Consider the following 229,827-nt stretch of genomic DNA (forward strand, 5'->3'; position numbering starts at 1 on the left):
TTTACGTCGTTCGTCCTCGACGGCGTATTTGTCGGAACCGGCTGGACACGGGCTATGCTGGGCACGATGGCCTTGGCGCTGGCGGGCTATACCTTGCTGCTCTGGTTGCTCCACCCGCTTGGCAATGCCGGGCTGTGGAGTGCCTTCACGGTCTTTTTCCTGCTGCGCGGGGCAGGACAGCTCGTCCTGACACCCCGTAAGACGCGTAGCAGCTTCAGCACCTCCTGAAGACCACCGTCAGGTTATTGGCGGGCATCTCGACCACCCGGTCAAGGGCAAGCCCATGCCCAACCGCCACTTTGGCGACATCTTCCAGACAGCGCAGCCCCCATCCCGGATTGCGGCGCTTCAGGTCCTCATCAAACGCGGCATTTCCCGGTTCGATTGCATGACCTTCCCGGCGATAGGGGCCGTAGAGTTGTTGATTGCCACTGAGATGTGACCCAGGGTTTCCATTGAGAATTGACCCGGGTGGGTATGGGTTATGTGCTGCCGTATCCTGGCAGGTTCAAGATGCTGGCTTCTCCTTTCTGGCTTTTGGCGCAGCGGTGCTGGCACGGAAGCGGAAGCTGTCGTTTCCGGTTTCCAGGATGTGGCAGTGGTGGGTTAGCCGATCGAGCAACGCGGTGGTCATCTTGGCATCGCCGAACACGCCAGCCCATTCGCTGAAGCTTAGGTTGGTGGTGATGACGACGCTGGTGCGCTCGTACAGCTTGCTGAGCAGATGGAAGAGCATGGCTCCGCCCGATGGGCTGAAGGGCAGATAACCCAGCTCGTCGAGGATGAGCAGGTCGAGACGTAGCAGGCGTTCTGCCAGCTGGCCGGATCGGTTCATGGTCTTTTCCTGCTCAAGCGCATTGACCAAATCGACCGTGGAGAAGAAGCGGACCTTCTTGCGGTGATGCTCGACGGCCTGGACGCCCAGCGCAGTTGCGATATGGCTCTTGCCGGTTCCGGGCCCGCCAATCAGCACGACATTGTCGGCGTTTTCCATGAAGTCGCCCTGATGAAGCTGGCGGACGAGGGCTTCGTTGATCTCGCTGGCAGCAAAGTCGAAGCCAGCCAGATCCTTATAGGCCGGGAAGCGGGCCGCCTTGATTTGATAGGCGATGGACCTGACCTCGCGTTCGGCCATCTCTGCCTTCAGGAGTCCAGCGAGCATCGGCACGGCAGCATCGAAGGCAGGCGCGCCCTGCTCGATCAGTTCGTCGGCGGCCTGAGCCATGCCGAACATCTTGAGGCTGCGCAGCATGACGACGACCGCGGCGCTGGCGGGGTCATGACGCATGGCGGATATCCCTCAGCCTGTCATAGCGAACGACATTGGCCTCGGGCTCCTGCGTCAGGCGCAGGGCTTGAGGCGCATCGATCGGCGAAGCTGGAGGCGCCTTGCCGTCGATGAGGCGATGTAACACGTTGAGAACGTGAGTCTTGGTGGCGACACCGGCCCCCAAAGCCAACTCGACCGCGCTCAACACAGCCTGTTCGTCGTGATGCAGAACGAGAGAAAGTATCTCGACCATCTCCCTGTCGCCACCAGGGCGCTTGAGCAGATGGCCCTGTAACTGCCGGAAGGCTTCGGGCATCTCGAGGAAGGGAGCGCCATTACGCAAGGCGCCGGGCTTGCGCTGGATTACCGCCAGATAATGCCGCCAGTCATAGATTGTGCGTCCCGGCTTGTGATGAGAGCGCTCGATGAGCCGGGCATGTTCGCACACGATCTGGCCTTCGGCCGCTATGACCAGACGATCAGGGTAGATCCGCAGGCTGACCGGTCGGTTCGCGAAGGAGGCAGGTACCGAGTAGCGGTTGCGGTCAAAGGCGATGAGGCAGGTCGGCGACACGCGCTTGATCTGCTCGACAAAGCCATCGAAGGGCCGGCCCAGCGGCATCAGGCAGGAAACTTCCTCGGCATGCGCATCGGCCACCGTGCCGGGCATGACGCCATGCTGGATATCGCTCCATTGGACGATGCATTGCTCTTCCAGCCAGGCGTTCAGCTCAGCCAGGCCAGGGAAACTGGGCATCGGTTGCCACAACCGGCGCCGAGCGTCCTGGACGTTCTTCTCGACCTGACCCTTCTCCCAACCAGAAGCCGGATTGCAGAAATCCGTCTCGAACAGATAGTGGCTGGCCATGGCGGCAAATCTTGCGTTGACCTGCCGCGCCTTCCCGGTCCCGATCTTGTCGACAGCGGTCCTCATATTATCGAAGATCCCACGCTGGGGCACGCCGCCCAGCACTCGGAACGCCTGCGTCAGCGCGTCGAACAGCATCTCATGGGTCTGGAGCAGATAGGCGCGGACGATGAAGGCGCGGCTATGCGCCAGTTTGGTATGAGCGACCTGCAGCTTCGTGGGCTTGCCATCCAGTACGGCATAGTCCTCGCTCCAGTCGAACTGGAACGCCTCGCCAGGCTGGAAAACCAGGGGCACGAATGTTCCACGCCCGCTGGTCTGCTGCTCATATTGCAGCTCGGTCCGCCATCGTCGGGCAAAAGCGGCAACCCGGTTATAAGAGCCATCGTATCCCAGCTCGACCAGATCAGCATGCAACTGCTTGGCAGTCCGCCTTTGTTTACGGGACTTCTTGGATTCCACTCGCAACCAGGCCGTCAGCTTCTCGGCGTAAGGGTCGAGCTTGCTCGGCCGGATCGGAACCTTGAAGCTCGGCTCAATCGCGTCAGAACGCAGATATTTGCGGATGGTATTGCGGGACAGGCCGGTCCGCCTCTTGATCTCCCGAATGGAGATCTTCTGCCGGAAATGCCACCGGCGGATCACACTGAGTAAGTCCATGTCGATCACTCCACGACCCTCCGACTGGCAGCCGGAGGCGAGGGAAACATGGGTCAATTCTCAATGGTAATTTATACGCCCCCCGGGTCACATCTCAGTGGCAATCAACACCGTAGAGTACCAGCGGAGCGCCCTGAGACAAGAGGCGCCCCGCGCCTGCCATCAATCCAAGCGTTGCCGACCATGGGCTGATGTGGATCATGTTGATGCAGACCAACGCATCAGCGCTCTCCAGCGGCCACTGCGCAGCCGCTGCATCAAGAGCAATCGGGACCATCAGGTTGTGCAGCCCCTCCGCCTCGCGCCATGCGGCGATAGAAGCACGGGCATTGGCGTCAGGATCGCTCGGTTTCCAGAAGATTCCCGCCAAAAATCGAGAGAAATAGACCGCATGTTCGCCAGTCCCTGCAGCGATCTCGAGTACAGTGCCCGACGTGGGTAGCACCTCGCGCAGCACGGCCAGAATGGGATCGCGATTACGCATCGCAGCCGGAGCATAGCGACGGTCGGAATGTGACGAGCCGGACATGCCAGACGAGTTATCGCCGCCCGGTCAATCCCACAAGTCGAGCGGTCCACCATCGCCGTTTCCGTTGGCCGGCGGTGAATCAAGCGGTACCTCGCAGAGTGTTTCGCTGTCGTCGAGAAAATGACGGAAGCGCAGGTTGATCGCCTCCAGGTTGATGCGGCGCATCTCTGTCGCACTGAACCCTGCACTGAGAATGGCCGACAACGCACGCTGCTTCTGGGAAATCAGATCGATCGCCTGAAGCTCGCGAATGTGCCCTGCAGCGAAACCCTCGTCCCGACACAATACTTCGCCCAGGGCCTCGATCTCGCCCGCAAGCTCGGTCAAGACTTCGGCCATAGCCAGAAATCGGGGTTCAAGCAGCCTCGGGGCCAGAAAGCGCGATTCATGGATCATGGCTCAGGCCGCCGCCAACGCATCCCCGGATGTCCCCAGCGTCTGGAGATCAAGCACCATGACCATGTGCTCGTCTATCGCCACCAGCCCCTCGAGAAATGGGATCACCCCGTCCTGTCCGGCACTGGGCGGCGCCTGCAAGGTCTCGGAATGAAGCGCGACGATGTCCGACACCGAATCCACGATCAGACCCTGCGACTGCCCATTGACCTGACAGACAATGATGGCGTGGCGCGGCGTGGCCTCGGTCGGCGTCCAGCCCAGCCGGGCAGCAAGATCGATCACCGGCAATACCGTACCGCGCAAGTTGACCACGCCTGCCACGTAATGCGGGACACGCGGCATCGGCGTTACCGGGGTCCAGGCGCGGATCTCGCGGATCGCCATGATGTCGAGCGCGAAGATCTGGCCGGCGACTTCGAAGGTGATGAGTTCGCGGTGCATGACCGAGGCCTCCTTCAGTGGGCGACGCGGCGGACCGCCGCGACGAGCTTGTCGGTGTCGAAAGGCTTGACGATCCAACCGGTCGCGCCGGCTGCTCGCGCACGCGCCTTCTTCTCGTCCGAACTCTCGGTTGTCAGTACCAGGATGGGGCGATCGCGATGTCGGGTGCCTCCACGGACCTGCTCGATCAGGCCAAAGCCATCGAGACGCGGCATATTGATGTCTGTTATGACGACATCGACTTCGTTCAGCGCCAGCCATTCCAGCGCAGAAACGCCATCGTCGGCCTGCGACACGTCGAAGCCGTTGTTCGACAACGCATGATTGAGCAGCGCCCGCATGGATGCGCTATCGTCAACGGTCAGGACTCGGGTGGTCTTGGACATCGGATCCTCATTTTTCCTTGAAACAGATCGACCCTTAAAACAGTTCGACTTCGCCGCGCGGTTCCCGCCGGACCACCGGCTGGACAGCCACTTCCGGAGCCTCGGCAACGGTACGGCAGCGCACGAGACCGGATGCCGGTCGAAAATCGACACGGCGCGCGCAAGTACCGCCGAGATCCTCACGCATTAGCTCGATGCGCTCTCGGACCAGGAAACCCCGCGCGAATTCAGCATTGGCCGTGCCAATCCGTTGCATACCCGCTCGGATGTTCGCGCCGCCGTACAGATGGGCTCTGAGCCGCTCCTTGCGGGCACCATAGGCGAGCATCTCGTTGATCAGCATCTCCATGAGGTAAACCCCATAGTGGACATCGACCTCCCCCCGCGCGTGCGTAGCGGGCGGCTCGGAAAGCAGAAAATGGTTCATGCCGCCCAGTTCGATCACCGGATCATAGAGGCACGTCGCCACGCACGAGCCCAAGACCGTACTGAGTTCCACCTTGGGGCCCGCACTGACCCTGAACTGCCCCTGCAGCACCGTAAGGTGCGTACTCGCGGGTGAATTTGCAGATGCCATCTTGTCATGCCGCCTTGTTGAGGGCGTGGCCGGCAATCCGGTCGACCGGGGCCACTACATTTGCCGCACCGAGCGAAATTGCCACGCGCGGCATCCCGAACACCGTGCAAGTGCGTTCATCCTGCGCAATCGTATGCGCGCCGGCCTGACGCATGGCCAGCAACCCCCGCGCACCGTCCTGCCCCATGCCGGTAAGAAGAATGCCGACCGCCTCAGCCCCCACGACCTGTGCCACCGAGGCGAACAGGGCATCGACGCTCGGGACATGACCGCTGATCGGTTCACCGCGCCGCATCTTCCCCAGCAGCGTGCTTCCGTCCCGATCGAGCTTCACAGTCAAATGGCAACTGGCGGCGGCTGCAAGATAGACATTTCCAGGCAACAAGGGCGTATCCATGTCGGCAGCCTGGACGTGCGCCGGACAGGCCAGATCGAGCGTCCGGGCAATAGCCGGAGCAAAGCGCGGGTTGACGTGCTGGACGATCACGGTCGGCGGACAATCGATCGGGAAGCCTCCCAGCACGACCTGCAACGCCTCCACACCGCCTGTCGAGGAGCCGATCGCGATCAACCGGGTTTCGCGCCGGATCGAGAGCCGACTTTCAGCGGCTACCATGGTAGCAGCGCCAACTCGGACATCCCGCGGCCGCTGCTCCGGCCTCGATTCGATTCGAGCATCGAAACGCACTTGCGCCGCATCGCGGATTAGATCCGCCAGTTCCCCGCCGTCCTGCAACGCCAGCTTGCCGCCGGGATCATACTTCGCATAACAATTGACTGCCCCGAGCGCGAGTGCACGGGCAGTCACCTCGTTACCGTCCTGGGTGGCGCCCGACACCACGATCACCGGGGTCGGACGCAAGGCCATGATCTTTTCGAGAAAGTCGAGCCCGTTCATGCCTGGCATCTCGATGTCGAGCGTCACCACGTCGGGATCGAGCTGCTTGATAAGAGCCCTCCCCTCGGCCGCATCAGAAGCGGTGCCGACAACCTCGATGTCCCCCTGCTCGCGCAGCCTCGACATCAGGATCGCCCGCATGGTCGGCGAATCGTCGACGATGAGAACCCTGATGCTCACGCCGCGCTCCTCTGGTAGATGGTTGGACCGACCAGCCTAAGCACCTGCGTTGCCGGACCGGTCACGCGCTCGGAATGGCCAATGTAGAGAAAGCCTCCCGGCTGCAGGGCCTGGGCATAGCGGGCAACAAGCCGCTCCTTGGTTTCGTTGTCGAAGTAGATCATCACGTTGCGGCAGAAGATCGCATCAAAGCGCCCCTTCATCGGCCACTCGCCTTGCAGGTTGAGTGTCCGGAACCGCACCAATGCACGCGCGGCATCGGCGATGCGGACCTGCCCTCCGCTCGATGCACTCCATGCCGACCGCAGCGCGGCCGGCACCGGATCGAGATCCCCCGCCGCATACGTCGCCGCCTCGGCCTTTGCCAGCGCGTGAGGAGCGATGTCGCTCGCCAGCAGCACGAAATCACGCCGGGCCATGTCAAGGCCAGCACTCCGGTCGCTGCCCAGCATGGTCATCACGATTGACCACACTTCCTCGCCGCTCGAACATCCCGCCGACCATAGACGCACCGGCTGCCCTGCGCGCAAGCATTCGATCGCATGGGGCCGGACATGCTCGGCAAGATGCTCGAAGTGGTGCGCTTCACGATAGAAGAAGGTGTGATTGGTGGTCAGCGCGGCCACCGCACGCCCCATCTCGGTGCTGTCTGCGCGCATCATTTCGACATAACGCGCAAAGCTGATCGCGCCCGTCTCGCGCACCAGGGGAGCAAGACGCGAATAGACCAGCATCGACTTGCGCTGCGAGAGCACGATGCCCACCGCATCATAGACAATCTTGGCGATCGCCGCGAAATCGGCGTCCCCATAGATGTCCGGGCTGACCCCGGGGACCTGTTCGGTCGCCGTTGCCATAGCGTTCATGCGACCTGCCTCTCATGACCGGCGCGATCCTGGGCAGGCAGAGCGCAGGCGACCAGACCGTCGACATCGACAATCAGCGCCACCCGGCCATCGCCGAGGATGGTCGCCCCCGCCACGCCTTCCACGGGACGAAAATTAGTGGCGAGACTTTTGATAACGAACTGGCGCTGGTCCTGGATATCATCGACCAGCAAGGCTGCCTGGCCCGCGCTTTCGGTATCGACAACGATGAGCACCCCCTGCTCTGGATGCCCGGCAAGCCTATCCTCCGAACCCATCTGGGCACCAAGTGCCTCACGCAGGGAAATGACCGGAATGAAACGGCCACGCACGTTGAGCATCGCCTGGCTCGATCCCAAGCCCTGCACATCATCCGGCGAGGGCCGCAAGCTCTCCACCACATGTGCAAGCGGGACCACCAGCGTCTGGTCGCAGACATTGACTATCATGCCATCGGAAATTGCCAGCGTAAGCGGCAGCGTCAGGATAAAAGCCGTCCCCTTGCCGGGATTGCTTTCGATAGTGATACGCCCGCCCAGATCCTTCACGTTCTGACGCACGACATCCATGCCGACCCCGCGCCCGGAGATATTCGAGACGACCTGCGCAGTGGAGAACCCTGGCGCGAAGATCAGGTTGTCAATCTCTTCGGCGGAAAGCTGTGCATCGGCACTGACGATGCCCTTCTCGATCGCCTTGGCCAGAACCCGCTCGCGGTTGATCCCGGCGCCATCGTCGGCAATCGAAATGAGGATGCGGCCGGCACGGTGTTCGGCCGAAAGGGTCAGCGTACCCTCCGGTGACTTGCCCGCGGCGATGCGCGCTTCGGCAGTCTCGATGCCGTGATCGACCGCGTTGCGGATGAGGTGGGTCAACGGCTCACCGAGCCGCTCGATCACCGTCTTGTCGAGTTCCGTGGTTTCGCCGAAAACATCCAGCTTTACATGCTTGCCCGTCGAAGCCGCGAGATCCCGTAAAATGCGAGGCACACGGCTGAATACGCTCCCAATCGGCTGGGCTCGGATCGACATCGCGCTTTCCTGGATGTCGCGCGTCAAGCTCTCGAGCAGTGAAAGTTCCTCGCTGGCATTGATCGTCACCCCTTCAAGGCGCTGAACCAGCATGGCTTGGGCGATTACCAGTTCGCCAACCAGATCGATCAGCCGATCAAGTTTGAACAGGTCGATGCGGATCGATTGACCTGCCCCGGATACCGGAGCAGTTCCCCCAGCAGGAGCCGCGGAAGCGGTCGCTGCAGCAGTTGCCGCCGGTTCAGCGGCTGGCGGCAAAACTGCCACCGCGACCGGCGTTGGCATAGGCGGCGGAACAGGAACAGGTCGGCTGGAAACCGGCTCGGCTTCTGATGCCCTTCCTGTCCCGTCCGGCAAGCCATCCGCAGCCTCGGTCACGGCCGGGCCGACTTGCGCTGAAATGGTGGTCGGATCCAGTTCGGTCGAAGCTACAGCGTCTTCGGCCGAGTCATCGCCGAACACCACCGCGCAGTCATCACCGATGAAGTCGAAGATGTCGCGCACTGCATCTTCGCTCACTTCGGCGGGCATCGCAAAAGTCCAGGCCAGATATCCCTCGGCAATGTCGAGACTATCGAGCGGCGGCACTTGCGAAACGTCGCAGGCAGCCACACGCCCGCCGAGTGATGCGACTTCACGCAGCATGAGCAGCGGTTCGCTTCCGTTGCGCATGGCTCCGGCTCGCGGGCGCACCTGGACATGCCAACTGGCAGGTTCGACCGCGCCGTCTGCAGTTGTCGCACTGGCGGGAACATCGAATCCACCGGTCAGATCGTCGAGCAGCGAATCGAGATCTATACCGAAATCATCATCACCGCCGGAAGAACTCGTCACAGCGGGGTCAGGCTCGCGATCGGATTCAGCAGCATGCGCCGCGCCCGCAACATTGGCCGCCATCGCCCCTTCCATCTCGGCGATCAGCGCCGCATCGGCAGGTGCATCCCCGCCCTCGCGTGCGGCCTCGACGTGATCAGCCAGGGTGTCGAGCGCACGCAGCAGGAGATCGACGAGTTTCGGGTCGATCGGCACCAGGCCCTCACGCACGTCGGACAGCAGCGTCTCGAATGTATGAGTATAAGCCTGAAGCGCGCCAAAACCGAAAGCGCCGGCACCACCCTTGATCGAATGAACCCCGCGAAACACCGCGTTCACGGTATCCGAATCGTGTGTACCCGCCTTGCACGCCGCGAGCCCCGCTTCGGCGGCAGCCAGCGACTCTTCGCACTCAGCGAAGAATATCTGCTGGATTTCTTCGGGACTCACAGCGCGGCCTCCTCAAAGAGTTCGGACTCCAGGCCCGTCAGTTGCACGGCATCGAGCAGAGCCGGGGACGCAGTGATCACCGCTCCGCCGCCGCTTCGCCGCGCCGAAACGAGTAGTTGCAGCACGGCCTGACCGACATGCTCGACCCCGCTGCCGTCGATGCTGATGGGCTGAAGACCCACAGCTGCCACGAACTCCGGCAACAGCACTTCGGCCGCGGCCCGGTCGCAACGGGCGGGAAGGACTATCCCAGCCCCACTTGCCTCGCTGATCGCTGTCATCGAAATTTCCTCGTCGCATTGCCCCACATCGTCTTCTTCCGAGCAGGAAGAGAACGGGCTCGACGCCGTTCTATGCCCAGCCATGCCAACGGTGCGTTGTGCGCATTCTCAGTCGAAGCCCTTATCTCCGTTAAGGAAATTGGTCGGCTAATCGGCGGTATCGGCATGGTGAGAAATCTTAGGAAGAAGGCGAAACCCGATGCATGACGCCCGCGTACTCGTGGTCGACGATTCAGCAGCGATGCGCGCGTTGTTTTGCGACGTCCTGGAGCAGTCCAAAAACGTCGTCGTCGTCGGCACCGCCGCAAGCGCCGCCGAGGCCCGCAGCCAGATCGCCCAACTGCAGCCCAATGTCGTGACGCTTGACGTCGAGATGCCGGGGATGAGCGGAATCGAATTCCTCGAGGAGATCATGAGCACCAACCCGATGCCGGTGGTCATGCTTTCCGCCCTTACTCAAAGCGGCACGGAAACCTCACTCAAGGCCTTCGAACTGGGGGCGGTGGAGTGCTTTCCAAAGCCGCTCAAGGCCACACCCGAACAATTCGCCAAGACGGTCGGCAAACTGGGCAAAGTGGTGGTCGCCGCAGCCAACTCGAACGTGCGCGACCGTCCCCGCCATCGCGGACCCAAGGCCGAGAGCACCGAGGGCTATACGCCCAATGGCAAGATCGCCGCTTTCAGTACCTCCATGGGCGGCGTCGACGCCTTGACCGAAGTGCTCGGCCACTATCCAAAGAATTGTCCACCCACAGTCATCATTCTTCAGACCGAACCAGCCCTCGCCGAAATGTTCATCACCCGTGCCAACAAGGACTGTGCATGCACTATCAAGGCGGTCGCCGATGGAGCGGAACTGGTGGCGGGAACGGTCCATATCGCGTTCGATCCCGGGAAACACGTGATCGTGGAGCCGGGTAGCCCGCCGAAACTGCGGACGGTCGAACGCGAACCGGTCGAAGGCTTCCGCCCTTCCGCAACGCTGCTGTTCGGCACTATCGCGCGCGGCGGACTTCCCGCCATCGGCGCGGTGTTGACCGGTATGGGCGAGGATGGCGCAAAAGGTCTAAAACTCCTGCAGGCGGCGGGCTGTCGTACCCTCGCTCAGGACCGCGGAACGGCAACGGTACCGCAGGCGCCCGCGGCTGCGGTCGAGGCGGGCGCAGTCGATGCCGAATTGAAGCTGGAAGAACTTGCTGCCGATGTGCTGACCCAGTGCGGTGCGGCGGAGGGTTAAAGCACCCACCTTTCCTACGGCACCGGCCCGCTCCCCCTCCCTGCCTCCCCTACGGGATAGAATCTGGAAGGTCGCCGCAAGCTCGTCACAAGTGTGACGAACGCTCCCAACAAAAAAGCCGCCGACGCCGAGGGATAGGGGAGGCGTCGGCGGCTCGCCGGTCGGTGGGTGGACGGGTTAATGTCCGCCCGAGGCCGGCTTCGCACCGCGAGGCGGACGCGGTGCAATCCAGATCGTGCAGGCTGCGATGAACAGCAGCACGGCACAGAGCGCGAAAACATGGACAGTGCCCAGCGCCGTGCCCTGCCCGTCGACGAGGTTGGCCAAAGTCTGCCGTGCCTGCGCCAGCGAGAACCCGGCGGCCTGAAGCTGGTCCATCGTCTGCTGCGCGCCGTTCATCGAGGCGGCCATGTCGGCGCTGTTGGCACGCGACATGTCTTCCCAGGTGGTCGTCACCAGAGCCGTGGCGATGGCGCTAGCAAGGGTGCGGCCGAAGTTGGCGATGCCCGCCGCGCCCGCCGTCTCGTCCGGATCGACCGAGGCGAGGCTGATCGTGGTCAGCGGCACCATGAACAGCGACACACCCACGCCCTGCACCAGCTGCGGCCAGGCAATGGTCCAGAACGCCACGTCGGTGGACCAGCTGGTGCGGAAGATCGCGACGATGCCGATCCACGAAATGCCGAGGAACACCAGCAAACGCGGATCGAAGCGCTGCATCAGCTTGGGCACGAAGGGCGATGCGAAGACCGCCAGCACGCCGGAAAAGGCCATCGCCTCACCCGCCTGCGTCGCGGTGTAGCCCATCGAGGCCTGCAACCACTGCGGGATCACCACGACCGACGCGAAGTAAGTGCCGAAAGCGATGGTGAGCGAGAACGTCGCTGCCGAGAAACCGCGATGGCGGAAGACTTTCAGGTCCACCACCGGGTGATCCTCGGTCAGTTCCCAGACCACGAAGGCGATGAAGAAGATCACCGCGATCACCGCCAGCGCGACGATGAAGGGCGAGCCGAACCAGTCATGCTCGCGCCCGAGGTCGAGCATCATCTGGAACGCCGCCACCCATGCGATCAGCAGGCCAAGACCGACAACGTCGATCGGCAGCTTGCGCGTGGGCGTCTCGATCCCGCGCAAGATCGTGAACAGGCCGAAGAAGACCAGCGCCACGATCGGCACGTTGATGAAGAAGATCCACTCCCACGACCAATTGTCGGAGATGTAGCCACCGACGATCGGACCGGCGATAGGCGCCGTCACCACCGTCATCGCCCACATAGCCATGGCGCGGGGATGCATGTGCCTGGGGAAGATGCGCAGCAGCAGCGTCTGCGTCAGTGGCATCAGCGGGCCGCCGCAGAAGCCCTGTCCAAGGCGGAACAGCACCAGCAGCGGGAACGTATGGGCGATACCGCAGAGCGCGGAAAACAGGCCAAAGCCGATCAGCGAGAGCAGGAATACCCGCAGGCTGCCGAAGCGCCCTGCGAGCCAGCCCGTAAGCGGCACGCAGATTGCCTCGGCCACGGCGTAGGACGTGATCGCCCAGGTGCCGTTCGACACCGACACCCCGAGCCCGCCCGAAATGTGCGGGATCGAGACGTTGGCGATCGTCATGTCGAGCACGACGACGAAGTTGGCCATCGCCAGCAGGAAGCCGGCCACCAGCAACTTCGCGCCGGTGAACGTTGGCCCGTCAACCGCCCCGGCAGCAGCGGGGGGAGCGCCGGCCATCAGTCAGCGTCCGTCAGTTCGACTTCCGCGTCCATCGACAGGCCGATGCGCAGCGGATGCTCCTGCAGTTCCTTAGGATCGAGTTCGATGCGCACCGGCAGGCGCTGCACCACCTTGATCCAGTTGCCGGTTGCGTTCTGCGCCGGGATCAGCGCGAAAGCGGCGCCGGTGCCGCCGGCAAAGCCGATCACCTTGCCGTGGTACCGGACCTTGGAACCGTAGAAGTCCGAGGTCAGCGTGGCCTTCTGGCCGGGGCGCACGTTGCCGAGCTGCGTTTCCTTGAAGTTCGCATCGACATAGAGCTGGCCGACCGGAACCACGGTCATCGCCACATTGCCGGCCTGAACCTTCTGTCCCACCTGAATGGCGCGCTTGGCGATCACACCGTCGATCGGCGCGCGCACGATGGTGCGTTCGAGATCGAGCTTGGCCTGATCGACCTTGGCCTGGGCCTGGCGGATCTGCGGCGCGGTGCTGAGCGTGGTGCCCTGGGTGATGGCGACCGAGGCGTCTTCCTGACGGCGGGCGCTGACGGCAGCGGCCTGCATCTGGGCCAGCATCGCGCGGGCCTCGCCTTCCGACGCCTTGGCCGAGGCCAGAGCCTCACGCGCGGTGGTCAGGTCTTCGGCGGAAACCGCCCCCGAACCGACCAGAGCGGCGCGGCGTCCGTAATCGGCCTGCGCCTTGGTCAGCGTGGCCTTCGCGGAAGCGAGCTTCGCCTTGGCCGAGTTGATCTGCGCATCGCTGGCGTCTGCCGAAGCGCCCAGCGCCCGGTTATTGGCAAGCGACTGGCCGTAAGTGCGCTGCGCCGAAGCCAGTTCGGCCTCGGCCTGTTCAAGCGCGATCCGCTGGTCGGCATCTTCGATGCGGAACAGCAGCTGGCCCTTGCGCACCGGCTGCGTGTCTGTGACCAGCACTTCGACCACGCGGCCCGACGTGAGCGGCGTCACCTGCGCATTGTCACCGCCGACATAGGCATTGTCGGTCGAGACCGAGCGGCTGCCGATGAAGAGATCGTAGGCGCCATAGAGCACCGCGACGCCGACAACGGCGGCGCCAAGGCCCAGCAGCAAAGGCTTGCGGCGGCTCTTGCCCAGCACGCTGGTGTCTCCAGCGTTTCCTGCGGGCGAACCCTGCGCTTCGTCAGTCATTGTCAGCGGCCTTCTTGCTGGAATTGTCTTCGTAACCGCCACCGAGCGCGCGCTTGAGCGCGACGTCTTCGGAAAGCGTCCGGAAATGAGCGTCGACCGCCTGCTGGCGGGCGTCGAGAGCGGTGGTCTGGGCGGTCAGGGCATCGAGATAGTTGCCGATGCCGCCGTGGTAGCGCTGGAAAGCAAGGTCCTGCGCGCGGGCGGACTTGGCCGCCGCGTCGGCGGCAGCGCTTTCCTGATCCTGCGCGGCATTGCGGCTTGCCAGCGCATCGGCCACGTCCTGAAGCGCGCCGATCACGGTGGAGTTGTAGCTCGCCACCGCCTCGTCATAGCTGCCGCGCGCCTGGGTGTAGTCACCCTTGAGGCGGCCGCCTTCAAAGATCGGCAGGCTGATCGCGCCAGTGGCATTGCCGTAAGTAGAACCGGTCTTGATGAGGTTCGAAAGCCCCAGCGACTGGAGCCCGATCAGGCCCGAGAGCGAGATGTCCGGCATGAACGCCGCCTTGGCGACGCCGATGCGCTTGTCCGCCGCTTCCGCGCGCAGACGGGCGGCGACGATATCGGGACGACGGCCGACGAGGCCGATCCCGGCATCGGCAGGCAGCGCCGCGACCGGGATCGCGGTAATGGCAGTGGGGTTGATCGACAGGCCGCGATCGGGGCCGGCGCCCAGCAGCGCGGCCAAGGCATGGCGGCGCAGCAGGATCTGCTCGTCATTCTGCGACAGCGCGACGCGGGCCGAGGCGGCGAGCGCTTCGGACTGGCGCAGCGGCGCTTCCTGATCGAGGCCCTGACGCACGCGCTGGCCGGTCAGGTCCACCAGTGCCTCGCGCGCCTTGAGCGCATCCTTCAGCGCCTCGCCCCGCGTGATCAGGCGGGCAAGGTCGAAGTAGGAGGAGACCACGTTGGACGAGATCATCAGCTCGGCCTGACGGGCATCAGCCTCGGCAGCCATACGCTCGGACGTGGCGGCGGCAAGCTGCTTGCGGTTCTTGCCCCAGAGATCGAGGTCGAAGTCGCCCGAAAGCGCCAGATCGCCGGTGCTGTTCCAGCCCTTGGGAACATAGGCCTTGGGGAAACCGTTGTTGTAGCTCTGCTTGGTGAAACCCCCGGAGCCCTGCCCGTTCAGGCTCGGCAGGGTCGCGGCGCCCGCCACCTGGGCTGCGCCGCGCGCCTGCAGGATGCGCGCCTGCGCAGAGGCGACATCCGGCGAGCCTGCAAGGGCTTCCGCCACCAGCGCATCAAGCTGCGGGTCGCCATAGGCGGTCCACCACTGCTGCTGCGGCCACTGGACAGCCTCGCTGGCGGAAAGCGACTGGCTGCTTTCCAGCGTTGAAGAAGCCCGCATCTGCGGCTTCGGCCCAAGGTCGGGCACCGCGCAGGCGGACAGCGAAAGGCCGACGGCCAGCATCGAGGCTGCCGCGACTCGGGGGAGTGTGATCGTACTCATCAGTACAGTTTTCATCGACCTCGGCCTTGCCCCTGTCAATCGAAAAGTGTACTATGCAGTACTATGACAGGATGTACGGGTAAGAGAGAGCTCAACAAGGCAAAGAAGCGCGCCGAGATCGTCGAGGTTGCAACGCGATCGTTTTTCGGCCGCGGGTATGCCGCCACCAGCATGTCGGCCATCGCCGACGAACTGGGCGGATCGAAGGCCACGCTTTGGGCGCACTTCTCCTCGAAGGAAGAACTGTTCGCGGCAGTGGTCGACAACAAGGTCGAGACTTTTTCCCAGGACGTGGACGAAGTGCTTACCGGGCAGGTATTCTCCTTCCCGGCGCTGCGCCGCGCGTGCCTGCGCTTCCTCGACTGCCTGCTGCGCGAGAATTCGGTGCAACTGTTCCGTCTCGTCGTCAGCGAGGGCGAGCGCTTCCCCGAAATCAACGAGATGTTCTACGAGCGCGGCCCCTTCAAGTTCCGCGCCTGCGTGACCAGATTCTTCGAAACCCGCTTCTCGCACGAGGAGGCGGAGCGGCTGACGCTGATGACCGTCTCGGCCATGATCGGCTATCGCTCGGACGTGCTTATGCGTCCGGAGCGGCCCACCTTGCGCGACCGTGAAGCTTTCATCGACATGATGATCGGCCTGATCGACTGGCCTCGCACCCTGCCGGCAGAGCCCTTACCGACCTGAGATCGCGCAGGCGACGCTATCCGCCACGCGCGCTTTGGCGGCTGCAAGCGGATCGTCCTCGCCCAGCATCGCGAAAGTGCCGTTGAGCGCGAAGAAGCAGTGCCCATGGACACTCGCCAGCAGCGAGCGCGCCAGCGGAACCGCCTTTTCACGCACGCTTTCGGGAAGGACTGCGGCAATCTCGCGCACGATCACGCCAGTGATGGTCGCCACTTTCTCGCGGTAGAACGCAGGCGATTCGCTGCCTTCCGGCAGACGGAAGTCGTAAAGCGCAGTCCAGGCGTGGCGATGGCTGAGCGCAAAATCGAAATAGGCGCCGATCGCTGCGTCAAGACGCACGGCACCGTCCTCGCAAGCCGCCAGCCGCCCCTCCAGAAAGGCGATCCACATATCGAGCGTGCGGCCGTTGATCTCAACCATCAGCGCGTCCAGCGAGCCGAACACGTTGTAGATCGTACCCACCGAATAGCCGACCTGCTTGGCCACCTCGCGCGCGGAAAACCGGGCAAAACCGACTTCGGACAGCAAGGCGTGCCCCTGCGCCACGAAAAGTTCGCGCAGTTCCTCGCGGCTGTGATCCGATCGCCGTCCCATTCATGCCCTCATTCGATTGCAGTGCCAGATAACCGAATAAATTGAACGATGTCCAATTTTTTAATTGAACAACGATCAATTAAATGCCACCCCTACCATCGCGACGATGATGTGACATGATTCGTTGCAGAGGATGGGCGAGTGACTGGCACCGTTAACCGCCCGCAAAGTCCTTGAAGTCCAAGCAGTCCCATCAAAAGGGGGAATACGGGCGTGGCGGCACCAGACTTTTCATTGCTGACCAAGCGGCGGTTCGCGCCGATGTTCTGCGTCCAGTTCCTGGGCGCCTTCAACGACAACCTGCTGAAGTACGCGATGCTGCTGCTGGCCAACTACGGCCTGCTGCGCGATGCGCCGGACAAGGCGGGGATGCTGTCGGTGGTCGCAACGGGGCTGTTCACCCTGCCCTATTTCCTGTTCTCTGCCCTTGCCGGCCAGATCGCGGACCGGATCGACAAGGCGAAACTCGTCCGCTGGATCAAGCTGGCCGAAGTCGGCATCATGGGCCTTGCCCTCATTGGTTTCGCGTGGGAATCGATCACGGTCCTGCTCGCCAGCCTGTTCCTGATGGGCCTGCACTCCACCGTGTTCGGCCCGGTGAAGTACTCGATCCTGCCGCAGCACCTTGGCGAGCGCGAAGTCATGGGCGGCACCGGCCTGATCGAAGCGGGCACCTTTCTCGCCATTCTGGGCGGCCAGTTGCTAGCCGGGCAGGTCGTGCCATGGGAAGCGGGTCTGGTCGCCATGGGCCTCGCCGTGGTGGGCTGGCTCGCCGCGCAGGCGATCCCGGCGGCGCCGCCCAGCCGGGGCGGCCATCCGATCGACTGGAACATCGCGCGCGGCACATGGCACATCATCGCCGCCGCCCATCGCGGCCGCGGCGTATGGCTGGCGGTACTGGGCATCAGCTGGTTCTTCACGGCGGGCGCGATCCTGCTGACCGAGTTCGTCCCCCTCGTTTCCGACACGCTGCAGGCGCAAAAGGACGTGGCGACGCTGTTCCTCGTCGTGTTCTCGGTCGTCATCGCGCTGGGTTCGATGACGGTGAACCGCATGCTGAAGGGCGAAGTCTCGGCCCGCTATGTGCCGGTCAGCGCGCTGATGCTGGCCATCGGCCTGATCGACCTGTGGATCTCCACCCGCGCCTTCGTGCCAACGGTGATCGACGCCGATGTGCGCCAGTTCGTGGCCAACCCGCAGTCGTGGAAGATCTTCGCGGACCTCGTCATCATCGCCTTCTCCGGCGGGATGTTCATCGTGCCGCTCTACGCGATCCTCCAGATCCATTCAGCGCCCGAGGAACGCTCTCAGGTGATCGCCGCCAACAACATCCTCAACGCCGGCATGACCGTGGCAGCCGTGGGCATTGTCGCGGTGCTGCTGGGCAACGGGATGAGCGTGCCGGGCGTGATCGGCGTACTGGGCTTCGCGACGCTGCTGGTTGCCGTCACCTCGATCTGGCTGCTGCCCGAAACGCTGTTCAAGGCGGTGATCCGCACGGTGCTGCGCATGCTCTACCGCGTGGAAGTGACCGGCATCGAGAACATGCCCAAGCCCGGCGAACCGGCCGTGGTCGTCGTCAACCACCTCTCCTACCTCGACGGCGTGCTGCTGGGCGCCTTCCTGCCCGGCAAGCCGACATTCGCGGTCCACACCGCCATTGCCAAGAGCTGGTGGATCCAGCCCTTCCTCAAGCTGTTCCGCGCCTTCCCGGTCGATCCCACCAATCCGATGGCGGCCAAGGCCATGGTCCGCGCCGTGAAGGAAGGCCGCACCTTGGTGATCTTCCCCGAAGGCCGCATCACCGTGACCGGCGCGCTGATGAAGGTGTTCGACGGCCCCGGCATGGTGGCCGACAAGGCCGACGCGCCGATCATCCCCGTCCGCCTTGACGGGCCGCAGTACACGCCCTTCTCCCACCTCAAGGGCAAAGTCCGCCAGCGCTGGTTCCCCAAAGTCTCGATCGAAGTGCTGCCCGCACGCCGCTTCAGCATTGAAGGCGAGATGCCTGCCCGCCAGCGCCGCGCCATCGCCGGTCGCCGTCTCTATGACGAGATGAGCCGGATGATCTTCGACACCAGCCACACCGACCGCACGCTGTTCGCCGCGCTCTGCGAAGCCCGCGCGATCCACGGCGGCAAGACCAAGGTGGTGGAGGACATCAAGCGCACGCCGCTGGCCTACAACCGCCTGATCCTCGGCGCCGAACTGCTGGGTGAGCGGCTCGCCTATCGCACCCGTCCCGGCGAAGCCGTGGGTTTGCTGCTGCCGAACGTCAGCGGCGTCGCCCTCGCCTTCTTCGCGCTTCAGGCCGAAGGGCGCGTGCCTGCCATGCTGAACTTCACGGTGGGTCAGGCCAGCCTCGTGTCCGCCTGCGCCACCGCGAAGATCGAAACCGTCGTCACCGCGCGCGCGTTCGTCGAACAGGGCAAGCTGGACGCCGTGATCGCCGCGCTGGAAGCGGACGGTCGCAACGTACTCTACCTCGAAGACCTAGCCGCAGAGATCGGCACCACCGCCAAGCTTTGGCACATGGTGACCGGCCGCCTTGCCGCCAGCCGCCATGCCCGCCGCAAGGTTTCGCCCGACGCGCCGGCGGTGATCCTGTTCACCTCGGGCTCCGAAGGCGCGCCCAAGGGCGTGGTGCTCAGCCACTGCAACCTGCTGTCCAACTGCGCACAACTGGCCGCGCGAATCGACTTCAACCCCGCCGACGTGGTGCTGAACGCGCTGCCGGTGTTCCACTCGTTCGGGCTGACCGGCGGCACCCTGCTGCCGCTGCTGAACGGCATCCGCACCGTGTTCTACCCCAGCCCGCTGCACTACCGCATCGTGCCCGCGCTCGCCTACGACGCCAACGCCACGATCCTGTTCGGCACCGACACGTTCCTCTCCGGCTATGCCCGCATGGCGCACAGCTACGACTTCTACTCGCTGCGCTACATCTTCGCGGGGGCGGAGAAGGTGCGCGAGGAAACCCGCCGCACTTATGCCGACAAGTTCGGCCTGCGCATCCTCGAAGGCTATGGCGCCACCGAGTGCGCGCCGGTGATCGCGGTGAACACGCCGATGCACTTCAAGGCGGGCACCGTCGGCCGGATGCTGCCGGCGATGGAAGCGCGGCTCGAACAGGTGCCCGGCATCGCCGAGGGCGGCCGTCTCTATGTTCGCGGGCCCAACGTCATGGCCGGATACCTGTTGGCGAGTGAACCCGGCGTACTCCGCCCGCCCGCCGAAGGCTGGCACGACACCGGCGATATCGTCACCATCGACGAGATCGGCTTCGTCACCATCCGTGGCCGCGCCAAGCGCTTTGCCAAGATCGCTGGCGAAATGGTCTCTCTGCCCGCTGTCGAGGGCTATGCCGCCAAGGTCTGGCCCGATGCGGAATGCGCAGTGGTCACCCGGCCCGATGCGAAGAAGGGCGAGCAATTGGTGCTCTACACCACGGCCAAGGGCGCCGATCACAAGGCCCTGCAGGAATGGGGCCGCGCCAACGGCGTGGCCGAACTGATGATCCCGCGCGAGATCCGCGTGCTGGATGCCTTGCCTGTGCTGGGCACCGGCAAGCTGGACTACGTGACGCTGAACGAGATGGCGAAAGCCTGATCGGGCGAGCAAGAGCCAACCGTTCAACCCCAACCTCGTCGCCCCCGCGAAGGCGGGGGCCCCGCTTGGCGAGGTTGCAGAAGGAAGCGGGATCCCCGCATTAGCGGGGACGACAGCGTTTGTGCGGAAGGGTCAGGCACTATCGCCAACGGTTGCCCCGCCCCCGCCGCCAGTTTAAAGGCGCGTGCATGACTCTCGCCCCCATCCTCGTCGTCACTACCGGCGGCACGTTCGACAAGCAGTACTTCGACGCGCTCAGCGAATACCAGATCGCCGAAAGCGTCATCGAAAAGCTGCTCAAGACCTCGCGCGTGGCCCATCCGTTTCGCGTGGTGGAACTGCTCCGCAAGGACAGCCTCGAACTCACCGACGAGGATCGCGCCCTCATCCGCGCTACCATCGCCGCGGCGCCCGAAAGCCACGTGGTCGTCACTCATGGCACCGACACCATGACCGACACCGCCAAGGCGCTGGAAGGTCTGGAAGGCAAGACCGTGGTGCTAACCGGTGCCCTCGCCCCCGCGCGCTTTGCCGAAAGCGATGCAACCTTCAACCTTGGCATGGCCTTTGCTTGCTGTCAGTCTGCACAGCCCGGCGTGTGGATCACCATGAGCGGGTCGGTGTTTGACGGGCTCAAAGTGCGCAAGGACCGCGACGCAGGCAAGTTCGTCGCGATCTGAGCGCTCACCCTGTAAAATCCGCCCTGCAATCGTTGCGAGGCCCTCGCATTACGGGAATAGACGGAAGTGCTCCTTCGTGAGCCGCAAACGGCCTAGGTCCAAAGTATGACGCTGGAGGTTCATTCCTCGCGTCGCTGAAGAACGCGAAACGACCTCCCGGTCGCACCGCCTGATCCTTCCCGCTCCCGGGAAAGGACTGGCGATCTGCATGGGAGGTCGTGTGACGATTACTGTCGATAGCCTGGCCGAAACCCACGCCGCGCTCCAACATGCGCCGATCGGCGCCGCCATCCTCGATAGGGCCGGAGTCATTTCGTGGGCCAATCCTGCCCTGGGCTCAATCGTTGGCGAAACGGATGCCACCGCCCTGCGCCTTTCATTGATCACCGTCTGGTTCGAGACGGAAGAAGGCGACGCGCTGTTGCAGATGATCGAGTCCCATTTCGACGCCTTGCCGGAAACGCGCGTCCCCTGGTCCCGAGCAATCAACTTCAACCGCCGAGATGGTGCCGAACAGCCCTGCGAAATCACCCTTGTGCCCTGCACTGCAGCATTCGACCAATGGGCGATCCTTTACGTGAAGAGCCTTGCCCAACTGACCTTGGCGGAAAAGCGCTTCACCCAGATCTTCGAGAACCTACCCCTCGGTCTTCTCGTAATAGATGGTCGCCAGCGGATCGTTCAGGTCAACTCCGCGCTGGCCGACGAGTTCGGCTACGCCCGTGAAGAGCTTGTCGGCAGATCACTCGAAATGTTGCTGCCCGAGCGCTATCGCGCAAGTCACGCAGGCCATGTCGAAGGCTATACTCGAGCGCCCGAATCCCGGGCGATGGGCTCTGGCCGCGACCTTACCGGACGCCATCGTTCCGGTCGCGAGATCCCTGTAGAGATCGCCCTCACCCGTCTCGAGACGGTCGCCCAACCGCTTTTCATGGCGATCATCACCGACATCTCGAAACGCAAGCGCGCACAGATGGCGCTCGAGCAGACCAATACACAACTCGAAGAATTCACCTATGTCGCCAGCCATGACTTGCGGTCACCACTGCGTGGGATCGGCGACCTTGTCTCGTGGATCCGCGAAGACATCGGCGACGAACACCTTTCCGACGGAGTAAAACACAACTTCGACCGCATCTCGCTGCGCATAACTCGCGCAGAGCAAATGATCGATGATCTCCTGACGTATGCCCGGGTTGGCGTGCGCGATCCGCACATGGAATCCATCGACCCTGCCAAGCTCATCGAAGAGGCCGTAACTCTTGCCAACGTGCCGGACGGTTTCACCGTCACCATCGAAGCCAACGGCTCGCGCTTCAGCGCCCCGCTGGCGCCTCTTGCGACCAGCCTCCGCAATCTGATCGGCAATGCGGTCAAACACCATGGCAGCGAAACCGGTGTAATTCGCATTACCATGCATGACGAAGGCCGCTTCGCGGTCTTCACCGTCGATGACGATGGGCGAGGGGTCACCCCCGGTACCGAAGAGCGCATCTTCAAGCTGTTCCACCGCGCCTCTCCCGGCACCAGCGGCGACGGCCTCGGCCTCGCCTTCACGCGGCGGATGATCAACGCCCACGGAGGCATGATCACGGTACAATCGCCAGGGGCGCTTGGCGGCGCCAGCTTCGAGATCCACTGGCCGCGCATCCTGCTCAAGGAGTTCGAAGATGACTGATACTCTTGAAAAGGTGACAAACGACACTCGCCAATCCGTATGCACGGTTCTGGTGGTGGACGACGACGACGTTGCGCTCGAAGGCGTGTTGCGCAGCTTCGTCCGACACGATGTCCCCTGCAATCTGGTCACCGCGACCGACGGCGCCGAAGCACTTGCGATCCTGCAGAATCGTCACCCAAAAAGTCACGCCGCTACCCCGGTCATCGTTCTGCTCGACCTCAACATGCCGATCATGGACGGCTTCCAGTTTCTTCGCGCCCTGCGAGCCGACCCTGAACTGTGCCGCACGGTCGTCTTCGTACTGACCACAAGCTGCCGCGATCAGGACCGCTCCCGTGCCTACGACGAGCATGTCGCAGGCTACATGGTAAAGTCCTCGGTTGGCCCGCAATTCGCACAACTGGCTCAATTCATCGGCAAATATGCCCGGACCCAGGAGCTACCCTGATCATGACCTTTCAAGCCCGGCCCGAAGCCTATCACCCCGAACCCTACCTCATCGCCTCCAACCCATCCGGCGAAGGGATACCTCGCATGGAATCCCTTCAAAACGGCACTTCCGACATCCAGGCCCTGGTAATCGATGACGACGATGTCGACCGCGAACGCCTGATCCGCATGCTGGAGCGCTGCCCGCGCCGGATCAACGTGATGGAAGCAGCGTCGCAGGCGGAGGCGCTGCAACTGATCCGCCTTGCGGAACCGCAATTTGACATCGTCTTCCTCGACTTCGGCCTGGGCGACGGCGACGGCCGCGACCTGGTGCCGACTATCCGCGCCGAAGTTGATCCAGACTGCCCAATTGTTGCAGTCACCGGCAACGCCGACGAGCAGATCGCCGCAGATTCGATCAAGTCCGGCATGACAGAGTTCCTCACCAAGCGTGGCCTTTCGCCCGAACGCGTCGCCGCTTCGGTCGAGGAAGGCATCGCCTGGCGCAAGTACCGACAGGACTTGCGCCGCGCCGAGGAGGAACTGACCCACCGCAGCCTTCACGATCCCCTAACTGACCTACCGAACCGCACCTTGCTGTTTGACCGGCTTGGCCAGTCATGCGCCCGTGCGCGTCGCACCGGCGACGGTTTTGCAGTCATGATGATCGACCTCGACCGCTTCAAGGAAATCAATGACAGCTTTGGCCACGCGGTCGGTGATATCGTCCTTACCACGGTCGCCCGGCGCCTGCGCGGCCATTTGCGCGAAGTTGACACCGTAGCCCGCCTCGGCGGCGACGAGTTCGCCCTGCTGCTGCAGGACATCGACAGCGACGAAACAGCCGCAGCCATGGGCGCCAAGCTGGTCCGCCTGATCGAACAACCAATCGTCCATGAAAGCCGCGTCCTTCACGTCGGCGCCTCGCTCGGCATTGCGCTCTGCCCGCAACGCGGTTTCTCGCCGGCGGGACTGCTCTCAGCCGCTGATGACGCCATGTACGAGGCCAAGCGCGGACTTGCCAAACTGGCGACCTGGCAAGAGGACATGCCCTCGCAACCTCCGCTCGATCCCAGGCTCATGCTGGAGGAACTGGAAACCGCAATCGCACACGATGCCCTGCAATGGCATTGGCAACCCAAGGTGGACATGCGCGACGGCCGAGTACTCGGCTTTGAGGCGCTCGTCCGCTGGGAGCACCCACGCATCGGCAACATCCCCGCCGACCAGCTGGTTCGCGCGGTGGAACACAGCGCCATGCTGGAAACTTTTACCCACCAGTGCATCGACAAGGTGCTAGAACAATTCGCACGGATTCAGGACAAGGTCGACGGCGCCTCGATCTCGATAAACCTCTCGGCGCGTATGCTGGAACGCACCAGTTTCGTGGATGACCTTGTCGATATGGTGAACTGCCATCGTATCGACGCCAAGCGCGTGACGCTCGAACTGACGGAGACCGCGCTCATCACCAACCCCTCGCAAGCACGCCAAGTTGTCGAACGGCTGCGCGAGAACGGCATTGCCCTATCCATCGACGACTTCGGCGCCGGCTTCACTTCATTCGGCTATTTGCGCGACTTCGCGATCAGCGAGATCAAGATCGACCGCTCATTCATCCAGCGCTTCACCGAAAACCGTTTCGATCAGTCGCTGGTCAACAGCCTCGTGGTGCTGTGCGAAAGCCTTGGCATTCCTCTCGTCGCCGAGGGCGTGGAAAATGAGGAAATCCGCGACTTGCTGGTATCGCTCGGCTGCTTCAACGGCCAAGGCTACGGCATCTGCCGCCCGATGCCCTATGAGGACGTCCTGGGCTGGATGGCCGACTGGCAAGAAAGCGCCCCGACGCGGCAGCTCAATGCCTGAGCGTCCAAGAGGCAGATTTGGCCCGGCCCATTGAAGACGTCGATGGACCGGGCTTGCGGGGCCATGCGCCCTCAGGGCGCGCAGCGATATTCGGCCAAGGTCTTCACCACCTGACCATTGGCATCGACGATCCCGATACCTACGCCATCCACAGTTCCATTGGCCCTGGGCGGGTTCTTTTCCAGCTCGGCCACGAACGCCGCGAAGCCGTTGTGCGTCTCGTTTGCCAGCAAAGTCAGATGCGGGTCAAACTGCATGAAGACGTTGGGCGATCCATAGCGTTCGAATGCGGGCAGCTTTGCGGGGTATTCGCCCATCCACGCAGGAGGGGTAACGTCACGCGACCGAAACGGCTCGGCCGTGAGGGTAATTTCGTCCGCCAATCGCTGCAGGGCTACGCTCCGTCCGACGCGCAGAAACAGCCAGTTGGATGCCGTCCGTTCCGATCCTTCGACGACGAGGGGAAAGGACCGGCAATCCTTCACTGCCCTGGCCACAGCAGCCTTTAGCTGGGGCTCCGCGCTCATGGGGTATCGGGTCATGTAGAGCGTGACGTGAACCGCATGGCCCTGCGCGAAGAATGTCCTCATGCCATGCCGGGCAAGGTCGCTGCTGGTTTTCGCGACGAGATCAACGATGGATCGGGACGGAATGGCGTAGACATCGATACTCACCGTGTCCTCCGCTCGTGCTGGCTGAGCGAACATCATGAAGGCAAGGCAAAGCGGAATTAAGTGACCACGCGACAAACCAGACATCCAACTATCGAATCGAGAGATCCTCATACCGGAAAGGAGGAGTTTGCCCCCAAAAAAACCCGCCCCGATGATACTTCTCCGCGTTCAGCCATCGCTTCTGGACCCACCGGCCAACCTTCGCGATCCTTCGCCGCAACAAGCGTGGAGAGGAGCACGGCATGAGCGACGAAACCGCAGCGGCCATCAGTGCCGTCCGGCGCGACTGGGTGACCGAGCATCGTGAGATGTACTTGGGCTCCGGCGGCGTGCAGGGCCATATCGTGGACATCACCCCCGTCGGCGGGCGCAAGTTCGCGACGCACTGTCTGGTCAAATACACCGGCCGCAAGAGCGGCAAGGTGTTCATCACCCCGCTCTGCTATGCCGATATCGGTGGCGAAGTGGCGATCTGCGGCTCCAAGGGCGGGGCCGACCATCATCCGCAATGGTATCTGAACCTCGTCGCCACTTCCGAGGTCGAGTTCCAGATCGCCACGCAGGCCTTTCGCGGCACCTGGCGCGAACCGGAAGGGGCTGAGCGCCAGAAGGTGTGGGACTTCTTCATCGATTGCCACCCATTCTATGCCGACTACCAGAAGTCGACCGACCGCGTGCTACCGCTGGTTCTGCTCAAAGCAGACGAAGAAATCTCGGTTTTCAAGCCCGAGGACGCCACCGGCCTGCGCAACGCCTGACCTTAACTTCCGAAAACGACACCGGCGGCTGCCTTGCCGCCCAAGGACACCTTTTCCGATGAACGCTACTGCAACCGCCACACTCGACTGCTCCGACATCGACCAGTACCTCGGCAAAGTCATGGACTTCTCGCCCCTGCGCGAGCCGATTGCGGCCAACGATATCCGGCGCTGGGTCCATGCGATGCACTACCCCAACCTCGTGCATTTCGATCCGAACTTCGCGGCCGCCAGCCGCTGGGGCGGCCTTGTCGCGCCGCAGAGCTTCCCGATCGCCACCGACGACGGCCACGGCGCCGCCCCGGCCTGCGTAGGCTGCATTCCCAATTCGCATCTGCTTTTCGCGGGCGACGAATGGTGGTTCCATGACACCCGCATCAAGGCGGGCGACGTCATCACCAATACCCGTATTCCCTTCGACTACGCGGTCAAGGAAACCGGCTTCGGCCCCACCTGTTTCCAGCGCGGTGACAACAACTACACCAACCAGCATGGCGAGAAGATCGCCACGCAGCGCTCCACCGCCTTGCGCTACAACGCCCACGCCGGCGGCGCCACCGTCAACCCGGCCGATTTCGACGATCCCGAGTGGACCGACGAAGCCCTGACGGACATCGAGGCGCGCGTCTTCACCTGGGTGAAGATGCTGCACGATCTTGGCCACAAGGAACGCTGGTGGGACGACGTGGCCGTGGGCGACCAGCTTCCCGAGCGCGTGTTCGGCCCGCACTCGCTGGCCAGCTTCGCCACCGAATGGCGCGCCTATATCGTCAACACCTGGGGGACGATGAGCTTGCGCAAGAACGATCTGGAAGCGCTCGGCTTCACGCGCGAAATGGCCGGGTACGAGAACGATCCGGACATGATGAAGGAGAACCCCTTCCTCACCGACGGCGCCTATTACGGTCCCTCACGCGGACACCTGTTCCCCAAGTACGCCCGCCGCATCGGCATGCCGCGCGGCTATGGCTACGGCGCCTCGATGGGATCCTGGGTAACCGACTACCTCTCCGGATGGGCTGGCGAGCATGGCATGCTCGCCCACTCGATATCAAACTACCGCGGCCCAGCACTAACCGGTGACGTGACGATCCAGACGGCCGAAGTGACCGAAAAATCAATCGATTCCGAAGGGCGTCACCTTGTCCATGTTACTCACCTGATGACGAACCAGCGCGGCGTGAAGATGTGCGTAGGCACCGCCGAGATCGCGCTGCCGAAGAAGCCGGTTTAGAACGCCAACGTGCCGCCGGACGACACAGTATCCACCCGTCCGGCGATCCACACCGAGCCGTCGGCCTCCTGGACACAATGCACCAGGCCGTCGGCCCCGGTCTTCCGTCCCTGCGCCGCAACGTAGCTTCCTTCGGCCAGTCCGGCACCGAACAGGTATTGCGCCACCGCCGCGTTGAGGCTGCCCGTCACCGGATCCTCGCAAAGTCGCCCGGTCGCATCGGCGAAGAAGGCGCGCAGTTCGAACTGGGCGGGACCGCCAGGCGCATGCGCTCCGAGCAACGCCACATCGGTTCCCGGCGCAGCGCGGGCAGCGGGCTCAGCAGCTAACACTGCCTCTGCGCTAGACAAGTGGAGCAACTTCCAGCCCGGTCCATTGGCGGCATGAACAGCCGCGAGTATCCGCGCCGGATCCGCTCCTGTCAGACTGATCGTATCCGCCAAGTCCGCTCCATCCAGTGGTCCTTCACGCATCAACGGCGGCGCACGAAATGCCAGGCGCCCATCATGCTGCCTCACCTCTACAAGCCCTATGCCACATTCCTGAATGATCCGCCCTGCCACCTTTGGCACCCCGTCCGCCATCAACCAGGCATGGGCGCTGCCGAGCGTCGGATGCCCAGCAAAAGGCAGTTCTCCCGCCGGGTAGAAGATCCGGACCCGATAGTCCGCATCGGCATCATTCGGCGGCAACAGAAAGGTGGTTTCGGAAAAACCTAGCCAGCGCGTTATTGCCAGCATCTGTGCAGAATCGAGATCGTGCCCCCCGCGCACAACCCCAAGCGGATTCCCGCTAAGAGGACCTGAAGCAAAGACATCGACCAGATCGATCTGCATCTGCGTCACCTTATTCGTCCCTTTCATTCCGCCGAGCCCGAAATTCCATCGCAATCAGAACGCTCTTCCTCGGCCATTTGCGTCAGTAATCCAAGTGGCGCATCAAACATGATGGAGCCTATAGCCAGATCACGCGTTAAACCGGCAAACTGACCACCTTCAAAAAGGGAAGCCGTAAAATGAAGAAAACGCTTCTAGCGCTCACTATGGCCGCCGTCGCGATTCCGCTCGCAACGCCAGTGGCTGCCGATCCGCCCCGCCATGCTCCCGCCCACGGCTATCGCGACAAGCACAAGTACGATTCGCGCGGTCGCTATGCCGAACCGCGCCGAATGTCCCGCAACGACCATGTCTGGCGCGGACATGACGGGCGCTATTATTGCAAGCGCGACAATGGCACCACAGGCCTTATCATCGGTGCCGGTGCCGGCGCTTTGGCCGGCCACGAGATCGCCGGCAATGGCGACCAGACCCTCGGCGCGATCATCGGCGGCGTTGCTGGCGGCCTGCTCGGCCGCGAGATCGATCGCGGCGAAGTAAAGTGTCGTTGATCGTAACCTGACGACCTGCCGGGGGGCAATGCCGCGCGCCGCCAAGGCGAGCGGCATTGCCCTTCAAAGTATCGTGCAAGCATGAATGCGGACCTAGGAACGCTCCCTAGCCCTTCCAACTCATGATCTTAGTCTCTGTCCTCTAGCCCAGTTAGCGCGCAAGCGTGCGGTCAGTCCGGGAGCTTCCCAGGTCGCTCGCTTGACATCCTGTCAGGGGGCTTCCGGCAGGCAGAACGTGATTGCGAAGGGGATGGGCTGATCACATGAACGCGATTTCGACCGACATCGGCGCCGCCGCAAAAGCCAATATCGCACCGCTTACAGAGAGCAACTATCGGCTCTTTCCCAAGCTGCGGGCGATGATGGTCAAACATGCCCCAAAGGCGCTCGCGCGGCTTTACGAACGTATCGAGGCCACTCCTGACCTTGCCCGCATGCTTCCCAGTGCAGAGATCCGAGAACGCGCATCCAACGCGCAGTATGAGCACTGGCTCAAGATGTTCTCCGGTCGCTTCGATAGTGCTGCCCGCGCCCGAAGCCAAAAGATCGGCGAGATCCATGCCCGTGTTGGACTAACGCCGGACTATTACGTCACAGCCTATGCCACCGTGCTAGAGGACGTGATCGTCGCGATGCTGTCAGGCAAATTCATCACGCCGCTCAACAGCCGCACCACCGGTCAAGTCATCGGGACACTGGTTCGGGCTTCCCTTGAAGACATGCAGATCGCACTGGGCACCTACTTCCTGCACGAGGCCCAAACCCGCGACCGCGCACTGACCGCCATGAGCGACGCCATGGCGGAAGTCGCCAACGGCAACCTCCAGGCCCAACTCGCGGATTTGCCATCCTCGTTCGAAAAACTTGCCGTCGATTTCCATGAAATGCGACGCCGGATGAGCGCAATGGTGATGGACATCACCGAATCCGCGGAAAGCGTGAAAGTCAGCGCTCAGGAAATCAATGCAGCGGCCAGCGACCTTGCCTATCGAACCGAAAGTCAGGCGGCCACGATCGCTCGTGTCGCCGAAGGCATCCGTGACGTGACTGGGGCAATCACTACCACAGCCAGCAGCGCCACTCAGGTCAACGCCAGCGTCGCCGAAGTGGCCCGGCACGCCCACCACGGCGGAACAGTGATGGAATCAGCCGTCGAGGCCATGGACAAGATCAAGAACAGCTCCGCCCAGATTGCCAGCATCATCGACGTCATTGAGGCCATTGCCTTCCAGACCAACTTGCTTGCGCTCAACGCCGGTGTCGAGGCTGCCCGTGCTGGCGAGGCAGGCAAAGGCTTTGCCGTTGTCGCCACCGAGGTGCGCGCGCTAGCCCATCGCACCACGGAATCGGCAAACAACATCAAGGACCTCATTACGACCTCGACGCAAGATGTGCACGAAGGCGTAGACCTTGTCGCGCAAACGCGCGCCGCATTGGAGGAGATCATCGGCAAGCTCGCCGACACGACCGAGCGCGCCGACGAGATCTCCCGCCTCTCCGGCTCGCAAGCAGAAACGATGCGAGGTCTTTCGGGCGAAATCCAGCAACTCGACTCAAACACACAGCAGAACGCCGCCATGGTCGAGGAATCGAACGCCGCCGCACGCGCACTTACCGAGCAGGCAGACGGGATGACCCAGACAGTAGGCAAGTTCAAGTTCGAGCGCCGCACTCGCCTGCGTGGCGACGACGAAGGTGCTCGTTCTGTACACAGCGTGATCAAGAAAGCGGTCGGATTCTAATCCGACTGCGATCCAGCGCTCGACGTCCGCAAGATCACAATCAGCTCAACCGCCCACGCAGACCTGATGCCGCAGGGGACGGCGCGCCCAGCGACAATGCGCGTTCACCAGGGTCCCCAAGCCAGCGCGCCGGGCAATTCCATACACGCGTGACGACTTCGCGTGACAAGGCGATCTCGGGCGGTCCTTCGGCAACTACCCTGCCCTTTTCCAGCACCACCACCTGGTCTGCATGGTTCATCGCCGTTGCCAGATCGTGCAGCACAAGCACCACCCCACGACCGACATTCGCCTGCTGACGGAAATGGCGCATGAGCGAAGCCGCATGGGCAAGATCAAGAGCGGCGAAAGGCTCGTCAGCCAGCAGCCAGCCGGGCTGGGTCGCCAAAACCCGTGCCATCAGTGCCCGTGCCCGCTCACCGCCCGACAGGCGGGAAACCGGACGATGTCGCAGTTCCTGCAAATCCATCGCCGCTATGGCGTCCTCGATCGCCTCTCGTGATTCGATCGCGGGTGCGTCCTTCCACGGCAGCCGGCCAAGAGAGATCAACACTTCGACCGATACGTCCCAGGCCACCTCCGGTGACTGCGGAAGATAGCCGATCCATCGCGCGCGGCGCGAAAGAGTCTGGCGGTGCAATGGCAATCCGCCAAGCAGCGTCTCGCCGCTATCAGGGAGCATCAACCCGGCGAGGCACGACAATGCGGTCGACTTCCCAGCACCGTTAGGCCCGCAGATCGCGGTGACCATTCCGCGCCGGCATTGCAGCGACACTCTGTCAAGCCGTCCTGCGACGCCAGCCAGATTAAGAGCGAGCGTCATGCCAATTCCTTGCGCATGCGCAGCAAGAGCCGCAGGAAGAACGGCGTACCGAGCAGGCTGAGCGCAATGCCCAGCCGCAACTCGCCCCCCGCCAGCGGCAAAATGCGGCATAGGCAGTCCGCCAGCAGCATCAGCAATGCACCAGCCAATGCAGAAGGCAACAACAACGACGAGGGGCGACGGTCGGTAAGTGGGCGCACCAGATGGGGCACCATCAGCCCGACGAATCCGATAATCCCGGCCACTGCCACACCAGCTCCAACGGTGAGCCCAACCCCTGCAATCATCAAAGCTCGCAAACGCAACAGGTCGACGCCAAGTGAATGGGCGGCGACTTCACCCAGCGTCATCGCGTCGAGGTCACGTCCGGCAATCCCCAGCACCATGGCTCCCAGCACTGTAAGCGGCGCCGCGATCCACACCTCGTGCCAACTTCTATCGGCTAGTGAACCCATCATCCAGGTCACTATCTCACTCATCGCAAAGGGGGACGGGCTAAGACTGATGGCAAGGCTCATCAGCGCGCCGGCCAGACTGGATACCATCAATCCCGCAAGCGTGAACAAAGCCACTCCGCCGCCACGTCCGGCGATCAGCGCCAGCAGAGCCATCGCCCCGCCCGCCCCCGCCAGCGCGAAGAGCGGCAACATATAGGGAGCGGCGGCATAGCCGGTCCAGAAACTCAGCACTGCGCCCAGTGCGGCCCCGGGGGCGATCCCGAACAGGCCGGGGTCGGCAAGCGGATTGCGCAAATAACCCTGCATCGCGGCTCCGGCAGTGCCGAGCCCTCCGCCCAGAACCAACGCCAGCACTGCACGCGGCAGTCGTAGTTCGACGAGGATCACCGACGCAGTCTGCAATTGCGGCGCAAGCGGGTCGATCCACACCCGCCCCGCCAGCAACGACAGCGGCACGGCAAGCAGCAGTGCAGCAAGCAGCGCGAGAATCACACGGATGTTCATGAGTGGGGGGAATTCATGGCCGGCGCAGTTCATGCCTTGCTGCCGCGAGTTCGCCAAGCACTCTCGGAACAGTTGGGCCCCCACACCAAAGTGCGGCATGGTCAAGTTTGAAATAGGTCGTGCGCGCCAGCTTTTTGAGCGATGGGTGACGCAACATCCGATACTCGTCGTCCTGACCGTGCGGCTTTGGATTTCCGATTGAGAAGATGATCCGCGGTGGGTCTGCCAGTACTGATTCCAACGGTAGATAATCAGCCTGGCCAAGACCACGCGTGGAAACAGCATTCTCGAATCCAGCCCGACGCATCATGTCGGCAATCAACGTCGCATTACCGGCAACCAACCCGCCGGACTGCCAGACCAGCGCCGGTACAGGCTTCCAGCCCGAGGGCGGCGCAGCACGCGCCAGCGCTTCGTCGATTCGCGCGACCAGTGCCTCTCCCCGCTCGGGATGGCCAGCAAGGCTCGCCAATTCACGCACCTGTTTTCGTGTAGACGCGATATCCGAAGCGATAGGAACACGTACCACCCGGTATCCCAGGCCATTCAATGCACCGAAGGAGGCAGGATCGAGGAACGTACTCGCCACCACCACTTGCGGACCGATTGCAGCGACTTCCTCGACCGAGCCGGACACCGCACGAAATCGGCGGGCGACAGCAATGTCCATCGAACTCGCAACCGGGTCGTGGCTATAGCTCGAAATCGCCAGCAATTGCCCCGGATCGGCCACTTCCGCAAGAATTGCGTCAGTACAGGGATTGAGCGAGACGATGGTGGGGGTCTTAGGCATCGTTGCGGGATCCGACGGCGGGTTGGATGAGGCAATATCGGTGTCATCCAACCCGGCCATCACCACCCACGCGCCGCTGACAGCCAGCGCGCACGCGAGCAGGAATACCATGCGCTTTCCCTCCTGGTCCGGGGGAGCAGGGCTCGGTAAACCAGGGGAAAGCGCGTCGGTCACATCTTCACCCGGACCCCCGCATAGGCAGCGCGCCCTGCGGTACCGTACGTCCGCACCACTTCGTAGTGCTCGTCAAACAGGTTCTCGACGCGGCCGTAGACCTCAAGGTGATCGTTCACCGCGACCGCCCCCCGCAGGCCCACCAGCACGTGGCCAGCCAGCCAGTATTGGTTCGCGACATCATCATAGCGCCCGCCGCCCACACGCAGGTCCGCGCCTAAACGGAACCGCTCGGCAATCAAGCGGTCGAGGCTGGCGTAGAAGTTGTTCTTCGGGCGGCGCGCCAGTTGCGCCCCGGTGTCTCGGTTCTCGGCATCGAGGTATGTGTAGGACAGGTTGACGTCGAAGCCCTGCCAATCGCTCACCTGCATACCGAGCTCAACGCCCTGCGCCCGCGCGCGGCCGACGTTATAGTAGTTCCATTCGGCATAATCGTAGTCGATCAGGTTCTTCGTCTTGCGGTCGAAGTACGTAACCGTGAAGCGCCCCTGCCCTTCGGCGAACGGCAGTTCAACGCCAGCATCCCAAGCCTTCGAGGTTTCAGGCGAAAGCTCGCGATATCCGCCATTGGTGTAGAGCTGATAGAGCGATGGCGCCTTGAAGCCCTCCCCGTAGCTGGCGCGCAGGATCGGGGCATCGTTGCCCGAACCGATCGCCCAGGCGCCATTGGCCGAGAACGTGGTCTTGTGGCCGAAGTCCGAATTGTCGTCGTAACGCAAGCCGCCGTTCAGCGTCAGCCTGGCGAGCGGGTGAACCGTCAGCATGCCGTAGACACTGTCGATCGAGGTCGAATCCTTCGAACCGTAGTTGTCAGAGAACTTCTGCTTCTCGGTCTCGGCGCCGATCTGGATGCTGGCGAGATCGATCGGAGCGAAAGCGACCTGACCTTCGAAGCGATCGGCGCGGCCATTGGTGGTGTAGGGACCGTAGACTGCATCGTCCGAGATACGCCGCGTGTCGGTGAGACCGTAACCAAGCCGGGCAGTCAGGCGCCCGTCGAGGCCCTTGTAGCGCAGGTTTGCGTAGCCGACCGTATCGCGCTTCATGCCCAGGTTCAGCGCATCGGCCCCGGTGTTGTCGTAGTCGTAATTGGCCTTGGTCCAGTAAGTCCCGGCATCGGCGGTCAGGCCGCCCACCAGTTCCACTTCGGCGCGGGCATTTGCGCTCTTGCTTTCGAAGCCGTCCTTTTCCTTGCCGCCAAGACGCTCGTCGAAGGCCGAATAGCCATCACCCTTGAGCCAGTTGCCGCCCAGCGTCAGGCCGACCGGACCGAGCTTGCCCGCTGCCGATGCGCCGAGCTGCTTCTGGTCGCGCCAGCCGTACTCGGCGTTCCCGCGCACTTGCCACTGGTCGGTCGGACGCGCGGTGATGAGGTTGATAACGCCGCCGATGGCGCGGCTGCCCCACAGCACGCCCGACGAGCCGCGCACCACTTCGATGCGGTCGAACTGGCCAACGGTCAGCGAGCCGAAGTCGAAACCGCCGCCGACATCGCCCGGATCGTTGATGCGCACGCCATCGATCAGCACAAGGCTCTGCGCGTTTTCGGCGCCGCGGATAAACAGGCTCGCGGGCTGGCCGAAACCGCCAGACTGCGAGACCGAAACGCCCGGAAGGCGTGCCAGCACATCGGTGGCGGCCACGGCCTGGGTGCGCTCGATATCCTCGCGGGTAATGACCGAGACCGACTGGCCAATCTCGCTGACCGGGGTTTCGGTGCGGGTGGCGGTGACGACTATGGTATCGTTTGCAATGTCGTCGGCATAAGCGGGGGCGGCAGCGACGAACGGCGCCGCGCCGAGCAGAAACAGGTACTTCACTTGTGGTTCCTCCAACCTGAACGCGATGCCGCTCATGGCGGAGGCCCGCGCGGCACCTCATGCCCGCGCGCGTCTCGCTGCAAGGGGGACACCCCGCCCCGTTGCGGAACGACCGTCATGGGCAGGTCTCCTGGCTCCCGGATCGTCACGCGCCGCCCGCCTTCCCGGCTTTCCGGTTTCCCGGATCTCCAGTGGCACTCTGGGCAGAACACTCCCCGGTCACAGTTGCGGGGACAGCATCGGCTCGGCCGAATTTCCCTCTGGGCCCGCGCTCGCGGACGCCCGTGACGTCTCCTGCGCCGATAAAGGGCTGCCCGCAGCTTGGCAAGCGAACGGGCGAGTCCACCTGCATGTCATCGCTCCCGAGTGACTTGTTCGCCACTCCTTCATCATTTGCGAGGATAGCGTACCGCTTCGGGACAGCCTTGAGCGCGTGGATGCGCGGCCTGCTCCTTTGCGCTAGGCGCTGCGCGCCTCACTGCCCGGGATCTTTTGTTGACCGATTTCGCCGCCTTTACCGCATCTGCCGAACCGGAACTGCGCCCGCGCGATTTCGGCGGGCGGTTCGTGCGCGGTGGCCAGCGCCATGTGCGGCGACGGATGCGGCGACGCTGGGCCCTGGGCGCCAGCGCACTCGCCGCCGTGGCCCTGCCCGCCTTTGCCGAGCCCGGCAGTTGGGAGCGCTTCACCATCGGCAATGCCCAGACAGCAGATCAGGCCGTCCTCCCGATGCCGTTCGAACAGCGCGGCGAGAGTTTTCCCGGCTCTGCCTTCTATTATCTCCAGCCCGATCCGGCCGTACTGACAACCAACGGTAACGGCGTTGACCAGAACCTGCTCGATCCCGCCGCCCCCGTCGGCCGCCCGTTCCGCATGGCTGGCTCAACCCTCGACCGGGCACGGGCGCAGCAGTGCCTGACCATGGTGATCTATTACGAGGCCGCCACCGAGCCCCATGCCGGCCAGCGTGCGGTGGCGCAAGTCGTGCTCAATCGCCTTGCGCACCCGGCCTATCCCAAGACCGTCTGCGGCGTCGTTTTCGAAGGTTCGGAACGGCCGACCGGCTGCCAGTTCACTTTCGCCTGCGATGGCGCGCTGGCCCGTGCGCCGCAGCGCTTCTTCTGGGACCGCGCCGCTGCGGTCGCCCGCGCAGCGCTCGCAGGCGAAGTCTACGCCCCCGTCGGTCTCGCGACACATTACCACACGATCCAGGTCAACCCTTACTGGGCGCCAAGCCTGCACTTCGTGACGACCATCGGCGCGCACCGGTTCTACCGGTTCGAAGGCGGCGCCGGTACGCCCACATCCTTCCGCCTCGCCTATCTCGGCGGTGAACCGATCGCCGCCCCGCACCCACGCGACCTTTCGGCGGCGTCTGCAATGGCCGACGCTGCGCTCGATCCAGTCGCCCTGCAACGCGCCTTCGCCGCGCCCGAGGTCGCCGCTCCGGCAGTTCGCACCGCCACCAGCGACAGTGTTCAGGCCCATGCCACCACTCCCTCCCCGCGTTATGCAGATGCTGTGCGCACACGTGGCGGCGATACACTCTATCAAGCGCAGGGGCTGCCCGAGGCCCAAGGCATTCGCCCGGAGTATGCCAATTCGGGCAAATGGATAGCGACACCGGGCACCTGAACCCCGCAGCGGAGCGCGTTTTCGAGCGTCATGAACGCTTTGGAAACCATAGCCTCTCACGAAGACTTAGCCCCCGTCGTGGCAGGAAGAACTCCCCCGGCAATGACAAAAGGGCCTGCAACGATGACCATCCGCTTTTCCGCTGCACGAGGCGGAACGACGCCGGTGATCATGCGCGCGCTCTGCCCCTCCGCCCCGCTCGATGCGGTGAACGACAATCGGGAACCGCCGCAGCCACGCAGTCGCCGCGACTCCACGCGCAGGTCTAGCAGCTTCATCTCAGGTCCGGTCCTGCCCTCAGCCGCCAACCAGAACGGCCATGACGAGCGCATGTTGACCGAGGCCCTGCGCCACTTCGCGGCTTACGGCCTCGCTGCCGCGAGCCACGCCCGCGCCAATGCCGAAGCCGCCAGGCTCTCCGGCGACATGCAGGGCTGCGACTGGTGGATCGCGATCTGCCGTCAACTCGATCGCCGCATGGCCGACGCGCTGGTGCGCCGTATCGCCCGCAACGGCTGATCCTCCCCATCACCTCCGCGCGTAATAGCTTTCCGCAAGGCGCGACCTTCAGGGATCGCCCCTTGTGCCGTTTCTGATCCCGTTCGCGACCACGCGCCTTGCCTGCGCGGCGACTCGCCGGAAGGCTTCTTGCCCCTGTCATGCGACTGCGGGAAACTTTCTCCGCGCAAGACCAGCCCAAGGCCCTCACGAGCTTGCGAAAAGCGCGGTCGCGATTGCGCCGGATAGCGCCCCGGAGGCGATTCCGGACGCGGAATCGCACAGTTCTAAGCTTATTATTGCTATTGCGAACTATTATCGATAATTTCCACTCCCCCACGGCTTTCCGCGGTTGTTTCACGGTTGCAATGTCGGATCGAGGGGCGTAACGCGCCCTTCGTCAACACCGGCGCCTGCCTTTAGCGGGACACAGCAGCCGCCTTTTAGTCCGAAGCGCCCGCCTTGTGGGAAGGACAAGCAGCATCATGGCTCGTAAGAAGATTGCCCTTATCGGCGCCGGCAACATCGGCGGCACTCTCGCGCACCTCGCCGCGCAGAAGGAACTGGGCGACATCGTCCTGTTCGACGTCGCTGAAGGCCTGCCCCAGGGCAAGGCTCTCGACCTGTCGCAGTGCGGCCCGGTCGAAGGTTTTGACGCCAAGATCACTGGCACCAACGACTATGCCGACATTGCCGGCGCCGACGTCATCATCGTCACCGCCGGTGTCGCCCGCAAGCCCGGCATGAGCCGCGACGACCTGCTCGGCATCAACCTCAAGGTGATGAAGTCGGTCGGCGAAGGCATCGCCGCCAACGCTCCCGACGCTTTTGTGATCTGCATCACCAACCCCCTCGACGCGATGGTCTGGGCGCTGCGCGAATTCTCGGGCCTGCCCCACAACAAGGTCGTCGGCATGGCCGGCGTGCTGGACTCGGCGCGCTTCTCGACCTTCCTCGCCTGGGAGTTCGGCGTTTCGGTCCGCGACGTGACCTCGTTCGTGCTCGGCGGCCACGGCGACACCATGGTGCCGGTGGTCGAATACTCGACCGTCAAGGGCATTCCGGTTCCCGACCTCATCAAGATGGGCAAGTCCACGCAGGAGCGTATCGACGCCATCGTCAAGCGCACCGCCAATGGCGGCGGCGAAGTGGTCTCGCTGCTCAAGACCGGTTCAGCCTTCTACGCACCGGCCGCTTCGGCGATCGCCATGGCTGAATCGTACCTGGGCGACCAGAAGCGCGTCCTGCCTTGCGCCGCGTACCTCGAAGGCCAGTATGGCGTCGACAACCTTTACGTCGGCGTGCCGGTCGTGATCGGCGCCGGCGGCGTCGAGCAGGTGATCGAGATCGAACTGAACGAGCAGGCCAAGGCCGGCCTTCAGGTTTCGATCGATGCGGTCAAGGAACTGCTGGTCGCCTGCAAGGGCATCGACAGCTCGCTGGCCTGATCCGAAAATCCAGCCCCGCCAGCCCCCGACGACACGTTTCGAGAGGGCTGGCGGGGCTCCGGCCTATCTGGGCCGTTGATTTTACCACTTGGGCGGTTGCACTTCGCGGAATTTACGCCATGGCGCATACCAAGCCGGAATCGGCCCACCCCAGGAACAGGAATTAGGATCACCCTATGTCCATTCTCGTCGACAAGAATACCAAGGTCATTACCCAGGGTATGACCGGCAAGACCGGCAGCTTCCACACCGAAGCGGCGCTGGCCTATGGCACCCAGATGGTTGCCGGCGTCACCCCCGGCAAGGGCGGCACCAGCCACCTCAACCTGCCCCAGTACGACACCGTTGCCGAAGCCAAGGCGGCTACCGGTGCGACGGCTTCGTGCATCTACGTTCCGCCCGCAGGCTGCGCCGACGCCATCCTCGAAGCGATCGACGCCGAGATGGAACTGATCGTCGCGATCACCGAAGGCGTTCCGGTTCTCGACATGGTCCGCGTGAAGCGCGCCCTTTCGGGCTCGAAGTCGCGCCTGATCGGTCCGAACTGCCCCGGCGTCCTGACCCCTGGCGAATGCAAGATCGGCATCATGCCCGGCAGCATCTTCTCCAAGGGTTCGGTCGGCGTTGTCTCGCGCTCGGGCACGCTTACCTATGAAGCCGTGTTCCAGACCACCAACGCGGGCCTGGGCCAGACCACGGCCGTCGGCATCGGCGGTGACCCGGTCAACGGCACCAACTTCATCGACGTCCTGGAACTGTTCCTGGCCGACGAAGCGACCAAGTCGATCATCATGATCGGCGAAATCGGCGGCAGCGCCGAAGAAGAAGCGGCTCAGTTCCTCAAGGACGAAGCCAAGCGCGGCCGCAAGAAGCCGATGGTCGGCTTCATCGCCGGTCGTACGGCTCCTCCGGGCCGTCGCATGGGCCACGCCGGCGCGATCGTGTCGGGCGGCCAGGGCGGCGCCGAGGACAAGATCGCGGCGATGGAAGAAGCGGGCATCCGCGTCTCCCCCTCGCCCTCGCTGCTTGGCGAGACGCTGGTCGAGGTTCTCAAGGAACTGGCGTAAGTCAGTTTTGCCCGTGGCGGCGGTTTTCCGTCGCCACGGGTCTATAAAGTACCGGCGTGATCAAGACGCCGGATGATTTGCGAAGACACGGGACTTTCCTCCCCGAAAGCCGGCTTCGCGCAGATTATGCTCGGTAGCGCCGGGAATCCCCTCCCGACGCCACATGAAGGTGATTCCCATGGGCGACGAGAGTTTCGACTTCACCCCGGACCAGTCCCTCGACGGACCGCAGGCCGGACCTAGCTGGCAGCGCAAGAACTGGCCCCTCGTTGGCGCCGAGTTCGAGGACGACCTCACGCAGGGCCTCGACCCCAGCGCGCTGAAGGTCAAGATCGAGAAGGCTGCCGCCAAGGGCGGACAGAAGATCGACCAGTCCCGCATAGACGAAGCGGCGGCTGACGCCATCCGCGCCATGATGCTGATCCGCACATATCGCGTGCGCGGTCACCTCGCCGCCAACCTCGACCCGCTCGGCCTGAACCAGCGCCAGCTCCCGGCCGACCTCACCCCCGAGTACCACGGCTTCGTGGGCGCTGCGCAGGACCGTCCAGTCTACGTCGGCGGCGCACTGGGCCTTGAGTGGACGACCGTTCGCGAGATCGTCCAGATCCTGCGCGCAAATTACTGCGGCAAGGTCGGCCTCGAATACATGCACATCGCCGATGTCGAGGAACGCCGCTTCCTCCAGGAGCGCATGGAAGGCGCCGACAAGGAAATCGAGTTCACCGTCGAAGGCAAGAAGGCGATCCTTCAGGCCGTCGTGCGCGGTGAGCAGTACGAGAAGTTCCTCGGCAAGAAGTACGTCGGCACGAAGCGCTTCGGCCTTGATGGCGGCGAAGCCATGATCCCGGCGCTCGAAGCCGTGATCAAGTACGGCGGCACGCTGGGCGTGAAGGAAATCGTGTACGGCATGGCCCACCGCGGCCGCCTGAACGTCCTCGCCAACGTCCTTGCCAAGCCCTACAAGGTCATCTTCCACGAATTCTCGGGCGGCACCGCCAACCCGGAAGACGTCGGCGGCTCGGGCGACGTGAAGTACCACCTCGGCACCTCTGCCGACCGTGAGTTCGACGGCATCAAGGTCCACATGAGCCTGATGCCCAACCCGTCGCACCTTGAAACCGTCGATCCGGTCGTGCTCGGCAAGGTCCGCGCCTACCAGACCATCGCCGACGATATCGGCGACGACGTAGGCCCCGGTTCCAAGCACAAGCAGGTCCTGCCGGTCCTCATCCACGGTGACGCGGCCTTCGCCGGCCAGGGCATCATCTGGGAGTGCTTCGGCCTCTCGGGCGTGAAGGGCTACAACACCGGCGGCTGCATCCACTTCATCATCAACAACCAGATCGGCTTCACGACGAGCCCGCAGTTCGCGCGCAACTCGCCGTATCCGTCGGACGTGGCGAAGGGCGTTCAGGCCCCGATCCTGCACGTCAACGGCGACGATCCGGCTGCCGTTACCTTCGCCTGCAAGCTGGCGATCGACTATCGCCAAACCTTCGGCCGCGACATCGTGATCGACATGTGGTGCTACCGCCGCTTCGGCCACAACGAAGGCGACGAGCCCGGCTTCACGCAGCCGCTGATGTACGCGCAGATCCGCCAGCACCCGCCGGTCAGCCAGATCTATGCCGAGCGCCTGAAGAAGGAAGGCGTCATCGACGACGCATTCCTGCCGCAGACCGAAGCCGCGTTCACGCAGCATCTGGAAGAGCAGTTCGAGGCCGCCAAGACCTACAAGTCCAACCAGGCCGACTGGTTCTCGGGCCAGTGGAGCGGCTTCCACAAGCCGGCTGACCCCGAAACCGCGCGCCGCAATGTCGAAACCGGCATCGAGAGCAAGCTGTTCGACAGCCTCGGCCGCGTGCTGACCACCGTTCCCGAGGACCTCACCGTCCACAAGACGCTGGCCCGCGTGATCGCCGCCAAGGAAGAGATGTTCAAGTCGGGCGACGGTTTCGACTGGGCGACCGCCGAAGCACTCGCATTCGGCAGCCTCGTCACCGAAGGCTACGGCGTGCGCCTGTCCGGTCAGGACTGCGAACGCGGCACCTTCTCGCAGCGTCACGCCGTCTGGGTCGACCAGAAGGACGAGCACAAGTACACCCCGATCAAGACCCTGCCCCACGGCAGCTTCGAGGTGCTGAATTCGACGCTTTCGGAATATGGCGTACTCGGCTTCGAGTACGGCTATGCCAGCGCCGATCCGAAGACCCTGGTGCTCTGGGAAGCGCAGTTCGGCGACTTCGCCAACGGCGCGCAGATCATCATCGACCAGTACGTCGCCTCGGCCGAGTCCAAGTGGCTGCGCGCCAACGGCCTCGTCATGCTGCTGCCCCATGGCTACGAAGGCCAGGGTCCGGAGCACTCGTCGGCCCGCCTAGAGCGTTACCTGCAGCTTTGCGCACAGGACAACATCCAAGTCTGCAACATCACGACGCCCGCAAACTACTTCCACGTTCTGCGCCGTCAGATGCACCGTCCGTTCCGCAAGCCGCTGGTTATCATGACGCCGAAGTCGCTTCTGCGTCATCCGCTGGCCAAGTCGCCCGCTTCGGAATTCCTCGGTGACGGCCACTTCCGCCGCCTGCTCTCGGACCCGAACGGTTCGAGCGACGAGGCGACGAAGAAGGTCATCCTGTGCTCGGGCAAGGTCTTCTATGACATCCTCGAAGCACGCGACGCTGCCGAGATCGACGACACCCAGATCATCCGCCTCGAACAGCTCTACCCCTTCCCGGGCGAGCCGCTGGCCAAGCGCCTTTCGCGCATGCCCAACCTCGAAGAGATCGTCTGGTGCCAGGAAGAACCGCAGAACAACGGTTCCTGGTTCTTCGTCGAATCGCAGATCGAAGCTGCCGCCATCGAAGCCGGTGTCGCCCAGCCGCGTCCGCGCTATGCCGGCCGCAACGCCTCGGCCTCGCCGGCCACCGGTCTCGCCAAGCGCCACGTCGCCGAACAGGCCGCGCTGGTTGCCGATGCGCTGCACCTCTCCGTCCGTTCCGAACTCCGCCGCAAGCAGAAGGCTTGAGATAAATCATGACCACCGAAGTCAAGGTCCCCGTCCTCGGGGAATCCGTCGCCGAGGCCACCATCGGCCAGTGGCTGAAGCAGCCCGGCGAGCCGGTTGCCGCTGACGAGCCCATCGCCAGCCTCGAGACCGACAAGGTCGCCATCGACGTCATGGCGCCGCACGCCGGCGTCATGGGACAGCAGCTTGCCAAGGAAGGCGACACCGTCGTCGTCGGCGCGCTGATCGCCACGATCGAAGCAGGCTCGGGCGCCGCTGCTGCCCCCGCAGCCGCTCCGGCTGCTGCCGCCCCTGCTCCGGCCCCGGCTGCCGCTGCCGTCGCGCCCGCCCCGGCTCCTGCCGCGGACGACGCTTCGGCCGGTTCCTCGGTTCTGTCGCCGGCGGTGCGCCGCGCGATCCTTGAGCATGGCATCGACCCCGCCACCATCAAGGGCACCGGCAAGGACGGCCGCATCACCAAGGACGACGTCCTTGAAGCGGCCAAGAACAAGCCGGCTTCGGCCCCTGTCGCTGCTTCGGCTGCCGCTGCTCCGGCTGCGCGCAACGAAGAGCGCGTCAAGATGACGCGTCTGCGCCAGACCATCGCCAAGCGCCTGAAGTCCGCACAGGACAACGCCGCGCTTCTCACCACCTTCAACGACGTCGACATGTCGGCCGTCATCGAAGCGCGCGAGAAGTACAAGGACGTGTTCCAGAAGAAGCACGGCATCAAGCTCGGCTTCATGTCGTTCTTCGCCAAGGCTTCGGTCCTCGCCCTCAAGGACATCCCGGCCGTCAACGCACAGATCGACGGTGACGAGATCGTCTACCACGACTACGTCGACATCTCGATCGCCGTCTCGGCCCCCAACGGCCTCGTCGTTCCGGTCGTGAAGGACTGCGACAAGCTGGGCTTCGCCGGCATCGAGAAGGCCATTGCCGAATTCGGCAAGAAGGCCAAGGAAGGCACCATGACCATGGCCGACATGGCCGGTGGTACCTTCACCATCTCGAACGGCGGCGTGTTCGGCGGCCTGATGTCGACCCCCATCATCAACCCCCCGCAGTCGGCCGTGCTCGGTCTGCACCGCATCGAGGACCGCCCGGTCGTGCGTAACGGCGAGATCGTGATCCGCCCGATGATGTACATCGCGCTGTCCTACGACCACCGCATCATCGACGGTCGCGAAGCCGTTACCGCGCTGAAGACCATCAAGGAAGCGATCGAGGATCCCACCCGTCTCCTCATCGACCTCTGATCCGAATGCCCCGTCCGCACCGATCTTGGTCGGGCGGGGTTTTCACGTGAGATCCAATGACTATTTTCCGCTCGTAGCTATTAGTGCGAAGCACGAGCGTACGGAGGCCTGAACAATGGCTGATTACGATTACGACGTCCTTGTCATCGGTGCCGGCCCTGGCGGCTATGTCGCAGCGATCCGCGCCGCGCAGCTTGGTCTGAAGACCGCTTGCGCCGAAGGCCGCGAGACGCTGGGCGGAACCTGCCTCAACGTCGGCTGCATCCCCTCGAAGGCGCTGCTCCACGCTTCGGAATACTTCGACGCGGCCAAGGGCGGCGCGATGGCGGCGATGGGCATCAAGGTGACCCCCGAGCTTGACCTCGACACCATGCAGGGCCAGCGCAAGGACGCCGTGAAGGGCCTGACCGGCGGCATCGAGTTCCTGTTCAAGAAGAACAAGATCGACTGGCTAAAGGGCTTCGCCCAGTTCAAGGACGCGCATAGCGTTGAGGTTGCCGGCAAGACCGTCACCGCCAAGAACATCGTGATCGCCACCGGTTCCTCGGTCACCCCGCTTCCGGGCGTCGAGATCGACAACGCCGGCGGCGTGGTCGTGGACTCGACCGGCGCGCTGGAACTGGCCTCCGTCCCGAAGAAGATGGTCGTCATCGGCGGCGGCGTGATCGGCCTCGAACTCGGTTCGGTCTGGCGCCGTCTCGGCGCGGAAGTCACCGTTGTCGAATTCCTCGACCAGTTGCTCCCCGGCATGGACCTCGACGTCCGCAAGGAAGCCGCCAAGATCTTCAAGAAGCAGGGTATGACGCTCAAGCTTTCGACCAAGGTCACCGGCGTTGCGGTTGAAGGCAAGGCTGCCAAGGTCACTGTCGAGCCCGCCGCCGGCGGCGCTGCCGAAGTGATCGACGCGGACGTCGTGCTCGTCGCCATCGGCCGCAAGCCGAACACCGACGGCCTCGGCCTCGCGAACATCGGCCTCGAACTCAACCAGCGCGGCCAGATCGAGACCGACCACGACTTCGGCACCAAGGTGTCCGGCGTATGGGCTATCGGCGACGTGATCCCCGGCCCGATGCTCGCGCACAAGGCCGAAGACGAAGGCATCGCCGTGGCCGAGAACATCGCGGGCCTGACCGGCATCGTAAACCACGACGTGATCCCGGGCGTGGTCTACACGCAGCCCGAAATCGCCGGCGTGGGCCTGACCGAAGAAGCCGCCAAGGCTCGCGGCGGCGTGAAGGTCGGCAAGTTCCCGATGCTCGCCAACTCGCGCGCCAAGACCAACCACGAGCCCGATGGCTTCGTGAAGGTGATCGCCGACGCTGAAACCGACCGCGTGCTCGGCGTGTGGTGTATCGCCTCGGTGGCGGGCACGATGATCGCCCAGGCTGCGCAGGCCATGGAATTCGGCGCGACCTCGGAAGACATCGCCTACACCTGCCACGCGCACCCGACCCACTCGGAAGCGATCAAGGAAGCGGCCATGGCCGTCACCGGCAAGCCGATCCACATCTGATCGGCGGCCCTTCCCAGAAGGCAAGCAAAGGCCGGTGGCGCAGAAGCGCCACCGGCCTTTTTCGGTTCAAAATGAGTAGCCCCTAGATTTCTGGACGCCTTCTATCCTAATTTTAAGGGCTGGAGACGACGAAGGGGAGCCTAATTTCAGCGATGAGTTCAAGCGTGATGCGGTGGCCCAGATCACCGAACGTCGGTATCCGGTAGCGGAGGTATCCGCGCGGCGCGGCGTCAGTCAGCATTCACTGTGCGCTTGGAAGCGGCAACTGGCGAAGGTGGTGTCTGGCGATGCCTGCAAGGATGCCGAGATCCATCAGTTGAAGCGCGAGCTTGCCCGGACGACCGAGGAGCGCGACATTCTAAAAAACGGTCGCGGGTTTAGCCCGCCTGCGCGCGCGAGAAACGGGCCGTGCTATGCGGCTCACCAGGAGGGCTGCGGCCGTTCGCATATTGGTGGCATGATACCCCGTTAAAAAACGTAGTCTGTGAGCAGTTACGCACTTGAGAGTGGTGGCGCCGCACAGCGGTGATCCCGATTAGGAAAATGACGGTTTGCATCGCCCATGCCCCCCATTCTGGAGGAGATGAGGAATGAGTAGATAAAAAGCGGCGAAAGTCGGCGATATGCCGATGATTGTGCCGGGCGCGGCGACGATCGATATCGGATCCCCCTGGACATGGCAGCGGTCAATCCCGGCGCCGATGATCGGCCCGTACGCGCATTCAACACATTCACCGGTGACCTGCATGATATGGCGCGCTGGTTCAAAGCGTGCGGCGTCACAAGCCTGGCGATGGAATCTACCGCCGCCAAATGGATCCCAGCGTTCGAAGTGTTGGAGGAGCATGGTTTCCACGTCATCCGCGTGAATGCGCGGTATGCCAAGAATGTCGCTCTGAAGTTCAGGACGCCTTACGAGGCCATCGAACAACTCTGGAAATCAAAGCCCGAGGGCTTTATCGTTCAGCCGATCACATGCTGGGACCAAACACCTAGCCAGAAGATGCAGTTGCGGTGGCGGAACCCGGAACGAAACCCCTACATCTTCAGGGACGAACTCCGAAACACCGTCACTTCTCGCTATCATGATGTCGCCATGGCCTTGGGCCAAGGTTGAATGGAGAGCCGTATGCGCTGAAAGGTGCACGTACGGTTCGGGGAGGGGAAGCGCTTATGCACTTCCTACTCCACTCCCCAGCGTGGTAGGCCGGTCGTTTCAGAGCAGACAGACCACCGATGCGGAGCTGCAGGCATGCACATGGCAGTATGGTCTACGGTACAGCAAAACGGTGCTTAAATGGCACTGCAACGCGCGGCGCCTGCAACGAACAATTACGAGATATAACAATCGTACTGTTCCGGAACGTTCAGCCGTCAGGCAATGGGAATTCGCATTCTGTTCGTCGCCCCCCAGAACACCCAAGACTTCGGGCATCAGCTTACGCTGGATCATCAGATAGCGGATATCCTCTTGATTGCCGCTGGAGTGCGATCCACACTGTCGCGCAGCGGGCCCTCTTTCCGAAGCCTGCCCAACGGACCTATGCTACAGACATGTTGACCATGGATCCGCCCCTTAACCCTGTACTCCCACCGGTAATCGACTTATTCGGCATTGCTGTCTTCGCACTGTCCGGCGCACTTTCAGCCGTACAAATGCGTCAAACATTTATCACCGCCGCCTTTTTCGCGCTGATGACTGGAGTCGGCGGAGGCACCTTGCGCGACCTGCTCATTGGCGCGCCGGTGTTCTGGATCCGCGACCAATACGTTGCACCGGTGTGCCTCGCCGTTGCGCTGCTCGCGTGGTTCACGCCAGTCAGGTGGTGGCAGGGCCGCCTACTGGAATGGGCCGACGCATTGGGCCTCTCCGTGTACGCGGTATTCGGCACGATCAAGGCCCTCGCTTGGGGCGTCCCGGTTGCCCCCGCTATTCTCATGGGTGTTGTGACCGGCTGTGTAGGTGGGATTATTCGCGACGTTTTGGCCGGTCGTCCCTCCATCTTAATGCGGCCAGAACTTTATGTGACTGCTGCCGCACTGGCCGCTGCGCTAGCTGCGGCGGGCATCACTGTGGGGCTATCGGCGAGCCTTAGCTGGGCGCTGGCTGCCGCAGCAGGCTTTACTCTGCGCGGCGCCGCTATCCACTGGTCACTAGGTCTGCCTGTCCACAATGGCCCGGACGGGGCCGATAGAGCATGATCCGTCTAGACTGAATCGATTCTTGTTTTCGCGCCCCTATTTTCGTCCATTTCGAGCCATCGGATGATCCCACCTGATCAAGCCGGGCCACCTTCCCAGCCCCTTAAATCATCACCACACAGACGTTCGAACCGACGCACATGAATCCGTTTCATTGCCATTGGAGGGGACGCTATCATGCCCTGCCTTGAATGTCGTAACGAATCGAGCGTAGCTTCTAGCCTCAGCGTTCAGAGCGACCTCCATCTCGTCATGCTCCGATTAACCGCCTCGTCGCCAAACAGAAAAAGGCGGTTACGAGTTCGTCACCCGTAACCGCCCTTTACAATTTTTGCCCCGACCCTGCCCCTAAAAAGGGCACGGAGGGCACGCCACCCGATCAGGCCTCAGCGTATTCGTTTTCGTCGGTCAGGACCGGACCAGAGTCCTTGCCCTTTTCCGAAATATCACGGTCGACGAGCTCGATGATCGCAATCGGAGCGGCATCCGATGCGCGAATGCCAGCCTTGATGATACGGGTATAGCCGCCAGCACGGCCGGCATAACGCTCTGCCAGCACTTCGAAGAGCTTCTTTTCCTGTACCTCGTCCATCAGGCGAGCATGCGCCAAACGACGGTTCGAAAGGCCACCATGCTTCGCGAGCGTAATCAGCTTTTCGAGATAGGGGCGAAGTTCCTTCGCCTTGGGCGTAGTGGTCTGGATCTGCTCATGCTTGATGAGCGCGGCAGCCATGTTGCGCAGCAGCGCGGCGCGGTGACCCGAGGTACGCTGCAGCTTACGCTGACCATACTTATGACGCATGTCTTTTTCTCCGTTCGTCAGACAGCCGTTCAAGGTACTGCCTGCCTGGCGATGTGGTACGGCCACCGCCCAAAGCCGGTATGTGTGAAGGCGCGCTCAATACGAAAACCGCGTGAGAGTCAAGTGTTGCAATTCATTCCCTCATGTCAGTAAGACAAGAAGCGGTGGCCCGAGCGTCAAAAATCCGACAGCCGCCGCCGCGACCGCAGCGATCAAAACTCCTCCTGCCGCGATGTCCTTGATGTTCCTGATCGCCTCATCAAACCCTGGCTCGCCCCGATCGCACAGGGTCTCGATCGCGGTGTTGAATGCCTCTGCGAGCCACACCAGCGCCATGGCGAGCAGCAGCGCGCACCAATCTCGTGCCGAAACATTCAAGCCCAGTCCGCCGCCCACGACACCTATCGGCGCGGCTAAATGCACCCACGCATTATGCTCCCGTACGCCCATCAGGCAAAGCCCACGCCACGCGAAACCCAAACTCGTTAGCCGGGCGCGCAGGCTAAACGTGGCGTTGTATTTGGAATGATCGTGCATCACCACTTGGTAGACGCGGCACCTCCCACCCCAAAATGATCTTTTAATGCAGATGAAGCGCACATCTCATGCAGCCAATGGCCAAAGAAAAAGGCCCCACAGTTTCCCGCGAGGCCCTCTTCAATTCGGTATCGACAATGCCAATCAGCCGAGCAGTTCCTGCTCCAGCTTCTTAGCCATCTCTTCGATGTTTTCGGGCGGCCAGCCCGGGATATCCATGCCGAGGCGCAAGCCCATCGACGAAAGGACTTCCTTGATCTCATTGAGCGACTTGCGGCCGAAGTTCGGCGTGCGCAGCATCTCGGCTTCGGTCTTCTGGACCAGATCGCCGATGTAGATGATGTTGTCGTTCTTGAGACAGTTGGCCGAACGGACCGACAGTTCCAACTCGTCCACCTTCTTGAGGAGGTAGCGGTTGAGTTGGTTGGTGTCGCTCTCCTCCGAAGCAGTAGCGCCGCCAGCAGCCATACCGATCATCGGCGAAGCGCCAACCGGGGCAATGTCCTCGAAGTGGACGAACAGCGCGAGCTGGTCCTGAAGAATGCGCGCTGCATAGGCAACGGCGTCTTCCGGGGTGACAGTGCCGTCGGTTTCGACCGTGAGGCTCAGCTTGTCGTAGTCGAGTTCCTGACCGATACGGGCATTGTCGACCTTGTAGCTGACCTGACGGACCGGCGAGTAGAGCGAGTCGACCGGGATAAGACCGATCGGCGCATCAACGGGACGGTTCGACACGGCGGGGACGTAGCCCTTGCCGGTGTCGGCGGTGAGTTCCATGTTCAGGACCGCACCATCGTCGAGGTGGCAGATCACGAGGTCCTTGTTCATGACCTCAATGTCGCCCGACACGGCGATGTCGCCGGCCTTCACTTCGCCCGGGCCAGTGGCCGAGAGCTGGAGACGCTTCGGGCCTTCGCCCTGCATCTTGAGCGCGATCTGCTTGACGTTGAGGACGATGTCCGTGACGTCTTCGCGAACGCCGGCCAGCGACGAGAACTCGTGAAGGACGTTCTCGATCTTGATCGAGGTGATCGCGGCTCCCTGAAGCGAGGAGAGCAGCACGCGGCGCAGCGCGTTGCCGAGCGTCAGGCCGAAGCCACGCTCCAGCGGTTCGGCGATGAAGGTCGCCTTCAGCTTGGGGTCGGGTCCCGGCTTGATCTCAAGGCTGTTCGGCTTCTTGAGTTCCTGCCAGTTCTTGATGTTGACAGTCATGGACTTCCCCTGGGAGTGATGGCGGTTACGCCCCGAAGCCTGGTGGAAAGGCCCGGGACGTTCCGAAGTCGGACGGCGACCGGTTCGCCGTCCGTATTAGCTCGATCAGACGCGACGGCGCTTCGACGGACGAACACCGTTGTGCGGGATCGGCGTCACGTCGCGGATCGAGGTAATGGTGAAGCCGACAGCCTGGAGGGCGCGCAGCGCGCTCTCACGGCCCGAACCCGGGCCCTTGACTTCGACTTCAAGGGTGCGCACGCCGTGTTCGGCGGCCTTCTTGCCGGCGTCGTCAGCGGCGACCTGCGCGGCGTAGGGAGTCGACTTGCGGCTGCCCTTAAAGCCCATCATGCCGGCCGAGGACCACGAGATCGCGTTGCCCTGGGCGTCGGTGATGGTCACCATGGTGTTGTTGAAGCTAGCATTCACGTGGGCGATGCCGCTGGTGATGTTCTTGCGTTCGCGGCGCTTAATGCGCTGGGGTTCGCGTGCCATGTCCGTATATCCTGTAGATTAGTCGCTGCGGGAAAGAAGCCGAAAGGCGACTTACTTCTTCTTGCCGGCGATCGGCTTGGCCTTGCCCTTGCGGGTGCGCGCATTGGTATGCGTGCGCTGGCCACGAACCGGCAAACCCTTGCGGTGACGCAGGCCACGGTAGCAGGCGAGGTCCATCAGACGCTTGATGTTCATCGCGGTTTCGCGACGAAGGTCGCCTTCGACGGTGTGCTCCGCGTCGATGGTTTCGCGAATCTGCAGGACTTCCGCGTCCGACAGGTCCTGAATGCGCCGGCTGTGATCAATGCCCAGCTTATCAGCGATTTCCAGGGCCTTGGTACGACCGATGCCATGGATATAGGTCAGCGCGATGATAACGCGCTTGTTGGTGGGGAGATTTACCCCTGCAATACGAGCCACTTAATTCTCCATGCTCCACAGGAATGCCCTTTCGGGCTTTCCCATCTCAACGCTCAAACACCTGAAACTGCCGAAATGGCAAAAGGTCCGGAGCACAGCAACATGGTTGCCTGCGCCATCCGGACTTGCCGCAAGTGTCAAGTGAACGGCGCGCTTAGACCGATTCGCAAGGCATGTCAACGCCTGCAAACCTCGACTCCAGCGCTCGGGCTGCATGGCCCGATGTGCGACCTCATCGGCGCGACGAAGCGCGCGCACTGGCCGACGGATGCACTGCCGCTCTTCGGCGGGTCGCGCGGCACCCATGATAGATGGATTATACCGCAATCCGCCGGCGCAGTCAAAGAAAGCGCCGCGCGCGCAATCACCTGCGTACAATGGCGCGGCATTTCTCCCCGTCAACGGCCGATGATCCGCGCCTTGCCGTCCGCCTTGGGCACTGGCGGCCCGGCCAGCTCGGCAGGCACGGCAGCCGCTTCAGGAATACCCTCGTCCATCGTTTCCGGCCGGAACGCCGCCGCGAATGAGCCCCCCAGTTTCTCCACCAGACGGCCCACCTGCTCGCCCAGCACGCCGTCGAACATCGGCGCCAGCTTTGCCGGGTCACCGCGGAAATAACCGCCGACCACGTATTCGACGAGAACCTGCGTCCCGGTCTCATCCGGCTTGAACTGGAAGGTCAGCGTTGCCACCGCCGCGTCGGCCTGCAGCGGCCCGAGCGCGCCCGAGAGCCGAAGCGCCCTGCCCTTGTCAACGTAGATGGCCCGCATGTGCTCCACGCCGCCACGCGCACCTCCCTCGGCCCCAGCGGCGGCCGGCAGCACTTCGCAGAAACAGCCGCCAGGCCGGGCATCAAGCGTGAGATTGGCCGCATCGCCCGAATAGGTATGCTCCGAATCCCACCACTGCGACGGCTTCACCAACACCGCCCAGGTCTCTTCCGGCCCGACCGACACATGGGCAACGTAGCGCAGGACGATCCCGCGCTCGCTTACTTCCTGCACTTTGGCCTCAGCCGCGCCGGTAAAAGCCACACCCCATGCAGCCAGCGCCAACGCCGCGTACCTTGCAGAATTCATCATCGTTTGCCCCGTCGAAACATCCGGGACATGACACGACAAGCCCGGCGACACCGCAAGCCTAGCGCCCCATTCCGGATGCGAAAAGGGCCCGCGGTATTCCGCGAGCCCCTTGATGCATCAGGATTTGAGCGCCGCCTCGATGGCAGCCGTCACATCATCCATTTCAGCCATTCCGTCGACCTTGGAGACGATCCCACGCTCCTCGTAGATCGGCAGGATCGGCGCGGTCTTGGCTCGGTACTCAGCCATGCGTGTGCGCACGGTCTCGGCATTGTCGTCCGGACGACGCTTGAACTCGGTACCGCCGCACTTGTCACACACACCCGGGACCTTGGGCTGTTCGAACTTGTCGTGGTAGCCCTTGCCGCACGTGGAGCAAGTGAAGCGACCGGTAATGCGCTCAACCAACGCGTCTTCGTTCACTTCGAGTTCCACCACACGGTCGAGCTTGCGACCGCGTGCCGACAAGATCTCGTCGAGCGATTCGGCCTGCGCCGCCGTGCGCGGATAACCGTCGAAGATCGCGCCAACGCCGACGCCCATCACATCGAGTTCCTCACCGATCAACGCCGAAACGATCGCGTCCGAAACCAGTTCGCCGCGATCCATGACCGCCTTCGCTTCCAGGCCGGTGGGCGTCCCCGCCTTGACGGCGGCGCGCAGCATGTCGCCAGTCGAAAGCTGGCGCATGCCGTGCTTTTCAACCAGACGCTGCGCCTGGGTGCCCTTGCCCGCCCCCGGCGGGCCCAACAGGATGATATTCACGCCTTAACCCCTCAATTATCCCTGGTCTGCACTGCATTCAGCGCAGACGTCCCTTCAGCTTGGCCTTCTTGATCAGGTCGCCATACTGGTGCGCCAGCAAATGCGACTGGATCTGGGTGATGGTGTCGACCGTCACGTTGACGACGATCAGCAGGCTGGTGCCGCCCATGAACAGCAGCGGCAGACCGGTCATCGAGAGGAAGTACTCGGGAACGGTGCAAACCACGGTCAGGTACAGCGCGCCAATCACGGTCACGCGCGTCAACACGTAGTCCAGATAGTTGGCAGTGTTCTTGCCCGGACGGATGCCGGGGATGAAGCCGCCATTCTTCTTCAAGTTCTCGGCAGTCTCTTCGGGATTGAAGACGACGGCGGTGTAGAAGAACGAAAAGAAGATGATGCCGCCGGCATAAAGCGCCATGTAGAGCGGCTTCCCGTGACCAAGGTACTGGTTGAGCGTGATGACAAGCTTGCCACCGAACGAATCGGGATTGAGCGACTTGCCGGCGAACTGCGTGATCGTCAGCGGCAACAACAGCAACGAGCTGGCGAAGATGGGCGGAATGACGCCAGCCGTGTTCAGCTTGAGCGGCAGGTGACTGCGGTCGGCCTGCATCATGCCGCGCTGGGTTGCGCGCTTGGGATACTGGATCAGCAGGCGGCGCTGGGCGCGCTCGAAGAAGCAGATACCCAGGATCATGCCGACCAGCAGCACGATGAGCGCGATAATCAGGATCGAACCCGTATCGCCGGCGCTGTACGCCTGGCCAAGGTTGCTGGCGAACGTCGGCATCTGCGCGACGATACCAGCCATGATGATCAGCGAAACGCCGTTGCCGATGCCGCGCGCGGTGATCTGCTCACCCAGCCACAGCAGGAACATGGTTCCGCCAACCAGCGAGATAACCGCCCCGACGCGGAACACGAGGCCCGGATCGACGACGGCAGGCAGACCACTCGACGCGCCGTAGGCTTCAAGGCTCACGGCCAGGAACCAGCCCTGGATCGCGCAAAGCAGCACGGCACCGTAGCGCGTGTACTGGTTGAGCTTCTTGCGGCCGGCTTCGCCCTCCTTCTTCAGCGCCATCAGCGCCGGGTGCAGGGCCGCGGCCAGCTGAACCACGATCGAGGCGGTGATGTAAGGCATCACGCCGAGCGCAATCAGGCTCATGCGCGAAAGCGAACCACCCGAGAAAGTGTTGAACAGGTCGAGAATGCCGCCCTGGGTCTTGTCGTAGAGCTTGGCGAGAATCACCGGGTTGACGCCCGGGAGCGGCACGAAGCTCAGGAAGCGGAAGACGATAAGCGCACCGATCGTGAACCAGATACGGTTCTTGAGTTCGGTGGCCTTCGAGAAATTGGCCAGGTTCAGCGAGCTGGCAACGTTGTCGGCGCGAGAAGCCATGACGATTGGTAATGCCTCGAATAGTCGGTTCGCACTTGCCTTAGCGACTGCGCGCAGGCTTGTCGAACCCCGGTTCTGGTCCGCTCATATAGACATTCGTCCAAGGTCTGAAAGACCCCTACCTGTCATTGCCCCTTGGAATCGGATATCCGATTGCCCGGAACGAAGAGAGGGCGAAGCGCCCGGCGCCCGCCCTCTCCCTATGAGCTATCGCGGATGCGATACCGCTCGGCCTCAGGCCTCGGCGGTTTCCTTGACAGGAACGATCACCGAACCACCAGCCTTCTCGACGGCAGCAACGGCGCCCTTCGAGGCACCGGCGACGTTGAAGGTGACCTTGGCGGTCAGTTCACCCTTGGCGAGGAGGCGCACGCCATCCTTGCCGCCGCGAGCGAGACCTGCATCCTTAAGGGCGGCGTGGTCAACGGTGTTCGCGATATCGAGCTTGCCAGCATCGATCGCCTTCTGGATCATGCCCAGGTTCACTTCGGCGTAGTCGCTGGCGAACTTCTTGTTGCTGAAGCCGCGCTTCGGAAGACGCATGTGGAGCGGCATCTGGCCGCCCTCGAAGCCGTTGATCGAAACGCCCGAGCGCGCCTTCGCACCCTTCTGACCGCGGCCGGCAGTCTTGCCCTTGCCCGAACCGATGCCACGGCCCACGCGGATGCGGCGGTGACGGGCGCCGGCGTTGTCACGGATGTCATTCAGTTTCATAATCTGCACTCGCTTTCGCTTTAAATCGCGCTTTAAGGAGGGCGCCGCTTAGGGGAAAGATTAAGGCTTGTCACCCCTTAATGGGCGCGACAAGGCCCGAAAATCGGCTTTGCGCAGGCCAAAAGGCACTTCACGCCCCCCGCAAGCGGATCATCACCTTGCCTTCTCCACCTTGCGGACGCCCTTCCGAATCGCGTCCAGGCAACCATTCAAGCACCGCGCGGCCCAGCTTGCAGATCTCGGCATCGAATTCCGGCGACACGCTCTTCGGCGTGAACTCGCAGGACGCCATCTTGCCCATCGCATCCACCTTGAAGGTGAGCGAGTGGCGCGTCATTTCGTCCTTGTTAAAAATGGTGCCATAGCGATCACCGAGCTTCGCCAGTTCGCTGTTGAAGGTGCCCTTGCTTCCATCGGCAAGCTTCGGTCCTTCGGCCAATGCAGCATAGTCCTCAGACGAAACCATCGGCTTCATCCGCCGCACCATGCCCAGCCACCCCATCGAACGGGCGATTTGCATCGGAGAATCGCGATCAACGAGAGCCTGGCACTGGGCGCCCGACGGGCTGGCATGACGAGCCAGCAGGAAACGCACAGCATCCCCCCGACGGTAGGCCATTGCCCATGCAAGCGGCGTCATTCCGAACAGATCCGGCGCATCAAGAATAACAGAACTTTGGGCCACCTCGGCACCCGGCTTCGTAGACGCGATCCCCTTCTTCTGGCTGCGGGCTTCACCGTCGAGCATACGTCGCATCGCGGCAACGTTACCGCGCCGGGCAGCGTCGGCGAGTGTCGCTCCGATTGAGAGCGGGCCAAGATCAGGAAAGCCGTAATCACGTTTAGGCGCCTCACTGACGGCACGGACCATCGCGCCATGCGCCGAACCGACGTCCTTGCCCGCGGCATCGGCGTCCTGCGGTTCAAGCACGCGGCATACGTCTCGATAGGGATAGGCAGGATCACTAATCAGGGATTCATTGAACGCGCGCGCGAAGGCTACGAGCCCGTCGCCATGGGCACTATCCGGCGTGTCGCTGGCGATATCCGAAGGCTGGTCGCCAGGTTTAAGGCTGGGAACCGGCGAGGGCTCGCCGTCCTCACCATAATATGTCACCACCCGCGCCATACGCGGATTGAGACCGCCGCGCAGGGCGCAGAGCGCACCGAACTCGCGCGTGTCGATCCCCTCGACCGTGACCGCCGCAACCAGCCGGAAATCTCCGGCGGCGATTGCCTTCTGCGCTTCTTCGATAGGATCAGCGCGACCGGCAGCAAGCGTCGCCTTCAAGGCACGATCGGCACTGCGATAGCGCTCCAGCGTAACCGGATCCGCCAACGGATCGGCGCAAGGCGGCTCCGCTGCGGGGCTTTCCTCGACATAAGTCTCGTCCTCGCTCGATCCGCCTCCGCTACAAGCCGATACGGCGAGTGTGGCAATAATCAGCGAAGAGGCCGCGATGGTCCTGCGAAGCAAGGTGTCCCCCAGGGAATGCATTGGTGTCGACGGGTTTCCGTTGCCGGAGACCGGCGCGCTTAGCACAACTCTCCAACGATAGTGGAGCATGACTTACGCCAAACCACAGCTTTTCGCCCGGTCTACACTCAATTCCGCCGATTGCAGTCGCCCCAGACGTCGATCGTTTCTTCATGAAGCCAGGAGGGGGTCATCACCCGCGCGACCAGACGGCAATTGCGCAAGGCATAAGCGCGCACCGGAACCAACGTCTCCCAGTTCACCGGGCCTTGCCAAGGCTTACTGGCCAGCACCACCGTCCCCGGCCGCTCCGCCAAAACCCGGCGCACTTCTCCCAGCGTCGACAGATGACTGACGTCTCGCTCGATCGCCTGGGCAAGATGCGGCGTGAACACGAGCGGCGTCACAAAACGATGGCCCGTAAGTGCGTAAAGCTGCACAGGCCCGTCATAGACGAACAACGGCGATCCATCGTCGTGCCTCTTGACGGCAGTCGCCAGCGCATCAATAGCCGCACGGGAACGCTGGGCATGCTCGAAATCCAACGCCTGCGTGTCGCGCATTGCCAGGAACACCAGCACCCCCAATGCCAGCGCCCCCGTCCATCGCCCGGCGAGGAACCCTCCTGCAGCTACCGACAACGGCACGAGAATCGGGAGCGCGTAATGGAGATAGAAGTTCGGAACCGAAACTAGCCCCATGAGCGCCGCCAGCAACCAACCTGCCAGAAACCTGCGCTCATCCCGAGCCATCGTCGGCAAGCTCAGCACAAACAACATAATGAATGGCGCCAGCATCACGAACATGATCAACGCTCGGATCATCGAGGACGCTGTGTCGATAGGCTTGTGAAAGTTCGCACCGATCATCGCTTGTAGCCAAATCGTTCCATAGCCCGCCAAGCCGTAACCAGCAGCAACGGCGAGCGTAGGCAACGCACCAACCAACAACCACCCCGCAATGACGGCCGTCTTGCACAGGCTTCCGTGCGGCCCACGCCACAGAACGTGCGTTGCATAAAGACCAAGCCAGACACATTCGAACAGGCTGGTCTGCTTAATCGTGATCGCACAACCGCCCATCACCATCGCCGCGAAGCTCCGCCAGTCAACCCTGCCTTCGCTCAGGCTAGCCGCGCACTCCAAAATCAGCAGAGCAGCGCTGGCCACGAACAAGTTATACCAGATCGGCGCCTGGCCAAAGAAACCCTGTGCCTGTTCCAGCCAGAGTAGATAGCCAAGACCGCAAAAGATCCCGGCCTTCTCCCCATGCCAGCGGGCCGCGATGCGCGAAATAATAAGAGCCGTCCCTGCCGCGAAAACCGTTGCCACCGCCTGGTAGGCAAGAGGCGCATCTGACAGGCCCGTTATCAGATAATAGACAAAGAACAGCCCCCATGGCTTCCGATCCCACACGTCCACATACGGAATGGCACCATGGTGCATGGCAATGCCTACCGTCTGGTAGAAGACCTCGTCGATGTGGACATTCGGATCACCGAAAGTGCTTGCCCGAAGCAACCCGGCGACAACCAAGAACAGGCTTGCCGGTGCCAACTTAGCCCAGCCCCAACACTTTCGACCAAAAGAAGACGCACGATCGCGATCCTGCGAGGCATCACAAGTCGCGGCTGAACTCACCGCCCTAACGCAGTTCGATAACAAAGCCCCGTCCAAAGCAGCCTCTTTCAGGCCCAGGAATATCCGATCTTGGTTAACGAACCCAACCCTTTTCCCTAGGTAACGCCTCAACCTGGCAAATAAAAAGGCCCCGGCGTTTCCACCGGAGCCCTTTCATAACAGCCATAAGGCCGGTCGATCAGTCGACCACCGCAACCATGTGCGGAAGCTTGGCGATCGCACCGCGGACTTCCGCAGTGTCTTCCAGTTCGACGATCTTGTGCATCTTACCGAGGCCCAGACCGATCAGGATCTTCTTCTGGTTCTCGGGACGACGGATCGGCGAACCGATCTGCTTGATCTTGATCTTCGCCATGACTGATTACTCCGCGATGGCTTCGGCAGCGGCTTCCGCCTCTGCCTCGCTGGCGCCGCCACGACCGAGAAGGTCAGCGACCTTCTTGCCACGACGCTGGGCAACCGACTTCGGCGAAGTCTGGTTGGTCAGCGCGTCGAAGGTGGCGCGGATCATGTTGTACGGATTCGAGGTGCCGACCGACTTGGTCACGACGTCATGGACACCCAAGCTCTCGAACACGGCGCGCATCGGGCCACCGGCGATGATGCCGGTACCAGCGGGAGCCGTACGCACGTTCACCTTGCCGGCGCCGAAGTGGCCCTTGCCGTCATGGTGCAGGGTGCGACCGTCCTTGAGCGGCACGCGAACCATCTTCTTCTTTGCAGAAGCAGTGGCCTTCGTGATCGCTTCAGGCACTTCGCGAGCCTTGGCGTGGCCGAAGCCGACGCGGCCCTTGCCGTCGCCAACGACGACGAGAGCTGCGAAACCAAAGCGCTTACCGCCCTTCACGGTCTTCGAAACGCGGTTGATGTGGACGAGCTTCTCGATGAGCTCCTCGCCCTGTTCTTCCTCGTTGTTGCCACGGCCGCCACGGCGGTCGTCGCGACGGCCACGGCCGCCACGCTCGCCGCGTTCGCCACGGCCGCGACCGCGACCGCGACCTTCACGGACTTCCTGGCCGCCTTCGGCCGGGACGTCGGTCTGGATTTCGGTGTTTGCGTCAGCCATGATCAGAACTCCAGCCCGCCTTCACGGGCGGCTTCGGCCAGCGCCTTGACGCGGCCATGGAAGAGGAAACCGCCACGGTCGAACACTACCGAGGTAATACCCGCCTTCTTGGCGGCCTCGGCGAGTTCCTTGCCAACGCGGGTAGCGGCATCCTTGTCGGTGCCCTTGCCGCCAAGGGTATTGGCGGCGGCCAGCGTACGGCCCTGCGCATCGTCGATGATCTGCGCATAGATGTGACGGCCGGTGCGGTGCACCGACAGGCGAGGACGGCCACCCGAACGGGCCTTCAGGGCCGTGCGGACGCGACGAGCGCGGCGCGCGAAAAGGGAAAGCTTGGCCATTACTTCTTCTTCCCTTCCTTGCGGAAGATGAACTCGCCACGGTACTTGATACCCTTGCCCTTGTAGGGTTCGGGCTTGCGCCAGCGGCGAATTTCGGCCGCAAGCTGGCCGACCTTCTGCTTGTCAATACCAGAGATCTCGACCGTGGTGTTATCCGGGGTCTTGACCTCGATGCCTTCCGGCACAGCGATGTCGACGTCGTGCGAGTAGCCGAGCTGGAGCTTCAGGTTCTTGCCCTGAGCCGCGGCACGGTAGCCGACGCCCTTGATCTCGAGGACCTTGGAGAAGCCGTTGGTAACGCCTTCAACCAGATTCGAGACGAGGGTGCGCTGCATGCCCCAGTGGCTGCGGGCAGCCTTGGACTGGTTGGCAGGCTGAACGGCAATCGAACCTTCCTCGACCGCGTAGGTCACGAGGTCCGACAGACCCAGGGTCAGGGTGCCCTTTGGGCCCTTGACGCTGAGGACGCCGTTGTCGATGGCGGCAGTAACCCCGCCAGGGATCACAACCGGCTTTTTGCCGATGCGGCTCATCAGAACACCTCCGCCAGCACTTCGCCGCCGACGTTCTGCGAACGTGCTTCGGCATCCGAGAGCACGCCGCGCGGCGTCGAGACGATGGTGATGCCGAGACCGTTGCGCACAACCGGGAGTTCCTTCGAACCCGAGTAGACGCGGCGGCCAGGCTTGGAGACGCGGGCGATGTGCTTGATAGCGGCTTCGCCCTCGAAATACTTCAGCTCGATGCGCAGCTGCGGGTGGGCACCAGTGGCGTCATCGCTAAAACCACGGATGTAACCTTCACGCTGCAGAACTTCGAGCACGCGCGCACGCAGCTTGCTGGCGGGAGAAAGGACCGAGTCCTTCTTCGCCTGCTGGCCGTTGCGGATGCGGGTGAGCATATCACCCAGGGGATCGGTCAATGCCATTGCTTCTAACCCTTACCAGCTCGACTTGGTCACGCCGGGGATCATGCCCTTGTTGGCAAGATCACGCAGCTCGACGCGGCAGAGGCCGAACTTGCGGTAATAACCGCGCGGACGGCCGGTCGTAGCGCAGCGATTGCGGACCCGGGTCGGGTTGCCGTTGCGCGGGATCTCGGCCAGCTTCAGGCGAGCAATGAGACGCTCGGTTTCATCGAGCGATTCATCAGCAGCGACCGCCTTGAGACGCTCGTACTTGCCTGCATACTTCTTAACGAGCTTCTTGCGACGCTCGTTCTTGTTCACGGAACTCAGTTTCGCCATGGACTTAAGCTCTCTCTATCAGCGGCTCACGCCGCTTCCTTCTGTTCCGAAGCCGCTTCGGCCGGGAACGGGAAACCGAAAAGACGCAGCAGTTCGCGTGCTTCTTCGTCGGTCTTAGCGGTGGTGGTGACGATGATGTCCATACCACGCACCTTCTCGATCTTGTCGTAGCTGATCTCCGGGAAGATGATCTGCTCCTTGAGACCCATCGCGTAGTTGCCGCGGCCGTCGAACGACTTGGGGTTCAGGCCACGGAAGTCGCGGATGCGGGGCATCGCGATCGTGATGAGACGGTCGAGAAATTCGTACATACGCTCGCGACGCAGGGTCACCTTGCAGCCAATCGGCATGCCTTCGCGCAGCTTGAACTGTGCGATCGACTTGCGGGCCTTCGTGATCACCGGCTTCTGACCAGCGATGGCTTCCATTTCGACAGCGGCGGTCTGGACCTTCTTCTTGTCCTGGCTCGCCTCGCCCACACCCATGTTGAGCGTGATCTTTTCGATCTTGGGCACTTCCATCGCGTTCTTGTAACCGAACTTCTCGGTCATCGCCTTGACGATCGCGTCGTCATAGCGGGTGCGCATGCGCGGAGTGTAATCAGCCATCGATGGTCTCCCCGGACTTCACGGCCACGCGGACCTTCTTGCCGTCCTTGACTTCGAAGCGAACGCGGGTCGGCTTGCCGTCCTTGTCCGCGACTGCAACCTTGCTGATCGCCATCGGAGCCGGAGTGCGCTCGATACCGCCCTGCGGGTTCTGCTGGGTCGGCTTGCGGTGCTTGGTAGCGACGTTCACGCCCTCGACGACGACCTTGGCGTCCTTCGGGAGAACCTGAAGCACGGTGCCGGTGCGGCCCTTGTCCTTGCCGGACAGGACGACGACGGAGTCACCCTTCTTGATCTTCGCGGCAGCCATTACAGCACCTCCGGAGCAAGCGAGATGATCTTCATGAAGCCACGGCCGCGAAGCTCGCGCACGACTGGGCCAAAGATACGGGTGCCGATCGGCTCCTCGTTCTTGTTGATCAGCACGGCGGCGTTGCCGTCGAAGCGGATCACGCTGCCGTCAGCGCGACGCACGTCCTTCTTGGTACGAACGATCACCGCACGGTGAACGTCGCCCTTCTTGACGCGAGCGCGGGGCTGCGCCTCCTTAATCGACACCACGATGATGTCGCCGACGCCTGCGAAACGACGCTTCGAGCCACCCAGCACCTTGATGCACTGGACGCGCTTTGCGCCGCTGTTGTCCGCGACGTCGAGATTGGATTGCATCTGGATCATCGATCCGAGTCCTTCTCAACTGGCTTGCCGGAACAAGTCCGGCAGTTCCTAAAAAGACAGGCCCACACGGGGCCCGAGTCGCCCTTACCGGCGAAGTGCGGCCCTTTGCCGCATTCCTCCGTCGAGGTCAACACTTGTGTACGACCCTGAGGCCGAGGCTTTCGAGGCCCTCCGGAATACGCCGCGTGTCCCGCAGCTTGCTCCGGAAAGCGAGACGGGGGCGCCGCGAAGGCACCCCCGAAACTCTTAGACCTCGGCTTCCAGCGCCGTGCCCTTGCTCGCCTGAAGACGGTCAAGAACCTTCCAGGTCTTGGTCTTCGAGTAGGGCTTCGTCTCCTCGATCCGGACGCGTTCGCCGGTCTTGAAGGCGTTGTCTTCGTCGTGAGCGTGGTACTTCTTCGAGCGACGGATGATCTTCCCGTAGAGGGGGTGCTTCACCTTGCGCTCGACCAGCACGGTCACGGTCTTGTCGGTCTTGTCGGAAACGACGGTCCCGATCAGAATACGCTTGGGCATCGTGTTTCTCCTCAGGCCTTCGCTGCGCGCTCAGCCTGGAGCGTCTTGATGCGGGCGATGTCGCGACGCACCTGCTTGATGCGCGCAGGCGCCTCAAGCTGGCTGGTCGCGGCCTGGAACCGCAGGTTGAACTGTTCGCGCTTCAGGTCGACGAGATCAGCGGTGAGCTGGTCGTCGGTCTTGGCGCGAAGGTCTTCGATCTTGTTAGCCATGATTCGACTTCCTTACTCGCCGCCAAGGTGCGAGGTGTCGCCGAGGCGAGCAACGACCTTGGTCTTGATCGGCAGCTTCATCGCAGCACGGCTGAACGCCTCGGCTGCGAGCGGGCCAGCGACGCCATCCAGTTCGAACAGGATGCGGCCCGGCTTGACACGGGCAGCCCAGTATTCGACCGAACCCTTGCCCTTACCCTGACGGACTTCAGCAGGCTTCTTCGAAACCGGCACGTCGGGGAAAACGCGGATCCAGAGACGGCCCTGGCGCTTGATGTGACGCGTGATCGCGCGGCGGGCCGCTTCGATCTGGCGGGCGGTGATCCGCTCCGGCTCGAGGGCCTTGAGGCCGTACGAGCCGAAGTTCAGGTCGGTGCCACCCTTGGCATCACCCTTGATCCGGCCTTTGAAGGCTTTGCGGAACTTGGTCTTCTTCGGTTGCAGCATGGTGCTTACTCTATCCTAAGCCTCAACGCGCGGGACGAACGCCGGAGGTCTGAGCCTCCAGCATCAGGCGGTCCTGCGCCGTCGGGTCGTGGCCCAGGATCTCACCCTTGAAGATCCAGACCTTGATGCCGATGATACCGTACGCGGTAAGCGCTTCGGCTTCGGCATAGTCGATGTTCGCACGCAGCGTGTGAAGCGGCACGCGACCTTCGCGGTACTGCTCGACGCGGGCGATTTCAGCGCCGCCGAGACGGCCACCGCACATGATCTTGACGCCTTCGGCGCCCAGACGCATCGCGGACTGCATCGCACGCTTCATCGCACGGCGGAAGGCCACACGACGGATCAGCTGATCGGCAATGCCCTGAGCGACGAGCTTGGCGTCGATTTCCGGCTTGCGGATTTCGACGATGTTCAGCTTCACTTCGCTGCCGGTCATCGTGGCCAGCTCCTTGCGGAGCTTCTCGATGTCAGCACCCTTCTTGCCGATGATCACACCGGGACGGGCTGCGTAGATCGAGATGCGGCACAGCTTGGCCGGACGCTCGATGACCACCTTCGAGATAGCGGCCTGGGGCAGCTTCGCGACGATGAACTTGCGGATCTTGAGGTCTTCCTCAAGCAGCTTGCCGTAGTCCCGGCCTTCCGCGAACCAGCGGCTGTCCCAGGTACGGTTGATCTGCAGACGCAGACCGATCGGATTGCTCTTATGACCCATGGATCAGGCCTCCTCGACTTCGCGAACGACGATCCGCAGGCGCGAAAACGGCTTGAGGATACGGGTGGACTTGCCGCGACCACGAGCGTGGAAACGCTTCATGGTGATCGACTTGCCGACCGACGCCTCGGCGACGACGAGAGCGTCGACGTCGAGGTTATGGTTGTTTTCCGCATTCGCGATCGCCGAAGCGAGGATCTTGCGAGCGTCCTGGGCCATCGCCTTCTTGGAGAAGGCCAGGATGTTCATCGCGTCCTCGACCTTGCGGCCACGGATAAGCGCGGCGACCAGGTTGAGCTTCTGGGCCGAACCACGGATGGTGGTGCCGACAGCCAGAGCTTCCTTTTCGCCTACGCGGCGGGGTGCTGCCTGCTTGCTCACTTGCGCTTACCCTTCTTGTCGGCAGCGTGACCCGGGAACGTGCGCGTGGGCGCGAATTCGCCGAGCTTGTGGCCAACCATGTCCTCGTTGACGGCAACGGGGATGAACTTGTGCCCGTTATAGACCTGGAAGGTCAGACCAACGAACTGCGGAAGGATGGTGGAGCGACGCGACCAGGTCTTGATCGGACCAGCGCGGGTGCCGGCATCCTGCGCGACCTCGGCCTTCTTGAGAAGGTACAGGTCGACGAAGGGGCCTTTCCAGACGGAACGTGCCATCGTGTCTTACCTCTTCTTCTTGGCGTGGCGCGAACGGATGATCATCTTGTCCGTCTGCTTGTTGTTGCGAGTGCGAGCGCCCTTGGTCGGCTTGCCCCACGGAGTGACCGGGTGACGGCCGCCCGAGGTACGGCCTTCACCACCACCGTGCGGGTGGTCGACCGGGTTCTTGGCAACACCGCGGGTAAGCGGACGACGGCCCAGCCAACGGCCGCGACCGGCCTTGGCGAGGGTCTGGTTGGCGTTGTCGGGGTTCGACACGGCGCCAACGGTGCCCATGCAGTCGCCACGCAGATAGCGCTGCTCACCCGAGTTGAGGCGAACGATGACCATGCCGCGGTCACGACCGACGACCTGCACATACGTACCGGCCGAACGGGCGATCTGACCGCCCTTACCCGGCTTCATCTCGACGTTGTGGCAGATCGTGCCGACCGGCATCTGCGACAGAAGCATGGCATTGCCCGGCTTCACGTCAGTCTTTTCACCGGCGATCACGACGTCGCCGACGGCGAGACGCTGCGGCGCGATGATGTAGGCCAGTTCACCGTCGGTGTACTTCACGAGCGCAATGAAAGCCGTGCGGTTAGGATCGTATTCGATACGCTCCACGGTCGCTTCCATGTCCCACTTACGACGCTTGAAATCGATGAAGCGGTACTTCTGCTTGTGACCACCGGCGATGCCACGCGAAGTGACATGACCCTTGTTGTTGCGGCCACCGGTCTTGTTCTTACCTTCGGTAAGCGCCTTGACCGGCTTGCCCTTCCACAGCGACGACTTGTCGACAAGGACCAGACCGCGGCGAGCGGGGCTGGTCGGGTTGTAGCTCTTAAGTGCCATCGGAATTAACCCCGCACGCCTTCGGTGATATCAATCGACTGACCTTCGGCCAGCGTGACGATCGCCTTCTTCACGTCGCTGCGGCGGTAAGCCTTACCGCGCCAGCGCTTGGTCTTGCCCTTGACGTTCAGCGTATTCACGCCGGTGACCTTGACGTCGAACAGAGCTTCGACGGCGGCCTTGATCTCGGGCTTGGTCGCCTTGTCAGCAACCTTGAAGACGACGGCGTTCTGTTCGGAAAGCAGAGTCGACTTCTCGGTGATGTGCGGCGAGAGGATCACGTCGTAGTGACGGATGTCCACGGTCTTAGCCATTGAAACGCGCCTCCAGCTTTTCGACAGCGGCGCGCGTCAGCACCAGCGTGTCGTGCTTCAGGATGTCGTAGACGTTCGCGCCGACAGCCGGGAGCACGTTCACGCCAACGATGTTGCGGGCAGCCAGGGCGAAGCCCTCGTTGACCTGCTCACCGTCCATGACGAGAACCTTCTTGCCGAAGTTCGCCTTGGCGAGCTGACCGGCGAGCGCCTTGGTCTTGGCGTCGGAAACGTCGAGCGAATCGACGATCACGAGACCGTTCTGAGCCTTGGCCGAAAGGGCCATCTTCAGACCGAGTGCACGGATCTTCTTGTTCAGCGAAATGTTGAACTCGCGGCGACGGGCACCGTGAGCCTTACCACCGCCGATAAACACCGGCGCTGCGCGGTCGCCGTGACGAGCGGAACCGCCGCCCTTCTGGTTACCGAACTTCTTACCGGTGCGGGCAACGTCCGACCGCTCGCGGGTCGCGCGGGCAATGCCGCGACGGTTCTCGAGCTGCCAGGTGACGACGCGGTGCAGGATATCGGCGCGGGGCTCGAGACCGAACACGTCGTCCGACAGTTCGATGTCGCCCTTGCCGGCGGTGCCGTCGAGGTTGAGGACCTGAACCTTCATGATTAGCCCTCCTGGCCTTCGGTCGCTTCGGGAGCCGCGGCTTCAGCCGGGGTCACGGCAGCGGCCGTATCATTGGTGTTGGCAACCGATTTGATGCCGGCGGGGTACGGAGCCTCTGCGTGACGGTCGACCTTGACGGCGTCCGAAACGGTGAGCCAGGCGTTCTTCGAACCCGGGACCGAGCCCTTGACGAAGATCAGGCCACGCTCGTCGTCCACGCGGACGACTTCGAGGTTCTGCTGGGTGCGCTGACGGTCGCCCATGTGGCCGGCCATCTTCTTGTTCTTGAACACCTTGCCCGGATCCTGACGGTTACCCGTCGAACCGTGCGCACGGTGCGAGATCGAAACACCGTGGGTGGCGCGCATACCGCCGAAGCCCCAGCGCTTCATGGCGCCCTGGAAGCCCTTACCCTGAGTGTGGCCACCCACGTCGACCAGCTGGCCGGGCACGAAGTGCGAGGCAGCGATCGTGGCGCCAACTTCGAGGAGGGCGTCGTCGGCGACGCGGAATTCCGCAACGCGCATCTTGAGGGGAACCTGAGCCTTTGCGAAGTGCTCACGCTGCGGCTTGGCAACGTTCTTCTGCTTTGCTTCGCCCGCACCGAGCTGAACCGCGACGTAGCCGTCACGATCAGCAGTACGAACCGAAACCACCTGACAGTCTTCAAGCGCCAGGACAGTGACGGGCACGTGGCGACCGTCCTCCTGGAACAGGCGGGTCATCCCGACTTTCTTGGCGATCACGCCTGTACGCATGACCTTTCTCCTTACAGAGGCGTACGCAGGACCATCCCTCGTACGCGTGTCCAACCCTGTTATGATACGAACCCCGTCCGGGTCAGGTGTTCCCTGCAAGCCCAACACGGGCCGCGGAAACGAGACGGGGGACGCATTCCCGCCACTTCCCGAAGGAGACGGCGGAGGTATCCCTTGTGTCCCCCTTGCGGCACTCCGCCTGGGGCGCTGTCTCTGCAAACTTTCGTTCGCAAAGCCGGCCACATGGCCGACAAGGTAATCAGGATCCGAGGATCCGAATTTCACCGATCGTTTTAAGTCCGATCAAAAGACTGCAGGGGCGACCTCAAAGGCCACCCCATAAACCGGCTTAGGCCAGCTTGATCTCGACGTTCACGCCGGCAGCCAGGTCAAGCTTCATCAGAGCGTCGACGGTTGCTGCGTTCGGCTGCACGATGTCAAGCAGACGCTTGTAGGTGCGGACTTCGAACTGCTCACGCGACTTCTTGTCGATGTGCGGACCACGGTTAACCGTGAACTTCTCGATCTTGGTCGGGAGCGGAATGGGCCCACGAATCAGAGCGCCGGTGCGGCGGGCCGTGTCGGCGATCTCGCCAGTGGCCTGGTCAAGCACGCGATGGTCAAACGCCTTGAGGCGGATACGGATGTTCTGAGCTTCCATTACCTACTACCGATGAGAAAGAGCCAAAGGACCAAAGTCCCGTCAAATTCGAACCGCGCCCCTACACGGCGAAAGCGAGTCGGGCAACCCCTGATTTCACGCAGTCCCGCAGGTTTTTTGGAGGTTACGGACGCCATTCGTCGCACCAGCCCTTCCCTGCCACTTACCCGTATCCTACGTTGATGGAGCGACGCCAAACAGAAGCCGCTTTCAATGCCCTCCATCATCACGACAATTCCCAGCGTGTTTGTCGCGCTGACTCTTGGATGCCTGTCACCGGGCGCCGTTGCAGCCGACGGCTCCACCTACGCCCCCGGCGAAACCAATGCTCCCGCCAACCTCGAAGACACCGACGTACTCACCGCCCACGCCGCCATGCCCGATACCACGGCAGGCGCCGTGGACGACGCCTGCCGTGCAGCCGCCCGCGCCAGTAATGACGGCAATGACGGCACGATCGTCGTCTGCTCCCACGGCGGCGACGGCACCAGCCAGCGCGTCCCAACATCGAAATCCCTGGATGAAAGCACGCGCACGGGCGCAGCTTACCCACCTGATGTCGGACACCTGCCCGGCTGCCTAGGCCCCTGCATAACCATACCGTTCGGCCGCGTGCCGGAACCCGTCTACTACATCGACCTCAAGTCCATACCCGAAGCCCCCAAGGGCTCGGATGCATGGAAGATCGGACAGGGTGAACTGCGAGCGCGGTAACGACGCCCGCGAAGACTCCGAACCCCATCAACGCGAAAAGCCCGGACCTCCTTTCGGAAGCCCGAGCCAATCACTTTAGCCGTAGCTACAGATCGACGAATTACTTCGTGATCGTGGCAACGACGCCCGAACCAACGGTACGGCCGCCTTCGCGGATTGCGAAGCGGAGACCTTCGTCCATGGCGATCGGAGCGATCAGCTTCACCGACAGCGATACGTTATCGCCAGGCATGACCATCTCGGTGCCCTCGGGGAGGATCACTTCGCCGGTCACGTCGGTGGTGCGGAAGTAGAACTGCGGACGATAGTTCGCGAAGAACGGCGTGTGACGGCCGCCTTCGTCCTTCGACAGGACGTAGACTTCAGCCGAGAACTCGGTGTGCGGGGTCACGGTGCCCGGCTTGGCGAGAACCTGACCACGCTCAACGTCGTCGCGCTTCAGGCCACGAACCAGCGCGCCGATGTTGTCGCCGGCTTCACCCTGGTCGAGCAGCTTGCGGAACATTTCGACGCCAGTGACGGTGGTCTTCTGCGTGTCGCGGATACCGACGACTTCGACTTCTTCACCAACCTTGATGATGCCGGTTTCGACGCGGCCGGTCACAACCGTACCACGGCCCGAGATCGAGAACACGTCTTCGACGGGCATCAGGAACGACTTGTCGGTCGGGCGCGGCGGCTGCGGGATGAAGTCGTCGACGGCCTTCATGAGCTCGAGGATCGAGTTCTTGCCGATTTCGTCGTCACGGCCTTCAAGAGCGGCGAGAGCCGAACCCTTGATGACGGGGATGTTGTCGCCGTCGAAGTCGTACGACGAGAGCAGTTCGCGAACTTCGAGTTCGACGAGCTCGAGCAGTTCCGGATCGTCGACCTGGTCGACCTTGTTCATGTACACGACGAGCTGCGGCACACCGACCTGGCGAGCAAGCAGGATGTGCTCGCGGGTCTGCGGCATCGGGCCGTCAGCAGCGTTCACGACCAGGATAGCGCCGTCCATCTGGGCGGCACCGGTGATCATGTTCTTCACGTAGTCAGCGTGACCCGGGCAGTCGACGTGCGCGTAGTGACGGGCTTCGGTCTCGTACTCGACGTGAGCGGTCGAGATGGTGATGCCACGCTCGCGCTCTTCCGGAGCCTTGTCGATGTTCGCGAAGTCAACAGCTTCACCGCCGAACGTCTCCGACATCACCTTGGTGATGGCGGCCGTCAGCGTGGTCTTGCCGTGGTCAACGTGACCGATGGTGCCGATGTTGCAGTGCGGCTTGTTCCGCTCGAATTTTGCCTTCGCCATTTTCAAACCTTCTTTGCTTGAATTGTAATCTGCGGGAATGTGAGGCAGCGCCCGCCGAAACAGGCGCCGCCCCTAGAATGATCTTGCCGATTAGGCAAGCTTCTCCTTGACCTCGGCCGCGACGTTCGCCGGAACCTCGTCGTAGTGGGAGAAGATCATCGAGTAGTTTGCACGACCCTGGGTGAACGAGCGGAGCTGGTTCACGTAGCCGAACATGTTCGCGAGCGGAACCATCGACTCGACAACCTGTGCGTTACCACGGCTGTCGGTGCCCTGGATCTGGCCACGACGGCTGTTCATGTCGCCGATGACGTCGCCGAGGTATTCCTCGGGGGTGACGACTTCGACCTTCATGATCGGTTCGAGCAGCTTGATGCCGGCCTTCTGGGCGACTTCACGCATGGCACCGCGACCGGCGATTTCGAAGGCAAGAGCCGACGAGTCGACGTCGTGGTAGGCACCGTCATAGAGGACGATGTCGAAGTCGATGATCGGGAAGCCGACCAGCGAGCCCGAGGCAGCGGTTTCGCGCATGCCCTTTTCGATCGCGGGGATATATTCCTTCGGAATGTTACCGCCCTTGATCTCGTCCTTGAAGGTGATGCCTGCACCGCGCTCGCCCGGCGTGACCTTGATCTTCACGCGACCGAACTGACCGGTACCACCCGACTGCTTCTTGTGGGTGTAGTCCACGTCGACAGCCTTGGCGAGGTATTCGCGGTAGGCGACCTGCGGAGCGCCGACGTTGGCTTCGACCTTAAACTCGCGACGCATACGGTCGACGATGATGTCCAGGTGAAGTTCGCCCATGCCCTTGATGATCGTCTGGCCCGACTCGTGGTCGGTCGTGACGCGGAACGAGGGATCCTCAGCCGAGAGACGGTTGAGCGCAACGCCCATCTTCTCCTGGTCGGCCTTGGTCTTCGGTTCGACCGACAGTTCGATAACCGGCTCGGGGAACTCCATGCGTTCGAGAACGATCGGCGCCTTTTCCGCGCAGAGGGTGTCGCCGGTGGTGGTTTCCTTCATGCCAGCCAGCGCGACGATGTCGCCCGCGTAGGCCTCGTCGATGTCCTTACGGTCATTGGCGTGCATCTCGAGGATACGGCCAACCTTTTCCTTCTTGCCCTTCACCGAATTCAGGTACGAACCCTTCGAGAGCGTGCCCGAGTAGATGCGGCAGAAGGTGAGCGAACCGACGAACGGGTCGTTCATGACCTTGAAGGCGAGCGCCGAGAACGGAGCGTCGTCCTTGGGCGGACGGCTGTCGGCCTCGTCACTGTCGACCTTGACGCCCTGGACGTCTTCGATGTCGAGCGGCGAAGGAAGGTAGTCGACGACGGCGTCGAGCAGGGGCTGAACGCCCTTGTTCTTGAACGCCGAACCGCAGACGACCGGTACGAACGCATGGCCCAGCGTACCCTTGCGGATCAGCTTCTTGAGCGTTGCGACGTCGGGCTCATTGCCTTCGAGATAGGCTTCCATCGCCTCGTCGTCCTGTTCGACGGCGAGTTCGATGAGCTTGGTGCGGTACTCGGCAGCTTCGTCAGCCAGGTCAGCCGGGATTTCTTCGTAGAAGAATTCGGCACCGAGCGATTCGTCCTTCCAGACGATCGCACGGTTGTGAACCAGATCGACCAGGCCCTTCAGATCCGATTCGAGACCGATCGGAATGTAGAGCACGGCCGGCGTCGCACCGAGGCGGTCGATGATCGACTGCACGCAGTACTTGAAGTTCGCGCCGGTGCGGTCGAGCTTGTTGATGAAGCACATGCGCGGAACGCCGTACTTGTCGGCCTGGCGCCACACGGTTTCCGACTGCGGCTCAACGCCGGCGACGCCGTCGAAGCAGGCGACCGCACCGTCGAGCACGCGCAGCGAACGTTCGACTTCGATGGTGAAGTCGACGTGCCCGGGGGTGTCGATGATGTTGATGCGGTATTCCTGGCCCTCGGACGTCCAGAAGCAGGTGGTCGCAGCCGAGGTGATGGTGATGCCGCGTTCCTGCTCCTGCTCCATCCAGTCCATGGTAGCAGCGCCGTCGTGGACTTCGCCGATCTTGTAGGACTTGCCGGTGTAGTAGAGGATACGCTCGGTCGTGGTGGTCTTACCGGCGTCGATATGCGCCATAATACCGATGTTACGGTACATATTGAGCGGATGGCTGCGTGCCATGGTGAGTGTCCTTAGCAGGAGTGTTTCGGGAGCGAGGCGGCCTTCAGATAAGACCTCGCCCCCTGAAATAAAAGTGTGACGCCCGGATGACCGCCCAAGGGCAATCGAATCCGGGGCCACACGCTCACATTACCAGCGGTAGTGCGAGAAGGCGCGGTTCGCGTCCGCCATGCGGTGCGTGTCTTCGCGCTTCTTCACGGCGTTGCCGCGGTTGTTGGCGGCGTCGAGCAGTTCGCCCGAGAGACGCGCAGCCATGGTGGTTTCGGGGCGGTTGCGGGCCGCGGTGATCAGCCAGCGGATGGCCAGGGCCTGGGCGCGCTCGGGGCGCACTTCGACCGGGACCTGGTAGGTCGCACCACCGACGCGGCGGCTGCGGACTTCGATCTGCGGCTTCACGTTGTTCAGGGCATCGTGGAACAGCTGGACCGGATCGGCCTTGGCGCGCGTTTCCATGGTGTCGAGAGCACCGTAGACGATCGATTCAGCGACCGACTTCTTGCCGTCGAGCATGAGGTTGTTCATGAACTTCGACAGGGTCTGATCACCGAACTTCGGATCAGGCAGGATTTCCCGCTTCTCGGGACGACGACGACGTGACATCGTTGGTATTCCTTGTTCTTTCGGGCGGGAGCGTGAGCATCACCGGCCGGTAAATCGTGTACCGTGCGAGGCGCGAGGCCCCGCGCACCGGCTTACTTCGGACGCTTGGCGCCGTACTTCGAGCGCGACTGCTTGCGATCCTTGACGCCCTGCGTGTCGAGCACGCCGCGCAGGATGTGGTAGCGCACGCCGGGAAGGTCGCGAACGCGGCCGCCGCGGATGAGCACGACCGAGTGCTCCTGAAGGTTGTGGCCTTCACCGGGGATGTACGAGATGACTTCGCGGCTGTTGGTCAGACGGACCTTGGCGACCTTGCGGAGAGCCGAGTTCGGCTTCTTCGGGGTCGTGGTGTAGACGCGGGTGCAGACGCCGCGCTTCTGAGGGTTCTGCTCCATGGCAGGAACCTTCGACTTGGCCTTCTGCGGCTCGCGGCCCTTGCGGACCAGCTGGTTGATAGTGGGCATCTATACTCTTCTTTCGAATTTTGGAGTGCGATGGATCCGGGCCGAAATGCCCGGACAGACCGGATCGGCACGGACCCGTCGCACCCCGGGGTCTCCGGGCCGACGCCATTCGAAAGGGAAGAGTGAGATCATGCACGGCGGACACTTCGAAAACCGCATCGCCACCCCCGCAAGCGCCGGGACCGCTGCCGATTTACGCCCGCCTTTTGGCGGGAACCGCTGCACATGAGCCGAAAAACACTCCACCCGGCCGATCAGGCGCCGGATTACTTTGCCACCGCTTCCGCAAGACCCCACCCCGATTCGGGCATGCAGTTCCCGCTGGGGCCGACTGCCAGCAAACGGCAGGAAAACCCCGGAAAAGCAGACGTGACAACGTTCAGCTCTATGTCGTTCCCGGGGGACATGCCCACAGGAGATGGGCGCCCTTAGGAGATTTGGGCACGGCGGTCAAGGATTTCAGGGCCCGCCCCGGCAGCGCCCGCAGGGGCATTTTCCCGGCACCGCCAGCCCGCCACCCCCGGTCAGGCGCCTCCCGGCCAGACATCACCCGGTCAGCCACCGCCGCGCCCTGTTGCACTTCAGCAACAACAAGCCCGCCGGACACCCCGATTCCCGCCCGCGACGCCCGCGCGGCAGCCCAACGGACCATACAAAAGTAGCAATCCCCCACCGAACCGCAAAATCCGCCCCTCCCGGCACAAATTATCGCGCCACTTCATGATCTTGCCCTTCCGCCTCAGGGAAACCACCCGGACCGCCCGCGGGATTTCCCGGCGCCGCCCCCCGAACATAAATCACTTGAAGCAAGGGTTATCTAAACAGGCAGTCATGACTGTTCTGATTTTGAGAATCTTATTGTTGATTATCGGTTTTTTGCATGGGATTTATATGTAACCGACGAATAGACAGGGATGCGATGTGAAGAAAATCACGCTTTTGCTCGCCATGTCGTCCTCTTTCCTGGCAACCTCTGCCTGGGCACGGGATGACAGCTTCTACATCGAGCTGGACGGGGGCGTCGTCTTTGCCGACACATTCAAGTTGCGCGAAGTCGATACCACCGATCCGCTGCGTTTCCGGCTGAAGCCCGATACCGGATATGATTTCGGCGGTATCGTCGGCTACGACTTCGGCGGATTCCGCATCGAGACCGAAGCCAGCTACCGCAGCGTCGGCAACAAGGACTTCCGGATCAGCGATTCCGAAGTCGGCGTGTTCGACGGGGATTCGCTGCACGGCCACAGTTCCGCGCTCAGCTTCATGGGCAACGCGCTGATCGACTTCGGCAAGGATGACGGCTTCCAGTTCTATGCCGGCGGCGGCGCCGGTATCGCCAAGATCGACCAGAAGATCAGCGTCGAGGACATTTCCGGCTCGGCCGTGCTGGTCAACGGCGACGACTGGGACTTCGCCTGGCAGGCGCTGGCGGGCTTCCGCGTGCCGATCGGCCAGACCGTGGATATCGGCGTGAAGTACCGCTACTTCAACATGCCGAGCTACCGGATCTACACCGACGACTTCGGCTACAAGGGTGAGTGGGCCTCGCATTCGGTGCTGGCGACGCTGACCTTCAACCTCGGCGCCAAGTCCGAGCCGGTCCCGCCGCCGCCGCCTCCCCCGCCGCCTCCGCCGCCCCCGCCACCGCCGCCCCCGCCGCCCGAGGTGGTCTGCAACAAGGGGCCGTACATCGTGTTCTTCGACTGGGACAAGTCGGACATCACGCCCGAGGCGTCGAGCATCCTCGACAGCGCGATCACCGCATACGGCAACTGCGCCAATGTGCCGATCATGCTGGCGGGCCACACCGACCGTTCGGGTTCGGCCAGCTACAACGAAGGCCTCTCGGCCCGCCGCAACGACTCGGTCCGGGCCTACCTGACCAGCCACGGGGTGCCCGACGGCGCGATCTCCAGCCAGGCCTTCGGCGAAAGCCAGAACCGCGTTCCGACCGCCGACGGCGTGCGCGAACTGCAGAACCGCCGCGTGGAAATCACCTACGGTCCCGGTTCCGGCATGTAGTGTTCCTCCCACCGAGGAAGTCACGGAAAGGGGTCGGATCCGTCCGGCCCCTTTCTTTTTGCGGCCCCGGGGCCGGGCCGTGCCGCCCGCCGCGGCTGGTCAAACCGTTTTCCTACAGGGGGCAGCACGCGATATACCGTCCCGCCAAGGGGAATTCGGGTTCACCACCAGAGCGAGGTTGCCGCATGTCCTCCACCAAGGCTTCGGATGTCGATACCAGCGTGCCTGCCAGTATGGGGGCCGGTAAGGGGGCGGGCTGCGCGTCCCGGCGGCCGGGGCGGCGCACTGCCCGCACCGCCTTTTTCGAGGACGAACCCGCACCGGACGATCCCCTGCTGGGCTTTGCCCCCTATCTCCACAAGCAGCCGCGCCGCAACGCGATCACCCCCGAGCGCCAGCGCGCCTTCATCGCCGCGCTGGCGGCCAGCGGCATCGTCACCCAGGCGGCGCGCTCGATCGGTGCCTCGCTGGAAGCGCTCTACAAGCTGCGCGCGCTGCCCGGCGCGGAGGGGTTTGCCGCCGCCTGGGAAATGGCGATCGACCGGGGCATGGCGCGGCTGGAGGACTGCGCGCTGGAACGCGCGATCCGGGGCGAGGAGCGCCCGGTGGTGAGCCGCGGCTCGGTGGTGGCCACCTATACCCGGCACGATACCGCCCTGATGCTGTTCCTGCTGCGCCAGCGCCGCGCCCACCGCTACGGCGCGGATGCCGACCTGCGGCCCGGCTCGCCCGCCTACGAGCGCATCCGGGCGGAGATCGAGGCCGAGGTTCCCCCGCTCGAAGAAGTCCGCGCCTCGCTCAGGGCCAAAGTGGAACGCCTGCGCGAACAGGTCGAGGCGCGCCGGCGGCGGGGCGGCTGATCCCCGGCACGGGCGCGCAGCGGATCGCGCCCACACCAGCCAGCACACTAGCCCGCACACCAGGCAGGCGGTAACGGGAGGCAGGGACGATCGCCCCTGCCCTTCCCCTTCTGCCCTCTTTCACGTCTATCCTAGTCCACGTCCAGCAGCGTCGGCGCGCCCATGCCGTCCATGAAATTGGCCAGGTTGCGGTGGAGGTTGATGACCTTCTGCTCCTGGTGCGGATTGGGCAGCGGGCCGCGGAAGCCGCGCGACTTCATGCCCTTCTGCACGAATTCCATGTTGGCGAAGTCCTGCGCCAGCACCGCACCCCAGTTCTCGCCGATGGGATCGGCGTAGACCCATTCGGTCTTCGGCGCCTCGCCTTCGGGGAACCGCTCGAGCGCATAGCTTTCGAAGATGCACTTGTCCGGGTCGTCGCCATAGGGGCGCACCCGGTAGCACAGCGCAAAAGTCTCGCCGTGGAGGATGTTCTGGTTGGGGAACAGGCCCCAGGCAAGGCCGCCCTCCTTCTTGATCTCGGGCGGCACCTCGGGCCAGATCACCCCGCGCGCGGCATCGTCGGCCTTGGCGCTTTTCAGCCAGTGGGCAATGATCTCGCCGGGCGTCGCGGTCTCGGGCAGCTCGTCCACCAGGCGGCTGGCGGCGTTGACCAGCGTTTCGGTGGAGGCGGAGTAGTTCACCGTCTCGTAGTTCTCGCGAATCAGCTCGTACGTGGAGACGCGGGCGTCGTCCCCCTTGCCGGCGCGGGTGGTGCCGGCGCTCTCGCTCATCTGGAACTTCTCCTCGCGGGTGTCGTAGCTCGACACCGAATGGAGGCCGTACTGCTTCGAGAGCGCGTAGTAGTCCCCATAGGCAAGCAGCTGCGTGTGGGTGCCGGCGACGTGGTAGGGTTCGAGGAAGGCCTCGATCGCGGTCTTCCAGTTGCAGTCGTAGATCGCCCACTGGCGCCACTTGTAGTCCATCCCGGCCAGGTCGAAATGATCGAGGATCTCGCCCGCGCGGCCCATCCACTCCTTCAGCGGCACCGCATCGGGGTCCATGGAGATGTAGATGTAGCCGCCCCAGGTATCGACCTGCAGGTCCGACAGGCAGGTCATCTCGCGCGTCAGCTTGTTGTGCCAGTCCTGCGGGTCGAGGATGTAGGTGTTCTGGCCGTCCTGGTCGAACGTCCAGCCGTGGAAGCCGCAGACGAAGCTCCGGCGGTTGCTGCCACGCACATCGTGCACTTTGCCGGGCAGCATGCTAGGCACCGAGACAAGCTGGCGGCCGCGATGCGGGCAGACGTTGTGGAAGGCTTTCAGCGAGCCGTCGTCCTTGCGCAGGATGATGATCGATTCGTCGGCGACGTCGTAAGTCATCCAGTCGCCCGGGTTCGGCAGGTCGCTCTCGCGCTCTACCATCTGCCAGACCCTGGGCCATAGCAGCGTCTTTTCCGCCGCAAGGTAGTCCTTCGAGAGGAACGCGGTGGTGGGATAAGTGGCGAGGCGTTCCTCGTCCATGTCCTTGGCGGTCAGCGCGGCCGGCTTGTCGGTGCCCGTCTGTTTCACGTGGCCTCTCCTGTTATCAACAGGACTGTTCATTAAGCCATCACAAGAGCCGTTTCCAGACGGCGCCGCGTGCAACGCCCCGGCGATACAAACGGCAAAGGGCGCGCCGCAAGGCACGCCCTCCCCTTCATTCCGACCAACCGATCAGAGCGCGATAATGCCCCCGTCATCCTTGGTGATCGCCACGATCGCCGAGCGCGGGCGGACCGTTGCGGCGGCGGTGCCGGTCTGGCTGTCGGGCCAGTGGCTCGACGGCGCGGCGGCGGTGCCGTCCTCGCCCGGGTGCTGGATGCCGACGAACAGCGTGCGCCCGTCCGGGGTCATGTCGATGCCGGTGATCTCGCACTGGACCGGGCCGACGAGGAAGCGCCGCAGCGTCGCCGCCGTTGCCGCTGCGCCCTGGTAGGTCGCCTGGGTGGCGGTGGCGCCGCCCGAGCCGGTGTTGGTGATGGTCTTCGCGCCGCCGTCCCCGACATGGCCGGGAAGCGCGGCCAGCAGCATGCAGTTGGTGCGGTCGGTCATCGCGCCGTCGTCGGTCTCGATCCACAGCACCGGGTTGATCTGCCCCGCCGGGTTGGTGGCGCGCGAGAAGTAGCAACCGTCCGGGCTGGAGAAGTCGTTGTCGGCGGTCAGGCCCGAGAGGTTCACTTGCGCCCCGGCATCGGCGGCATCGGCGCCGAACAGGTAGATGTCCCAGCGGAACGTGGTGGCCGCCGTGGTGTCTCCGGTTTCGCGCAGGCGGATGATGTGACCGTTGGGGTTGCCGTATTGCGCAGTCGCCGAGCCGCCCTTGGGGTCGTTGTAGTGGCGCGGGTTGGCCGCATCGGTGCCGGTGAGCGGACGCCCGGCGGCGTTGTTGTTGGTGAGCGTGAGGTAGATCTCGCCGGTCACCGGGTTGCCGGCGGTCCATTCCGGACGGTCCATCGGCGTCGCCCCCACCGCGTCGGCGGCAAGGCGGGTGTTGACGAGGATGTCGGCCTGATCGGCAAACACGTATTCGGGATAAGCGCCGGTCGCCGGGCGGCTCGGCACCGAACCGAAGACCAGCGGCAGCCACTGGCCGGTCCCGTCGGCATTGAACTTCGCGACATAGAGCGTGCCCGCATCGAGGTACTTGTCGCCCATCGCAAGGCGGCTGGTGCTGGCGGCATCGGCGGCGGCATAAGCGGCCGAGGACACGAACTTGTAGAGGTACTCGCGGCGCGAATCGTCGCCCATGTAGACGCCGAGCGGCTGCCCGGCCACGGCGCGCACGAAAGCACCCTCATGCCCCATGCGGCCAAGCGCGGTGCGCTTGCGCGGGGTCGAGGCCGGGTCGTAGGGATCGATCTCGACCACCCAGCCATACTGGTTGAACTCGTTGCGATAGTCGTCGGTGGCCGCCGCGCCGGTGATCGTCGCGTTCCACTTGGTGTAGATCGAATCGGTCGCGCTGGCAGTCGACCAGGCGAAGTTGCCGGTGCGGCTGGTGACGCCGTAGCGGCTGATCGCGGTCATCTCGCGCACGCTGCGCTTGGCATCGTCCGCCGCATCGCGGCGGAAGTAACCGGCCCAGTTCTCCTCGCAGGTCAGGTTGGTGGCCCAGGGCGTGATGCCGTTGGCGCAGTTGTTGATGGTGCCGCGCCCGGCGACGCCGGTGGCCGAATAGGCGGTGAACAGCAGCGCGGAACCGGCGGCGGGGCCGTGGAAGCTCATCGGCGTATTCGGGGTGATGCGGCGGTTGAAGCTGCTCCCCTTGACGTAGGACCACTTGCGGCTGCCCGCGTCCTGGTATTCCGACACCGAAACGCCGTGCGCCTCGATCTCCTTGAGCGCCTCTGCCGCCGGACGCGGGCCGCTCGACACATTGGTCGGGCCATTGGGGTGCAGGTACTGGACGTTGAGGTTCTCGTGGTTCTGCACCATCAGGCCGCGCGTCGAGCTGCTGTCGTCACGCCCGCCCGCAGAGGACAGGCCGAAGAAGTGCAGCGCATCGCCGTGATCGCCGATGCGGTGGGCAAAATCGCTGTCGCTGCCGTCGTTGGCATAAGCCGCCGTACCGGCCGAAAGCGGATCGCCCAGACGGGTCATGACCGTCACCGAATAGCCCGAGGGCACCTTCACCACGTCCTCGAGGCTGTGCGGCACCGCCGCGAAGCCCAGCGCCGAAGGCGAGACACGCACGGTGGTCTGGGCGGTGCGCGCCTGGCCGACCGGGGTCTTGGCGGTGAACGTGAAGACCAGATCGGTCGCCGCGCTGACGGCGGGCGCGATGAAGCTGACAACCGAACCCGTGCCGGTAAGCGTCACCGCGGTGCCCGAAGTCTGCGCCCAGGAGGTGGCATAGGCCGCCTCGCCATCGGCCGGGCTGCCGGTAAGCGTCACCACCCGGCCCGAACTGGTCGCCGCATTGCTTCCCGCCGAGATTTCCAGCTTCTTGTCATCGTCGCCGTCGCCGCAGGCCGCCAGCACGGCGGTGCCCATGAACGCCATGGTCGTGGCGCCCGCACCGCGGAACAGCGCCTGTCGGCGCGAGTACCGCTGCGCGGCGAGGTCTTCGAGCGAGGTGACGCAAGTGGAATTGGTATCGACGTCGCCATCGCTATAGCCGCTGGCGGGAAGTTCCTGTGTCATGGATGTGCCCCTATTTTTGCAGGTCAAACAGTCGCGGGGCGATTGCTAGGGGCCTAACATGGCAATCCGACGCCATTTCGGTGTCAGAGAGAAGACCGATTCATGACGGTATTGCCGGTTTATTGCTTATAGGCTTGCGGCGACTTTGGCTGAGGCTGGGTGGCTAACGCTGATAGTGGAGAAGAAAGGGAGATTCCCGGGGGATGATCCCCCGGACCCTCGGAGGGTCCACCTTGCGCGCTGCCTATGCCTTGCGCGCCCATTGTCGGGTGGACTGGCAGGGCCTTCGGCCGGGTGACGCATGACGGAACGACCGGTTTCAGGTAAACCGTTCGAGTTTTCGAAAGGCAGCTATGTTGGGGGAAGCGGATAGAGGGTATTGCTAGTATCCCTCATTTCTCTGCTGTGGGGCTAAATCGAATGAGCATCAAGAAATCGAAGATTGTGAAGTTCGGCTTCGTTCTCACCGGAGCCATGTTTGTTCTGGCTCTTGAAATTTATCGCCACGGAATCTCGTGGCGTATTCTTGCGACATTAGGTGTCTTTGTGGGCGGATACCTTTTCGCTGCGATGATCCTTGGCCGAAAAGCCAACCGAACATGAAAGTCTGATGCGGGTCGTTTCAGCCCTCGTGCTCACGAACAGCCACGTCTGCAAGGTCGGCGTGTCCGGAACGACCGGTTCCCGATTAAAATCTTGGAAACTGGCCATTCAAGCTTCGGCGTTCGCGCAGGAACTCCCCTCCGGCAAACGAGACAGGTTGAGCCTCGCTCCCCGGCCCCTGCCCGCGCGCCATGTTTAGCCAGAACCAATCGCGAATTGCCGCATCCGCCTTCCCTCGCCCGGCCCCGGAAAGGCAAGTACGCTCACGTCGAGTCGATATTGCCGGGAGAGCGCCATGAGTGAAGCACGCGAAACCGAGGGTCTCCCCTGCATGTGGATGCGCGGCGGCACTTCGAAGGGCGGCTACTTCCTCAAGTCCGACCTCCCCGCCGATCCCGCGCAGCGCGATGCCTTCCTGCTTGCGGTGATGGGCTCGCCCGATCCGCGCCAGATCGACGGCATGGGCGGCGCCGATCCGCTGACCAGCAAGGTCGCGGTCGTTTCCAAATCCTCGCGCGAAGGCATCGACGTCGATTACCTGTTCCTGCAGGTCTTTGTCGACCAGGCGCTCGTCAGCGACCAGCAGAACTGCGGCAACATCCTCGCCGGCGTCGGCCCCTTTGCCATCGAGCGCGGGCTGATCGAAGCCAGGGGCGAGGAAACCGATGTCGCCATCTTCATGGAGAATACCGGGCAGGTCGCCGTCGCCACGGTGCAGACGCCGGGCGGCCCGGACGGTCATAGGGTGACCTACAAGGGCGATGCCAAGATCGACGGCGTGCCCGGCAGCCATGCGCCGGTGCCGCTGGAATTCCGCGACACCGCCGGCTCGTCGTGCGGCGCGCTGCTGCCCACCGGCAATGCGGCGGACGAAGTGAACGGCGTGCGCGTGACGCTCATCGACAACGGCATGCCCTGCGTCGTGATGAAGGCCGAGGACCTGGGCATCACCGGCTACGAGGACCGCGAGAGCCTCGATGCCAATACCGAGCTGAAGGCCAGGATCGAGGCCATCCGCCTTGCCGTGGGCGAGCGGATGAACCTCGGCGACGTCAAGGACAAGTCGGTCCCCAAGATGATGCTGGTCGCCCCGCCCCGGCATGGCGGCGCGGTGACCGTGCGCAGTTTCATTCCCCACCGCGCCCACGCCACCATCGGCGTGCTGGGTGCGGTCTCGGTGGCGACGGCCTGCCTGATCGAAGGCTCGCCCGCCGCCGAACTCGCCATATGCCCCGAGGGTCGCCGCAAGACGCTGTCGGTCGAACATCCGACCGGCGAGATGTCCTGTGTCCTCGAAGTGGACGAGGGCGGCGCCGTCACCAGCGCCGCCCTCCTTCGCACCGCGCGCAAGCTGATGGACGGGACTGTCTTCGCGGGGTAAAGCCCGTTTGAAAAATGCCCGAAAGGGCATTTTTGAGGCGGCACCGGCCCACTCCCCCACCCGACCACCCAACGATTGTACCCTAGTGGGTGGTCGGGTGGGGGAGTGGGCCGGTGCCGCGAAATTCGCTCTTTCGCGAATTTCCAAACAAACCCGAATTTCGCCGGGGATTCCAAAATCCCCTCTTCGCGGCGCAACAATCCACGTTATCAAGGCTTCAAGGGATGCATAAGTGTCCCGCCTGACAGGAGTTGCCGCGCCATGACCCGTATCCCTGGGCCCCGTAACCTTACGGCCTCTGAACTCGCCCCCTCGAAACTCGTGCTTGCCGCCGCGATCGGCGCGCTCCTTGCCGTTTCCGCCTGCAAGGGCCCGCAGACCGCGCCCGACGGGTCCGCCGGGGCCTCCGATGCCGCCGTGGACGCCTCGGCCATCGTCAAGCAGCGCAAGGCGAACTTCAAGGACATCGGCAAGTCGAACAAGGTCGCCAAGGCCGCGCTCGAAAGCACCCCGCCGGACTTCGCCACCGCCTCGGTCGCCGCCGCCTCGATCAAGGACGACGCCGGCAAGATCCTCGGCCTGTTCCCCGAAGGCACCGGCCCCGACGCGGCCCCCAAGACCGAGGCCCTGCCCGCCGTCTGGCAGAAGCCCGGCGAATTCAAGGCCGCCGCCGACAAGCTCGCCAGCGCCGCCGACGCCCTGAAGACCGCCGCCGACGCCAAGGACCTGGTCGCCACCACCAAGGCGATGGGCGACATCGGCGGTGCCTGCAAGGGCTGCCACGAGCAGTTCCGAAAGAAGGACAAGTGAGCAACCCGGGCGGGGTCCCCACCCCGCTCTGGGATCTTCCCGTCCGCTTCATCCACTGGGCTTTCGTGGTGCTGATCCCGGCCCTGTGGTGGACCGCCGAGAACGGCCACATGACGTGGCACATGCAGATCGGCACGGTCATGCTGCAGCTGCTGGTAATCCGCGTGCTCTGGGGCTTCGTGGGCGGATCGACCGCGCGCTTCGCCGCCTTCGTGCGCGGCCCGCGCGCGGTGCTGGACCATCTGCGCGGCCGGACCGGCGCGGCCCCCACGGCCGGCCACAATGCCGCCGGCGGGTGGAGCGTGATCGCCCTGCTCGGCCTGCTGGGCCTGCAGGTCACCTTCGGCCTCCTTGCGGGCGACGAGGATGACGGGGTGACCGGCCCGCTCATCCATCTCGTCTCGTTCACCACCGCCGACCGCGCGACACAGCTGCATGAGCTGGGCTTCAACCTCATTCTCGCGCTTATCGTGCTCCATGTCGGCGCGGTGCTGTTCTACCGCTTCGTCAAGCGCGACAACCTGATCGCCCCGATGGTGACCGGCAAGCGCGACCTTCCCGCCGGAACCCGGGGCCTCGTCCGCGCGCCTGCCTGGCGGTTCTTCGCCTGCGTGGTGGCGGCCTGGCTGGTCGGCTGGGCGATCTGGAGCGGGACCAAACCCTGAGCCCCTTCCCCTTGCGATCCGCGCTCCGCCTGATCCTCGCGCGCACCGGGCTGCACCTCCTTGCGCGCGAGCGCAAGGCCGCGCTCGCGGCAACGCTCGGCGCGGTGCTGGGGGTGAGCGCCTTCGTGCTCCTGCTCGACGGCGTGCTGTTCCGCCGCGCGCTGCCCGAGGGGTATGCCGCGCTGTTCACCGCGCCGCTGCTGCCGCGCATGCTGTTTTCCGCCGCCGGATCGATGCTGGAGGAAGTGCAGTACCGCCTGCTCCTGACCACCGCGCTGGCCGTGCTCGCCGCCGCCGCCAGCGCGCCGTTCACCCGCAGGCCGCTGCCGCCCTGGGCGCTGCTGCTGATCATCGCGGCAGTGCAGCTGCTCAATGCCTGGACGGCGGTGTCCCATTACCCGCTCTACGGCGCCTTGCGCTTCTGGCTGGTCGGCTGCGTCTGGGGCCTGCTCTACTGGCGCCACGGCTTCCTTTCGGCCCTCGCCGGGCACGGACTGGTCCACCTGCTGCTCGACCCCGCCCTGCGCGCGCTGCTGCTCCTGACCGCGTGAGCGCTCCGCAACCTGCCTTGCCATCGCGGACATTGCACCCGCCCGCCCCGATACTTAGGTTAGGTCGTAAACGCATAAACGGCACCATCGAGGTTTGCGGCAAAATGGCTCAGCGGCAGGAGGGAAGGCGCTGGAATATGTCGATATTTCAAGACTTCCCGACGCAGCGCTGGGCCATTTTGGGCAAACCCCGAAGGGGCGCCCAAATGGCTTCCATCTCGAACCGAAGCTGCCTTGGACGGGCAACCAGCCCGCCCGGCGGCACCTTCGGCCCGAGCTGTTCGCCATTTGGGCGCCTCGATGGTGCCGTTTATGCGTTTACGACCTAGCCTCGCGCCCTTTCCCGCAAGCCAGCGCGGGCGCGGTGACAGAGGAGCCCGTGCCATGGAATTCCGCCGCGAAACCGACTCGATCGGCGAGATCGACGTCCCCGCCGCCGCCTACTGGGGCGCCCAGACCGAGCGCAGCCTGCACAACTTCCCCTTCGGCCCCACCGAGCGCATGCCCGTGGCCATCGTCCATGCCCTTGCCCGCGTGAAGCTGGCCGCCGCGCGGGTCAACGCACGGCACGGGCTCGACGAAAGCCTTGCCCGCGCGATCGAGGCCGCCGCCGCCGAAGTGGTCTCGGGCACGCTCGACGACCAGTTCCCGCTGGTGATCTGGCAGACCGGCTCCGGCACCCAGAGCAACATGAACGTCAACGAGGTGATCGCCGGACGCGCCAACGAACTGCTCTCCGGCCAGCGCGGCGGCAAGAGCCCGGTCCACCCCAACGACCACGTCAATCGCGGCCAGTCCTCCAACGACAGCTTCCCGACCGCGCTCCACGTCGCCGCCGCCGTGGAACTGCACAAGGCCCTGCTCCCCGCGCTCGACCACCTTGCCCGCGCGCTCGAAGCCAAATCCGAGGCCTGGCGCGACATCGTCAAGATCGGCCGCACCCACCTGCAGGACGCCACCCCGCTGACGCTGGGGCAGGAATTTTCCGGCTACGTCCAGCAGCTTCGCGATGCCCGCGAGCGGCTGCTCCATGCCGAACAGGGCGTCCTGCGGCTGGCGCAGGGCGGCACCGCCGTCGGCACCGGCCTCAACGCCCCCGAAGGCTTCGCGGCGGACGTGGCGGCGGACCTTGCCGTCCAGACCGGCCTCGCCTTCGTGCCCGCGCCCAACACCTTCGAGGCGCTCGCCAGCAACGACGCGCTGGTGCAGCTTTCCGGCACCCTCTCCACCCTCGCCGTCGCCCTCACCAAGATCGCCAACGACATCCGCCTGCTCGGCTCCGGCCCGCGCTCCGGGCTTGGCGAACTGGACCTGCCCGCCAACGAACCGGGCAGCTCGATCATGCCCGGCAAGGTCAACCCCACCCAGTGCGAGATGCTGACGATGGTGGCCGCACAAGTGATCGGCAACCACCAGGCGGTGACCGTCGGCGGCATGCAGGGCGCCTTCGAACTCAACGTGTTCAAGCCGATGATCGGCGCCGCCGTGATCCGCTCGATCGCCCTGCTCGCCACCGGCATGACCAGCTTTGCCGACCGCTGCGTGGCAGGCATCGAACCCAACCACCGCCGGATCACCGAATTGCTGGAACGCTCGCTGATGCTGGTGACGGCCCTTGCACCCGAGATCGGCTACGACAACGCCGCAAAAATCGCCAAGCACGCGCACACGGACGGGCTGACTTTGAAGGAAGCCGCGCTCGATCTGGGGCTGGTGGACGAGGCGACCTTCGACCGCGTGGTGCGGCCGGAGACGATGGTTTAGGGTTTTGAAGAACAAGAGATAAAGCAGGGGGTTAATACCCCCTGCACCCCCAATACCGTCTAGGTCACGCGGACCGACAGCCTTGCGCGCCCATGGCGGCGTCGGGAGACTTATTGGCTGCGCCGCAAGGGGCGCACACCGAATCTGCGCGCGCGACGCAGACGGTAATGGGGGTGCAGGGGGGCTATGCTCCCCTGCTCTATCCCTTCTTACCCCTTGGCCTCCGAAGGCCCGCCAATCGCCTTCACATAGTCCACCGCCGCGCGCATGCGTTCGGTCTCCACGGCGATGGCGGAGCGCTGGGCGTCGAGGGCGTCGGTCTGGGCGGTCACCACGTCGAGGTAGTCCGAGGCGCCGTCGCGGTAGCGGGACATGGCGATCTCGCTGGTGCGCTGGGCGGCGGCGGCAGCTTCCTGCTGCGCTTTGCCCTGCGTTTCGAGCTGGCGCATGGCCGCGATCGAATCTTCCACTTCGCGGAAGGCGCCGAGCACGGTGGTGCGGTAGTCGGCGGCGGCCTCGTCGTATTCGCCGCGCGAGATCTTCACTTGCGAGCGGCGGGCGCCGCCGTCGAACACCGTGAGCAGCGCCGAGAGGGGGCCGAGCGACCACATCGAATTGGGCGCGCTCAGGAGGTTGCCGTGGGTGGTCTGCCATCCGCCCGATCCGCCGAGGCCGATGGTCGGGAACCAGGCCGCGCGGGCCACGCCGATGCGGGCGTTGGCGGCATAGACGCGGCGTTCGGCGGCGGCGATGTCGGGTCGGCGCTGGAGCAGCGTCGAGGGGGTGTCCACTGCAAGGCTGGGCACATCGAAGGCGGGCGCCGCCGGGGCGACGTGGAAGTCCGAGGCGATGGCGCCGGTCAGCGCGGCCAGTTCGTGCTCGGTCTGCGCGCGCTGGTTGGCGATGGAGGCCACTTGGGCGCGGGCATTGGCAAGGACGGTGCGGGCGCGGTTGACGTCGATGCCGGAGGAGATGCCGCCTTCGTGGCGCGTCTCGGTCAGCTGGTAGGCGCGCTGGAAGGCATCCACCGAACGGTCGAGCAGCTGGGCCTGGGCGTCGAGGCCGCGCAGGCGCAAGTAGGCGTCGGCAACGGCGGCCTGCAGGCTGAGGCGCGCCGAGGCGAGATCGCCGGCGGAGGCATCGGCCTCGGCCCTGCCCGCCTTCACGCTGTTGCGCACCCGGCCCCAGAGGTCGAGTTCGTAGGACAGGCTGCCGCCGACGATATAGTTGTCGTAGGTCGCCGAGGAGCCCGAGGACAGCGGGCGCCCGGCCGACACGCGCGAGCGGGCGGCGGAGCCGTTGACGCCGATCTCGGGGAAGAGTTCGGAGGTCGCCACCCCGGCGGCGCCGCGCGCCTGATCGTAGCGGGCGAGCGCGGCGGCCAGGGTCGGGCTGGCGGCCTCGGCCCTGGTTTCGAGGTCGTCCAGCACGGGATCGCCGAACATCGTCCACCACGCGCCGCGCAGGGCCGCGTCCTGCGGGGCGGCGGGGGCCCAGCCCTGCATCTCGGCGAACTGCTCGGGCGCGGCGGGGAGGCTGGCGGCTGGCGGCGTGTACCTGGGGGCCATCGAACAGCCGCCCAGCAGCGCTGCCGCAAGCGCAGTGAGGGCGACCCGCTTAACCATGCGTGGCGCCCTTTGCCGGGGCGGCATCGGCGGCGCTCTGCACCTGCACGCGGTCGCCGGTGCGGATCGAGTCCGGCGGCGAATCCACCACGCGGTCGCCCAGGTTGACGCCCACCGAGACGATCACCGACTTGCCCTGATCGCGCGCGATGGTGATCGGGCGGACGGTGACCGTGTTGCCTGCGCCCAGCACGGCGACGCTCGGGCCCTTGTCGGTGTAGAGCACGGCGCTGCCCGGCAGGGTCACGCCCTTGAGCGTGGCGTCGACGTCGAAGTGGGCCTGCACGAAGGCGCCCGGCTTCAGCGCGCCGTCGTTGTTGTCCGCCTGCACTTCGACGAGCACCGCGCCCGACTGCGCATCGACCGCGCCGGCGCTGCGGGTCACCGTTCCCGGGAACGAGCGGCCCGGATATTCCGGCAGGCTGAGCGCAACGGTGACGCCGGGGTTGACCAGCGCCGAATAGATCTGCGGCACGCGGACATAGACGCGCATCTTGTGCACGTCGGACACGGTGAACAGCGGCTGCGCGGCGGCATTGCCGGCCGTGACCAACGCGCCGATCTGCGCCGAGCGGCTGGTGACGACGCCCGCGAAGGGCGCGGAAAGCTGGGTGAAGCCGTGCTGGGCCTGAAGCTCGCGCACCTGGGCCAGCGCCGCATTGGCGAGCGCGGTCTTGGCGGCAAGGTCGCCCGCCTTCTCGTCCACTTCCTGCTGCGAGACCGCGTCCTTGGCGAGCATCGCGCTCCAGCGCCTGGCGGTGGTGGCGGCAAGGCGCTGGTTGGCGAGCGCGGTCTGGTAGTCCGCCTTGGCCTGCGCCAGCTGCTGCTCGATTTCCGGCGCGTCGAGAATGGCGAGCGGCTGGCCCGCCCGCACATGGTCGCCGATGTCGGCCAGCCACTTGCTGACATAGCCGTTGGTACGCGCGTTGATCGCCGCGCTGTTCCAGGCCTGCGCGGTGCCGGGCAGGGTCAGGCCGCCCTCGCCCGCAGCCGTCTTGGGCACGGCCAGCGCCACGGTGGGCAGCGCCGAATCCTCGGCCGCGGTCTTCAGTTCGCTCGTCGCGTGCATGCGGCTGGCGGTGCCCACGGCGACCACGGCCAGGGCGACGATGGCCGCGCCGATGCCCACCCGCTTCAGGGTGCGGCTGCTGGGACCGGTGGGAGTGTCGTTGTCCATGGGGGCCTCGGGAGTCTGGTGCATCTGGGGATCAAGCATGGGCGGCCTCTGCTTCGGGATGAGCTTCGGAGGGCGCTTCATGGTGCTTGCGACGGCTATGGAAGAAAGCGAAGACGGTGGGAACGAAGAACAGCGTGGCGATGGTGGCGCAGACAAGGCCGCCGATCACGGCGCGGCCGAGCGGCGCGTTCTGCTCGCCGCCTTCGCCGAGGCCGAGCGCCATCGGGCCCATGCCGATGATCATGGCGAGCGCGGTCATCAGCACCGGGCGGAAGCGGACGAGACCGGCTTCCATCGCCGCCTTCACCGGATCGCCCAGCTCGGCCAGCTTTTCGCGGGCGAAGCTGACGACCAGGATCGAGTTGGCGGTCGCCACGCCCATGCACATGATCGCACCGGTCAAGGCCGGGACCGAAAGCGTGGTCCCCGTCGCGAACAGCATCCAGACGATGCCGGCAAGGGCGGCGGGCAGCGCGGTGATGATGATGAACGGGTCCAGCCACGACTGGAAGTTCACCACGATCAGCAGGTAGATCAGCACGACCGCGCCCAGCAGGCCCCAGCCAAGGCCGGAGAAGGCGGTGTTCATCGTCTGGTACTGGCCGCGGATGGTGACGCTGGCGCCCTTGGGCACTTCGGCCTTGAGCGAGTCGATCGCCTTCTGCACGTCCCCCGCCACGGCGCCGAGATCGCGGCCCTGCGGGGTGCCGTAGATGTCGAGCACCGGGGCGATGTTGTAGTGCGAGACGATCGGCGCGGTGCTCGACCGGGTGAGCGTGGCCAGTGCGCCGAGCGGCTGCGGACGGCCTGCTGCTGCGCCGGAAACCGGCAGGTTGGCCAGCTTGCTCATCGAATCGATGGCATAGTCGGGCGCCTGCGCGACCACCGGGTACTGCACGCCGTTGTCGGGGTTCACGAAGAACACCGGCGCGGTCTGCGAAGTGCCCGCCAGCGAGTTGCCGAGGCTGGTGGTCACGTCGCGCTCGGTAAGGCCGTACTGGCCCACGCGCGAGCGGTCGACGTCGACGTCGATCTGCGGCGAGTTCTGCGGCTGCTGGATGCGCAGGTCCGCAAGGCCGGGAATGCGGGCCAGCTTGACCATCAGCTTGTGCGCGAACTCGCGCGAGGCGGCGGCGTTCTTGCCGGAGATCTGCACGTCGATCGGCGACGGCGAACCGAAGTTCAGGATCTGGCTGGTGATGTCGGCGGGCAGGAACGCGAACTGGGTGCCGGGGAAGCGGCGCGGCAGTTCGCGGCGCAGCTGGTTCACGTAGCCTTCGGTCGGCTCATGGCCTTCCTCAAGCGTGATCAGCATGTCGCCGTCCTGCGGGCCGATGGTGCCCGAGTTGTTGTAGACGGTGTTGATCGAGCTGACCGGCAGGCCGATGTTGTCGGTGATCGACTTCACTTCGGCGGCCGGGATGATCTTGCGGACCTCGGCGGTGATCTGCTCGAAATTGCGGGCGGATTCGTCGATGCGGGTACCCACCGGGACGCGGACGTGCATGGCGATCTGGCCCGAGTCCACCGCCGGGAAGAAGTTGCTGCCAAGCAGCGGCAGCAGGCCGAACGAGAGCACGACCACCGCCAGGAAGCCCAGCATGAACGGCTGCTTCGAGCGCAGCGCGCGGGCCAGCATGCCGAGGTAGCCGCTGCGGATCTTCTCGAACTGCGTCTCGAACCCGCGCTGGAAGCGCACGAAGGGATTGCGCGATTCCGGGGTGCCGGCGTTGTGATGGTTCTCGCCGTGCGGGGTGTGGGGCTTCAGCAGGTACATCGCCATGGTCGGCACCAGGGTGCGCGACAGGATGAACGAGGCGATCATCGCGAAGACCACCGAAAGCGCCATCGGCACGAACAGATAGCCCGCGACGCCCGGCAGGAAAAACATCGGCACAAAGACGATGCAGATGCACAGCAGCGAGACGAAGGCCGGGGTCACGATCTGGGCGGCGCCGTCGAGGATCGCCTCCATCACGCCCTTGCCCTGCTCCAGATGCCAGTTGATGTTCTCGATCGTCACCGTCGCGTCGTCGACCAGGATGCCGACCGCGAGGGCGAGGCCGCCCAGCGTCATCACGTTCATCGTCTGCCCGAACACGGCGAGCGCGGCCACGGCGGCCAGCACCGCGAGCGGGATCGAGACGGCGATGATGACGGTGGAGCGCCAGGAGCCGAGGAACAGCAGGATCATCATCGAGGTGAGCGCGGCGGCCATCGCGCCTTCGTGGATCACGCCCGAAACGGCGGCCTTCACGAACAGCGACTGGTCGCCCACCGGCAGCACCTTGAGGCTGTCCGGCAGGGTCGAGGTGATCCGGGGCAGCGCGTTCTTCACGCCGTCCACCACCGCAAGGGTAGAGGTGGCGCCGTTCTTGAGCACGGTCAGCAGCACCGAGCGGCTGCCCTGCACGTGCACCACGTTCTGCTGCTGGGCGCTGCCGTCGCGCACGAAGGCAACGTCGCGCATGTAGATCGTCGCGCCGTTGACCACCTTCACCGGCAGGTCGTTCAGCGCCTCGATCGAGCCGGGGGTGTTGTTCAGGCGCACGGTGTACTGCGCCGGGCCGATCTTGACGAAACCGGCCGGGTTGATCTGGTTCTGCGCGGCGATGGCGGTGCCGACGTCCTGCGCGGAAAGGCCGCGGGCCTGCAGGGCGTCGGGGTTGAGGTCGACCTGCACCTGGCGCTGCTTGCCGCCCGAGGGATAGGGCATGGCAAGGCCGGGAATGGTGACGAGGCCGGTGCGGACCTGGTTCTGGCCGATGTCGAACAGCTGCTGTTCCGACAGCCCCTTGCCGGACAGGGCCAGCTGGAGGATCGGCACGGTGGAGGCGGAATAGTTGAGGATCAGCGGCGGGTTGACGCCCGGCGGCATCTGCCTGAGCACCGTCTGCGACACCGAGGTGACCTGCGCGGTGGCGGTGCGGATGTCGACGCCGGGCTGGAAGTAGATCTTCACCACGCCCATGCCCTGGAAGGACTGGCTTTCGATATGTTCGATGTCGTTGACCGTGGTGGTCAGGATGCGCTCGTAAGGCGTCACCATGCGGTCGGACATGTCCTGCGGGGACAGGCCGGAATAGGTCCAGGCGACGGCGATGACCGGGATCTTGATATCCGGGAAGATGTCGACCGGGGTGCGGAAGGCGGCGATCAGGCCGCCCAGCGCGATAAGAATGGCCATGACGATGAACGTCAGCGGGCGATGCAGCGCGGTCTTGACAATTCCCAGCATCGAATACTCCAAACGCCGGGCGGCCCTGCGCTTTCGCACAAGGCTCGCCGGCCAGATCGCCTGTCCCCGGTGATGTTTTCGTTGAGAGCCCGCAGCCAGGAATGCGCGATGCGCGGAAAGTGGACCGGCCGACCCTATGTGGTTTCGAGAATCAGGGGACTAACAGCTTGATCCCGGCACGGATAGATACCTGCGGGTGATTGCTGTCATGAAACTGCATCATCAATGGGTGGAAGCCGCATTCGCTCTTGCCCTTTTCGCCGAATGCCATGAGACACGCTCTCCAAGCAAGATTGTTCCATTCCAGAAATTGACGGAGAGATGAAGTTGCCCGAACGGAACCCCTCATGAGCCAGTCGGACGTCGTTATCGTGGGAGCCGGCCACGGCGGTGCGCAGTGCGCCATTGCCCTGCGCCAGAACGGTTTTACCGGAACCGTCACGGTGATCGGCCGCGAGCCGGAATATCCTTACGAGCGCCCGCCGCTCTCCAAGGAATATTTCGCGCGGGAGAAGACCTTCGACCGCCTCTACATCCGCCCGCCGACGTTCTGGGCCGAAAAGGAGATCGCCTTCAAGCTCGGCACCGAAGTCACCGCGGTCGATCCCGCCGCGCACGCGCTCACGCTCTCGAACGGCGAGACGTTCGGCTACGGCACGCTGGTCTGGGCGACCGGCGGCGATCCGCGCCGGCTCTCCTGCGCGGGCGCCGACCTCGCGGGCATCCACGCGGTGCGTACCCGCGAGGATTGCGACACGCTCATGGCGGAAGTCGACGCGGGCACGAAAAACGTGGTCGTCATCGGCGGCGGCTACATCGGCCTGGAAGCGGCGGCGGTGCTCTCGAAGCTCGGGCTCAAGGTGACGCTGCTCGAAGCGCTGCCGCGCGTGCTGGCGCGCGTGGCGGGCGAGGAACTTTCCGCCTTCTACCAGGCCGAACACCGCGCCCACGGTGTCGATCTGCGCACCGGGGTGGCCGTGGAAGCGCTCGAGGGCGACCATCACCGCGTCACCGGCGTGCGCCTCGCGGGCGGCGAAGTCGTGCCCGCCGAGGCGGTGATCGTGGGCATCGGCATCGTTCCGGCGGTGGCGCCGCTGATCCTGGCGGGCGCGGCGGGCGCGAACGGCGTCGATGTGGACGAATACTGCCGCACCTCGCTGCCGGACATCTACGCGATCGGCGACTGCGCGGCCTTTGCCTGCGACTTTGCCGGCGGCACCGTGATGCGGGTCGAATCGGTGCAGAACGCCAACGACATGGCGACCTGCGTCGCCAAGGCGATCTGCGGCGCCGGGACCGGCGAGGACGCGAAGCCCTACAAGGCCTTCCCGTGGTTCTGGTCGAACCAGTACGACCTGCGGCTGCAGACGGCGGGCATCAACCTGGGCTTCGACCAGACGGTGGTGCGCGGCGACGTGGCCGCCCGCGCGTTCTCGGTGGTCTACCTCAAACAAGGCAAGGTCGTCGCGCTCGACTGCGTGAACATGGTCAAGGACTACGTGCAGGGCCGCAAGCTGGTGGAAGCCGGCGCGTCGCCCGCCGCCGAGGTGCTGGCCGATGCGGGAACACCGCTCAAGGACCTGCTCTGAGGAAGGCGCGGGGCGGGTAGCCGTCCGGCGCGGCGCGAAAAGAAGCCCGGAAACACGAGGTTTCCGGGCTTAGTGATGTGGCTGCTCCTTTCAGAGCCGCCTTCGGGTCGCGAGGCCTTGCTACTCCTCCCGAAAGCGTTCCCGCGTGACCAAGATCACGCAGGCAAGAGAATCGGGGAGCCGCCAGCGGCGCCATTTCCGGCGCCAGTCCGGCGCCGCTGGCAGCGCCCGCCCCGCCCCCGCCCCGCCATCGCAGGACCGATCCGGCCGGGCTGAACATTGCGAAACAGCCGCTTAGATCGCCTTGGCTCTTCCGCAGCACGGTAAAAATCGGTTAAGCGCCTCCTTGCGTTTCGAGGCATCGACAGTGCATCGGCGCGCGGTCATGGGGCGTCATTTTTTGGATTCCGACGAGAAGATCGAAATCATCGCGACCATCTTCCGGTGCGACCGCGCTCCCGCGGAAGCGCTGGGCAAGGTCCTGGCGGTGCAGCGGCTGGCGGCGCGGGAAGTCCTCGCGCGTCAGGGCGAGGAATCGCACGACTGCTGGCTGGTGATCGAGGGCGGCGTGCGCATCGAGGCTTACGGCGTCGAGGGCCAGCGCCAGCAGCTGGCCCAATATGGCCCCGGCGAATTCTTCGGCGCCTACCCCAGCCCGACGGTCCACCGCGCCGAGATCGCCACGCTACTGGAGACCGTGCTGCTGCGCGCCGAAGCCCGCCGGATCGCCGCACTGGTCGCCGTCGACGCGCAGATCGGCGCGGGCATGGCCCGCCTGCTCGCACGCCAGCTCGACCGCGCGCTCGACCGGATGATGGCCCGCACCACTTATACCGCGGCGGGGCGGGTCTATGCCGAACTGCTGGCGCTGGCCGGCGAGGCCGACCGCATCGCCCCGCCCCCCAAGGTCACGATGCTGGCGCTCTGCGCCAATACCACGCGCGAAACCGCCTCGCGCGCGATAGCCGCGCTGATCCGCCGCGGCGTCATCAGCCGCGACGAGCGCGAACTGGTGATCCTGGCTCCCCGCATGCTGCGCGAGATGATCAGCTGAGCGGCGGAGAGAGCCTCTCCGGCAAAATTCGCCTCAGCCCTGCGAATCGAGGCAGAACAGCCCGATCGGGAAATCGCCGCGCACGGTCACGATCTCGCCCGCCGTCTCGAAGCGGTAGCGCGGCGCCAGCAGTTCCAGCACCGCGATCTGCGGCCAGTGCGCGCAGATGCTGCCCTCGGCGGTGGCACGGGCCAGCATGATGGCGGCGCTGCCGATCTCGACCAGGTCCTGACCGGGCGCGAAGGGCGCATAGTCCAGCCCCAACCGGCTGTCCGGCGCCAGCCGCAGGATGGCCGCGCCCTGGTCCATCGCCGCGACCGGATCGTCGAACTGCAACAGCGAAAAGCCCTCGTGCACCGCCGTGCGGGTCACGAAAGTCAGGTCGCAATAGTCCGGCACCGGCCCCAGCAGGGCCAGCACCGCGCGGTTGACGCCGGGATCGAGTTCCTCGCCCCGGGTCGGCGGGATCTGGTCGAGCACCAGTTCGTGGAACTGCCGCCCCTGCCGCCGCCATTCGACTTCGGCCGCCGACTGCTCGTTGAACGCCCGGCCGACGTGATAGGCCACCGCGCTGGTCGCCAGCACGCGGGCGCGGCGGATCGCCAGCCCCATCGCCACTTGCGCCCCGAGATGGATCGCCGCGGCCGAGAGCCGCCCCGGCCCGGACAACACTTCCACCGATTCGGCCGCCTCGATCAGCCGGTCGAACCGCTCCGGCCAGTCGCCGCCGAACTGTTCGACCGAGACCGCGCGAAACGCCTCGACCGAGGTCGGCAGCACCGCATGGAGCTGCGCCCCTGCCGCCAGTGCCAGTTCGGCAATGACGATGTCGGACCCCGCCGCCAGCGCGCCGAACACCGCGCCCGGACGCACCCGGTCGAGCAGGGTGGAGATCTCCTTGCGCAACCGGGCGATGTCCGTCGGCAGGCCGATGATGCCACTGAAATAGAGGCTGGCGGGCGGGCGCAGATGGTCGAACAGGCCGAACGGGGCGCCGGTCCATTCGAGGACCTGCTGGAACTGCCGCAAGGTGGCGGCCTGGTCCTCCCAGGCGTCGGGCGCGGCCTTGACCGCCTGTTCGAGCGCGATCCGGGCGCCGCGGGCATCGCCCAGCAGCAGCCGCGCTTCCGCCGCCGTCGCGCCCAGCCAGTATCGGGTTTCCGGCTCATGCTCGCCGCTGTCCAGCACTTCGAGCACCTGCCTGGCGAGGCCCTGCGCTTGTGCCGGCTTGCCGTTGAGCAGGGCGATGGTGGCCGCATTGATCAGCGGATAAGTCGCGCGGCGGCCGCCGGCCGCCTGCAGGTAGGCCTCCTGGGCCTGCTCCAGCAATTCGCCGCGCTCGGGCCCCGCGGCCCCGAGGCCGCGATCCTTGAGCAATCGTCCCTTGAGACTGAGCGCACCGGCATCGCGCGATTCGAGCAGCCCGGCCCCTTCGAACAGCCGCCACGCCCGCAGCACGTCGCCGGAGCGCGCAATCTGCCGGATGCGGGCAAGAAGAGGAAGGGTCACGGGTTCTACTCGTTCTATCTGCGTACCAGAGGGGTCGGCGGGATCCGGGACAGCGGCCCCGGATCGCCGTTTCAGTCCTGCGGGGGCGGGTTCTTGATATCGGGATCGATGGCAAGGCCGATCCAGGTCGGCTCGCCCGCCGAGGTATATTGCAGCAGGTCGACGTTGACGTTGAAGCGGTGGCAGGTGCCCAGCTTGCCGCCCTTGTTGAAGCGCGCCTTGAACAGCACCGTCTTGTAGCGGCCGAACTCCTTGTCGTAGTTGCAGTACTCGACACCGCCGTAGAACGAGGAGAGCGGCTCCTTGGTGGTGATGCCCTCGAATTCCTTCGAGAAGAACAGCTGGTCGCTGACCAGGTTGATCTGGATGGTCGAGTTGCAGGTCACCGAGATATAGTCCTGATCCGGATAGTCCGGCAGCTGGTATTCCAGCACCACCGACTGGCCGTTGGTGCCCAGCACCACGTTGAAGACGATCGGCGCGGTCGCGTTCCAGTCCTCGGTCTTGTCCTCGGTGACGAGCCAGGGTGCGAGGCCGTATTGGGTGTAATCCAGAGTCGACATGAGTTTCCCCTTCGTGGAATTCAGTTCGGCCGACCGCCGAACTTGCGCCGCCAGACGCGCCAGTCATTGTTTTCCGGGTCGGACGCGATCAGCCGATCGACGTCGGAAAGAGCCTCCCGCCGCATCGCCTCGGCGCGCGTGCCCTCGCCCAGCGCGCGCAGCAGTTCCGAGGTCGAGTACCGCACCAGCATCCAGTCCACCAGGTAGCTGACGTTCTTCGGATCCTCGCGCAGCAGTTCCTGCACGATTGCCGCCTGCGCGCCGCGCTGCTCCAGCGCCTCGCGGTCGCGGCCCTCGGCGCGCAGGGCATCGGCCAGCCAGCCGTGGCGGTTGGCGATGTCCTCGCGCACGCCGGCATCGCCGGGCTTCATGCTGTCGACCTTCTGCATCGTCTCGAGCGCGCGGCGGCATTCGCCGAGCCCGGCCTGCGGGCCCTGATGCGCAACGTCGTGCCCGGCGTCGTGCGCAACGTCGGCGCCATGGGCGACGGCCAGCGAACAGATGTTGCCCTGGGCATAGCCCAGCTCGCGCCAGTATTCGCGGTTGCCGGGGCGCAGCTGCACGAGGCGCCGGGCCAGATCGCGATAGGCCTCGAAACGCGGCAGCGCCGCCGCGTAGCGATAGCGGATGAAGTCGACGTAGCCGAGCCAGTACTCGCTCTGGGCATGGGCAAAGACCCGCTCCGGATCCTCGGGGTCGGCATCGAGCAGCGCCCCGGTGACGCGGTGGGCCTCGTTGAACTTGGCCAGCGCCCCCGCCACGTCGCCGCGCTTGTGATCGTCCTCGCCCATGGCGTGGAGAATGCGCGCGCGCCGGTCGAGCGAGGCCGCCGGCAGGTCCTTGAGATCGGGCTGGTCGGCATAATAGCCCAGCGCGCGCTGGTTGACCGTCTGCAGCACGTCGAGGCGGCCCACGCCTTCCAGTTTCTGCCGCAGGTCCGTCAGCATGAATTCGATCAGTCCTTCTGCCTGCTGGCGCTGGCGCTGGGCTTCCATCTGCGCGCGCAGCGCAAAGACCAGCATCAGCGCCATCGATAGCGTAAGCAGCACGGTCAGGAGCGTGATGGCGATCACGCGGCGCAATTGCCTTTGCGCATCGCGTTGAATTATCTGGTCTAGTGCGACACCCGACAAGCCCGCGACGATTTTCAGCCGCGCGAGCCTGGGCCCGTCGGCATCGCCGCGGAAGTCGGCGGCGATGGGTTCGTGCACCACGCCCTCGGCATCGGCTTCGAGCAGGGCATCGGGAAAACTGTGCTCGGGCTCGCCTTCCACCAGCGCGGCGATGATCGGGCGGTTCGGGTGGAGGCTGCGGAACAGCGCGATCTCGGCGCCGACCCAGCGCGAGGCCCGGGCAGCAGGCGAACACAGCACCAGCAGCGCCTCGGACTGCGAGAGCGCCAGGCGCACCTCGCGGTCGAGGCTGGTGGCGGCGGGCAGCTCGGCGCGGTCGCGGAAGATCGGGGTGAGGCGCGGCGGCACCGTGCCCAGCGCGGTCTCCGTGCCGACCAGTCTTGCCGGAATGCGGTAGGATTCGAGCCAGCGGTGCAGCTTGCGGGCAAAATGCTCGTCGGCATGGCTGTAGCTCAGGAAGGCGCGATAGGTGCGCGCCTCCGCCGCCAGACCGATGTCTTCTTCCACCATTGCCCCGTGCCTGCGTCCTTGCAGCCTTTGCCCCGGTCCCGTCCGGGGTCGCGAATCCCCTATCAGAAGCGTGGTTCCGCGCAATAACCCTTAGGTGTCCGCAATGTAGCGCTGCGATCGGACACGAGCATGAAGTCCGCACGCATCGCCCAGGAGGCGTGCGGACTTCATGGGTTTACTCCGGCTTCACGCCGTGGCGGCCGAGGAAGGCAAAGATCGTCTCCCAGACGTGCCGCGCGGTGCTGCCGCGCACCGCCGAATGGGTCTGGCCCGGATAGAGCATCATCTCGAACTGGGTGGACGAGGCCTGCATCTTCGCGATCAGGGCAGTGCTGTTCTCGAACACCACGTTGTCATCGGCCATGCCGTGCATCAGCAGCAGCGGATCGGCGATCTTCGGCGCGTTCTCGATGGCATCCGCCGCGCGGTAGACCTCCGGCTGCTGGCGCGGATCGCCGAGGTAACGCTCGGTATAGCTGGTGTCGTAGAGTTCCCACTTGGTCACCGGCGCGCCCGAGATCCCCGCCGCGTAGAGGCCGGGATCGCTCTCCAGCATCTTCAGCGTCATGTAGCCGCCATAGGACCAGCCATAGGTCGCGATCTTGGCCGGATCGACAAAAGGCAGCGACCTCAGGTACTTCGCGCCCGCGCGCTGGTCGGCCACTTCCACCGTGCCCATGGCATTGCGGATCTGGCTTTCGAAAGCGACGCCGCGATTGGCGCTGCCGCGGTTGTCGAGGCGGAAGTAGATGTAGCCCTTCGCCACGATCGCCTGCGGCAGCGCCCCCAGCCAGCCTTTCGAGACCGTCTGCGCGTGGGGGCCGCCGTAGTGTTCGAAGAACACCGGGTAGTGCTTGCCCGGCTCCATCTTCGGCGTGATCATCAGCCAGTGCAGGTCGGAGCCGTCATCGGCCTTGATCGTGCCGAACGTGGTTTCGCGGTGCGCGGCCAGATAGGGCGCGTAAGGGTGCGCGCCCTCGACGCGGTTCTCTTCCACCCAGGCGAGGCGCTTGCCGCTGCCGTCAGCGACATAGCTCTGCGCGGGCTGCGTGGAGGAAGAGCGGGTGACGTAGAACAGGGTCGCATCCGCGCTGGCGACGGCGGCATTGACGAAGCCGGGGTCGGTCAGGCGCTCCGGCGTACCGGGCCTGGCGAGATCGAGCGCGTAGAGCTGCGGGGCCAGCACGCTGTCCCTGGTGCCGGTGAAGTAGATGCACCCTTTCGCCTCATCCACGCCGACCAGGCCGGTGACGACCCAGCGACCCGAAGTCAGCTGGCTGAACTTGCCGTCCCTGAACCGGTAAAGGTGGCCGAAACCGTCCCGCTCGGACCACCAGACGAGGCTGCCGTCCTTGAGGAAACGGTAATTGCTGGAAAGGTTTACCCAGCTTCCCTTGGGCGCGTTCTCGGTGAACAGCACCCGGCTCCTGCCGGTGGCGGGATCGACCGCGAGCATGTCGATCTTGCTCTGCGCGCGGTCCTCGCGCTGCACATAGAGCGTGCGGCCGTCGGGCGCCCAGTCCACGCGAGCAAGGTAGATGTCGGGATCGCTGCCGAGGTCGACCTTCACCAGCCCCGAACCATCGGGGTTCATCAGGTGCAGCGAGACCAGCGCGTTGGGGGTGCCGGCGGCGGGATAGCGCTGCTCGAAGACCTTGGTGCCTTCCGCGCCGATGGCGGCGCGGGTGACGACGCCGACCGGCGCCTCGTCGAAGCGCTCCACCGCGATGCGGCTTTCCTCCGGGCTCCACCAGTAGCCCGCGAAGCGGTCCATTTCTTCCTGGGCGACGAATTCCGCCTCGCCCCAATGGACGGTTTTCGCGGATTCCTCAGGCGTCACCGCCTTGGGCGCCTCGCCCGACAGCGGGCCGACATAGAGCCGCTGGTCGCGCACGAACGAGAGGTAGCGGCCCTTGGGGCTGAGCGCGGCGTTGAGCTCGTCTTCGGGCGAATCGGTCAGGCGGCGCACCGAACCGTCGAGGGTGGCGAGCCAGAGATCGCCGTCGAGGGGCACCAGGATCGCCTTGCCGTCCTTGCTCCAGCTGTAGCTGACAATCCCTTTAAGGCTGCCGACGCGCTTGCGCTCACGCTGCATCTTCTCCGCCTCGGACAGCTCGCGGCCCGAGCCGAGCTTGAGCGAATCGACCAGCATCCGCCATTCGCCGGTCTCGCGCTCGTAGCCCCACAGGTCGTAGCGCTCGCGGTCGTCGCTGCGGTTGCGCAGCAAGGTCAGCCAGCGGCCGTCGGGCGAGATCTTCACCTCGCGCGGGGCCGGACCGTCGAGCGAGGGGCTGGCGAAAACGCGTTCGAATGTCAGGCTGTTCTGCATGGCGGGCGCACTCTTCTGGGGCTCGGCCGCATAAACGGCGGAAGGGGCAAAAGCGGTCGTCGCCAGCAGCAGGCCGGCCAGCCCCGCCCGGAACGTCAAACGCGTGGTCACTGGGTATCTCTCCGTGGTTTCGTCCAGACCGACCGGGAACCGTTTCTGGAGTCCGGCGGCGGGGCGCAAGAACCCCCGGGCGCTGAAGGCCCGAGGGGGTAATGCGGCAGCGATAGCGGGGCCGAGGGGGAATTGCACCCTTGGATACGCACAGCGGGGTCCCTTTGCGGCACCGGCCCGCTCCCCCACCCGACCTCCCCTACGGGGTAGAATCTGGGAGGTCGGGTGGGGGAGCGGGCCGGTGCCGCAAAATCCGCCCTCGGCGGATTTTTCAGAACACATGAATCTTTTGTAACCTCGCCTCCACCGCCGCTCCATCCCCGCTCGGGCAAAAGGACCCTGCGATCCGGGAACCTCAGTCTGACAGTCGCACCCTCGTCATTGCCCCTGGTTCCCGGATCGCACCTCCATAAAACCTGAAACCGGGCGGCTTCCCCCAGCCGCCCGGCCCCTTTCGAGGGAAACTTGCGAGACTGGCCGTGTCTGCACCGATCTTCTTCGACCCCACCGGAAACCGCCGCGTCCGTGTCCGCAGGTTCGGGTTTTTCATGCTGGTGCTGGCGCTGGCCGCATCCGCCGTCTTCGCGACCACCGTGGCCACCGTGCCCGCGCCGCCGCCGCTGCCGATCGCCTACGAGCATGCCCAGCCGCTGCCCTTCCGCGCGCAGATCGGCCACCTGACCCGCAGCGCCCGCAAGTTCCTGTTCGGCCGCGCCGCCGCGCCTGCCCCTACCCCGAACGCCAAGCCGATCACCGTCGGCTTCTACACCCCGTGGAACGACGATAGCGCCACCTCGCTCCAGCGCCATATCGACCGGCTGGACTGGGTCGCCCCGGCCAATCTTTCCGTCGATGCCAGCGGCGCGCTGAAGGTGGAAACCGATGCCCGCTTCGAGCGCATCGTCGCCACCGCCCTGCACCGCCCGCTGGTGATGCCGGTGCTGCAGAACACCCTCGACGGCGACTGGCAGGGCCCGCAGACCGCCGCCCTGCTCGCCAATCCCGCGCGCCGCCATGCGCTGGAAGCGCAGACCCTCGCCTATCTCGACAAGACCAAGGCCGCCGGCGTCATGGTCGACTTCGAGACGATGCCCGCCGCCAGCCTGCCGAGCCTGCGCCTGTTCCTTTCCGAACTGCGCGCGCAGCTCACGCCCACCCACCGCCTCGTCTCGGTCACCATGCCGATGGACAACCCCGACTGGTCGACCCGCGCCTTCGCGCAGGCCGCCGACCGGCTGGTGCTGATGGCCTATGACGAGCACTGGCAGGGCGGCACCCCCGGCCCGATCGCCTCGAACCCGTGGTTCGTGCAGAAGCTCCAGCACGCGCTGGCGGGCCTGCCGCGCGGCAAGGCGATCGTGGCGCTGGGCGAATACGCCTACGACTGGCACGACGGCAAGGCCGATGCCCTCACCGTCGAGGAGGCCTGGCTCTCCGCGCATGACAGCGGCACGACCCCGCAATACGATCCGATGAGCGGCAACACCGGCTTCTCCTATGTCGACGGCAGCCGCCACGACGTGTGGATGCTGGACGCGGCCGCCACCTGGAACCAGATGAAGATCCTCTCGCGCCTCGGCGTCGGCGATATCGCCCTGTGGCGCCTCGGTTCGGAAGACCCCGGCTTCTGGAGCGCGGTCAAGGCCTGGCATAACGGCGGCCAACTGCCCAACCTCAAGCCGCTGGTGCAGGCCGCCAACGTCGACGTCGAGGGCCAGGGCGAGATCCTGCGCGTCACCGCCACCCCGCAAGACGGCAGCCGCGCCGTCGCCTTCGACAAGGCCAGCGGCATGGTGACCTCGGAAACCTATCAGGTCCTGCCCACACCTTACGTGGTCAAGCGCACCGGCGCGCTTCCCAAGCAGGTCTCGCTGACCTTCGACGACGGCCCGGACCCGACCTGGACGCCCAGGATCCTCGCGATCCTCGAACAGTACCACGTCCCCGGCACCTTCTTCATGGTCGGCGAGAACGCGCTGACCAACCGCGACCTCGTCAAGCGCATCGCCGACGACGGCGACGAGATCGGCAACCACAGCTACACCCACCCCAACATGGCCGAGGAAGCCGCGACCGGGATCGGGCTGGAACTGAACGCCACCCAGCGCCTGATCGAGGCCACCACCGGCCATTCGATCCGCCTGTTCCGCGCGCCCTACTTCGGCGACGCCGAGCCGACCACCGCCGACGAACTGGTCCCCGCCGTTGTCGCGCAGGAGCACGGCTACACCGTGGTCGGCCTCCACGTCGATCCCGACGACTGGCAGCGCCCCGGCGTCCAGCACATCATCGACAGCACCATCGCACAGGTGGAATCGGCCAGCCCCGACCGCAGCGAGAACGTGATCCTGCTGCACGACGGCGGCGGCGACCGTTCGCAAACGGTGGAGGCGCTGCCGGTCATCATCCAGCGCCTGCGCGCCGACGGCTATACTTTCGTGCCGACCTCGAAGCTGGCGGGGCTGACCCACGACCAGGTCATGCCCAAGGTGGACGGCGTCAACCTCGCCGCCGTGCGCGCCGACATCGCCCTGTTCGCGGTGCTGGCGGCGATCCTCGCCGGGCTCAACTGGACCTTCTTCTTTGCCATCTCGCTCGGCGTGCTGCGCTCGGTGGGCCTCGCCTCGCTCGCCGCCATGCTGCGCCGCCCGCGGCCGGTCGAGGCACCCGAGGACACCTGCCAGCCGCTCGTCACCGTCATCATCCCCGCCTACAACGAGGAGCGCGTGATCGAGGCCTCGGTGCGCCGGGTGCTGGAGAGCGACTATCGCCACTTGCAGGTGATCGTGGCCGACGACGGTTCGAAGGACCGCACCAGCGCCATCGTGTCCGGCGCCTTTGCCAGCAATCCGCGCGTCGAGCTGCTGACGCTGGTCAACGGGGGCAAGGCCGCCGCGCTCAACCGCGCGCTCCTGCAGGCCCGCGGCGAGATCGTCGTCGCGCTCGACGCCGATACCCAGTTCGAGGTGGAGACGATCTCCCGCCTCGTGCGCTGGTTCGCCGATCCCGCCATCGGCGCGGTGGCGGGCAATGCCAAGGTCGGCAACCGCGTCAACCTCGTCACCCGCTGGCAGGGCGTGGAATATGTGACCGCGCAGAACCTCGAACGCCGCGCGCTGACCAAGCTCGACGCGATCATGGTGGTGCCCGGCGCGGTCGGGGCCTGGCGCCGCGAAGCGCTGGACGATGTCGGCGGCTATCCCGAAGACACCCTGGCCGAGGATCAGGACCTCACCATCGCCATCCAGCGCAAGGGCTGGAAGGTCGCCTACGACGAGGACGCGGTGGCCTGGACCGAGGCGCCGGAGAGCTTCCACGCGCTGTCGAAGCAGCGCTTCCGCTGGTCGTTCGGCACCCTCCAGTGCCTGTGGAAGCACCGCGGCACGCTGAGGAAGGGCCGCCCCTCGGGCCTCGCCTTCATCGGCATGCCGCAGGCCTGGCTGTTCCAGATCGTCTTTGCGGTGATCTCGCCCGCCATCGACCTTGCCCTGCTGATCTCGATCGGCGGCACGGCGCTGCGCATCTCGCAGCACGGCTGGGCCCAGACCCAGACCGACGTGCTGCGCATGGGCGCCTACTGGCTGGGCTTCACGCTGGTGGACCTTGCCTGCGGCTGGGTCGCCTACCGCCTCGACCCGCGCAAGGAGCGGTTCCGTCCCTTCCTGCTGCTGGCCCAGCGCTTCATCTACCGCCAGCTGATGTACAGCGTGGTGATCCGCGCGGTGGGCGCCGCCTTTGCCGGCAAGGGCATCGGCTGGGGCAAGCTGGAACGCACCGGCCGCGTCAATGCGGGACCGGCGGGCGCTGCGCCTGCGCCTGCAGCGGCGGACAGGCAGGCGGAACTGGAAACGGCGCCGTAAACGGCGGCGACAGGAGAACAAGGATGGCGGGCAAGGCCATGCCCCCACCCCGCTCATGCTGAGCGGGCGGAAAGGTCTGCTTTGGGTGGATTGCTGCCGTTCCCGTTGCACTCTAAGCAGACTGTATGCGGGAACCAGATTTGCAGATCGACGGATGGTGCCTCGAAGATGGCGAGGCATATCATGCAAATGCGCCTAGCACATTCTGGATACCTGAACTGAAGGACCGGGAAAATTTGCAACCGGGTGATCTGGTGAAGCTGATTTTCCAAATCAGCGTCGATAATCCTGATGAACCCGTAGCTATTGAGCGAATGTGGGTGCTGGTCCGAGAGCGGCGGCCCAATGGCTTTTTCGGACTTCTCGATAATGACCCGAGCAGCATTGGCGAGAACGACGAATTCTGGAGCGGCATCGAACTTCCGTTCCAACCGCGTCACGTTATCGACATCGACGGAGGTGACAGCAGCACGCTAGCCCTCGCTCTCCGTGAGCCAAGACGAGACTGGCCACGAACCTAGCTACGGCAGCTTTGGGCCGTCAGCAGCCCTTCCCGGCCGGGCACTTCTCCACTCCGCCCACCGCACCGCAGTTGTCCCCCGCCCCGACGTGCCGCTAATGTCGCCCGCCAAGCCCCTCTGCCGGGACCAGAAATGACCGTCATCGCCGCCCAGCTCTACCACAATGGCCGCTCGGCCGAGCCCGTCTCGCTCGAAAGCTGCCCGCCCATGCCCCAGGACAACGACTTCGTGTGGATCGGCCTGCACGAACCCAGCGAGGCCGAACTGCGCGCCGTGCAGAAGACGTACGGCCTGCACCCGCTGGCGGTGGAAGACGCGCTGAAGGCGCATCAGCTGCCCAAGGTGGACGTCTACGGCGACCAGCTGTTTGTTGTCGCCCGCACCGCGCATCTCGAAAACGACACCATCGTCTACGGCGAGACCGCGATGTTCGTGGGCCAGCATCACGTGATCTCGGTGCGCCACGGCTCGGCCCGCGCGCACACCGAACTGCGCGCCCAGCTGGAGGCGGCGCCGACGCTGCTGCAGCACGGGGTGGACTATGTGCTCCACGCGATCCTCGACTTCATCGTCGACGGCTACCTGCCGATCGTCGAGACCATCGAGGAGGACGTGCTGGAGATCGAACGGCGCGCGCTCGACGCTTTTCTGGGCCGCGAGCAGGTCATGCACCTGTTCGCGCTGCGCCGCGAACTGATCCGTTTCCAGCGCGTGCTGGGGCCGATGGGCGAAGTGTGCAGCAAGCTGGTCCACCTCGAGATGCCGTTCCTCGATGCGGCGGTGCGCCCCTACTTCGGCGACGTGCTGGACCATGTGAAGCGCGTGGAATCGATGGTGGCGAACCTGCGCGAAGTGCTCACATCGGTCTTCGAAGTCAGCCACCTGCTGGAATCGCAGCGCCAGGGCACGATCACCCGCCAGCTCGCCTCCTGGGCGGCGATCCTGGCGGTGCCGACCGCCATCGCCGGGATCTACGGCATGAATTTCGAGAACATGCCCGAACTGCACACGCGCTACGGCTACTTCGTGGTGCTGGGGGTGATCGCGGTGCTGTGCAGCGGCCTCTACGGCTGGTTCCGCCATACCCACTGGCTGTGAACCGCCGGCCCTTAACCCTTGGCCCTGAACGAAACAGCCCCGGGCAGTTCGCGCTACCCGGGGCCTTCAGGGGACACAGCGAGAAACCCGCGTGGGCCCGCCGGGTTCCATGGCCGGGCGGCGGTCTCGGCAGGACGGCCCCGACAGGCGACCGGCCGCGGCTAAACCCCACCTTGCTGGACTGTTAGAAATCCTCGCCCGGTTATTGCAACTCGTTATCATTAGCTATAACGAGGCCCGCGAAGGAGCGAGCAATGCCAGCACGGACCGGATCGGAAGCCGGGAAACCGCGCAATTCCGGTCACTTGACCCACCCCGCGCGGTGCACGGCGGGCGCCTGCGGGCAGCCCGGTGCGGGGCTTTACGGCCTGTTCCGCAGCCAAAGGCGGGCCGCGCGCTCCGGCAAGCGGCCATTTTCGCCTTGCCTTGGCGACTGTGACAGGTCATTCGCGCGAACGGTTTCGACTCACGCCGGTGGATGGGCGCATCATCGGCGAGGACGAGGCGATCCTGTTCGGCCTGCGGACCCCATGGTCCGCGCGGCGACTTCATGCCCTGCACCTCGCAGGGTAAACCGCCCCAAGAAGACACCGCCGCCGACAGTATTTCCCGGACACAGCATTTTTTCCGAAGGATTCGATAGTAATGAGCGATAGCGCCGCCGATACGGCGACCCTGACCCCCACCGGCGCCCTGTCGGTCGAGGAAGTGCTGTCGGTCCATCACTGGAACGACCACCTCTTCAGCTTCAAGATCACCCGCCCCTCGACCTTCCGGTTCCGCTCGGGCGAGTTCATCATGATCGGCCTGCCCGGCGACAACGGCAAGCCGCTGCTGCGCGCCTATTCGATCGCCAGCCCGGCCTATGCCGAGGAACTGGAATTCCTCTCGATCAAGGTGCCGGACGGCCCGCTGACCTCGCGCCTGCAGCAGATCAAGCCGGGCGACCAGATCTACCTCGGCCGCAAGCCGGTGGGCACGCTGGTCGCCGACGCGCTGCGCCCGGGCAAGCGCCTGTTCCTGTTCTCGACCGGCACCGGCCTCGCGCCGTTCCTCAGCCTCGCCCGCGACCCGGACATCTACGAGCGGTTCGAGCAGATCCTGCTGGTCCACTCGGTCCGCCGCGTCAGCGACCTCGCCTTCCGCACCGAGCTGGAAAGCCAGCTGGCCGACGATCCGCTGATCGCCGACGAGGCGCTGGTGCAGTTCCACTACCTGCCCACCGTCACCCGTGAGGAGTTCCCGACGCAGGGCCGCATCGGCACGCTGATCGAGGACGGCAGCCTGTTCATCCCGCAGCTGCGCGGCCCCGCCAAGCTCGACCCCGAGCACGACCGCATCATGCTCTGCGGCTCGATGGCGATGATCCGCGAGTTCGAGCACAGCCTGGAAGCCCAGGGCTTCGAGGAAGGCTCGAACAACAAGCCGGGCGATTTCGTGATCGAACGCGCGTTCGTCGACTGATCGAACCGGCCGACCGAACAGGAAAAAGGGGCGCAGCGATGCGCCCCTTTTTTTGTCGATGCTGCGGCGCGCTTTGGCCCCGACAAAACTCCCGTCGTCCCCGCGAAGGCGGGGGCCCCGCTTTTCTTAGCAACGTGAGCGTAAGGAAACAGGAAGCGGGATCCCCGCCTTCGCGGGGATGACGGGGTGGTTTGGGTTAGCGCCGTCGGTGGAATGCCCGAGCGCTAAGCCCGCTCGCCGGTCACCTTGGCCGAGCCGAACATGCCCATCTTGCACTTGCCGGTGATGGCATCGCCGCTGACTTCGAGATCGTACTTCAGCGTGATTTTCATCGGCTTCTCGACCATGAGATCAAAGCGCAGCCGGTTGCCCTCGGCCGTGCCCCCGGCAAAGTCCTGACGCCCCTCCGGCGCGGAAAGATAGCCGCTGAGCGCGGTGCCCTCGACATCGAAATGCGCCAGCATCGCCTGCGGCCCCATCGGGGTCTTGAGCACCATGTTCCAGTCGCCCTCCGGCCCGGCCGAAGACGCGACCGGCACTGCCACCACCGGCTCCGGTGCCGCAACCACGGCCTCAACCGTCACCGGGTCCGGCGCATGGACTCCCGAAATGTCCCGCTGTTCGATCACGTCGAGAATACGCGCAGGCGTCAGCGGCAGCACCACGTCGCCCAGTTCGCCGAACGGCGTGAGCGCATCGGCAATGGCGTTCACCAGGGTCGGCGGGCCGATGATCGCCCCGCCCTCGCCCACGCCGCGCATGCCGCCGATGGTCTGGGACGGCGTGTCGGCATGGACAAATTCGAAGGTCGGCACATCGCTGATCGACGGCAGCATGTAGTCCTTGAACGTCGCCGCCTGCGGATTGCCGCGCGCGTCGTAGGGCATCTCTTCCAGCAGCACCATGCCGATCGCCTGCGCCAGCCCCCCGGAAATCTGCCCTTCCACCACCGCCGGGTTGATCACCGTCCCGCAATCCTCCGAGGAGATCCAGCGCAGGATCGTCACGAAGCCGGTCTCCGCATCCACCTCGACCACGGCCAGATGCGTGGCGCTGGTGAAAGTCATCGGCGGCGGCTGGTAGCGGAACTGCATTTCCAGCCCGCTCTCGAACCCGGCGGGCAGACGGTCCGGCTCGCCATAGGCAATCGCGGCGATCTCCGCGAGCGGGCGGGCCATTTCCGGCGCGCCGTCCACGCGCACCATGCCATGGTCGATCACCACGCTCTCTACGCTGGCGTTGAGCAAGTGCGCGGCCAGCGTGCGCACCTTGTCGGCCAGCATCTCCGAGCAGCGGATCGCCGCCCCGCCGGCAATCACCCCCTGCCGGCTGCCCGCCGCGCCCGGACTGAAGCCGCCGCGCGTGGAATCGCCCTCGAACACGGTGACGTCCTCGTAGCGCACGCCCAGCCGGTCGGCGATGCACTGGGCCATCGTTGTCGCGGTGCCGTGGCCCTGCGAATGGGTGGAGAGCGTGGCGGTGACCTTGCCGGTCGGCTCGATCCGCACTTGCGCCAGTTCGCCCGTCATCGGCGCCATCGATCCGGCCGAGCCGGTCGGCTCGACGTAGGACGCGATGCCGACGCCCAGATAACGCCCCTCCGCCCGTGCGGCCGCCTGTTCGCGCCGGAAGGCGGCCATGTCGAAATGGTCCAGCAGCTTTTCGAGGCATTCGCCGGGGGTGATGTCCTCCAGCGGAATGCCCATCGAAGTCACGGCGGGCTGATCCGTCCGATAGACCAGATTGCGCCGCCGGATCTCCACCGGATCGATGCCGAGCCGCCGCGCCGCCCGGTCCAGCAGGGTCTCGCGCGCCAGCGATTCCATCGCCCAGGGCCCGCGATAGGCGGCCAGCCCGTTGGTATTGGTGTACCATCCGCGCGAAACGAAGGCGTAGGCGGGCTGCTTGTAGGCCGCCCAGACAAACATGTGCACGGCGATATTGCTGTCCGCCCCTTGCGGGAAGGCGCCGTTGTTGCAGTCATAGATGCCGTGCGATCCGGTCAGCCGTCCTTCGCCGTCGAACCCGGCCTGCAAGGTCATTTCCGCCTCGCGCGCCTGATTGGACGCGGTCAGCGCCTCGTAGCGGTCCTCGATCCACTTGAGCGGCTTGCCCAGGAGCAGCGCGGCGACGATCACCGCGCACTCTTCCTTCCACGGGTGGTTCTTGAGCCCGAACGCCCCGCCCACGTCCTTGGCGATCACCCGGATCGCGCTGTCCGGCAGGCCCAGCGCCAGACTGACCCAGCGCGCCACCAGATGCGGGCTCTGGCAGGTGATCCAGAGCGTCAGTTCCTCCGGCCCGTCGCGCGAGGCGAGCACCCCGCGCGTTTCCATCGGCGACTGCGAGATGCGCTGGTGGACGATCCGGTGGCTGAGGCGCAGCGCCGATCCGGCCAGCCTGTCCTCCAGTTCGTCCTCGATCTCCTCGTCCCCGATTTCGGCGGCGACATTGCTGTCCATGCCGGGATGGATCGGGCCCGCCGCTTTGGCCTGCGCAATGGTGACGACCGGGTCGAGTTCCTCGTACGCGATCTCGACCAAAGAGGCCGCGTCTTCCGCCTGCGCGCGGGATTCGGCGATCACCATGACCACCGGCTCGCCCGCATAGGACACATGGCCATCGGCCAGCGGCGTGATCGGGATCTCCGCCTCGGTAAAGAAGAACGAGAGCATCGTGATCGGCCGCGCGGCGAGGTCCGCCATCGTCAGCACGGCGTGGACGCCGGGCATCTCGCGCGCGGCCGCGGTGTCTATCGAGACGATCCGCCCGCGCGCGATCGGGCTGCGCGCGAAGGCGACATGCAGCGTGCCCGGCAGCGTCACATCGTCGACGAACTGGCCGCGCCCGGTCAAGAGGCGCGGGTCTTCCTTGCGCGGGACGCGCTTGCCGATCCAGCGGGTGGCGCCGAGGCTGGAACCCGGCGCGTTCATTCGGCCGCTCCCGGTCCGGCCACTCCGGTGCCGACAGTGCCTTCGGCCAGCGCCCTGGCGGCGCGGCGGATGCCCTGATAGCCGGTGCAGCGGCAGATGTGCCCGCTCATCGCGGACACCAGTTCTTCCTCGTTCGCCTTGGCCTCCCCGCCGGTGAGCGCGGCAAACGTCATCAGCACGCCGGGGGTGCAGAACCCGCATTGCAGTCCGTGCGCCTCGCGCATGGCCTGCTGCACCGGGTGGAACGTGCCGTCCGGCGCGGCGAGGCCTTCCACCGTGGTCACCGCGCAGCCGTCGGCCTGAACCGCCAGCATCAGGCAGGACCGCACCGCGCGCCCGTCCACCATCACCGTGCAGGCCCCGCAGACGCCGTGTTCGCAGCCGAGATGGACGCCGGTGCACCCCGCACCGAGCCGCAGGTAATCGGCCAGGCTGGTGCGCGCCTCCACCCCGGCGCTGCGGCGCTGGCCGTTGAGCGTCAGTTCGATCGCATGCTCGCTCATGCTGTTTCCTTCAGGGCAAAAGCCTCGCGCAAGGCCCGCGCGAGGATGCGGCGGCCGACGGTGCGGCGATATTCGGCGCTGGCGTGGCGGTCGTCGAACGGGGCGCTGTCGGCGACGCCAAGCGCCGCCAGCGCATGCGCATCGAGACCGGAAAGCGCGGCGCCGACCAGCGCCGCTTCCAGCTGCCGCATGCGGATCGGCGTCGGCCCCATGCCGAACCAGGCGAGGCCCGCGCGCGTGACGATGCCGTTCTCGACCACTGCCGCGCCGACCATGCCGACCAGCGCAAAGTCGCCCGGACGCCGCGCCACCTCGCGGAACAGGACAAGGTGCCCCTCCGGCCAGTCGGGATACGTGATCCCGGTCAGCAGTTCGTCCGGCTCCAGCGCGGTCATGTAGGGGCCGATGTAGAACGCGTCGGCGGGCACCTTGCGTGTGCCCCGGACCGAGGTCAGGTCCAGAACCGCCCCAAGCGCCACCGCCGTCGCAGGCATTTCCGCCGCCGGCTCGCCGAGCGCCACCGAGCCGCCCACGGTGCCCCGGTTGCGCGTCTGGTGATGGCCGACATGGCCGAGCGCGGTGACCAGCGCCGGCAGGTGCGCGGCCAGCAGCGGATCGTCCAGCGCATCGGCCTGCCGCGTCATCGGGCCGACGCGCGTGCCGTCCCCGACGCGGAAAACCCCCTGCAAGGCGGCGATCCGGCCGATGTCGACCAGGATGAAAGGCTGGCTCATGCGCAAGTTCAGCAGCGGCATCAGGGTCTGCCCGCCCGCGATCACGGTGGCGCCGCCGTCCGCCTCGGACAGGATGCGGCAGGCCTCCGCCACGCTGGCGGGGCGCTCGTAGTCGAACGGCGCGGGCTTCATCGCCGCGCGTCCCGGCGTCCTGCCGAAAAGGCGGCGGCGGCGGTCACCACCAGCAGCACCAGCGTCATCACCAGTTCGGCGCGCATCTGCCCGGCGCCGAGCAGGAACCCCGCCAGCAGCGCCGTGACCAGCGCCGCCACCCAGCCCCACAGGATGCCCGCCGAAGTCGCCGGGGCCTCCGAAGCCGTTGGAACGGCACCAGCCGCAGGTCCCCCGACCGCCGCGACCGGTGCCGCCACCCCTTGCCCGGGCGAGGCAGCGCCCCCCGCAACCACCGCGCCGAACGTCGCGAAGAACTTGCCCGCCAGGTTCTTCGCGGTGGCATCGATGATCGCTCCGCCCAGCTGCGCCATGCGCCCGCCGACTTCGGCATCAACCGCATAGGCGACCAGCGTCCCCCCGTCCGCCGTATCGCTGAGCCGTACTTTGGCCCCACCTCTGGCCGTGCCCGCAACGCCGCCGCTGCCCGATCCGGTGATCGTGTAGCCGTTCGGCGCGTCGAGTTCGGACAGTTCCACCCTGCCCTTGAAGCGCGCGCCGATCGGGCCGATCTTCACCTGCGCACTCGCCACGAAGCGGTTGTCACCGTCCGGTTCGAGCGCCTCGCAGCCGGGAATGCACTGCGCCAGCACGGCCGGATCGTTGAGCGCCTGCCACACCTGCCGGCGCGGCGCCGCGATCCTCTGCTCGCCCGTCATCTGCATTGCGCGTTCTCCCCGCCTCGCCCGGTTTGTCGTTCCCTGCAGGGTGAACGCGATCTCGCGGCCCGGCGCAACCGCTATGAGCGATGCTGTATCTTATTCCCCCGGGCGATGACTTGGCCAGGGCCTTGCACGGCGGCTGGTGGAGCGGCCCCGCCGCCCTTATCCCACCCGCACAAGCCCCGAACCGCCGGAAGGCAGGCCAAGAGGCAAACGAGGAGCAGAGGCGTGAGCGCAACCGTCATCATCACCGGCGCCGCCGGCGGCATGGGCATTCCCACCGCGCGGCGCTTTGCCGCCCAGCGCCGCCCGCTGCTGCTCTGCGACGTCAGTGCCGGGAAGCTGGAGCACGTCGCGGCCGAACTGCGCGGCGAAGGCGCGGCGGTGACGACGCTGGCGGGCGACATCTCCGCCCCCGACTTCCCGCAGGCGCTCCTCGCCGCACTGGGCGACGCGCCGCTGCATGCGCTTGTCCACACCGCCGGTCTCTCGCCGACGATGGCCGATCCGCTGCGCATCCTCGAGGTCAACTACGTCGCCACCGAAAGGCTGGTCGCCGCGCTGCTGCCCCGTTTCGAGACGGGCGGCTGCGCGGTGCTGATCTCGTCGATGTCGGGCTACCTGCTGCGCGATCCGGCGATGGTTGCCGCGGTGGAGGACATGGTGGCCGGCAAGGGCAGCGCCGCGGTGGAAGGCTTCGCGGTCAATCCCGGCATGGGCTACACCCTGTCCAAGCGCGCCGTCATCGCCCTCGTCGGGCGCGAGGCGGCGGCCTTCGGCGCGCGCGGCCTGCGCATCTGCTCGATCGCGCCGGGTTTCATCGACACGCCGATGAGCCGCGCCGAACAGCAGGAAAGCGAACAGATGCGCCAGATGATCACGATGGTCCCGCTGGCACGGCTGGGCCACGGCGACGAGATCGCCTCGGTGGCACAATTCCTCTGCTCGCCCGCCGCCTCCTACGTCAGCGGCTGCGACATTCCGGTCGACGGCGGGATTCTGGGCCGCCTCGGGTTCTGAGCGCCCGTTTGGAAATTCGCGAAAAGCGAATTTCGCGGCACCAGCCCACTCCCCCACCCGACCGCCCATCGGCAGTATCCTGAGGGCGGTCGGGTGGGGGAGTGGGCTGGTGCCGCCCTCAAAATGCCCTTTCGGGCATTTTTCAAACAGACTCTGACCCAGTTCACGGCACGAGGTCGCTCTCGCACTCCGTCACGGCGGCGATGCGCAGCGAGGTCCGGTCGAACAGATTGGCCTCGTCCGCCACGATGTCCGCGGGCATCAGGCTGGTCGTCATGTAGCGCAAGGCGCCGCGAAACACCGCCTCGTCCTCGAACCAGAGTTCGGTGATGACGTCGGGCCCGTCGGTGAACGCGCCCGTCTCGGGATGGACCTGCGGCTCCAGGTAGCGCCGGACGTAACGCGAGAGCCCCCGCGCATGACGCACCGCCAGCGGGGCATGGCGCGTCTCGTAATAGTCGCGGAACTGCTGCGGCGTCAGGTCGGCCCGGCGCTTCATGAACAGCAGGATCTTGTAGGTCTTGGGCTCCATCACGCGCTCTCCTTGCGGCAGGCGGCAGGGTAGCACCGGCGGCGCGGCAGACCACGGCGGCACTCAGCGCCAGTGCGATGATGCAGCAGGGGGCGGCGAACCGAAGTCCGCCGCCCCCTGCCTTTGCCCCGGCAAATGGCCTTATTCGGGCTCGCCCGCCTCGACCTCCGGTTCCCGGGCCGTCGGGATGGCGCCCTGCACGAGGCTGGCGAGCGAGGACCCGTCGAGCCCCAGCTCCTTCATCAGCCCGTCGATCACCGGCGCCTGCGCGCGGTAGGCCAGCGCCGCCGAGACCGCGTCGTTGGCAAGGTTGCCCGAGCCGCCGGATACGCCGCCCGCCGAAGCGCCCCCGGCAGCATGGCCGCCCTTCTGGGTGAGCCCGTCGAGCTGCACGATCTTGATCGAATCGATCGCTTCCATCGGCTTCACGCTCTCGCGCACCACTTCGGGCAGGACCTTCAGGAGCGCCATCTTCATCTGCAGCGAGATCTGGTCCGAGGACAGCAGGTTCGCCGCCTCGTTGATCGCGCGCTGGCCGGCCGCCTCGACCTCGAAGCGCACGCGCGCCGCTTCGGCACGCAGCTTCTCGGCCTCGGCCTCGCCTTCCGCCTCGAGGCGCAGCGCCTCGGCGCGGTTGGACGCCGCTTCCTTTTCCGCCTCGGCCTGGACCCGCACGCCGATCGCCTGGCGTTCGGCCTCCTTGGCGGCCTCGATCAGCTCGATGCGCTTCTGGCGCTCGGCGACCTCGGTGTCGCGGCTGGTCGTCACCTGTTCCTCGGCGGCCACCGCCTTGGCACGGGCCTCGTCGGCCTGGGCCTTGGCCTGGCTTTCCTCGCGGCTCTTGTTCTGCACCGCGATCTGCTGTTCCTGACGGGCCAGTTCGACCGCCTGCGCCTGGGCGATGCGGGCTTCCTGGATCGTCCGGTCGGCCTCGATCTGCTTGGCGTCGACCTGCTGCTTGGCGAGAATGCGCGCCTCGTCGGCCTCGCGGCCGCGCAGGGCCTGCTCACGGGCGACTTCGGCGGCCTGCTCGGCGCGGCGCATCTCCACCTCGCGTTCCTGCTCGAGCCTTGCGAACTCGTTCTCGCGCTGGATCTGGAAGGTCTGCCGCGCGGCTTCGAGATTCTTGGTCTCGATCTGGACGCGGGTTTCCTGCTCGATGTCGTTCCTTGCCTTCTTGCGCAGTTCGATCTGCTCGGTCAGCTTGGTGAGGCCCTCGGCGTCGAAGGCGTTGTTGGCGTTGAAGTGCTCGATCGAGGTCTGGTCGAGCCCGGTCAGCGAGACCGATTCCAGCTCGAGGCCGTTCATCGCGAGGTCCGAGGACGAGACCTGCTGCACCTTCTGCACGAAGTCGGCGCGCTGTTCGTGGAGCTGGTTCATCGTCATGCCCGCCGCGACCGAGCGCAGCGCGTCGACAAACTTGCCCTCGACCAGTTCCTTCAGGGCCTCGGGATGCATGGTGCGCGCGCCCAGGGTCTGCGCGGCCATGGCAATGGCCTGCGCATCGGGGCGCACACGCACGTAGAACTCGGCCTTGACGTCGATGCGCAGGCGATCGAGCGTGATCAGCGCGTCCTGGTTCTTGCGCTCCACCGCGAGGCGCACGGTGTTCATGTTCACCGGCATCGTCTCGTGGAAGATGGGCAGCACCAGCGCGCCGCCGTTCATCACGACCTTCTCGCCGCCGATGCCGGTTCGCACGAAGCCGATTTCCTTGCTCGCACGCCGATAGAGCCGGGCCAGCATGACGCCGAATGCGATCAGCAGGACGACAACACCGCCGGCAATCAGGCCGATCTGGTAGAGGCCGTTCATTTCCGTTCTCCTTCAAGGGGATGCCGCGGACGGCCCAATGCCCCCGCGAAACCTCATCCCGACACAACTTCATCTCAACACAACCGCGCACGCGAAGACGCGGTTGAGTTGCCGATGACATCATGCCCCGCCCGATCCTGCCCGAAACCGCAGCCGCGGTCCCACGTCCGCACAGTTCAACCATGCGCCGCTTGCAGGATTTTAACGGGCCCTTCTTGAGACCGCGCCGGTCAGGACGACCGGCGATGAAACCGATACTGCAGGATCAGTATCGACCGCGAGGATCAACGCGGACGCCGCAAGGACGGACACGCGCGCATCTTCGACTTCTCCCGATCAAGACGCTGCGGACGGCACCGCGCCCCGCTCTCTACTTCGCCTTGTCTGTGAAAGACTTATAATCGAATCGCGATCCGCCTCCTAGCGAAACCGGATTTTTGCGAGTCGATTGCAACAAGCCCCGCACCGGCGGAGGCCGGTGCTCAGTCCAGCCGCGGCAGGTAATGGTCGCCGCGGGCGATGGCCTTGAACAGCTCCCCCTCGCGGCGCACGATCAGCACTTTCTCGCCCTCGGCAAAGCGCTGGCCCTCGTTGTCGGGCTCCAGCATGACGTGGTGCTGCTGGCCGAACCGGTCCGAAACCCGGGCCCGCGCCGGCGAGCCCCGGCTGGCGGTGCCGATGACGATCTCCGCCTCGCGGCCGACCAGCTCGATGCGGTCGATCGCGGTGGTCTCGTCCCGGGGCAGCAGGCGGCCGATCGGGCGCGCGACAAGGCCCGTCACCGGCAGCGCCGCCAGCCCCGCCACCGGGCCGACCAGCCAGGCGCTCCACGGCGACCCGGTCAGCGCGGCGAGGAACTGCTGCCCGGCCAGACCGATCACCGCGAACAGGCTGAGCAGCAGCATCAGCCACATCATGAACGGCATCCGCCCGAGCCCGACGATCGAGATCAGCCCGCCGTCAAGCGCGAAGTTGCCCCCCGCATGGCCCCCGAGATGGCCGCCTGCAGGCCCATCGACATCGAGGTCCAGGTCCGCTCCCATGAGGTCCGCCAGTCCGACGAACTGGAGCACCGCCAGCAGCGCGACGACCGCCAGCGCCACCGAGAACGGCAGGTTTCCGGGCGCTGTCAGCAGTTCAAGCATCGCCGCGCGAATCGACGTACTTGGCTTCGAGGAAACGCCCGCGCGTGGCCAGCGCATCGAGGTCCCCGCGCGAGAGGTCGAGGCTCATCGCCTCGATCTGCCCGGCGATCACGTCGAGCCCGTCGACCAGCTGTTCGGACGGGGTGGTGCCGCCGGCATGGGGCTTGTTGCGCAGCTCGGCGGGAATACGCGTGTAGCTGTCGACCAGCGAGGGCAGATGCTCGGACAGCAGCTTGCGCACCTCGTGCGCGGCAGGGCCGTTTTCCTGCAGCGCGGCAAGCTGCGGGGCGATCTGCTCCAGCCGCACGCCGATCATGTCCACCGCGTCGACGGCCGCGCTCGGCAAGGCGCGGCGGCGGCTTTCCAGCCAGATCTCGGTCGATCCCGCCAGTTCCGGCAGGGTCGCGCTGCCAAGATCGCCGGTATTGAGCCGCGGGCTCGACGGGTAGATCGACAGGAAAAAGAACACCGCAAAAGCCAGCAGCGTGGTCAGCACCGTGGTCGCGAAGGAGAGGCCGCCAAGGATCAGCCCGGCGGTCAGCGCGGCGATGAAGATGCCCGCCACCGCCAGGAACGCCCGGCGGATGCGCCGCCAGCGGAACGCCCAGCGTTCACGGCGCGCGGTATAGAGCCGCGCGGCCCGCTGGCGGCGGGCGGCACGGATGATGTCCTGGTTCACGGCACTGCGCGTGGAGACCGCGCGCGAAGAGGGTTCCGACATGGTGCTAGTCTATCAGGCTCAGTCCAGCGCCTCCAGCAGCGCCTTGGCCGCCTTGGTGTCCGCCGGTGAGGTGGCGCCTTCGGCCTGCCCCTGGGCGCGGGCGATATAGGCCCTGGACCGGGTGACTTCGCCTTCCAGCGACTGCACCGTCTGCTTCATCGAATCGAGCGCCTGCATCTTGAAGCTGTCGATCGAATCCATCGTGTCGTAGATGTTCTGGAACGCGCGGCTGAGCGTTTCCAGCGGGATCGTGGCGTTCGCCGCCTGCTCGTGGATACGCGCGGTGTTGTCCTTGAGCATCTGGCCGGTGCCGTCGATGATCCGCGCGGTGGTGGTGTTGAGCGCGGTGATCTGGTCCAGCACCAGCTTCTGGTTGGCCATCGCCTGCGCCACCGTCACCGCCGTGCGCAGCGCGCCGACCGTGGTGGTGGAGGCCCGGTCGACACCCTTGATCAGTTCGACGTTGTTCTTCTTGACCAGATCGAGCGCGAGGTAGCCCTGCACCGAGACCGCCATTTGCGTGAGCAGGTCCTGCGTGCGCTGGCGCACGTAGAACAGCGCCGATTCGCGCACCGCCTTGGCCTTGGCAGGGTCGGTATGGTCGAGGTCGCTGGCCTTCTGCTCCAGCGTCTCGTCCAGCGCCTTCGACAGGAAGATCATCTGTTCGAGCTTGCCCATCGCCGCCCAGAGGTTCTGGCGCTCGACGTCGATGGCGGCATTGTCCATCAGGAGTTCGTCCTTGCCGCCCTGCAGGCGGGCGAGGATCGCGCTGATGTGGCCCTGTGCGCTGGAATAGCTGTCGAAGTAGTTGCGCAGCTTGTTGCCCATCGGGATGATCCCGAAGATCTTGCGGCGCGAGAGCAGGTCGCCCTTGGTCGAAGGGTCGAGGTCTTCCACCGTGCGGCGCAGTTCGGCAAGGTCGGCGCCGACCCCGGCGTCCTTGTCCATCGCCCGCACCGGACGGTCGAGAAAGCGGTTGGACTGGCCCGAAGCCTCTGCGATTTCCTTGCGGCCCATGTTGGTGATCTGGTCGACGCGGCGGCCGAATTCGGGCGAGCTCGAATCCTGCGAAACGAGGTCGTTGACGAATTCGTCGACGCGGACCTGCAGCTTCGACTTCTGCTCCTCGCCCACCGGCACGAGCCCGGCGGCCTTTTCGGGCTGCACCACCGGCACCGGATCGGGAGGCGTCAGCTTCAGTTCGCCGGCCGTCACCTGATCAGTTGTCGTCGCCATCTCGGAAAAATCCCCGTCCTGCAAGAAATGTAATCGTCCGCAACGAATCTAGGTCGGCCCCACAAAACTACAAGCAAAACAGGAACCGCCCGCTTTACGGTTCGACGAGCGGCGTGGCCCCTTCGTCGGAACTCCGGGTATCGGTAACGACCAGCATGGCATCGTCGCGCGCCACGACGCAGAGCGAGAGGCCCGCCGCCTGCGCGCGGCGCACCGCGAGATCGGTGGGGGCGGAAATCGTCACCAGCAGCGGGATGCCCGCGCGCACGGTCTTCTCGACCAGTTCGTAGGAGCAGCGCGACGTCATGACAACAAAGCCCTGCGCGGGGTTGGTATCGCCCCGAGCCCCACTACGAGCAAGCGCGCCGATCAGCTTGTCGAGCGCGTTGTGGCGGCCGACGTCCTCGCGGATCGCCAGCAAGGTGCCGTCTTCATTGCAGAACGCGGCCGCGTGGGTGGCACGGGTTTCGCGGCCCAGCGCCTGCGCCCCGCCCATGGCATCGAGGCCGCGCCGGATCGCCTCGGGGCTGGCCGCGCTCCGGCGCGAGAGCGATGGCAGGGGGCGCAAGGCCGCCTCCACCCCCTCGATCCCGCAGATGCCGCAGGAACTGTCGCCGGTGCGGCGGCGGGCGCGTTCGATTATGAGCAAGAGACGCTCGGGCGGGAGGTTGACGCGGGCGACATAACCCCTGCCCCAGGCGCCGTTCTCGACCGGATGGACGGCCACCTCGCCGATCTCGTCCGCCGCCGCCAGCCCTTCGGCCATGAGGAAGCCGGTGACGAAGTCCTCGATCCCGGTGGGGGTGGCCATCATCACCGCATAGGCGATGCCGTTGGTCTCGATGGCGATGGGGGCCTCGACCGGGACGGTCAGCCTCTCGCCCGCGTCCTGCCCTGCGCCGTAGCGGCTGCGAATTACGGTGATGGGTGCGGCGCCGTCCATGCCACCGATCTAACCCAGCCGGTCGCTGCGGTCATTCAGATTTCGCCCTTGATCTGTGCATAGGCGAGCAGCGCGAAGAGGCCGGTCCCGCCCAGCACATTGCCCAGCAGCGTGGGCAGCAGGTGCAGCGCGAAGACGTCGGCCACCGGCATCTCGCCATGGGCCATCAGCAGGAACATCTCGGTGGAGCCGGCAACCACATGGGTAAAGCCGCCCGCCCCGATCAGCCAGGCGAACAGCGCCACGACAAAGATCTCGACCCCCTTGGAACTCGGCAACATCCAGACGAACGCGGCGATGAAGAAACCGGCGGGAATCCCGTCGAGCAAGGCCGCCGTGCCGCTCGCCTCCGCCGCCTTGCGGGCCACGGCCAGCATGCCCGCCAGCGTCGGATGCGACGGGTCGACCACCATGTCGAGGATCAGCGCGGTCAGGAAGGTGCCGCAAAGGTTGGCGGCCAGCACCACGCCCCAGAGCCGGGCCGTTCGCCACAGCCGCTGCGTGTTGGGCCCGGCCAGCAGCGGCAGGACCGCGGTCAGGGTGTTCTCGGTGAAGAGTTGCAGCCGGGCGAGGACGACCAGCACGAACCCCATGGCATACCCCAGCGCAGCGATCAGTTCGCGCTGCGGATGGCCCTCGAAGGACTGATGCAGCAGCCCTTGCGCAAAGACCGAGGTGGAAATGCCGATGCCCGCGGCAAGGCCGGACCACCACAGCGACATCGCCGGGCGGTAGAGTTCCTCCTCGCCCTCGCGCCGGATCACCGAGAACACGGTGCGCGCCGAAAGCCTCAGGTTGTCCTTGATCTGGCCGCGCTCGTGGCCGGTCAGCCCGGCCTCGTCGCGGGCGATCTCGCGGTCGCTCGCCCGGCGCTCGGGATCGTCGTGGGCAAGCGCGCCGGCAGGCTCGGAAGGGGTGGGGGCATGATCCATGCCCTTTCAACCACCCCCGCGGCCGCTGGTTCCGTCAGCCGGTCAGACGTAGTCCTCGGTATCGATGGTCGGCCTGATCGTGTCCGGGTAGCGATGGCCGGCGATGGTCTGCTGGTTCATCAGTTCGCCCGCCTGCTCCAGCACGCCCGCGTCGATTGCCAGCGCGGCGGCCGCATGGTTGTCGTCGAAGTGGGGGATCGAACGGGTGCCGGGGATCGCATGGAGATGCTCGCCGCGCGACAGCACCCAGGCCAGCGCCAGCTGCGCCGGGGTGACACGGATCGAGGCGGCAAGCGTGTTGAACGCCTCGATCAGCGCGAGGTTGTGCGCCCAGTTTGCGCCCACGAAGCGCGGGAAATTGCGGCGCAGGTCCTTTTCGGTGAGCGTGTTCACATCGGTCAGCTCACCGCCCAGCGCCCCGCGCGCGACCGGCGAGAAGGCGACCAGCGCGATCCCGAGCTCGCGCGTCGCGTCCAGTACGCCCAGCTCCACGTTGCGGGTCCAGAGCGAATATTCGGTCTGCACCGCCGCCACCGGATGCACGCCGTGGGCCTCGCGGATATGCGCGGCGGACCATTCGGAGACGCCATAGGCGCCGATCTTGCCCGCCTCGATCGCGCGCACCATGGCGCCCACCGAATCGGCTATCGGCACCTTCGGGTCGAAACGGTGCATGTAGAACAGGTCGATGTGATCGGTGCCGAGCCGCTTGAGGCTGGCGTCGAGCGAGGCGGTGATGCTGTCCGGCGCGCAGTCGATGCCGCGGCGGGCGCCGTCGATCAGGATGCCGGTCTTGGAGGCCAGCAGGAACTCATCCCGCCGGTCCATGATCGCTTCGCTGAGGATCTCTTCGCTCACGCCCATGCCGTAGATATTGGCAGTGTCGAAGTGATCGCAGCCTGCATCCAGCGCATGGCGGAACAGGCGGACCGCCTCCTCGCGGGACGGCGGATTGCCGTAGGCCCAGGCCACATTCATGCAGCCGAGCCCGACGGAGTGGACCTCACGGCCCGCGAGGAGGCGTTTTGTCATCAGGACCAGCCGTCCTGCGCTTCGAGGCTCTCAGCCAGTTCGCCGATCACGCGGTAGCAATCGAGCACCTTGCCGACCGACGAGTTGGGCTCACGCCCTTCGCGGATGGCGGCGACGAATTCGCGGTCCTGCAGTTCGATGCCGTTGTTCGACACGGTAACGCCGGTGAGGTCGATCGGCTCTTCACGGCCGTTCACCAGATCGTCGTAACGCGCGATGTAGGTCTCGCTGTCGCCGATGTAGCGGAAGAAGGTGCCGAGCGGGCCGTTGTTGTTGAACGAGAGCGAGAGCGTGCAGATCGCGCCGGTCTCGGCCTTCAGCTGGATCGACATGTCCATGGCGATGCCGAGTTCGGGGTGCTTCGGCCCCTGCAGCACGTTGGCGGCGACGATCTTGCCCGACTGGTAGGCGAACAGGTCGATCGTGTGCGCGGCGTGGTGCCACAAGAGGTGGTCCGTCCACGAGCGCGGCTGGCCCTTGGCGTTCATGTTCTTGCGGCGGAAGAAGTAGGTCTGCACGTCCATCTGCTGGACGTTGAACTCACCCGCGGTGATCTTGTTATGCACGTACTGGTGCGAGGGATTGAAGCGGCGGGTGTGGCCGACCATGCAGACCAGGCCGGTTTCCTGCTGCTTGGCCACCACGGCTTCGGCATCGGCCCAGCTGTCCGACAGCGGAATCTCGACCTGAACGTGCTTGCCCGCGTTCATGCAGGCGATCGCCTGTTCGGCATGCATCTGGGTGGGGGTGCAGAGGATCACGGCATCGACATCGGGCATCGCCAGCACTTCGGCGAGATCGGTGCCGGAGTGCGGCGCGCCGTACTTGGCGGCGACTTCGGCGGCCTGATCGGCGCTGCGCGAAATGACCGAGGCAATCTCTACGCCGTCGATGTTCTTGAGGCCGTCGAGGTGCTTTTCACCGAAAGCGCCGGCGCCTACGAGGGCAATACGCATGGAAATCTCCTTGGGGTGTCTGTCAAAGACAAAGGGCGTGCCGGCGTCAACCACCGGCACGCGGAATCGATCAGTCGACGAGGTGTTGCGAAGCCGCGCCTTCGACGGTGGCCGAGGGCGGCACCTCGCCGTTCACCGGCTCCAGCACGATGTGGCCGACCGCGGTATTGCTGGCAGGCACGTGGTAGAAGCGCCGCAGCTCGCGGGTTTCCTTGCCCAGCGCGCCGCGCATGATCAGCCACATGACCATCTCGATGCCTTCGCTGCCGGTTTCGCGCAGGTATTCGATATGCGGAATGCACCGCAGTTCCTGCGTGTCGCCCGACAGCTTGTCGAGGAACATCTGGTCCCACTCGGCATTGATGAGGCCGGCGCGCGGGCCCTGCAGCTGGTGGCTCATGCCGCCGGTGCCCCAGACCTGCACGTTCAGGTCTTCCGGGAAGCTTTCCACGGCGCGGGCGATCGCCTCGCCCAGCGCCCAGCAGCGGTTGCCGGACGGCGGCGGATAGGTGACGACGTTGACCGCCAGCGGGATCACTTTCACCGGCCACCTGGCCGGCTTGCCGAACACCATCGAGAGCGGAACGGTAAGGCCGTGATCGACATCCATCTCGTTGATGATCGTCATGTCGAACTCGTCGAGGATCAGGCTCTGGGCGATGTGCCAGGCAAGGTCCGGGTGGCCTTCCACGTCGGGCACCGGGCGCGGGCCCCAGCCCTCGTCCGCCGGCTTGTAGCTTTCGCCGCAGCCGATCGCGAAAGTCGGGATGATCTTCATGTCGAAGGCCGAGGCGTGGTCGTTGTAGACCAGGATGACGACGTCCGGCAGGTTCTCCGCTTCCCACTTCCGGGTGGGCGCGAAGCCTTCCTGGATCGGCTTCCAGTAGGGATCTTCCCACTTGTCGAAGTCGGAGGCGACGCCCAGCGCCGGGATGTGGCTGCAGGCGATGCCGTGCGTAATGCGGGCCATCTCAACGAGACTCCTTAGTGGCCGCTCCGCCTGCGGCGTCACGGTTGGCCTTGATCGACCGCACGCCCTCGGGCGAGCGGCCGCCGGCGATCATCATCGCCTGATAATCCTCGACCGACATGCCGGTCATCGTCGAGACGGCCTGAAGGAAGCTCAGGCCATCGGTCGAGAAGACCTTGGCGAGGAAGTAGATGTTGCCGCCGAGGTCCAGCAGGCGGTTGTAGTCGCGGGCGAGAACGGCCAGCTTCTGGTCCTCGGTCATCGGCCATGCGTCGAGATAGGCGCGCTCGTCCGCCTTCCAGCGCTCGCGGTTTTCGGCCTTCATCAGGCTCATCGCGAACTGGTTCAGGTGATAGCCCTGCCGCGCGCGCTTGGCGGTGTAGACGCGCGTGCCCGGAATATCGTCGAACTCACCGAGATAGGCGTGGATGTCGATCGGACCACCCGCATTGTCGCAAGGGTTTTTATCGGTCACAGGCCGCGTTCCTTGAGCCTGGCGTCAAGGCGCGGGAAGACCTTGCGCACGTTGCCTTCGAAGATCGCGTGGCGCTCCTCGTCGGAGATCTGGAGCGCGTCGACATAACGCTTGGTGTCGTCGAAGTAGAAGCCGGTCGTGGGGTCGATCCCGCGCACCGCGCCGACCATTTCGGAGCCGAACAGGATGTTCTTGTTGTCGATCACGTCGGCCAGCAGGTTGATGCCCGGCTGGTGGTAGACGCAGGTGTCGAAGAACACGTTGTTCATGATGTAGTCGTCAAGCGCAGGCTTCTTCAGCATGTCCGCGAGGCCCCGGTAGCGGCCCCAGTGGTACGGCACCGCGCCGCCGCCGTGCGGGATGATGAAGCGCAGCTTTGGGAACTTCGCGAAGAGGTCGCCCTGCATCAGCTGCATGAAGGCCACGGTGTCCGCGGCGATGTAGAAGCCGCCGGTGGCGTGCATCGCCGGGTTGCACGAACCCGAGACATGGATCATCGCCGGAACGTCCAGCTCGCACATCGCCTCGTAGATGGGGAACCAGTATTCGTCGGTCAGCGGCGGATGCTCGAAGTGGCCGCCGCCCGGATCGGGGTTGAGGTTGCAGCCGATGAAGCCCAGTTCCTCGACGCAGCGCCTGAGTTCCTTCACCGAGGCGGAAAGGTCCGCCTTGGGGCTCTGCGGCAGCATGCACACGCCTGCGAAAGTCTCGGGGAACATGTTCACCACGCGGGCGATAAGATTGTTGCAGTGGACCGCCCAGGCCTCGGACATGGCCTGATCACCGACATGGTGCGCCATGGCGCTGGCGCGCGGGCTGAACACGGTAAGATCGGCGCCGCGCTCCTTGATGAGGCGGAGCTGGTTGTCCTCGATGGTCTGGCGGATCTCGGCGTCCGAGATCTCCGGGTAGGGCGGCGCCTCTTCACCGGCCTTGAACGCGGCGATCTGGGCCTCGCGCCAGGCGTCGTGCGCCTTGGGCAGGACGGTATAATGTCCGTGACAGTCGATGATGAGCGACATGCTCAATTCTCTCCCTTGAGTACGCCCGCCGCGACGCCCGCCTTGATGGCCGCCGCTAGCTTGGCTTCGAATCCTTCGGGCGGCGGCGCGATGCCCAGCGTGCCCAGCGCCTGCTGCCAGACGGCGGTGTTTTCGGTCATGCGCGGCGCAATGCCCAGCGAACGCAGCATCTGCGCGGCCTCGTCCATCTCGGCGGCGCGGCGGCGGCCGTGGACCAGCATGCGGTCGAGATTGTAGTCGGCGCGCTGCGCCCAGGAAATCGCCTTCTCGCTGGCATCGAGCGAGGCCAGCACCTCGCCTGCCACGCCTTCGGCATGGGCGGCCATCATCATCTCGGCGGTCAGCGCCTCAAGCCCCTTGACCATGACCGAGCGCACCAGCTTGATCGCCGAGGCGCGGCCGACATCGGCGCCGACGACACGCACATGGGTGAAGCCCACCGCCGTCAGCGCGCTTTCCGCCGCTGCGGCATCGGGGCCGGAAACCAGCAGCGGCACCTTCATCCGCGCGGGGTTCACCGGCGCCAGCACGGCGACATCGACGTAACGCCCCTTTCCGGCAGCGATGGCCTTGGCGGCGGCCCGCTTGGTGCCCGGCGCGACCGAGTTCATGTCGCAGAACAACGCGCCTTCGCCGAGCAGCGGGGCGACCTCTTCGGCCACCCGCGGCGCGGCGTCCGCGGTGACCAGCGAAAGCACCAGCGAGGCACCCGCAAGCGCCTCGGCCGCGCTGTCGCAGGCGGTGATGCCAAGCTCGGCCATGACCTCGCGGCGCGCGGGAAGAATGTCGAAGGCGCGCCCCTGCGCCGACCAGTCTCCAGCTCCCGCGAACGTCGATCCAGCTTCTCCGAACCCGATAAGGGCGATCGATCTATCCATTGCGCCACCCTGCCCTCACCGCAGGCAATGGGCCAATCGGAAGCGGCTTTCGGCTATAAGCTGGGCGTAATTTATGCTCCCGAACGCCTAATCCCCCACCCGCTTCGCCGCCCACTCAAGGTCGGCGATAAACTCCGCCTGCACTTCGGTCGGGCGCAGCGAGGAACGGGTGGTCATGCCGATCAGGCGGGTGAAGTTCTCCGGCAGGCGCGCCAGTTCGCAGAGCCAGCCGGCTTCCAGTTCCACCGTCACCTGATCGGGCGAGAGCACGGTGAGGAAATCGCCGCCCATCATCACTTGCCGGATCATCATCACCGAGCCCGACTCCACCGGCACCTCGGGATGCGGCAGGCCGTTGGCCTCGAAGTAGCGCTCGAACGTGTCGCGCAGCGGCGTGCCTTTCGGCGGCAGGGTAAAAGGATAGCGCGCCAGGTCCGCAGGCGAGGGACCAGCGCCTTCCAGCGGGTGCCCCTTGCGGGCGTAGACGGCAGGACGATCCTCGAAGAGCGGGCACTGCACGAGGTCCGGCTCCACCAGCGGATCGCGCAGGGCGCCGACCATCAGGTCGAGCACGCCGCCGCGCAGCGGCTCCACCAGTTCGGCGCGCGAGCCTTCCACGATGGTCAGCTTCACGTTCGGTCGGCGGGCAAGGAACCGCGCCACGGCGGCCGGCAGGATGCGCGCGCGGGAGAGCGGCATCGCGCCCACCGCGATATGCCGCGTCTCCACCCCGCGCAGCGCGGCGACTTCGGAGAGGCCTGCCTCCAGCTCCACTTTGGCGAGCCGGAACTCGCGGGCGAGCTGGGTGCCCGCCTCGGTGGTGATCACGAACTTGCCCCGGCGCACCACCAGCGGGCGGCGCAGCGCCAGCGACAGATCGTTGACCGCGCGGTGGATCGAGGGGAGCGACAGCCCGGTCTCCTGCCCCGCCCCGGCGTAAGAGCCCGTTTCCACCAGCGCCAGCAGCGCCCGCAGGCGCGACATGGTGACGTGGGGGCTGTTCACATGGCCCAGCGCGGCATCGATGCGGGGGGCGAGAATTTCCCCAGCCCTGGTCGGCGCCATGCCGTCATGGCGGCGCTCGAACAGCGGCAGGCCGATCTGCGACTCGAGCCGGGCCAACGCCTGTGTTATCGCCGGCTGACTGAGGTTCACGGCCAGGGCAGCGGCGTTGACCGTGCCCAATTCCGCGATTTTCGCGACAGCCCGCAAGTGCCGAAGGTTGAGACTCCAGATATCCATGGCGGGGTTATTAGCCAAATCCTATCCCCTGTCCAAAGTTTCTCTTTCCCCTTGAACACGGGGAAGCCCAAGACAGCGCTGCACCATTATAGCCCCGCGCGGCCCGTCCGGGCGGCGCCGGAACCCGAAGATCGAAGGAGAGCAGATCATGAGTGGCATCGTCGTCCAGAACATCGAACGCGCCGATCCAGCCGTGATCGACGGCCTCGCCAAGTGCGGCGTCGCCACCGTCCACGAAGCCCAGGGCCGCACCGGCCTGCTCGCCAGCTACATGCGCCCGATCTACGCCGGCGCCCGCATTGCCGGCTCCGCCGTCACCATCAGCGCTGCTCCCGGCGACAACTGGATGGTCCACGTCGCCATCGAACAGCTGAAGGACGGCGACGTGCTGCTGCTCGCCCCCACCAGCCCGTGCGAGGACGGCTACTTCGGCGATCTTCTGGCCACCAGCGCCATCGCCCGCGGCTGCCGCGGCCTGATCATCGACGCCGGCGTGCGCGACGTGCGCGACCTCACCGAGATGGAATTCCCGGTCTGGTCCAAGGCCGTCTGCGCGCAGGGCACCGTCAAGAACACGCTCGGCTCGGTCAACGTGCCGGTGGTCTGCGCCAATGCCGCCGTGCGCCCGGGCGACGTGATCGTCGCCGACGATGACGGCGTGGTCGTGGTGCCGCGCGAAAAGGCCGCCGAAGTGCTCGCCGCAGCCCAGGCCCGCGAAGCCAACGAAGGCGAAAAGCGCGAGAAGCTGGCCGCCGGCGTGCTCGGCCTCGACATGTACAAGATGCGCGAGCGGCTGGAGAAGGAAGGCCTCAAGTATGTCTGAGCGCATCACCTCCTGGCACGCGGCGCCGAGCAAGCCGCGCTACACCCCGCCCGCCGGCGCCGTGGACGCGCATTGCCACGTCTTCGGCCCGATGGCGCAGTTCCCGTTCAGCGCCAAGGCGAAGTACCTGCCCGAGGATGCCGGGCCGGACATGCTGTTCGCGCTGCGCGATCACCTCGGTTTCGCGCGCAATGTGATCGTGCAGGCGAGCTGCCACGGCACCGACAATGCGGCGACGCTGGACGCCATCGCCAAGTCCGGCGGAAAAGCGCGCGGCGTGGCGGTGGTCGATCCGGCGATCTCGGACGCCGAGCTTGCCCGCTTGCATGAAGGCGGCATTCGCGGCATCCGCTTCAACTTCCTCAAGCGCCTTGTCGACGATGCGCCGAAGGACAAGTTCCTCGAAGTCGCCGGTCGCCTGCCCGAAGGCTGGCACGTGGTGATCTACTTCGAGGCGGACATCCTCGAGGAAATGCGGGCCTTCATCGCCGCGATCCCGGTGCCGGTGGTGATCGACCACATGGGCCGCCCGGACGTGACGCAAGGGCCCGACGGCGCCGACATGCAGGCGTTCCGCAGCCTGCTCGACAGCCGCGACGACATCTGGTTCAAGGCCACCTGCCCCGACCGCCTCGACCCCACGAACGACCCGTGGGACAAGTTCGCCGAAGCGGTGGCGCCGCTCGTCGCGGACTATCAGGACCGCGTGATCTGGGGCACCGACTGGCCGCACCCGAACATGCAGGACAACGTGCCCGACGACGGCCACCTCGTCGACATGATCCCCCGCATCGCGCCCACGGCCGAGCTTCAGCACAAGCTGCTGGTGACCAACCCGATGCGGCTTTACTGGCCCGAAGAACTCTGACTTGATTCCCGCGCGGGAGCCCAGGTCGTGACCTCATAAACGAAGCGCCCGCGCGGATGGCCGACCAGCCCGCCGCGACCATCAGCCAGCGAAGGAGCGGGACCGGCATGCACTGGCGCCCCATGCGCGAAGAGGACGTGGCCGCCGTGGCCCACGTCGCGCAGATCGTCCACCTCGACTATCCCGAAAACCCCGCGGTCTTTGCCGCCTGCCAGCGCCTCTGGCCCGCCGGTTGCCACGTGCTGGAAGACGGCGGCGGAGACCTGTCCGGATACCTCATCTCGCATCCCGGCAGGCAGGACCACCCCCCGGTACTGGACATGCCGATGACGGCGCTGGCCCGGCCTTTCGACTGCTATTTCCTGCATGATCTGGCGCTGGACGCGGCAACACGCGGACGCGGCAACGCGGGCGAGGCCGTGGGGATCGTGGTGGATGAGGCCCGCGCGCGCGGGCTGGAGCGCGTGGTGCTGATCGCGGTGGGCAATGCCCACGGGTTCTGGGAAAAGCAGGGCTTTGCGCTGCTGGGCGGCGGCCTGCTCGATCCGGCCAAGGGCTACGGCCCCGAGGCGCGGATGATGGTCCGGGCCGTCTGAAAAGAGACAGCAGGGGGAGCATAGCCCCCCTGCCCATCCCCTTATTCAGCCCCGCTCGACCTGCGCGATCCAGTCGGCAAGGTTGTAGTGGTTCGATACCCGCGCGATCAGCCCCTGATCGACATCGAAGAACGCCCCCACCCGCAAGGCATAGGCCTGCCCCGAAGCCGCCGGCAGTCCATCGTCGCTTTCGATGTATTCGCCGGTCAGCCGGAACTCGGCCGAGGCATGCGACCCATCGGGCGTGGCCAGCACGACCGGCTCGTGCACATGCTCGCGGTAGCAGCGGTTCATGTGCGCGAGGAATTCGGCAAAGGCCGCCTTGCCGCGGCGCGGCTGGCCCTGGCTGGGCTCATGCACCACCTCTTCCGCCAGCAGCGCCAGCATGGCGTCCACGTCGCGGCGGTTGAACGCGTCGTAGTAGTTCGCGATCAGGGCGATGGTCTCGTGCGCACTCACGCTTTCAGCCTCTCCGCATGCCAGCCCACATGGTCGGCCATGAAGCTGGAGATGAAGTAGTAGGAGTGGTCGTAACCCTCCTGCATGCGGATCGTCGCAGGTTGACCGGCCTTGGCGCAAGCCTCTTCCAGCAGGTGCGTCTTGAGCTGGCCTTCAAGGAAACCATCGGCGGTGCCCTGATCCACCAAGAGGTCCGGCAGGCGGGCACCGTCCTCGATCAGCGCGCAGGCGTCGTATTGACGCCATGCCGCCTTGTCCGCGCCGATGTAGCCGGTCAGCGCCTTCTCGCCCCAGGGGCAGTGCAGCGGCGAGACGATCGGCGCAAAGGCACTGACCGAGCGGAAGCGGCTGGGATCACGCAGCGCGATCGTCAGCGCGCCGTGGCCGCCCATCGAGTGGCCGGTAATGCCCTGCCGCGCCATGTCGGCGGGGAAGTGTCCGGCGATCACGGCGGGCAGCTCGGTCTCGATGTAGGCGCGCATGCGGAAGTTCGCGCTCCACGGGGCCTCGGTGGCATCGACGTAGAAACCCGCGCCCTTGCCGAAGTCGTAGCCTTCGTCGTCCGGCACATCGTCGCCGCGCGGGGAGGTATCCGGCGCCACGAAGATCACCCCGTGCTCGGCGCAGGCGCGGCGGAACTCGCCCTTTTCGGTGACGTTGGCATGAGTGCAGGTCAGGCCCGAGAGATACCACAGCACCGGCAGCTTCGCGCCCGGCGCATGCTCGGGCACAAAGACCGAAAAGGTCATCGGAGTGCCGGTCTCGGCGGAGGCGTGGGTGTAGACACCCTGCACCCCGCCGAAGGCCTTGTTGACCGAGACCGTCTCCATCAGAACACGACGACCGAACGGATCGACTTGCCCGCGTGCATCAGGTCGAAGGCGGTGTTGATCTCTTCCAGGCCCATGACGTGGGTGATCATCGGGTCGATCTCGATCTTGCCGGTCATGTACATGTCGACGATCTTGGGCACGTCGGTACGGCCCTTGGCGCCGCCGAACGCGGTGCCGCGCCAGTTGCGCCCCGTGACGAGCTGGAACGGGCGCGTCTCGATGGTCTTGCCCGCTTCGGCCACGCCGATGATGATCGAGGTGCCCCAGCCGCGGTGGCAGGCTTCGAGCGCGGTGCGCATCACTTCGGTATTGCCGGTGGCATCGAAGGTGTAGTCGGCGCCGCCGTCGGTCATCGCCACGATCTTCGCGACGATGTCCTCGCGGCTCATGCCCTTGGTGTTGAGGAAGTCGGTCATGCCGAAGCGGCGGCCCCATTCCTCGCGGGTCTCGTTGATGTCGACGCCGATGATCTTGTTCGCCCCGGCCAGACGCGCGCCCTGGATCACGTTGAGGCCGATGCCGCCGAGGCCGAAGATGACGACGTTGTCGCCCACCTGCACCTTGGCGGTGTTGATGACCGCGCCAACGCCCGTGGTCACGCCGCAACCGATGTAGCACGAGGACTGGAACGGCGCGTCTTCACGGATCTTGGCGACGGCGATCTCGGGCAGCACGGTGAAGTTCGAGAAGGTCGAGCAGCCCATGTAGTGGTAGATCGGCTGGCCCTTGTAGGAAAAGCGCGTGGTGCCGTCCGGCATCAGGCCCTTGCCCTGCGTGGCGCGGATCGCGGTGCACAGGTTGGTCTTGCCCGAGAGGCACGACTTACACTGGCGGCATTCCGGGGTGTAGAGCGGGATCACGTGGTCGCCCGGCACCACCGAGGTGACGCCCGCGCCCACTTCGCGCACCACGCCCGCGCCTTCGTGGCCGAGCACGCTGGGGAAGATCCCCTCGCTGTCGAGCCCGTCGAGCGTATAGGCATCGGTATGGCAGATGCCGGTGGCCATGATCTCGACCAGGACTTCGCCGGCCTTGGGGCCTTCAAGATCGAGTTCGACGATTTCGAGCGGCTTCTTCGCCTCGAAGGCAACGGCGGCGCGGGTCTTCATGGGGTATGCTCCTTGAACTGCTTGCGCGCTTTGTAGGACCGGCCCTTGCTGTGATAAAGCGACGTTTCTGAAAAGTATTATCACCATATGGGGAAAATGATGCTCGGCCAGTGGGACGGGATCGAGGAATTCGTGATGATCGCCCGCCACGGCAGCTTTACGCTGGCGGCAGAGGCCTATGGCGCCAGCGTCACGCATATGAGCCGGGCGCTGGCGCGGCTGGAAACGCGGCTTCAGGCCCAGTTGATGCTGCGCACGACGCGCACCCTCAGGCTCACCGAAACCGGGCAGATCTTCCTGGAGACCTGCCGCCGCCTGATCGAGGAGCGGGACGAGGCAATTGCCGCCATCACCTCGCAGGGCGAGCCGCGCGGGCATCTGCGCGTCACCTGTTCCTATGCGCTGGGCGAGAAGTTCGTGGCGCCGCTGGTGCGCGAACTGTCGCAGGCCTATCCGGCGATCTCGGTGACGCTGGACCTCGACAATGCGCTCGTGGACCTCATCGCCGAGGGCTACGACCTCGCCATCCGCACCGGGCATCTCGAGGATTCGCGCCTCGTCGCCAGCCGCATCGCCAGCCGCGCGCTGGTGACGCTGGGTTCGCGCGGCTATCTCCACGACCGCGGCCGCCCGGCGACGATCGCCGACCTCAAGCACCACGATTGCCTTGTCGGCTCGGCCAGCCAGTGGCACTTCCGCGATGGCCAGACCTTCCGCCCGCAAGGCCGCTGGCGCTGCAACAGCGGTGCCGCGCTGGTCGAGGCGGCGCTGGCGGACATGGGATTGTGCCAGGTGCCCGCCTTCTACCTCGGCGACCATGTCGCGGCGGGGCGGCTGGAGCCGGTGCTGACCGACCTTGCACCCGAGGAAGAGCCGATCTGGGCGGTCTATCCCCAGCGCCGCCATCTCTCGCCCAAAGTCGGCGCATTGGTGGCGCACTTGCGCGCCAATCTGCCTGCCCGGCTGGCGGAGGCGAGTGCCTGACCCAGGCCCGCCAACTGGCTGCTAATCCAAACCACCCCGTCATCCCCGCGAAGGCGGGGATCCCGCTTGTTCTTCGCGGCGAGGCAAAAGGAAGCGGGGCCCCCGCCTTCGCGGGGGCGACGGCATTTTGTTGACGGAAGTGAGTGAACTCACCCGATCGCCAGCGGCGCGTCGTCCGGCTCGTCGCCGTTGGCCAGCGGCGCTTCGTCCGCCGCGATGATCGTCGGCGCGGGCACGGCAAAGAAGCCCTCCTGCTCCGCCTGCGCGCCGGTGGTCGCCCGCGAGGTCAGGCTGATCAGCCAGGGCGAGGCGAGCAGGCCCAGCGTCAGCGGCGAGAGCCACAGCGCCGTCACCGGATCGATGAACACGGTCGCCGCGAAGAGGAGGCCGAGCGCGATGTGTTCCTTGAGGTCCGGCAGCACCTCGCGCACGCCGATGCGGCGGGCGTCGCGGTCCTGCGTGCTCCAGTGCACCGGAATGCCGAGCGCGAGGCCGAACAGCGCCTTGACCTGCATGACCATGGTGACGGGCGCCAGCAGGATCGCCAGCGGCACTTCCAGCGCGACCGAGCGCAGCACGCCGCCCCAGCCGCCGAAGGCACGGCGGCGGGTCCTGTCGGCCATGACCCAGATCGTGCCCATCGCCTTGGGGCCGAACAGCAGCAGCACCGTCAGCCACAGCACGCTCGGCGGCGCCGCGCCCGCAAAGCCCTGGCCGCCCTGCGCCATCGCGGCCTGGACGATGGCGGTGACCAGCAGCAGCAGCCAGCCCGGCGAGGTCAGATAGGCCGAGGCGCCGATCAGCAGGTGCAGGCGGCTGGTCCAGTGCAGGCCCGAGGCGTCGATCAGGCGCAAGTGCTGGAGATTGCCCTGCATCCAGCGCCGGTCGCGGATCGCGTGGTCAACGATGGTGGGCGGGAATTCCTCGTAGCTGCCGTCGATCATCACCATGTGCACGGCCCAGCCGCGGCGGCGCAGCAGCGCCGATTCGAACATGTCGTGGCTGAGGATGTGGCCGCCGAACGGGGGCTTGCCCGGCAGTTCGGGAAGCCCGCAGGAATCCGCGAAAGCACGCGTGCGCACGATGGCATTGTGGCCCCAGAAGTTCGCCTCCGCACCCGACCACCAGAGCAGCCCGGCGGACGCGATCGGCCCGTAGGCCTCGCTGGCGAAACGCATCCAGCGCTGGAACAGCGTCTGCGCGTTGATGATCATCGGCACCGTCTGGAGCAACCCGATCGAGGGCCGCTCCTCCATGATCGCCGCCATGCCGATGATGGCATCGCCGCTCATCAGCGAATCGGCGTCGAGGATCAGCATGTTCTCGTAGGCCGCGCCGAAACGCTGCACCCATTCGGCGATGTTGCCGGGCTTGCGCGCGATGTTCTTCTCGCGGCGGCGGTAATAGACCTTGATCGGCGCCGAAGCGGCCACTTCACGCCAGGCCGCTTCCTCGCGCTTGCCATGGAAGGCATTGGAATCGCTGAGCACGAAGAAGTCGATCCACTCCGCCCCGCCCGCAGCGGCGATGGAGGCGGCCATGGCGCGCACGCGGCCGAAGGTGGCCTCCACGCTCTCGTTGTAGACCGGCATCAGCACCGCGGTACGGTGGCGCAGCGACGAGGCGGGGCTGGGCACCGCGGTAAAGCCGGGGTGCTTGCCGGTGATGAGCTGCAGGAACCCGATCGAGGAGGTGACAAAACCGAAGGCGATCCACGCGAAAAGCGGCACGAAGAACAGCAGCAGCACGATGTCGAGCACGCTCAGCCCGTCGCGCGACAAGGCGAAACGCACCTCGCTCGAGGCTGCCAGCGCGATCACCGCGGTGACGGCCAGCAGCAGCAGGCGCTTGACCTGCATGCCGTGCGGGCTGGTGCGCACCGCGATCGAGCCGGGGGCGATGCCGTGGAGGTCCTGGACCGGCATCGCCAGCGGCGCCTCGGGCGGCAGCGGGCTCATCGCCGCATTGGCGGGCGCATGGGGCGGGGCGTTCATGGCTCGAGGCTCTGTATCACGGTTTCACTGAGCGCGGCGCCGCCGCGCGCGAGGAACAGGCGAATGTCCGGCGACGGCATGGCGGCGGGACGCAGGTCCAGCACCACCCGCCAGCGGTTCGCGGTGCCGACTACGGGATAGACCGCAAGGTCCACCACCGCCTGCGCGGGAAGGCCCGTCTCGGCGGTGACGCCGCTCTGGCGGGTAAGCCCCTGCAGCGCCTCGCCCTCGAAATCGAACACGAACTTGCGCGCATCCTTTTCGGCCGCCTTGACCCCCGGCCGCCCCGACTGGCCCTGCCAGCTGTCCACGCAGCGCGCCGCCGCCGTCCCTCCGGGCTCCTTGCTGGTCCAGCTCAGCCGGTAGGCAAGATCGCGGCGCTGCCCGGCGCGGGCCGGTTCGTCCGAGAGCCAGAAGGCGGCGATGTTGTCGATCGTCTCGGTATCGGTGCTCATCTGGTAGAGCATGACCGCGCCCTTGCCCCAGTCGCCCTGCGGCTCGACCCAGAGCGAGGGGCGCTTGTCGTAGAAGGCGCCGTCATCCTGATAGTGGTCGAAACTCTGGTCGCGCTGGAGCAGGCCGAACCCCTTCACCCCGTCGGCGCGCAGGGCATTGGTGCGGGTGCGCTGCGGATTAGCGAGCGGCACCCAGATCCGCTCGCCCGAGCCCGCATGGATCGCCAGACCGTCGGAATCGTGGATTTCCGGGCGCCAGTCGTTCCGCTTGGCGGGATCGGACTGGTCGTACCAGAACATGCTGGTGATCGGCGCGAGCCCCAGCCGCGCGACATCGCGGCGCAGGAACAGGCTGGCGCGCACGTCCTGGGTGATCGCCGCCTCTCCGCGCAGGCAGTCGAAGGCATAGGCCCCGGTCACGCTCGGTCCGTCGAGCAGGGCATGGATGCGCACATGGTCGGTGCCGACATGCTCGATCCAGAATTCGGTGAAGGCGGGAAATTCCTCCGGGTGCGGCATCGCGGTGTCGACGGCGATGCCGCGCGCCGAAAGGCCGTACTGGTCGCGCGCGCCCGACGTGCGGAAATAGGAGGCGCCCTGGAAGGCCAGCCAGTCCGAGCGATGGTCGGCGGTCATGACCCGGAAACCCGCCGGATCGGCGCGGCTGCCGCCCACGAAGAAGCCGCGCGTGTCGGTCAGTTCGCGGGCGCTGCCGTTCTCCACGAGGTGGATCTTCACGGCCTGCGGCGAGGTGCCCCGGGTGGCCGGGAACAGCCGCACGTCACCCGCCACGCTTTTGGCATCGCCGTAGGTCAGCTTGACCGCCGCCTCGAAATCGGCGGCCGCATGGGCGGAGACCGGCGGCTGGACATAAGGCCGCGCCGCCAGCGCCTGGGCCGCGCGGACCAGCGTGTCCCACGAAAACGGCGCAGCGGGGCCGAACCCGGCCCCGACCCCAGCGGCGCCGCTCCCCCGCGCTGCCGCCTGCGCAAGCTGCGGAAACGCCGCCAGTCCGGCAAACGAGGCCAGCAGGGCTGAAAATTGGCGTCGGCCAAGCGACGCCGGGGCGACCGGGCGGCTCGTCTTCGAGCCTGCCTGCCTCACTGTACTTCGGGTCATGAGCGTCAAACGCACCGTCGAGCGCAAAGTTTCGCTGCAGTGCGTCAAAAGGATCCTTCTGCAAGGGCCTGCCAGGCGGTCATCACGCCTGCAGGCTTATGGCGCCGGCTTAGGGCCCCGACTTATGGTTGGGCCGGCTGGTTGCGCCAGCCGACAATGACCTCGACCCCCGGCTTGAGGTCGCTGGCGAAGACTTCGGTGCGTTTGCCGTCACCCGCGCCGACAGTCACATAGACCCGGCGCGGCTCGCCGTCGCCCGAGACGAGATAGATGCGCGGCTGGCTGCGCCCGGTGGAGGGCGAGGCCCTGTTGCCGGGCTCGAAAGTCAGCGCGGCGTCGGGCACGAGGAGCACGTTGCTGCGCTGCGGCAAGGGCAGTTCGACCGTGGCGGCCATGCCGGGGCGGATCGCCTCGACCGGCTTCTCCAGCGTGAACACGGCGCGGCGCGAGCCCGGGGCATCGGCACGGTCGGTGAGGATGCGGGCGAGCGTCGCCGGCTGCACCGCGTCGGGCAAGGCATCGAGCCGCACTTGCGCCGCCGTGCCCGCTTCCAGCACCGCATTGCCCGTGCGGGCCAGCGGGATCTCGATTTCCAGCGTCTCGTCGCTGGCGGCCAGCGTGAACAGCTTCATGCCCATGCGCACGCGCTGGCCGGTGCGGATACTGCGTTCCACCACGTAGCCCGCAAAAGGCGCGCGCACCACGGCGGCGGCCAGCTTCTCGCTATCGGCCTGAAGGCTGCTGCGGGCGGCGGCGAGCCGGGCCTCGGCGGCGGACACCGCGCGCCCGGCGCGGTCGGCTTCGGCGCGCGCGCCTTCCAGTTCGTTGATCGCCGGAACCCGGTGGCCGGAGCGGCGCCAGACGTCCTCGAACCGCGCCAGCTTGCCGGTGGCCTCGTCGCGCGCCGTGCGGGCGGCGGCAAGGTCGGCCTCGGCGGCGGTGACCAGCGCGCGGTCGGCCGCAAGGGTGCTGCGCAGCGGCTCGGCATCGATGGTGGCAAGGACCTGTCCCTTCGCGACCTTGCCGCCCGCAGCCACGCCCTCGGCCGTGACGGTGCCGTCGAGCGCGGCGGCCAGAGCCACTTCGCCGCTGCCGTGCACGGTGCCGCGCTCGGAGACCAACGGCGTGATCGTGCCCTGTTCGACCAGCGCGGTGTAATACGGCAGGTCGCTGCCGCCGAGGAACCGGACCAGCAGCATCAGCAGCGCCACCACCGCCGCCGCCAGCAGCGCCAGCCGCAGCAGGTGCGTGCGCCCGCGGCGGGCACCGAACCCCAGGAAACTGTCGAGATTGGCGTGGTCGGCCTCAGTCACAGGCAGCGACTCCCACTTGCGGCGAGAGGTCCGCCGCCGACCAGCCGTCGCCGCGCTGGAGGTGCAGGCGGATCATGCCCGCCGCCCGCTCGGCCCGCAGGCCCAGCCGCGCTTCCTCGACCGACAGCGCCGAGGCTTCGGCGACGTAAAGCGTCGCGAAGTCGCCCATGCCCGCGCGGTAGGCGGCGCGGGCATCCTGCACCGCACGGCGCGACCGCTCGCCGCTCTGGCCAAGCGCCTGTTCGCGCGCATCGAGCAGGACCAGCGCCTGCCGCGTGGCGGCGATCTCGGCGCGGGCCTCGGCCTCGGCCTTGCCGAGTTCGTCCAGCCCGTCGCGCAGCAGCGGCGGGGTCGCGGGATCGCCCTCTCCCAGCCGGCTCTCGGCCTCGGCCTTGTCGATGTCGGCCTGGGTCATCTTCTCATGCTCGATCCGGGAGAGCAGCCGGTAACGCAGCGCCAGCAGGTCGGCGCGGTGCAGCGGTCCCTCGTCCGCAGGCCCCGGCGGATCGCGGCCGAGATCGGACACATCGCCGCTCTCGCCGAGCGCCGTCAGCAGCGCGGCATCGTCCATGTCCGCCATCCGCGCCAGTTCCATGCGTGCACGCTCGAAGCGCGCGCGGGTCGCCGCCAGGTCGGCATCGGCGACGCCGGCCATGCTGCTGCCGATGCCGCCGTCGATCGCGGTGACCAGCCCGGCCTGGCGGCGGAATTCGGCAATCGCGGCATTGTCGCGGAACTGGTCGAGCCGCTCGGTGCGCAGGACCAGCACGTTCTGCAGCCGCCGCACCTCGACATAGGCCAGCGCCACCGCCGCCGCGCGCGCCGCGCGGGCCTGGGCATAGGCATACTGATCGGCGCGCAGGGCCGCGGCGCGCGACAGGCCGTGGTCGGTGCCGACCAGCTTGCGCATCCGGCCCGACAGGCGCCGCTCGGCCGAGGCGTCCGCCTCGGCCTGCACGGCAAGCCGGGCCGCCCGGCAGGCAAGTTCGTGGTCGGCGGCAATGCCGCGCGCCACCAGGTCCGCCAGCAGCGGATCGCCGGCCTGCTTCCACCAGTCGCCATCCACCGGCGCCTCCACCGTGGGCGCAGGCGGCTGCGGCAACGGCGCAGCGGGGCGCTCCTGCCCGGTGCAGGCCGCCAGCGAAAAGGCCGCGGAGCAGGCCAGTACCGCCGCCAGCGGCAGTCGCTTCCAATTCAAGGCATCGTCGTATCGCACGCGGGCAGCGATAGCAGCAAAGTCCGCAGAGGCAATCATGGTGCGCATGCGAAGAGCCCAAGTTGTTGAACGAAGTCCTTGCCGCCGGGGACAAAAACGTAGCGCCGGTGGGGTCAAGCCCGAAGCCCCCACCGCCCCGCCGCGCCGCCAGATGCCGCTGGCCAAGATACGATCCATTGAATATCATAACCTCGATGACGTTCGGTCCTCAGGAACCGGAACGCACGGGAAGAGGCTGGGTTGTCGAAAGGAGCATGGCCATGACCGCCGCACGCACGCAGGAACCGGACGACCGCAAGAGCGCGCGCATCGCCGAGGCCCATCTTGCCCCGCAGGCCGGTTCGCGCGTGATCGGCCGCTTCGCCATGGGCCGCGAGGTGCTGCGCTCGCCCAAGGTCCGCCAGGCCGGCGCCCATGCCGAGGCCACCGATCTCTCCAACCCGGACGAGGTCTCGTTCTTTTTCCTCGACGGCGAGGCCCACCGCAGGCGCCGCGCCGCCGTGGCCGGGCTGTTCGCGCCCCGCACCATCGTCACCCGCCATCACGCGGTCATGCAGCGCACGATGGACGAACTGGTCGCGCGCCTGCGCGAAGGCAAGCCGCTGCCGCTCGACGAACTGAGCTTCCAGATGGCGGTGGACGTCACCGCCGAGATCGTCGGCCTGACGAACAGCGACAGCAACCGCGCCCTCGCCCGCCGGGTGAAGGCGGTGCTGGACAGTTCGCTGGTCCGCAGGCCGGGCTGGCTGGGCAACCTGATCTTCAACGCCCGGATGCTGCTGCGCGTCGGCCGGTTCTACCGCAAGGACCTCGCCCCGGCGATCGCCGCGCGCCGCAGACAGCCGCGCGAGGACGTGATCTCGTTCATGGTCGGCGAGAATTACTCGCGCAAGGGCATGATCATGGAGTGTCTGAGCTACGGCGGCGCGGGCATGATGACGACGCGCGAATTCATCGTCATGGCCGCCTGGCACCTGTTCACCAGCGCCCCCTTGCGCGCACGTTTCCTCGCCGGCGACGAAGCGGGCCAGTCCGCCATCCTCGAGGAAATCCTGCGGCTGGAGCCGGTCGCCTCGATGCTCCACCGCCGCGCCGTGGAGGACCAGCCGGGGCTGATGGCGCAAGGCGAAGTGGTCTGCGTCTCGATCCGCGAGGCCAATGTCGACGAGGCGATCACCGGCCCCTGCCCCTTCCGGCTCGATCCCGACCGGGCGAAGCGCATGAAAGTCGCCGGGCCCTACATGAGCTTCGGCGACGGCCCGCACCGCTGCCCCGGCGCCCAGGTGGCGCTGCACGAAACGCGCATCTTCCTCGACCGCATGCTGCGCCTGCCCGGCATCCGCCTGGTGGCGGAGCCGACGATCCTCTGGAACGGCTTCATCCAGGGCTACGAACTGCGCGGCGCGCTGGTCGCCTGCGATCCGGCCTGACGCCGATGGTGCGCATCACCTTCATCGACGCAGGCGGAACCCGGCGCGACATCACCGCGCGCGAGGGCATGTCCTTGATGGAAAACGCCGTCGCGCAGGGGATCGAGGCGATAGAGGCGGTCTGCGGCGGCAACTGCTATTGCGGTACCTGCCGCGTCCATCTGACGCCCGCATGGTTCGAACGGCTTGGGCCGCCGGGGGACTACGAAGGGCCAGTGATCGAAGCATCCGGCGACGAGCATCCGCACGTCCGGCTTTCCTGCCAGCTTCCGGTGACGGAGGCGCTGGAGGGGCTGGTCGTGGAGACGCCTGCCTCGCAGAGTTGATGCGTCGCGGGTGTGGACCCGGCTTCCTGGCCGGCCAAAGTCTCCCCCATCCCCTTTCCGTCATCCCCGCGAAGGCAGGGATCCCGCTTTCTTCGCACAACCTCGCAGAAGAAAAGCGGGGCCCCCGCGTTCGCGGGGGCGACGACGGTTATGGGGAAGGTTCAGAGCTTGGCGGCTACGAGGCCAATCCCCGCCTTAGACCGGCAGCCCCACGTAGTTCTCGGCGATCACCCGCCGCGCGTGTTCGCTCGAGGCGATGTAGTCGAGTTCGGCCAGCTGCATCCGGCGCTCGAACGGGCCGTCGTCGGGGAAGCGGTGCATCAGCTTGGTCAGCGACCAGCTGAACCGCTCCGAGGCCCAGACCCGGCGCAGCGCCTTGGCCGAATAGGCCGCAATCGCGTCGTTATCGGCCTTCCCGAAGAAGGCGGTCAGCGCTTCGTGGGCGTAGTGCACGTCGCTCGCCGCCAGGTTCAGGCCCTTGGCGCCGGTCGGCGGCACGATATGCGCGGCATCGCCGCAGAGCAGCAGGCTGCCGTGGCGCATCGGCTCGAACACGAAGGAGCGCAGCGGCGCGATCGACTTCTCGATGGAGGGCCCGCGCGTGATATGGGCGGCGGCATCGGGGCCGAGGCGGATCGCCAGCTCGTCCCAGATGCGGTCGTCGCTCCAGTCCTCCAGCTTCTCGGTCAGCGGCACGTCGATGTAGTAGCGGCTGCGCGTGTGGCTGCGCTGCGAGGCGAGCGCGAAACCGCGTTCGTGGTGCGCGTAGATCAGTTCGTGGTTGCACGGCGGCACATCGGCCAGAATGCCCAGCCAGCCGAAGGGATAGACCCGCTCGAAGGTCTGGCCGACGCTGGCCGGAATCGCCGCGCGCGAGGGGCCGTGGAAACCGTCGCAGCCGGCGATGAAGCGGGCGTCGATGCGGTGCTCGGCGCCGTCCTTCGTGTAGGTGACATAGGGCGCGTCGCTCTCGATGTCGTGCAGGGCGACATCCGCCGCCTGGTAGATCACTTCGAGGCCGCGTTCCGCGCTCGCTTCCATCAGGTCGCGGGTCAGTTCGGTCTGGCCATAGACCATCACCTGCTTGCCGGTCAGCGCCTTGATGTCGATGCGGATCAGACGCTCGCCATCGGCAAGGTTGAAGCCGTCGTGCGGCAGGCCCTCGGCCTTCATGCGGGCATCGAGGCCGAGCCGCTCCATCAGCGCGACGGTGCCCTGTTCCAGCACCCCGGCGCGGATGCGCGAGAGCACGTAGTCCCCGGTCTGGCGTTCGAGCACGACGCAGTCGATGCCCTCCTGACGCAGCAGGTGGCCGAGCAGCAGGCCGGCAGGGCCTGCGCCGATGATGGCGACTTGGGTACGCATAATCCTTCTCCCGGTCGGGCGCGCCGCATGAGGGGACGCCGCAATTCTTGCCTCTGGATTGACACTGCGGCGGTTCTGGCGGAATGCACCGGACGGCCATTGTTCAGGTACTTTCAGGACATCCCGCGAGTCTGCCATGCCCCCGTCCCGCCCGATTCCCAGCTACGTCCTCTACGGCGAGGACATGCCCGAAAACCTCGCGGAACTGGGGCATATCGAGACGATTGCGGCGCGAAGTTCCTTGCATGACTGGGAAATCGCCCCGCACCGCCATGTCCGCGGGGTTCAGGTCATGCTGGTATCGAAGGGACAGGTCACGCTCACCATCGACGACAGGACCGAGACGCTGGAGGCGCCCTGCCACATCGTCGTGCCCGCGGGCAGCATCCACGGCTTCCGCTTCCGCCCGGAAACCGTGGGTTACGTGCTGATGCTCAGCAGCGGCTTCGCGGAGCGGCGCAGCGATGCGGGCGATCCCTTGCTCCACGCCGCAACCCATGGCCGCTTCGCCGCCACGCCGGTGGAAATCCTCGCGCGGGTCGAATTCCTCTGCGCCGAAATGCTGGCCATGGCGCAGGACTGGCGGCGGCCCAATGCCCTGTTCCTGTCGATGGCGGAAGCGCTGATGCGCTCGCTGCTGCCCGAGGAAGAAGCAGCCGACAATGCCAGCGGCGACCAGCGCATCTCGCACTTGCGCCATCTGGTCGAACTGCACTTTCGCGACCAGTTGCCGCTGGGCTGGTATGCCGAGCGGCTGGGCATGACCACGCGCACCCTCACCCGCCTCACCCGCGCGCGGCTGGACTGCACGCCGCAGGACATGCTCCACGCCCGGCTGGCGCTGGAGGCGCAGCGGCTGCTGTGCTTTGCCAATGCCAGCGTCGTGCAGGTGTCCAACGAACTGGGTTTTTCGGACCCCTCGTACTTCTCCCGCTTCTACCTCCGGATGACCGGGCACCGTCCGCATCTGGACAAATCCACCCACGGCCATACGGCGGAGGCATGATCGCTCGCGACGAAAGGCCCGACATCAGGATGAGCAAACCCGTCTGGCGCGACGGACTGACCGGGCTGGCCATGGCCGGGCTGATCCTGCCGGAAAGCGTCGCCTATGCCGAGATCGCGGGCCTTGCCCCCGGCCGCGCGCTGGCGGCGGCGATTGCCGGGGGGCTGGCCTATGGACTGGTGGGGCGCAGCCGCTTCGCGGTGGTCTCGCCCACCTCGTCCGCCGCTGCCATCCTGGCCGCGACGCTCGCCAGCCTGTCCGCCACCGGCCCCGCGCGCGAGGGGCTGGCGACGGTGCTGGTGGGGATGACCGGGCTGATCTTCCTGCTGCTGTCGCTGCTGCGGCTGGGCAGCCTCGCCAGCTTTGTCTCGCGCCCGGTACTGCGCGGGTTCGCCTTTGGTCTGGCGATCACCATTATCGTGCGGCAATTGCCCGCCGTGGCGGGGATTTCGGTGCCCTCGGGCACGATCTTCATGGTTCTCGCGGGGCTCGCCGAGCGGATCGGTGCGTGGCACCTGCCCAGTTGCCTGCTCGGCCTCACGACCCTGGCGGTGCTGCTGGCGCTGCGCCGGATGCCGCAGATTCCCGGCGCGCTGATCGTGCTCGCAGTCGCCGTGGCACTGGGGGCGGCGGTGGACCTGCCCGCACATGGCATCGCCATTGCAGGGCCGGTCGGCCTCGGCTGGCCGGACAGCGCCTGGCCTTTCTCGACCACGCGGCTCTCGCGCCTGGCCCAGCTGGCGGCGCCGATCGCGCTGATCCTGTTTGCCGAAAGCTGGGGCACCATGCGCACGCTCGCCCTGCGGCACGGCGACACGCTTTCACCCAACCGCGAACTGGCCGCCATCGGCACCGCCAACCTCGCCTCCGCGCTGGTGCAGGGCATGCCGGTGGGGGCGGGCTTTTCGGCCGGCTCCGCCAACGAGGCGGCGGGCGCATCGAGCCGCTGGGCGGCGACGACGGCCAGCCTTGCGCTGCTGGCGATGGCGCTCTGCGCGTCGGGCTGGATCGCGCGCATTCCCCAGCCGATGCTGGCGGCCATCGTCATCGCCGCACTGACCCACGCACTGTCGCCGGGGCCGCTGCTGCATCTCGTTCGCATCCGCCGCGATCACGGGATCGCGCTGGCGGCTGTCCTCGGCGTGCTGACCCTGGGCGTGCTCAACGGCATGTTGCTGGCGGTGGCGCTGTCGGTGCTGCACATGCTCTACGAACTCGCGAACCCGTCGATCAGCGAACTGGGGCAACTGGGGGACGGGCATGAGTTCGTCGACCTGAAACGTCATCCGCAGGCGCACCGGCTGCCGGGCGTCGCGATTTTCCGCCCCAACGGCCAGCTGGTCTTCGCCAATGCCGAGACGGCGCTGGGCGCGATCGCCCGCCGCGCGCGGGCCAGCCATGCGCGGGTGGTTGTGCTCAGCCTCGAGGAGAGCAACGACCTCGACAGCACCGCCATCGAGGTCGTCGCCGAGTTCACCCAAGGACTGGAGAAGGCGGGCAAACAGGTGATCCTCGCCCGCGCGCATGACCGGGTGCGCGATGTGCTGGCGGCGGCGGGATGTACCGTGCTGGCGGAGGGCTCCACCTTCAGCGTGGCGCAGGCGGCGCAGCGCGCGGCGCAGGTTTCGGGTTGAGGCTCAGGTTGAGTGATACCTCAAAGATCAACCAATAGCTTAAAACAAAAACACGTCGTCCCCGCGCAGGCGGGGACCCCGCTTTCTTTGGTGTCGGCGATAGGCTGAAGAAGAAAGCGGGACCCCCGCCTGCGCGGGGGCGACGTGGTGTTTTCAGGAACCGTCTGCCGGGCCTACTTCCCGCCTTCCAGCACCACCGGCCCGATCAGCCCGGCGGGCCTTAGCGGCGCATCGGCGCGGTAGGTCGGCATCGCGGTCCAGGTGATCGGCTTGGCGCCCGGCTGGGCATCACCGACCAGACGGTTCACCCAGAGATCCGCCACCTTCACCTCGATGGTGTTGGCCCCCTTCTTCACCGCCTTGCCGATGTCGAGGCGGTAGGGCGCATGCCAGACCGCGCCGACCAACTGGCCGTTCACCCGCACTTCGGCGAGATCACCCACCTGCCCGAGATCGAGCCACAGCGGCTGCCCCGCCCTGGCGCCCCTGGGCAGCGTGAAGCTGCGCGCATAGGTCGCCTCGCCGGAGAAGTACTTCACGCCCGGATCGCCGCTTTCGTTCAGCGGCGCCAGCTTCGCCATCTGCACCGATTCCGGCGCGCCGCGATTCGCCTGGAAGCGCACCGACCAGCCGTCATCGAGCGAGGCGAGCACCTGCACCGGCTTTGCGGGCAGCGTCAGGGCCTGCGACCTGGCGGCCTTGCGGAACACCACAAAGACGGCATCGTCCGCCACCAGCGAGAGCGGCACCACCGTCTCGCCGTTCTCGATGCGGTAGCTGACCGGCTCGCTGGTTCCGGTTTCCGGGTGCCAGAGTTCGGGCACCTTGCCGGTCACGCGGAAGTGCGCCGCGATGGTCTGCGGGCCTTGCGGGTTGGAGAGATAGTAGATCTCGCCCTGCCCGTCGCGGCGGTGGACGAAGGGGATCTTCGCGCCGGCCTGCGCGCCCGTGAAGCTGAAGTCCGGGGCAACGCCGATGCTCGCCAGCGCGCTTTCGACGTCCTTGCCCGCGACCACCCGGCCCTTGCCGACAGCGGCGTCCCCACTGCCCGGCCAGAGCTTCGCCACCAGCGCCGACCACTCGGCGTCCTGCGCGCCCATCATGCTGGGTGTGGAAACCGGCGCATTACCGATCACCGTCGCGCCGCCTTCGACCAGCGCCGCCAGCTTCCTGAGCGCCCCCAGCGTCATGCGCTGCGAGGAACCGCCGAGGTAGATCGCCCGGTAGCGCGCGCCGCTCGGCGCGACCACTTCGTTGCCGTCGTTCGACAGCAAGCCGGTCAGCGCGTCGTAGCTGAGGAAATCATAGGCGTGCGACACCGGCGCATCGGCCACCGGCTTGTCCCCGTAGAGCCCGGTCAGCGGCGCTTCCTCGCCGTAGAAATAGGCCACATCGGCCAGGTTCCGCCCCGCCTGCAGCAGCAGCGAGGAGCGCGCAATATAGTCCACCCAGGGCCTGGCCATCTCGCCCCAGCTTTCCATCCGGTTGAAATACTGACCGAAGATGAACAGCGAGAGGCCCGGCTTCTTGTCGTCCACCGGCACATGGACCGAGGTGTGGACCACCGGGCGGTTGACGCCGTTGACGAACTCCATGTCGATGAAGCGCTTGAGGTCCTTGGGCGCGAAGGCCCAGGGCGACATCGAGGCGGTCATCGATTCCGCCGCGACGAGGTTCTGGCCGTAGAGGTGCGCCACCGAGGCCGCGCCCTTCATGTCGGCGATCAGGGTCTGGCGCGGGCCTTCCTCGCGGAAGGTCCACATGGCGGCCATCGGAATGTCCGTATGGCTGCGCATGGTCATGTCGTCGCCCAGCATCGGCCGCTTGTCTTCCAGCGCCTCGCCATAGAGCTTGAGGCCGTTTTCGTGGGCGACCCTGGCGACGGTGCCATAGTGCTCGCTCGCCAGCAGGTCGGCCAGCGTGCGGCGGTAGTCGTAGAGGAACGTGTCCGATTGCGCACGGGTGCCGACCAGCACGCCGGTCAGCGCCGGCAGCCAGGGCCGCGCGTCATAGCCGCGCAGGCGCTGGAACTGCTCCAGCATCTTCGGCGTCCAGTTCGCCTCGCCCACCTCGATCGAGTCGGTCAGCAGCGCGCGCACGCCGCGCTTGCCGATCATGTCCGGCCCGGCGGCGTCCTTGTACATCCCGATATAGTGGTCGAGATAGCGGCGCACGGCATCGCCGTCGAACTTGTCCACCTCAAGCCCGGTCGCCTCGGGCGGTGCGGGGTGGTTGGTGGTGCCGAGCAGCGAATAGCCCATGCGCAGCACCCGCCAGCGCTGGCCCTTGGGCAATGCCGGAGCCTGCCAGTCGAGCGTGCCGTCCGCTTGCAGCTTGCCAGTCAGATCGATGACGCTGGCGGGCGCGACGCCCTCGGCGCCGTCCCTGGGTTCTTCCAGCGCGTAGTAGTCGCGGCTCATCACGAAGCCGGCCTTGGTCTCGAAACGGTCGACTTTTGCCTCGCTACCCAGCGCGAACGTACCGACGATCAGCGGCTTTTTCGCCAGCATCGCGCCGACGCCGTCGAACAGCCCGCCCATGGCAATGCCCGGCGCGGGCGAGCCGAGGCCGCCGTCGGGCTTGCGGGCCTCCAGCACCAGCCGGAAATGCGCGGCGGTGACGGCGGGGAAGCTGACGGTTGTCGGCACCGCGCCCAGCGTCAGCGTGGTGATCCGCGTCCACGCCTTGCCGTCCGCGCTCGATTCCAGCGCGCCGGTGAAAGCGGCTCCGGCGAAGGGGATCACCACGTCGGGGACGAAGACGGTGGCGGAGCCGACCTTGGCGGGCCTTGCATAGTCGAGCCGCAGGCTGGGCGCCTCGCCCTCCTTGCGGGCCAGCGTGACGCCCTTGGCCAGATCCGCGTCGAACAGCGCCGCTGCCGAAAGCGCATTGCCAAGACCGTCCACCGCGCGCGGCAGGGCGGCGGCGGGCGCGATCGCCTCGGGGAACGCGAACACGCCGACTTCGCCATAATACGAAGGGCTGGGAGGCGCCGGATGGCCGGAGATCATCTCCTCGATGGAGAGCGCGGGCGCGAGGGTCTGGTACGGCCCGGTCTGCACCGGCGGCGCGGTCAGCTTGCCCGAGAAGCGCTGCCCGGCAGGCACCGCGGTCTCGGACCAGACCAGCTTCTTGAGGCCGTCCTGCGGCTGCACCCAGGGACCGCCGGTTTCCGACCAGCCGGGCGAGGAGGCGATGGCGAGTTCCAGCCCCTGCCGGTCCGCCTCATGCGCGGCAAAGCGGAAGGCGTCCTTCCACTCGGGCGTCATGTAGACGAGGCGGTGATCGACCACTTGCGGGGTCTGGAGATTGGCGTCGAAGTTCTGGAGGCCGCCGATGCCCACGCGCTTCATCCACGCCATGTCCTTGGCGATGCCGTCCTTCGACACGTTGCCGTTCATCCAGTGCCACCAGACGCGCGGGCGGGCCGAGTTCGGCGGATCGCGGAACTGCTCCTCCAGCGGAGCGGCTGAGCTATCGGTGGCAGCGGGAGCGGGAGCAGGAGCGGGCGCCTGCTCCTGCGCGGCGGCGGGAACGGCAACAAGAGCGGTGGCAGCGCAGAGCAGCGTGCGCAGCGAATGGATCGGCATAATCCCTCCCGGATCCAATGGGTTGTAGCTTTTTCGCGCAGCGGCGATGCCGGGAGGGCTGTTGCCCTTCCCGGCGGCAGTTCAGGTATCGCGGCGGATCAGACGATCCCGGCGCCGAGGCCCACGGCCTTGCGCTCCTGCGCCTTGCGGTCGCGCCAGCGGCTTTCGCGGTAGACGCCCAGCACGTCCGCCGCGCCGCCCGCTTCCACGCGCGCCATGGCAAGGATCGGGCTGACATCGACGTTGTAGGCGCGGCGCAGCGCCTGGAAGGCCATCATCGTGTCGTTGGCTTCCTGCGCCAGATGCAGCGCCTCGCGGTCGACCAGCAGCGCCTTGGCATAGCACGAGCCGATGGCCTCGGCGGAGGAGAGCATGGACTCGATCGGATCGGTGACGTTGTGCGACTGGTCGATCATGTAGCTCGGCTTGAAACCGTCACGCGGGGCGAGTTCCGCCTCGACCAGTTCGTTGAACACGAGGAACAGCTGGTGCGGGTTGATCGAGCCCGAATCGAGGTCGTCGTCGCCGTACTTGCTGTCGTTGAAGTGGAAGCCCCCCAGCTTGCCGAAGCGGTGGAGGCGGGCCACGATCTGCTCGATGTTCACGTTCGGCGCATGGTGGCCAAGATCGACCAGGCACTTGGCCTTGGGGCCCAGTTCCTGCGCGGCGAGGATCGAGGAACCCCAGTCGCTGATGACGGTGGAGTAGAACGCCGGTTCGAACATCTTGTGTTCGAGCAGCATGCGCCAGTCGTCCGGCAGCGCGGCATAGACTTGCGACGCGGCATCCAGATAACGGTCGAGGCTGCGGCCAAGGTCCTGCTGGCCGGGGAAGTTGGTGCCGTCACCCACCCACACCGTCAGGTCGGTCGAACCGAGCTGCTTGCCGATCTCGATGCATTCGATGTTGTGCTCCACCGCCTGTTGGCGCGTGGCTTCGATGGTCGAGGACAGCGAACCGGTGGAATAGCTGTGCGCCTGGTCCTTCTGGTCCTGGAAGGTGTTGGAATTCACCGCATCGAAGCCGAGGCCAAGGCTGGCGGCTTCCTCGCGCAGCGCCTTGTAGTCGCTCACCTTGTCCCACGGGAAGTGCGGCGAGACGCGCGGGGTCAGGCGCGAAAGCTGGTTGATGACGGCGCAGTCTTCCAGCTTTTCGTGAATGGTGGTCGGCTCACCCGCGATCGGGAACTTGGCGAAACGGGTGCCGCCCCGGCCCGCGCCCCACGAAGGCACCGCGACCGAGAAACCGGCGACCTTGTCCTTGATCGCGTCGATGGCGATGCCCGAACGCTCCAGCTTGCGGCCGAGCGAGGCATATTCGTCCTCCAGCGCATCCGCCGCGCGGGCGTTGGCTTCGGCGATCAGCTCTTCGGAAATCGGCAGTCTGCTCATTCTTCTATCCTCTTGCCCGTTCGGGGAGCGCGCCGGTTCGCGCGTTCCCCGAAATCATCTCTTATCAGCGCGTGAAGGCCTGTGCGTTACCCGCATCGACATTGATCATGTTGCCGGTGGATTTCGCCGACTGGTCGCCCGCGAGGAAATACACGGCCTCGGCAATGTCGGACGGCAGCACGTCGCGCTTCAGCATGGAACGGTTGCGATAATGCTCTTCCAGTTCCTTGCCGGTATCGATCCCGTGGGCGCCCGCGCGTTCCTTGCGCCAGTCGCCGTCCCAGATCTTGCTGCCCTTGATGACCGCATCGGGATTGACGACGTTGACGCGGATGCCGTGGGGCGCGCCTTCCAGCGCCAGACAGCGCGCAAGGTGGTTCGCCGCCGCCTTGGCGGAAGCATAGGCCGAGGCATTGGTGGCTGCCGCCACGCCGTTCTTCGAACCGATGAACACCACCGAGGTGCCGCCCTGCTCCTTCATGCCCTTGAGCAGCGGCCATGCGGCGCGGCTGGTGAGGAAGTAACCCTGCGCCAGCACGTCGTAATTGCGGTTCCACAGCTCGATCGTGGTTTCCTCGATCGGGGCCGAGGAAGCAATACCGGCATTGGCGACAAGGATGTCGAGCCCGCCGAATTCGCGCGCCGCGACGGCAAAGGCTTCGGAGACTTGCGCCTCGTCGGTCACGTCGCAGACGGCGGCGCGGACCACGTCCTTGCCGAACTGTTTCGCGAAACCGGCGCGGACTTCCTCGACGGCATTCGCATCGCGGTCGGCCAGCAGCACGCAGGCGCCGTCCGCCATCAGGCGCGCGGCGGTGGCGGCGCCGATGCCGCCTGCACCGCCGGTGACGAGCGCCACGCGGCCGACCAGAGGCTTGGGCGCGGGCATGCGCTGGAGCTTGGCTTCCTCAAGCAGCCAGTATTCGATGTCGAACGCTTCCTGCTCGTCGAGCGCGATATAGTCGCCGATCGCCTCGGCGCCGCGCATCACGTTGATGGCGTTGCCGTAGAATTCCCCGGCAAGACGCGCGGTGGTCTTGTCGGTGGCGAACGTGATGCGGCCGACGCCGGGGACCAGCACGACCACCGGGTTGGCATCGCGCATCGCGGGCGAGTTGGAACGCTTGCAGCGCTCGTAATAGGCTGCATACATGGCGCGATAATCGGCGATTTTCTGCGCGAGGTAGGCATCGTCCCAAAGGCGCGCGGGATCGAGCGTCAGGGGAGCGATCTTGGTGCGCAGGAAGTGATCGGGGCACGAAGTGCCCAGCGCGGCAAGGCGCTCGAACTCGGCCGAGTTCACGAATTCCAGCGCTTCGGCATCGTCCGAAAAATGGCCGACCTTACGCCGCGCGCCCGTCATGTTGGCACGCAGGCGGGGCATAAGGTCGGCAGCAAGGGCTGCGCGGTCGGAGGAGGAGGAAGTGACCGCACCGCCGAAAGCGGGCTTTTCGGAGAGCTTGGCGTTGAGGTAGTTCGCCGCATCGGCGATCAGCTCGACGGTGTGTTCGTAGCAGGACTTGGCGCTGCCGGCCCAGCAGATGATGCCGTGGCCGGCGAGCATGACGCCCTCGACGCCGGGGTTGGCCGCCACATAGTCGCGCAGCATCACGCCCAGCGTGTAGCCGGGGCGCTTCCAGCCGAGCCAGCCGATCTTGCCGCCCCAGATTTCCTTGGTGGCCGCTTCGCCGCCCGAGCTGGCAGCCAGCGCGATGATCGCATCGGGGTGGACGTGATCGACATGCGCGAAGGGCAGCAGCGAGTGCAGCGGCGTGTCGATCGAGGCAGCGCGGCCGTTGAGGTTGAACGTGCAGTGCGGCAGGAAGCCGACCATCTTGTCGTCGTCTTCAGGGCCGTTGTAGTGGTTCTCAAGGCCGAGCAGCTTGTGCTGGTAGAGCGTGGCGAAACCGTCCAGCTTCATCGAACCGATGTCGCCGCCCGAACCCTTCACCCACAGCACTTCCACCGCCTCGCCGGTCAGCGGGTCGATCTCTTCCAGCTTGGCGGACGTATTGCCGCCGCCGAAATTGGTGACGGTGAGGTCCGAACCCAGCAGGTTCGAACGATAGAGCAGCAATTCGGGGGGAGAAAGCGTGGCGGCCAGCGAGTCGTCCCAGCGGCTGGCGGGAACCGAGAAGGGAAGCGCGGCGCTCTGGGCCGCCGGTTTGGCAGGGGCAATCGTGTCCATGGGCATCCTCTAACGAAACCTCTTTTCAGGTTCAATCTGATTCGATACTAAACGATCAAATCCAATCAAACAACACCATGTTCACGCATGGTGAAAAATGGGCAGAGCGAATGGCAGGAAGCGGCACCTATATTGTCGTCGATATCGGCAAGACCCTCAGCAAACTGACGCTGTGGACCAAGGGCGGGCGCATGATCGACCGCCAGGTCCGCCCCAACGTGCCGTGCGAAGTGGACGGCGTGCGCTGCCTCGATGCCGCGGGAATCGGCCAATGGCTGCGCGCGACGCTGCGCGGCTGGGCGGGTCATCCGGTGGAAGCGCTGATCCCGGTCGCCCACGGCGCGGGCTTTGCCGCGCTTGGCGAAGAGGGCCTGCTGTTCCCCCCGCTCGACTACGAACAGCCGCTCCCCGCAGAGGTCATGGCCGCCTACCGCAAGGAGCGCGACCGATTCGTGCTGACCGGATCGCCCGCCCTGCCCGACGGCCTCAACCTCGGCGCGCAGGTCTACTGGATGGCCCGGCGCCATCCCGAGGCGATGGAACGCGCGGCGCTGGTCCCATGGGCGCAATACTGGGCCTGGTTCCTCTCCGGCGCGCTTGCCAGCGAAGTGACCAGCCTGGGCTGCCACACCGACCTATGGTGCCCGGCGGACGCCCGCTTCTCGCCGATGGCCGAGCGGCTCGGCTGGGCGGAGCGCTTTGCCCCGCTCGCCAAGGCCAGCGACGTGGTCGGCACCCTGCGCCCCGAGCTCGCCGCCGAGACCGGGCTTCCCGCCAATGCCAAAGTGCTGGCGGGCCTGCACGATTCGAACGCGGCCCTGCTCGCCGCCCGCGGTTTTGCCGAGATCGCCCGGCAGGAAGCGACGATCCTTTCCACCGGCACCTGGTTCATCGCCATGCGGCTGGCCGCCGAGACGGTGTCGCTGTCCGCCTTGCCCGAGGCGCGCGACACCCTCGTCAATGTCGACGCCTATGGCTGGCCGGTGCCCTCCGCGCGCTTCATGGGCGGGCGCGAGATCGAGAGCGTGATCCAGATCGACACCCGCCGGGTCGACATCCGCCCCGACCAGCCCAAACTGCTCGAAGCGGTGCCTGCGCTGCTGGAACGCGGCACGATGATGCTGCCCACGCTCGCCCCCGGTTTCGGGCCCTTCCCGCACGGCAAGGCCGAATGGGTGAACCGCCCCGAGGAATGGGCCGGCACCTGGTATGCGCGGCGCGCGGGCGTCTGTCTTTATGCGGCGATGGTCGCCGATACCGCGCTCGACCTCATCGGCTCGAAGCAGCGCCTGCTGATCGAGGGGCGTTTTGCCGATGCCGAAGTCTTCGTGCGCGCGCTCGCCGCGCTGCGCCCGGAGACCGAAGTCTTTGTCGCCAATGCCCATAACGACGTCTCGTTCGGGGCGCTGCGGCTGATCAACCCGATGCTCCAGGCCCAGGGCGGCCTGCGCCGCGTCGAGCCGCTGGAAGGCGACCTTGCGGGCTACCGCGCGAAATGGCGCGAACAGGTGCGGCAACCGGCCTGACTCTCCCGCCATCCACATAATGACACGATAACAACAAGATAACGAGAGGATCAGACTGAAATGGGAGGCAATCCGGCGCTGGGCGTCATCTTCCACTGGCTGGGCGGCTTTGCCTCGGCCAGCTTCTACGTGCCCTACAAACGCATCAGGCTGTGGTCCTGGGAAGTGTTCTGGCTGGCGGGCGGGATCTTTTCCTGGCTGATCGCGCCCTGGGTCTTCGCCTCGCTGCGGACCGAGAACCTCATCGGCGTGCTCACCGCCGCGCCCGCCTCCACCTTGCTGTGGTGCTGGTTCTGGGGCGCGATGTGGGGCTTCGGCGGGCTGACATTCGGCCTCACCATGCGCTATCTCGGGCTCTCGCTCGGCATGGCGGTGGCGCTGGGGCTGACCACGGTGATCGGCACGATGGGACCGCCGATCTTCCATGGCACCATCGGCGCAATCGCCGGTCGCACCAGCGGGCAGCTGACCCTGCTGGGCATTGTCATCACCCTGGTCGGCATCGTTGTCGTCGCACGGGCGGGCCACGGCAAGGATAAGGATCTGGGCGGGCAAGCGTCGGAAGGCGTGGCCGAGTTCAATCTCAGGAAGGGCCTGCTGATCGCGGTGTTTTCCGGCGTGATGTCGGGCTGCTTCGCCTGGGGGCTCGACGCCGGCCAGCCGATCCGCGACCTGACGCTGGCGGCGGGCACCGATCCCCTCAGCCAGGGCCTGCCGGTGCTCTGCGTTGTCCTTTCGGGCGGGCTGACCACCAACCTCATCTGGTGCGCGCTGCTGATCCGCCGCAACCGCAGCTTCGGCCAGTTCCTCGGCGCCAGCAACGGCGATGAGGGCAGCACCCGCCCGCCGCTGCTCGCCAACTACCTGCTCGCCGCGCTCGGCGGCACCTTGTGGTATTTCCAGTTCTTCTTCTACACCATGGGCGAGAGCCAGATGGGGCGCTACGGCTTCTCCTCGTGGACGCTGCACATGGCCTCGATCATCCTGTTCTCCACGCTCTGGGGCTTTGCGCTCAAGGAATGGCGCGGGGCGAGCCGCCGCACGCGGGCGCTGGTGCTGACCGGCATCGGCCTGCTGGTGGGCGCCACCGTGGTGATCGGCGCGGGCAACATGCTGGATGCCGGCGGGGCTATTTGAAAATCCGGCGGTGCCGGATTTTGGCGGCACCGGCCCGCTCCCGTCCCGAAGAACACGAAAGGGTCCGGGGGACCTTTTCGCTGAGGGGACCGACCACCCATCAGGATACACTCGTGGCTGGCCGGGTGGGGGCGTGGGCCGGTGCCGCCTCGAAAATACCCAGCAGGGCATTTTCAGAAGCGAGAATGATGGATCTTGAGCGAAATTGGCGGCATGGGGGTGGCCAGCGGCCTCCCCCACATGGGCGACAGGAAGACGATGCATTCAACCGAGCGTGAAAGACTGATCCTCGAAGCCCTGCGGCCCAGCGGCTTTGTCACCTATCGCGACCTGGAAGCGCAGCTGGACGCCTCGCCCGCAACGATCCGGCGCGACCTCTCGCGGCTGGAGGAGGAGGGCCAGCTCCTGCGCGTCCACGGCGGCGCCAAGCTGCCCGAGGAGCGCGCCGACCGCCAGCCGGGCCTTGCCGGTACCCCGTTCGAGCAGTCGATCACCCAGCACCTGCCCGCCAAGCAGGCCATCGGCAAGGCCGCCGCCGCGCTCTGCCAGCCGGGCGAGGCGATCATGCTCGACGGCGGCACCACCACCTTGCAGATGTGCGCGCATCTCGACGGGCTGGACTGCCAGGTGCTGACCAATTCGCTGCACATCGTGCAGGCCCTGCTGCCGCAATCCGGCACGCGGGTGCTGCTGCCCTCGGGCACGGTGTTCCGGGAACAGAACATCGTGCTGGCCCCGGCGGGCGAGGATTCGATGCCGCGCTTCCACGCGCCGAAGCTGTTCATGGGCGCGGCGGCCGTCGGCCCGCAGGGGGTGATGCAGCAGGACGTGATCCTCGTCGCCGCCGAACGCCGCTTCATGGACCGGGCCGAGGAAGTGATCCTGCTGGTGGACAGCTCCAAGTTCCGCTCCTCCTCCGGCGCGATCGTCTGCGGGCTGGACGAGGTGGACGTGGTGGTCACCGATGCCGGTATCCCCGCCGAGATGGCCGAGCGGCTGCGTGAGGCGGGGGTTCGGGTGGTGGTGGCCTGAAGAAAAAACAAGAGGAAGTCCTGGGGCCCTTCGACAAGCTCAGGAGATCCCCCAGACCCTCAAAATGTCTTCGTTGCACCTCGCCTATCCGTAATACACTCCCTGCGGCGCAGCCCTTATGTCTCCCGACGCAGCCATGGGCGCGCATCGGCTGGATAGCACCTGACCTAGACGGTAATGGGGGTGCAGGGGGGCTATGCTCCCCTGCTTTAATCCCTTCCCCCTTAAAGTGAATTACGCCTTGCAATCCCGCCCAAGACCGAAGCGCTCGGCTTGGGCGTGCGGGCGAAGGTCGCGCGGTCCACGCTGCACAGGCCGAAGCGCGGCTTGTAGCCGAAGATCCATTCGAAGTTGTCGAGCAGCGACCAGTGCACGTAGCCGAGCACCGGCACGCCCTCGTCGATCGCCTGCTTGAGGCCTTCCAATGCCGCCGGGATGAAGCGCGCGCGCAGCGTGTCGTCATCGGTGCCGACGCCGTGTTCGGAGACCAGCACGGGAACATTGGTCGCCGCGTGGACATAGCGAACCGCGCCCGCAAGCGAGGGCGCCCAGACTTCGGTGCCCGACCAGTTGCGGTCGCCGCCATCGGGCGGCGGCAGGTGGCCCTTGTCGTTCCAGACCGCGCGTTCGTAGTTCTGGACGCCGATGAAGTCGTCCTGCCTGGCCAGTTCCAGCCAGGCGCCGTAGTTCTCGGCGCGGACCTTGTCGCGCAGCGAGTTCTTGCCGGCCGCCTGATCGTCGATCACCGAAAGCGTGAAGCCCACCGGCAGGTCGCCGCGCACCGCCTTGATCGCGGCGCGGGCCGCCTTGTGCCCGGCCATGAGCCCGTGCTGGAGCGCCTCGATGTCCTCGCGCCCGGCCACGTTGGCGCAGACGAACCTGGCGACGCCCAGCTTCTTGGCCGCGGCCTCCATCGAGGCGCGCTGCATGTCCCAGACCGGCGGCGGCAGGATGTTGCGCAGGATGAGCAGGATGTTGGGTTCGTTGAGGGTCATGGCCATGGCGATGCCGTCGCCGAAGGCGCGCATGACACGCTCGCAATAGCGGGCGAAGAGCTGTGCGGCATCGGGGTTGGTCCAGCCCCCTTGCGCGCTGAACCAGCGCGGCGCGGTGAAGTGGTTGAACGACACCAGCGGCTGGAGGCCGCGCGCGTGGCACCCGTCAACGATGCGCTTGTAGTGATCGAGCATGGCCTGCGAGAACAGGCCCTTTTCCGGCTCGATCCGTGCCCATTCGACGCTGAAGCGGTAGGAGGTGAGGCCAAGCCCCTTCACGATGTCGAGGTCGCTGGCCCAGAGTTCGAGGCTGTTGCAGGCATCGCCCGAAGGCTCGGAAAAGATCGTCGGCGTCAGGTGTTCGACAAACCAGGTATCGGAGGCGGTGTTGTTGCCTTCCACCTGGTGCCCTGCGGTAGCGGCGCCCCACAGGAAACCCTTGGGAAACGCCGGGTTCGGGCGCCTGGCGGCGGCACGCGCCATCATCGGCGCGGCGGCGGCCATGGCGCCGGCCGCAAGCAGGCTGCGGCGGTCGAGATCGGGAATACGGGTCATCGGGGGCCTCTCAGTTATGGTCTGCAAAGAAGGCGAGCAATTCGTCCGACAGGCGGCGGTCCGCCGTGCCGAGGTGCATCGCCATCGAGTAGTGGTTGTGCCCGGAGGCATAATGCGCGCGCGGCAGCCGTCCGTGGCGGCCGAGACGGCCCTGCAGCATGCTGGCCCATTCGGCCTGGAAGCGCGGCGGATCAAACTCGGCGCAGGCCAGCAGCAGCGGCAGGCGGGTTTCCATCACCGCGGTCAGCGGCATGCGCAAGGCATAGCAGTCCTGCGGGCCGTAATAGCGCATGTCGCGCTCGTCGAGCGGGGTGACGCCGTAGAGCCCGGAAAGCAGCGCGGCGCCGCGCACGAGCCGCTCATGATCCTCGCGCGCCTTGAGGAAGGCCGAGACATGGACCGCCCCCGCCGAAGTGCCGAGCAGGAAGATACGCTCCGGATCGCCGCCATGACCGGCGGCATGGCCGCGCAGCCAGTCGACCGCGAGGCCGACGTCCTCTGCCCCCGAAGGCCACAGGTGCTGCGGCGCGAGGCGGTAGTTCATCACCGCGCCGAGCATTCCGTTCGCCGCCGCCCAGCGGCCGACATGGGCATTGGCCCAACTGTCAGCCCCGCCCTTGTCGCCGACAAGGAAGCCGCCGCCGTGGACAAAGAGGACGACCGGACGCAGGCCCTCCCCCTCTCCCTGCCGGTAGAGGTCGAGCCGGTTGCGCGCATCCGGGCCATAGGCGCAGTCGAGGGCGAGGGGCGGCAGCGCGGCGGCGAGCGGGGCCTGTTCGGCTTCGTAGAGATCGCGCATCGCCGCGACCACGTCCGGGCCGAGGCGGGTGCCGATCCCGCGAATCACGGCGTTCATGCCCCCGTTCATACACCGCTCCCTGCGATCCTGCGGGCGTAGAGCCGGGTGAGCGCAAAGCGCGTGCAGACCAGCCCCAGCCCTGCCCCGTAGACGATCTTGAACACCAGCGCCGGAAGGCTCGGCACCGCGTCCAGCGGACCGAACAGCGCCAGCGCGGCCAGTGCCGCCGCGCTGGCGAGCCCCGCCAGCACGCCGAGACACACGGTGCGCGCGATCTCGCCCGTTTCCGGCCCCTCACCCGCGCCGATCAGCCCCGCCTTGCGCAGCTTCGCCCGCATCACGAGCGCGGGAACCAGCGATGCCATCAGCGAGACCATCAGCCCTTGTGGCAGGAAATCGAGCGCCAGGCGATCCGGCGCGCCGGTCGCCAGCGCCCGCTCCCCCAGTCCGAAGACCAGGACGAAGAACGCGGCGCTCAAGACCGCGTTGATCGCCGCGCTCACCGCCTGCTCCCCTCGCAGCAGGCGGTCCAGCGTCTGGGGCATCAGAACTTGGCGTCCAGGCTGATGCCGACGTTGCGGTACGACATCGGCCCGTAGATCGCGCCGATGTTCGGCTCGTAGGCGCCCGAGTAGCTCTGGCTGGTGTAGGGGAAGTCGCTCTGCATCAGCGCCGGCTCGTGGACGTTGAAGGCGTTGCGCACAAAGACGGCCACCGTGTAGCGGTCATCCGCGGTTTTCACGCCGATGCGTCCGCCCACCATCCAGTGCGCCTTGAAGGTGGTGTCGGAGACCGAGTTGGCCTCGTAGCGCACGCGCGACTTCCACTGGGTGTCGAGCGCGATGAAACCGCCGAAGTTCTCGCCCAGGTCCACGTCGTACTGGCCCGAGAGCGTGAACTTGTAGCGCGGCGAATAGGCCAGCTGGCTGCCGCCGATGTTGGTGCCGTCGGTGCCGATGAAGTTCTTGGGATAGGTCGCCTTGGCGTAGATGAAACCGGTGTTGAGCGAGAGGTTGCGGGTCACGTTGCCGAAGAAGTTGATCTCCGCGCCGCGCGTCTTGACCCCGTTGATGTTGGTCTGGTCGCACGAGATGACGCCGGTGCTGTCCACCGTGCAGTTCTGCGCCTGGAAGTTGTCGATCTTCATGTAGAACACGCTGGCATCGGCCACCCAGCCGCCGAACAGCGTGGCCTTGACACCCGCTTCGTAGGACGTGGGGACCTCGGGCAGCACGACATAGGGATCTTCGTTGGTCGGCACCGCGATCTGGCCGCCCTTGAACCCGCGCGAGACGGTGGCGTAGGCCATCGCGTCCGACGCCAGGTCGTACTGGGTACCCAGGCGCCAGGACCACTTCTTGGCATTGAGGTGGGTGCCCCCGTCGCGCGCGCCGAGCGTGTCGTACGTGTCGAGCGAGAGGCGGTCGGTAGTGTAGCGCACGCCGCCGATCAGGCGCCAGGCGTCGGTCACGTGGCCGGTGAGCTGGCCGAAGACGGCGAGCGATTCGTCGCGGATCGTGAGCTGCGGCGTGGTGTTGGTGACGATCGGGATCGTCAGGCCCGGGAACGGCACCAGCGTCACGTCGACGACTTCGGCGGCGCGGGTCTGCTTCTGGTTCGAATAGAACATGCCCGCGGTATATTCGATGGGATTGCCCGCCGCCGAGCTGATGCGGAATTCCTGGGTGAACTGGCTGAGGTCACGGTTGACCGGCGAGTTGTGGACCTGGAGTTCGAGCACATCGGCGCGGAACACGTTGGATGCCGCGCCGTAGCCCGATTCGCCCGACTTGCGCACCGAGGTGATCGAGGTCAGCGTGAAGGGATCGGCCTCGTAGTCGACCTGGAGCGAGCCGCCGTAGGTCTCGGTGTGGCCGACGTACGTTTCGTCCGAGCAGTAGTTGCGATTGCCGGCCTTGGCCGTGACGCCGCAGGACTCGAGACGGTCGGTGATGCCGGTCGTATCCTCGCCGGCGCCGCCGAAGAAGTAGCCCGGGCCGCTGGTCTTCACGAACGTGAAGAAGTCGCCGCCGTTCTCGTAGCGGCTCTTGGAATAGTCGCCGATCAGGTTGACCGTCAGGCGGTCGGTCGGTTCCCACAAGAGGCGGCCGCGCAGGCCGTAGCGGTCGGTATCGTTGAGCTCGCCGGTGGTGGCATTGCGGTTGACGCCCTGGCGCAAGTTGGCGACGCCCGAGACGCGCAGCGCCGCGTTGGCTGCCAGCGGCACGTTGACGAGGCCCTGCACCACCTGGTTGCCGTACTTCGAACCCGCGGTGCCGGCATCCGAAAGCTCGGTGCGCAGGCGGGCGGAGAAGCGCGTGAAATCGGGCTTGTTGGTGGTGATGTTGATGACGCCCGCCGAGGTGGTCAGGCCGAACAGGGTGCCCTGCGGGCCCTTCAGCACTTCGATGCGGGCAACGTCGAAGAGGTCGGAGATATTGGCATTGCCCTGGCTGACCTGGTCAACAACAACACCCACCGAGGCCACGGCACCGGGCGAGAAGGTCTGCGTGCCGATGCCGCGGATCGAACCGCCGCCGCCGGTGTTCTGGCCGGGCGCCTGCTGGATCTCGAGGCTCGGCGCGATGCGGGCGAGGTCGTTGACGGTATTGACCTGCTGGCGCTCGAGCTGGGCGGCGCTGGCGACGGTGATCGAGATCGGCACCTCGGTCACCTTCTCGGCGCGGCGCTGGGCGGTAACGATGATGTCGCTGGTGGAAGTCGTCTCCGGGGCCTGCGGAGCGGCCGCCGCGTCCTGCGCCATGGCAGGCGCGGACAGCGCGCCGAAGGCAATGCCGGTGAGCAGTACGACCTTGCGAATGGTGTTCATGATGTCTCTCCCTCGTATTATGCTTGTCGTTGGTCTGTCAGGCTTCGTCGATGACGGGGTTGGTGAGCGTGCCGATCACGCCGATGGAAACTTCCACGGTGTCTCCGGCCTTCAGGTAGAGCGGGGGCCTACGCTTGTCGCCGACGCCGCCGGGGGTGCCGCTGGCGATCACGTCGCCGGGCTTGAGGTCGGTGAAGGTCGAGCAGTAGGCGATGACCGTGGGGATATCCCAGATCATGTCCGAGATCGGCTGGTCCTGCACCAGCTCGCCGTTGACGCGGGTCTGCACGCGCTGCGAGGCGAGGTCCTCGACGTCCGAGGCCGCGACCATCGCGGGGCCGAAGCCGCCGGTGCCGGGCCAGGTCTTGCCGGGGGTGAACTGGATGTTGTGGCGCTGCCAGTCGCGGATCGAACCGTCGTTGAACGGCGCGAAACCGGCGACATGCTCCCAGGCATTCTCGGGCGCGATGCGGCGGCCGCCCTTGCCGATGATGACCGCCAGTTCGCCCTCGTAGTCGAACCGCTCGCTTTCGGGCGGGCGGACCATCGCCTCGCCGTCGGCGATCAGGCTGTCGGCCCAGCGGGTGAAGATCGCCGGGTGTTCCTTCTGCTCGCGGCCGGTCTCGGCCACGTGGGTGGCGTAGTTGAGGCCGACGCAGAGAATCTTTTCCGGGTTCGGAACGACCGGCAGCAACTTCACCGCGGCAAAGGCGAACTCACCGGTCGCGGCCAGCGCGGCGAGATCGCCGGCCAGTACGTCCTTCAGCCAGGCATCCGCGCCGGGTGCGCCGAGATCGATCACCTTGTCCCCTTCGAGGCGGCCGAAGCTCTTGCTGCCATCGGGACGTTCAAAGCTGATGTAACGGTTCATGCGTAGTCTCCCCTGCCCCCGCGTAGCGCGCGGCGGCGGTCAAATGGTCAGAGCGGCGCGGCTTGCCAGTCGCGGCGGAAACGGAAGCGTTCCTCGGCCCGGCGCAGGCCTTCGAAATCCTTGTCGGACACGCCCCACTGGTCGATGCGGTTCGGCGGCCAGGTCCAGTCTTCCGGGGCCCCGGCCCGATAGTCGTGCGGCACCTTCTCCACGGCGGTCGAGAACTCGATCACCGGGCCGAACGGGGCGATGAAGTAGGCGTAGACATTGGCGCCGGGGCCGTGGCGGCCGGGGCCCCATGCGGGAACCATCGCATGGTCGCGCAGACGGCCGATGCCGCGCATCACCGCGTCGATATCCTCCATCTCGAAGGCGACATGGTTGAGCGAGGCGAACCCGGCGCGGGCAAAGGCGGTGGAATGGTGGCTGTCGTTGCAGCGCACGAAGACCATGCCTTTGGTGCGGTCGGACACGAGGAAGCCGAGAATGTCCTCCACCGCATGGCCGCAGGCTTCGGCATCGGCGGCGTTGAACACCACGTGGGTCAGCTTCACCGGCAGGTCGCGCCCGGTGATCGGCTCGACTTCGGTAGCGTCCACCAGAAAGCGCAGGATCGTGCCTTCGGGCAGTTCGACCAGCAGGCCGTGGCCGCCGCCGAGATCGTGGCTGGTGGTCGCTCTGGCGGTCCAGCCCGCGGCGGCGATGCGCGCCTTCAGCGCGTCCAGTTCCCCGGCCGTGCAGACGAACGTGGTCGAGCGGACAAACTCGTCTTCCGACTTCTCGAACGCCACGAGGTAGGGGAACGGGCCGGAGCCGCGCAGGTAATGGGTGTCACCCTTCGTCTCCGCCGCGGCCATGCCCCAGACCTGGGTCATGAAGGTGGCGGCGGCCGCCGGATCGGGCAGCGCCAGTTCGATGCTGCGCAGTTTCATGGCTTTTGCTCCTGAAGAAGACCCGCCGCCCGGATGCCGGCACGGGCGCACTCGGCATCGCATTCGCCGGTGTCACCGCTGACGCCGACGGCGCCGATCAGCGTGCCGGCGCCGTCGCGGATCACCACCCCCCCGGGCGAGAACGCGATGCGGCCGCCGACGGCAGCGGTGACGCTTTGAAAGAAGGTCGGGTTGCCCTTGGCCCGTTCGGCAAGGACGGCGGTGTCCGCGTCCATGCCCACGGCGCCCTCGGCCTTGGCCCTGGCAATGTCGAAGCGGTAGAGGCTCGCCCCGTCCTCGCGGGCGAAGGCGACCGGGTGGGCGCCCGCGTCGAGCACGATCACCGCAAGCGGCTTTGCCCCCCTCGCCCGCGCTTCGGCAAGGGTGCCGGTGACGATCGCCTGTGCAGCGGCAAGCGTGAGGGTCATGCGGCAAGCTCCTGATGGCTGGAAAGCTGCGCCGCGCGGGCGGCGAGGAGGTCTTCGGCGCTGTGGCCGGCAGTGCCGAAAACGTAGTGGTCGGGGCGGACCAGAACGGCATCGACGCCGTGATCGTCCAGCCATGCGGTCACCGCGCCATTGTCCGGCAGCGTCGAGGCCGAGACCCGCGTGACGCCCTCGGCCTGCCCCGGCACGGCATCGTCGCGCACGAAGAGGCGCCAGTCGCCGCCGGTCAACTCGTCGAGCTTGCGGCCGTCGGTGAGCACCGGCTGCACGAAGCGCACGCCCGCACCTGGCGTCTGCGCCAGCACCACGCCCTCGGCAATCGCCGGGATCAGGTCATGCGCGGTCTCGCCCGACTTCTGCGCCGCTTCCGCGCGGATGCGGGCATCGCGCTGCGCGGCCTTGGCGGGATCGAGTTCGCAGATGTAGCGACCGGCCGCGACCGCCGCGCCGATCACCGCGCGGACATGCGGATCGCGCTCGCGCTGGTAGGTCGCCAGCACCGCAGGCGCGGCGCCGTGGTTGGCCACCGCGTCCATCTTCCACGCCAGATTGGCAACATCGCGCAGGCCGTGGCACATGCCCTGCCCGAAGAACGGCGGGGTCTGGTGCGCGGCGTCCCCGGCGAGGAACACGTTGCCGACCTGCCACTGGTGCGCGACAAGGCCATGGAAACGATAGGTCGCGGCGCGCACGATCCGGTGCGGCACATCGGCCATCCACGCGCCGACCAGTTCGGCCACCTTCCCGGGCGCCATCATCGCGGTGTCGTCCTCGCCGGGAAGCAGCATGAACTCCCAGCGGCGATGGTCGCGGCGGCCGGGCACCACCGTGGCGGGACGCGAAGGATCGCACATCATCACGGAAAGACGCTGGAGATCGGCTCCCTCGGGCACGCCGGAAAGCGGCGGGAAGGCCACCGGCCCTTCCACTTCGGCATCGACGACAAGCCACGGCTCCTCGAACTGGAGATCGTCCAGCACGACGCCCAGCGCCTTGCGCACGGCGCTGCGGGCGCCGTCGGCGGCAATCACCCAGCGGGCACGGGCGCTGCGGGCGTCGGCACCGTCGCGATAATCGACCGTCACCCCGTCCGCGTCCTGCGTCAGCCCGGTGAAGCTGGCGCCGAGCTTCAGCTCGACGTTCGGCATCGCCGCAAAACCCTCGCGCAAGTGCGCCTCGAGTTCGGGCTGGTAGAAGAAGTAGTCGTTGGCCCAGCCGAACGGGCGCGGCTTGCCCACGGTGCCCATGTAGCGGATCACGCCGTGGTCGGCGCCGACGTGGAGGTGGCCGTCGGTGGCGATCATGTCGCCCTCGACCCGGCCGATCACCCCGGCGGACTGGAACAGGCGCATCATCTCGTGATCGAGATGGACCGCGCGCGGCAGCGGGTAGTGTTCCAGTTCCCGTTCGAGAACCAGCACCTTGAGCCCTTTCAGGCCGAGAAGGTTCGCGGCCAGCGCGCCCACCGGGCCGCAGCCTACGACAACCGCGTCGTAAGTCATCGATTTAGCCCCTGGTTACTCTGTTGCCGCGATCTCGGCGGGCGCCTTGTGGAGCGCGCCGCCCTTCATGATCATCGTCAGCCGTTCCTTGTCCTGCAGGATGGCGACGTCCGCGGTGGGATCGCCGTCGACCAGCAGGAGGTCGGCCAGCCAGCCTTCCTTCACCAGCCCGACCTCGAGCCCCATCAGCTCGCCGCCGTACTGGGTGGCGGAGCGCAGGGCCTCGGCGGGGGTGAAGCCGAAATACCGGACAAAATGTTCCAGATCGCGGGCATTGCGGCCATGCGGATTGAACGGGAAGCCATAGTCGCCGCCGGTCAGGATACGTACGCCGCGCGCCTTGAGTTCGGGCACCAGCTTGCCTTCGAGGCCCATGCGCTCGTTCGCGCTGGCCTTCATGTGCGTCATGTCGACATGCGGCGGCGGGCTGGCCTCGATCGCGGCGACCGAAACGCCGGGACCGGGCGCGTAGAAGAACTTGTCCTTCTCCGCCGCCATGCGCTCGACCGTCGCCGCGTCGGCGAAGGAGCAGTGGTAGAGGATGCGCACGCCGGCATCGAGGGCGAGGCCGATGGCCTCGGGCGAATAGGCATGGGCGGCGATCCACATGCCGGCCTCGCGCGTCGCTTCTCCGGCCGCCAGCATTTCCTCGGCCGTATAGAGCACCTGCATCGCCGAGCCGGGCTTGAGCGCATCTTCGCCCGAGACCACCAGCTTGATCGACTGGACACCCTCGTCCTTGCAGTAGGAGACGAACCCGCGCATCGCCTCGGGCCCGCGGCCGTTGAACACGTCGCCGGTCTCGACGCCTTCGTCGCCTTCGGGGCTGCGTTCGAGGGTGGAGGGCACCATGCGCGGCCCCGGCGTCTCGCCCGCCGCGATGGCGCGGGCCAGTTCCGGCTCGATCATGTCGCCCAGCGCGCCGGCCGAGTAGATCGAGGTGAAGCCATGGTCGAGCAGTACCCGCGCATTGCGCCAGGCCGCGACCTTCAGCTCGTCAGGCGGGAGGATGAACTGGTGGTAGATCTTCTCGACCGAAGACCCCCAGGTGAGGTGGGTATGCGCGTCGACCAGACCCGGCATCAGCGTCTTGCCGCGCCCGTCGATCGTCACCTCGGCGGTTTCCCCCGCCAGCGCGTCCGCGCCATAGGCCACACGGGCGATCCGCTCGCCGTCCACCAGCACCGAGCCGGTCTGGAGAGCGCTGCCGCTGCCGTCGAAGATGGATACATCGCGGATCAGGGTCCGCATCGCTCTCTCCCGTTTTTATCTTTCGGCCGATGTGCCGGGCCTGAGAGCGGTTTAGCGGGTCAGCGCACCCAAAGTAAAATAATGATATTTCAGATCACCATAGTCAAAAACTATGGAACGGGCGGAAGCGCCGCCAGCATCGCCTCGGCTAGCGGGGAAAGTGCGCCGCCTTCCATGCGCAGCACGCCGACGCTGCGTTCGAACACCGCCTCGGTTATGGCGATGGCGCGGATCGAACCGTCGGACATGCCGTCGAGCGCCACCGTGCGCGGCAGCACGGTCACCCGGTCGGTATCGCGCACGATGGCGCGGGTGGTCAGCAGCGAGTCGCAGCGGATCGTGGTGCGCGGCACTGAGACGCCCGCGGCAATGAACAGGGCATCGACCTGGCGGCGGAACGCGCCGCGCGCCTCGGGCAGCACCCAGGGCAGCGCCTCGACCTCGCGCAGCGAAACCCGCTCGCCCAGCGCCGCGTGGTGGGGCCCGACGATCAGCGCGAAGGGATCGCGCGCCGCCGTCACCTCGGTCATGCCCTCGGGGATGGTTTCGATGCGGGTGGTGACCATGGCCAGTTCGATCTCGCCCTGGCGCAGCATCTCGTGGAGTTCGGCGTCCGGCCGCTCGACAACGCTCAGCGCAAAATCGCCGACCGCCGCTTCCATGCGCATGATCGCGCCGGGCAGCAGCGTCAGCAGCGCACCGGGGGTGCCGCCGATGCGCAAGGGGCCGGAGATGCGGTGGCGGGCATGCTCGACGTCGCTCACCGCATCCGCCAGCAGCGTGGCCAGCGCCTCGGAGCGGCGCTGCAGCACCAGCCCCTCGCGGGTCAGCGCGATGCCGCCGCGTCCGCGCTCGAACAACACGGTGCCGAGGCGGCTTTCGAGCAGCGCGATGGTGTTGGATACCGAAGGCTGCGAGAGGTTGAGCGCGCGCGCCGCCGCGCTGATCGAGCCGGTTTCGCAGACCGCACGGAAGGTCAGCAGCGCCCGCGGATCAACGGCGGGCAGGCGCGCCTTGCGCGGCGCGGAATGATCGGCCATCTCTCCCCTCCCCGCTGCGGCCTAGACCTGGCGCTTTTCGAGCTTGCGCGCGAGCGTCCGGCGATGGAGGCCGAGGCGGCGCGCCGCTTCGGAAATGTTGAAGTCGCACTCGACCAGGGTGCCGTGGATATATTCCCACTCCAGCGTCTTGATCGAACTCTTGCGCCCGTCGACCGGGACGCTGGCATCGCCCTCGCCATCGCTGGCGAAGGCCGCCTCGATATCGTCGGTGTTGGAGGGCTTGGCCAGATAGTGCGAGGCGCCGAGCTTGATCGCCTCCACGGCGGTGGCGATCGAGGCGTAGCCGGTCAGCACGACGATACGGGTCTGCGGCGCGCGGCCATGCAGCATCTGCACCACCGAGAGCCCGGACGAGGCGCCGAGCTTGAGGTCGACCACCGCGTAGTCGAAATCGGCGGCGGCGCAGAGCCGTTCGGCCTCTTCCGGGCTGGCGGCCGAGCTCACGAGATACCCCCGGCGCTCGAACGAACGGCGCAAGGTCCGCGCGAAAGTCGGGTCATCCTCGACGATCAGCAGGGTCGCACTGTCCCCGCACGGGGCGGCGCTATCGGTGATGGCAGGCTCGGTCAAAAGGTGGCCCCGATCTTATGTTATTCGTCACCCTTCCTGGGCTCGTAGGCCAGTGTAGCAAGGGGAATCGCAAGTTGCACCCTTGCCCCGCGACCGGGCAGGTTGTCGACCGCTACTTTGCCGCCGAGCTTGCGGATCACGTTGACCACCAGGAACAGCCCCAGCCCGCCGCCGTCGCGCCCCTTGGTCGATGCATAGGGCTGGCCGACGCGCGGCAGGATTTCCGCCGCAAAGCCCGGCCCGCGGTCGCTGACGGTCAGCACGAGGCGGCCCGATTCGACCCAGGCCTCGATCACCACGAGGTCGGGCGAGACTTCCACGGCATTGTCGATGACGTTGCCGATGACCTGCCGGAGCCCGGGATCGGAAACGATCGAGCGGTCGACGTCGATCGAATCGAGGAAACGCAGTTCGCCCGGCATGCGCGGGCGCCATTCCTCGAGGATCTCGCCGATGAAACCGCGCAAGGTGGTGACCGCCGGCGCCACCCCGCGCATCTCGCCCGCCGACATCAGGATGCCGCTGACGATAGTCTTGCAGCGCTCCAGCTCGCGGCGCACGTCGATGAGGTCGGCGGCAAGGTCGGGGTCTTCGGCGATCGCGGGTTCGTGGGTCCAGTCGCCCAGGATCACCGAGATCGAGGAAAGCGGCGTGCCCAGTTCGTGCGCCGCGCCCGAGGCCAGCAGGCCCATGCGGATGATGTGGTCTTCCTCCGCCGCCTGCTGGCGCAGCGCGGCGAGCTTGGCATCGCTCTCGCGCCGGGTGAGGTCGAGGCGGGCGACAAAAACGATCAGCAGCACCGCTGCCAGCACGAAGCACAGCAGGCTGCCGTAGAGATAGAGCTGGAACGGATCGCGCCCCTGCACCGGCAGCTGGAGCGGTTCGTGATAGAACGTCAGCAGCAGCACGCAGAGGCAGGCGTTGATCGCCACCAGCGAACTCCACCTGAGGTCGAGGATGACCGCGGCGATGACGATCTGCAGCAGGAACAGGAAGGTGAAGGGATTGGTCGCCCCGCCCGAATGGTAGAGCTGCCAGCACAGCGCGATGACGTCGATCATCAGCGCCGAGAACAGCTCGCCCTGCGAGAACGACTGGCGGCGCAGGACGACGCTGGCCGAGACGAGGTTGACGACGATCAGCAGCAGCGGCGCCATCAGCAGCGGCGCCAGCGAGAGCTTCACGCCGAGGCCCTGCTGGACAACAACGATCGTGGCCAGCTGGCCGACCACCGCCGTCCAGCGCAGCTGCGTGAGCAGCACGATGTTCGCGCGGCTGGCCGAGCTTCCGGGAAGCCCGCGCGGCGCGAACAGGTCGATCAGCCGTTCCATCGGCGGCGGCGCCAGACAAACACCAGCGCCATCGCCGACATCGCCGCCAGCGCGAACCAGGTCAGCGCATAGCTGAGGTGGTTGTCGGGGAAGTGGATCTGGGTGAGGCCGGGCACCGGAGACAGCCCCTTGGGGCGGTTTGCCTGCTCCACTTGCGCATCGACGAAGGCGGGCACCACGCGGCCGATCCCGCGCGCCTTGGCCATCACGGCGGTGTCGCGCGAGTACCAGCGGTCGGCCTGCGGCTGGTTGGACTGCAGCAGGCTGCCCCCCGGCTCGTCCGAGCGCAGCAGGCCGACAACCCGGACCGCGCCTGGCGGCGTGCTCGCGGCGGCGGCCCTGGCGCTGGTGCCCGCCGGCACGAAGCCGCGGTTCACCCAGACCTGCCGTCCATCCTCGAGCTTCAGCGGCGTCATCGTCCAGTACCCGGTGCCAAGGTCGGTGGCGGCGCGCACCAGGACGGTCGCGCTGCCCGCGTAGCTACCCTGGAGCGAAACGCGCAGATAGTCGAGGTCGGAACCCCTTACCCGCGCGAGGCGGTCGTCGGCGGGAAGCGGGATCGGCTCGGCATGGACCCGCGCGTCGACACGGGCGATCAGCGCGTGTTTCCACTGCAGGCGCTCCACCTGCCAGATGCCGAGGGCCACGAAGGCGGCGAGGGCCAACACGAGAAACGCGGCGAGCCCCCAGGGCCGCCGCGCTTCGTTGGTTTCGATCACTGTGTGCATGATGCGTCTGAAACCGTGGCGATCAGGGCAGCTGCCCCATCTCGTGCGCGCTCATCGGCATCATGTTGTGGTTGAGGTGGTACATGACCCAGAGCGAACCCGACAGCGTGATCACCAGCAGGATGATCGTGAAGATCAGCGCCATGACCGTCCAGCCGTTCTCGGCCTTCGTGTTCATGTGCAGGAAGTAGATCATGTGCACGACGATCTGCACCATCGCGAAGGCCATGATGACCAGCGCGGTGGTCGACTTGTCGGTGATCGCACCGGTCATCACCAGCCAGAACGGAATGGCGGTGAGCACGACCGAGAGCAGGAAGCCGATCACATAATCGCGCATCGTGCCATGGCCGCTGGCGTGCACGTCGTCGACGTGCTCGTTGGGGTGGACGTGGTCGCTCATCACAGCATTCCCATGAGATAGACGAAGGTGAAGACGCCGATCCAGATGACGTCGAGGAAGTGCCAGAACAGCGAAAGGCACATGAGACGGCGCTTGTTGGCCGGGACCAGGCCCTTCTTGCCGACCTGCACGACCAGCGTGAACAGCCAGATCAGGCCGAAGGTGACGTGAAGCCCGTGGGTGCCCACCAGCGAGAAGAACGCGGTGAGGAAGCCCGAGCGCCAGGGGCCGGCGCCCTCGCCGATCATGTGATGGAACTCGTAGAGTTCGATCGACAGGAACGCCGCGCCGAACACGGCGGTGACGAGCAGCCAGGCCTGGGTCGCGCCCTTCTGGTTCTTCTCCATGGCGAGCATGGCGAAGCCGTAGGTGATCGACGAGAACAGCAGCATCGCCGTGTTCACGCCGACAAGCTTGAGGTCGAAGAGATCCTTCGGCCCCGGGCCCGCGGCCAGGTTGCCGCCCAGCACGCCGTAGGCGGCGAACAGCATGGCGAAGATGAGGCAGTCGCTCATCAGGTACATCCAGAAGCCCAGCATGGTGCTGCCGCCTTCGGGATGGTCATGCTCGTCCAGGTCGTAGAAGGCGGCCTGGAGCTGGGGCTGGGACAGCGGGGTCTTCATTTCGTTTACAGTCGCAGTCATCGATCAGGCTCCCGCGGCTGCAAGCTGGCGCGAACGCTCGGCCTCGGCCTGTTCGACCGTCTCGACCGGGATGTGGTAGTCGCGCTTGTAGTTGAAGGTGTGGAAGATCGAGTAGCCGATCACGCCGAGGAACGACACGGCCGCGAGCCACCAGATGTACCAGATCATCGCGAAGCCGAGCGCGGTCGACAGGCCGGCCAGGATGATGCCGGTGCCGGTGCCCTTGGGCATGTGGATCGGACGGAAGCCGGCGGTCGGACGTTCCACGCCGCAGCGCTTCATGTCGTCCCAGGCGTCGATGTCGTGCACGATCGGCGTGAAGGCGAAGTTGTACTCGGGCGGCGGCGACGAGGTCGACCACTCGAGCGTACGGCCCTGCCACGGATCGCCGCTGACGTCCTTGAGTTCCTCGCGCTTCCAGATCGACACCGCGAACTGGACCAGCATGGCACCGATGCCGCCGGCGATCATCGCGGCGCCCAGCGCGGCAATGACGAACCAGATCTGCAGCGAGGGATCGTCGAACACGCGCATGCGGCGGGTGACGCCCATCAGGCCGAGGATGTAGAGCGGGGTGAAGGCGAGCCAGAAGCCCGGGACCCACAGCCAGAAGCTGACCTTGCCCCAGAACTGGTTGAGCTTGAAGCCGAAGGCCTTGGGCCACCAGAAGTTGATCGCCGCGAACAGGCCGAACAGGACGCCGCCGATGATCACGTTATGGAAGTGCGCGATCAGGAACAGCGAGTTGTGCAGCACGAAGTCGGCCGGCGGCACCGCGAGCAGGACGCCGGTCATGCCGCCGATGGTGAAGGTCATCATGAAGGCGACCGTCCACATCATCGGCAGTTCGAACCGGATGCGGCCACGGTACATCGTGAACAGCCAGTTGAACAGCTTGGCGCCGGTCGGGATCGAGATCACCATCGTGGTGATGCCGAAGAACGAGTTGACGCTCGCGCCCGAACCCATGGTGAAGAAGTGGTGGAGCCAGACGAGGTACGACAGGATGGTGATGCAAAGCGTTGCATAGACCATCGACGAGTAGCCGAACAGGCGCTTGCCGCAGAACGTCGAGGTGACTTCCGAGAACACGCCGAACATCGGCAGGATGAGGATGTAGACCTCGGGGTGGCCCCAGATCCAGATCAGGTTGACGTACATCATCGGCGAGCCGCCGAAGTCGTTCGAGAAGAAGTTGAAGCCGAGGTAACGGTCGAGCGAGAGCATCGCCATGACCGCGGTCAGCACCGGGAAGGCGGCGACGATCAGGATGTTGGTGCAAAGCGCGGTCCAGGTGAAGACCGGCATGCGCATCATCGTCATGCCCGGCGCGCGCATCTTGACGATGGTCGCGATCAGGTTGACGCCCGAGAGCAGCGTGCCGACACCGGCGATCTGCAGGGCCCAGATGTAGTAGTCGACGCCGACCCAGGGGCTGTACGCGAGGTTCGACAGCGGCGGATAGGCCAGCCAGCCGGTCTGCGCGAACTCACCGATGAACAGCGAGGCCATGACCAGCACCGCGCCCGCCGTCGTCATCCAGAAGCTGAAGTTGTTCAGGAACGGGAACGAGACGTCGCGAGCGCCGATCTGCAGCGGCACCACGTAGTTCATGAGGCCGGTGACGAAGGGCATCGCCACGAAGAAGATCATGATCACGCCGTGGGCGGTGAAGACCTGGTCGTAGTGGTGGGCGGTGAGGTAACCCTCGCTGCCGTTGAAGGCGATCGACTGCTGGATACGCATCATGACCGCGTCGGCAAAGCCGCGCAGGAACATGACCAGGCCCAGCACGCAGTACATGATGCCGATCTTCTTGTGGTCCACGCTGGTGAACCATTCCTTCCAGAGATAACCCCAGAGCTTGAAGTAGGTGAGGCCGGCCACCATCGCCACGCCGCCAAGGGCGACGACGACGAAAGTGGCGAGCACGATCGGTTCCTGTGGCAGGGCGTCCCACCACAGGCGGCCCAGTAACGGGCTCCAGTGCGAATGGTCTACGGCTTCCATGTTCTGTCAGTTCCGGGAAATCTGGGAGGAATGCGCGGGGGTCGACACGGGAGCGGCCAGCGCTTCCTTGTCACGCGCGAAGAACGACACCGCGGCCTGCGGCTCCGAGATGCCGGCGCCCGAAAGCGTCTTCATCGAGGCCGGGGCCTTCACGCTCTTGTCGGCGACCGAACCGGGGTTCTGGGCGCAGAGCGCACGGACCCAGGCCAGCTCGCGCTGGACGGCGGCGGTCGGGTTGGCGGCGGCGACGGCATCGCGGCCGCCGCGGTCGTAGGACAGCATCTCGACGTTGCGGATGCCCGCCTTGCCGAGACCACCGCGCGCGTCGATGGCCATCATCTCGCTGGCGCACATCTTGCCGGGCTGGACGCACATGTTGACGATGGCGTTGTAGAGGTCCGGCGAAACGGCGGAGTAGCGGGTTACCGGCACCTTCTCGCTCGGCTTTTCGAGCTGGAGGTAGACGCTGCGGTCAAGCGTGCCGGCATTGGCGCCGGTCTGCACCGACTTCACCCAGCCGGCGAACTGGTCGTCCGCAACCGCGTGGGTGGCAAAGCGCATGTGCGAGAAGCCCGCGCCCGAATAGTTGGCCGAGAAGCCGACCGAATCACCGGCCTTGTTCATGACCGCGTGGAGGCGGGTTTCCATGCCCGGCATCGCGTAGATCTGGCCGGCCATGGCGGGAACGTAGAACGAGTTCATCACGTTCGCCGAGGTGATCTTGAACTGCAGCGGACGGTTGGTCGGCACGACCAGTTCGTTCACCGTGGCGATACCCTGTTCGGGGTAGATGAAGAGCCACTTCCAGTCGAGCGCGACGACTTCGACTTCCAGCGGCTTGGCGTTCGCCGCCACCGGGGTCTTGGCGTCGAGGCGGCCGATGGTGCGGTAGGGATCGAGAAGGTGGGTGCTCACCCAGGTCAGGGCACCGAGGCAGATGATGATGAGCAGCGGGGCCGCCCAGATCAGCAGTTCGAGCTGAGTCGAGTGATCCCAGTGAGGATCGTACTTCGCGCTCTTGTTCGTGGCACGGTAGTGCCAGGCGAACCACGCGGTAGCCGCCATCACGGGAACGATAATCAGCAGCATCAGCAGGGTCGAGGCGACAACGAGGTCCCCCTGCTGCTGCGCGACATCCCCGGACGGGTGCAGCACAATGGCGTTACAGGCAGTCAGCGCACCCGTCAGCGACAGGGCGGTGGCGATCTTGGCGAGCGCGGACAGGTGCCGCAGCTTCGGTCTGGACTCGGGTGGGCGCATGGTTGGTGCGCCTAAGCGCATGCCGCGAGTGCGAACATAGGACATTTTGTCCAATCCCCTTGACGCCAATCAATGACGATAGGGCCTCACCATGAACTCGGGCGTTTTCGCGCGCCCGCTTTGATTCGTCCGCGACCGGCTTCGCGCGTTCCGCGTGGAATCGGGAACGGACCCGAGACGAAGGCCGCAGAACCGAAATGACCAGCACACCCCAGTCCAGAGACGCTCTGGGCCTGCCGACGTTCAAGGAGCATCACCAGCCCTCCCCCGGTGAGATCGCCATCGGCGTGATCATCGGCCGAACCTCGGAGTTCTTCGACTTCTTCGTCTATGCCATCGCCTCGGTGCTGGTCTTCCCGAAGCTGTTCTTCCCCTTCGTCGACGCGCTGACCGGCACGATCTACTCCTTCGCGATCTTCGCGCTGGCCTTTGTCGCCCGTCCGATCGGCAGCCTCGTGTTCATGGCGCTCGACCGTGCCTATGGCCGCGGCACCAAGCTGACGATCGCGCTGTTCATGCTCGGCGGCTCGACCGCGGCGATCGCCTTCCTGCCCTCCTACGCCTCGGCCGGTTCGACCGCGATATGGCTGCTGGCGCTGCTGCGCCTGGGCCAGGGCTTCGCGCTCGGCGGCACCTGGGACGGCCTGGCCTCGCTGCTCGCGCTCAACGCGCCCGAGAACAAGCGCGGCTGGTATGCGATGATCCCGCAGCTCGGCGCCCCGTTCGGGCTGATCGTGGCGAGCAGCCTGTTCGCCTACATGATCACCGAGCTTCCGGCGGCCGACTTCCTCGACTGGGGCTGGCGCTATCCCTTCTTCGTGGCTTTCGCGATCAACGTCGTCGCGCTCTTCGCGCGCCTTCGCATCGTCGTCACCGAGGAATTCCAGCACCTCTTCGCCAGCCGCGACCTTCAGGCCGTGAGCGTGGGCGCCACCCTGCGCAGCGAATGGAAGACCATCGTGCTGGGCGCCTTTGCCCCGCTCGCCAGCTTCGCGCTGTTCCACATGGTCACCGTGTTCCCGCTCTCGTGGGTGTTCCTGTTCACCCAGAACTCGCCCACCGGCTTCCTGCTGATCGAGGCCATGGCCGCCTGCTTCGGCGTCGTCGCGGTGATCGCCTCGGGCCGTCTCGCCGACAAGTTCGGGCGCCGTAACCTGCTGGGCACCTGCGCGGTCGCCATCGCCGTGTTCTCGGGCTTTGCCCCGCAGCTGCTCGACGCGGGCGCTGCCGGCGAGGTGATCTACATGATCGCCGGCTTCATCCTGCTCGGCCTTGCCTTCGGCCAGTCCTCGGGCGTGGTCGCCTCGGGCTTCGCCAGCGAGCACCGCTACACCGGCTCGGCGCTCACCAGCGACTTGTCCTGGCTGGTCGGCGCCGCCTTCGCGCCGCTCGCCGCGCTGCTGCTCTCGACCAACTGGGGCCTGATCGCCTCGGGCGGCTACCTGCTCTCGGGCGCCATCGCGACGCTCGCGGCGCTGTGGCTGAACAAGGGCCTCGCCTCGCGCAACTGAGCAGCGGGCGACAACCACGAATCGAGGGGCACGAATCGAGGGGCACGAAACGAGGGGCGCTTCGGCGCCCCTCTTTTTTTGCGCCTTCGATACAGCATGGATCACATATCGCCGGAATCGCGGCGGCCGGCCACGCCATGAAAGTTTGACCACCTGTTCAAATAACGCCGTGCCGTTGCCTGCGGGAAATGAAGCCATTTCATTTGACAATTCCCGGCCCTCCCTCGCACCCATACGCGCAAGAAAAAGGTACAAAAACCGGAGGGAGAGTTCATGCGCGCGTTCAAGCAGCTTCTGTTGTGTTCGGTCGGCATCCTGGGGGTGAGTGCCCCGGCCATGGTCCAGGCCCAGGCCCAGACCCAGCCCCAGAGCCAGCCCCAGCAGGCCGCCGAAGCCAACGAGGCCACCAACGTCATCATCGTCACCGCGCGCCGCCGCGACGAGGACGTGCAGGACGTGCCCGCGGTGATCGACACCGTCACCGCCGACGACATCTCGAAGCTCAACTTGCGTGACTTCAAGGAAGTCTCGACGCTCGCGCCGGGCCTCCAGCTCGAAACCAACGCCAACGGCATCGGCGGCAACGCCAAGATGCGCGGCGTCAACTTCGACGTCAACGCCAGCGGCAACAACCCGACCGTCGAGTTCTACATGAACGACGCGCCGATCACCGCGGGCGTCGTGCTCCAGCAGATGTACGACGTCGGCCAGATCGAAGTGCAGCGCGGCCCCCAGGGCACGCTGCGCGGCCGCGCCTCGCCCTCGGGCTCGATCACCGTCACCGCCAGGAAGCCCGACCTCTATTCCTACGGCGGCTTCGTTGACATGACCGCCAACGACATCGGCACGATCAACTTCAAGGGCGCCGCCAACGTGCCCGTGATCGAGGGCATCGCCGCGATCCGCGCCGCCGGCGTCTGGGACGAGAACGAGGGCGACCGCGTCCGCCCGGTCAACGGCAACAAGGACCCGTTCGCGCGCACCAAGAGCGGCCGCCTGTCCGCGCTGCTCACGCCCACCGACTGGCTGCGCCTCGAGGGCATGTACCAGCGCATCGACGTCACCGCCCATACCTACGATCAGGTCGCCTCGTTCTCCGAGGCCAATCCCGACGCCGCGGCCAGCCCGCTCTACATCTCGAGCAAGGATCGTCTCTCGATCCAGGAAGACCCGCGCGACATCCGCCAGATCTTCGACGTCTACAACTGGCGCGCCGAAGTGAGCCAGTGGGGCCAGCGCCTGATCTACCAGGGCCAGCACTATACCCAGAAGATCCACTCGACCGACAATATCGACGACGGCAACTACTTCGCGGGCGACATCAACCAGGTCACCGACACCCGCTCGGCCTCGGAATCGCACGAAATCCGTCTGCAGAACGACGAGCGCCTGTTCGGCACGCTGGACTATGTCGTCGGCTTCTTCGACAGCCGCAACCATCCCGACACCAGCCTCACCAACCCGACGCCGGTGGTGCTGCCCGCGGTCTTCGGCGGCGGCATCGCGACGATCGTCCAGACCCCCATCCGCAGCGAAGGCAAGTCGCACGAGCAGTCGTTCTTCGGCAATCTCACCGCCCACTTCGGCGGTTTCGAAATCGCCGGGGGCCTGCGCCATATCGACTACCGCAACCGCGGCGTGCTGACGGTCAACGGCAATGTCCTGTCGGACCGCCTGCAGCAGGAAAAGAAGTGGATCTACAGCGGCTCGGTGAAGTACAACTTCTCGCCGGACCTCATGGTCTATGCCTCGACCGGCAGTTCCTGGCGCCCGGGCATCGACGTGGTGGGCGACTTCAACATCAACCCCTCGGCGCTGGAAAACTCGTTCCTGCACCTGCCGGCGGAAACCTCGAAGTCGTATGAAGTCGGCCTGAAGTCGAAGATGCTCGACGGCCAGCTGCGCTTCAACCTCACCGGCTACCACCAGAAGTTCAACAACTACCCGTACCGCGCGCCGGGTTCGGGCGTCTACTACGTCAACACCGTGGCGGTGCGCGATTCGACGGGCGCGGTGACCGGCACCTCGCAGCAGGTCGCCAACTTCAACTTCGTCGGCGCGGTTCCGGTCGAAGTGAACGGCATCGAGGGCGATGTCTCGTACACCGTGCTCACCGGCTGGGATCTCAGCGCCTCGGCCAGCTACTCGATCGGCAAGATCAAGAACGGCACGGTGCCCTGCAACGACCTCAACGGCGACGGCACCCCCGACGCCGTCACCAGCGCGCCGACGCTGGCCCAGCTCCAGGCCGCCGTCGGCTCCGACAACATCGCCTCGTGCCAGGTCAACCAGCGCTCGGGCTTCATGGCGCCGTTCAGCGCCACCCTGCAGAGCGAATACAGCTTCCCGGTCTTCACCGGCGGCAACGCCTATGTCCGGGGGCTGATGACCTACTACGGCAAGTCGAAGGTCGATCCGACCAATGCCTACGACGACGTCGGCGACTATGCGCTGGTCAACCTCTTCGCCGGCCTGCGCGCCGACGACGGGGCCTGGGAAATCGGCCTCTATGCGAAGAACCTCTTCGACACCACCAAGACGCTGACCCGCACCACCCCGCTGTCCACCAGCTACCAGCAGCTCGGTTTTGCCGGGCAGTTCGATCCGGTGACCCTCCGCCCGGTCTTCACCGGCCCGACCGGTGCCAACTACACCAGCACTTATACCGGGGTGACCACCACTGCCCCGCGCGAGTTCGGCATCAACATCCGCTACGCCTTCGGCTCGCGCTGATCGCGGCGGGAAACACGAAAAAGGGCGGCAAGGCACCAGCCTTGCCGCCCTTTCTTTGTGGGCAGATGACGCGAACCGTCAGGTTGTCTGCCAGCTTCCGCCCAGCGCGCGGAACAGGTCCACTTGCGCAAAGGCCACCGCGCGCCGCGCCGCCGCATAGTCGGCATCGGCGCTGGCCAGCGTGCGCTGCGCGTCGAGCACGTCGAGCGAATCGATCTGCCCCCTGCTCTGCCGCGCCATGCTGACATCCGCCGCGCGCTTGGCCGCATCGCGGGCCGAGGCAAGCCGGTCCTTGCGCAGCAGCGCGTTGCGATAGGCGGAGAGCGCCGTCTCGGTTTCCTGCAAAGCGGCCAGCACGGTGCCGTCGAACCTCGCGAGGTCGGCCTTGGCGTCCGCCCGCGCCCCGCCGATCCGTGCGCGGATGGCTTCCTGGTTGGGGAAGGCCCAGGAGATCATCGGCCCCAGCAGCCAGCGCAGCGGACCGCCGCCGAACACGTCGGTCGCCCCCACCGCCGTGGTGCCGACCGAGCCGCCCAGCGTGATCTTGGGATAGAGATCCGCCGTCGCCACGCCGATCCGCGCGGTATCGGCAGCAAGACGGCGCTCCGCCGCCTTCACGTCGGGTCGGCGCGCCAGCAGGGTAGCGCCGTCGCCCACCGGGATCGGCTGGCCGACATCGGGCGTCGTCGTCCGCGCGCGTACCGAGGCTGGAAGATCCTGCGGGGTGCGGCCGGTCAGCGTGGCGAGGCGGAACAGCGCCGCATCGCGCGCCGCCTGCAGGCTGGGGATCGCCGCCGCCTGCTGCTCGCGCAGTTGGGTCACGCGGATCACGTCGAGCTTCTGGCTGAGACCACGCTCGAAACGGGCATTGGTGATCCGCTCCGACGTGCCGAGCAGCGCGACGGTATCCTGCGCCACCGCGATCTGCTCGGCCGAGCTGGCGGCATCGACATAGGCGCGCACGGTATCGGCCACCACCGTCACCCGCACCGCATCGGCGTCCTCCATCGAGGCGGCAAGATCGGCGCGCGAGGCCTCGACCCCGCGCCTGACGCGGCCGAACAGGTCCAGCTCGTAATTGACCGAAAGCTCGCCGTCGACGCGGCGCCCTTCGCGGTCGTAGCCGGGCAGCACCTGGCTTTCCGAGACGCGGCCATAAGTACCGCTGGCATCGATGCCGGTCTGCGGCAGCGCGTCGGACTTCGAACCGCGCAGGTTCGCCCGCGCCTTCTCGATCCGGGCCACCGCCACGCGCACATCGGTATTGGCGGCCAGGGCATCGCTGACCAGACCGTCCAGCACCGGATCCTTGTAGAGGTGCCACCAGCTGTCGTCCGGCCATGCCGTGGTCACTTCGGCGGACTGGACGCCCGTGAAGGGCGCCCCCGCAGTAGCCGGCGGCGTCGGCGCGACATAGTCGGGTCCGACGGCGCAGGCCGAGAGGCTGGTCGCGGCAGCAAGAGCCGCGACCATGGTCTTGATATTCATGGACATCATCCGTCCTTTCATTCCGCCGGGATCACCGCGTGGCTCTCGTGGTGCGGTTCCCTGGGCTTGCGCCGCAGGGCCGCCGCGAGCCTGCGGCAGACGACGTAGAAGGTGGGCGTGAACAGCAGGCCGAAGGCGGTAACGCCGGCCATGCCGAAGAACACCGCCGTACCCAGCGCCTGGCGAAGCTCGGCGCCGGCCCCGCTCGCGATCACCAGCGGCACCGCGCCGAGGATGAAGGCGAACGAGGTCATCAGGATCGGGCGCAGGCGGGTGCGGGCCGCATAGACGGCTGCCTCCACCGGCGAGTAGCCCCGCTCGTCCTCGGCCTGCTTGGCGAACTCGACCACAAGAATCGCGTTCTTGGCCGCCAGCGCGATCAGCACGACCAGACCGATCTGCGTCAGGATATTGTTGTCCATCCCGCGCAGGTTCACGCCCAGCATCGCCGCGAACAGGCACATCGGCACGATCAGGATGATCGACAGCGGCAGGGTCAGGCTCTCGTACTGGGCGGCCAGGACCAGGAAGACGAACAGCACCGCCATGCCGAAGACGATCCCGGCGGTGTTGCCGGCCGTTGCCTGCTGGTAGGCGATACCCGTCCACTCACGGCCGTAGCCCGAGGGGAGCGTTTCGTCCGCCACCTTCTCCATCGTCGCCAGCGACTGGCCCGAGGAGTAGCCCTTGCCGTAGCTGCCGTCGATTTCCACCGCCGGGTGCAGGTTGTAGCGCACCACGCGGTAGGGTCCGGTCTCGTCCTTGAAGGTCGCGACCGAGCCGACCGGCACCATCGCCCCCGAGTCGGAACGGGCCTTGAGGTTGGCGATGTCCGCCGTCGAGCCGCGATAGGGCGCATCGGCCTGTGCGGTCACGCGGTAGGTACGGCCGAGCAGGTTGAAGTCGTTGATGTAGGACGAACCGAGGTAGACCTGCATCGCTTCGAAGATCCTGGACGGCGAGACGCCCAGCATGTCGGCCTTGCGGCGGTCCACGTCGGCATAGACACGCGGGGTGTTCATGCTGAACAGGGTGTAGACCTGCTGGAGCTGCGGCTGCTGGTTGGCCTGCGCGATCAGCGCGCCGGCGGCCTTCTGGAGTTCACCCAGACCACGGCCTTCGTTGTCCTCCACGATCATGCGGTAACCGCCCGGGGGGACGATGCCGTTGATGGTCGGCGGCGGAATGACGAGGACCTGTGCCTTGTCGTAGCCTTTGATGGCTTCCTGCGCCTGCGCCATGATGCCTTCGTAAGTGACGCCGAGCTGCTTGCGCTCCTCGAAGCTCTTGAAGGGGAAGTAGATGGCGGCGGCATCGGGCGCTGCGGTCTGCGAGGGCCCATGGAAGCCCGCGAACATCACCGCGCCGCGCAGGCCCTTGATCGGCAGGATGCGCTTGGCGACTTCCTGCGTCACTTCGTCCGTGCGGCTGAGCGAGGAGCCCGGCGGCAGGAAGATCGCGGCGAGGAAGTAACCCTGGTCCTGCTGCGGGATGAAGCCGGTCGGCGTCGCCCAGAACATGCCCACGGTGGCGGCGATGAGGGCGGCATAAGTCGCCATCATCTTCACCGGCGCCTTCACCAGCCTGAGCGTCAGCGCGGCATAGCGGTCGCTCATCCGGTCGAAGCCGTGGTTGAACTTGTCCGCGCCGCCTTGCAGCACCCGCTTCCAGCGCGGGGCATTGGCCGCAAGGCCGTGCTTGTCCTTCAGCAGCAGCGCGGCCAGCGCGGGCGAAAGCGTGAGCGAGAGCAGCAGCGAGATCGCGGTGGCCGTGGTGATGGTGACGGCGAACTGCTTGTAGAACTGCCCCGACATGCCGGTGATGAACAGCGTCGGCACAAACACCGCGCAGAGCACCAGGACGATGGCGATCAGCGCGCCGGTCACTTCGTCCATCGAGCGCCGGGCGGCCTCGATCGGCTTCATGCCTTCCTCGATATAACGCTCGACGTTCTCGACCACGACGATGGCGTCGTCGACGACGATACCGATCGCGAGGACAAGGCCGAACAGCGAGAGGTTGTTGAGCGAATAGCCGACCGCCGCGAGCATGATCGCGGTGCCGACCAGCGACACCGGGATCGCGATGATCGGAATCACCGCCGCGCGCCAGTTCTGGAGGAAGACAAGGATGACGAGCACGACGAGGATCACCGCCTCGAACAGCGTGTGATAGACCGCATCGATCGACTGGCCGATGAATTCGGTGGGGTTGTAGATCACCGAGTATTCCAGGCCCTTGGGGAAGGACTTGGCGACATCGTCCATCTCGGCGCGCACCGCCTTGGCAGCGTCGAGCGCGTTCGAGCCCGGGCGCTGCAGCACCGCGATCACGACGGTGGGCTTGCCCGAAAGGTAGGTGTTGGTGGTGTAGTCCTGCGCGCCCAGTTCGACCCGCGCGACGTCGCGCACGCGGACCTGACGGCCATCGGCATCGGTCCGCACGACGATGTCGCCGAACTGTTCGGGGGTGTTCAGGCGCCCCTGCATCTCGACGCCGACCTGGTAGGCATTGCCGCGATCGAACGGCGGCGCGCCGATCGAGCCGGACGAGACCTGCACGTTCTGCGCCTTCAGCGCGTCGACGATCTCGCCCGCCGTCAGGTTCATGGCGGCGGCCTTGTTCGGGTCGATCCAGATGCGCATGCCATAATCGCGCGAGCCGAACAGCTGCACGTCGCCCACGCCGTCCAGCCGCGCAAGGCGGTCCTTCACCTGCGTCAGCGCATAGTTCGACAGGTAGTCGCGGTTGAACGTGCCGTCCGGGGACTGCAGGTTCACCACCATCAGGAAGTCGGGCGAGGTCTTGCGGGTGACGACACCCATCGCGCGCACCGCTTCGGGCAGGCGCGGCTCGGCCACGGCAACGCGGTTCTGCACGAGAACCTGCGCGGCATCGAGGTCGGTACCGATCTTGAAGGTGACGGTGATCGTCACCTTGCCGTCGCCGGTGGACTGCGAGGACATGTAGAGCATGTTGTCGACGCCGTTGATCTCCTGCTCGATGGGAGCAGCCACGGTGTCGGCAACGGTTTCGGCGGAAGCGCCGGGATATTGGGCGGTCACCGTCACCGTCGGGGGGACGATGTCGGGATACTGGCTGACCGGCAGGCCGAAGAACGCAAGCGCACCCACCACGGTGACAAGCACCGCGATGACGCCTGCGAAGATCGGCCGGTCGATGAAGAACCGGGAAAATCGCATGGGAATATGCCCCTCTCACGGGGGACGGTCACGGAATGGACCGCCCCCCTGATGGGTGGATCAATGGGCGATAGTGGCCTGCGCCCGGACGGGCGCGATAGTGGCCTGCGCCGCGGCGGGCGAGCTGGGGCCGGAAGCGGCAGCGGCGGCCGCTGCCTTCATATCGGGCGCGATCTGGCCGCGACGGGTATTGACCTTGGCGCCGGCGACGGCAGCCTGATAGTTGGAGATGACCACGCGGTCGCTGGGGACCAGCCCCGCACGGATCACCCGCAGACCGTCGACCAGCGGGCCGAGTTCGACCGGCTTGGCGGCAACGGTGCCGTCCTTGCCGACCGTCAGCACCACCTTGCGGGCCTGGTCGGACTGGATCGCATCGTCGGGCACCAGCATGGCCGTGACGGTGCCGCCCTCGGCCAGACGCATGTTGCCGAACATGCCCGGCGTCAGGAAGCCGTCCTTGTTGTCGAGCACGGCGCGCACGCGGATCGTGCCCGAACGCGGGTCGAGCCCGTTGTCGGTGAAGTCCAGCTTGCCGTTCCAGCGGTAGGCCGTCTCGTCCTGCAGGCGGACCTGCACGTTCGCGGCGTCCTTGTGCTCGGCCTTTTCGCGCTGGGTCTTGAGGAACAGCGCTTCGGAGGCGTCGAAGGTGAAGTAGATCGGGCTGACCGCATTGATCGTGGTCAGCAGGCTGGCGCCGGTGCCGTTCTCGCCCGAGACGAGGTTGCCCACGTCCACCCGGCGGTCCGAGATGCGGCCCGAAATCGGGGCACGCACGGTCGAGAACTCGACATCGAGCGCGCGCTGGCGCACCCGCGCCTGCGCGGCGGCCAGCTGGGCATCGGCCGCCCTCACCCGCGAGCGCAGCTGGTCGACCTCGCTGGCGGCCATCGCCTCGTCACCCTTGAGCCCGGCAACGCGCGCATAGTCCGAACGGGCGAGCGTCAGCGCCGCCTGCGCCGAGGCGACTTCGGCCTGGGCTTCGGCAAGCGCGGCACGGTAGGGACGCGGATCGACCACGAACAGCGCCTGTCCGGCCTGCACGAAGTCGCCGTCGCGGAACAGGATCCGGGTGACCGCGCCGGAAACGCGCGGACGCACTTCGACGGTCTTGCTGGGGGCGAAGCGGCCGACATAGTCGTCCCACTCGGTCACCTGCCGGACCAGCGGATTGGCGGCCTGCACCACGGCAGGCGGCATGGGGGCGGCATCGGCGGGGGCTTCGTGGAACAGCTTCCACCCCAGCCCCGCCACCGCGACCAGAGCGATGGCTCCGATCGCCATGTGGCGACCGCTCCCTCGCTTGCGGCCGGTGTCGCCGGGGGGCGTCGACACCGTGGCCGTTTCTTCCAGTTTTACAGGAGCATTCACGCAGCAAGTCTCCGGACCGGGGCGCGGCTGCGCCCGATGAAATCGATGACGGCGCCGACCTTGGCTTCGCTGTGACCCGCAGCTTCAGCCTCGCGGATCGCCGAGACCGGCAGGGTGTAACCATGGTGCCAGGCCCGGACGGCCAGTTGCCGCAGCGCTTCCAGCTGCTCGTTGGCGAGCATCCGGGAGGGCGGCGTCGGGCCCAGGATCAGGCGGGCGAGCCAGCGGCGCGGGCGCTGCGGGATCAGGCTGTTCAGCCCGTCCTCGCGCGCCAGTTCAACGACGCGGCGTTCGAGCCGGCTCAGCAGGCTTTCGGCGGGCATGCTGGGGGCCGGATTGGAATTTGCGACGGGCAGCGCGGTGTGCGCTGCATCGGAAAAATCGATGAAGGCCATGTTTGTGCTCCCTGAAAAGGAACCGACGCGCGCCCTCGGGACAGGAGGGGGAGGTTAAGGGCGCGCGCCGGCGTGCTCCGATGCAAGGGGCATCGGAAAGTCTTTGGACGCAGACCGGCACCGCGCGGAGACAGGGCTCCGCAGCGCCGGCTGCTTTCGGTTATTCTATGGAGCCGCCCGCGGGGGGGTCGGGCGGCGCCGGGGAGGAACTCCGGCCCCGATCTCCCGTCTGTGCGGCGAGTCGGCTATGCCCTCGTTCTGTACCGATTGGTATATATAGCGGTACAGAAATCGTCAAGCGGTTTTCTGTACCGCTCGGTAAAATTAGGTGCAACGCAGCAATTTCAAGGGCGTGAACGGTGGGTGAATGAAATTTTTTCGCGGCCCTGGTTTGGAAATGCGCTTTCAGCGCATTTCGTGGGGGAGTGGGCCGGCGCCGCCGAAATCCGTCTTCGGCGGATTTTCAGACGAATCTTACTTGCCCGGCCACATGGCGAGGAAGGTATCGACCACGCCCTTCGCTTCCTGCGTGCAGGCACCGCCCTGCGCCTTCACCGACATGCCCTGCAGCACGGTCATCAGGCAATGGGCCAGCGAACGGGGATCGACGGCATCGGGCAGGTCGCCCTCGTCCTTGGCACGCTCGAAACGCGCGATCAGCGAGTCTTCGGTTGCCAGCCGGCGCGCCACCACGAAGTCGCGGATGGAGGCATCCTCCATCGTGCAGGCCACGGTGGAGATCACGCTGAGGCATCCGTTCGGATCGTTGCCGCCGCCGCCGCAGTGAGTCGTGATCGCGCCGTTGAGCAGGCGCTCGGCCACGCCGCGCGCGGTCGGCGCTTCCAGCGCCTTGCCGACATAGGCCAGCTTGTCGCGCTCGTAGAGGTCGAGCGCCTTCTTGAAAAGCGCCTCCTTGTTCCCGAAACAGGCATAGAGGCTGGGCTTGGTGATGCCCATCGCCTCGGTCAGCTCGGCCATCGACGCGCCTTCGTAACCACGCTGCCAGAACACGCGCAGAGCCGAGGTAAGCGCCTGTTCCGGATCGAATTCACGCGGGCGACCACGCGGGGCGGCAATGGAGTCGGAGCATTTCATACCGGTCGGTATATAGTTATCCACACCCGCCCCGTCCAGTGGCGTGCGAGATATGATAGGTCATAACCGGGTGCAAAGGGCGCAAACACCCTCCCCCGCAACGCTTCGTCAGTCTGATCCGAAACGGCGTTTCGGATGGTTCGGCACCGAACCGAAATTCGCTCTTCCGCGAATTTCCAATAAGACTCCTACAGATGGTCCAGCGGCAATGCGGTAGTGAACTTGATCTCCGAGAGCGCGACCATCGAGTTGATTTCCTGCACCCCGGGCACTTGCGAGAGTTTCTCGAAAAAGAACCGCTCGTAAGCCTCGATGTCCTCGGTGACGATGCGCAGCATGAAGTCCACCGACCCCATCAGCACGTAGCAGTCGAGCACTTCGGGAAAGGCGTTCATGGCATCGGCGAACTGCGACAGGTTGGCGCGGCCATGCGCGGTCAGCTTCACTTGCGCAAACACTTGCGCGCGCAGGCCGATCTTGCGCCGGTCGAGCACGCAGACCTCGCTGCGGATATAGCCTTCGTCCTTGAGCCGCTGGATGCGCCGCCAGCACGGCGCCTGCGACAGGCCGATCTCCTGCGCGATGTCGGCCGAGGAGCGCGAGGCATCGACCTGGAGAATCGCCAGGATCTTCTTTTCGTACTCATCGAGCCCGCTTGACATATTCAATTCCAAAATTTCACATTCACCGAATAGATGACGCCATACATAGCGCATTTACCGGCAAATTCGCAATTTTTATCAGGCCAAACACTGCTATTTCCAACGCTCCCCCAAAGTGAGGACGACAACGGAAATGGTGAACACGCTGGATTGCGAACTGGGTGAACAGTTCGTGGTGATCGACGACCCCGAAAGCGGCGCGAAGGGCGTGATTGCCATTCATTCGACCTCGCTTGGCCCGGCGGCGGGCGGCTGCCGTTTCTGGAACTATGCCGATCAGGACGCACTGGCGACCGACGCCCTGCGCCTTGCCCGCGGCATGACCTACAAGAACGCGATTGCCGGACTGCCCTTCGGCGGCGGCAAGGCCGTGCTCCAGCGCCCCGAAGGCAGCTTCGACCGCGCCGCCATGTTCCGCGCCTTCGGCCGTGCGGTCGAGAAGCTGGGCGGCCAGTACGTGACCGCGGAAGACGTCGGCACCACCATCGCCGACATGCGCGCGATTGCCGAGGAAACCCGCCACGTTGCAGGGCTCGACAAGAAGCCGGGCTTTGCCGGCGGCGACCCCTCGCCCTGGACCGCGCTCGGCATCTTCAAGTCGATGCAGGCCGCCGCGCGCGTGAGCCTGGGCTCGGACGTGCGCGGGCTGACCGTGGCACTGCAGGGCACCGGCAATGTCGGTTCGCACCTGGCCGAGCTGCTGCATGAAGCCGGCGCCAGGCTGGTCCTTGCCGACGCCGATCCGGCCCGCGCCGAGGCGCTTGCCGCCAGGTTCGGTGGCCGCGTGGTCGCGCCCGACGAGATCCTCGCCGCCGAAGCCGAGATCTTCGCCCCCTGTGCGCTGGGCGCGGTGCTGAACGAACAGACCATCCCGGTGCTGCGCGCCCGCCTCGTCTGCGGCGGCGCCAACAACCAGCTCGCCACCGAACTGGACGGCGCGCGCCTGGCCGAACGCGGCATCGCCTATGCGCCGGACTACGTGGTCAACGCGGGCGGCATCATCAACGTGGTGGCCGAATACCTCGGTGAGACCGAAGACCAGGTCGGCGGCCGTATCGACCTGATCGCCGAGCGCCTGGGCGAAATCCTCGCCACGGCCGAGAGCGAAGGCCGTCCGAGCCATGTCGTCGCCGACGAGATGGCCCAGCAACTGGTCGCGCGCGGCCGTCTGGTCGCAGCGTAAGATTGAGTCTGGGGCGGGGCCAAGTGCCCTGCCCCAACATCTTTCGGCCTTTTAGGCCAACCTCCCCGAATACGCTTCGTCGCCCCGCGAAGGCGGGGGCCCCGCTTTCTTTCGCCCCGCCGCAAGAACAAGCGGGATCCCCGCCTTCGCGGGGATGACGGAATAGAGAGTGGGATGTTGGGCTCCGTTTAGCCCTGCGCTTCGCCGACAGTCCAGTAACCGGACGCGCGGAGCCAGCCCAGCGGATGGCCCATCTCGTCGGTCAGCCTGGCGCGAATGGCCTGCGCCACCGCCGCTTCCGCCGCGATCCATGCATAACCCTCGCCTTCCGGCAGTCCGGCATCGCCCAGCGCGGCCAGCAGCGGCGCGGGGTCTTCGCCGTGGCCTGCGTGTTCCACCCAGATCCACGTCAGCCCTTCCCGCGCCGGGACCGGCGCCCGCTCGATCCCCGGCGCGACCGAAACCAGCGCGGTGACGGGAACGCCCGGTCGCAGCTCCTCGATCCGGCGCGAGAACTGCGGGATCGCGGTCTCGTCGCCGACCAGCAGATACCAGTCGAAATCGTCGGTCACCACCGCCGAGCCGCGCGGACCGCCGATATTGAGCACGTCGCCGGGCCTGGCCGCCCTCGCCCATGCCGTGGCAGGGCCTGCGGGATCATGCAGCGCAAAATCGATCGCCAGCGTGCGGGCGGCAGGATCGAACAGGCGCGGCGTATAGTCGCGCATCGCCGGTTTCTCGTCCGGCCCGGCGCCCGCGACGGGGAAAAACAGCTTGATGTGATCGTCGGGCGATCCGCTCTCGAAATCGGCGAGATCCTCGCCCTCCAGCCAGACCCGCAGCATCGCCGAGCCCAGCGGCTCGACCCGGCTGACGACAAGGCTGCGGCGCCGGATCTCGCGGCGGATGCGCTGGACCGAATGGCGCGGGAGGGAATCCAGGGGGACAGCCGGATCCCGGCCATGATCGAGGGGGGCGGAAACGGGTTCCTGAATCGGTTCGCTCAGCGTCAGGCTCCATATCTGGCGATCGCGCCGGCCGGTGACGCCGGTGCTGGGGGGCCTTTGTTCTGCGCGCACCGCACGGCGATGGCAAGCTGGCGGCCGAGGCTGGCGGCGCCCCCCAACCGGACGGCAAGAGGGACACACGGCACGGGACGGCCAGGGAATCCGGGCCCCGAACAAGGAAAGGGGCGGGACACCGAAGCGTCCCGCCCCTCCGCTGGGAGCACATAGATCGAATAAGCGCTGCGCGCTTTCGATCAGAACATGTCGGCGTCCAGCGCCATCATCGAGGCCTTGCCCGACTTGATGGCGAGGAACGCGGCGGTCGCCTGCGGCAGCAGACGGTCGAAGAAGAACCGCGCGGTGGCGATCTTGGCGGTATAGAACGCCGCTTCCCCGGTGCCTTCGTCCAGCCTGGCCTTGGCGATCAGGGCCGCCTTGGCAAACGTGTAGCCCATCGCGACAAGGCCCAGCAGGCGCAGGTAGTCGGTCGCGGCAGCGCCGGCTTCCTCGGGGTCCTTCATGCCCTTCTGGGCAATCGTGCCGGTCGAGAGCTGCAGCGCGCCGAAGGCCTTTTCCAGCCCCTCGATCATCTTGCCGAACGTCTCGTCACCCTTGTTGGCCTCGATGAAGTCCGACACCGGGTGGAAGAACGAGCGGAGATAACGACCGGCATGCGCGGGCATCTTGCGGCCGACGAGGTCGAGCGCCTGAATACCGTTGGTGCCTTCATAGATCATCGCGATGCGAGCATCGCGCACGAACTGTTCCACACCGCTTTCGGCGATGTAGCCGTGGCCGCCGTAGACCTGCACGGCAAGGTTCGCGCTTTCATAACCGCAGTCGGTGAAGAGCGCCTTCACCACCGGCGTCATCAGCGCGATGAAGTCTTCCGCGCGGGCCTTCACCGCCGGGTCGGTCGCATGCTTTTCGGCATCGAGCGCGCGGCTGACCCAGGCGCCGACGGCGCGACTGCCTTCGTTGTAGGCGCGCGCGGTCATCAGCATGCGGCGCACGTCGGGGTGGACGATGATCGGATCGGCCGGGCCCTTGGGGTTCTTCACGCCCGAGAGCGAGCGGCCCTGCACGCGCTCCCTGGCGTACCACACGGCCGACTGATAGGCGGCTTCACCCACGCCAAGCCCCTGGATGCCCACCGAAACGCGTTCGGTGTTCATCATCCTGAACATGGCTTCCATGCCCTTGCCGGGCTTGCCGACCAGCCAGCCGATCGACTCGTCGAAGTTGAGCTGGCAGGTGGCCGAGGCCTTGAGGCCCATCTTGTGCTCGATCGCGGCGACCGAAACACCGTTGGACGGGCCGGGCGTGCCGTCTTCCCTGGGCAGATACTTCGGCACCAGGAACAGGCTGATCCCCTTCACGCCTTCCGGCGCATCGGGAAGCCGTGCGAGCACGAGGTGGATGATGTTCTCGGTCAGGTCGTGCTCGCCCGCCGAGATGAAGATCTTCGCGCCGGAGACCTTGTAGCTGTCGTCACCCTGAGGAACCGCCTTGGTGCGCAGCATGCCGAGATCGGTGCCGCAGTGCGGTTCGGTAAGGCACATCGTGCCCGACCAGATGCCTTCGACCATCTTGGGCAGGTAGGCCTGCTTCAGTGCGTCGCTGGCGTAACCCTCGATCGCGGTGGTCGCGCCGTGGGTGAGGCCGGGATAGAGGCTGAACGACAGGTTGGCCGAGCAGATCATCTCCTCGGTCAGCTTGTTCAGCGCTTCGGGCAGGCCCTGACCGCCCCACTCGGGGTCGGACGCCAGCGCGCACCAGCCGCCTTCGCGGAACATGTCGTAGGCTTCCTTGAAGCCCTTGGGGGTGCGCACGACGCCGTTTTCGAGGGTGCAGCCCTCGATGTCGCCGCTGCGGTTGAGCGGCAGCAGGACTTCCTGCGCCACCTTGGCCGCCTCTTCCAGCACCGCGTCCACCAGATCAGGCGTGAATTCGGCGAGGGCTTCGAGATTGCCGAAGCCGTCGTCATTATGCAGTTCGTGGAGCACGAACTTCATGTCGCGCAAGGGCGCTTCGTAGACTTGCATGTCACTCTCCTCGCGGGTCGCAACGTCGATCCATTTCACCCGTCATCCCCGCGAAGGCGGGGATCCCGCTTCTTGCGGCAGGCACGCCGCCGGAAGAAAGAGCGGGGTCCCCGCCTGCGCGGGGACGACGAATAGGCTTAGGCGACGTTGCGATCCTTTCTCAGTTCAATCAGTTCCGCAGGGGCTTGCCGGTTTCGAGCATGTGCTCAACGCGGGCGACCGAGCGGGCGTCACGCAGGCGGCCCATGAAGGCATCGCGTTCCAGCTTGAGCAGTTCGCCCTCGCTCACCGTGTCGACGAGGTCGAACTCGCCGCCGCCGGTCAGCACATCGGCCAGCACGCCGGAAACGACCACGTCATAGTCGGTCGCCATGCCGCGCTTGTGGAAGCCTTCCACCGCAAGGCCAAGCGCCGTGCGGCCACCGGCGCCGGGCAGCTTGAACTCGGGCGCTTCGGGCGGGGTGTAGCCTTCCACCAGCGACAGCGCCTTCTGCTTGGCGTCGTAGAGCAGGCGATCGCGGTTCATCGAGATGCCGTCCCCGCTGCGCAGGATCATCATCTCGCGCGCCTGCTGGGCAGACTTGGAGACCTGTGCGGTCGAGACCATCTCGAACACCTTGGCCACGGCGGGCATCGGGCCCTTGGGCATGCCCGGAGCCCCACGCCAGCGCTCGATCATCTCGCCATTGCCGCCCCAGCCGGGAACGAGGCCGACGCCGCATTCCACAAGGCCGCAGTAGAGTTCGGCATGGGCCTGGATCGCGTCGCAGTGGAGCAGGATCTCGCAGCCGCCGCCCAGCGCCATGCCGGCAGGCGCGCCGACGACGGGGAACGGGGCGTACTTGAGGCCCTTGTAGGCGAGCTGGCCACCGGCAACGAGCTTCTCGATCTCGCCCCACGCCGCGATGTTCACCGCAAAGAGCGCGAGGCCGAGGTTGGCACCGGCCGAGAAGGTATCGGCATCGTTGTAGACGACCAGCGCCTTGTACTGCGCCGCCACCAGCGGGATGGCCTGCCCGATCAGCTTCATGACTTCGCCGTCGAGCGCGTTCATCTTGCCGGTGAATTCAAGGCAGACGACGCCGTCGCCAATGTCCCAGAGCGCCGCCGAGGCGTTCCTGAGGATGGGCTTCGACGACAGCTTCACGTCGGCAAGGCGCATCACGCCTTCGGGGCGGACCACGTCGCGGTATTCGCCGTCGAGGCCGAGGAACTGGCGCTTGCCGTTCTCGATCCGGTAGAACGTGCGGTCGCCCGCCACGGTCAGGATCTCCGGCACGGCCTTGCCTTCGGCGGCGAGGCGTTCGGCAAGGTACCTGGCGCCCAGCGTGTCGATCATCTCGAACGGGCCGGCCTTCCAGTTGTAGCCGAGCTTCATCGCGTCATCGACGGCCACCACGTCATCGGCGGCCGAGGGCACGAGGCTGGCGGCATAGGCCAGCGTGTCGCCGAGCACGGCCCATGCATAGGCGCCGATGTCGCCCTTGCTTTCGACCAGCGCCTTGAGGTCGCCCTTGGCAGCAGCGCCGCGCGGGCCCTGTGCGGTAATCGTCGGACGGTATTCGCCGGTTGCAAGGTCGATGGTTTCCTTGCGCCCCCTGCCTTGGACTCCCGCCTCCTTGTTGAGGCGGTAGAACCCGCCCTTGCCCTTGCGGCCGGTGTAGCCCTCGCCGATCATCCTGTTGATCAGCGGGATGTCGCGGGCGATACCGTGATAGAGGTCGCCAGCAGGCAGCGTCGAGGTGAGGCTGGCCTGCAGATGCGGCATCAGGTCGATGCCGACGAGGTCGACAAGACCGAAGATACCGGTCTTGGGCACGCCCATCGGCTTGCCGGCAATGGCGTCGGCCAGTTCGACGGTGATCCCCATGTCGAACGCGGCATTGAGGCCAAGCTGGATCCAGTAAGTGCCGATACGGTTGGCGATGAAGCCCGGGGTATCCTTGGCCTTGACCACGGTCTTGCCCAGCGACACGTCGGCGAACCGTTCGACCTTGGCGGCGACGGCCGCGTCGGTATCGGCGCCGGTGACGATCTCCATCAGGCGCATGTAGCGCGGCGGATTGAAGAAGTGGGTGATGAGGAAGTCGCGCTTGAACGCGTCCGAACGCCCTTCGACCAGATTGGCGAGCGGGATCGTCGAGGTGTTCGACGAGACCGCGGTGCCCTCGCGCTTCACCGCTTCCAGCTTGGCGTAGAGGCCCTGCTTGATGTCGAGACGCTCGATCACCGCCTCGATCACCCAGTCGCACTCGGCGATCTTGTCGAGGTGGTCTTCGATGTTGCCGGTCTCGACCAGCCTGGCGGCCGACTTGCTCATGAACGGCGCCGGCTCGGTCTTGAGCATCTTCGCCACCGCGCCTTCGGCCACCACGTTACGATTGGTGGCATCCTTGGGAACGATGTCGAGCAGCAGCGCCGGCACGCCGGCATTGGCGACCTGAGCGGCAATCCCGGCACCCATGGTGCCGGCGCCGATCACGCAAACTTTCTTGATCGTATTGTCGCTCATTCCACCGACTCCAGGATCGTGGCGATGCCCTGACCGCCGCCGATGCACTGGCTGGCGAGCGCATACTTGCCGCCTTCGCGCTTCAGCAGCGAGGCCGCCTTGCCGACGATGCGCGCGCCGGTGGCACCGAGCGGATGGCCGATGGCGATCGCGCCGCCGTCGATGTTCACCTTGGCCACGTCGAGGCCGAGATCCTTGATACAGGCCAGCGCTTGGCTGGCGAAGGCTTCGTTCAGTTCCACCACGTCGAGATCGCCGGCAGCGATGCCTGCGCGCTCAAGCGCCTTCTGGCTGGAAAGGATCGGGCCAAGGCCCATGGTTTCCGGCGCGCAGCCCGAGATCGCCACCGACTTGATGCGGGCGAGGATCGGCAAGCCGTGGGCGCGGGCATAGTCCTCGGTGGTGACCAGCACGGCGCTGGCGCCATCGGTCAGCGGCGAGGAGGTACCCGCGGTCACCGACCCTGCGGCATCGAACGCGGGCTTCAGGCCGGCAAGGCCCTCGGCGGTGGTTTCGCCGCGGATGGTGCCGTCTTCGCTGACGATCCCGCCCCTGGTCTCGATCGGCACGATCTCGTCGGCCAGCTTGCCCGCATCACGTGCGGCGGCGGCCTTCTGCTGGCTGGAGACGGCCAGCGCTTCCTGGTCGGCGCGCGAGATCTGGTACTTGGCGGCGACGTTCTCGGCGGTTTCGCCCATCGACATGTAGGCGGCGCTCTTCGCGGCCAGCGCCGGGTTGGGCAGCGGGTTGAAGCCCATCATCGGCACCCGGCTCATCGATTCGACGCCTGCGCAGACGAAGACTTCACCCGCGCCGATGGCGATCTGGCCCATGGCATAGTGGATCGAGCTCATCGAGGAGCCGCAGAAACGGTTCACGGTCATGCCGCCGACCGAGATCGGCAGGTCCGCCAGCAGGCCGACGAGGCGGGCGATGTTGAAGCCCTGCTCGCCTTCGGGGAAGGCGCAGCCGACGACGACGTCCTCGATGTCCGACGCTTCCACGCCGGTCCTGGTGATGAGTCCGCGAATCACTTGCGCGGCCAGATCGTCGGGACGGACGCGGGCCAGGGCGCCCTTGTTCGCCAGATGGAAGGGCGAGCGGGCATAACCCGCGATCACGACACTCTTCATGCATTCTCTCCGTCGGAGCCTTACGCCCCACCACCCATCGGGGGGCGTCACCGTTCTTCCCTAAGGGTGCAATTCTTTCCCTATACGTCAAGCAAATTTTCGGTTACGACTTCGGGACACCTCACCCTAAGGGCGCTGCCCTCGGGGGACAGAAGGTACGAATTGGAGAGATGATGGAAAGGTCGCTCATGAGACTTTGGAAACCCGTGGGGACGGCGCTGGTTGCCGCTGTCGTGCTCATGAATCCGGCGTTTGCCGCCAATCCCGACCAGGTCGTCGGCAAGTGGCGCACGCCTTCGAAGCACGGCGTCATCGAGCTTGCGCGCTGCGGCGAATCGGTCTGCGGCCGCATCGTCGAATCGGACGGCATCAAGGCCAATCCGGACCTGCGCGACGTGAACAACAAGGACGCCAGCCAGCGCACCCGCAAGGTCAAGGGCCTGCAGATGGTCGGCGGCTTCAAGCGCCAGGGCAACGAGTGGGTCAACGGCCAGATCTACAATCCCGAGGACGGCGGCACCTACAAGGCGACGATCACGCCGGTGGACGCCAACACCCTCAAACTGAAGGGCTGCATCGTCTGGCCTCTGTGCAAGACCCAGACCTGGACACGCATTCCCTGATCGCGGCGATCGCCGGGACCGCGGAACCACGATGAAAAACTGTACCGTCACGCGCCCCTGACGCGTGACAGGAATTCTAAAAAGCTTCAGGGAACAAAGATTTAGGGAGACGATAATGCACAAGTTCACGGGCCGCATCGTGCTCGCAGGCACGGCATCGGTACTGGCGCTCGGCATGGCCGGCGCCGCCCATGCCCAGGCCTTCTACCTTCAGGAACAGTCGGTGCGTGCCCAGGGCCGCGCCTTCTCGGGCGAAGCGGCCGATACCGGCGTGGATTCGCTGTGGTGGAACCCCGCCGCGATCGGCGGCCTCGACGGCGGCCAGGCCGCGATCCACGCCAGCGCCATCCTGCCGCGCGGCAAGGTCGTCGATGACGGCACCCTGATCGTGCGCCCGGGCCAGACCCCGGCCTCGGTCGGCGGCAATGCCGTGTCCAAGAACCCGATCGACAACGGCGTGCTGCCCTCGGGCGCGGTGGCCTACGGCTTCGGCAAGGTCGCCTTCGGCCTCACCGTCACCTCGCCCTACTCGTTCACCACCAACTACGATTCCGACAGCTGGGCCCGCTATTCGGCCGACAAGACCAAGCTGCGCACCATCGACATCCAGCCGAGCGTCGCCTTCCAGCCGGTCGAGGGCCTCTACCTCGGCGCCGCGCTCAACGTCGAACATGTCAGCGCCACCCTCGACAACTACCTGCCCAACCTCTCGCCGCTGCTGGCCGACGGCCATCAGCAGCTCAAGGGCAGCGGCTGGGATCTCGGCTGGTCGGTCGGCGCCCAGTACCACAACGGCCCGGCCTCGATCGGCGTCGCCTACAAGTCGGCGGTCAAGCACAAGCTGAAAGGTTCGCTGACCATCGACGGCCTGCTCGGCCCGCTGGCCGGCAACAACATGTCGCTCGACACCACGGCCGAGTTCAGCACACCCTGGCAGGCGATCATGTCGGCCCGCGTCAAGGCCACCAAGCAGCTGACCCTCAACGCCCAGGTCGTGGCCTATGGCTGGAGCAAGTTCGACACCATCGACCTCGGTTCGCCGCTCAACAGCTCGATCCCCGAGAACTACAAGGACGGCTTCTCCTACGCCTTCGGCCTCGACTATGACCTGAGCCCGAAGTGGACCCTGCGCGGCGGCATCCAGTACGGCGAGACCCCGACCCAGGATGGAAACCGTGACGCCCGCGTGCCCGACAGCAACCGCTGGAACTTCTCGGCCGGCACCACCTATAACCTCAGCAGCAAGATCGCGATCGACGCGGCCGCCTCGTACATCACCTTCAAGGATGCCCCGATCGACCGCGTGACCGCCGCCTATGTCGGCACCGCCGCGCAGACACCGGTCCTCACCAACGGCTCGCTGCAGGACGCCTATGCCATGGTCTTCTCGCTCGGTGCCCGGGTGAGCTTCTGATGACATCCGCGGCGACGATCGACAGCAACACTCCCGCGACAGGAGGCACCTTGGAAACGCAACTCCCCTCTTACACGCCGGACGAAATGCCGCCGATCGCGCCGCGCTTGCTTACCGATCTGCTGGACCATGCCGTGGACGTCCACGGCGCCTGGCCGGCGATCGACTTCATGGGCCGCAAGTGGTCCTATGCCGAAGTCGGAGACCTCGCGCGGCGCGCCGCGCGGGGCCTTCAGGACCTCGGCGTGGTCAAGGGCACGCGCGTCGGCCTGTGCCTGCCGAACACGCCCTATTACGTGATCTGCTACTTCGCGATCCTGCGCATCGGCGGCATCGTGGTGAACTTCAACCCGCTCTACACCGAGCGCGAGATGGCGCATCTGGTGAAGGATTCGGGCGCCGAGATCATCATCGCCTCCGACCTGGCGCTCTCGCTGCCCAAGATCGAGCCGCTGGTCGGCGCCGCCTGCGGCAGCCTCAAGCGCGTGGTGGTCTGCCCGATCGCCGATGCCCTGCCCAAGCTCAAGGGCCGCGCCTATCGCCTGCTCAAGCGCAAGGACATCGCGCATGAGCCGCACGACCTGCGCTTCGTGCGTTATGCCGACCTCATCGCCCGCAATGCCGATCCCGACCCGGTCGCGCGCGATCCGCAGGACCTTGCGGTGCTGCAGTACACCGGCGGCACCACCGGCGTGCCCAAGGGGGCGATGCTCACCCACGCCAACCTTGCCGCCAATTCCGCGCAGATGTGCGCCCATGTCGGCCACATGCCCGACCACCAGGAGCGCACGCTCGGCGTCCTGCCGCTGTTCCACGTCTTTGCGCTGACCACGGTGCTCAACTACTCGGTGGACACCGCCGCCGAGATGATCCTGCTGCCGCGCTTCGAGATGAAGTCGTTCCTCGCCACCGCGCGGCGCACCAGGCCGACGCAGTTCTTCGGCGTGCCCACGCTCTACACCGCGCTCAACAACCAGGACCTCCACGGCGAGTTCGACAATGTGCGCGTGTGCATCTCGGGCGGCGCGCCACTGCCGCTGGAAGTGCGCCAGAAATTCGAGCAGCGCACCGGCGTGCGCGTGGTGGAAGGCTACGGCCTGTCCGAAGCCTCGCCGATCATCGCCTGCAACCCGCTCGAGGGTCTGGTCAAGAACAACTCCTGCGGCCCCGCCTTCCCCGGCACCGTGCTGGAGATCCGCGATCCCGACAATACCCACCGGATTCTCGGCCCGGGCGAGCGCGGCGAAGTCTGCGCGCGCGGACCGCAGGTCATGGCGGGCTACTGGAACCGCCCCGAGGAATCGGACAAGACCTTCATCTTCGGCGCCCTGCGCACGGGCGACATTGGCTATCTCGACGAAGACGGCTATCTGTTCCTGGTCGACCGGATCAAGGACATGATCCTGTGCGGGGGGTACAACGTCTATCCACGGATCATCGAGGATGCGCTCTACGAGCATCCGATGGTCCACGAGGCGATCGTGATCGGCGTTCCCGACGCCTATCGCGGCCAGAGCCCCAAGGCCTTCGTGGCGCTGCACCCGGGCGATGTTCTGGATCAGGACACGCTCATGGCGTTCCTGCGCGAAAGGCTGAACAAGATCGAAATGCCCAGCTCCATCGAATTCCGCGACAGCCTGCCCAAGACGCTGGTCGGCAAGCTTTCCAAGAAGGAACTGGTCGAGGAAGAGGCCGCCCGGCGCGCCGCTTCGGGTGAGGCTGCATGAACGGCGCGGGGGCAGCGCTGGACGGCAGTGTCGAAGGGGCACCGGTGCCCGAAACCGGTCCCGGCACCGACATGCTCGGCATCCAGGAAGCCGCCACGCAGCTCGGCGTGACCATGCGCACCTTGCGTTTCTACGAGGACAAGGGCCTGATCGCGCCGCACCGCGCGGGCACCACCCGCATCTATTCGAAGCGCGAGATGGGCCGCATGCAGCTGATCCTGCGCGGCAAGCGGCTGGGTTTCTCGATCCGCGAGATCAAGGAATTCCTCGACCTCTACGACGTCGACCCGGAGCATCAGGAGCAGGTCCGCGCCCTGCTCTTGCGCATCCGCGACCGGATCGAGGAACTGCGCCAGCAGCGCACCGCGATCGACCAGACGCTGGAGGAAATGCTCTCGATCGAACGCCAGTCGCTCGCCTGGCTGGAAGGCTCGCCGGTGAAGCCGGTGAAAGGCCCTGCCGGTGCGTGAAGCGGCCGTCGCCGACCTGATCGGCCTGCTCACGGTCGAGGAAATCGATACCGGCATCTTCCGCGGCGCCGCCGTCTCGCCGCAGCCGGGCCGCGTCTATGGCGGTCAGGTGGTGGCGCAGGCGCTGGCCGCCGCCGCGCGGGACATCGCCCCCGACCGGCAAGCCCACTCGCTCCACGCCTACTTCCTGCGCGCGGGCGATGCCGGACGGCCGGTCGTCTACCGCGTATTGCCCGATTTCGACGGCAACAGCTTCTCCAATCGCCGTGTCGTCGCCATGCAGGGCGGCAAGCCGATCCTGAACCTCGCCGCCTCGTTCCACCGGCCCGAAGAGGGGCTCGCCCACGCGGTGCCGATGCCGCTAGTACCCGCGCCCGAACAGTGTCCGGACTTCAAGACCGCGCTCGCCGCCGCCGGGCAGAAGCTGCCCGGCTTCCTGCTCGAACGCCTCGCTGCCTTCGAGATCCGGCCCTGCCCGCCCGCGCCCCCCGGAACCGGCGAGGGCGATCTGCCGCAGCGCAACCAGTGGTTCCGCATGGCCGCGCCGATGGGCGAGGATGCGGTGATGCAGCGCGTCGTCCTTGCCTACGCCAGCGACTTCGCGCTGATCTCCACCGCGCTGATGCCGCACGGCATGGGCTTCTTCTCGCCCGGCGTCTCCGGCGCCAGCCTCGATCACACGATCTGGTTCCACCAGACCCCGCCCATCGACGACTGGCTGCTCTATGCGATGGACAGCCCCTGGTCCGGCCACGCCCGCGGCTTCGCACGCGGGGCGATCTATTCGCGCGACGGGACTTTGGTGGCGAGTGTGGCGCAAGAGGGGTTGCTTCGGGTGAAGCAAGGATAAGAGAAAGCAGGGGAGCAGAGCCCCCCTGCACCCCCGATACCGTCTGGGTCAGGCTGACCAACTGCGCAGCGCGCCCATGGCGGCGTCGGGAGACTTATTGGCTGCGCCGCAAGGAGCGCACGACAGTTTGGCGAGGCGCAACGAAGACATTATGCGGGTCTGGGGGATCATCCCCCAGGACTTCTCTCTTTTACCTTAAACCCCGATCAGTTCCCGCCCGATCAGCATCCGCCGGATCTCGTTGGTGCCCGCGCCGATATCCAGCAACTTGGCATCGCGCAGATAGCGCTCGACCGGCCAGTCCCTGGTATAGCCCGCCCCCCCCAGCGCCTGCACCGCCTCGCCCGCGACGCGGAAGGCGTTCTCGCTGGCCAGCAGGATCGCCCCGGCCGCGTCGAAGCGGGTGGTCTGCCCGGCGTCGCAGGCGCGCGCCACCGCATAGACATAGGCCCGCGCCGATTGCAGCGCGACGTACATGTCCGCCACTTTCGCCTGCATCAGCTGGAACGTGCCGATGGCGCTGCCGAACTGGCGGCGCTCGCGCACATAGGGGATCACGGTGTCGAGGCAGGCCTGCATGATGCCGATCTGGAGGCCGGCCAGCACCACGCGCTCGTAGTCGAGGCCGCTCATCAGCACTTTCACGCCGCCGTTGAGCGGGCCCATCACGTTCCCGGCAGGCACGAAGCAATCGTCGAACACCAGCTCGCAGGTGGGCGAGCCGCGCATGCCCATCTTGTCGATCTTCTGGCTGATCGAGAAACCGGGCATGTCCTTCTCAATCAGGAAGGCGGTGATGCCCTTCGATCCGGCCTCGGCATCGGTCTTGGCATAGACCACCAGCACATCGGCACAGGTGCCGTTGGTGATCCAGAACTTGGTGCCGTTGAGGCTGAAACCGCCCTCTACGGCGTCGGCGCGCAGCTTCATGCTGACGACGTCCGACCCGGCGCCTACTTCGGACATGGCGAGGCTGCCCACATGCTCGCCCGAGATCAGCTTCGGCAGGTACGCCGCCTTCTGCGCGTCATTGCCCCAGCGGCGGATCTGGTTGACGCAGAGGTTCGAATGGGCGCCGTAGGACAGGCCCACCGAGGCCGAGGCACGGCTGACTTCCTCCACCGCGATCACATGCTCCAGATAGCCGAGCCCGGTGCCGCCCCACTCTTCCTCGACCGTCAGCCCGTGGAGGCCGAGTTCGCCCATCGCGGGCCAGAGTTCGCGCGGGAACCAGTCCTCGGCATCGATCTTCGCAGCCAGCGGCGCGATCTGCTCGTCGGCGAAGCGGGCGACGCTTTCGCGGATCATCCCGGCGCTTTCGCCCAGTGCGAAGTCGAAGTCGGGGGTGGCTTTCATGTCGTCTTCCCAAAATTCCACGGCGCGTCCTTGCGGCCTTTGCGGACGAAACTATCGAAAGCCTCAGGTTCAAACAAATTGAAACTTACAGGATCCTTGAATAGATTTTACCAATGATAAAGCGCGCCCACATCCGGCATTTCCTGGCCGTGGCCGATTCCGGCAGCTTCAAGCAGGCAGCGGCGCGGCTGCATGTGACCCAGCCCACCGTCTCCACCGCCATCGCCGAACTGGAGCGTCTGGTGGGCTCTGCGCTGTTCGTGCGCGACCGGCGCCATGTCCGCCTGACCGAGCCGGGCGGCGCCTTCCTGCCCATCGCCCGCGACCTGGAAGCCGGCTTCCGCCGCGCCGACCAGTTCGCCAAGGCCTCGGCCTATCCCGAGCAGCCCTGGCCGGACCTCAAGCTGGGGGTGATCCCGACGATCTGCGGCTCGATGCTGCAAGCCATCGCCGCGCAGTTGGCCGAGCACTACGGCGTGGAACTGGTGGAGGGCGACGATCACGAGCTGCGCGGCCAGTTGGCCAGCGGCAAGATCCAGCTTGCCCTCACCCTGCTGGGCAAATCCGAAAACGGGGCCGAAAACCGGCCGGAAGTCACGCCGCTGCTGGAAGAACCCTATGTCGTGGTCATGGCGGCGCGCCACCCGCTCGCCGGAACCGCCGAGATCGCCGCCGGGGACCTCGCCAGCGAGATCATGATCGCCCGCCGCTCCTGCGAGGCGCTGCAGCGCACCAGCCGCTTCTTCACCGATGCCGGGGTGCGCCCGCGCTTTGCCCTGCGCAGCGAGAACGAGGACCGCTGCCTGCGCATGGTCGCGGCGGGCCTTGGCATAACGGTGGCGCCGCGCTCGCTGGCCCCGGAAGGGACGGCGACGGCCGAAGTGAGGGATTTCGGCCTGACGCGGCGCCTGGGTTTCATCCGCGCGCCGGTCCATCCCGGCAGCGCGGATGAAGCGGAAAAGCTGGCGGCGATACTGGAGACGATCGCCGCCAGCCTTCCCCCTAACTGATCATTCCGGCGGGGTATCCTTGTAGGTATCCCAGTTCTTGAGCCAGGCATTGACCACCTTGGAACCGACCACGTAGAGGCTCTCCACCGAGGCTTCGAGCCCGGCATACCCCTCGTTCTCGCGCAGCAGGTAGGAGGCGGCATCCACGCCCGGCGGCGGCATCGTGTAGTTGGAGCCGGCCCGCAGCACGAGCACACGGTCCTTCTGCGCCCGGCCGATCCGGTCGAGATAGGTCATCGCCTGAAGCACGCCGGTGTCTTCCATGGCCGAGGTCACGAATTCGCCCTTGCCTTGCGTCCAGTAATGCACCCAGTCGTTGGCCCAGTCGGTCAGCAGCTTGCCGTGCCAGAAGGTCATCGCCGAAAGCGTCTCGCCCTCCAGCACGAACGGCGGCTTCTGCGCGTTGGGATAGCCGGTGAAGCGCATGCGTTCGGTGCGGATCGCGTCGCTGTCGGGCAGCTTGACGTCCCTGGTCAGGTTGAACGCCCAGCCGACCAGCCTGGGGTTGATCTGGTAGACTTCGCCGCCCGAGGTATCGATCGGCGTGGTGGTGTCGTTCGGACCCTTGAGATGGCGCGGGAAATAGCCGCTTTTCCAGTCCTTGGGGATCTCGCGCGCGTCGATCTCGTGGGCCAGATCACCGTCGACCACATAGCGCGCCCAGGCCGCCGAGCCGATCGAGGCATCCTGCGGGTCGATCCCGGCGATGCCCGCCACCAGCCAGTAGGCCTTCGACAGATCGAAGCGCGGATCGAGGCCGAGCGCCATCGTCGCCGCCGTCGAGCGCGCGGTGCCGACGCCGGTCACCATGCCCAGAACCTGCGTTTCCGGGTTGTAATAGAGGTCATGGAACGACTGCGGGAAAGGAATGCGCTGGGTGAGGTGCGCGCGTTCCTTCCAGAGCTGGAATTCGCCCGCCGTATCGCCTTCGTCCTTGCCGATCTCGAACAGCGAGACGACCACCACTTTGACCGGCAGCGGCGCCGCGCAGGGCTTGCCCGGCTGGCAGGCGGAAATGTCGGGAACGGCAGGAGCCGCGAGCGTCGGGGCGGCGCCCAGCGCCAACGCGGCGGCCGCCAGGAGCACCGGAAATGTCTTCGAAAGGATCATCAAGAGCACGCGCCTAAAAGGGAACCGGGGGCGCCAGTAGGGAAGCGCCCCCGGAAGAGGAAAAATCAGAACTTGTAGACGATCGAGCCCTGCCAGCTGCGCGGGGTTTCCGGCAGCACGATGGTCGAGCCGAACAGTTCGGTGAAGTTGGCGCGGAAGTAGCGCTCGTTGGTGGCGTTCTTCACCACCACGCGGAAGAGCCACGGCCCGGTCTCGTACGAGGCCGAGAGATCGACCTTGGTATAGGCCGGCAGCTTCACCGCCTGCGACTGGCCGGAATAGACCGAATCCACCTTCACCGCGCTGGCGCTGAGCGCAAGGCCCATGTCGAAGGCATAAGTCGCCGTCAGCGAGTAGAGGTTGGTCGGGATACCGGCGCGGCGCGACTTCGCCTTGCTGTCGACCAGCACGAGGCCGATCGGCTGGCCGCCGAGGTAGAGCGTGGGATCGGAGACGTTGACCAGATCCTCGATGCCGAAGAAGCTGAACAGCGAACCGTCCTCGATCGCGGTCAGGTTGTAGACCTTGGTGCGGGTGTAGCCGCCGGTCACCAGCAGGTGCTTGTTGACCGACCAGCGCGCCTCGGCCTCGAGCCCCTTGGTCTCAACCGACTGGTTCACGGTGATCGACTGGATGTTATAGTCGGTACGCTTCTGCTTGTAGACCGACAACGCCGCATAGAGCCGGTCGTCGAGGAAGCTGCCCTTGATGCCGCCTTCGTAGAGCTTGGATGCCGAAACGAAGGTGCCGGCAGCGACGTCGCCCGCGTAGAGTTCGGCGCCCTGCCCGGCGATCACCGTCGACTGGCGGGCGATGGTGGCATAGGGGATCACGCCGAAGGGCAGCTTGTAGTTGGCGGAGGCCGACCACGACCAGGCGCCCTTGCTGTTGCTGGCCGAGACCAGCGTGGGGGCGACCAGCATCTTGGTGGGGTCGTAGGTCGACTTGGCCTTGATGTAGTCGTAGCGGCCGCCCAGCGTGATGCCGAGGCCGAAGTTGAAGTCGAGATCGGCAAGGCCCGCCAGCGCGTAGTCGGTATAGTGGCCGGTCACGTAGTTCGAATAGCCGCAGTCCGCCGCCGTGTAGCCGGCCTCGGTGCTGAACGGGCATTCGGTGGCGAGCAGGCGGTCCGACAGGGCGTTGTAGCCCACCGTCAGGTCGACGCGGTGGAAGTATTCGTAATCGAAATCGTCACCGTGCTTGAACTTGGTGTAGCGGATCGAGGGCGAGACCTGGAACGCGAACTTGCCGATATCGCTGGTGAACTTCTTGGCGAGGACGATCTTGTCCTCGAACACCCAGGAATCGTGGAATTGCGCGAAGCCGTAGGCGTTCTCGTTGATGTTCTCGTAGCTGTCGTAGAAGGCCTGGTTCTTGATCTGGAGGTCGTCCTCACCATCCCAGATCAGGTCCGCGTAGAGGGTGGTGCCACGGTTATCGAGCCGGTCGTCCTTGCCCGCCAGAACGTCCTTGCGGCTGAGCTTGGTGGTGCCGGTGTTGGTCAGCGCCATCCAGGGATAGGTGTCCGTGAAGGTCGCGTCGGTGAACGAGGCGGCCGGCACCCCGAACGGGCCGAAGCTCCCGATCGCCTGGAACTCGCTGGCGGAAATCTGGCCGTCGCCATTGGCATCGACCGATTGCGCGGCGCCGGTGATGTAGGTGCCGTGATCGACCAGATCCTGCGTCAGGCGGTTCCAGCCGCCGTTCTGCACGCCCTTGAAGTTCTGGTACATGCCGCCGAATTCCAGCCGCAGGTTGGGCGTGAAGTCGGTATCGAAAGCGGCCTGCAGCACCGTGTTCTTGGTGGAGATATTGCGGTAGTAACTGCCGGAATCTTCCACTTCGGCGAACAGGCTATAGCCGAATTCCTGGCTGCCGATCTTGCCGGGACCGCGGATTTCGGCCTTGAGATCGGCCTTCTCCCACGAGCCGCCGGTAAAGGTCACTTCGCCTTCGGGATCGGAGAGGTAGGAACCGCCCGCCACGCGCGCGGTCTTGGGCACGAAGTTCATGTAGCCGCCGGTCTTCGACGGGCCGTAGATCGGCGAGGCAGGACCGCGCACGATGTCGATGCGGTCCGAAGCGCCGATCGGGGTCGGGTAGTTGCCCGGATTGTCGAGGCGGCGCATGCCGCGGAAGTAGACTTCACCCGGCGTGCCGCGAATGTCGAGCGCGCCGCCAACCCCGAAGAACGAGTTGGTGAACGTGCCCGGCGCCTGCGCGACGAGATCGTAGATATCCGTGATGCCGAAGCGTTCGATCTGCTCGTTGCTGATCGTCGAGGCCGAGCGCGGCGTTTCGGTGATGGTCTTGTCGAACCCGAACACCGAGCCGACATCGGCGACCGGAAGCGCGCCGAGCGAGCCGGTGACGACGATGTCCTTGGCCGGTTCCTCGGTCGGCGCCGGATCCGCCGGAGCGTCTTCGGCAAAGGCGGGCGAAGCGATCGCCGATCCGCACAGCAGCGCGGCCGTGAGACCCATCAGGGCCCCTCGTCGCTTGCCGTACTTCATGGCCGAGCGGAAAATCACCTCATTGTTGTTCGTTGCGGTCATCGTGCCAAACCCCCTGAATTCCGCGCCGCTCACCCCTGATGCGGACCGGATTCGCTTTGTGTGTGTCCCACCTCTCCCATGGGGCTTATTCTTGTTGCGGCGCGTCCTGTGGCGGCGCGCCGGGCACCCATTCCTTGTTTTTTATTCGTTCGTACCGGGCGCAGCCTCCGATGGGGGGCTGGGCGCCGGATTCCAGTCGTCCATGCCTGCCTCGAAGCGGTCGAAACGCGCTTCGAGTTCGGCTTCGAGGCGGGCCTTCTCGCTGCCTGCCTGCAACGCGCGGCAGGCAGGCGCGGCAAAACCGGCCGCGCAGGCCGCCACCGGCTCGCCCGCGCGGCGATCGCGCCAGAGGCCGGTGCCGGGCATGAAACCGAACTCCAGGCTATCGCGTGCGACTTTCTTGAGATCGGCGTACGTCAGCCCCTGCTCGCGCACGGCCCGCTCGTATTCGTTGGTGAGGTCGGTGCGCAGGATGCCCTGATCGTCGGTCGAGAGCGTCACCGGCACCCCGAAGCGGCGGTAGAGATTGATCGGATGCGCACCGCCCTTCACGTCCAGGATCACGTCGTTGCTGGTGAGGTTGACCTCCACCGCGATGTGATCGGCGGCCATCTTGCGCAGGGTGGCGGGCGCGTTGTCCTCATAGGCGATGCCGCTGCCGTGGCCGATGCGCTCGGCCCCGGCCGCGATGGCCTTTCGCATATGGTTCTTCATCGCCGCGGGCGGCACTTGCCCGAAGGCCAGTTCGCCGGCGTGGAGGGTGCGATGGACGCGCGGATACTTGGCGGCAAGGAAACGCACCATCGCCATGTGCAGGTCGTAATCGCGAAGGGCGACCGGCCAGTCCTCGGGCTGGACCAGGTTGATCCCGACATAACGCGGATCGGCATCGGCCAGCGCGAAGGAGAGGATCAGCGAGCGGAACACTTGTGCGGGCGGCAGCGCGCGGAACCCGCTGGCGAGATAGTGCAGCGCCACCCCGCAGGCCGGGTCGGCCGCGGCGGTTCCGCAGGCGAGCCCCTTGCGCACGGTCGCCTCGTCGCGGTCCAGTTCGGCGCGGGCCCGGGCGATGACGGGCGCCAGCGCCTTCACTTCCTGCGCATAGCGCGCGGCCAGCCCCGCCTCGCCGAGCGGCACGTCAGGCGCGGCGAGGATCGAGGCCATCATGACCTCGGGATTGTGCATGAGTTCGAGATAGAGGCCGTGATCGCCCGCGGTCGTGCGCAGCGCCACCATCATCGCCTGCGCCATCTGCCCGCGCGCGGCAGGGCCGAACCGGTCGAAGCTGATGAAGAACTGGGTATGACCGGACACATCGTCCGCGCCGATCCCGTGCTGCCAGCCGCGCGTGCCGAGGTGATCGACCAGCTTCGCGTAGTCGAACGGCCGGTCGCTGGCCAAGCGGGTGATCTTGTCGGCCTCGGCGCAGGGCGGCGGCACCAGCGCGAGATCGGCACCGGCGCAGAACCCCGCCTTGCCCGCCCAGCCCAGCCAGTCCTCCGCCGAAGGCGTGCCGCCGAGGTGGTTGTGCAGATCGCCGCCCTTGGGCATTGCCTGAAGGAACGTGCGCAGCATCGCGGCATTGCCCGACAGCGCATCCATCACGCGGGCCGCGCGGGCCTCTCCGGCGGCGTCGGCCCGCGCCGCCGGGGCAGACGCCAGTACCGAACCGGCCAGAAGTATCGAGGCGAGCAGCCGCTTCACTTCGCAGCGCCTCCGGGAATCTCGTTCCTGTACTGCTCCCAGTGCGCCAGCAGCTCATGCACCACCGGCGCGCCGACGCGGTAGTTCGCCTCGTAGGCCGCCACTTGCCCCGGCCCCTCGTCGCCGACGCTGGCGAGGGCATCGACGCCGGGCGGCGGCATCGAGGGATTGCTGGCCGTGCGCAGCACCAGCACCCGGTTGAGGTCCACCAGCCCCTGCGCCGCGGCATTGAGCATGGCCCCCTGCATCGACTGGCTTTCCATGTTGGTCATGACGAACCGGCCCTTGCCGCCGGTCCACAGCTTCACCCAGTCCCGCGCCCACTGCGTGCGCTCCGGCCCGTGCCAGTAACGCACCGAGCCCAGCGTCTCGCCCTCCAGCACGAACGGCGGCTTCTGGGCATTGGGATAGCCCTTCCAGGCCGCCCGCGCCTTGGCGAGTTCGGGATTGTCCGGGATGACCACGTTCCTGGTCATCGCGAAAGCCCAGCCCTCCAACCCCCGGTTGAGCGGCGCGGCCATCGACAAGGCGCCCGCATCGGTCATGCCGGCAAAGCTGTCGGGATTGTCGGGAAGCTGGTTGGGGGCCTTGGCGCCGATCGCGAAGAGGCCGTAAGGCCAGCCCTTGGGCGCCGCGCGGTCGTCGAACTCGCGCAGGGTATCGCCCGAGACCACCCAGCGCGACCATGCCGCGCTGCCGACCGAGGCCACTTCCGGATCGACCCCGGAAATGCCGGTGAACAGCCAGTAGGTCTTCGAGAAATCGAAACGCGGGTCGAGCGTCAGCGCAGTCAGCTGCTCGCCGACGCCGCTCATCAGCGATCCGGCGCTGCCCCAGACGATGCCGTAGAGCCCGTCCTTGTTGCGCAGCAGCGGATGCAGGACGCCGCGCACCGCGATCTTCTCGTCGAGATGCTCCCGCTCGGCCCAGAGCTGGAATTCGCCGGGCGCATCGCCGGTATCGGCGCCGGGTTCGAAATTGGCGACCACCACGACCTTGACGGGAATCGGGGCAACCACGGGCAGGGCAGGCACCGCCGGCTCCGCTGCCTGCGCCATGGACGCTCCCGCGGACGGCACCGCCAGCACCGCGAGTGCGCAGGCCAGCCTCCACCTCATGCGGGACGCAATCGATTGAATCGTGCTCATGAACCCCTGAACCCCGTGAGGGGGCGCGAACTCTTTGAGAGTGTTGGGAAACCCCTTGGAATTTGCGCCCCCGAGCCGATCGTACGCTCGCAGGCCGCCGCCCGAAACGCGGAGATTCCGCAGGTTCCGGATGGCTGCCCCAGTCGCACCTTTCGACGTTTCCCTTTGCGTAAGGGCTTGACTCGGTGCGAGCAAACGCAATGATTTCGACGCAGCGTTGCAAAAATTAGAGCAGGTTCACGGTCGCATGCCGGCGTTTTCGCGTTTTCTCCGTTATTTCATGGCCGTGGGCAGGCTCGGCTCGATCCGCAAGGCGGCCGACGAGCTCAACGTCTCCGCCTCGGCGATCGACCGGCAGATCCTCAACGTCGAGGCCGAACTCGGCCTGCCGCTGTTCGAGCGCCTGCCCACCGGCCTGCGGCTGACCGCCGCGGGCGAGATGATGATGGCCTCCGGCAGCCAGTGGCAGCACGGCATGGCCAGCCTGCGCGCCCGGATCGAGGACTTGCGCGGGCTGAAACGCGGCCATGTCGACATCGCCGTGATCGACGCGCTCGCCAAGGGTTACGTGCCCGACATGATCCACGCGATCCAGCAGGCCTATCCCGGCATTTCGGTGGGCGTGAAAGTGCAGGGCAACGAACAGGTGCGCCGCGCCATCGCCGAGGGCGAGGTCGACTTCGGCATCCTGTTCGAGCCGCATTCCTACCGCGACCTGACCGTGCGTGCCTTTGTCGAGGTGGTGCTCGGCTTCCTCACCCCGCCCGGCCATCCGCTGGGCGCGCGGCGCGAGGCGCGGTTTTCCGCCTGCGCGGGCGAACCGATGATCGCCCCGGCCGAACCCCTTGCGGTGTGCCAGCAGATCGCCGTGCTCGAAGGCGCCACCGGGGTCGTGCCCGAACGCAAGGTGATGAGCGACAACATCCAGATGATCACCTCGCTGGTCATGCGCGGGGTCGGCGTCGGCGTATTGACCTCGCTCGACGTCGCCACCGAGGTGCAGCGCGGACTGCTCAACTTCACCCGCATTTCCGATCCGCTGCTGCGGCCGATGACCCTGGCGCTGTGCACCGCGTCTGCCCGCACCCCGTCCTACGCGGCGGCGCTGGTGCTGGGCGAGATCGAGAACGGCTTCGGCCAGCTCAGCTATGCCGCCTCGACACGTCCCCAGGCTGGCCACCCGCCCGCCGACCGGCCGGCCGGCAACCGGCCAGCCGCCGAGATGCCCGCGCACGTCGATTGATCGGCGCCCGCGAACCCGATATTTTCCTTTCCAACCTCTCCCTTCAGGAACTCCGACAATGTCCGAATCCGCCGAGCCCCAGCTCCATTTCCTCGAATACTACGAAGACTTCCTCGCCAAGGTCCGCCAGCTTTCGCGCAAGGTCTCCGAGAGCGCGTGGCAGCCCGACTTCGTGATCGGCATCGGCCGCGGCGGGCTGGTTCCCGCCGTCTACATGTCGCAGCAGCTCGACCTGCCGATGCTCTCGATCGACCATTCGTCGAAAGTCCCCGGCTTTGCCGACGAACTGCTGGCCAAGATCGCGGGCATGAGCGCGAACGGCACCCGGGTGCTGTTCATCGACGACATCAACGATTCGGGCGGCACCATCGAGTATATCCGCGGCCTGCTGGCCAGCAACGGCGGCGTGCAGGAGAACCTGCACTTCGGCGTGCTGATCAATAACAAGAGCTCGAAAGTCGAAGTGGACCTGTGGGTCGACATGATCGACCGCGCCGAGGACAAGCGCTGGTTCGTGTTCCCGTGGGAATCGGTGGGCACCCGCGATGCCATCATCGAGGAAGCGATGTCGGTTCCCGAGCGGCTGTCCTGAAATTACAGGCCTGACCGGCGGGCTTTGCCGCGCCCCCGGTCAGGACCTTGTCCGGCCCGCCTATTTTCGGCTGCCTATTTCCGGCTATTCGCCATCAGCCGCACCATCAGCGCATCGAGCCGGGCGGCATCGATCTTGCGCACGACCCGCGCCTTGCGCTCGCCCAGACCCGGCTGATAGCCCTCGCGCCAGCTCAGCATGTCGCCGTAGCCCGCGCCGAACTGCGAGTTGAAGTCGACGTAGAGGTCTTCCGCCTCGCTCACCATGCCGGGATCGAGCAGCACGCCCGCGGCGATCTCGTCCCACATCGGGAAACCCGGCTCCATGCGGGCAATGAACGTGCCGAGTTCGGGCGCGGCGGCCGCGCTCATCGCCTTGACCAGTTCGGGGGTCAGCTGCGTGCCCGTCGAGGGGTCGGCGGGGATCACGGTGATCTTGCGCCAGGGACTGCGCGAGACGATGCTGGCCGCCTCGGGATCGAAGCGGGCGTTGAATTCGCGGCGCGGCGAATTGGCATATTCGCGCGCGAACTGCGCGGCCGAGACGTTGTCGAGCTGCTGCTGCGGATTGAGGCTGCCGCCCATGTAGACCAGTTCCCCCGCCAGCGAGGCAAACGCGGGGTCCAGCCGCTGTGCCAGCGCAAGGTTGGTGAGCGGCCCGCAGGCGACGATGGTGATCTGTCCGGGATACTTGTGGACCATGCGGATCAGGAAATTCGCCGCGATCTCGCTCGAGGCCTTCAGCTTCGCATTGCCCCAGGGCAGGTCCACCGGGTCGTCGGGGCCATGATAGGCAGGCGTCGACTGCCTGGTCGGCTCGACCCACTGCTTCATCCACGCGCCCTTCCACGTCAGCTTGCCGTAGAGCGCCTCCCAGCGCTCGGTCAGCACTTCGGAATTGAGCAAGGGATAGGTCGCGCCCTCGGCCACCGGCACGTCGGGGCGGCGGGCGATCTCCAGCCCGCGCAGGGCCATGGCGGTGGCGCGCTTGGCCCAGGTATTGCCGGAGACGGTGGTGATGCCCACGACATCGACCTTGTCGCTCTCCAGCAGCATCAGGTGCATCAGCGCGAAGCCCTCGTCATCGATGATGACCTTGCGCCTGGGCTCCTGCGCGTGGGCGGCGATGGGCGCGGCCAGCAGGAGCAATGCCGTCAGCGCGGCGCGCAGCAGCCTTGCCATCAGCCGTGCTCCGCCATGAAGGCGTCGAGGCGGGCAAGCTGCGCCGCCACCGCCGCCTGCGGCAGGAACGAGCCGGTGAAACTGTTGCGCGCCAGCCTCGCCAGCGCCGCGCGGTCCAGCCCGCGCGCCTTGGCAACGGCGCGGTAATTGTCCGCCACGTAGCCGCCGAAATAGGCCGGATCGTCGGAATTGATCGTGGCCTTGAGACCATGCGCCAGCATCGCGTCGATCGGGTGATCGGCCAGATCGTCGACCACGCAGAGCTTGTGATTGGACAGCGGGCAGACCGTCAGCGTCATGCCCTCGCGCGCCAGCCGCTCGACCAGCGCGGGGTCTTCGAGCGCGCGGTTGCCGTGATCGATGCGGTCGACCCCCAGCACGTCGAGCGCCTGGTGGACATAGGCGGGCGGGCCTTCCTCGCCGGCATGGGCGGTGATCTTCAGCCCCTTTTCGCGCGCGGCGGCAAAGACGCGGGCGAACTTCTCGGGCGGATGGCCAAGCTCGGAGGAATCGAGCCCGACCGCCGCGATCCGGTCCAGCCAGGGCTCCGCCTCGGCCAGCGTGGCGAAGGCGGCGTCTTCGGACAGATGGCGCAGGAACGAGAGGATCAGGCTGCTGGTGATCCCGTGTTCCGCCTCGGCCGCCGCCATCGCCGCAAGCAGGCCCTCGATCACTTCGGCAAAGGCGACGCCGCGGTCGGTATGGGTCTGCGGATCGAACATGATCTCGGCATGGACCACCCCGTCCGCCGCCGCGCGCGCGAAGTAGGCCGCCGCAAGGTCCTGGAAGTCCTGCCGCGTGAGCAGCACTTGCGCGCCCGCATAGTAAATGTCGAGGAAGTCCTGCAGGTTCGAGAAATCGTAGGCCGCGCGCACCTCTTCGACGCTGGCGAACGGGATCGACACGCCGTTGCGCGCCGCCAGCGCAAACATCAGCTCGGGCTCGAGGCTGCCCTCGATGTGGAGGTGAAGCTCGGCCTTGGGCAGGCCGGCGATAAAGGTGTCGAGGTCGGTCATGTCTTGTCCCTGTTCCAGGCGCAGTCGCCCAGCAGATAAGTGCGCTGCACGGCGCGGTCGTCGCCCAGCACCTGCAACGCGAAGAGCCGCTGCGCAAGGTCCGCGCCCTGCGTGCGGCGCGCCAGCAGCGGCGTAGCCTGTGGATCGAGCACCACAAAATCGGCCTCCTGCCCCACCGCGAGGCTGCCGACGCGGTCCCCTATGTGCAGCAGCGCGGCGCTGCCCGCCGTCGCCAGCCAGAGCGCGCGGAAGGGATCGAGCCGCTCGCCCTTCATCAGCGCCGCCTGATAGGCGATGCCCTGGGTGTGCAGCAGCGAGAACGTCGTCCCCGCGCCGACGTCGGTGCCGAGGCCGAGGCGCAGGCCGTGCCGGTCGGCCTGCCCGAAATCGAAGAAACCCGAGCCGAGGAACAAGTTGGAACTGGGGCATACGGCGATCCCCGCCCCGCTCTCGTGCAGGCGGTGGCAGGCGCGGTCCGAGAGGTGAATGCCATGCGCAAAGACCGAGCGCGCGGTGACGAGGCCGAACCGGTCGTAAGCGTCCAGATAGTCCGCCGCCGCGGTGAAGCGCGCCTCCACTTCGGCGCATTCGCGCCGGTTTTCGGCCAGGTGGGTGTGCATCAGCACATCCGGATGCTCGGCCAGCAGGGCCCCGGCATCGGCCAGCTGGGCATCGGACGAGGTGAGCGCGAAACGCGGCGTCACCGCATAACCCAGCCGCCCGCGCCCCCGCCAGCGGCGGATCAGCGCCTCGCTCTCCGCCCGGCCCGAGGCGGCGGTGTCGCGCAGCCCCTCCGGCCCGATGTCCATCAGGACCTTGCCGGAAATGATGCGCATCCGCCGCTCCAGCGCGGCTTCGAACAGGGCATCGACGGACTGTTCGTGCACGGTCGGGAATACCAGCGCGCTGGTGGTGCCGTTCCGCAGCAGTTCGTCGAGGAAAAAGGCCGCCACGCCCTCGGCATGGGCCCTGCCCGCAAAGGCCTGTTCGGCCGGGAAGATGTGCCGCTCCAGCCAGTCGAGCAGCTGCTCGCCGTGCGCGGCGATGCGGTCGGTCTGCGGGTAGTGGATGTGCGCATCGATGAAGCCCGGCACGATCAGGCCGGGCAGTTCCTCCACCGGCACATCGCCGTAACGCGGCGCAAGATCGGCATAGGCCCCGCGTGCAACAACGATGCCATCCTCGACCACCAGAAGCCCGTCCACCTCATGGCGAACGGCTTCGGGATCGGTACGCGGGTCGTTCGAAACGGACAGGAATTCGCCACGAAAGGCGCGGATCATCAGGTATTCCTCAATTGCAGCAGCTGCGCGATCACGGCGATGGCGATCACGTCGGGTTCCTTGCCCACCACTCCCGGCAGGCCGATCGGCGCGGTAAGGCGGGCAATTGCCTCCTCCCCCACACCATCGGCCCTCAGCCGCGACTTGAAGCGGGCGATCTTGGTGGACGAACCGATCAGCCCGACAAACGCCAGCGGCGGACGCGAGAGCGCGGCCAGCGTCAGGTGATAGTCGAGCGGATGGTCGTGGGTGAGAATGGCGACGGCGGCATCCTCGGGCGCTTCGGCGATGCAGTGGGCGATCGTGTCCTCGGCCATGACGGTAACGCCGTCGATCCGCGCCTGCTCGGGCCGGGTGTCGAACCAGGCGAGCTGCAGCGGCAGGCCCGTCAGGTGCCGCGCGATCGCCTGCCCGACATGGCCCGCGCCGAACAGGTAAAACGGGCGCGGCCGCTCGCCCACCGGCTCGGCGATGCGGGCGCCGATGCCCGGACGCTCGCCGCGCGCGGACTGATGGGTCGCGGTCTCGCGCACGAACACCGCGCGCTGCACCGCGCCTTGCGCCAGCGTCGTCACCAGCATGCGCCCCGGCTCGGCATCGTGCAGCCAGTCCAGCGCGGCGGGATCGAGATGCTCGATCAGCAACCGCACCCGGCCGCCGCAGCACTGGCCGAGCAAGGGGCCGAGCGGATAGTCCTGCACCCGCCAGCTCCCCGGCGGCAGCGCCAGGATCGCGCGCGCCTGCTCGGCGGCGCGGAATTCGAGCTGCCCGCCGCCGATCGTGCCCTGCTGCCCGCCCTGCGTCACCAGCATGCGCGTGCCGCCGCCGCGCGGCGCCGACCCCTCGGTGGCAAGCACCGAGATGAGAGCGCAAGGCTCCTGCGGCAGCCTGCGCAGCCAACCGGTCCACTGCGTCATCGCGCGGCCAGCTCCCGGATCGCGGCCAGCACCCGCTCGGGCGTTGCCGGGGCGCCAAGCTCGGGCATCGCCCGCTTGCCCGGCGCGGTGGCGGCAACCGCGCGGTTGAGGGCCGAGAACACCGAGATCGCCAGCATGAACGGCGGCTCGCCCACCGCCTTGGAGCGGTTGATCGTCGGCTCCACGTTCTCGCCGTCCCACAGGCTGACGGTGAAATGGCGCGCGCGGTCGGACGCGGTCGGGATCTTGTAGGTCGCCGGGCTATGGGTGAGCAGGCGGCCCTTGCCGTCGAACACCAGGTCCTCGGTGGTCAGCCAGCCCTGCCCCTGCAGGAAACCGCCCTCGATCTGCCCCTTGTCGACCGCCGCGTTGAGCGAGCGGCCGACGTCGTGCAGGATGTCCACCGCCAGCACCTTGTGCTCGCCGGTCAGGCTGTCGATGGCGACTTCGGACACCGCCGCGCCGTAGGCGAAGTAGTAGAACGGCCGCCCCCGGTGCGCGGCGCGGTCGTATGCGATGCCGGGCGTGGCGTAGAAGCCGGTGGAGGAAAGCGAGACGCGGCCCATGTGCGCCTTGCGGGCGACTTCGGCGAACGTCAGCCGTTCCTCGCCCGCCAGCACGCCTTCGCTGGAAAACACCACCTCGTGCGCGGCGCAGCCGTGGATGCGGGCAAGGAATGCGGTCAGCCGGTCGCGGATGGTCCTGGCCGCGTTGTAGGCCGCCATGCCGTTGAGATCGGAGCCGGAACTGGCCGCCGTGGCCGAAGTATTGGGCACCTTGTCGGTCCGCGTCGAGGTGATGCGCACCTGGGCAAGCGGCACCGCGAACACGTCCGCCACCACTTGCGCGACCTTGACGTAGAGCCCCTGCCCCATCTCGGTGCCGCCGTGGTTCACCTGGATCGAGCCGTCGGCATAGACGTGCACCAGCGCGCCGGCCTGGTTGAGATGGGTGGTGGTGAAGCTGATGCCGAACTTCACCGGGGTCAGGGCAATGCCCTTCTTGATTACCGGGCTGGCGGCGTTGAAGGCGTCGACGGCGCGCGCGCGGGCGTCGTAATCCGCATCGCGGCGCAACTGCGCGATCAGCTCCGGCGCGATGTTGTCGGCCACGGTCATGCCGTAAGGCGTCACCGCGCGCCCCGGGCCGTAGAGGTTGGCGCAGCGCACATCGAGCGGGTCCAACCCCAGCGCCAGCGCGACGTGATCGATGATCCGCTCGATCGCCAGCATGCCCTGCGGCCCGCCGAAGCCTCGAAACGCGGTGGCCGAGACGGTGTTGGTCTTCAGCCGCTCCGAGACGATCTCGACATCGGGCAGGAAATAGCAATTGTCGGCATGGAACATCGCGCGGTCGTTGATCGCGGGCGAGAGGTCCTCGCTCGCCCCGCAGCGCGAGGCGAGGTGGAGCGAGAGCGCGAGGATCTGCCCGGCATCGTCGAAACCGGCCTCATAGGCGACCTCGAACTCGTGGCGCTTGCCGGTCAGCACCATGTCGTCGTCACGGTCGGCGCGGAACTTGGCGGCGCGGCCGGTCTTCACCGCCACCAGCGCGGCGGCGGCGGCAAAGCTGGTGGCCTGGGTTTCCTTGCCGCCGAAGCCGCCGCCCATGCGCCGCACCTCCACCGTGACATCGGCGGACGAGCCCCCCAGCAGATGCGCGACAAGGTGCTGCACTTCGCTCGGATGCTGGGTGGAGCACAGCACATGGACCTGCCCGTCCTCGCCCGGCGTCGCCACCGAGACATGGCCTTCGAGATAGAAATGGTCCTGCCCGCCCATCGCGAACCGGCCCGCGATGCGGTGCGGCGCGGCCTCGAGCGCGGCGCCGGCATCGCCGCGCGCCATGCGCTGGGTCGCCTCGATCCGGCTACCCGCCGCGCGCGCCTCGGCGATGGTGACGACGGCGGGCTGGGTCTCGTAGACCACCTTGCCGAGCCGCGCGGCCTTGCGGGCCGCGCGCTGGCTGGTCGCCGCGACGAGGAACAGCGGCTGGCCCGGGAACAGGACTTCGCCGTCCGCCAGCAGGCCCTCGTCATGGCGGACCGGGCCGACGTTGTTGTCGCCGGGAATATCGGCGGCGGTATAGACGGCAACAACGCCCTCCGCCGCGCGCACGGCGGAAAGGTCCATCGCGGCGATCCGCGCGCGCGTCTCGCCCGCCTGCCCGAAGGCAAGGTGGAGCATGTCCGCAGGCTCGGGCGCATCGTCGGCATAGCGGGCCTGGCCGGTGACGTGGAGGTGCGCGGAATCGTGGGGGTTTTCGGGCCGTGCCCGGGCCTGCCAGGCAGGATCGCGCTCAGCCATGGCCGGCCTCCAGATCGAGCACCGACACGCAAGTGCCCTGCTCGCGCAGCCACAGCCGCCGGAACAGGTTGGCAGCGGCATCCAGCCGGTAGGCGGCGGAACCGCGCACGTCGCTGAGCGGGGTGAAATCGCCGCGCAGCGCCTCGGCGGCGGCGTCCAGCGTGGCCTCGCTGAACGGCTGCCCGACCAGCGCCGCCTCGCAGGCCCCGGCGCGGCGAGGTGTTGCCGCCATGCCGCCAAAGGCCACGCGCGCCGCGGTTATCCGGCCGCCGGTCACCGTCAAATGGATCGCCCCGCAGACCGCCGAAATGTCGCTGTCGAACCGGCGCGAGAGCTTGGCGATATGGATCACCGCGTCCGGGCCGGGGCGCGCAATACGCACGGATTCGACAAACTCGCCCGCGCGGCGGTCCTGCTTGCCGTACTCCAGGAAATAGGCCTCGAGCGGGATCGTCCGCCGCCCCGCCAGCGAGCGCAGGGTCAGCTCGGCGCCCAGCGCGATCAGCGCCGGCGGACCGTCGCCGATGGGCGAGCCATTGGCGATATTGCCGCCCACGGTCCCGGCGCTGCGCACCTGAAGCCCGCCGATCCGGCGCACCAGTTCGCCCAGATCGGGATGCAGCCGGGCCATCGCCGCATGCGCCTCGGCATAACGCACGGTAGCGCCCAGCGTCAGCGCCTCGGCGCTCTCCGCGATCATGCCGAGGTCCGCCACGTCGCCGAGGAAAATCACCTCGCCAAGATCGCGCAGCCCCTTGGTGACCCAGAGGCCGACATCGGTTGCCCCGGCCACCAGCCGCGCTTCTGGATGATCGGCCAGCAAGCGCGCGAGTTCGTCGCTGCTGCGCGGCGCGAACCATTTGCGCCCGCGCCATTCGCCGCTGGCGCCCTCCCCCGCGATGTCATGCAGACGCGCAGCCAGTTCGCGTTCGTCCGCAGCCGCCGTCTTGATCGTCTCGATCATCTCACCTGCCGCGAGGATCGGGCCATAGCCGGTGCAGCGGCACAGATTGCCCGCCAGCACGTCGGCCACCGGCAGCTCGCAGCCCAGCGCGCCGCTCGCCTTGCCGTGCAGCGACATGACAAAACCCGGCGTGCAGAACCCGCATTGCGACGACCCGTTGGCCGCCATGCAGGCCTGTACCGGGTCCAGCGTGCCGCCGCGCGACAGGCTCTCCACGGTCTTCAATGCCTTGCCGTGGAGCATCGGCAGGAACTGGATGCAGGCGTTGACCGCGCGCCAGAGCACGGTGTCCGCCCGCGCCTCGCCGACCAGCACGGTGCAGGCCCCGCAGTCGCCCTCGGCGCAGCCTTCCTTGGTGCCGGTGCGGCGCAGGCGGTAGCGCAAGTGGTCGAGCAGGGTGGCGGCGGGGTCGACCTCGCCGAGTTCCACCACCTCCCCGTCGAGAAGGAAGCGCACCGCCATGTCAGCTGCCCCGGTAGGTCGAATAGCCGAAGGGCGAGACCAGCAGCGGCACGTGATAATGGCCGCCCGCATCAGCAATACCGAAATGGACCGGCACCCGGTCGATGAACGGCGGCTGCGGCAGTTCGGTGCCCTTTTCCCGGAAGTAGTCGGCCACGGCAAAGGTCAGGGCATAAGTCCCCGGCGCGAGCGCGGGAAGGCCGGGGCAGCGACCATCGGCATTGGTGGTGCCGGTGAACAGCACCGTGCCGGCAGCGTCGGCCAGTTCGAGCGCCACGCCCGCGGCCGGGCAGCCGTGGGCGGTGTCGAGGACGTGGGTGGACAGGGTTGAAAGCGTGCTCATGCGGCACCCGTCCTGGGCCAGGCGCCGAGGAACTCGTGCTCGTCGTAAGCCATGAAATCGCGAACCAGTTCGTCGCGGTCGTCGAGGAAAAGCTGGTCGGCCACGCCACGCAGCAGGCGCGGCAGGGCATTGTGCAGCCCCGACAGCGCCGAGGCCGAAAGCCCCAGGCTCACCAAGGCCGAATAGTTGAACGCAAACAGCCCGTGCAGCGGTGCGCCGTCGGCGCCGGGCCGCGGCAGGAACTCGAACGCCTCGCCGAGATAGGGATGCGCATCGATCAGCATGTTGCGCGGACCGGCGGGCGTCACCCGCTCGCCCCAGCGCAGGATCGAGTCCGCGACCGCGCCCAGTTCGGGACGCAGGCCGGGATCGCTGACGAGGCCGGTGGAGATCACCACGAAGTCGAACTCGTGGAACCCCTGCGGCGAGGTCACCCTGACCCGCCCTTCGTGCTCGGCCACGTCGAGCCAGGGCGCGCCGAGGTGCAGGTGGAAACCCGGCCATGCCGCCGCACGCTCGAACGTGTCGTTGGTCGGCGGCTGGTTGTGGCCGAGGAAACAGTCCATCGCCGCATATTTGGTGACGTCGTCGAGCGCGGGGTAACGCGCGGTAAAGCCCACCCGCTCCATGAAACGGATCGGGTTGACGCGCGGCAGCTGCTTGCGGCGGATGAAGACTTCGGCCGCCGCGACGCCCTGCGACAGCGCGTGCTGGGCATTGTCGAAGGCCGAGGCACCGCCGCCGAGGATGCCGATGCGCTTGCCGTGGAGCGCACCGAAGTCGATCGGCTCGCTGGTATGGGCCCAGAGCGCCTTGGGCAGGTTGTCGCGCACCATCGCGGGCGTGTGCCACTCGCCGCCGCCCTGGATGCCGGTGGCGAGCACCACCTTGCGGGCATGTTCCACCAAGCCGCCGGCGAAGTGCAGACGGTGCAGGCCCTGCTGCGGCAGCGGTTCGATCCGCGTGAGCTTCGCGCCGTTCTCGACCGGCAGGTCCAGCACCGCGCGATACCAGCGCAGATAGTCCATCCAGTCGCCGCGCGCGATCTTGTCCACCGCCTCCCAACCGGCAGCGCCGTGCTGCGCCTCCCACCAGGCGCGGTAGGTGAGCGAGGGAATGCCGAAATCGATGGGATTGAGATGCTTGGGCGTGCGCAGCGTCACCATGCGCGCATAAGTCTCCCAGGGGCCTTCGAACCCGGCCGCGTTCTCGTCGAAGACCATGACGTTCGCCACGCCCTCGCGGCGCAGGCCGAAGGCGGTGGAAAGCCCGCACTGGCCGCCGCCGATCACGGCCACGTCGAGCACGCGCTCGCCTTGATACTCACGCGGGCGCACCCATTCCGGGCGGACAAAACCGATCAGATCGAGCTCGCGCGCAAGCTGCGCCTCGAGCGCGGGCAGGCCAATGGCGCCGGTGGAAGTCATGCCATGTCCTCAAGCCGCAGGCGAACGATCTCGCCGATCTGCTCCAGCGCCGTGGCCACTTCCGCATCGCGCCCGTTTTCGAGCCGACGTTCCATGGCCATGAGAATACCCGCCTTGTCGGTCAGGCGCACGCAGATGATGAAGGGGAAGCCGAAACGGTCGCGATAGGCCGCGTTCAGCGCGTGGAAGCGTTCGTATTCGTGAGGCGTCAGCCGGTCGAGCCCGGCGCTGGCCTGCTCGGCGGCGCTGGCCTCGGTCAGCGTCCGGTCGATCGCCGCCTTGCCGGCGAGTTCCGGGTGCGCGCGGATCAGCGCCAGCTGCTCCTCGCCGCTTGCCTCGTGCAGCACCGCCAGCAGGTCGGCGAGCCGGTCCCCCGAGGAGGGCCGCGCATCGGCGCGTTCCTCAACCCAGGGGCTATGCTCGAAGAGCGCCGTCATTAATGGGTGTTCCCTTCAAGGCTGACGTGGGCGGAGACCACCTTCCAGCCATCGGCGAACTTGACCCAGCTCTGCGTCTGGCGGCCGCGCCGCTCGCTGTTCTCGCGGAAGAACTCGGCATCGGCGGTGGCGAAGCGGTCGCCGTAGACGGTGATCGCGACGCGGCCGAGCTTGCGCTGCGGGGAACCGCCGCGGCCCTTGCGGAATTCGCGGATCTCCTCGATGCCGTAAAGCACTTCGCCCACGCCGTAGCGGTTGGTGGTCGGCGCATCGTGGAACAGCGCGTCCATCGCCGGAATATCGTCCTCCATCAACGCGCGCTCGTATTCCTGAAAGGCTGCGGTCACTTCGGCGAGAAGGTCGGGATCGTCGATAGTCATGCGGGGTGGACCTCCATCCAGTGGCGGGCGATGTCGATGCGGCGGGCGATCCAGGCGTCACCACGGGCGGTGACGTGGTCGAGGAAACGGGCAAGCGCGCGGGCGCGGCCGGGCTTGCCGGCGATGCGGCCATGGAGGCCCACGCTCATCATCCGCCCGCCTTCCTCGCAAAGCTGGTCGAACGTATCGCGCATGTGGCGAAAGAACTGCTCGCCCTCGGTAAAGCCGTTGAGCGCGACGATCTTCATGTCGTTGACGTCGAGCGTATAGGGCACGATCAGCTGCGGTCTTCCGTGGCGGCGGTCCCAGTAGGGCAGGTCGTCGGCGTAGCTGTCGGCATCGTAGAGGAAGCCGCCCTCCTCGGCGACCAGCCGCGCCGTATTGGGCGAGGTGCGCCCCTGATACCAGCCGAGCGGGCGGCTGCCGGTGAGGCTTTCGTGGAGCGCGATGGCCTCGGCGATATGGGCGCGTTCGACCTCCTCGGAAACGTACTGGTAGTCGATCCAGCGCAGCCCGTGGCTGGCGATCTCCCAGTCGGCCTCCCGCATGGCGGCGACCGCTTCGGGGTTCATTGCCATGGCCTTGGCCACGCCGAACACCGTCACCGGCAGGCCCCGCTCGGTAAAGATCCGGTGGAGCCGCCAGAACCCGGCGCGGCTGCCGTATTCGTAGAGGCTTTCCATCGCCATCGCCCGATCGGCATGGCTGGCGGCGCCGACCATCTCGCTGAGGAAGGCCTCGGAGCGCTCGTCGCCGTTGAGGACGGAGTTTTCGGCGCCTTCCTCATAGTTGATGACGAACTGCACTGCCACGCGCGCCCCGTTCGGCCACTGCGGATCGGGCGGGGTGCGGCCATAACCGACAAGATCGCGGGTCATTCGCCCCAGGCCTCCAGCGCCGCCGGGACCGCATCGCCGAGCGGCAGCGCGAAACCCTCCATCCGCAGGCACGCTTCCAGCGCCGCCAGCGTCAGCAGCACCTTGTGCTTCATGGCGTTGTAGCCCATCGCGCCGATCCGCCAGATCCGCCCCTGGAGCGGGCCGAAGGCGGTGCCGATCTCGATCTCGAACTGCTCGCGCATGGCCTTGCGCACCGCCTCGCCGTCGACGCCCCCCGGGATGAAGACGCCGGTCACGTTGGTCATCCGGTGGGCATCGTCGCCAAAGACCGTGAGGCCCATGGCGCGCAGGCCCGCCGCCATCGCCCGGCCCGCGGCGGCATGGCGGGCGTAACGCGCCTCCAGCCCTTCGCCCAGCGCGATCCGCGCGCATTCGCGCGCGGCGTAGAGCATCGAGGTCGCCTCGGTATGGTGGTTGAGGCGCTTGTCCGACCAGTAGTCCATGACCATCGCGAGGTCGAAATAGTTGGAGCGGATGCGCGGCCCCTGCCCGTCGACGATGTCGTCGCGGCGGATGCCCTGCTCGACATGGCGGCGGCGGCCGATGTGCTCGGCCGCCTGGTCCGAGATGGTGATCGGCGCCGAGCCGGACGGCCCGCCGAGGCACTTCTGCAAGCCGCCGGTGACGACGTCGACGCCCCAGCGATCCGCCGCCAGTTCCATGCCGCCGATCGTCGCGGTGGCATCGACATAGCTGAGCGCGCCGGCCTCACGGCAAAGCTCTCCGAAGCCGTCGAGCGGCTGCGCCATGGTGGTGGAGGTATCGCCATGGATGGTGGCGACGATCTTGGGGTGGCAGCGGGCAATCGCCTCGGCCACGCGTTCCAGCGGCACGACCTCGCCCCAGGGTGCGTCGACCGTCTCGATCACCGCGCCGATGCGGGTGAGGATCTCGGTCAGCAGCAGGCCGAAGCGGCCGAAGTTGACCACCAGCACGACGTCGCCCGGCGCCACCATCGAGACCAGCGCCGCCTCGATGCCCGCGCGCGCGGTGCCGTCGACCAGCATGGTCCACTGGTTCCGCGTGCCGAAGATCGGGCGGTAGAGCGCCATGACCTGATTCATGTAGCCGGTCATTTCCGGGTCGAACTGGCCCAGCAGGTCCGCGCTCATCGCCCGCAGCACGCGGGGGTGCGCATTGATCGGGCCGGGGCCCATGAGCAGGCGCTGGGGCGGGTCGATCTCGCCGAACAGCAGCGGATCAAGGTCGGTCGGCACGGCGGTCTCCCAGTTTGTCGATAAAGCCCAGCATGACCCGCAGCGCCGCCTCGGCATCGGCGGGTTCGACATGCTCGGCGGGGTTGTGGCTGACGCCGTCCCGGCAGCGGATGAACAGCATCGCGGTGGGGCAGAGCGCGGCCATCACCATGGCATCGTGCCCGGCGCCCGAGACGAGACGGCGCAGCGGCTGACCGGCCCCGGCCATGGCGGCGTCCATCAGGTCCATCAGCGCCGCGTCGCAAGGGCTGGCGGGCAAGTCGTGGACCAGCGCCAGATCGAGCACGAGGCCGCGCCTCGAGGCGACCTGCTCCAGCCGCGCGAGGATGGCCTGCGCCGCACGGTCGCGCCGCCCCGCATCGCCCGAGCGCACGTCGATGGTGAAGCGCACCTCGCCGGGGATCACGTTGGCGGCGCCTGGCAGGACCTCCAGCTTGCCGACGGTGGCGACGAGGGCCGAGCCGTCCTCGCGGGCGATCTCCTCGATGGCGAGCACCATTTCGGCGCTCCCCGCCAGCGCATCGCGGCGCAGCGGCATCGAGCTTGTGCCCGCGTGCCCGGCCATGCCGCGCACCGTGGCGGCATAGCGCAATTGCGCGGCGATGCCGGTGACGGTGCCGAGCGCGAGGCCTTCCGCCTCCAGCACCGGGCCCTGCTCGATATGGGCCTCGAGATAGGCGACGATGTCTTCCGGCGCGCGGCGGGCGCTGCGGTAGGCCTGCACCGAGAGGCGGTCGGTCGGCGTATTGGCCGTCACCACGTCGTAGTCGGTCCTGAACGAGGCCAGCGCCACGTCCAGCGAGACCCCTTGCGCATCGGCGATCCGGTCAAGATCGGCATCGAGCGTTCCGGCCACCGCGCGGCTGGTCAGCATGGCGGCGGGAAACCGCGAGCCTTCCTCGTCCCCGAACCCGTAGACCTCGATGGCAAACGGCAGGCGGCGGCCCTGCTCGTGCAGCGCGGCAACGCATTCGATGCCAAGCATGACGCCGAGCGGGCCATCGTAGCAGCCGCCGTCGCGCACCGAATCGAGGTGGCTGCCGATCACCAGCGCCGGTGCGCCGGGCACGGTGCCTTCGTAGCGGCCCCGCAGATTGGCGGCAGGATCAAGGTCGACCCGCATGCCCGCCTCGACCATCCAGGCCCCGACCAGATCGACGGCGGCGTGGTAGGCGGGGCTGAGATAACCGCGATAGAGCCCCTGTTCGGTCTCGCTGTAAGGCCCGGCGCCCAGCACCTGGCAGCGGGTGACGGCGCGCAGGCCGCTGGCCTCTACCATGCCGCGACGCCGCCATCGCTGCGCGGGTCGGTGGCACCCTCGAACGAACCGTCGGGCAGACGCACCAAGGCGCCGGCATGGCCCATCATCGCCGTCAGCGCTCCCACCCGCTCGACATCGTGCCCGGCGTCTGCCAGCGCCGCGTAGAGGGCCTCGTCGAACCCGTCCTCCAGCTTGAGCGAGGTGGTAACCTCGCCCCAGGTCCGCCCGAGCAGCCAGCGCGGCGCCGAGATCGCCTCCTGCAGGTCCACGCCGAAGCGCGCATAGCGGCTGAACAGCGCCGCCTGCGTCTGCGGCTGCCCCTCGCCGCCCATGGTGCCATAGGCCATGACCCGGCCGTCCTCGAACACCGCCAGCGCCGGATTGAGCGTGTGGAACGGCTTTCGCCCCGGTTTCAGCGCGTTCCAGCCCGTCTCGGCGAGGCGGAACGAGCTGCCCCGGTTCTGCCAGACGATCCCGGTCTGCGGCAGCACGAGGCCTGAGCCGAACTCGAAATAGGTCGACTGGATCGAGGAGACCACGCGCCCCTCCCCGTCCGCCGCGCCGAACCAGCAGGTATCGCCCCACTGCGGCGGCTGCGGCCAGGCCAGCGCCTTGGCCGGATCGATCCGCGCCGCCAGTTCATCGAGCGCTGCCGCATCGTCGAGCAGGCCCTGAAAATCGTAGTCCGTATAAGCCGGATCGCCGACATGCCCATCGCGCAGCAGGAAGGCCTGCTTGGTCGCCTCCACCAGCGCGTGGACATGCGCAAAGCTGTCCGGCGTATCGGCAGAGAGCCGGTCGAACAGCGCCAGGATCACCAGCGAGGCAAAGCCCTGCGTCGGCGGCGCGCTGTTGTAGAGCCTTGCGCCCCGGATCGGCACCGAAAGCGGCTCTGGCCGCGTGGCCCGGTGCGCGGCGAGATCCGCCGCCGACACCGGGCTGCCGAGCGCGGCAAGGTCCTCTGCGATCAGGGCCGCAAGCTCGCCGCGATAGAAACTGTCGAGCCCGTCGCTTGCCAGCTTGCGCAAGGTCGCGGCCAGCGCCGGATTGCGCAGCACATCGCCCTCGGCGAGCGGGCGCCCTTCCGGTTCGAACACCGCAGCATAAGCCCCCGGCGCGGCGCGCAGTTCGCCGCCCTTGGCCAAAGCGATGGCCGCGCCGCCTGCGGTGACGGGAACGCCTTCCTCCGCAAACCGGATCGCATCGCGCAGCAGCCGTGCGAGCGGCAACGTGCCGCATGCGCTCTCCAGCGCCGCCGCCCAGCCCGAGATCGTGCCCGCCACGGTATTGGCCGCCAGCGGCCCGCGCGTCGGCACCGCGTCCAGCCCGGCGTAGAGCGACAGGTCCGCGCTGGCCGCCGCGCCGCCGCAGCCGTGGACCGAATGGACCCGTTCGCCACCCTCTTTGGCCGGCTCCCGGATCACCCAGAAGCCATCACCGCCGATCGCGGTCATGTGCGGATAGACCACCGCCAGCGTCGCGGCGACGGCAACGGTCGCCTCCACGGCGTTGCCGCCGTCCATCAGCACCGAGCGCCCGGCCTCGGCGGCAAGGTGGTGCGGGGCGGTGACGATGCCGTTACGGCCGGTGACGGTGGTGAGGGTCATCGTCTCAGTCCGGCAGCGCGGTCAGGAACGCGCGCACGACATGCGCGGAATTGACCGAGGCGAGGTGTTCGAAGGTATCCTCCATGTTCTTTTCGCGGTCACCGCCGGCAAGGTCCGACAGGCTGCGGAAGACGATGGTCGGCACCTGGTTGGCATAGGCGACTTGCGCCACCGCCGCGCTTTCCATGTCGAGCACGCGGGCCTTCCAGGCGGCATGGAGGTATTCGCGGAACTTCGCATTGTCGGCAAAGACCCCGGCGCTGACCCCGGTGCCGCCGACAACGACCTTGGGATCGTGCGGCAGGCACAGCTCGGACCCGGCCCGCTGGGTGGCCGCGGCGGCCACGCAGCGCTCCATCTTGACGGTCGGCGCCACCTTGCGGGCGAGGTCCAGCAACTGCGGGTCCATCGCGAAGGTGAACATGTGCTGCGTCCCTTGCGCGGCATTGCTGACGCGGACCGGGCGCGGATACATGAATTCCCAGTTGCCCGGCGCGCCCGTGGTCACTTTCTCGGGCGGCAGCCAGCCGCCGTCGGTCTGGCGCGCAAAGGAGACTTCGAGGTACTGGCCCCAGTTCTCCGCCACGATCACGTCGCCGATCGACAGCCCCGGATCGACGCCCCCGGCGATGCCCGAAAAGACGATGCGCTTCACCGCGAACCGGTCGATCACCAGCTGCGTGTTCATCGCCGCGTTGACCATCGACACGCCGCTCTGCATCAGCAGCACGGGTTTGCCCTCCAGCACGCCGGTCATGTAGGTCATGCCGTTGAGCTGGTAGGCGGTGGGCTGCTGCACCGCGTGGACAAGCGCGTTCCATTCGGGCTCGTACGCCGTCATCACCAGCGTGCGCGGGACGGTATCGAGCTTCTCGGCGGCGCGCGCCGGGGCGGACAGGGTGGCCGAAAGCGCAAGGGCCCCGGCAAGTACAGTCATGGCGCGCATCAGGCGGCTCCCATCCAGACGAAGCGGGCGACAAACAGCAGGGCCAGCACCAGCAGGAACCAGTCCTTCTTGACGACCGTGCCGCGCACGATCTTGAGAATGGCGTGGGCGGTGATGCCGAAGGCGAGGCCATTGGCGATCGAGAAGGTCAGCGGGATCATCGCCACCGTCAGGAACGCGGGGATCGCCGCCAGCGGGTCTTCCCACTTCACTTCGGTCAGCGGCAGCAGCATCAAGCCGCCGACGATGATGAGCGCCGGTGCGGTCGCCGCCAGCGGGATCAGCTGGGCATAGGGCGCCACGAACATGGTGGCGAGGAACAGCACGCCGGTGACGACGGCGGTCAGGCCGGTACGCCCGCCCGCCTGCACGCCCGCCGCGCTCTCGACATAGCTGGTGACGGTGCTGGTGCCCGCCATCGAGCCGACGATGGTGGCGGTGGCATCGGTGATGAGGATGCGGTTGAGGCGCGGAATGCGGCCTTCGCTGTCCATCAGCCCGGCGCGCTTGGTGACGGCGACGAGGGTGCCGATATTGTCGAACAGGTCGACAAACAGGAACACGAAGAGGATTTCCAGCAGGCCGAGGCCATGGCTGCCCGACAGGCCGAACACGCCGGCAAGGTCGAGCTTGAAGGCGGTGCCGGTCAGCGCGTCGAGCGAATAGGGCTCGGGGCTCATCGACACCATGCCGCAGAGCCAGCCGACCACGGTGGTCGCCAGAATGCCGATCAGCATCGCCCCGCGCACGTTCCACACGCTGAGCGCGCCGATCAGGACGAGGCCGAACAGCGCCAGCGCGGCGCCGGGGGCCTTGAGGTCGCCCAAGGCCACGAAAGTCGCCGGATTGGCGACAACGATGCCGGCGTCCTTGAAACCGATAAAACCGATGAACAGGCCGATGCCGCCCGCCACTGCCGCAAACAGGTACTGCGGGATCGAGGCGACGATCAGCTGGCGCACACCGGTGAGCGTCAGGAACAGGAACGCCACGCCCGAGACGAACACGCAGCCCAGCGCCACCGGCCAGGGCACGCCCATCTGCTGCACCACGGTGAAGCTGAAATAGGCGTTGAGCCCCATGCCCGGCGCCAGCGCCAGCGGGGTATTGGCAACAAGGCCCATCAGGATCGAGGCAAAGGCGGCGGCAAAGCAGGTGGCGGCGGCGACCGAGGCCACCGGCATTCCGGCGGTGCCCAGGATCGCCGGATTGACCAGCACGATATAGGCCATGGTCAGGAAGGTGGTGACCCCCGCCAGCACTTCGGTGCGGGCATTGGTGCCGCGTTCGCTGAGAGTGAACCAGCGCTCGAGGCGCCCGGTCGGCGTGCCCGGCGGTCCTGCCGGCGGTGCCTCCATGGTGGTTGTCGTATCCGTCACGCTTATGCCCCTGATTGCGACCCGGTTGTCGTTCCGGGTGGTAGTGTCACGCCCGCCACGCCCGCGGCTTCCAGCCGCGCCGCCAGTTTCAGCAGCGCCGGCTCCCCCTTGGGCGCACCGATGAGCTGGAGTCCCAGCGGCAGGCGCCCGGGACGGTACAACGGAACCGCCAGCGAGGGCAGTCCGGTGAAGCTGATTGGCTGGGTATGAATGCCAAGGTCGGCCCGCGCCGGGCTCAGCGCGCCATCGACCTCGATGCGCGGATCGGCGATGGGCGGCGCCGCGCAGGGCGTCGCCGGGGCCAGCAGCACGTCGAACCGGGCCATCAATGCGTAGACCTCGGCCCGGAAGGAATCCCGGAAACGCACCGCCTCCTCATAGAGTGCCCGGGGCAGCAGAGCACCTGCGAGGAGACGGTCCCGCGTTGCGGGATCGAAAGCCATGGCCGAAACGGACAGGGCCTTGCGATGGAGGTTGCCGCCCTCGAAGGCGGTGATCACGAAAGCGGCCGAACGGGCGCGGGCAATATCGGGCAGTTCGACCAGCGGCGCATCGGCGGCAAGCGCATCGATGGCGGCCAGCTGGTCGGGATCGGCATTTTCGCGGAACCGCCCGCCAAGGCGGCCGATCCGCAGCGGCGCCTCGCCCGCCGTAGCATCGCGGCCGGAGAGCACCTGCCACACCAGCGCCATGTCGGCGGCGGTGCGGGTGAACGGCCCGGTATCGTCGAAACTCTCGGCAAACGGGAACACGCCGTCCAGCGGCAGGTCGCCGTGGCTGGGCTTGAGGCCGTAGATGCCGGTCAGGCTCGCCGGCACGCGGACCGAGCCGTTGGTGTCCGATCCCAGCGAGAAAGGGAGCAGCCCGGCAGCGACAACCGCCGCCGAGCCGCCCGAGGAGCCGCCTGCAAGACGGGAGGGATCGTGAGGATTCCGGGTCGTGCCATGGCGCGCGTTGATGGTCGCGAAACCGTAGGCGAATTCGTCCATGTTGAGGGTGGCGACCAGCACCGCGCCTGCCGCCTTGAGGCGGCCGATGGCTCCGGCATCGGCGGCGGCGGGCGGGGCATCGGCGTAGAGGGTGGAGCCGGCGGTGGTCGGCAATCCGGCGACGTCGAACAGGTCCTTGACGCCGTAGGGCACGCCAGCCAGCGGCCCCGGGTCCTTGCCCGCCGCCACCAAGGCATCGACCGCCGCCGCTTCGGCGCGCGCGCGTTCGGGCAGCAGGCGCGTGATCGCCACCAGCGGATCGTCCGAGGGCTGCGGCAGCGCGGCGAGCGTTTGTTCGATCACCTCACCCGCAGTGATCCGCCC

202 protein-coding genes, 2 pseudogenes and 1 riboswitch (2 of these 205 cut by a window edge) are annotated in these 229,827 nt (G+C 66.2%); of the genes and pseudogenes, 60 read left to right on the top strand and 144 right to left on the bottom strand.

The genetic code is table 11. From position 1 onward, the window contains the following. Positions 1-228, top strand: partial view of an MATE family efflux transporter gene (locus tag DM450_RS11710; RefSeq protein ID WP_142637812.1) — the 3' portion only. It extends 1,044 nt beyond the left edge of the window; the window shows 228 of its 1,272 coding nt (coding positions 1,045-1,272); the start codon falls outside the window, past its left edge; the stop codon is at positions 226-228. On the opposite strand, the gene DM450_RS11715 is transcribed toward DM450_RS11710, so the two are convergent. The 12 genes from DM450_RS11715 to DM450_RS11770 all read right to left on the bottom strand — a co-directional run bounded on the left by DM450_RS11715 (position 215) and on the right by DM450_RS11770 (position 9,649). Then, a complete protein-coding gene (locus DM450_RS11715; protein WP_142637813.1) occupies positions 215-463 on the bottom strand; it encodes a DUF938 domain-containing protein in 249 nt (82 codons plus the stop codon). The genes DM450_RS11710 and DM450_RS11715 overlap by 14 nt on opposite strands. Positions 464-508: 45 nt before the next feature. Next, the gene (gene istB, locus DM450_RS11720; protein WP_132470100.1) at positions 509-1,288 is read right to left on the bottom strand and encodes an IS21-like element helper ATPase IstB; all 780 of its coding nucleotides are present in this window, start codon (positions 1,286-1,288) and stop codon (positions 509-511) included. Then, positions 1,278-2,798 carry an IS21 family transposase gene (gene istA, locus DM450_RS11725; RefSeq protein ID WP_142637815.1) on the bottom strand — a complete coding sequence of 507 codons (1,521 nt, stop codon included), beginning with the start codon at positions 2,796-2,798 and terminating at the stop codon, positions 1,278-1,280. Before istA ends, istB begins: the two co-directional genes overlap by 11 nt. A gap of 94 nt (positions 2,799-2,892) precedes the next feature. Next, positions 2,893-3,327, bottom strand: coding sequence for a DUF938 domain-containing protein (locus DM450_RS11730; RefSeq protein ID WP_142634998.1), 435 nt, complete (start codon positions 3,325-3,327; stop codon positions 2,893-2,895). 24 nt (positions 3,328-3,351) lie between these two features. After that, entirely contained in the window at positions 3,352-3,723 is a 372-nt protein-coding gene (locus DM450_RS11735; protein WP_242526061.1) for a hypothetical protein, read from the bottom strand. Positions 3,724-3,726: 3 nt separating this feature from the next. Continuing rightward, on the bottom strand, positions 3,727-4,167 hold the full coding sequence (locus DM450_RS11740) for a chemotaxis protein CheW (protein WP_142635001.1): 441 nt from the start codon (positions 4,165-4,167) through the stop codon (positions 3,727-3,729). Between the two features lie 14 nt (positions 4,168-4,181). After that, positions 4,182-4,553, bottom strand: a complete 372-nt coding sequence (locus tag DM450_RS11745; protein ID WP_142635003.1) for a response regulator — start codon at positions 4,551-4,553, stop codon at positions 4,182-4,184. A 34-nt stretch (positions 4,554-4,587) separates the two neighbouring features. Further along, a complete protein-coding gene (locus tag DM450_RS11750; RefSeq protein ID WP_142635005.1) occupies positions 4,588-5,130 on the bottom strand; it encodes a chemotaxis protein CheD in 543 nt (180 codons plus the stop codon). Positions 5,131-5,134: 4 nt separating this feature from the next. Further along, complete coding sequence (gene cheB / locus DM450_RS11755) at positions 5,135-6,208, bottom strand: chemotaxis-specific protein-glutamate methyltransferase CheB (protein ID WP_142635007.1); 1,074 nt, start codon at positions 6,206-6,208, stop codon at positions 5,135-5,137. Then, entirely contained in the window at positions 6,205-7,074 is an 870-nt protein-coding gene (locus tag DM450_RS11760; protein WP_142635009.1) for a CheR family methyltransferase, read from the bottom strand. Before DM450_RS11760 ends, cheB begins: the two co-directional genes overlap by 4 nt. Continuing rightward, positions 7,071-9,368 (bottom strand): chemotaxis protein CheA, encoded by a 2,298-nt coding sequence (locus DM450_RS11765; RefSeq protein WP_142635010.1) that lies wholly within the window; start codon positions 9,366-9,368, stop codon positions 7,071-7,073. The genes DM450_RS11760 and DM450_RS11765 overlap by 4 nt, the downstream gene beginning before the upstream one ends. Next, a complete protein-coding gene (locus DM450_RS11770; RefSeq protein ID WP_142635013.1) occupies positions 9,365-9,649 on the bottom strand; it encodes an STAS domain-containing protein in 285 nt (94 codons plus the stop codon). Before DM450_RS11770 ends, DM450_RS11765 begins: the two co-directional genes overlap by 4 nt. Positions 9,650-9,848: 199 nt before the next feature. Between DM450_RS11770 and DM450_RS11775 the strand changes: the two genes are divergently transcribed. After that, complete coding sequence (locus DM450_RS11775; protein WP_142635015.1) at positions 9,849-10,886, top strand: chemotaxis protein CheB; 1,038 nt, start codon at positions 9,849-9,851, stop codon at positions 10,884-10,886. Between the two features lie 177 nt (positions 10,887-11,063). On the opposite strand, the gene DM450_RS11780 is transcribed toward DM450_RS11775, so the two are convergent. Genes DM450_RS11780 through DM450_RS11790 form a run of 3 tightly spaced genes read right to left on the bottom strand, consistent with a single transcriptional unit; the run spans position 11,064 to position 15,218 of the window. Beyond that, on the bottom strand, positions 11,064-12,617 hold the full coding sequence (locus tag DM450_RS11780; protein ID WP_142635017.1) for a DHA2 family efflux MFS transporter permease subunit: 1,554 nt from the start codon (positions 12,615-12,617) through the stop codon (positions 11,064-11,066). After that, on the bottom strand, positions 12,617-13,768 hold the full coding sequence (locus DM450_RS11785; RefSeq protein ID WP_142635019.1) for an HlyD family efflux transporter periplasmic adaptor subunit: 1,152 nt from the start codon (positions 13,766-13,768) through the stop codon (positions 12,617-12,619). The genes DM450_RS11780 and DM450_RS11785 overlap by 1 nt, the downstream gene beginning before the upstream one ends. After that, positions 13,761-15,218, bottom strand: coding sequence for an efflux transporter outer membrane subunit (locus DM450_RS11790; RefSeq protein WP_142635021.1), 1,458 nt, complete (start codon positions 15,216-15,218; stop codon positions 13,761-13,763). The genes DM450_RS11785 and DM450_RS11790 overlap by 8 nt, the downstream gene beginning before the upstream one ends. A 171-nt stretch (positions 15,219-15,389) precedes the next feature. On the opposite strand from DM450_RS11790, the gene DM450_RS11795 reads away from it, so the two are divergent. Beyond that, a complete protein-coding gene (locus DM450_RS11795) occupies positions 15,390-15,905 on the top strand; it encodes a TetR/AcrR family transcriptional regulator (RefSeq protein WP_409529335.1) in 516 nt (171 codons plus the stop codon). On the opposite strand, the gene DM450_RS11800 is transcribed toward DM450_RS11795, so the two are convergent. After that, complete coding sequence (locus tag DM450_RS11800; RefSeq protein WP_142635026.1) at positions 15,894-16,499, bottom strand: TetR/AcrR family transcriptional regulator; 606 nt, start codon at positions 16,497-16,499, stop codon at positions 15,894-15,896. The genes DM450_RS11795 and DM450_RS11800 overlap by 12 nt on opposite strands. Positions 16,500-16,712: 213 nt before the next feature. On the opposite strand from DM450_RS11800, the gene DM450_RS11805 reads away from it, so the two are divergent. The 5 genes from DM450_RS11805 to DM450_RS11825 all read left to right on the top strand — a co-directional run bounded on the left by DM450_RS11805 (position 16,713) and on the right by DM450_RS11825 (position 24,767). Next, a complete protein-coding gene (locus DM450_RS11805; protein WP_260609823.1) occupies positions 16,713-20,108 on the top strand; it encodes an acyl-[ACP]--phospholipid O-acyltransferase in 3,396 nt (1,131 codons plus the stop codon). 188 nt (positions 20,109-20,296) lie between these two features. Beyond that, positions 20,297-20,788 (top strand): asparaginase domain-containing protein, encoded by a 492-nt coding sequence (locus tag DM450_RS11810; RefSeq protein ID WP_142635028.1) that lies wholly within the window; start codon positions 20,297-20,299, stop codon positions 20,786-20,788. Positions 20,789-21,008: 220 nt separating this feature from the next. After that, entirely contained in the window at positions 21,009-22,466 is a 1,458-nt protein-coding gene (locus DM450_RS11815; RefSeq protein WP_260609824.1) for a PAS domain-containing sensor histidine kinase, read from the top strand. Next, positions 22,459-22,917, top strand: a complete 459-nt coding sequence (locus DM450_RS11820; RefSeq protein ID WP_142635034.1) for a response regulator — start codon at positions 22,459-22,461, stop codon at positions 22,915-22,917. Before DM450_RS11815 ends, DM450_RS11820 begins: the two co-directional genes overlap by 8 nt. A gap of 2 nt (positions 22,918-22,919) precedes the next feature. Continuing rightward, a complete protein-coding gene (locus DM450_RS11825) occupies positions 22,920-24,767 on the top strand; it encodes a bifunctional diguanylate cyclase/phosphodiesterase (protein WP_260609825.1) in 1,848 nt (615 codons plus the stop codon). A gap of 71 nt (positions 24,768-24,838) precedes the next feature. Here the strand turns inward: DM450_RS11825 and DM450_RS11830 are convergent, their stop codons facing one another. Continuing rightward, positions 24,839-25,441 carry a 2'-5' RNA ligase family protein gene (locus DM450_RS11830; RefSeq protein WP_260609826.1) on the bottom strand — a complete coding sequence of 201 codons (603 nt, stop codon included), beginning with the start codon at positions 25,439-25,441 and terminating at the stop codon, positions 24,839-24,841. 242 nt (positions 25,442-25,683) lie between these two features. On the opposite strand from DM450_RS11830, the gene DM450_RS11835 reads away from it, so the two are divergent. Beyond that, positions 25,684-26,199 carry a nitroreductase/quinone reductase family protein gene (locus DM450_RS11835; protein WP_142635042.1) on the top strand — a complete coding sequence of 172 codons (516 nt, stop codon included), beginning with the start codon at positions 25,684-25,686 and terminating at the stop codon, positions 26,197-26,199. A gap of 58 nt (positions 26,200-26,257) precedes the next feature. Then, positions 26,258-27,433, top strand: a complete 1,176-nt coding sequence (locus DM450_RS11840) for a MaoC family dehydratase N-terminal domain-containing protein (RefSeq protein WP_142635044.1) — start codon at positions 26,258-26,260, stop codon at positions 27,431-27,433. On the opposite strand, the gene DM450_RS11845 is transcribed toward DM450_RS11840, so the two are convergent. Continuing rightward, positions 27,430-28,269 carry a PhzF family phenazine biosynthesis protein gene (locus DM450_RS11845; RefSeq protein ID WP_142635046.1) on the bottom strand — a complete coding sequence of 280 codons (840 nt, stop codon included), beginning with the start codon at positions 28,267-28,269 and terminating at the stop codon, positions 27,430-27,432. The two genes, DM450_RS11840 and DM450_RS11845, sit on opposite strands and share 4 nt — an antisense overlap. A gap of 179 nt (positions 28,270-28,448) precedes the next feature. Between DM450_RS11845 and DM450_RS11850 the strand changes: the two genes are divergently transcribed. Both DM450_RS11850 and DM450_RS11855 read left to right on the top strand, forming a co-directional pair. Then, positions 28,449-28,820, top strand: coding sequence for a glycine zipper 2TM domain-containing protein (locus DM450_RS11850; RefSeq protein ID WP_142635048.1), 372 nt, complete (start codon positions 28,449-28,451; stop codon positions 28,818-28,820). A gap of 263 nt (positions 28,821-29,083) precedes the next feature. Beyond that, the gene (locus DM450_RS11855) at positions 29,084-30,562 is read left to right on the top strand and encodes a globin-coupled sensor protein (protein WP_142635050.1); all 1,479 of its coding nucleotides are present in this window, start codon (positions 29,084-29,086) and stop codon (positions 30,560-30,562) included. 40 nt (positions 30,563-30,602) lie between these two features. Here DM450_RS11855 and DM450_RS11860 read toward each other — a convergent pair whose 3' ends face one another. The 4 genes from DM450_RS11860 to DM450_RS11875 are packed head-to-tail and all read right to left on the bottom strand — an operon-like array spanning position 30,603 to position 35,134. After that, positions 30,603-31,385, bottom strand: a complete 783-nt coding sequence (locus DM450_RS11860; RefSeq protein WP_142635052.1) for an ABC transporter ATP-binding protein — start codon at positions 31,383-31,385, stop codon at positions 30,603-30,605. Next, entirely contained in the window at positions 31,382-32,347 is a 966-nt protein-coding gene (locus tag DM450_RS11865; protein ID WP_142635054.1) for a FecCD family ABC transporter permease, read from the bottom strand. The genes DM450_RS11860 and DM450_RS11865 overlap by 4 nt, the downstream gene beginning before the upstream one ends. 13 nt (positions 32,348-32,360) lie before the next feature. Continuing rightward, positions 32,361-33,251: an ABC transporter substrate-binding protein gene (locus tag DM450_RS11870; protein ID WP_142635056.1), complete on the bottom strand. Its 891-nt coding sequence runs from the start codon at positions 33,249-33,251 to the stop codon at positions 32,361-32,363. A 59-nt stretch (positions 33,252-33,310) separates the two neighbouring features. Continuing rightward, the gene (locus DM450_RS11875; protein ID WP_260609829.1) at positions 33,311-35,134 is read right to left on the bottom strand and encodes a TonB-dependent receptor domain-containing protein; all 1,824 of its coding nucleotides are present in this window, start codon (positions 35,132-35,134) and stop codon (positions 33,311-33,313) included. 102 nt (positions 35,135-35,236) lie between these two features. Next, positions 35,237-35,435: riboswitch (cobalamin riboswitch) on the bottom strand. Between the two features lie 194 nt (positions 35,436-35,629). Here DM450_RS11875 and DM450_RS11880 point away from each other — a divergent pair. The 10 genes and pseudogenes from DM450_RS11880 (at position 35,630) to DM450_RS11930 (ending at position 47,766) form a co-directional block, all read left to right on the top strand. Next, a complete protein-coding gene (locus DM450_RS11880; protein WP_260609830.1) occupies positions 35,630-36,769 on the top strand; it encodes a cell wall hydrolase in 1,140 nt (379 codons plus the stop codon). A 123-nt stretch (positions 36,770-36,892) separates the two neighbouring features. Then, the gene (locus tag DM450_RS11885; protein ID WP_142635060.1) at positions 36,893-37,288 is read left to right on the top strand and encodes a hypothetical protein; all 396 of its coding nucleotides are present in this window, start codon (positions 36,893-36,895) and stop codon (positions 37,286-37,288) included. Between the two features lie 464 nt (positions 37,289-37,752). Then, the gene (gene mdh, locus DM450_RS11890; RefSeq protein ID WP_142635062.1) at positions 37,753-38,715 is read left to right on the top strand and encodes a malate dehydrogenase; all 963 of its coding nucleotides are present in this window, start codon (positions 37,753-37,755) and stop codon (positions 38,713-38,715) included. A 176-nt stretch (positions 38,716-38,891) separates the two neighbouring features. After that, positions 38,892-39,782, top strand: a complete 891-nt coding sequence (gene sucD / locus DM450_RS11895; RefSeq protein ID WP_142635064.1) for a succinate--CoA ligase subunit alpha — start codon at positions 38,892-38,894, stop codon at positions 39,780-39,782. Positions 39,783-39,960: 178 nt separating this feature from the next. Beyond that, positions 39,961-42,813, top strand: coding sequence for a 2-oxoglutarate dehydrogenase E1 component (locus DM450_RS11900; protein ID WP_142637821.1), 2,853 nt, complete (start codon positions 39,961-39,963; stop codon positions 42,811-42,813). Between the two features lie 8 nt (positions 42,814-42,821). Then, positions 42,822-44,051 (top strand): 2-oxoglutarate dehydrogenase complex dihydrolipoyllysine-residue succinyltransferase, encoded by a 1,230-nt coding sequence (gene odhB / locus DM450_RS11905; protein WP_142635066.1) that lies wholly within the window; start codon positions 42,822-42,824, stop codon positions 44,049-44,051. 115 nt (positions 44,052-44,166) lie between these two features. Beyond that, a complete protein-coding gene (gene lpdA, locus DM450_RS11910) occupies positions 44,167-45,564 on the top strand; it encodes a dihydrolipoyl dehydrogenase (protein WP_142635068.1) in 1,398 nt (465 codons plus the stop codon). A gap of 109 nt (positions 45,565-45,673) precedes the next feature. Further along, positions 45,674-45,934: pseudogene (locus DM450_RS11915) on the top strand (transposase); the annotation flags it as partial. Positions 45,935-46,441: 507 nt separating this feature from the next. Next, positions 46,442-46,560 (top strand): annotated as a pseudogene (locus DM450_RS25845) (IS481 family transposase); the annotation flags it as partial. A gap of 567 nt (positions 46,561-47,127) precedes the next feature. After that, the gene (locus DM450_RS11930; RefSeq protein ID WP_142637823.1) at positions 47,128-47,766 is read left to right on the top strand and encodes a trimeric intracellular cation channel family protein; all 639 of its coding nucleotides are present in this window, start codon (positions 47,128-47,130) and stop codon (positions 47,764-47,766) included. Between the two features lie 379 nt (positions 47,767-48,145). Here DM450_RS11930 and rplQ read toward each other — a convergent pair whose 3' ends face one another. The 31 genes from rplQ to rpsJ form a co-directional block, all read right to left on the bottom strand. Next, complete coding sequence (rplQ, locus tag DM450_RS11935) at positions 48,146-48,568, bottom strand: 50S ribosomal protein L17 (protein WP_142637825.1); 423 nt, start codon at positions 48,566-48,568, stop codon at positions 48,146-48,148. Between the two features lie 141 nt (positions 48,569-48,709). Beyond that, the gene (locus DM450_RS11940; RefSeq protein WP_142635072.1) at positions 48,710-49,105 is read right to left on the bottom strand and encodes a diacylglycerol kinase family protein; all 396 of its coding nucleotides are present in this window, start codon (positions 49,103-49,105) and stop codon (positions 48,710-48,712) included. Between the two features lie 144 nt (positions 49,106-49,249). Next, complete coding sequence (locus DM450_RS11945; RefSeq protein ID WP_142635074.1) at positions 49,250-50,317, bottom strand: DNA-directed RNA polymerase subunit alpha; 1,068 nt, start codon at positions 50,315-50,317, stop codon at positions 49,250-49,252. A 105-nt stretch (positions 50,318-50,422) separates the two neighbouring features. Then, complete coding sequence (gene rpsK, locus DM450_RS11950) at positions 50,423-50,812, bottom strand: 30S ribosomal protein S11 (protein WP_007011846.1); 390 nt, start codon at positions 50,810-50,812, stop codon at positions 50,423-50,425. 51 nt (positions 50,813-50,863) lie between these two features. Continuing rightward, entirely contained in the window at positions 50,864-51,232 is a 369-nt protein-coding gene (gene rpsM, locus DM450_RS11955; protein WP_142635077.1) for a 30S ribosomal protein S13, read from the bottom strand. A gap of 398 nt (positions 51,233-51,630) precedes the next feature. Continuing rightward, positions 51,631-52,314, bottom strand: coding sequence for an SRPBCC family protein (locus DM450_RS11960; RefSeq protein ID WP_260609834.1), 684 nt, complete (start codon positions 52,312-52,314; stop codon positions 51,631-51,633). A gap of 117 nt (positions 52,315-52,431) precedes the next feature. Beyond that, positions 52,432-53,079, bottom strand: coding sequence for an adenylate kinase (locus tag DM450_RS11965; protein ID WP_142635079.1), 648 nt, complete (start codon positions 53,077-53,079; stop codon positions 52,432-52,434). Positions 53,080-53,116: 37 nt separating this feature from the next. After that, positions 53,117-54,484, bottom strand: a complete 1,368-nt coding sequence (secY, locus tag DM450_RS11970) for a preprotein translocase subunit SecY (protein ID WP_142635081.1) — start codon at positions 54,482-54,484, stop codon at positions 53,117-53,119. Positions 54,485-54,718: 234 nt separating this feature from the next. Then, a complete protein-coding gene (rplO, locus tag DM450_RS11975) occupies positions 54,719-55,198 on the bottom strand; it encodes a 50S ribosomal protein L15 (RefSeq protein WP_142635083.1) in 480 nt (159 codons plus the stop codon). A 130-nt stretch (positions 55,199-55,328) separates the two neighbouring features. Beyond that, positions 55,329-56,765 carry an ankyrin repeat domain-containing protein gene (locus DM450_RS11980; RefSeq protein ID WP_142635085.1) on the bottom strand — a complete coding sequence of 479 codons (1,437 nt, stop codon included), beginning with the start codon at positions 56,763-56,765 and terminating at the stop codon, positions 55,329-55,331. A gap of 38 nt (positions 56,766-56,803) precedes the next feature. Further along, positions 56,804-58,231, bottom strand: a complete 1,428-nt coding sequence (locus DM450_RS11985; protein ID WP_142635087.1) for a hypothetical protein — start codon at positions 58,229-58,231, stop codon at positions 56,804-56,806. Between the two features lie 262 nt (positions 58,232-58,493). Continuing rightward, positions 58,494-58,670: a 50S ribosomal protein L30 gene (rpmD, locus tag DM450_RS11990; RefSeq protein WP_142635089.1), complete on the bottom strand. Its 177-nt coding sequence runs from the start codon at positions 58,668-58,670 to the stop codon at positions 58,494-58,496. 6 nt (positions 58,671-58,676) lie between these two features. Then, the gene (gene rpsE, locus DM450_RS11995) at positions 58,677-59,381 is read right to left on the bottom strand and encodes a 30S ribosomal protein S5 (protein WP_142635091.1); all 705 of its coding nucleotides are present in this window, start codon (positions 59,379-59,381) and stop codon (positions 58,677-58,679) included. 2 nt (positions 59,382-59,383) lie between these two features. Next, a complete protein-coding gene (gene rplR / locus DM450_RS12000; RefSeq protein WP_132386841.1) occupies positions 59,384-59,722 on the bottom strand; it encodes a 50S ribosomal protein L18 in 339 nt (112 codons plus the stop codon). Next, positions 59,722-60,255, bottom strand: coding sequence for a 50S ribosomal protein L6 (rplF, locus tag DM450_RS12005; RefSeq protein WP_142635093.1), 534 nt, complete (start codon positions 60,253-60,255; stop codon positions 59,722-59,724). Before rplF ends, rplR begins: the two co-directional genes overlap by 1 nt. Further along, entirely contained in the window at positions 60,255-60,650 is a 396-nt protein-coding gene (gene rpsH, locus DM450_RS12010) for a 30S ribosomal protein S8 (RefSeq protein WP_142635095.1), read from the bottom strand. The genes rplF and rpsH overlap by 1 nt, the downstream gene beginning before the upstream one ends. A gap of 12 nt (positions 60,651-60,662) precedes the next feature. Next, positions 60,663-60,968, bottom strand: coding sequence for a 30S ribosomal protein S14 (gene rpsN, locus DM450_RS12015; RefSeq protein ID WP_086490047.1), 306 nt, complete (start codon positions 60,966-60,968; stop codon positions 60,663-60,665). Between the two features lie 26 nt (positions 60,969-60,994). Next, on the bottom strand, positions 60,995-61,576 hold the full coding sequence (gene rplE / locus DM450_RS12020; RefSeq protein WP_142635097.1) for a 50S ribosomal protein L5: 582 nt from the start codon (positions 61,574-61,576) through the stop codon (positions 60,995-60,997). Beyond that, on the bottom strand, positions 61,569-61,886 hold the full coding sequence (gene rplX, locus DM450_RS12025; RefSeq protein WP_142635101.1) for a 50S ribosomal protein L24: 318 nt from the start codon (positions 61,884-61,886) through the stop codon (positions 61,569-61,571). The genes rplE and rplX overlap by 8 nt, the downstream gene beginning before the upstream one ends. Next, entirely contained in the window at positions 61,886-62,254 is a 369-nt protein-coding gene (rplN, locus tag DM450_RS12030; protein WP_142635103.1) for a 50S ribosomal protein L14, read from the bottom strand. Before rplN ends, rplX begins: the two co-directional genes overlap by 1 nt. Before the next feature lie 246 nt (positions 62,255-62,500). After that, positions 62,501-62,770: a 30S ribosomal protein S17 gene (rpsQ, locus tag DM450_RS12035; protein ID WP_054440320.1), complete on the bottom strand. Its 270-nt coding sequence runs from the start codon at positions 62,768-62,770 to the stop codon at positions 62,501-62,503. A gap of 11 nt (positions 62,771-62,781) precedes the next feature. After that, complete coding sequence (rpmC, locus tag DM450_RS12040) at positions 62,782-62,982, bottom strand: 50S ribosomal protein L29 (protein WP_142635105.1); 201 nt, start codon at positions 62,980-62,982, stop codon at positions 62,782-62,784. 12 nt (positions 62,983-62,994) lie between these two features. Further along, a complete protein-coding gene (rplP, locus tag DM450_RS12045; protein ID WP_021233439.1) occupies positions 62,995-63,429 on the bottom strand; it encodes a 50S ribosomal protein L16 in 435 nt (144 codons plus the stop codon). A 22-nt stretch (positions 63,430-63,451) separates the two neighbouring features. Continuing rightward, positions 63,452-64,147: a 30S ribosomal protein S3 gene (gene rpsC, locus DM450_RS12050; RefSeq protein WP_142635107.1), complete on the bottom strand. Its 696-nt coding sequence runs from the start codon at positions 64,145-64,147 to the stop codon at positions 63,452-63,454. 3 nt (positions 64,148-64,150) lie between these two features. Continuing rightward, positions 64,151-64,528 (bottom strand): 50S ribosomal protein L22, encoded by a 378-nt coding sequence (gene rplV, locus DM450_RS12055; RefSeq protein ID WP_132386855.1) that lies wholly within the window; start codon positions 64,526-64,528, stop codon positions 64,151-64,153. After that, positions 64,525-64,806, bottom strand: coding sequence for a 30S ribosomal protein S19 (gene rpsS, locus DM450_RS12060; protein ID WP_142635109.1), 282 nt, complete (start codon positions 64,804-64,806; stop codon positions 64,525-64,527). The genes rplV and rpsS overlap by 4 nt, the downstream gene beginning before the upstream one ends. Before the next feature lie 6 nt (positions 64,807-64,812). Further along, entirely contained in the window at positions 64,813-65,649 is an 837-nt protein-coding gene (gene rplB / locus DM450_RS12065) for a 50S ribosomal protein L2 (protein ID WP_142635111.1), read from the bottom strand. Between the two features lie 5 nt (positions 65,650-65,654). Next, the gene (locus DM450_RS12070) at positions 65,655-65,963 is read right to left on the bottom strand and encodes a 50S ribosomal protein L23 (RefSeq protein WP_142635113.1); all 309 of its coding nucleotides are present in this window, start codon (positions 65,961-65,963) and stop codon (positions 65,655-65,657) included. After that, positions 65,956-66,582 (bottom strand): 50S ribosomal protein L4, encoded by a 627-nt coding sequence (gene rplD / locus DM450_RS12075; protein WP_142635115.1) that lies wholly within the window; start codon positions 66,580-66,582, stop codon positions 65,956-65,958. The genes DM450_RS12070 and rplD overlap by 8 nt, the downstream gene beginning before the upstream one ends. 2 nt (positions 66,583-66,584) lie before the next feature. Beyond that, positions 66,585-67,340 (bottom strand): 50S ribosomal protein L3, encoded by a 756-nt coding sequence (rplC, locus tag DM450_RS12080; RefSeq protein ID WP_142635117.1) that lies wholly within the window; start codon positions 67,338-67,340, stop codon positions 66,585-66,587. Between the two features lie 349 nt (positions 67,341-67,689). After that, complete coding sequence (gene rpsJ / locus DM450_RS12085; protein WP_007011873.1) at positions 67,690-68,001, bottom strand: 30S ribosomal protein S10; 312 nt, start codon at positions 67,999-68,001, stop codon at positions 67,690-67,692. 213 nt (positions 68,002-68,214) lie between these two features. Between rpsJ and DM450_RS12090 the strand changes: the two genes are divergently transcribed. Then, a complete protein-coding gene (locus DM450_RS12090; RefSeq protein WP_142635119.1) occupies positions 68,215-68,715 on the top strand; it encodes a hypothetical protein in 501 nt (166 codons plus the stop codon). A gap of 100 nt (positions 68,716-68,815) precedes the next feature. Here DM450_RS12090 and tuf read toward each other — a convergent pair whose 3' ends face one another. The 4 genes from tuf to rpsL all read right to left on the bottom strand — a co-directional run bounded on the left by tuf (position 68,816) and on the right by rpsL (position 73,245). Further along, positions 68,816-70,006 carry an elongation factor Tu gene (gene tuf / locus DM450_RS12095; protein WP_142635121.1) on the bottom strand — a complete coding sequence of 397 codons (1,191 nt, stop codon included), beginning with the start codon at positions 70,004-70,006 and terminating at the stop codon, positions 68,816-68,818. A 90-nt stretch (positions 70,007-70,096) separates the two neighbouring features. Next, positions 70,097-72,181 (bottom strand): elongation factor G, encoded by a 2,085-nt coding sequence (gene fusA, locus DM450_RS12100; protein WP_142635123.1) that lies wholly within the window; start codon positions 72,179-72,181, stop codon positions 70,097-70,099. Between the two features lie 129 nt (positions 72,182-72,310). Then, complete coding sequence (gene rpsG, locus DM450_RS12105; RefSeq protein WP_142635125.1) at positions 72,311-72,781, bottom strand: 30S ribosomal protein S7; 471 nt, start codon at positions 72,779-72,781, stop codon at positions 72,311-72,313. Positions 72,782-72,873: 92 nt separating this feature from the next. Next, positions 72,874-73,245, bottom strand: a complete 372-nt coding sequence (gene rpsL / locus DM450_RS12110; RefSeq protein WP_007011879.1) for a 30S ribosomal protein S12 — start codon at positions 73,243-73,245, stop codon at positions 72,874-72,876. 921 nt (positions 73,246-74,166) lie between these two features. On the opposite strand from rpsL, the gene DM450_RS12115 reads away from it, so the two are divergent. Together DM450_RS12115 and DM450_RS12120 are read left to right on the top strand one after the other, a co-directional pair. After that, complete coding sequence (locus DM450_RS12115; RefSeq protein ID WP_142635126.1) at positions 74,167-75,267, top strand: OmpA family protein; 1,101 nt, start codon at positions 74,167-74,169, stop codon at positions 75,265-75,267. 185 nt (positions 75,268-75,452) lie between these two features. After that, positions 75,453-76,127, top strand: a complete 675-nt coding sequence (locus DM450_RS12120) for a hypothetical protein (protein ID WP_260609835.1) — start codon at positions 75,453-75,455, stop codon at positions 76,125-76,127. A 131-nt stretch (positions 76,128-76,258) separates the two neighbouring features. On the opposite strand, the gene DM450_RS12125 is transcribed toward DM450_RS12120, so the two are convergent. Further along, on the bottom strand, positions 76,259-77,629 hold the full coding sequence (locus DM450_RS12125) for an aromatic ring-hydroxylating dioxygenase subunit alpha (protein ID WP_312846177.1): 1,371 nt from the start codon (positions 77,627-77,629) through the stop codon (positions 76,259-76,261). A 192-nt stretch (positions 77,630-77,821) separates the two neighbouring features. After that, the gene (locus DM450_RS12130; protein WP_142635130.1) at positions 77,822-80,290 is read right to left on the bottom strand and encodes a PhoX family protein; all 2,469 of its coding nucleotides are present in this window, start codon (positions 80,288-80,290) and stop codon (positions 77,822-77,824) included. Between the two features lie 420 nt (positions 80,291-80,710). Here DM450_RS12130 and DM450_RS12135 point away from each other — a divergent pair, with 420 nt between their 5' ends. From DM450_RS12135 to fumC, 6 genes are all read left to right on the top strand, one after another. Beyond that, positions 80,711-80,893 carry a hypothetical protein gene (locus tag DM450_RS12135; RefSeq protein WP_142635132.1) on the top strand — a complete coding sequence of 61 codons (183 nt, stop codon included), beginning with the start codon at positions 80,711-80,713 and terminating at the stop codon, positions 80,891-80,893. 295 nt (positions 80,894-81,188) lie between these two features. Then, entirely contained in the window at positions 81,189-82,274 is a 1,086-nt protein-coding gene (locus tag DM450_RS12140; protein WP_185928598.1) for a 4-oxalomesaconate tautomerase, read from the top strand. 261 nt (positions 82,275-82,535) lie between these two features. Beyond that, the gene (locus tag DM450_RS12145) at positions 82,536-83,084 is read left to right on the top strand and encodes a c-type cytochrome (RefSeq protein WP_142635134.1); all 549 of its coding nucleotides are present in this window, start codon (positions 82,536-82,538) and stop codon (positions 83,082-83,084) included. Beyond that, positions 83,081-83,749 (top strand): cytochrome b/b6 domain-containing protein, encoded by a 669-nt coding sequence (locus DM450_RS12150; RefSeq protein ID WP_185928599.1) that lies wholly within the window; start codon positions 83,081-83,083, stop codon positions 83,747-83,749. Before DM450_RS12145 ends, DM450_RS12150 begins: the two co-directional genes overlap by 4 nt. Before the next feature lie 11 nt (positions 83,750-83,760). Beyond that, positions 83,761-84,300 carry a CPBP family glutamic-type intramembrane protease gene (locus tag DM450_RS12155; protein WP_142635137.1) on the top strand — a complete coding sequence of 180 codons (540 nt, stop codon included), beginning with the start codon at positions 83,761-83,763 and terminating at the stop codon, positions 84,298-84,300. A 384-nt stretch (positions 84,301-84,684) separates the two neighbouring features. Beyond that, positions 84,685-86,064, top strand: coding sequence for a class II fumarate hydratase (gene fumC / locus DM450_RS12160; protein ID WP_142635139.1), 1,380 nt, complete (start codon positions 84,685-84,687; stop codon positions 86,062-86,064). A gap of 209 nt (positions 86,065-86,273) precedes the next feature. Here fumC and DM450_RS12165 read toward each other — a convergent pair whose 3' ends face one another. From DM450_RS12165 to DM450_RS12175, 3 genes are read right to left on the bottom strand one after another with little or no spacing between them, the layout of a single operon-like run. Beyond that, positions 86,274-87,689, bottom strand: a complete 1,416-nt coding sequence (locus DM450_RS12165; protein WP_142635141.1) for an efflux transporter outer membrane subunit — start codon at positions 87,687-87,689, stop codon at positions 86,274-86,276. Further along, entirely contained in the window at positions 87,682-88,905 is a 1,224-nt protein-coding gene (locus DM450_RS12170) for an efflux RND transporter periplasmic adaptor subunit (RefSeq protein ID WP_142635143.1), read from the bottom strand. Before DM450_RS12170 ends, DM450_RS12165 begins: the two co-directional genes overlap by 8 nt. Continuing rightward, entirely contained in the window at positions 88,898-92,104 is a 3,207-nt protein-coding gene (locus DM450_RS12175; protein ID WP_142635145.1) for an efflux RND transporter permease subunit, read from the bottom strand. The genes DM450_RS12170 and DM450_RS12175 overlap by 8 nt, the downstream gene beginning before the upstream one ends. A gap of 347 nt (positions 92,105-92,451) precedes the next feature. Between DM450_RS12175 and DM450_RS12180 the strand changes: the two genes are divergently transcribed. Both DM450_RS12180 and DM450_RS12185 read left to right on the top strand, forming a co-directional pair. Further along, positions 92,452-93,693 (top strand): NAD(P)/FAD-dependent oxidoreductase, encoded by a 1,242-nt coding sequence (locus DM450_RS12180; protein WP_142635147.1) that lies wholly within the window; start codon positions 92,452-92,454, stop codon positions 93,691-93,693. Positions 93,694-94,078: 385 nt separating this feature from the next. Beyond that, positions 94,079-94,747, top strand: a complete 669-nt coding sequence (locus tag DM450_RS12185; RefSeq protein WP_260609840.1) for a Crp/Fnr family transcriptional regulator — start codon at positions 94,079-94,081, stop codon at positions 94,745-94,747. Between the two features lie 33 nt (positions 94,748-94,780). Here the strand turns inward: DM450_RS12185 and DM450_RS12190 are convergent, their stop codons facing one another. From DM450_RS12190 to DM450_RS12205, 4 genes are all read right to left on the bottom strand, one after another. Then, positions 94,781-96,256, bottom strand: a complete 1,476-nt coding sequence (locus tag DM450_RS12190; RefSeq protein ID WP_142635149.1) for a tetratricopeptide repeat-containing protein — start codon at positions 96,254-96,256, stop codon at positions 94,781-94,783. 71 nt (positions 96,257-96,327) lie between these two features. Beyond that, a complete protein-coding gene (locus DM450_RS12195; protein ID WP_142635151.1) occupies positions 96,328-96,819 on the bottom strand; it encodes a nucleotide synthetase in 492 nt (163 codons plus the stop codon). Positions 96,820-96,839: 20 nt separating this feature from the next. Then, positions 96,840-98,462 (bottom strand): toll/interleukin-1 receptor domain-containing protein, encoded by a 1,623-nt coding sequence (locus DM450_RS12200; RefSeq protein WP_142635153.1) that lies wholly within the window; start codon positions 98,460-98,462, stop codon positions 96,840-96,842. Between the two features lie 175 nt (positions 98,463-98,637). Next, on the bottom strand, positions 98,638-100,902 hold the full coding sequence (locus tag DM450_RS12205) for a S9 family peptidase (RefSeq protein ID WP_260609841.1): 2,265 nt from the start codon (positions 100,900-100,902) through the stop codon (positions 98,638-98,640). 479 nt (positions 100,903-101,381) lie between these two features. Here DM450_RS12205 and DM450_RS12210 point away from each other — a divergent pair, with 479 nt between their 5' ends. From DM450_RS12210 to DM450_RS12225, 4 genes are all read left to right on the top strand, one after another. Continuing rightward, positions 101,382-104,762, top strand: a complete 3,381-nt coding sequence (locus DM450_RS12210) for a glycosyltransferase (protein ID WP_142635155.1) — start codon at positions 101,382-101,384, stop codon at positions 104,760-104,762. 140 nt (positions 104,763-104,902) lie between these two features. Next, on the top strand, positions 104,903-105,283 hold the full coding sequence (locus DM450_RS12215) for a DUF2314 domain-containing protein (RefSeq protein ID WP_185928600.1): 381 nt from the start codon (positions 104,903-104,905) through the stop codon (positions 105,281-105,283). 132 nt (positions 105,284-105,415) lie between these two features. Further along, positions 105,416-106,381, top strand: a complete 966-nt coding sequence (locus tag DM450_RS12220; RefSeq protein ID WP_142635157.1) for a magnesium and cobalt transport protein CorA — start codon at positions 105,416-105,418, stop codon at positions 106,379-106,381. 645 nt (positions 106,382-107,026) lie between these two features. Further along, the gene (locus DM450_RS12225; protein WP_142635159.1) at positions 107,027-107,845 is read left to right on the top strand and encodes a ferredoxin--NADP reductase; all 819 of its coding nucleotides are present in this window, start codon (positions 107,027-107,029) and stop codon (positions 107,843-107,845) included. A 224-nt stretch (positions 107,846-108,069) separates the two neighbouring features. On the opposite strand, the gene DM450_RS12230 is transcribed toward DM450_RS12225, so the two are convergent. The 4 genes from DM450_RS12230 to DM450_RS12245 are packed head-to-tail and all read right to left on the bottom strand — an operon-like array spanning position 108,070 to position 112,851. After that, positions 108,070-110,778, bottom strand: coding sequence for a xanthine dehydrogenase family protein molybdopterin-binding subunit (locus DM450_RS12230; protein ID WP_142635161.1), 2,709 nt, complete (start codon positions 110,776-110,778; stop codon positions 108,070-108,072). Beyond that, positions 110,775-111,281, bottom strand: a complete 507-nt coding sequence (locus DM450_RS12235; protein WP_142635163.1) for a (2Fe-2S)-binding protein — start codon at positions 111,279-111,281, stop codon at positions 110,775-110,777. Before DM450_RS12235 ends, DM450_RS12230 begins: the two co-directional genes overlap by 4 nt. Further along, positions 111,278-112,147, bottom strand: a complete 870-nt coding sequence (locus DM450_RS12240) for an FAD binding domain-containing protein (protein WP_142635165.1) — start codon at positions 112,145-112,147, stop codon at positions 111,278-111,280. The genes DM450_RS12235 and DM450_RS12240 overlap by 4 nt, the downstream gene beginning before the upstream one ends. Beyond that, positions 112,144-112,851 (bottom strand): CoxG family protein, encoded by a 708-nt coding sequence (locus DM450_RS12245; protein ID WP_142635167.1) that lies wholly within the window; start codon positions 112,849-112,851, stop codon positions 112,144-112,146. The genes DM450_RS12240 and DM450_RS12245 overlap by 4 nt, the downstream gene beginning before the upstream one ends. Before the next feature lie 225 nt (positions 112,852-113,076). Between DM450_RS12245 and DM450_RS12250 the strand changes: the two genes are divergently transcribed. Further along, entirely contained in the window at positions 113,077-113,868 is a 792-nt protein-coding gene (locus tag DM450_RS12250; protein ID WP_185928601.1) for an SDR family NAD(P)-dependent oxidoreductase, read from the top strand. A gap of 163 nt (positions 113,869-114,031) precedes the next feature. On the opposite strand, the gene DM450_RS12255 is transcribed toward DM450_RS12250, so the two are convergent. The 14 genes from DM450_RS12255 to DM450_RS12320 all read right to left on the bottom strand — a co-directional run bounded on the left by DM450_RS12255 (position 114,032) and on the right by DM450_RS12320 (position 127,767). Then, complete coding sequence (locus DM450_RS12255; protein ID WP_142635171.1) at positions 114,032-114,400, bottom strand: EthD domain-containing protein; 369 nt, start codon at positions 114,398-114,400, stop codon at positions 114,032-114,034. Between the two features lie 141 nt (positions 114,401-114,541). Beyond that, the gene (locus DM450_RS12260) at positions 114,542-116,215 is read right to left on the bottom strand and encodes a flotillin family protein (RefSeq protein ID WP_142635173.1); all 1,674 of its coding nucleotides are present in this window, start codon (positions 116,213-116,215) and stop codon (positions 114,542-114,544) included. 482 nt (positions 116,216-116,697) lie between these two features. Then, the gene (locus tag DM450_RS12265) at positions 116,698-117,360 is read right to left on the bottom strand and encodes a YqiJ family protein (RefSeq protein WP_142637837.1); all 663 of its coding nucleotides are present in this window, start codon (positions 117,358-117,360) and stop codon (positions 116,698-116,700) included. Next, positions 117,353-118,081 carry a hypothetical protein gene (locus tag DM450_RS12270; RefSeq protein ID WP_142635175.1) on the bottom strand — a complete coding sequence of 243 codons (729 nt, stop codon included), beginning with the start codon at positions 118,079-118,081 and terminating at the stop codon, positions 117,353-117,355. The genes DM450_RS12265 and DM450_RS12270 overlap by 8 nt, the downstream gene beginning before the upstream one ends. 18 nt (positions 118,082-118,099) lie before the next feature. After that, on the bottom strand, positions 118,100-119,317 hold the full coding sequence (locus DM450_RS12275) for a toxic anion resistance protein (RefSeq protein WP_142635177.1): 1,218 nt from the start codon (positions 119,315-119,317) through the stop codon (positions 118,100-118,102). Between the two features lie 94 nt (positions 119,318-119,411). Next, on the bottom strand, positions 119,412-120,260 hold the full coding sequence (gene fdhD, locus DM450_RS12280) for a formate dehydrogenase accessory sulfurtransferase FdhD (protein ID WP_142635178.1): 849 nt from the start codon (positions 120,258-120,260) through the stop codon (positions 119,412-119,414). Positions 120,261-120,295: 35 nt separating this feature from the next. After that, the gene (locus DM450_RS12285; protein ID WP_142635180.1) at positions 120,296-121,192 is read right to left on the bottom strand and encodes a formate/nitrite transporter family protein; all 897 of its coding nucleotides are present in this window, start codon (positions 121,190-121,192) and stop codon (positions 120,296-120,298) included. A gap of 42 nt (positions 121,193-121,234) precedes the next feature. Next, a complete protein-coding gene (locus tag DM450_RS12290; protein WP_142635182.1) occupies positions 121,235-122,224 on the bottom strand; it encodes an aldo/keto reductase in 990 nt (329 codons plus the stop codon). Then, a complete protein-coding gene (locus tag DM450_RS12295) occupies positions 122,224-123,180 on the bottom strand; it encodes a Gfo/Idh/MocA family oxidoreductase (RefSeq protein ID WP_142635184.1) in 957 nt (318 codons plus the stop codon). Before DM450_RS12295 ends, DM450_RS12290 begins: the two co-directional genes overlap by 1 nt. Before the next feature lie 70 nt (positions 123,181-123,250). Then, positions 123,251-124,150, bottom strand: coding sequence for a class III extradiol dioxygenase subunit beta (locus tag DM450_RS12300; protein WP_142635186.1), 900 nt, complete (start codon positions 124,148-124,150; stop codon positions 123,251-123,253). 1 nt (position 124,151) lies between these two features. Next, the gene (gene ligA / locus DM450_RS12305) at positions 124,152-124,625 is read right to left on the bottom strand and encodes a protocatechuate 4,5-dioxygenase subunit alpha (protein ID WP_260609843.1); all 474 of its coding nucleotides are present in this window, start codon (positions 124,623-124,625) and stop codon (positions 124,152-124,154) included. Beyond that, positions 124,622-125,647, bottom strand: coding sequence for an amidohydrolase family protein (locus DM450_RS12310; RefSeq protein WP_142635188.1), 1,026 nt, complete (start codon positions 125,645-125,647; stop codon positions 124,622-124,624). The genes ligA and DM450_RS12310 overlap by 4 nt, the downstream gene beginning before the upstream one ends. Before the next feature lie 2 nt (positions 125,648-125,649). Continuing rightward, positions 125,650-126,525, bottom strand: a complete 876-nt coding sequence (locus tag DM450_RS12315; protein ID WP_142635190.1) for an NAD(P)-dependent oxidoreductase — start codon at positions 126,523-126,525, stop codon at positions 125,650-125,652. An 87-nt stretch (positions 126,526-126,612) separates the two neighbouring features. Then, positions 126,613-127,767: a LysR family transcriptional regulator gene (locus DM450_RS12320; RefSeq protein ID WP_142635192.1), complete on the bottom strand. Its 1,155-nt coding sequence runs from the start codon at positions 127,765-127,767 to the stop codon at positions 126,613-126,615. Between the two features lie 148 nt (positions 127,768-127,915). Here DM450_RS12320 and ligK point away from each other — a divergent pair, with 148 nt between their 5' ends. From ligK to DM450_RS12335, 3 genes are all read left to right on the top strand, one after another. Beyond that, a complete protein-coding gene (ligK, locus tag DM450_RS12325; RefSeq protein WP_142635193.1) occupies positions 127,916-128,590 on the top strand; it encodes a 4-carboxy-4-hydroxy-2-oxoadipate aldolase/oxaloacetate decarboxylase in 675 nt (224 codons plus the stop codon). Then, positions 128,583-129,458: an amidohydrolase family protein gene (locus tag DM450_RS12330; protein ID WP_142635194.1), complete on the top strand. Its 876-nt coding sequence runs from the start codon at positions 128,583-128,585 to the stop codon at positions 129,456-129,458. The genes ligK and DM450_RS12330 overlap by 8 nt, the downstream gene beginning before the upstream one ends. Before the next feature lie 107 nt (positions 129,459-129,565). Next, complete coding sequence (locus DM450_RS12335) at positions 129,566-130,054, top strand: GNAT family N-acetyltransferase (RefSeq protein WP_142635195.1); 489 nt, start codon at positions 129,566-129,568, stop codon at positions 130,052-130,054. A 45-nt stretch (positions 130,055-130,099) separates the two neighbouring features. On the opposite strand, the gene DM450_RS12340 is transcribed toward DM450_RS12335, so the two are convergent. Genes DM450_RS12340 through DM450_RS12350 form a run of 3 tightly spaced genes read right to left on the bottom strand, consistent with a single transcriptional unit; the run spans position 130,100 to position 132,455 of the window. Further along, positions 130,100-130,513, bottom strand: coding sequence for a ketosteroid isomerase-related protein (locus DM450_RS12340; RefSeq protein WP_142635196.1), 414 nt, complete (start codon positions 130,511-130,513; stop codon positions 130,100-130,102). Continuing rightward, on the bottom strand, positions 130,510-131,343 hold the full coding sequence (gene fghA, locus DM450_RS12345; protein ID WP_142635198.1) for an S-formylglutathione hydrolase: 834 nt from the start codon (positions 131,341-131,343) through the stop codon (positions 130,510-130,512). Before fghA ends, DM450_RS12340 begins: the two co-directional genes overlap by 4 nt. Next, entirely contained in the window at positions 131,343-132,455 is a 1,113-nt protein-coding gene (locus DM450_RS12350; protein ID WP_142635200.1) for an S-(hydroxymethyl)glutathione dehydrogenase/class III alcohol dehydrogenase, read from the bottom strand. Before DM450_RS12350 ends, fghA begins: the two co-directional genes overlap by 1 nt. Before the next feature lie 96 nt (positions 132,456-132,551). Between DM450_RS12350 and DM450_RS12355 the strand changes: the two genes are divergently transcribed. After that, a complete protein-coding gene (locus DM450_RS12355; RefSeq protein WP_142637841.1) occupies positions 132,552-133,439 on the top strand; it encodes a LysR substrate-binding domain-containing protein in 888 nt (295 codons plus the stop codon). A 149-nt stretch (positions 133,440-133,588) separates the two neighbouring features. Here DM450_RS12355 and mdoH read toward each other — a convergent pair whose 3' ends face one another. The 4 genes from mdoH to DM450_RS12375 form a co-directional block, all read right to left on the bottom strand. Then, positions 133,589-135,433, bottom strand: coding sequence for a glucans biosynthesis glucosyltransferase MdoH (gene mdoH, locus DM450_RS12360; RefSeq protein ID WP_185928602.1), 1,845 nt, complete (start codon positions 135,431-135,433; stop codon positions 133,589-133,591). Continuing rightward, the gene (locus DM450_RS12365; protein WP_142635203.1) at positions 135,430-137,007 is read right to left on the bottom strand and encodes a glucan biosynthesis protein; all 1,578 of its coding nucleotides are present in this window, start codon (positions 137,005-137,007) and stop codon (positions 135,430-135,432) included. Before DM450_RS12365 ends, mdoH begins: the two co-directional genes overlap by 4 nt. A 122-nt stretch (positions 137,008-137,129) precedes the next feature. Next, positions 137,130-138,320 (bottom strand): efflux RND transporter periplasmic adaptor subunit, encoded by a 1,191-nt coding sequence (locus DM450_RS12370; RefSeq protein ID WP_142635205.1) that lies wholly within the window; start codon positions 138,318-138,320, stop codon positions 137,130-137,132. Then, the gene (locus DM450_RS12375) at positions 138,313-139,584 is read right to left on the bottom strand and encodes a TolC family protein (RefSeq protein ID WP_142635207.1); all 1,272 of its coding nucleotides are present in this window, start codon (positions 139,582-139,584) and stop codon (positions 138,313-138,315) included. The genes DM450_RS12370 and DM450_RS12375 overlap by 8 nt, the downstream gene beginning before the upstream one ends. A 212-nt stretch (positions 139,585-139,796) precedes the next feature. Between DM450_RS12375 and DM450_RS12380 the strand changes: the two genes are divergently transcribed. Both DM450_RS12380 and DM450_RS12385 read left to right on the top strand, forming a co-directional pair. Then, positions 139,797-140,966, top strand: coding sequence for a cytochrome P450 (locus DM450_RS12380; RefSeq protein ID WP_142635209.1), 1,170 nt, complete (start codon positions 139,797-139,799; stop codon positions 140,964-140,966). Positions 140,967-140,971: 5 nt separating this feature from the next. Then, positions 140,972-141,292 (top strand): 2Fe-2S iron-sulfur cluster-binding protein, encoded by a 321-nt coding sequence (locus DM450_RS12385; RefSeq protein ID WP_142635211.1) that lies wholly within the window; start codon positions 140,972-140,974, stop codon positions 141,290-141,292. A 195-nt stretch (positions 141,293-141,487) separates the two neighbouring features. Here DM450_RS12385 and pobA read toward each other — a convergent pair whose 3' ends face one another. Then, positions 141,488-142,657 carry a 4-hydroxybenzoate 3-monooxygenase gene (gene pobA / locus DM450_RS12390; protein WP_142635213.1) on the bottom strand — a complete coding sequence of 390 codons (1,170 nt, stop codon included), beginning with the start codon at positions 142,655-142,657 and terminating at the stop codon, positions 141,488-141,490. 136 nt (positions 142,658-142,793) lie between these two features. Here pobA and DM450_RS12395 point away from each other — a divergent pair, with 136 nt between their 5' ends. Both DM450_RS12395 and DM450_RS12400 read left to right on the top strand, forming a co-directional pair. Continuing rightward, the gene (locus tag DM450_RS12395) at positions 142,794-143,663 is read left to right on the top strand and encodes a helix-turn-helix domain-containing protein (protein WP_142635216.1); all 870 of its coding nucleotides are present in this window, start codon (positions 142,794-142,796) and stop codon (positions 143,661-143,663) included. A gap of 29 nt (positions 143,664-143,692) precedes the next feature. After that, a complete protein-coding gene (locus DM450_RS12400) occupies positions 143,693-145,297 on the top strand; it encodes a SulP family inorganic anion transporter (protein ID WP_142635218.1) in 1,605 nt (534 codons plus the stop codon). Positions 145,298-145,470: 173 nt separating this feature from the next. On the opposite strand, the gene DM450_RS12405 is transcribed toward DM450_RS12400, so the two are convergent. The 3 genes from DM450_RS12405 to DM450_RS12415 all read right to left on the bottom strand — a co-directional run bounded on the left by DM450_RS12405 (position 145,471) and on the right by DM450_RS12415 (position 152,466). Continuing rightward, positions 145,471-148,887, bottom strand: coding sequence for a glycosyl hydrolase (locus DM450_RS12405; protein WP_142635220.1), 3,417 nt, complete (start codon positions 148,885-148,887; stop codon positions 145,471-145,473). Between the two features lie 98 nt (positions 148,888-148,985). Then, on the bottom strand, positions 148,986-150,278 hold the full coding sequence (rhaI, locus tag DM450_RS12410; protein ID WP_142635222.1) for an L-rhamnose catabolism isomerase: 1,293 nt from the start codon (positions 150,276-150,278) through the stop codon (positions 148,986-148,988). A gap of 64 nt (positions 150,279-150,342) precedes the next feature. Continuing rightward, complete coding sequence (locus DM450_RS12415; RefSeq protein WP_142635224.1) at positions 150,343-152,466, bottom strand: bifunctional rhamnulose-1-phosphate aldolase/short-chain dehydrogenase; 2,124 nt, start codon at positions 152,464-152,466, stop codon at positions 150,343-150,345. Between the two features lie 110 nt (positions 152,467-152,576). Between DM450_RS12415 and DM450_RS12420 the strand changes: the two genes are divergently transcribed. From DM450_RS12420 to DM450_RS12430, 3 genes are all read left to right on the top strand, one after another. After that, positions 152,577-153,992, top strand: coding sequence for an FGGY-family carbohydrate kinase (locus DM450_RS12420; RefSeq protein WP_142635226.1), 1,416 nt, complete (start codon positions 152,577-152,579; stop codon positions 153,990-153,992). Positions 153,993-154,052: 60 nt separating this feature from the next. Continuing rightward, positions 154,053-155,129: an L-rhamnose/proton symporter RhaT gene (gene rhaT, locus DM450_RS12425; protein WP_142635228.1), complete on the top strand. Its 1,077-nt coding sequence runs from the start codon at positions 154,053-154,055 to the stop codon at positions 155,127-155,129. A gap of 258 nt (positions 155,130-155,387) precedes the next feature. Next, positions 155,388-156,161 (top strand): DeoR/GlpR family DNA-binding transcription regulator, encoded by a 774-nt coding sequence (locus tag DM450_RS12430; protein ID WP_142637845.1) that lies wholly within the window; start codon positions 155,388-155,390, stop codon positions 156,159-156,161. 224 nt (positions 156,162-156,385) lie between these two features. Here DM450_RS12430 and DM450_RS12435 read toward each other — a convergent pair whose 3' ends face one another. The 17 genes from DM450_RS12435 to cyoA all read right to left on the bottom strand — a co-directional run bounded on the left by DM450_RS12435 (position 156,386) and on the right by cyoA (position 174,349). After that, positions 156,386-157,711 (bottom strand): glycoside hydrolase family 1 protein, encoded by a 1,326-nt coding sequence (locus DM450_RS12435; protein ID WP_142635230.1) that lies wholly within the window; start codon positions 157,709-157,711, stop codon positions 156,386-156,388. A gap of 10 nt (positions 157,712-157,721) precedes the next feature. After that, a complete protein-coding gene (locus DM450_RS12440; protein WP_142635232.1) occupies positions 157,722-158,567 on the bottom strand; it encodes an alpha/beta hydrolase in 846 nt (281 codons plus the stop codon). 8 nt (positions 158,568-158,575) lie between these two features. Then, a complete protein-coding gene (locus DM450_RS12445; protein WP_142635233.1) occupies positions 158,576-159,055 on the bottom strand; it encodes a hypothetical protein in 480 nt (159 codons plus the stop codon). Further along, positions 159,055-161,340: a TonB-dependent receptor gene (locus DM450_RS12450; RefSeq protein ID WP_142635235.1), complete on the bottom strand. Its 2,286-nt coding sequence runs from the start codon at positions 161,338-161,340 to the stop codon at positions 159,055-159,057. Before DM450_RS12450 ends, DM450_RS12445 begins: the two co-directional genes overlap by 1 nt. Before the next feature lie 37 nt (positions 161,341-161,377). Further along, a complete protein-coding gene (locus DM450_RS12455) occupies positions 161,378-162,211 on the bottom strand; it encodes a fumarylacetoacetate hydrolase family protein (protein ID WP_142635238.1) in 834 nt (277 codons plus the stop codon). A 47-nt stretch (positions 162,212-162,258) separates the two neighbouring features. Beyond that, on the bottom strand, positions 162,259-163,143 hold the full coding sequence (locus DM450_RS12460; protein WP_142635240.1) for a VOC family protein: 885 nt from the start codon (positions 163,141-163,143) through the stop codon (positions 162,259-162,261). Beyond that, positions 163,140-163,571, bottom strand: a complete 432-nt coding sequence (locus DM450_RS12465; RefSeq protein WP_142635242.1) for a heme-binding protein — start codon at positions 163,569-163,571, stop codon at positions 163,140-163,142. Before DM450_RS12465 ends, DM450_RS12460 begins: the two co-directional genes overlap by 4 nt. Then, a complete protein-coding gene (locus DM450_RS12470) occupies positions 163,568-165,091 on the bottom strand; it encodes a bifunctional 3-(3-hydroxy-phenyl)propionate/3-hydroxycinnamic acid hydroxylase (protein ID WP_142635243.1) in 1,524 nt (507 codons plus the stop codon). The genes DM450_RS12465 and DM450_RS12470 overlap by 4 nt, the downstream gene beginning before the upstream one ends. 15 nt (positions 165,092-165,106) lie before the next feature. Beyond that, positions 165,107-166,342 (bottom strand): amidohydrolase family protein, encoded by a 1,236-nt coding sequence (locus tag DM450_RS12475; protein ID WP_142635245.1) that lies wholly within the window; start codon positions 166,340-166,342, stop codon positions 165,107-165,109. Positions 166,343-166,452: 110 nt separating this feature from the next. Continuing rightward, positions 166,453-167,382, bottom strand: a complete 930-nt coding sequence (locus DM450_RS12480) for a LysR family transcriptional regulator (RefSeq protein ID WP_142635246.1) — start codon at positions 167,380-167,382, stop codon at positions 166,453-166,455. Positions 167,383-167,403: 21 nt separating this feature from the next. After that, on the bottom strand, positions 167,404-167,973 hold the full coding sequence (locus DM450_RS12485) for a response regulator transcription factor (RefSeq protein WP_370584504.1): 570 nt from the start codon (positions 167,971-167,973) through the stop codon (positions 167,404-167,406). 20 nt (positions 167,974-167,993) lie between these two features. Continuing rightward, positions 167,994-169,304: an ATP-binding protein gene (locus DM450_RS12490; RefSeq protein WP_142635248.1), complete on the bottom strand. Its 1,311-nt coding sequence runs from the start codon at positions 169,302-169,304 to the stop codon at positions 167,994-167,996. After that, on the bottom strand, positions 169,292-170,032 hold the full coding sequence (locus DM450_RS12495; protein WP_142635250.1) for an SURF1 family protein: 741 nt from the start codon (positions 170,030-170,032) through the stop codon (positions 169,292-169,294). Before DM450_RS12495 ends, DM450_RS12490 begins: the two co-directional genes overlap by 13 nt. Positions 170,033-170,054: 22 nt before the next feature. After that, positions 170,055-170,372 (bottom strand): cytochrome o ubiquinol oxidase subunit IV, encoded by a 318-nt coding sequence (cyoD, locus tag DM450_RS12500; RefSeq protein ID WP_142637849.1) that lies wholly within the window; start codon positions 170,370-170,372, stop codon positions 170,055-170,057. Positions 170,373-170,434: 62 nt separating this feature from the next. Next, complete coding sequence (gene cyoC / locus DM450_RS12505; RefSeq protein WP_142635252.1) at positions 170,435-171,079, bottom strand: cytochrome o ubiquinol oxidase subunit III; 645 nt, start codon at positions 171,077-171,079, stop codon at positions 170,435-170,437. Positions 171,080-171,082: 3 nt separating this feature from the next. After that, complete coding sequence (cyoB, locus tag DM450_RS12510) at positions 171,083-173,089, bottom strand: cytochrome o ubiquinol oxidase subunit I (RefSeq protein ID WP_142635254.1); 2,007 nt, start codon at positions 173,087-173,089, stop codon at positions 171,083-171,085. Between the two features lie 6 nt (positions 173,090-173,095). After that, the gene (gene cyoA / locus DM450_RS12515) at positions 173,096-174,349 is read right to left on the bottom strand and encodes a ubiquinol oxidase subunit II (protein WP_142635256.1); all 1,254 of its coding nucleotides are present in this window, start codon (positions 174,347-174,349) and stop codon (positions 173,096-173,098) included. Between the two features lie 197 nt (positions 174,350-174,546). Here cyoA and DM450_RS12520 point away from each other — a divergent pair, with 197 nt between their 5' ends. Together DM450_RS12520 and DM450_RS12525 are read left to right on the top strand one after the other, a co-directional pair. Continuing rightward, positions 174,547-175,860, top strand: a complete 1,314-nt coding sequence (locus DM450_RS12520; protein ID WP_142635258.1) for an MFS transporter — start codon at positions 174,547-174,549, stop codon at positions 175,858-175,860. Positions 175,861-176,133: 273 nt separating this feature from the next. Beyond that, positions 176,134-178,593 (top strand): TonB-dependent receptor, encoded by a 2,460-nt coding sequence (locus DM450_RS12525; RefSeq protein WP_142635260.1) that lies wholly within the window; start codon positions 176,134-176,136, stop codon positions 178,591-178,593. Positions 178,594-178,671: 78 nt separating this feature from the next. Here the strand turns inward: DM450_RS12525 and DM450_RS12530 are convergent, their stop codons facing one another. The 6 genes from DM450_RS12530 to DM450_RS12555 all read right to left on the bottom strand — a co-directional run bounded on the left by DM450_RS12530 (position 178,672) and on the right by DM450_RS12555 (position 186,807). Beyond that, positions 178,672-180,081, bottom strand: coding sequence for an efflux transporter outer membrane subunit (locus tag DM450_RS12530; protein WP_142635262.1), 1,410 nt, complete (start codon positions 180,079-180,081; stop codon positions 178,672-178,674). Between the two features lie 17 nt (positions 180,082-180,098). Then, positions 180,099-183,284, bottom strand: a complete 3,186-nt coding sequence (locus DM450_RS12535; RefSeq protein WP_142635264.1) for an efflux RND transporter permease subunit — start codon at positions 183,282-183,284, stop codon at positions 180,099-180,101. A gap of 60 nt (positions 183,285-183,344) precedes the next feature. Next, complete coding sequence (locus DM450_RS12540; RefSeq protein WP_370584502.1) at positions 183,345-184,655, bottom strand: efflux RND transporter periplasmic adaptor subunit; 1,311 nt, start codon at positions 184,653-184,655, stop codon at positions 183,345-183,347. After that, positions 184,652-185,050 (bottom strand): hypothetical protein, encoded by a 399-nt coding sequence (locus DM450_RS12545; protein ID WP_142635266.1) that lies wholly within the window; start codon positions 185,048-185,050, stop codon positions 184,652-184,654. The genes DM450_RS12540 and DM450_RS12545 overlap by 4 nt, the downstream gene beginning before the upstream one ends. 474 nt (positions 185,051-185,524) lie before the next feature. After that, complete coding sequence (locus DM450_RS12550) at positions 185,525-186,145, bottom strand: TetR/AcrR family transcriptional regulator (protein WP_142635268.1); 621 nt, start codon at positions 186,143-186,145, stop codon at positions 185,525-185,527. A 188-nt stretch (positions 186,146-186,333) separates the two neighbouring features. After that, on the bottom strand, positions 186,334-186,807 hold the full coding sequence (locus tag DM450_RS12555) for an Lrp/AsnC family transcriptional regulator (protein ID WP_142635270.1): 474 nt from the start codon (positions 186,805-186,807) through the stop codon (positions 186,334-186,336). A gap of 133 nt (positions 186,808-186,940) precedes the next feature. On the opposite strand from DM450_RS12555, the gene DM450_RS12560 reads away from it, so the two are divergent. Then, positions 186,941-187,990, top strand: a complete 1,050-nt coding sequence (locus DM450_RS12560; protein ID WP_142635272.1) for a Glu/Leu/Phe/Val dehydrogenase — start codon at positions 186,941-186,943, stop codon at positions 187,988-187,990. A 188-nt stretch (positions 187,991-188,178) separates the two neighbouring features. Here the strand turns inward: DM450_RS12560 and DM450_RS12565 are convergent, their stop codons facing one another. The 4 genes from DM450_RS12565 to DM450_RS12580 form a co-directional block, all read right to left on the bottom strand. Further along, positions 188,179-189,069, bottom strand: coding sequence for a siderophore-interacting protein (locus tag DM450_RS12565; RefSeq protein WP_260609846.1), 891 nt, complete (start codon positions 189,067-189,069; stop codon positions 188,179-188,181). Positions 189,070-189,251: 182 nt separating this feature from the next. After that, complete coding sequence (locus DM450_RS12570) at positions 189,252-191,042, bottom strand: acyl-CoA dehydrogenase C-terminal domain-containing protein (protein ID WP_142635274.1); 1,791 nt, start codon at positions 191,040-191,042, stop codon at positions 189,252-189,254. A gap of 169 nt (positions 191,043-191,211) precedes the next feature. After that, the gene (locus DM450_RS12575; protein ID WP_142635276.1) at positions 191,212-193,554 is read right to left on the bottom strand and encodes a 3-hydroxyacyl-CoA dehydrogenase/enoyl-CoA hydratase family protein; all 2,343 of its coding nucleotides are present in this window, start codon (positions 193,552-193,554) and stop codon (positions 191,212-191,214) included. Next, a complete protein-coding gene (locus DM450_RS12580; RefSeq protein ID WP_142635278.1) occupies positions 193,551-194,687 on the bottom strand; it encodes a thiolase family protein in 1,137 nt (378 codons plus the stop codon). The genes DM450_RS12575 and DM450_RS12580 overlap by 4 nt, the downstream gene beginning before the upstream one ends. A gap of 188 nt (positions 194,688-194,875) precedes the next feature. On the opposite strand from DM450_RS12580, the gene DM450_RS12585 reads away from it, so the two are divergent. The 5 genes from DM450_RS12585 to DM450_RS12605 all read left to right on the top strand — a co-directional run bounded on the left by DM450_RS12585 (position 194,876) and on the right by DM450_RS12605 (position 199,771). Beyond that, the gene (locus tag DM450_RS12585; protein ID WP_142635280.1) at positions 194,876-195,310 is read left to right on the top strand and encodes a DUF2147 domain-containing protein; all 435 of its coding nucleotides are present in this window, start codon (positions 194,876-194,878) and stop codon (positions 195,308-195,310) included. Positions 195,311-195,425: 115 nt separating this feature from the next. Further along, a complete protein-coding gene (locus DM450_RS12590; RefSeq protein WP_142635282.1) occupies positions 195,426-196,724 on the top strand; it encodes an OmpP1/FadL family transporter in 1,299 nt (432 codons plus the stop codon). Continuing rightward, positions 196,724-198,451, top strand: coding sequence for a long-chain-fatty-acid--CoA ligase (locus DM450_RS12595; protein WP_409529336.1), 1,728 nt, complete (start codon positions 196,724-196,726; stop codon positions 198,449-198,451). Before DM450_RS12590 ends, DM450_RS12595 begins: the two co-directional genes overlap by 1 nt. 71 nt (positions 198,452-198,522) lie before the next feature. Further along, complete coding sequence (locus DM450_RS12600) at positions 198,523-198,921, top strand: MerR family transcriptional regulator (RefSeq protein ID WP_142637857.1); 399 nt, start codon at positions 198,523-198,525, stop codon at positions 198,919-198,921. Then, positions 198,914-199,771 carry an acyl-CoA thioesterase II gene (locus DM450_RS12605; RefSeq protein WP_260609847.1) on the top strand — a complete coding sequence of 286 codons (858 nt, stop codon included), beginning with the start codon at positions 198,914-198,916 and terminating at the stop codon, positions 199,769-199,771. The genes DM450_RS12600 and DM450_RS12605 overlap by 8 nt, the downstream gene beginning before the upstream one ends. A gap of 195 nt (positions 199,772-199,966) precedes the next feature. Here DM450_RS12605 and DM450_RS12610 read toward each other — a convergent pair whose 3' ends face one another. Further along, positions 199,967-201,127 (bottom strand): isovaleryl-CoA dehydrogenase, encoded by a 1,161-nt coding sequence (locus DM450_RS12610; protein ID WP_142635286.1) that lies wholly within the window; start codon positions 201,125-201,127, stop codon positions 199,967-199,969. 113 nt (positions 201,128-201,240) lie between these two features. On the opposite strand from DM450_RS12610, the gene DM450_RS12615 reads away from it, so the two are divergent. Beyond that, entirely contained in the window at positions 201,241-202,137 is an 897-nt protein-coding gene (locus DM450_RS12615) for a LysR family transcriptional regulator (protein ID WP_142635295.1), read from the top strand. Here the strand turns inward: DM450_RS12615 and DM450_RS12620 are convergent, their stop codons facing one another. The 4 genes from DM450_RS12620 to DM450_RS12635 all read right to left on the bottom strand — a co-directional run bounded on the left by DM450_RS12620 (position 202,138) and on the right by DM450_RS12635 (position 208,564). Further along, complete coding sequence (locus tag DM450_RS12620; protein ID WP_142635297.1) at positions 202,138-203,247, bottom strand: purine nucleoside permease; 1,110 nt, start codon at positions 203,245-203,247, stop codon at positions 202,138-202,140. It abuts the gene before it with no gap. 65 nt (positions 203,248-203,312) lie between these two features. Beyond that, on the bottom strand, positions 203,313-205,802 hold the full coding sequence (locus tag DM450_RS12625; RefSeq protein ID WP_142635299.1) for a TonB-dependent siderophore receptor: 2,490 nt from the start codon (positions 205,800-205,802) through the stop codon (positions 203,313-203,315). Positions 205,803-205,943: 141 nt separating this feature from the next. Further along, positions 205,944-207,506 (bottom strand): adenosine deaminase, encoded by a 1,563-nt coding sequence (locus DM450_RS12630; protein ID WP_260609848.1) that lies wholly within the window; start codon positions 207,504-207,506, stop codon positions 205,944-205,946. Further along, a complete protein-coding gene (locus tag DM450_RS12635) occupies positions 207,503-208,564 on the bottom strand; it encodes a purine-nucleoside phosphorylase (protein WP_221889438.1) in 1,062 nt (353 codons plus the stop codon). The genes DM450_RS12630 and DM450_RS12635 overlap by 4 nt, the downstream gene beginning before the upstream one ends. Before the next feature lie 337 nt (positions 208,565-208,901). Between DM450_RS12635 and DM450_RS12640 the strand changes: the two genes are divergently transcribed. Continuing rightward, positions 208,902-209,897, top strand: a complete 996-nt coding sequence (locus DM450_RS12640) for a LysR family transcriptional regulator (protein WP_142635301.1) — start codon at positions 208,902-208,904, stop codon at positions 209,895-209,897. Positions 209,898-209,955: 58 nt separating this feature from the next. Next, positions 209,956-210,489, top strand: coding sequence for a phosphoribosyltransferase (locus DM450_RS12645; RefSeq protein ID WP_142635303.1), 534 nt, complete (start codon positions 209,956-209,958; stop codon positions 210,487-210,489). 74 nt (positions 210,490-210,563) lie between these two features. Here the strand turns inward: DM450_RS12645 and DM450_RS12650 are convergent, their stop codons facing one another. The 17 genes in view from DM450_RS12650 to DM450_RS12730 are tightly spaced (at most 43 nt apart) and all read right to left on the bottom strand, a layout consistent with a single transcriptional unit that may run on beyond the window. Further along, positions 210,564-211,670, bottom strand: a complete 1,107-nt coding sequence (locus DM450_RS12650) for a nucleoside hydrolase (protein ID WP_142635305.1) — start codon at positions 211,668-211,670, stop codon at positions 210,564-210,566. Further along, positions 211,670-212,686 (bottom strand): adenosine deaminase, encoded by a 1,017-nt coding sequence (locus tag DM450_RS12655; protein ID WP_142635307.1) that lies wholly within the window; start codon positions 212,684-212,686, stop codon positions 211,670-211,672. The genes DM450_RS12650 and DM450_RS12655 overlap by 1 nt, the downstream gene beginning before the upstream one ends. After that, a complete protein-coding gene (gene guaD / locus DM450_RS12660) occupies positions 212,683-213,969 on the bottom strand; it encodes a guanine deaminase (protein ID WP_185928604.1) in 1,287 nt (428 codons plus the stop codon). The genes DM450_RS12655 and guaD overlap by 4 nt, the downstream gene beginning before the upstream one ends. Beyond that, complete coding sequence (gene xdhC / locus DM450_RS12665) at positions 213,969-214,886, bottom strand: xanthine dehydrogenase accessory protein XdhC (protein ID WP_142635309.1); 918 nt, start codon at positions 214,884-214,886, stop codon at positions 213,969-213,971. The genes guaD and xdhC overlap by 1 nt, the downstream gene beginning before the upstream one ends. Further along, positions 214,883-217,192: a xanthine dehydrogenase molybdopterin binding subunit gene (gene xdhB / locus DM450_RS12670; protein WP_142635311.1), complete on the bottom strand. Its 2,310-nt coding sequence runs from the start codon at positions 217,190-217,192 to the stop codon at positions 214,883-214,885. The genes xdhC and xdhB overlap by 4 nt, the downstream gene beginning before the upstream one ends. Further along, positions 217,185-218,618, bottom strand: coding sequence for a xanthine dehydrogenase small subunit (gene xdhA, locus DM450_RS12675; RefSeq protein WP_142635313.1), 1,434 nt, complete (start codon positions 218,616-218,618; stop codon positions 217,185-217,187). The genes xdhB and xdhA overlap by 8 nt, the downstream gene beginning before the upstream one ends. A gap of 1 nt (position 218,619) precedes the next feature. Then, positions 218,620-218,961 carry a hydroxyisourate hydrolase gene (gene uraH / locus DM450_RS12680; protein WP_142635315.1) on the bottom strand — a complete coding sequence of 114 codons (342 nt, stop codon included), beginning with the start codon at positions 218,959-218,961 and terminating at the stop codon, positions 218,620-218,622. Next, a complete protein-coding gene (locus DM450_RS12685) occupies positions 218,958-220,388 on the bottom strand; it encodes an FAD-dependent oxidoreductase (RefSeq protein WP_142635317.1) in 1,431 nt (476 codons plus the stop codon). The genes uraH and DM450_RS12685 overlap by 4 nt, the downstream gene beginning before the upstream one ends. Further along, positions 220,385-220,825, bottom strand: a complete 441-nt coding sequence (gene uraD / locus DM450_RS12690) for a 2-oxo-4-hydroxy-4-carboxy-5-ureidoimidazoline decarboxylase (protein WP_142635319.1) — start codon at positions 220,823-220,825, stop codon at positions 220,385-220,387. The genes DM450_RS12685 and uraD overlap by 4 nt, the downstream gene beginning before the upstream one ends. Beyond that, positions 220,825-221,205 carry an oxalurate catabolism protein HpxZ gene (hpxZ, locus tag DM450_RS12695; RefSeq protein ID WP_142635321.1) on the bottom strand — a complete coding sequence of 127 codons (381 nt, stop codon included), beginning with the start codon at positions 221,203-221,205 and terminating at the stop codon, positions 220,825-220,827. The genes uraD and hpxZ overlap by 1 nt, the downstream gene beginning before the upstream one ends. Next, positions 221,202-222,083, bottom strand: coding sequence for an allantoinase PuuE (gene puuE / locus DM450_RS12700; protein ID WP_142635323.1), 882 nt, complete (start codon positions 222,081-222,083; stop codon positions 221,202-221,204). The genes hpxZ and puuE overlap by 4 nt, the downstream gene beginning before the upstream one ends. Further along, positions 222,080-223,261 (bottom strand): pyridoxal-phosphate-dependent aminotransferase family protein, encoded by a 1,182-nt coding sequence (locus DM450_RS12705; RefSeq protein WP_185928774.1) that lies wholly within the window; start codon positions 223,259-223,261, stop codon positions 222,080-222,082. Before DM450_RS12705 ends, puuE begins: the two co-directional genes overlap by 4 nt. A 43-nt stretch (positions 223,262-223,304) precedes the next feature. Beyond that, positions 223,305-224,600 carry an allantoate amidohydrolase gene (locus DM450_RS12710; protein ID WP_142635327.1) on the bottom strand — a complete coding sequence of 432 codons (1,296 nt, stop codon included), beginning with the start codon at positions 224,598-224,600 and terminating at the stop codon, positions 223,305-223,307. Continuing rightward, a complete protein-coding gene (locus tag DM450_RS12715; RefSeq protein WP_142635329.1) occupies positions 224,594-226,189 on the bottom strand; it encodes a gamma-glutamyltransferase family protein in 1,596 nt (531 codons plus the stop codon). The genes DM450_RS12710 and DM450_RS12715 overlap by 7 nt, the downstream gene beginning before the upstream one ends. 4 nt (positions 226,190-226,193) lie before the next feature. Next, on the bottom strand, positions 226,194-227,135 hold the full coding sequence (locus DM450_RS12720) for a 5'-methylthioadenosine/S-adenosylhomocysteine nucleosidase (protein ID WP_142635331.1): 942 nt from the start codon (positions 227,133-227,135) through the stop codon (positions 226,194-226,196). Beyond that, on the bottom strand, positions 227,135-228,493 hold the full coding sequence (locus DM450_RS12725; RefSeq protein ID WP_185928775.1) for an NCS2 family permease: 1,359 nt from the start codon (positions 228,491-228,493) through the stop codon (positions 227,135-227,137). Before DM450_RS12725 ends, DM450_RS12720 begins: the two co-directional genes overlap by 1 nt. A gap of 23 nt (positions 228,494-228,516) precedes the next feature. Continuing rightward, positions 228,517-229,827, bottom strand: partial view of an AtzE family amidohydrolase gene (locus tag DM450_RS12730; RefSeq protein WP_142635335.1) — the 3' portion only. It continues 42 nt past the right edge of the window; 1,311 of the gene's 1,353 nt are visible here — the last part of the coding sequence; its start codon lies beyond the right edge, outside the window — the gene reads right to left on this strand; it ends in the stop codon at positions 228,517-228,519.

The sequence above is a fragment of the Sphingomonas sp. IC081 genome, from assembly GCF_006874585.1.
GTDB lineage: Bacteria > Pseudomonadota > Alphaproteobacteria > Sphingomonadales > Sphingomonadaceae > Novosphingobium.

Excerpts from the sequence above, each read along its gene's own strand:
- istB (WP_132470100.1), bottom strand. The coding sequence starts at position 1,288 with ATGCGTCATGACCCCGCCAGCGCCGCGGTCGTCGTCATGCTGCGCAGC.
- istA (WP_142637815.1), bottom strand. The coding sequence starts at position 2,798 with ATGGACTTACTCAGTGTGATCCGCCGGTGGCATTTCCGGCAGAAGATC.
- DM450_RS11730 (WP_142634998.1), bottom strand. The coding sequence starts at position 3,327 with ATGTCCGGCTCGTCACATTCCGACCGTCGCTATGCTCCGGCTGCGATG.
- DM450_RS11735 (WP_242526061.1), bottom strand. The coding sequence starts at position 3,723 with ATGATCCATGAATCGCGCTTTCTGGCCCCGAGGCTGCTTGAACCCCGA.
- DM450_RS11740 (WP_142635001.1), bottom strand. The coding sequence starts at position 4,167 with ATGCACCGCGAACTCATCACCTTCGAAGTCGCCGGCCAGATCTTCGCG.
- DM450_RS11745 (WP_142635003.1), bottom strand. The coding sequence starts at position 4,553 with ATGTCCAAGACCACCCGAGTCCTGACCGTTGACGATAGCGCATCCATG.
- DM450_RS11750 (WP_142635005.1), bottom strand. The coding sequence starts at position 5,130 with ATGGCATCTGCAAATTCACCCGCGAGTACGCACCTTACGGTGCTGCAG.
- DM450_RS11760 (WP_142635009.1), bottom strand. The coding sequence starts at position 7,074 with ATGAACGCTATGGCAACGGCGACCGAACAGGTCCCCGGGGTCAGCCCG.
- DM450_RS11770 (WP_142635013.1), bottom strand. The coding sequence starts at position 9,649 with ATGACAGCGATCAGCGAGGCAAGTGGGGCTGGGATAGTCCTTCCCGCC.
- DM450_RS11775 (WP_142635015.1), top strand. The coding sequence starts at position 9,849 with ATGCATGACGCCCGCGTACTCGTGGTCGACGATTCAGCAGCGATGCGC.
- DM450_RS11780 (WP_142635017.1), bottom strand. The coding sequence starts at position 12,617 with ATGGCCGGCGCTCCCCCCGCTGCTGCCGGGGCGGTTGACGGGCCAACG.
- DM450_RS11785 (WP_142635019.1), bottom strand. The coding sequence starts at position 13,768 with ATGACTGACGAAGCGCAGGGTTCGCCCGCAGGAAACGCTGGAGACACC.
- DM450_RS11790 (WP_142635021.1), bottom strand. The coding sequence starts at position 15,218 with ATGAGTACGATCACACTCCCCCGAGTCGCGGCAGCCTCGATGCTGGCC.
- DM450_RS11795 (WP_409529335.1), top strand. The coding sequence starts at position 15,390 with ATGTCGGCCATCGCCGACGAACTGGGCGGATCGAAGGCCACGCTTTGG.
- DM450_RS11800 (WP_142635026.1), bottom strand. The coding sequence starts at position 16,499 with ATGGGACGGCGATCGGATCACAGCCGCGAGGAACTGCGCGAACTTTTC.
- DM450_RS11810 (WP_142635028.1), top strand. The coding sequence starts at position 20,297 with ATGACTCTCGCCCCCATCCTCGTCGTCACTACCGGCGGCACGTTCGAC.
- DM450_RS11820 (WP_142635034.1), top strand. The coding sequence starts at position 22,459 with ATGACTGATACTCTTGAAAAGGTGACAAACGACACTCGCCAATCCGTA.
- DM450_RS11825 (WP_260609825.1), top strand. The coding sequence starts at position 22,920 with ATGACCTTTCAAGCCCGGCCCGAAGCCTATCACCCCGAACCCTACCTC.
- DM450_RS11835 (WP_142635042.1), top strand. The coding sequence starts at position 25,684 with ATGAGCGACGAAACCGCAGCGGCCATCAGTGCCGTCCGGCGCGACTGG.
- DM450_RS11840 (WP_142635044.1), top strand. The coding sequence starts at position 26,258 with ATGAACGCTACTGCAACCGCCACACTCGACTGCTCCGACATCGACCAG.
- DM450_RS11845 (WP_142635046.1), bottom strand. The coding sequence starts at position 28,269 with ATGCAGATCGATCTGGTCGATGTCTTTGCTTCAGGTCCTCTTAGCGGG.
- DM450_RS11850 (WP_142635048.1), top strand. The coding sequence starts at position 28,449 with ATGAAGAAAACGCTTCTAGCGCTCACTATGGCCGCCGTCGCGATTCCG.
- DM450_RS11855 (WP_142635050.1), top strand. The coding sequence starts at position 29,084 with ATGAACGCGATTTCGACCGACATCGGCGCCGCCGCAAAAGCCAATATC.
- DM450_RS11860 (WP_142635052.1), bottom strand. The coding sequence starts at position 31,385 with ATGACGCTCGCTCTTAATCTGGCTGGCGTCGCAGGACGGCTTGACAGA.
- DM450_RS11865 (WP_142635054.1), bottom strand. The coding sequence starts at position 32,347 with ATGAACATCCGTGTGATTCTCGCGCTGCTTGCTGCACTGCTGCTTGCC.
- DM450_RS11870 (WP_142635056.1), bottom strand. The coding sequence starts at position 33,251 with ATGGTATTCCTGCTCGCGTGCGCGCTGGCTGTCAGCGGCGCGTGGGTG.
- DM450_RS11885 (WP_142635060.1), top strand. The coding sequence starts at position 36,893 with ATGACCATCCGCTTTTCCGCTGCACGAGGCGGAACGACGCCGGTGATC.
- mdh (WP_142635062.1), top strand. The coding sequence starts at position 37,753 with ATGGCTCGTAAGAAGATTGCCCTTATCGGCGCCGGCAACATCGGCGGC.
- sucD (WP_142635064.1), top strand. The coding sequence starts at position 38,892 with ATGTCCATTCTCGTCGACAAGAATACCAAGGTCATTACCCAGGGTATG.
- DM450_RS11900 (WP_142637821.1), top strand. The coding sequence starts at position 39,961 with ATGGGCGACGAGAGTTTCGACTTCACCCCGGACCAGTCCCTCGACGGA.
- odhB (WP_142635066.1), top strand. The coding sequence starts at position 42,822 with ATGACCACCGAAGTCAAGGTCCCCGTCCTCGGGGAATCCGTCGCCGAG.
- lpdA (WP_142635068.1), top strand. The coding sequence starts at position 44,167 with ATGGCTGATTACGATTACGACGTCCTTGTCATCGGTGCCGGCCCTGGC.
- DM450_RS11930 (WP_142637823.1), top strand. The coding sequence starts at position 47,128 with ATGGATCCGCCCCTTAACCCTGTACTCCCACCGGTAATCGACTTATTC.
- rplQ (WP_142637825.1), bottom strand. The coding sequence starts at position 48,568 with ATGCGTCATAAGTATGGTCAGCGTAAGCTGCAGCGTACCTCGGGTCAC.
- DM450_RS11940 (WP_142635072.1), bottom strand. The coding sequence starts at position 49,105 with ATGCACGATCATTCCAAATACAACGCCACGTTTAGCCTGCGCGCCCGG.
- DM450_RS11945 (WP_142635074.1), bottom strand. The coding sequence starts at position 50,317 with ATGACTGTCAACATCAAGAACTGGCAGGAACTCAAGAAGCCGAACAGC.
- rpsK (WP_007011846.1), bottom strand. The coding sequence starts at position 50,812 with ATGGCACGCGAACCCCAGCGCATTAAGCGCCGCGAACGCAAGAACATC.
- DM450_RS11960 (WP_260609834.1), bottom strand. The coding sequence starts at position 52,314 with ATGATGAATTCTGCAAGGTACGCGGCGTTGGCGCTGGCTGCATGGGGT.
- secY (WP_142635081.1), bottom strand. The coding sequence starts at position 54,484 with ATGGCTTCTCGCGCCGACAACGTTGCCAGCTCGCTGAACCTGGCCAAT.
- rplO (WP_142635083.1), bottom strand. The coding sequence starts at position 55,198 with ATGAAACTGAATGACATCCGTGACAACGCCGGCGCCCGTCACCGCCGC.
- DM450_RS11980 (WP_142635085.1), bottom strand. The coding sequence starts at position 56,765 with ATGCTCCACTATCGTTGGAGAGTTGTGCTAAGCGCGCCGGTCTCCGGC.
- rpmD (WP_142635089.1), bottom strand. The coding sequence starts at position 58,670 with ATGGCGAAGATCAAGATCAAGCAGATCGGTTCGCCGATCCGTCGTCCC.
- rpsE (WP_142635091.1), bottom strand. The coding sequence starts at position 59,381 with ATGGCTGACGCAAACACCGAAATCCAGACCGACGTCCCGGCCGAAGGC.
- rplR (WP_132386841.1), bottom strand. The coding sequence starts at position 59,722 with ATGGCCAAGCTTTCCCTTTTCGCGCGCCGCGCTCGTCGCGTCCGCACG.
- rplF (WP_142635093.1), bottom strand. The coding sequence starts at position 60,255 with ATGAGCCGCATCGGCAAAAAGCCGGTTGTGATCCCTGGCGGGGTTACT.
- rpsH (WP_142635095.1), bottom strand. The coding sequence starts at position 60,650 with ATGGCATTGACCGATCCCCTGGGTGATATGCTCACCCGCATCCGCAAC.
- rpsN (WP_086490047.1), bottom strand. The coding sequence starts at position 60,968 with ATGGCGAAACTGAGTTCCGTGAACAAGAACGAGCGTCGCAAGAAGCTC.
- rplE (WP_142635097.1), bottom strand. The coding sequence starts at position 61,576 with ATGGCTGATTACACTCCGCGCATGCGCACCCGCTATGACGACGCGATC.
- rplX (WP_142635101.1), bottom strand. The coding sequence starts at position 61,886 with ATGGCTGCCGCGAAGATCAAGAAGGGTGACTCCGTCGTCGTCCTGTCC.
- rplN (WP_142635103.1), bottom strand. The coding sequence starts at position 62,254 with ATGATCCAGATGCAATCCAATCTCGACGTCGCGGACAACAGCGGCGCA.
- rpsQ (WP_054440320.1), bottom strand. The coding sequence starts at position 62,770 with ATGCCCAAGCGTATTCTGATCGGGACCGTCGTTTCCGACAAGACCGAC.
- rpmC (WP_142635105.1), bottom strand. The coding sequence starts at position 62,982 with ATGGCTAACAAGATCGAAGACCTTCGCGCCAAGACCGACGACCAGCTC.
- rplP (WP_021233439.1), bottom strand. The coding sequence starts at position 63,429 with ATGCTGCAACCGAAGAAGACCAAGTTCCGCAAAGCCTTCAAAGGCCGG.
- rpsC (WP_142635107.1), bottom strand. The coding sequence starts at position 64,147 with ATGGGTCATAAGAGCAATCCGATCGGTCTGCGTCTGCAGATCAACCGT.
- rpsS (WP_142635109.1), bottom strand. The coding sequence starts at position 64,806 with ATGGCACGTTCCGTCTGGAAAGGCCCCTTCGTCGACCTGTACCTTCTC.
- rplB (WP_142635111.1), bottom strand. The coding sequence starts at position 65,649 with ATGGCACTTAAGAGCTACAACCCGACCAGCCCCGCTCGCCGCGGTCTG.
- DM450_RS12070 (WP_142635113.1), bottom strand. The coding sequence starts at position 65,963 with ATGGCTAAGACCGTGGACATCCGTCACTACGACGTGATCCTCTCGCCG.
- rplD (WP_142635115.1), bottom strand. The coding sequence starts at position 66,582 with ATGAAGGTTCAGGTCCTCAACCTCGACGGCACCGCCGGCAAGGGCGAC.
- rplC (WP_142635117.1), bottom strand. The coding sequence starts at position 67,340 with ATGCGTACAGGCGTGATCGCCAAGAAAGTCGGGATGACCCGCCTGTTC.
- rpsJ (WP_007011873.1), bottom strand. The coding sequence starts at position 68,001 with ATGGAAGCTCAGAACATCCGTATCCGCCTCAAGGCGTTTGACCATCGC.
- DM450_RS12090 (WP_142635119.1), top strand. The coding sequence starts at position 68,215 with ATGCCCTCCATCATCACGACAATTCCCAGCGTGTTTGTCGCGCTGACT.
- tuf (WP_142635121.1), bottom strand. The coding sequence starts at position 70,006 with ATGGCGAAGGCAAAATTCGAGCGGAACAAGCCGCACTGCAACATCGGC.
- fusA (WP_142635123.1), bottom strand. The coding sequence starts at position 72,181 with ATGGCACGCAGCCATCCGCTCAATATGTACCGTAACATCGGTATTATG.
- rpsG (WP_142635125.1), bottom strand. The coding sequence starts at position 72,781 with ATGTCACGTCGTCGTCGTCCCGAGAAGCGGGAAATCCTGCCTGATCCG.
- rpsL (WP_007011879.1), bottom strand. The coding sequence starts at position 73,245 with ATGCCCACTATCAACCAGCTGGTCCGCAAGGGCCGCGAGCCGCAGAAG.
- DM450_RS12120 (WP_260609835.1), top strand. The coding sequence starts at position 75,453 with ATGTCCTCCACCAAGGCTTCGGATGTCGATACCAGCGTGCCTGCCAGT.
- DM450_RS12125 (WP_312846177.1), bottom strand. The coding sequence starts at position 77,629 with ATGGACGAGGAACGCCTCGCCACTTATCCCACCACCGCGTTCCTCTCG.
- DM450_RS12130 (WP_142635130.1), bottom strand. The coding sequence starts at position 80,290 with ATGACACAGGAACTTCCCGCCAGCGGCTATAGCGATGGCGACGTCGAT.
- DM450_RS12135 (WP_142635132.1), top strand. The coding sequence starts at position 80,711 with ATGAGCATCAAGAAATCGAAGATTGTGAAGTTCGGCTTCGTTCTCACC.
- DM450_RS12140 (WP_185928598.1), top strand. The coding sequence starts at position 81,189 with ATGAGTGAAGCACGCGAAACCGAGGGTCTCCCCTGCATGTGGATGCGC.
- DM450_RS12145 (WP_142635134.1), top strand. The coding sequence starts at position 82,536 with ATGACCCGTATCCCTGGGCCCCGTAACCTTACGGCCTCTGAACTCGCC.
- fumC (WP_142635139.1), top strand. The coding sequence starts at position 84,685 with ATGGAATTCCGCCGCGAAACCGACTCGATCGGCGAGATCGACGTCCCC.
- DM450_RS12165 (WP_142635141.1), bottom strand. The coding sequence starts at position 87,689 with ATGGTTAAGCGGGTCGCCCTCACTGCGCTTGCGGCAGCGCTGCTGGGC.
- DM450_RS12170 (WP_142635143.1), bottom strand. The coding sequence starts at position 88,905 with ATGCTTGATCCCCAGATGCACCAGACTCCCGAGGCCCCCATGGACAAC.
- DM450_RS12175 (WP_142635145.1), bottom strand. The coding sequence starts at position 92,104 with ATGCTGGGAATTGTCAAGACCGCGCTGCATCGCCCGCTGACGTTCATC.
- DM450_RS12180 (WP_142635147.1), top strand. The coding sequence starts at position 92,452 with ATGAGCCAGTCGGACGTCGTTATCGTGGGAGCCGGCCACGGCGGTGCG.
- DM450_RS12185 (WP_260609840.1), top strand. The coding sequence starts at position 94,079 with ATGGGGCGTCATTTTTTGGATTCCGACGAGAAGATCGAAATCATCGCG.
- DM450_RS12195 (WP_142635151.1), bottom strand. The coding sequence starts at position 96,819 with ATGTCGACTCTGGATTACACCCAATACGGCCTCGCACCCTGGCTCGTC.
- DM450_RS12200 (WP_142635153.1), bottom strand. The coding sequence starts at position 98,462 with ATGGTGGAAGAAGACATCGGTCTGGCGGCGGAGGCGCGCACCTATCGC.
- DM450_RS12220 (WP_142635157.1), top strand. The coding sequence starts at position 105,416 with ATGACCGTCATCGCCGCCCAGCTCTACCACAATGGCCGCTCGGCCGAG.
- DM450_RS12225 (WP_142635159.1), top strand. The coding sequence starts at position 107,027 with ATGAGCGATAGCGCCGCCGATACGGCGACCCTGACCCCCACCGGCGCC.
- DM450_RS12230 (WP_142635161.1), bottom strand. The coding sequence starts at position 110,778 with ATGAACGCGCCGGGTTCCAGCCTCGGCGCCACCCGCTGGATCGGCAAG.
- DM450_RS12235 (WP_142635163.1), bottom strand. The coding sequence starts at position 111,281 with ATGAGCGAGCATGCGATCGAACTGACGCTCAACGGCCAGCGCCGCAGC.
- DM450_RS12240 (WP_142635165.1), bottom strand. The coding sequence starts at position 112,147 with ATGAAGCCCGCGCCGTTCGACTACGAGCGCCCCGCCAGCGTGGCGGAG.
- DM450_RS12245 (WP_142635167.1), bottom strand. The coding sequence starts at position 112,851 with ATGCAGATGACGGGCGAGCAGAGGATCGCGGCGCCGCGCCGGCAGGTG.
- DM450_RS12255 (WP_142635171.1), bottom strand. The coding sequence starts at position 114,400 with ATGGAGCCCAAGACCTACAAGATCCTGCTGTTCATGAAGCGCCGGGCC.
- DM450_RS12260 (WP_142635173.1), bottom strand. The coding sequence starts at position 116,215 with ATGAACGGCCTCTACCAGATCGGCCTGATTGCCGGCGGTGTTGTCGTC.
- DM450_RS12265 (WP_142637837.1), bottom strand. The coding sequence starts at position 117,360 with ATGCTTGAACTGCTGACAGCGCCCGGAAACCTGCCGTTCTCGGTGGCG.
- DM450_RS12270 (WP_142635175.1), bottom strand. The coding sequence starts at position 118,081 with ATGTCGGAACCCTCTTCGCGCGCGGTCTCCACGCGCAGTGCCGTGAAC.
- DM450_RS12275 (WP_142635177.1), bottom strand. The coding sequence starts at position 119,317 with ATGGCGACGACAACTGATCAGGTGACGGCCGGCGAACTGAAGCTGACG.
- fdhD (WP_142635178.1), bottom strand. The coding sequence starts at position 120,260 with ATGGACGGCGCCGCACCCATCACCGTAATTCGCAGCCGCTACGGCGCA.
- DM450_RS12285 (WP_142635180.1), bottom strand. The coding sequence starts at position 121,192 with ATGGATCATGCCCCCACCCCTTCCGAGCCTGCCGGCGCGCTTGCCCAC.
- DM450_RS12290 (WP_142635182.1), bottom strand. The coding sequence starts at position 122,224 with ATGACAAAACGCCTCCTCGCGGGCCGTGAGGTCCACTCCGTCGGGCTC.
- DM450_RS12295 (WP_142635184.1), bottom strand. The coding sequence starts at position 123,180 with ATGCGTATTGCCCTCGTAGGCGCCGGCGCTTTCGGTGAAAAGCACCTC.
- DM450_RS12300 (WP_142635186.1), bottom strand. The coding sequence starts at position 124,150 with ATGGCCCGCATTACGCACGGCATCGCCTGCAGCCACATCCCGGCGCTG.
- DM450_RS12310 (WP_142635188.1), bottom strand. The coding sequence starts at position 125,647 with ATGTCGCTCATCATCGACTGTCACGGACATTATACCGTCCTGCCCAAG.
- DM450_RS12315 (WP_142635190.1), bottom strand. The coding sequence starts at position 126,525 with ATGGATAGATCGATCGCCCTTATCGGGTTCGGAGAAGCTGGATCGACG.
- DM450_RS12320 (WP_142635192.1), bottom strand. The coding sequence starts at position 127,767 with ATGGATATCTGGAGTCTCAACCTTCGGCACTTGCGGGCTGTCGCGAAA.
- ligK (WP_142635193.1), top strand. The coding sequence starts at position 127,916 with ATGAGTGGCATCGTCGTCCAGAACATCGAACGCGCCGATCCAGCCGTG.
- DM450_RS12330 (WP_142635194.1), top strand. The coding sequence starts at position 128,583 with ATGTCTGAGCGCATCACCTCCTGGCACGCGGCGCCGAGCAAGCCGCGC.
- DM450_RS12335 (WP_142635195.1), top strand. The coding sequence starts at position 129,566 with ATGCACTGGCGCCCCATGCGCGAAGAGGACGTGGCCGCCGTGGCCCAC.
- fghA (WP_142635198.1), bottom strand. The coding sequence starts at position 131,343 with ATGGAGACGGTCTCGGTCAACAAGGCCTTCGGCGGGGTGCAGGGTGTC.
- DM450_RS12350 (WP_142635200.1), bottom strand. The coding sequence starts at position 132,455 with ATGAAGACCCGCGCCGCCGTTGCCTTCGAGGCGAAGAAGCCGCTCGAA.
- DM450_RS12355 (WP_142637841.1), top strand. The coding sequence starts at position 132,552 with ATGATGCTCGGCCAGTGGGACGGGATCGAGGAATTCGTGATGATCGCC.
- mdoH (WP_185928602.1), bottom strand. The coding sequence starts at position 135,433 with ATGAACGCCCCGCCCCATGCGCCCGCCAATGCGGCGATGAGCCCGCTG.
- DM450_RS12365 (WP_142635203.1), bottom strand. The coding sequence starts at position 137,007 with ATGACCCGAAGTACAGTGAGGCAGGCAGGCTCGAAGACGAGCCGCCCG.
- DM450_RS12375 (WP_142635207.1), bottom strand. The coding sequence starts at position 139,584 with ATGCGCACCATGATTGCCTCTGCGGACTTTGCTGCTATCGCTGCCCGC.
- DM450_RS12380 (WP_142635209.1), top strand. The coding sequence starts at position 139,797 with ATGACCGCCGCACGCACGCAGGAACCGGACGACCGCAAGAGCGCGCGC.
- DM450_RS12385 (WP_142635211.1), top strand. The coding sequence starts at position 140,972 with ATGGTGCGCATCACCTTCATCGACGCAGGCGGAACCCGGCGCGACATC.
- pobA (WP_142635213.1), bottom strand. The coding sequence starts at position 142,657 with ATGCGTACCCAAGTCGCCATCATCGGCGCAGGCCCTGCCGGCCTGCTG.
- DM450_RS12395 (WP_142635216.1), top strand. The coding sequence starts at position 142,794 with ATGCCCCCGTCCCGCCCGATTCCCAGCTACGTCCTCTACGGCGAGGAC.
- DM450_RS12400 (WP_142635218.1), top strand. The coding sequence starts at position 143,693 with ATGAGCAAACCCGTCTGGCGCGACGGACTGACCGGGCTGGCCATGGCC.
- DM450_RS12405 (WP_142635220.1), bottom strand. The coding sequence starts at position 148,887 with ATGCCGATCCATTCGCTGCGCACGCTGCTCTGCGCTGCCACCGCTCTT.
- rhaI (WP_142635222.1), bottom strand. The coding sequence starts at position 150,278 with ATGAGCAGACTGCCGATTTCCGAAGAGCTGATCGCCGAAGCCAACGCC.
- DM450_RS12415 (WP_142635224.1), bottom strand. The coding sequence starts at position 152,466 with ATGGACACGATTGCCCCTGCCAAACCGGCGGCCCAGAGCGCCGCGCTT.
- DM450_RS12420 (WP_142635226.1), top strand. The coding sequence starts at position 152,577 with ATGGCAGGAAGCGGCACCTATATTGTCGTCGATATCGGCAAGACCCTC.
- rhaT (WP_142635228.1), top strand. The coding sequence starts at position 154,053 with ATGGGAGGCAATCCGGCGCTGGGCGTCATCTTCCACTGGCTGGGCGGC.
- DM450_RS12430 (WP_142637845.1), top strand. The coding sequence starts at position 155,388 with ATGCATTCAACCGAGCGTGAAAGACTGATCCTCGAAGCCCTGCGGCCC.
- DM450_RS12435 (WP_142635230.1), bottom strand. The coding sequence starts at position 157,711 with ATGACCCGTATTCCCGATCTCGACCGCCGCAGCCTGCTTGCGGCCGGC.
- DM450_RS12440 (WP_142635232.1), bottom strand. The coding sequence starts at position 158,567 with ATGAACGCCGTGATTCGCGGGATCGGCACCCGCCTCGGCCCGGACGTG.
- DM450_RS12445 (WP_142635233.1), bottom strand. The coding sequence starts at position 159,055 with ATGCCCCAGACGCTGGACCGCCTGCTGCGAGGGGAGCAGGCGGTGAGC.
- DM450_RS12450 (WP_142635235.1), bottom strand. The coding sequence starts at position 161,340 with ATGAACACCATTCGCAAGGTCGTACTGCTCACCGGCATTGCCTTCGGC.
- DM450_RS12455 (WP_142635238.1), bottom strand. The coding sequence starts at position 162,211 with ATGAACCGTTACATCAGCTTTGAACGTCCCGATGGCAGCAAGAGCTTC.
- DM450_RS12460 (WP_142635240.1), bottom strand. The coding sequence starts at position 163,143 with ATGAAACTGCGCAGCATCGAACTGGCGCTGCCCGATCCGGCGGCCGCC.
- DM450_RS12465 (WP_142635242.1), bottom strand. The coding sequence starts at position 163,571 with ATGACCCTCACGCTTGCCGCTGCACAGGCGATCGTCACCGGCACCCTT.
- DM450_RS12470 (WP_142635243.1), bottom strand. The coding sequence starts at position 165,091 with ATGACTTACGACGCGGTTGTCGTAGGCTGCGGCCCGGTGGGCGCGCTG.
- DM450_RS12475 (WP_142635245.1), bottom strand. The coding sequence starts at position 166,342 with ATGCGGACCCTGATCCGCGATGTATCCATCTTCGACGGCAGCGGCAGC.
- DM450_RS12480 (WP_142635246.1), bottom strand. The coding sequence starts at position 167,382 with ATGGCCGATCATTCCGCGCCGCGCAAGGCGCGCCTGCCCGCCGTTGAT.
- DM450_RS12490 (WP_142635248.1), bottom strand. The coding sequence starts at position 169,304 with ATGGAACGGCTGATCGACCTGTTCGCGCCGCGCGGGCTTCCCGGAAGC.
- DM450_RS12495 (WP_142635250.1), bottom strand. The coding sequence starts at position 170,032 with ATGCACACAGTGATCGAAACCAACGAAGCGCGGCGGCCCTGGGGGCTC.
- cyoD (WP_142637849.1), bottom strand. The coding sequence starts at position 170,372 with ATGCGCGATTATGTGATCGGCTTCCTGCTCTCGGTCGTGCTCACCGCC.
- cyoC (WP_142635252.1), bottom strand. The coding sequence starts at position 171,079 with ATGACTGCGACTGTAAACGAAATGAAGACCCCGCTGTCCCAGCCCCAG.
- cyoB (WP_142635254.1), bottom strand. The coding sequence starts at position 173,089 with ATGGAAGCCGTAGACCATTCGCACTGGAGCCCGTTACTGGGCCGCCTG.
- cyoA (WP_142635256.1), bottom strand. The coding sequence starts at position 174,349 with ATGCGCCCACCCGAGTCCAGACCGAAGCTGCGGCACCTGTCCGCGCTC.
- DM450_RS12520 (WP_142635258.1), top strand. The coding sequence starts at position 174,547 with ATGACCAGCACACCCCAGTCCAGAGACGCTCTGGGCCTGCCGACGTTC.
- DM450_RS12525 (WP_142635260.1), top strand. The coding sequence starts at position 176,134 with ATGCGCGCGTTCAAGCAGCTTCTGTTGTGTTCGGTCGGCATCCTGGGG.
- DM450_RS12530 (WP_142635262.1), bottom strand. The coding sequence starts at position 180,081 with ATGAATATCAAGACCATGGTCGCGGCTCTTGCTGCCGCGACCAGCCTC.
- DM450_RS12535 (WP_142635264.1), bottom strand. The coding sequence starts at position 183,284 with ATGCGATTTTCCCGGTTCTTCATCGACCGGCCGATCTTCGCAGGCGTC.
- DM450_RS12545 (WP_142635266.1), bottom strand. The coding sequence starts at position 185,050 with ATGGCCTTCATCGATTTTTCCGATGCAGCGCACACCGCGCTGCCCGTC.
- DM450_RS12550 (WP_142635268.1), bottom strand. The coding sequence starts at position 186,145 with ATGAAATGCTCCGACTCCATTGCCGCCCCGCGTGGTCGCCCGCGTGAA.
- DM450_RS12555 (WP_142635270.1), bottom strand. The coding sequence starts at position 186,807 with ATGTCAAGCGGGCTCGATGAGTACGAAAAGAAGATCCTGGCGATTCTC.
- DM450_RS12560 (WP_142635272.1), top strand. The coding sequence starts at position 186,941 with ATGGTGAACACGCTGGATTGCGAACTGGGTGAACAGTTCGTGGTGATC.
- DM450_RS12570 (WP_142635274.1), bottom strand. The coding sequence starts at position 191,042 with ATGCAAGTCTACGAAGCGCCCTTGCGCGACATGAAGTTCGTGCTCCAC.
- DM450_RS12575 (WP_142635276.1), bottom strand. The coding sequence starts at position 193,554 with ATGAGCGACAATACGATCAAGAAAGTTTGCGTGATCGGCGCCGGCACC.
- DM450_RS12580 (WP_142635278.1), bottom strand. The coding sequence starts at position 194,687 with ATGAAGAGTGTCGTGATCGCGGGTTATGCCCGCTCGCCCTTCCATCTG.
- DM450_RS12585 (WP_142635280.1), top strand. The coding sequence starts at position 194,876 with ATGAGACTTTGGAAACCCGTGGGGACGGCGCTGGTTGCCGCTGTCGTG.
- DM450_RS12590 (WP_142635282.1), top strand. The coding sequence starts at position 195,426 with ATGCACAAGTTCACGGGCCGCATCGTGCTCGCAGGCACGGCATCGGTA.
- DM450_RS12595 (WP_409529336.1), top strand. The coding sequence starts at position 196,724 with ATGACATCCGCGGCGACGATCGACAGCAACACTCCCGCGACAGGAGGC.
- DM450_RS12600 (WP_142637857.1), top strand. The coding sequence starts at position 198,523 with ATGCTCGGCATCCAGGAAGCCGCCACGCAGCTCGGCGTGACCATGCGC.
- DM450_RS12610 (WP_142635286.1), bottom strand. The coding sequence starts at position 201,127 with ATGAAAGCCACCCCCGACTTCGACTTCGCACTGGGCGAAAGCGCCGGG.
- DM450_RS12615 (WP_142635295.1), top strand. The coding sequence starts at position 201,241 with ATGATAAAGCGCGCCCACATCCGGCATTTCCTGGCCGTGGCCGATTCC.
- DM450_RS12620 (WP_142635297.1), bottom strand. The coding sequence starts at position 203,247 with ATGATCCTTTCGAAGACATTTCCGGTGCTCCTGGCGGCCGCCGCGTTG.
- DM450_RS12625 (WP_142635299.1), bottom strand. The coding sequence starts at position 205,802 with ATGACCGCAACGAACAACAATGAGGTGATTTTCCGCTCGGCCATGAAG.
- DM450_RS12635 (WP_221889438.1), bottom strand. The coding sequence starts at position 208,564 with ATGGCGCAGGCAGCGGAGCCGGCGGTGCCTGCCCTGCCCGTGGTTGCC.
- DM450_RS12640 (WP_142635301.1), top strand. The coding sequence starts at position 208,902 with ATGCCGGCGTTTTCGCGTTTTCTCCGTTATTTCATGGCCGTGGGCAGG.
- DM450_RS12645 (WP_142635303.1), top strand. The coding sequence starts at position 209,956 with ATGTCCGAATCCGCCGAGCCCCAGCTCCATTTCCTCGAATACTACGAA.
- DM450_RS12650 (WP_142635305.1), bottom strand. The coding sequence starts at position 211,670 with ATGGCAAGGCTGCTGCGCGCCGCGCTGACGGCATTGCTCCTGCTGGCC.
- DM450_RS12655 (WP_142635307.1), bottom strand. The coding sequence starts at position 212,686 with ATGACCGACCTCGACACCTTTATCGCCGGCCTGCCCAAGGCCGAGCTT.
- guaD (WP_185928604.1), bottom strand. The coding sequence starts at position 213,969 with ATGATCCGCGCCTTTCGTGGCGAATTCCTGTCCGTTTCGAACGACCCG.
- xdhC (WP_142635309.1), bottom strand. The coding sequence starts at position 214,886 with ATGACGCAGTGGACCGGTTGGCTGCGCAGGCTGCCGCAGGAGCCTTGC.
- xdhB (WP_142635311.1), bottom strand. The coding sequence starts at position 217,192 with ATGGCTGAGCGCGATCCTGCCTGGCAGGCCCGGGCACGGCCCGAAAAC.
- xdhA (WP_142635313.1), bottom strand. The coding sequence starts at position 218,618 with ATGGCGGTGCGCTTCCTTCTCGACGGGGAGGTGGTGGAACTCGGCGAG.
- uraH (WP_142635315.1), bottom strand. The coding sequence starts at position 218,961 with ATGAGCACGCTTTCAACCCTGTCCACCCACGTCCTCGACACCGCCCAC.
- DM450_RS12685 (WP_142635317.1), bottom strand. The coding sequence starts at position 220,388 with ATGACTTCCACCGGCGCCATTGGCCTGCCCGCGCTCGAGGCGCAGCTT.
- uraD (WP_142635319.1), bottom strand. The coding sequence starts at position 220,825 with ATGACGGCGCTCTTCGAGCATAGCCCCTGGGTTGAGGAACGCGCCGAT.
- hpxZ (WP_142635321.1), bottom strand. The coding sequence starts at position 221,205 with ATGACTATCGACGATCCCGACCTTCTCGCCGAAGTGACCGCAGCCTTT.
- puuE (WP_142635323.1), bottom strand. The coding sequence starts at position 222,083 with ATGACCCGCGATCTTGTCGGTTATGGCCGCACCCCGCCCGATCCGCAG.
- DM450_RS12705 (WP_185928774.1), bottom strand. The coding sequence starts at position 223,261 with ATGGGCCCCGGCCCGATCAATGCGCACCCCCGCGTGCTGCGGGCGATG.
- DM450_RS12710 (WP_142635327.1), bottom strand. The coding sequence starts at position 224,600 with ATGGTAGAGGCCAGCGGCCTGCGCGCCGTCACCCGCTGCCAGGTGCTG.
- DM450_RS12715 (WP_142635329.1), bottom strand. The coding sequence starts at position 226,189 with ATGACCCTCACCACCGTCACCGGCCGTAACGGCATCGTCACCGCCCCG.
- DM450_RS12720 (WP_142635331.1), bottom strand. The coding sequence starts at position 227,135 with ATGCGCGCCATGACTGTACTTGCCGGGGCCCTTGCGCTTTCGGCCACC.
- DM450_RS12725 (WP_185928775.1), bottom strand. The coding sequence starts at position 228,493 with ATGGAGGCACCGCCGGCAGGACCGCCGGGCACGCCGACCGGGCGCCTC.